Origin of the sequence: Nitrosococcus watsonii C-113, from assembly GCF_000143085.1 — a bacterium.
Lineage (GTDB): Bacteria > Pseudomonadota > Gammaproteobacteria > Nitrosococcales > Nitrosococcaceae > Nitrosococcus > Nitrosococcus watsonii.
The window spans coordinates 1,868,358-2,099,043 of the sequence record NC_014315.1; the positions used below are offsets into that span (position 1 = coordinate 1,868,358).

A 230,686-nucleotide genomic window follows, 5' to 3' on the forward strand; every position below is an offset into this window, starting at 1 on the left:
GGAAAATAATATTCGCAGCATCCGTATCATTCATGGGAAGGGCCGAGGCTCTTACCATAAAGAGCCTATTCTTAAAGGAAAAGTAAACATCTGGCTTCAACAAAGGGACGAAGTGCTAGCCTTTTGTTCTGCCCGCCCCACTGACGGGGGCACAGGAGCCATTTATGTTTTACTCAAACGGCGCCGATAGCGCCCCATCAACCTACCCAGCGGCGGGCATTTCGGAACATTCGCAACCAAGGACCTTCCTCACCCCAGCTTAAAGGGTGCCAGGAATGTTGCACACTCAGAAAAACCCGTTCAGGGTGGGGCATGAGGATAGTAAAACGTCCATCCTCATTGGTCAGGCCAGTAATTCCCGCCGGTGAACCATTGGGATTGGCAGGATAATGTTCAGTGGGCTGGCCCCGATTATCCACAAAACGCAGTGCTGCAATACGAACAGCTAAGGCTTTCTCAGTCCCGTTTTCTTGCCTAAAATAGGCTCGTCCCTCTCCATGGGCCACTGCGATAGGCAGGCGCGAGCCTGTCATCCCCTGTAAAAACAGGGAAGGAGAGGCTAATACTTCTACCGTCGCTAAACGGGCTTCGAACTGCTCGGATTGATTACGCACAAACTTTGGCCATAGTTCTGCTCCGGGAATCAGTTCCTGCAAGTGAGAAAACATCTGGCAACCATTACACACGCCAAGGGCAAAGCTATCTTGGCGAGCAAAAAAATCAGCAAACCCATCCCGGGCGCGAGGATTCATCAACACCGTGCTTGCCCAGCCTCGCCCCGCCCCCAATACATCCCCGTAGGAAAATCCGCCGCAGGCAATTAGGCCCTTGAATTCAGATAAATTTACCCGCCCTGCTAAAATATCGCTCATGTGAACATCAACAGCCGCAAAACCTGCCCGATCAAAGGCTGCAGCCATTTCTATCTGGCCATTGACCCCTTGCTCTCTCAAAATCGCTAGGGGGGGACGGACTCCGGTAGCAATATAAGGGGCAGCAATATTTTCTGTGGGATCAAAAGCTAGAAAAGGATTAATGCCAGGATCAGTTTTATCCAGCAAAGTATCGAATTCCTGCCGGGCACACTCTGGGTTGTCACGCAAGGATTGCAGCCGGTAACTGGTCTCTGCCCATAGGCGCTGATAATAAGTACGGCTTTCCGCCAGCAGCGTTTCCCCTTGAAAAGAAAAATGGATCTGATCCTGGGAGTTCAAGCCCCCGAGCACATGGCAATAACGTCCCAATCCAGCCTCATGGAAGTAATCTAAAACAGTTGTTTGATCTTGCTGCCGCACCTGAATCACCGCGCCCAACTCTTCGCTGAACAAGGCGGCCAGGGAATCTGCACCTAAGGTATCTAAACGCACCTGAATTCCACAGTGGCCCGCAAAAGCCATTTCACAGAGCGTGACAAACAATCCGCCATCGGAACGATCATGATAGGCCAGCAATAAACCGTCAGCATTCAACGCCTGAATAGCTGCAAAAAAGCACCCGAGGGCGTTGGGATCATCCAAATCAGGAGAGCGATGCCCTACCTGCTGATAAACTTGGGCTAACGCTGAACCCCCGAGGCGATTTTTACCTTTACCCAGGTCAATCAAAATTAAAGCGGTCTCGCCCACATCGGTGCGCAGTTGAGGGGTCAATGACTGGCGAACATCTAGCACGGGGGCAAAAGCAGTAATAATTAAGGAAAGAGGAGCCGCCATCGTCCGCTCTTCATCCCCCTCCTGCCAAACGGTTTTCATGGACAGGGAGTCCTTCCCTACCGGGATGGCAATTCCTAGCCGAGGGCACAGCTCCATCGCCACCGCCTTCACCGTATCAAATAAGGCAGCATCTTCACCGGGGTGGCCACAAGCAGCCATCCAGTTGGCTGATAACTTCACTTCTGCCAGAGATTGGATACGGGCACTGGCAATATTGGTAATCGCCTCCCCCAGCGCCATACGTCCCGAGGCTGCTGGATGGATAAGAGCTAAAGGTGGGCGTTCTCCCATAGCCATGGCCTCGCCCACATGATCACAATAACTAGAGAGCGTCACGGCGCAATCAGCTACCGGGACTTGCCAGGGACCCACCATCTGATCGCGAGCGACCTGTCCCGTAATAGAACGATCGCCGATGGTGATCAAAAAATTCTTGCTGGCTACCGCCGGCAAACAAAGTACTTGATTCGCAGCCTGAAGTAGCGTAATTCCACTATCTTCTAAATCCGGTTTATGAAAAGGCCGATGCTGGGCCTCCCTGAGCAACTTCGGGGGATTACCAAAGAGGAGCTCCATAGAGATATCGACGGGCAAAGTATCAAAATAGCCATCCCCAACAATTAATTGGGTTTTTTCAGTGGTTTCACCGACCACGGCCCAAGGACAGCGTTCCCGTTCACAAAGGGCCTGGAAGAAGGGCAGTTGCTGGGAATTAATCGCTAAAACATAGCGCTCCTGGGCCTCATTACACCAGATTTCCATGGGGGAAAGTCCTGGCTCGGCGCTGGGGATGACCCGCAGCTCAAACCGGCCACCGCGCCCGCTATCATGGACCAACTCCGGCAGGGCATTAGAAAGTCCTCCCGCCCCCACATCATGAATGGAAAGAATAGGACTATCCTCTCCCAAGGCAATACAACGGTCAATAACCTCTTGGCAACGCCGCTGCATCTCCGGATTACCCCGCTGTACCGAGGCAAAATCAAGTGTCTCTTCGCTCTCCCCAGTAATCAAACTAGAGGCTGCGCCTCCCCCTAAGCCAATCAGCATAGCAGGGCCACCCATCACCACGAGTGGTGTTCCCGGCGCTAAGGTGGCTTTCTGGACCTGTCCGGGACGAATATTGCCTAAACCGCCCGCAACCATGATGGGCTTGTGATAGCCGCGCAGTTCCCACCCGTCAGGCCCTGGAACTCGGGCTTCATAGGTACGAAAATAACCACACAGATTAGGACGCCCAAACTCATTATTGAAAGCGGCGGCCCCAATCGGTCCCTCCATCATAATCTCCAAGGCCGAGGCCATCCGGGCGGGCCTGCCATAATCATTTTCCCAGGATTGCTCAAACCCCGGAATCCGGAGGTTAGAAACAGTAAAACCCACCAATCCGGCTTTAGGTTTTCCACCCCGCCCTGTGGCCCCTTCATCCCGGATCTCGCCACCCGCTCCCGTCGCTGCCCCTGGAAATGGGGATATCCCGGTGGGATGATTATGGGTCTCTACCTTCATCAGTAGGTGACGTGCTTCTTCGCCATAGCCATAATGTGGATCACCGCCAACTCCGGTTATGAAATGAGCCACCCGAGGACCTGCGGCAACCGCTGCGTTATCCCGATAAGCAGATAGAATACCTGCCGGGTGGCTATCGTAAGTATGGCGAATCATGGCAAACAAACTGCGATCTTGGGCCCTGCCATCAATGATCCAGTTGGCATTGAAGATTTTATGGCGGCAATGCTCGGAGTTAGCTTGGGCAAACATCATTAATTCCACGTCGGTAGGATTGCGGCCCAGGGCTTGAAAGTTTTCTACCAAATAATTGATTTCATCCGCCGCCAAAGCCAGCCCTAGCTGGCGATTAGCTAGATCCAGAGCGACCCATCCCCCATCTAAAACATCCACAGTAGTTAAAGGAACAGGCTCATGATGGCAAAACAAGGCTTCTGCCTCATCCAGATGGGCAAAGACTTTTTCTGTCATGGGGTCATGCACCCAAGGTACAAGGCGCTCACGCTCGGCGGCCAGAAGAGGATCTCCATTACGCTTGCAAACGCGGTAACCTATTCCACGCTCTACTCGCTTAACCGCTTTTAATCCGCAGCGATGAGCGATATCAGTTGCCTTGCTTGACCACGGGGAAATAGTGCCAGGGCGGGGTGTTACTAAGAATAAGTTATCCTTGGGGGGCTCTTCGGAGATCATATGTTCAGCTGCCAGTAGATAGGCTAAGGAGAGAGCCTCTTCTGGAGCAAGCGGTTGGCTTAGATCCACGAAATAAAAATTATCCGCTTCAATGGAGACTCCCTCCACGCCTGCCTCACGCCATCTGGCAAGCAATCTTTCAAGCCGAAAAGAGGATAAAGCTGGCTGGCCACGTAACTGCAACATCTTTACTATACGGTTTCCTTAATCAATGAACATCATACTTCACTCACATGAAAGCCACCAACCACCGCCTACCCTCTACACCCGGACTGTTTCGCCGCCTAGGAGCAATTTTCTACGATAGCCTGCTGCTTATAGCGACCTGGTTTTTGTTCACCATTTTTGCCTTGCCTCTTACTGCGGGAGAAGCGATTCCAGCGGGTAATATACTCTATCGCCTCTATCTGCTACTGATTGCCTTGGCCTTTTTTGGCGGCTTTTGGACTCATGGAGGGCAAACGCTGGGAATGCGCGCCTGGCGTATCAAGGTGCAGCAACCCAATGGTCAACTTATTACCTGGCGCCAAGCATTACTCCGCTTCGGAGCTGCTTTCCTTTCTTGGCTCCCCCTGGGGGCGGGATTTTGGTGGGTATTAATCGATAAAGAAGGCCAAACCTGGCATGACCGCCTTTCAACCACTACCCTTGTCCTAGTGCCTAAAAAAGCTAAAATTAATAAATCCGGCGCAACATAACCACCCCAAGCGCCAGACATAGAAGCGATGGAAAAGCCGCGCCTAGCCAGGGAGAGAAGTCAAAGACCAACCCTAATTGATTAAAAAGCCGGTTAAAAAGGAAAAAACCAATCCCTACCAGAGCACCAACTAGAATCCGTTGTCCCACGCTAACCGATCGCAGCGGACCAAAAATAAAAGGAATTGCTAAAAACATCATAATCAAGGTACTAAAGGGAGCTACTATTTTGCTCCAAAAAGCCTGCTGGTACTGCTCGGCAGCCTGCTTACTCTGCTGCAAATAACCAATATAACGATACAAGCCCCAAGCGGAAAGCTGCTGGGGGTCCACCATTACCACATCCAACATTTCAGGACTCAGGCCCGATTCCCAAAGAGCCTCCTCCAAGCGACGAGTAATAATACCCTCGGTGCTAATAAGGCGTTGAGTAACATCATATAAATGCCAACCATCCTTATGATAGATCGCTCGGGTGGCTTGAGTGACGATGCGAAGACGGCGCTGATTGTCGAACTCGAATATTTCAATATATTCGTATTGCCCATTAGGCAGCACCCGCCCAACATGATTGAAATTGTTACCATTTCGGCTCCAAAATCCTTGCTCTCCATCTTCGCTCAGATGCCCTGTTTTTGCGAGGGAACGGAGTTTATTGGCGGCTTGTTGCGCGGGTGGCGCCACCACCTCTCCCATAAGAACCGTCGCAATCACAAAAATCATCCCCGTTGCCAATGCGGAAAGGGTAATGCGACCCACTGAAAAACCGGCAGCGCGCATCGCCACCAGCTCGCTTTGGCCCGCCAGGTAGCCCAGCCCCAAAACGCTTCCTAGCAAGGCAGCCACAGGTAATAGGTCGTAGATGTGCTGGGGGATGGAATAAGTAGTATAGCGAAGCGCTCCCATAACCCCATAATTCCCTTCTCCCACATCTTCAAGCTCGGTAATAAATTGCAAGAAGGTATAAAGCGCAATTAATATAAATAAAACCAGCAGCGTATAGCTAATCACTGCCTTAGCTATATAACGGTCTAGGATTTTCATTAGAACGTAGACCGCTTAGCGGCACCCCTTCGCGGCCTCAATCTCGCCCAAGTAAGAAGTTGGCGCGCTTGGTGTAAAGCTATCCGCAAAGGCCGGGGCCAAAGTGATATCAACACCACTAACAACATTAGAGCATGAATCCACCATAACCCTAGAAAGGCGGGAATAACTTCATGCTCTACCCAGTTACGAGCTATTCCCAGCATGTTGCTATAAATCACATAAACCAGGACTGCGGGCAACAACCCAGCATAGCGTCCTTGACGGGGTCCCGAACGAGCGAGAGGTACCGCCAGCATCACTAATAATAAAGTGGTAATAGGCATCGAAATTCGCCACTGTATTTCTGCTATATCCTTGGGAGCACCCATTTCCCAAAGGGTTAAAGTTGGAAGAGTTTGATGGCGAATTCGAAACTCTTGCATGCCCCCTTTCTTAACCAGAATGCCATGGCGCTCAAACCTAAAAATACGAATTCCAACCTCCTCGCCCATCAAATCATAGCGATAGCCATCCTCTAATATCAAATGCTTATCGCCAGTTCCTTCATCCGTTTGAAGGTGGCCTGTCGCTGCCCGGAAAAGAGTTTTCTGAGTAGGTTCCCACACCTGAATAAAAACATTTTTCATTCCCAGCCCATCTTCCGTTAGGCTTTCAGCATAAAATACCCGTTGTCCATGCTGAGATTCCTTGAAGTTTCCCGCCACAAGGCCGCTCGTTTCAGCAGCAAGCAAAGCCTGCTGCTTAAGGCGATAACCCTCCGCCGATGCAGCTGGCCCCAAATACAAAGAAATGCTACCTACTCCAATGGCTAGCACTAGTCCAAAGGTCAACACCACCCGTAGTAAATGACGCCGGCTTACACCACAGGCGAACAAGGCAATGACCTCATTGTCTGCTCCCATCCGACCTAGGGCTAGAAGCACCGCTAGAAAAGAAGCTAACGGCAAAAGCAATACCAAGGCCCCTATCGCCTCATATCCGGAAAGCGCCAAAATGGCTTCCCCTGGAACCTTCCCCTTGGTAGCCTGACTTAAAAAACGAATGAAGCGAATTCCACCAAAAATAAGCAATAAAACCAAAGTAATCGCTGTCGCATTGAGACTTAATTCCTTGAGAATATAACGATCTACAATCAAAAATTTGAGCATCCCTTACATCAGTCTTTATCTTCGCAAAAGCGCGTTATCAAAAAGCCGGATAATGCATAAGAACGTAAATTCATTAAATTTTTGCAAGTACATCCTAAAGAAATTAAAAAATATTTCGATATAGCTTATGAAAGCTTGTCCTGCGGAATTCCAGGTATAGCCTTAGCGTTAATTTAAAGAATATAGCTGCTTATTCAAAGCTTATAAAAATTCATATCCAGGATAATTTTAGAAAAACTGCTACCACAATATAACCAGGATGCTACCTAATAAAAAAGCAGCCCTAAATTTGCATCTCAAATAGTATTTACTGAGAGGCCCAACGCTAAAAATATTTAGTGCTTCTAAAAAGCTTAACTTAAATTGAACTAAAAATTTTTATTTATTAACAAATAAAATATTAAGCGCCGATTATTATAGTTACCATACATTAATATGCTTCGCTTATAGAACTATCCTAATCAATATTAAGGATAAATAACACCGGCAATGTATGTGAGAAAATTACTCTATCTTCAACCTGAGAATTCTTCACAGGTCTATCAAGATGCTTTTGAAACAGCAGGGTGGGAAATTCACATAGCCACAGAGATTTCCCACGCGCAGCAATTATGTGAGGAACATAAGTTTCGAGTGGGATTAATGAACTTAACTCCCGGAACCGAAAAATCCCTAGAACAAAGCATTGATAAATTCATTCCCCCGAGTGGCCATACCGAATGGGTGGCATTGCTCTCGGCGGAGCAGATGCGAGATGAAGCAATTCGCCACTTAATTACTTCTTATTGCTATGATTACCATACCCTCCCCGTAGACTATCCGCGCCTGTTCACTACTATGGGCCATGCTTACGGCATGGCGAGTATGGCATATCAGCAAACCAATCAAAGTATTCAAGAACTTGAAACTAACCAGATGGTTGGAGTAAGCCCCGCTATGCAGCGGGTTTACCGCAGTATCCGGAAAATTGCTAACGTGGACATGCCTGTATTGATCAATGGAAAAAGCGGTACAGGCAAAGAGTTAGCCGCATTAGCCATCCATGAACGATCAATGCGCGCTAACGGTCCCTTTGTCGCTGTCAATTGTGGCGCTCTACCCTCTGAGTTGATCCAATCTGAGCTATTCGGCCACGAAAAAGGCGCTTTTACCAATGCCATCAAGCAAAAATTGGGGCAAATTGAATTAGCGGCTGGCGGCACAATTTTTCTGGATGAAATCGGTGATTTGCCCTTCAATCTCCAGGTTAATTTACTCAGATTTCTGCAAGAAGGAACCTTTAAACGAGTAGGCGGCACACAAGAACTTACTATTGATGCCCGGGTTATAACAGCCACTCATGTAGACTTGGAGAAAGCCGTCAGTGAAGGCCGTTTTCGGGAAGACCTTTATTATCGGCTAAATGTCTTACATTTGCGTATGCCATCTCTAGCCGAACGGGAAAACGATATTGAAGTTTTGGCTAAATACTTTTTTGATAAATTTTCCGATCAAACCACGGCCCGCATCAAAGGATTTAGCCAAGAAGCCTTACGTAGACTCCACCACCATGCTTGGCCCGGAAATGTGCGGGAGCTAATTAACCGTATTCGGCGCGCCATAGTCATGGCTGAGGGCCGCTTGATTACCCCAGTGGATTTAGGGCTAGAACGACGCCTCTCCAGCCGCCGCGTAATCACCCTTGCGGAAGCTCGCGCCCATGCAGAAAAAGAAGCCATTCTCCGCAGTTTACGGCAGGCTAAAGGCAACGTTTCTCAGACAGCCACCCAGCTAGGAGTCTCTCGCCCTACCCTGTACCGCTTAATGGAGAAATACAGCATTTCAACTTGATTCTTTCTCTCTAACTATAGAAAAATTAATAATAGTCCTTCCAAAAAAACCCACGCAATACCCGGGCGGTGGCTTCCACTCTACTTTAGAAAGGGCCTCCAATTTCTCGGGCTGACTACTCTTTTTCTCACCTGAAACAGGCCCCCACCCGTCGAGTAGAGACGGATCATGCTTATATCTTATTCGAAATGATGGGCTCCCTATGAATTCAGAAGCAGCCCATTTTATACCCCTCCGCTTAGACCCGGGTTTATAGCTTAGCTGAAGGTCCTGCCTCGACCCAAGTTCGGGGTAGGAAATAGCTTATGGTCGCTGGATTCTACCACACGCTATATGAATATCCCGTTCATTCCTCGAAAATGAGCTAGAATAATCCATCTTTGCTTTTAAACCACCAAAACAATAATGATGTCTTTTTTCAAACCGGGCAATAATTGCTGGCGACTGGAGCAAGCCACTCGAGCAGCTTTTCTCATCGATGGGGCGGCCTATTTTAAAGCCTTCCGCAGCGCTGTCGAGCAGGCTGAGCATTCCATCCTTATTCTAGGCTGGGATATTAATAGTCGGCTTCGGTTGGTACGGGACGAGCCGTCCGACTCATTACCCGAGACATTAGCTGATCTTCTTAATACCGTCGTCTCTCGCCGGCGGAAGCTACAAGCCCACGTGCTCTGCTGGGATTTTGCTATGATCTATGCCCTGGAGCGAGAATGGCTACCCATTTATCAGCTGGATTGGCGCACCCATCACCGGCTACACTTTGAAATGGATGATCAGCACCCCGTCGGCGCATCTCATCACCAAAAGGTAGTAGTCATCGATGATACCGTGGCCTTTGCCGGTGGCCTAGACTTGAGCAAATGGCGCTGGGATACGCCAGAACATCGTCCAAATGACGAGCGGCGCATCGATTCGGACGGCAATCCTTATCCCCCTTTCCATGATGTCCAGATGGTGGTCGAAGGCCCTGCGGCAGCGGCACTAGGAGATTTGGCGCGAGAACGCTGGTACCGTGCCACTGGCCAACGCCTTTCTCTCCCTCCCCCGACCTCCCCCAACCAAGGTACTACTCCTTGGCCAAGAAAAGTTGTGCCTAATTTAGAAAATATTTCTATTGCGATCGCCCGTACCGAGCCAAAATTTAAAAATTATCCCGAGATACGAGAAGTAGAACGCTTCTATTTGGATGCCATTGCCGCGGCTCAGCGTTTTATTTACATTGAAAATCAATACTTCTCCGCCCATAAAATCAAGAAGGCACTCGCAACGCGCCTTCAAGAACCCCAGGGACCAGAGATTATTCTAATATTGCCCCTAAAAACCGGTGGCTGGCTAGAGCAAAATACCATGGATATCCTCCGGTGGCGGGTGCTAAAAGCCCTTGTTAGCATCGATAAATATGACCGTTTGCGCGTTTATTGCCCTGTTGCCCCAGGGCTTAACAACCAATGCATTATGGTGCATGCTAAGGTATTAATAATAGATGATGAACTGGCGCGGGTTGGTTCTTCCAACCTTAGTAATCGTTCCTTGGGCCTGGATACTGAATGCGATCTCGCTTTGGAAGCTGGTGATAACCCCTCTGTTGCTGCAAGTATCGCTGAATTTCGTAACCGCCTTCTAGGGGAACATCTCAATGTATCGCCACGGCAGGTAGCGCAAGCAATAGTCCAACAAGAATCCTTAATAGCAGCTATTGAGCAGCTACGCGGCCCTGGCCGAACTCTAAACACATTCAAGGCGTACACTCCCCCTGAAGGGCATGACTGGCTGCCAGATGCAAGGTTTATTGATCCCGAATGCTCCATCGATCCAGACCAATTTGCTAGTCAAATCATCCCTCCCGAACAGCGCCAGCCCGCCAGCCGTCAGCTAATTTTCAGTTCCTTAATGCTTATCATTCCTCTAGCGCTTGCTGCTGCCTGGCGGTGGACCCCTCTAGGAGAATGGCTCGACTTGCAAACAGCCATTAGTATCATCAAGGGACTTAAAGAATCGCCAGAAGCGCCCCTGCTAGTGCTTGGAGTTTATCTACTGGCGAGCCTTATCGCTATTCCTCTCACCCTACTCATCGTTGCTACGGTAATAATATTTGGTTCCCTAACCGGATTTACTTACGCGCTCATAAGCGCAACACTGAGCGCTCTCCTAACCTATGGCTTAGGCCGCCTGTTCGGGCGCCGTACAGTAAGGCAGCTTGCGGGTAAACGGCTCAACCGGTTGAGCCGCCGTTTAGCTCAACAAGGTACGCTCACCATGCTTGCCGTTCGGCTTATCCCCATAGCTCCTTTCACGGTGGTTAATATGGTAGCGGGCGCTTCTCATATTCGTTTTCGAGATTTCACCATAGGCACCCTACTTGGTTTAATACCAGGAACCCTGGCAATAGCGATTTTTATTGATCGCGTGGTAACCACGATGCGCAATCCAACGCCTCTTAGCTTTGCTATCTTAGGCGTGGTACTGATGCTCCTTGGACTGAGCGTGTTAGGAATTCGCTGGTGGCTGCGTAAACAAGAGGCAACCAACAACAATAAAACCCTGCATACCTCCTAAATACCCCGCGCCAACATTATGAATACCATCTTTCCTTTATCCTTAAGTTAATGACGTCCAGCTCTGATACTGCTCCGCTCTGGCGCTATCTTCGTCTAAACGATTTCACCCGCCCTAGCCCTACAACGAAGGAAACGGTCCGTAAGGGGGTAACAGGATTTTGGCATAAACTTATAGGAGACTCTAAATCAGCAGAACCTATAAGGGCGCAAGATGAATTAAAGCGTCTATCCGATGAGCTTTACACCCAAATTGCGCCTGAACCTAACTGGACAGAGCGGGTAACAGCCCTCAACGAGGCTTTGGAGAAAGGACTAGCTACAAGGGTTTCACGAGTCCAAATTGTGATAGGGGCTCCCTTTAGCGGCATTACTGAAACCTTGGAACACTGGGCTCAGCATCGGGGAATAAAAATCATTAAACCGCCAAGATCTGAGGCAATTCTAAACCAAGACCAACAGTGGCTACAGTGTCTTGAGGATGAAGGTAGCGCTCGACCTTTGGTCATTCCTCATCTGGAGCGCTGCTATCTGCGCCACCATCATGGTTTAAAATTAATCCGCCAGTTACTGCAATGGCTTTCAACACGGCCAGGTTACTGCGTCCTTGGCTGTTCCAGTTGGGCCTGGGCCTATTTTAGCAAGGCTCTACAAGCAGAAAAGTTTTTTCCCATCCCCTGGACTTTAGAGGCACTCAGCCAAGAACACCTTCAGCAGTGGTTTGGTAATCTGAATACATCCCAACAGGAGGAAACTTTTATTTTTCGCCAACTGGATAATGGCGACTTTGTTATCCCACCTTCAAAGAATAACTCCTTTACAGAAAAAACGCAGCAAAGGTGTACTAGCGTTAGCGTAGACTCCGATGATACCCCGCGCCCCGAAGTTTCTGCTTTTCTAACCGATTTAGCAGCCTATAGCCGCGGTAATCCAGGGGTTGCTTGGGCACTCTGGCGACAAAGCTTACAGGTAGTTCCAGAAACAGAAAACGATAATCAAGATCACGCCCCTGATTTGGATAAGCCGATCCAAGACCATACTATTTGGGTTAAGCCTTGGTCCCAAATTCAGCACCTTACTTCATCGGAGCTAGCAGATCGAAGCACGCTTCAAATCTTACACACGCTATTGCTTCATGGGCCTTTGCCCGCTTCTCTGCTCATAGAGCTGCTTCCCCTTTCCGGTTTTGAAATCAGGCAGGTACTCACCTACCTGGAACATCGCAGCTTTTTGATATCAGCACAAGAACAGTGGCAGCTTACGCCGCTCGGTTACCCGGCAGTACGACAGGCGCTAGAAGATGAAGGCTATCTAGTAGATCCACTATAGGAAAACGCTATGTCCTCAGAAACTATCACCGATATTTTTCAAGATCCTAGCAAAATTGGACTATTACAGGTTTTTCTTATTATCGCTTTTAGCTGGCTGTTGCTCCGTCTAATTGACTGGTTCATCCCATGGCTTGCCGAACGCCTGGCGGGAGGCGCCCGCCTGTACCTTTTGCCTTCCATGCCGATCCTTAAATTCGTCATTCTGGTTATAGCCACTACGCTTATTCTTCCTTTACTGATTGATTTCACCTTAAAAAACCTGATCACTGTCCTAGGCGCGATCGGTCTAGCACTAGGGTTCGCCTTTAAAGATTATGTCAGCAGTATTATTGCAGGGATCGTGGCAATTTATGAGCGTACCTACCGTCCAGGCGATTGGGTCAAGGTTGATCAGGCCTACGGCGAGGTACGCTCAAGCGGTCTGCGAGCGCTAAAAGTTCTTACCCCGGATGACACCATCGTCACCATTCCTCACGCCAAACTATGGGATACCAATATTTATAATGATAATACCGGAGCACGGGATTTACTCTGTGTAGCGGATTTCTATCTGGATCCCCGCCACGAGGCGCGCCTAGTACGGGAGACTCTCTATGATGTAGCTTTAACAAGCATTTTTGTCCAACTTGATCATTCCATTACAGTTATCGTGGCAGAAAAACCCTGGGGGACTCACTACCGACTTAAGGCCTATCCTATGGATGGGCGAGATCAATTTCTTTTTATCAGCGATTTGACGGTACGTGGGAAAGCGGCACTGGTAGCACTTGGAACAAATCCAGCTCAAGGATGGCTTGCCTTTCAAAGCGAGAGCGGCACAGAAGATTTTGAGTAAGTCATATTGACCAATACAGAAATATTTCAGTCCCATTTTCCCTGATTTTCTATTATCTCAGGGCTGGCGCGTGCCTCTTTACCTTGCTAACATTCTCGCCAGAAGCGCAAAGACAAATGGAAAATAGATTACCGGCAAAAATTACTTATAAAGGTTAAGAAGAGAATAAACTAAGATGATCGAAAATAAAACATACCGTTCTATATTTTCCCCTTGCTCAGCTCAAGAGCGAGAAGAAAATTTTAGCAGTTACTGGATATTCAGCCAGCAGCATGCTGGTGAGCTTTTAGAAGAAGATAAAGATCTAGCTAACAAGCGAGAAAAATTAAATTACTTTCAAGGTAATCCAGTCCGTTCGCGAAATCCTCTTCCCAATCCCGAGATCTTCTACCGTAATTACGTGGAGTTTAAAGACAACCCTCAATCCATTGACCGTAAAACTCTGCTTTTGACCACGATTTATAAGTTTGCCCGCCACGAATGGGTTGGCATTTCAGGAGCTTGGGATATAACTCCTAGCATGGCGGAAGCAAAAACATTAACCGATAAAATAAGCCGGGTTCATCTAGCGGAAGAATTCTGCCATGTACGTTTCTTTCATGAAATGTTAAAAACATTTCATTTAGATAGGGTCGAGTGGCTGCCTTTAGGTCCGGTAAAACAGAAAATTTATAAAATTTTTCCCCGGTTACCTGGATTCTTAATGGATACCCCAGCTTTCGTCACAGAACTGATGGGAATGACATTTTACCAACATCTAGACAAGTTATTTGAGGAAGTATTTGCCGATGAACCCGAGACCCGACAACGCCTACAGGAAATTCTCCATGAAATCATGATCGACGAGATGGCCCATGTAGGCCAGCGCAGAAACTTCATTGGTCCCAACGGGGTAAGAGCAGCTAGGCTTATGCTTGCTCCTTTATATCGCGCATTTTTTCGAGATATCCCAGAAGCCAAGTACCTATTTGATATTGAGAAAATGATTCAAGATGGATTAGCTTTTGATTATAACTCTGTATCTCCCAGCCTGTTGGCACGCAGCTGGGTGCCAAGCTATTGCCAAGTGTAAGAGGATTCCAACGACGAACTGCCACCGCTAGAGATGGTTTGAGAAATACAGCGGTGGCTATTTTCTTTCTAGTGCGAGGGTTTCAGTTTTTATTAAAAAAACTACGGCTAGTCCTTCTTACTCTTTTAGCTGCCTGTTTCCTGGGGAGAGGAATGTTGCTGAGCCGCTAAACCCGAGGCACTACCACAGTAATAAGCTTTACCATAAGCGTAGGGGGAGCCATAACTTTTAGGAAGCTTCGTCCATACTACGCGATTGGCGCCTCTTTCATCCGCCTCGTGCAGAGCTTGGTGCTTTGCTTTGTTCTTCCATTTTCCCATCATTCCCATCGCAGGCTCACCCCAGCCGGCAAATCCCCGAACATCCCCTATAAACTCACAGCTGTCCACTGCTGAGCTGGCAACTTGCTGAACATTCTTTGAATCGCCGGAGGCAACCACTATCGAGGACACCATAAAAAGCGCTGCTGCCGCTATACCTAATCCGAATTTTCTAACCTGTTTCATTTTTTCCTCCTTTATCACTGATCCGCTCTTACTGGATCATGCTGCGGCTGAAACAAAATACGTTCCACAGAGAGCCGCCGCACTTCACCGCTAGGGAATTTCCAATCGATCGATTCACCCACCGAAAGGCCGAGAAGAGCCGAACCAACCGGGGCCAAAACCGAAATTTTCCCTGCCCTCATATTCGCTTCCTCGGGGTATACTAATTCCACCTCCCTACGCTCCCCAGTATTCTCGTCTAGATAGATGAGACGTGAGTGCATCGTAACCACCCTGTCGGGAACCCGTTCCCGAGGGATAACAGTAGCGCGATCAAGTTCCTCGGCTAGCAGCGTCTGCTCCCCTAGCGCGCGGAGTCGGCCATAGTCAAGATCTGTTATAATTAGATCGCTGGTTTTTAGCATTACATCTACCTTTTACGGAATCTGGATAGTTCTATTCATTGAACTCTATAAAGTAATATTAGTGGCCTAAAGCTTAAAAAATAAGTACTAGAAAACGAATAGCATTGTTTCTATATTGGAGACAATCAATATATGCAAGATCTTAACTTAATGGCAATTTTTGCCCGTGTCGTAGAAGCAGGCAGTTTCTCGGAAGCTGCCCGGCGCATGGAAACCTCCCGCTCTGCCGTAAGCAAGGCAGTCGCCAAGTTAGAAAAAGATCTTGGCGCACGGCTACTCAATCGCAGTACCCGACACTTAAGCCTAACCGAATCTGGAGCGGCATTAGTCGAATATGCCGCCCGCATCCTGGAGGAAGCCGAGCAAGCTGAACAGGTAGTCAGTAGCCTCCATACCGAACCGCGTGGAATACTTAGGGTAAGCGCATCGGTCGCTTTTGGTACACTCCACATTGCCCCAGCGCTTGCCGATTTCGTTGCTCAATATCCTGATATTAAAATCGACATGGCGATTACTGATCGGCCGGTAGATTTGGCCGAGGAAGGGTATGACATGATTATTCGTGTAACAGGCGAGCCAGATCTTAATCTCGTAGCCCGTAAACTCGCGCCCGTGCATCGCAAACTATGTGCCACGCCCGAGTATTTTCAACAGCACGGAATACCCCAAATACCAGAGGACTTAGTCAATCATGATTGCCTCGATTACACCCTCTCTGGTGAGCAGGGTTACTGGCACTTTACTGGACCAGAAGGAGAGATAGCAGTGCCGGTATCAGGACCATTGCGCATCAATGACGATGATGCGCTTGCCCAAGCGGTCCGTGGCGGCTTAGGCATTGCGCTGCTGCCTACTTTTACTGTTGGTAAAGATTTACAGAAGGGGCGGCTCCAAGCGGTGCTTTCCAAGTACTTACCGGTAAAACGCTATGTCTATGCCCTCTATCTTCCTACTCGACATTTAGCAGCAAAAATCCGAGTCTTTATCGATTTTCTTTTAGCCCGCTTTGGACCTGAGCCTGACTGGGACCGCTCTATTAACGTGAGTTCTAGATAAAAAACAGCGATCCTCCGGAGTTAAAGGCTAAAAAAGGAGTGCTTGAAGATCAGAAATTTAATACTTATCTGCAAAAATCTCTAGCAAAATGGCATAAACCGTTAGGAGTTGGAAAACTTTAACCCTTAGCGGATTCTAAGATTTCTATAAATAATTTAAAAAATAATCTTGGCAAAATTTCTGAATAAAAAAGAGGCAGTTTAGCACCGCCCAACCCCCCGTGAATCCACAAATAGCATGGGCATTAGAAATAGAAAAAAGCAAACATTGAGCAGAATGAGAGGAGAGAAAAATTATCCTCAATTTTCTTTGGAGTACTTCTTAAAGGTCTATTAATAAGCATACTATTTTCTATAGAGGATTTCTTATGGAAACATCGCTTGGAGTACAACAGTATTCAGATAATACTTTCTGGAAAAAAATAAATGTATACGCAAAATCAGCAGGCATAGATATTATAGAAATAGCCTTAAAACTTTATTACGCCTTACAAGATGATGACACTCCGAAGTGGGCAAAAACAGTTATTTATGGAGCCTTAATTTACTTTATTTCTCCAGCCGATGCCCTACCCGATTTGCTGCCAGGGGGCTATGTGGATGATTGGGGTACTCTCTTATCGGCAGCCGCCGCAATATCCATACACATGAAAGCAGAACATTCAGAAAAAGCTAATACTAAAATCAAACAGTGGTTTAGAAAATAAATTTATTTTAAATATAAACAGGATAGATTATGGTCCACAAGGGCGGGAAAACCATAAAAGTATACTACAACAGCGCCTGTCCACTATGTAACGCAGGCATAGAAAACCAAAAATCTAAAATTCCTGACTGCCACATAGACTGGAACGACGTTCATACTCAATCAGGCGTACATAATGAGGTATCGCCTAACCTTGAATTAGTCCGCAAAAAGCTTCATGTAATGGATGAGAAAGGAAACATAAAAGTGGGTATTGAGGCATTCGAGACTATTTGGAGACACTCATCCAATGAGCATTGGAAAGCGAAAATAGTCTCCCTTCCCATAGTAAAACAGATTTCTATTTTTTTGTACGATATGTTTGCAGAAATATTATATCGGTGGAATCGCTGGAAACAGCATTGGTAAAATTACTATTTTTATGAAACAGCTTCTAACATCTAGATTGACCCTCTAAAACCAAGGCTGGAAGATAGAGAAAAGCAATTATTCAACAAATTGTTCTAAGATGGCGAGCGAAAAGGTATTAAGCATGGCATGGGCAAAGATTGCCGGCCACAGGGTTCCCCAACGCACGGTTAAAATAGCTAATACGATGCCAAAAAGCGTAGTTTGCGCCACGCCTATCCACCCTTGATATAAATGGCCTAATCCGAACAGGAAAGAGGATAGCAATACGGGTCCCCATAATCCTCCCAGCGCAAGTCGACATCGGGCTAAGAGAAAACCACGCGCCATTATTTCCTCATACACTCCTACAAAAAACATCAAAGCAGCGATTCCAGTAAAAGGTATTTCACTACTCAATTGGGTTCCGATAATTTTAAGCTCATCCATATGCTGCTTGAGGGATGGGGTATTGGTAAGAAATACCAACGTCGTTAACACCATGTTAGCGCCCATACAGCTTACGAATGCGATCAGCGCTCGCTTCAGATCTTTTAAAGTAAGCGCTTTTAATCCAAGATGCCGCCAACTTTGCCCACGTACAGCGAGAAGGAACCGCAGGCCGAGGAGAATAACTATTCCCTGCAACGCTAACAGCAAAAAAAATTGATGCCGGCCTGTGAAAGCACTTATTAACCCAACGGCTACCCCGCTCACCCCCACTAAAATAAGGGCAAAAATAATATCAACCCAGGCTTGGCGTCTATTCATGGGGGTATGTTAGACAAACTTATTTCTATTATAAAAGCGATTTCTGTAGTAACTCCGCCGGATGGTAGGCAAGTACCTTGGTTCCTTCTTTGATTTGGGCCCGGCAACTTGTGCCCGGCGCGCAAATTAAGGTGCCCGCTGATGCTTGGCGAACCGACGGGAATAATACGAGCTCTCCGATACGTAATGATACTTCATAATGTTCTTGTTCATAACCAAAAGCTCCTGCCATCCCGCAACAACCCGATGGAATAGATTCTACGGTGGTCCCTTCCATCAAAGCTAATGCATCCAGAAGCGGTTGCATCCCGGACAGAGCCTTTCCATGACAATGGCCATGGACTAAAATACGGCGGGGCTGGCTATCAAAAAATGACGGATTAAGCTGCCCAGCGGCAGCTTCTTGGGCAATAAATTCCTCGAATAACTGGGCTTTGCCCGCCACCACTTCTGCCTTGCGGCGACTCTCGCCCCTCGGCAGTAGCGCCAAGGCTTCATCCCGGAAGGTTAATAGTTCCGACGGTTCCAACCCAATCAGTGGCTTGCCCTCAGCGGCATGAGGATAAAGGCGGACCACAGCCTCCTCAAGCAAATTTCGAGCTAAACGCAGTTGACCCTGGCTAATCTGTATCCTGCCTGCTGACAACCAAGGGGTCACGATGATCTTATAACCTAACTGTTCCAGACAGCTAACAGCCGCCATCCCAATCTGAGGATCGAAGAACTCGGTCCAAAGATCGTTAATAAGCACTACTTCACCCCGAGGGCCCGTATGAATATGAGGAAGCCGGGTTCGGAGTTGAGAGCTAAAAGTACGGCGTGCTAAGAGGGGAAGCTGGCGTTGGGGATGAAATTTTAATACCCGCTGAAGCAACTTTGAAGCCAATATCCAATTGGCCACAGCGGGTAACCAAGAGCCTAAACGAGCTAAGTGTTGGAACTGACTCAAAATCCGCCCGCGCCAGGGAACTCCATGGCGATCCTGGTATTGTTGCAGAAATTCCGCCTTCATAAGCGCCATGTCGACTCCCGCCGGGCATTCTGTCTTACAGCCCTTGCAGGCTAGGCATAGATCCAGGGCCTCTTTAAGCAAGGGGCTATTTTCGCCCGTCAGCCCTCCAGACAATGCTAACACTTGGCGAAAAACATTAGCCCGGCCTCGGGTACCATGCAGCTCCTCACCGGCAGCCATATAGGAGGGACACATGGTTCCCTGGCCAGCTTGTTTGAGACAAACTCCCGCCCCATTGCAGCGAGCGGCAGCTCCCTGTAAACCTTGATCCTTACGCCAATCGAAGAAGGTTAAGGAGGATTCTATAGGCGCTTCCTTCTGGGTACGAAGCGATTCCAGCAAGGGAGGAGGCGCTAGAATTTTCCCAGGATTAAAGCAAGAACGAGGATCAGCCGCCTGCTTAATACGACTTAATAGAGCAACGATTTCCGGACCTAATACCGCTTCCAGAAAGGGAGCCCGCAGCCGTCCATCACCATGCTTTGCGGAAAAGGCTCCGCCAAATTCCTTCACCAATTCTGCCATCTCAACCATAATGGCGCAAAATCGCTCTCGCTCTTCCGCCAAAGTCAGATCCAGCGCGGGCCGCAAGTGGAGCAATCCCCGTCCAGCAGATCCATATATCACGCAATGAACCCCATAGCGGGCCATTAAAGTTTGCACTCGGGCCACATAGGCGGGAAGATCCCTCACGGCAACGGCGGTATCCTCAATGCCAGTAACGGCCTTGTGCCTGCCGGGCATCCCCATGAGCAGTCCGAGGCCAGCGCGGCGCACTGCCCAGGCCTGTTCGGGAAATGCCAAAACAGGGGCCGCATAACACCCATGGCTTGTGCGTAAATCCGCCACTAAAGCCTCTCCCCGCCCTTGGAGTGGGTCCCCCTTCTCTTCTAGTTCAATGAGCAAAATTGCTACCGGATCGTCTATTATCCAGGAACAATTTTTTACCTGCTCCGGATTATTTTGGGCTAAGCCGATTATCGTTTTATCTAGCAACTCTACCGCGACTGGTTGATGCGCTAATATCCCAGCCACCGCCCGTAAAGCCTCATCCAGACTGTTAAAGTGAGCCGTTACAAGTATCCGCTCCCCAGGCAAGGGAACCAGCTTCAAAGTCGCTTCGGTCACTAGGGCCAGCGTCCCCTCGCTGCCACATAAAAAAGGCGCTAAATTGAAGAGACGCCCCTGCGACACCCAAGGTTGGCCCTGGGCTAACAAATCCAGGGGATAGCCTTGGTTACAAGGAATCCCTCGGCTGCTGGGATAGCGTTCCAAAATAATCTTCCGCTGCTCCGCCACCGCTTCCACCACGGCCCGATAGAGATTTCCTTCCAGAGAATCCTGCGTCAATTTAATATCCAATTCGCCAGGGTTAAGCGGCCCAAAGCGCACAATACTGCCATCGCTTAGCACCGCCTTAACCTCTAGCACATGGTCCCGGGTCGTACCATAGTGGAGACCATGTAGGCCCCACGCATTATTGCCCATCATCCCGCCTATCTGGCAACGGCTGCCGGTAGAAGGGTCCGGCGCAAACATTAGGCCCGAGGGCCGAAGCTGTTGGTTCAAGACATCTAAAACTACTCCTGGCTGCACTCGCGCCCAGCGACGGGGTGCATCAATTTCCAGTACTTTTGTCCAATGCTGGGAAACATCGACCACCAATCCCTCCCCCACGCATTGACCCGCCAAGCTGGTGCCCGCAGCGCGGGGAATCAAGGCAATCCGGTGACTGTTAGCAAATCGTATCAGCGTTACACAATCCTCAACGCTGCGAGGCCGCACTACCCCCAAAGGAAGCTGCTGATAGGGAGAAGCATCGGTGGCATAAAGCATCCGACTCAAACGATCAGTCAGTACTTCTCCCTGGATCGCCCGGGAGAGCTCTTGAAGGAGGTAATCAAAGGTTGCTGGAGGCATGCTTCTCAATACGCACAAAACCGTTCATTACTATAAGCATTTACGAATTAGTTTGGTTGTGCCTTAAAAAACTGGGCGTCTCTTGAAAATTATTATGGCTTATTTGCTTCAAAGTCGCGATGAATCACCTAAACTATAAGAGGGATGGTTTCAAGTTCGGCATAATTCCAGTCTGCAATTTTATTTATCCAGAAGCATAGTAGTTTATCTGAGGTATTTCCCTGCTAACCCAAGCAGCTAGCAATTCCCGCTATCAAACCTATCAAAAAGAAAACTCGATACCACCAAAGCCAGAGATACCTGGTGTGCCGAATCCAAACACTTCCTGATATTGTTTATCCAGCAGGTTATTCGCTCGGGCAAATAATTGGAAATAGTTAGTGACCTCATAGGAAATAGCAGCGTTAACTACTGTATAACTAGGCAGAGGGATACCCCCTACATCTTGCCGATGCCCCACATAAACCACCTGAAGATGGAGGTTACCCTTACTCAAAAAGCGGTAATTAGCGTTAAAGCCTGCTTTGCGTTCCGGACGCCGTACCAAAGGCTGACCGGTTTTCTCATCTTGAGTATGCATCTGAGTATAGTTCCCACGCAAAGTCAATTCTTCCAGGGGCGTTAAATTCATAAAAATCTCCCAGCCCCTAATTTTGGCTGCATCAATATTAATAAGCTGGAAGTTATCAGCAGCCACCTGGCTAAACTGGATTAAATCAGTCAGTTCATTGTCGAAATAGGTCACCCCTACTGCCCCCTCATCGTTCCAAAAGGATTGTTCTACTCCGATGTCCCAGGAACGGCTCATTTCAGGGCTTAAATCTGGATTGTTGTATTCAAGCTGGGGAGTATTGCGGTCATCCTGAGTGGTATTGAAGCGCTCATCAAATAACTGGGTTAAAGTAGGGGCTTTAAAACCAGTACCGTAGCTCCCCCTGAGCGTGAGGCCCAATCCATCAAATACGAGGGCGGCGGTTGTCCGGCCGGTAATTTTAGAACCAAAAATGCTATGATCATCTAACCGTATCCCCCCAGTGAGAAACAGCTTATCCCAAAAACTCAATTGATCTTGCAAGTAGTATCCCTTGGTGTCAACGCTCTTCCGGGGCAAGTTTGAACCCGGCGATTGGGCCTCCATGCTGGCCTCTTCCCAGGCGAATCCAAAGGTCAGAGTATGTTCCTTAGAAAAACGCAGGTTATGTTGCCAATCCACTTTGATTTTCTCCCCCTTAAAAGAACCTGGGAAAGGAAAAGGGTTCTGAGGGTCTGGCCGATTTTGATTTTCCCTATCATGGTGGGTAAAAGAAACCCCAAGTATTTGTTCCCATAGATTATCAAACAAAGTGAGATGTCCTTGACCCCGGAGAAACAACTGTTGGCTATCCAGAGTCGAATTAGGATCATCTATGGGTACAAAACGGCCCCTATTATCAACCGTCGATCCATCAATGTCAGTATGGTTACCGTTATAGCGCAAGGTAGTATCAAGGGAAAAATTGGGCGTAGGCGTTAGCCCGAATCGCCCCGTGAGGGTTGTATTCCGATCACCATCTTTTTCCGGGTTGCCCCGGCGAGAATCAGCTGCCGAGATGCCAGCGCTTTCAAGGCGAGTCCCGGTCAGGCTGTAATTAACAAGGTCATTCCCGCCATGTACTCCCCCTGTCGCCTTGAAGGTACTAAAAGAACCACCTTCGACGCGAGCGGTAACGCGAGGCTTGCCCCTTCCCTTCTTAGTAATGATATTGATAACGCCGCCAATGGCATCGGAACCATAAAGGGTGCTTTGCGGCCCTCGCAGAATCTCAATGCGCTCGATATTATCCGTTAGCAAATTGGCGAAATCGAAAGAACCACTGGGGTTGCTGGGATCATTGGCTTCTACCCCATCAATGAGCACCAGGGTATGGTTGGCGTTTGCCCCCCGCAGGAATACCGAGGTCTGCTGGCCTAAACCGCCACTTTGAACAACGTCGACTCCTGGTAGGCCTCGCAATACCTCGGATACTGGCATTCTTTGCCGCTGGGCAAGATCTTCGGCGGTAATGACACTTATATCACTCCCTACATCTTGCGCTGGCGTTGGAGTCCGTGTTGCCGTCACCACCATCGGCGCTAGGGTTTTTGGGGCCTGCTGCTCACCGGCATAAACAACGGACCCTAGCCCTATCAGGCCACCTAATCCAAGCGTTGAAAATATTTTCAACAATCTCCTCCTCTGGGACCGCGCGCACCCGCACGGCAGTCATTTGCAAATACGCTGCAGAGGAAGACAATAAGGCTCCGTCACCCATCATAGGGTCTAGAAAAAGGATAATCTCGGTATTGTCGCCCTCCGCAACACCACGGGACACTCTAGGCCGGTCTCCGGGCTTGCAAGTAAGCGGCGATTAAAATACCCGCTGGGCTGATAGCCTTCCCACGGAAATCCGCAGTGGCTTAATAACCAACCTTTCCTTGCCTACCGTTGCGGGGGCAGCGTCGGCTTTCGACCGACTTCCCGTTTAACCCCTCTAATTAGGATCGGGGCACCTATAATGAGGAAGGTAATCTAGGGAAATGAGTTAGCACTGTCAATATTTCCCCTCCTCCACAAAGGATGGGGGGAGCGCGAGAATCATAAAAGAAGGGTTGCATGAACCAAAATAGCTCCAGGACGGGGCTTTGTGTGGATAGAATAATCCAGTCACTGCTACCTAGCGGTTTGAATTGTCCTGAGCTCCTCCATTAAACTTTTGCTAGTCAAAGCTGAGCCCCAAAAATACTCGATAATCTTCATTAAAATCAACTTGATTCAAGTCAATTTGATAACGCCCTTCAAGAAATAGATGTATTGCGGGAAGTAGGGGTTTTTGATGAGCAAACCGCCAATTCAAATTACCACTTGTCGTATAAGTGCGCTTTGATTGCTTATTATCCCAATTCTGCTTGGCAGCTATCTGGAATTGCCCTTTAAGAAGCTCCGGAACAAATACAGTATGACTCTTGATTCCGACCAGCAACTCATCAAGATTAGCGCCTCGGTATTGATAGCGAAGCATTGGATCTAAGCTCAAGTTGCCGTTACTAAATAGCTTAAGTCCGGCTTCCGCGGCAGAGGTGGCAAAATATTGGGCCTCTGTCGGCATGGTTTCGATTTTATTCCAATTCAAGCTATGGCTTAAGTTCCAATGCCAATTCTGGTAGGAAAAATCGGCTTTAAATTCCGCTTTGGAAAGCTGCCGTCTTTGTTGCTCAATCTTATTTCTGGAAAGCGCCATATTAAGATTAGGAGAACCCAACCACAACGGCAGCTTAAAGCGTTGAAACCGGTACGATCCCTGCAATTGAGTTGTGTAAGTTCGCTGTGGCGATAAAAATCTTTCTCCGTTACCCGCTTCCTGGATTATGGAATTATCCCATGCCAGTCCCCGCCAATCCAGATGGGTAAAGCCTTCCCATCTGGATATTCCCTGCTCTGAAGTTGCTTCAACAGGGCTTTGAAAGAAAAGGCCTACCCGTTTATGTTTTACTCCCATGACCCCGTTTAATGGCGATTCAAAAAAGGAGGCGGCTTGGAGGGGTTGGTAGCTCAATTGTAATTTGTAAGCATTATCGTTTTGAGCCGAGGTAGCTATGAAAGGATCATAATTATAGTGAGTCCAAGCATACTCGCCATGTAAATCAATCTGCTCCGAAAGTAGCTTGGCATCGGTCTTTAGACTCCAAGCATAATCATAATTTAACCCAAATTCCGATAGGGGAGTTAGACCGCGCTGACCTTTTAGATAAACGCTCGAGAATGTGATTGGCGTGGAGGCTAGATCTGAGATTTCTCCTGAAAACACTGCCCCTTGCAGGGATGGGTAGGAAAGGTAGCTTCCCAAAGATTGGCCAAAATCAGGCGTTGTATGGGTTTCGAAACGCGTCAACGTAGCACTGTCATTGCCTAGGGCAAAGTGTTGCTGAATAGCAGGTTGCTTAGTTTGGCGTAGTATTAAGGCATTGGGTTTAAGTAGCTTCGTTTTGGGCAAAATGTCGCGGCGCCTGTCCTCTTCTTTAAGTAAGAACTGCCAGAATTTACCCGATTTCCCCTCTTTTTCCTCTCTAGGGCTTAGGAGGGGGAACTGCTCTACCGTTTTATCGACAAGCTCCGGCCCCACCAGGCTATCTAGTTTTCCGCCTATAGGCGGGCCAACCTGAGCAATTGTCAGCAATGGAGAAATGGTTAGCGCAAATAAATATACTAAGCTGGCATAAGATCTATTTCCCTTCATGAATTATATATTCTGAACTTCGTGGATTTTCTTTACCTTTTCAATTCAGAATTTTTTACTAATTCCCTCTCTACCCTTATCATGGAGGGTGTATGTGATAGAAATGGAGGGAAAGAGAGTGAAGCCAGCTATTGTGATTATTGGTATCGGCGAGATAGGCGGGGTATTTGCACGTGGATTTCTGCGCGCAGGGCACCCTGTCTACCCGGTTTCCCGGGATCTGCTGATGGAGGAAGTCGCTCAGGAAGTACCGGATCCTGCGCTCATTTTAGTCGCCGTCGCGGAAGCAGACTTGCACCCGGTCCTGCAGCAAATCCCTACCTCCTGGCAAAATCATCTAGCGCTCCTGCAAAATGAGTTATTACCCAGAGACTGGCAGCCCTATCATTTTTCTAATTTGACTGTTACTTCGATTTGGTTCGAAAAAAAGCAGGGACAAGACGTTAAGATCTTACTCCCCTCTCCCGCCTATGGTCCTGGCGCGCACTTGCTGTCCTCGTCCCTGCAAACATTAGACATTCCGACTCATATCCTGACCACAGAAACGGAACTGCTGTTCGAATTGGCGCGCAAAAACCTCTATATCTTGACCACCAATATCGCGGGACTTATCATCGGAGGCGACGTGGCCACTCTCTGGGGGCAGCACCAAGAACTCGCTAAGCGAGTGGCCAAGGATGTCCTGGACCTCCAGGAATGGCTAGCGAAAACCCCTCTTCCCAGAGAACGGCTTATGGAAGGACTGGTGGCTGCTATCGAGGCGGACCCCCACCATAAATGCACTGGCCGATCAGCCCCTGCCCGCCTTGAACGAGCCTTGCATCTGGCAGAAGAAGCAGGCTTAGAAGTGGCTGCTTTGCATGAAATCGCTTCCCGTTAAATAGGTAAGTTTGCCCCATGGAACAGCAATTGTAAGCGCTCTCGCGGCCCCTCTCCGCCTACTTGAATCCGGCTGATGCCGGCATTAGGGACATGGATTCGAAAAACGGTTTCCAAAGGCATCTCCAATACCTGGCGTATCAACATCCGCATCGTTCCAGCATGGGCAACTACCAGTACATGCTCGCCACCATGGCGATTAAGTAATTCCTCCCAAGCAGCAATAACTCGATCACGGAAATCCAGGAAAGATTCTGCGCCCGGTGGTGTATGGCGAACAGGATCTTCATAAAAGCGGCGGAAAGCCTCCGGTTCACGCTCTCTGACTTCGGCAGCCGTAGAACCTTCCCAAGCCCCAAAGCTAATTTCTTGCAAACGCTCATCTAGCTGTAAAGGCCGCCCATGGCGCTGACTAAGCTCATAGGCAAATTCCGCGCACCGTTTGAGGGGAGAGCTTATAATCCGATCCCAGGGGCAACCTTCGCCAACGGCCGCTCGCATCTGTGACCAACCTTTTTCACTCAGGGGATCATCCCTATGGCCTCGGTAGCGGTGCCCTCCCACAGGCTCGCCATGGCGGATGAGATCAATAAGCGTTGACATGGAAGCTAATTTAACTTTTTTCCTGATGGGTTCTCATTACTCCACTTGGGCCATAAGTGCGTAATACTTGTCCTTCAATTCCTCTCGGGTTTCCTTGCGATTTGCATCTGGAATGATACATTCCACAGGACAGACCTCGACACACTGAGGAGTTTCAAAATGCCCTACACACTCCGTGCAAAGCTTCGGTTCAATAACATAAATCTCTTCTCCCTGAGAGATAGCGCCATTGGGACACTCAGGTTCGCAGACATCACAATTGATGCACTCATCGGTAATCAATAAAGCCATCTTTAATTCCTGACTAAAATACTCAATTATAAATATTCTAGCCCAATTTTTCAGCTAATGCAGTCAGTACACGGGGATGCACAAAGGGCGAGACATCGCCTCCCAAGGCAGCGACCTCCCGCACTAGACTGGCCGAAATATAAGCGTACTGCTCAGCAGGGGTTAAAAATAGGGTCTCCACTTCCGATACCAAGTGGCGATTCATATTGGCCAGTTGAAATTCATACTCAAAGTCAGAGACGGCCCGCAACCCTCGCAGCAATACACGGGCACCGCAACTGCGGGCAAAATCGGCCAATAAAACGCCAAAGCCGCGCACTTCCACATTAGGGTAACCCGCCAAGACTTCCTCAGCCATGGACACTCGTTCTTCTAATGAAAAACAAGGGGCTTTAACCGGGCTAGCGGCAACAGCAACAATAATCCGCCCAAACAAAGGAGCGGCGCGTTCCACTAAATCGCTATGGCCCCGGGTAATAGGATCAAAGGTTCCCGGATAAACAGCAGTAATATTTGGCATCACTTTGCTTTGCTAAAAAGTTATTCGGCTTCCGCTCCAGGGGCATTAGAAGTCCGACGAGCCAGATAATACCCTATCTCCCCCGCCTGCTTGCTATGTAATAATGTCCAGGTGACCGGCAAAGGCGGTAACGGGCTGCGCCTCCAAGCCTCCAGATAAATATAAGCACCGGGGGTCAACCAGCCACCATACTCCAAATAGGCGCAACAGGGCTCTAGCAAACTACTTTCAAAGGGAGGATCTAAAAAAGCAATATCAAAACTTTGCGCGGAACCACGCAGATAAGCCAACGCATCACCGGCAACAACTTCTATCTTCTCGGCGGAAAAATATTCTATCTGGGCCTGGATTGCTTGATACGCTCGCAAATCTTCCTCTACCATGACTACCGCCGCCGCGCCCCGAGATCTAGCCTCCAAACCGAGCACCCCGCTACCCGCAAACAGATCCAAACAACGAGCGCCGCTGATGACCGGCTGGAGCCAATTAAATAAAGTTTCCCGAATCCGATCAGGCGTGGGGCGCAATTCCGGGCGGGCCGGAAAATCGACTTTCCGGCCGCGCCAGAGACCGCCAATAATTCTAACCTGGCGCCGGAGAGATTTAGTTCTACTCCTTGGTAGCACCGCCCACCATAACCGTGACCATCTTATCTAGATCGATCCGTTTCTGAAAAGCCTCCCGAATCTGCGCAACCGTGACCGCCTCCACCTGGGAAATGAAGGTCTCCAGATAATCCAGTGGCAATTGATAGAAACCAATCATGGCAAGATATTGAACCTTCTCCCCATTGCTGTCGATTCGCAGGGGAAAACCGCCGGTAATATTTTGCTTGGCTAACCGAAGCTCCTCCTCGCTGGGTCCTTCGGCGATAAAGTCTCGCAAGGTCTCGCGCAACACCTTTAAGGCTTCCTCGGCTTGTTCGTTGCGAGTTTGCAATGCCATGACATAGGGACCTCGACGCCGCATGGGGCTAAAGTAGCTATTAGCGCTATAGGTTAATCCCCGCTTCTCCCGAAGCTCCACGCTAATTTGGGAAACCAAACCACTGCCCCCTAGAACATGATTACCCACATAGAGAGGAAAGTAATCGGAAGCGCCTCGGCGCACTCCTATCGTTCCCGAGATGATGGTCGTCTGGCTAGAAGGGTAACGAATGGCCTCTACTCCCGGCTTGCTGATGTTAAGGACGGGTGGTAGTGCAGGCGCCGGTTTTCCTATTGGTAAATCGCCTATCACCTGCTCGGCTACCTGCTCGGCCTGGGATCGCTCTAGCGCACCCACAATCGCCACTACCGCATTGCTGGCCACATAGTAGCGCCGATGGAAGGCCAAAACATCCTTCCGGGTTAAGCTAGCCAACCCTTCCTGGGTTCCTAGAGGCAGATGCCCATAGGGGGAGTCGCCATAAAGGCGGCGATAAAAAGCCCGGCTAGCAAGACTGCTCGGCGACTGCAACTGCCTTTGTAGAGCAGTTTCCATTCGCTTACGTACCCGCTCAAAAGCCGCTACCGGCATAGTAGGCTGCCTCAAAACCAAGGCCATGGTCTCCAATGCCGACTGCAAAATTTTAGACTCGGTCAAGCTACGCAGGCTGACTACCGCCATATCCCGTTCGGCCTGGGTACCAAACTGGGCGCCCAAATTATCAAATCGCTCGGCGATGGCATCGGCATCTAACTCACCCGCACCTTCCGGTAAAAGGGCGCTGCTCAGTTGGGCCAAGCCAGGTTGGTTTCCATCCCGGGCCGCACCTGCGTCGAAGACTACGCGGACATCCACCATGGGCAATTCCTTGGCCTGGATAAAATAAACCCGGGCTCCGTTGACCATCGTCCAATGCTGAATATCAGGCGCCGCTAAACTTATAGCAGCAATACTCCATAGCAGTAAAATTGCAAGACTACGAAACATGGCGGCCTCCTTCCACAGGCTGAGTCGAAGGCGCTTTTTCTCCTGGCTCAATAGGTAAAGGCACTAATTCCGCCCGGGTTAACCTGGTCTCCAACAAATATTTCTGGGCAACCGCCTGGACTTGTTCAGGGGTAATGGCGCGCACCTGATCCACATAGGCATCCGCTAGCCGCCAGTCTAGCCCAACCGTTTCCAACAACCCTAGCTGCATGGCCTGAAAAAACATGGAGTCCTGTTCAAAAACCTGATGGGCAACTACCTGGTTTTTGATTCGCTCCAGTTCCTCCTTGCTCACGAGTTCTTTTTGCAGGCGCTGAATCTGGGCCCAAATAGCCTCCTCCAACTCGGCAATAGTCCGTCCCTGGGCCGGTACTCCAGCAATCACAAATTGGTCTTCGGCACGAGCATACAAATCATAGCTAGCACCCACACTAGTAGCAATTTGCCCCCCCCTAATCAGTTCCTTGGAAAAACGGGAGCTACGCCCCCCATCCAAGATTCCACCGAGCACCTCCAGGGCATAGGCTTCCCAATCTTCTTCCGCGTTCTTTATAACCGGCACCTTCCACCCTAACAGCAAATAAGGTAGTTCGGCTGGTGCCCGTACGAAAATCTCCCGCTGACCCGTCTGGGAAATCTCCCGCTGGGGTTTGGGAGAAGTGATTTTTTCGGGTTTCAGGGGGCCAAAATATTTTTTGGCCAAAGCATAGACGGTCTCAGGGTCCACATCTCCTACCACCACTACAGTCGCATTGTTAGGGGCATACCACTTTTGATACCAAGCTTGCAAATCCTTGAGTTCATAATGCTGAATATCGCTCATCCAACCAATTACAGGATGATGATAGGGGCCGCTGAGAAAAGCGGTGGCGTTAAAACGCTCATAGGTCAAGGCATTAGGATTATCCTCCGTGCGCATGCGCCGCTCTTCCATCACGACTTGCTTCTCCTTCCGTAATTCTTCGGGAATAAGCACTAGATTGCGCATGCGATCGGCTTCCAGCCGGAAGCTGACCTCTACCCTATCATTGGCCATCTGCTCAAAATAGGCAGTATAATCGCGCCCCGTAAAGGCATTTTCCTCACCGCCATTAGCGGAGATAATTTGCGAAAACTGGTTTGGTTCCAGGTTTTTGGTACCCTTAAACATCATGTGCTCCAGCATATGGGAAATACCCGTAATCCCATTATATTCATAGCTAGAGCCCACCTTGTACCACACCTGGGAAACCATCACCGGTGCTCGGGGATCTTCCTTAACTAGGAGCTTTAGCCCATTCTCCAGGGTAAATTCATGTACTTTGGCCATAACCGCTAGTGGCAGCAGCAGAGCCAAAAAAATTATTAGCGAGCGTATGAATGGCGTCATTGTCTTCCTTCTTGCTTGATTAACGCTATAGATATTGGTTTTTAAAATTAACAATAATGATAGGATACTTAATCGTAAACATTACCTAATGAGTCATAAAAGCCATGGTAAGTTTCTTTAAGCGTAAGCGAAAGAGCCCAGAACAAAATTCAGAAGCAACTCCTCCTCCGGCAACCACCCAAGCAAGGGAAAAACAATCTTTATTCAAACGCCTGCGTGAGCGCCTCGGCCGTACCCGCAATAATCTGACGGGCGGTATTGCTGATCTGATGCTAGGCAAAAAATCCATTGATGATGAATTACTAGAAGAGATTGAAGCTCAATTACTTATTGCGGATGTGGGAGTAGAAGCCACCCAGGCTATTATTAAAGATCTCACCGTTCGAACCTCCCGCAAGCAACTCCAAGATGCGGAAGCCTTGATGGCAGCCCTGCGAGAGAATATGCAAGCTTTACTGACGCCTTGCAACCAACCGTTAATAATTCCAGCAGCCATTCAACCCTTTGTCATTCTCATGGTAGGCGTCAATGGAGTCGGTAAAACTACCACTATTGGCAAGCTAGCGAAAAAATTCCAGGCTGAGGGTCGCTCGGTAATGCTCGCTGCTGGCGATACCTTTCGTGCTGCAGCAGTGGAGCAATTGCAAGTATGGGGTGAACGCAATCAAGTTCCGGTCATGGCCCAGCACGGCGGAGCCGATTCCGCCTCAGTAATCTTTGATGCTGTGCAATCAGCCCAGGCCCGGGGAATTGATGTGCTCATTGCGGACACCGCAGGTCGGCTCCATACCCAGATCAATCTTATGGAGGAACTCAAGAAGATAAAACGAGTCATGGGTAAAGTTAATCCCCACGCTCCCCATGAAATAATGCTGACCGTGGATGCTGGAACAGGCCAAAATGCACTGAATCAGGCTAAACAATTCCATGAAGCCGTTGGCCTTACTGGGATTATCCTGACCAAGTTAGACGGTACTGCCAAAGGAGGGGTGATCTTTGCTATTGCTAAAAAAATGGGGATCCCCATCCGTTTCATCGGTGTCGGCGAGGGCATTGATGACCTACGCCCCTTTAACGCCGAAGAATTTGTGGATGCCTTACTTACCCCGCTGCCTCCGAAAGAAGGCGAAGAATTTGAGAATTTACCAGAGCAACCAAATTAATAAATATCATTAACTAGACCGCTATACCTATCTTGTTTATTCACGGATACTAAGTGGCACTAATCGAACCGCCGGCGGGGGGAACCTTTCCTTAATATTAGCACTCTTATTATAAGAGTGCTAATATTAAGGAACTTCTTTACTTAAGAGGAATTTATGGAACTGACTGTACGCAATGATAACTGGGCATTAGTACCTCTAGCCGTTGGCAACCTCAATACCTATTGCCAAAATGCCCACAGCATCCCCGTGCTAAGCGCAGATCAAGAACGATCACTTGCCCTCCGGCTTAGGCAGTATAATGATCTGGAGGCAGCTCGGCAATTGGTCCTCTCCCATCTTCGTTTTGTCATCCGGATTGCGCGGGGATATAACGGTTATGGACTTCCCCTGGCAGATTTAATTCAAGAAGGCAATATTGGTCTCATGAAAGCGGTCAAACGCTTCGATCCAGAGCAAGGAGTGCGTTTGGTATCTTTCGCTGTCCATTGGATTCGGGCGGAAATCCATGAATTCATTCTTCGTAACTGGCGTATCGTCAAAGTAGCAACCACCAAAGCCCAGCGCAAGCTGTTCTTTAATCTGAGGAGCGCTAAAAAACGCTTAGGCTGGCTTAATCGAAAAGAAGTAAATGAAGTTGCCCAAGATCTAGGTATTAGCCCTAAACAAGTTATGGAGATGGAAGCTCGATTGAGTAGCCAGGATACTCCTTTCGATGGCACTAACACCGAGGAAAGCGAAAATAGCCTCCCCGCGCCGATGGCTTACCTTGCGGATCCATCTGCTGATCCAGCCCAGAAAATGGAGCTTCTAGACCAGGAAAATTATTATGGCCAGCGGTTACGACAGGCATTAGAAGTACTAGATTTGCGCAGCCGCACTATCATTAACCGCCGCTGGCTTCAAGAAAACAAAAGCACCTTACACGAACTCGCAGCGGAATACCAGATTTCTGCCGAACGCATTCGCCAACTGGAAAATAACGCCATAAAAAAGATGCGTTCCGTACTGGCTGATTAGCCGCTCTTCAAATTGAGAAGCAGTATATTAGAAAAAGGGAAAACGAGGCTTCAATTATCAGCGCTCCACCTGCCGCTACGGTTTTAACCCGGCTCTTCCAAGGAGGGCCTTGACGTAGTTCGCTGGAATCGCATACGTAATTCCGCTGGGATGTTTAAGAACGTTTTCCTTACTGCCTTTAACAAAAACTTTATTGACCACACCTAGCACCCGTCCCGTATCCGGATCGTAGACGGGACTACCGCTATTACCCGGATATGCGGTAGCATCTAGTTGAAACACTTTAAAAGGTTGCCGGCGCAGCTGTTGAATGCGCTGAGGATTAAGATCCTGGCTAGCTCGCCCTGCCGTTGCAACGGGAGTAATGGCCGAGATAATACCACGGTGGGTCACCGGATAGAGTCCCAACACGGGGCCAATTGGAAAGCCGGTAAAAGCAACTCCCTCTCCTTCACGAACTTGCGAGGGGTTGCCTAGTGAAAGGAAGGATAAAGAGGAACCTCCTATCTTCAGGAGGGCAAGATCATGAATGGCATCTACCACCACTTTCTCCGCCCGTCGTACCTGGCCTTTAACGCCGACAAAAACCGCAATATATTCGTTACGCTCCGAATTAAGCTCAGAAGGCAAAACATGGGCATTGGTCACCACATGGCGACCATCAGCAACGACAAAGCCTGTTCCCCGATAGTGTGCTTGGACGCCCCGAATGGAGGCATAAGTACCTACCCCCACCACTGCTCGTTTGACATGCTCGATGGTATCCACCAAACCTGCCCGAGAAGAGGTTACCATAAGAAACAATAAGCCAGTTGCTAGCGACAATCTCCATGCCTGTAACCATATTTGACGATAAAGACTCACTGGGCTTCTCGGGGGTTGTTTTTCGGCAAAATTCTATCTTTACAAAAATAACGAGAATGTTTACGGACTTCTAGGCGTAACGGCATATAAAACCAAGGCAACCACCAGGCAAGCAACGCCAATAGGGCATCAGTAATATCGGGATATCGGCCCGCAAGGTATTGCTGATTCCATTCCAGGGCGAACATCCCAACCAATATCCCGATGCCACCCCAAACCAGCACCCTTCTGGGCCGCTGGGGGCGCAAATGAAGCACCAGTAGGCTCAGAGCAAAAAAAGGCCACGCGCCAATGATTGTATCAGCGATACCAATCACCGTGCCGGTTAGGTGACCCTTAAAAGGTATCCAATTGAAGCTAGAAAATAACCAAGTTGTCCCTATGCGCAACTCATCAATCATAACCGCCCCAAGGAGTGCAACGATACCGCTTAAAACGGCAGCCTTTGGCGGTAATTTCTGTAATAAGGCAAAACCAATTATTCCTATGCCCGCGCCTACAAGGGCTTCGCCGGAAAGGGGGCGACCTACCACAGGTATTTTGAAAAGAAGCACCGCGCCAACGAATACAGCAAACCACCAAAATACTGATTTACACGATTTTAAGGCTATAGTACTCACCGTACCCAGCGCCATAACAGTCAAAACATATACCGCTATCTGACCGAAGTCCAGCGGAATCTGCCGAGTCAAGGCATACCAAAGTGGCTTTAACTCCTGGCGCAAGCCAGAGATATCAAGCGACGGAACCCAGGGACTGGTTTGAGAAAGTGCCCATAACCCTAGTAAAAACACGCTCGCGCTGGCCAGGGCTCCAGAGCGAATATAGGCTTGGCGCAACGCAAGCAGACTTTCATAAACCCATCCTTGGGGGCGCACCACGATAAAGAGCAGCCCGCCTGCAAGTGCTCCAGCGCCATTAAGCGCCAAGTCTAGGAATGAAGAGACTCGGCTGGGTAGGTAAACCTGTAAAGATTCGAGTAGAAAACTTAGCATGACCCCCCCTATGAGGGCAGCAAAAATTTGGGCAATGGGGGAGCGGAAGATAGCGGCGCGGGCAAGCAGAAAACCAAAGGGGATATAGACAACAATATTAGTAAAAATATCTGAATAGCTGACATTCGAGCCATGCTCAAAAATAGGCCGCCACTCCGATTCCAATGGAACTCGCCAATCGTGCCAAGGATAAAGAGTGCCGTAGACCAACAATCCCCCGTAAATAACTAGCGGCAACCAATAAAACGGCTTGGCCTGTTCATTGGAATACATCATGCATAATCCCTCTTGCTAAAGGGAGATTATGCATGAGTAGAAGAGAAAGATCTAACGACTCCCTTTATAAGTCAGTTACCTAAGAAAAATAGAGAGTATTTATTATTTGCTAGCATCGTGGCGCAATAAATTTGCATCTATCCTGCTTGATTCCTTTCATGCTCCACTAGGCGTATAGACGATGGTAAGTTTAGGTCTGAGTGTGGGATTGGCCGTATAATCACTACTGCGGAAGCGTTTAAGATTACCATTACCACTCACGGGAACCAGGCGCCAGCCATGGTTGGTCTGGCCATTACTCATGGCTTGAAGGCCAGCGGTAACATCAATCTCAAGCCACTGGGGCGCCCAACCCACCCCCGCTTGGCCATCCGCAACAGCATTATAATCAACGCCGCTGCTGCCCGCCCCGCTTTCAGCCCACGAAACGCCGCTACGAGACTTATTCCAGGTGGCTTCATTTTCATCCCACGCCCGTAATAGCCGGTGGGCGCGATACACAAAATTGTAGCTCGAGTATTTATACAGCGCCAAGGTGGCGGACTGGATCGTGGCCCCATCCGGAATTGAACCACCCTCGGACTGAAAGATGGCAAATTGCACCAGTGGAACAAAGTGGGGCGCATCATCATTCATAACACTCCATGTCCCATAATTACTGCCCTGGCGATAATTAGACAAGAACGTATCCCGAGTGCCGCTGTAATTTTCAAAACCGTCTTGAAAGATGATGGTTGAATTACCGCCGCTGCTAGCAGTGACGGTGATAGAAAGCGGAGCGGAAGTAGTAGAGGCGCCGTCGTCATCGGTGGCGACCACAGTTAAAGTGTGGTCGCCAGCAGGCACAGCCCCCCAGAGAAACTCATAAGGCGCGGTTGTATCCTGACCAAGCAGCGTATTACCCTGGTAAAAAGCAACTGCGCTCACCACACCGTCAGAATCACTAGCCTGGGCAACGAGCCTAATATCCGCTCCCGCTGCAAAACTCGCCCCCGCCGACGGAGCGCTCAGGCTGACGCTAGGCGCAGCATTGCCACCACCACCGTTGTTTCCACTTCCACCGTTTCCAGGATGTTGCCAAGCCATCGGCTTATACAACCAAACGTCGCCATTGGTATTACCTTGCAGGCCCATAAACGCGTCCAGGCTGGCGATATATTTCCACTTGCCTAATATTCCGGTCTCTACGTCCCCTGCGGGAACGGCGGATGTCGGTATAGGCTGCTTGCTAACCGTCCAGCCATGAGGGGAAACCGAGGAAGGCGCCTGCATTGCCCAGACTTTGCCGTTACCTTTCCAGATCAGATATTGGCCGCGTACCGGATCATAATCAATACCGTCAGTGCGAGATAGTTTGAATCGGCCACTTGGATCATGAGGCGTGAATATAATATTATTATTTTCCGGACCAGCAGTATTCAGATTCCAATAAGTAAATTTCCTATCGCTCGTTTTTACGACTACATTTAGATCGGGATCATAGGCTGCGGCCCCTTGATCATTAATACCTCCCCAAAACCTGCCCATCTGCTTCCAGGTGTCTTGCGCAGGATCGTTGATGTCCTTCATAGTATATTTATAAAGGGCTTGAGCGGTGCTGCCGGAATTGCCAACGACATAAACCACATCGGCACCGTTCTCCACCGCATAGGCAGTACCTCCATTAACAAAAGAGGCCGGCAGCGAGGGATTGCCAGGAATATTGCCATAGATATCCCGATTCTCCCACATATTGCCTCCCACAATCTCTGGATGAGAACCCTCGCGCTGCACATGGGAACCGGTGGTGCCGCCCACTTTATTGGGGTCCGCCCTGGAAGGATCAAACAGATAGGGACCTGTTTCTCGAGCTGTGCTGGCGTTAACCTGGCGCATATAAGGGCCGCCATGTTGGGAAGCGGCGCCGCCAAAGGTTAAAAACCGATCAGCAACTGGTAAAAAGATATTGTTATCGTAGGTATGCGCGGAGGGTGGCGCCGCATCCGGGCCATCAACCGGCATAATAAACCCCAGATCATCCTCGGTGATCTGGCTGGGTAGGGAGGCACGTTCCCACCGGCGCGTGGTGCCACGCCAGCGATAAACGTCATTACCATTATAATTAGCATGGCCGCCCCCATAAATGATGAGGTCGCCTCGATTAGAGTCCCAGGCAAAGGAACTCCAGGCGCCGATGATCCTGGATGGAGTCGGATTACTCATCCCCTTGAGGGGGCGCAGCCCAGGCGGCGTCCATACATCGGCAAAGCGATTAAGATTAACTTTAACCCAATCTCCTTCTGGCAGAGTCTCGAGAAGCGTTATTAGCCCGCTGAGATCAGGTGGAGTTCCAGCCGCGTTTCGCTGGACGCTCGAAGCAGGTCTATGCTCAGGCATTACATCAGCTTTTGGCCCATCAGTGGGATTAGTTTCGGCGGCTAATACTTCGATGGCTAGCGGCTGAGCGGTTAAGCGATCATCGCTATCGACCATCTGGATGGTAAATGGATAATGGCCAGCCGTCCTTGGTGCCCCGCTAATTACGCCGCTAAAGCGATCAAGCGTTAAACCCGCCGGAAGATTCCCCTTCACCGACCAAAGGTAAGGAGTGCTGCCGTCTAGGGCTTCAAGCTGCGCCCTGTAAGGTTGACCAGCATCAGCCAGTGGGAGGGCGCTAGTCGTTATAGTAGGTGAGGGGCGCTTGACACCCATATAGTCAAGTCGCAGGGCATCGACCGTAAAACCGTGTCCATCGCCGCTGGCAACGGCAACACTAAGCTGGTCGTTGAAAAAATAGGTGCCTAGATAATGCCAAAGCCCGCCACCAATAGACTGATCAGCTTCTACTGCGGCAAAACCATCTCGATGATTAATATCATAGATCGTTTGCGCTGAGCTGGCTTGCTCTTCCGGCCACCACGCGTAGAGACGATAATACCCTTCCTGCGGCAGCGCCGCAGAGAAGTTGAAACGGCTGGCCGCATCAATACTCTTCAGCGCCGTACCCGCATGGCTTAGGTAGGCATCCAGAGGCTCGAATTGACCACTGAACGCATCGGCCTGAGAAGTCTCTTCAAGCACGATGTTGGCTTTATGTTTTAGCCTCTGAGTAGCGATTTCGGCTTGCTGGGCATCGACTCCTACCGCGGTACCAGCAAACTCAAACAACAAGAAAGCTGCGGCAAGTAATAAAGAACAGCGCCGGATTTTACTGCTAAGGCAGTTTTTCATGTACTTCGATTCCCTTCTAAATGGTAAGAAATACAGCATGATTATTATCTATTATTGGTTAATTTATGATGCTGACTAATTTATAATATCGCCCCTACCCTGTCCAGCGTTACACTGCATCAAAGCGAAGAGGGAAAGTCCTGTTATAGTGATCAGGATGGCAGCAACACATTAAACAGTCTTACCGCTCATGCCTATCGCGGGCGCCCTAAGGGCGGGGTAGGTGCGCTGATGCTTGCAGAAACTCTTGCCAGTATCGGCAAATTATTTCCAGTTTATCGAGCACGATGCATGCTGCATCAACTTGTTGCGCTAGCCGCTGCGCTTGGTTTTCGCCAATAGAAGGATCGAAGCAAACCCGGGATACCAATCGAGATCCTGGCGCAATTCTAAGCGCGCCAAGCCAATCCCCTTCTTCATACCGGATTCGCACGGGCTGTCCAATATGACAGCATTGCGCTGCGAGCCGCCGTTCCGCCTCCGAACTCCCAGCAGGAAGCCAACCGGACAAATCAGCGTTAAGCCAATGGTAGGCTATAACCGCCTCATCATAAGTTAATAGGGCCGAGGCTCGGCGTATCAGGAAAGTAAAAATGGTAGGTACGCTGTCCCATGATTCACGCTCTTCCCCATTGGCGCGACAATAAACAGATGGCGGTAGCGGTTCGATAAATGAGCGTCCCTCCATACGGTCGCGCAGCATTTCGGCAAAGTCCCGGAAAATACTGTATCGGCTTCTTGAATTGGCAGCGAAAAAAGCTTCCATTTCCCATAGTGCCGCCTGCCATCGCAGGAGCAATCCGTAGTTAGGTGAGGTACCCAAATGCAGTACTTGTTGGGGCCACCGCCACTCCTCCGGCACCTCCCAGCGGCTCACATAGCCGCTGAGACCTTGAGGAAAGGGACTGTCCACATCAATACTACTAGCTACCGATGGGGGAATCAGGAGCGCCCCGGCAAATGGCGGGCCAGTAAAAAATTTTGATCCAGTCGCAATGACGTAGAAACCCCGACGCAGATAGCTAGCCAGATTAGCGCGACTCACCCGCATTTGGGCTGCATCTACAATGACCGCAACTCGCTCGCCATAAACTGCTTGCAATTTTGCAATACACTCGAGACTAGGTGCCCCTAAGCCTGTTTTGGAGGAATCCAATAAATGAATAAGCGCTGAGCTGCCTGCTTTAATGCCCGAACTCACCCATTTATGCAAACGGTCTTCCACTTCGCCGCTCGACAAGGGCTGCCCCGTCTCATCGCGCAATTCCAACTCCTGCACTTGAATCTGATCGCAGTGGAGACCCTCCACTGCCGTACCAGGCTGAACCGCGCCGCCCAGTGGACTAATGTGGTCGAAATGACAACCGGCAGCCGCATAGCGGCTGCCACTACCAATTTCTCGTGGGGCAATAAGGATATTTAATAAGGGCCGTTTGGCAACTGCGCTGGCACAATGTACTGCAAACAATTCCGCATCCGTACCCGAAGGTGTCAACAAAATTTTAGCGCCAGGCACTTGCTCAAGCAGTAATACTTGAGCCAAGTGCCGCCTTATCCGCTCCATCTCCTCAGCAAATCCGCTTACCAACTGACCAGCTAAGGCCAATGGGAACAGGCAACGACGCTGCGCTTCGGCATATGCAAATCCCGCTTCTGAAATCGATGATGCCGTACAGGTTGAAAACGTAATGGCCCAGGGGCGCGGGCTGGGGCTGCAGCCATATTTATTAAGTCCTGAACCCGGATGGACCAAGAGTCGTTCATCGCCCCCCAGGGTCAAGAGGCGCTCGGTGGGCTGCGCAAGCGCCAAGCACTCCGCCACACGCCTAATGGCAATTTCATCTTCTTCACCGACGGAGGGAAGCAGATCGTTAAAGGCATGAATAAAACGGAGGAAGGGCGCCAAGCCTGCGATAATAGCTTGCGGCGAACTTTGCTGGGCACGCAAAGATGCCAAAGATCTGAATGCCTCTCCCAGCCAAGAGGGATCGGCGGCTAGCACCTGGTCTTGATCTTCTGAGGGCATACTTTCAAGAAAAAGCAGGCTGGAATGCAATGCAAGCAACGCCGCTGAAACTGCTTGGCTGGAGGTATGCGCCGCCTGCGTCCAGGCAAGTTGTTCCACCCCTTGTCGTAAATGAAAAACTGCCAATGCAGGATGTGCAAGTGCCGAGGGACTCATCCGCAAAGTTCCAGGCTGCTGGATATGCAAAGGTTGTTCCTCCGCAGACACCTGGAGTGAAAAGCCTCGCAACAATATATTGATAGTGGGAGCCTGGAGTGTTAATTCCAGAACGCTGCATTGCGCTGGTGACAGAGATACCTCTATCACCGGCTTTACAGCGCGGGTCAACTCGCCATAGGTTCGAGAAACTTCTTCAGCATCTATCGTCATCTGATAGCGTTCCTTAAAACCTCCCTACCGTCCATTAGGAGGGCATATATCCATATTTGCGCAGCATCTCTCTCAATGGACCTCGATTCATGCCTGCATCAACCACCAACTGGGGCAAGCGTACCCCGCCGATGATATTGACTTCAAGCATCACCGGCCCCTGATCGGTCAGCGCAATATCCCACGCCTGCATCTTTAAGCCTGGCAACGATGCCGTGCCTTCCCGGCAGAGTTCCAGCACCTGCTCCCAATCGGGTAGCGTAATCCCTACCAGCCGTTTTCCCGTATCCGGGTGCTCGGAAACATTCCGACGCTGTAACCCCAAACCCGTAAACAGCCTCCCCACGACTCCCGTCTCAGGGTCGATAGGCCCTACTAAATTGCCAGGCTCCCAATAATTGTCGGCCATTGCGTTGCCCACGGCGACTTTCCAGAGAGTGCTAATCACAATAGGCTCTGGATCCAGTAAAGTCACTACGCGGACACTGCAAATGCGGCTACCACACAACTCCAATAACAGGGGGTGTGGCTTCAAAAGCTCCTGAAAAATCCACCCTTGTTTCGCCAGGGGCTCGAGAGCAACCACAAAATCCGTCACAGCCATACGCTGTCCATTAGTCAGCACTAGCTCATCGCTTTCACGCTCAAGCCGCTCGATGGCGTATACATTTTTACCCCACATTCCAAGCACAGGTTTGGCAACCAAAGGAAATAGCGCCTGCTCGCGAAGAAACTGCCCAAGCTGCATACCATCGCGCACCGCTGTCAAGGGGCCATGGCGGCGGATCGGATGAAAAAGCGCATGCAGTTTGGGCGAAGGCAATTGCAAGGCATCGAACAGGCCGTATGCCACCAATTTATCGTTCGCAATGGCATGCCAAAAGTGGGAATCGAATAATTCCCAAAGATCATATGTCATGTGTCGGCCAAGAAAGGCCCTCTTCTGCCCGGGACTAAAGCGCCGATCATCGAACAAACAATACTCGTAATACTCATAGGGAGCCAAGCGGCCCTTACCCCAGCGCAAGGCAATCATCTCAATAGCCTGGCTCAACAATGATTTCCCAGATGCCTTACGCGCTGCCCTGCCATGTTCCCACAACTCACCCGGCAACGCGACAAAATCCTTGCAAAACCGGCTAACGCGCTGGCGCAGTCTCCAAAACATGACAGTTTAATTGCTACCGTGGCTGGCGATCTTAGAGGCGGCGGGCGCCATCGCCGGAATGGAGGTTGGATCTCCCAGGCCAATCATAGTAGGGCGATAGCGGTCCTGCACCTGCGCAACAGCCCAATGAAACTTGTATCCCGTTCGGGAAATTAATAGGCGAAGGGAAATAGGCATTCGCAGGGGCAACCCCAAATTATTGCCCCGCCACACGATCCAATGATATAAAGTAGCCTGCATTTGGCGCAGGCGGTGGCGCATCGATCGCCGGTTGCGAGACTCAAGTTCCTCCGAAAATGCCATAAGAACCTGTCGCGATCCTGCCGAAAACATCGCCCCATTATCCAAGGTCACCCAAAAAGGTTGAGTAATCGCCTTTTTCTCCTGTCCAAATGATTCCCGCTCAATGCCTGCCGATTCGGCCAGCCGCCGAGGAATCGGCCTATCGTAAGTACCTCCAAGGCGCCAGGGAGCCATTTCAGGGGATTGGGAAATCCGCAGGATCTCGTCGTGGCGGGGCATCGTCAAGACCGGCAACGGTGCGTGAATGAACCCCAATCGCAACCGGAATTCCCCCAATGAGGCCCCGGAAGGATCCTTGCTCTTGAATTGGGTGCTATCCTCAATGGCTTGTGGTTCGAAGTCCCAAATGGTATCTCCTCGGAATCCAGTGAAAAATACCGTGCCGGGGAGGTGTTCGGCCAGCACCGACATCACTACATCATCGCCGCCATTGCCCGTAGCCAGAAACTCGGCCTCGGGAATAGCTTCATTTTCAAAATAAAGAGAGCGGTCAAATTTCATGACATTGAAACCAAGCTGCCGCCCGATTTGACCGCCGTCATCACAAGCATTCTGTGGATTACCCACATCGCCGTTAAGCTCCATCCGGGCACTGCAAAAAGTTACCGCTTCAGTACCACCACATTTACGCGCGATGACGGCGCACGCCGGCGAATCATAGCCGGTGGAAACAGTGGCAAGCGGCTTATAGGTAATGGAACGGCGAAGATCATTCGCATTATCCATTACCTGTTGCGCCATCCCTTCGAGATAGCCCGCATAATCCTCATAAGTGCCAAAATGGGGAAGAGCGGGTGGACAGTCCGTATATATATGAAGGTCGCGATCAATCCGGAATCGGCGGTAGTACTGAAGCTGAATCCGTCGGCCTTGCGCGGTAGGAACCCACTTTCGGGCACGGTGATAGCCTTTTACTACCGACAAAAACTCCGACTCATACCCCACGTGCATCGGATCGATCGCATCGTCAAGCACCGCAAGCAGGTAAATAAATGAATTGGAGACAAAAAGACAATCACCATCCCGGCAGAAATGCAGGCGCTCCAGAGTATGGCTACTGGGGATGAACACTACTTGATCATCGGAGAGAATTGCCCCGGAACCCAACACTGCTTTGGCGTCTAACAAGCCACGCCAATCGTAAGGTCCATCCCATCCGCCTTCAAAGAAAAAATTAACTTGACTCTCCACCCAAGGTCCGTGCTCTACAGTCACAATATCTGAGCCCTGCCTAAGATAAGCACACCACGCTAGCCGCGGCAACGCCGCGTTCATTTGCATTCTAAACTTCACTGCCCTATCCCCCCTCTTGTCGCTTTACGTTCCATAGACGATGACTGATGATGGCTAGTGTAGTGGGAAATAGGGCAACGCTCCACATTTTTTAGCGCCAACTGCAAAAAAGGGCCAACTAAACACGGTCCATGACACCTTTCAAGGGGTTAGAGCCTATTGTCAATTAAGCTAGATGAAGGCGGAAACAAGCTATAGTCATTCCAATGTACTGTCTTTGTTTTTTCAACAAAGCAAAGAATTGATTGAGATCGCTAGCTTAAGAGAATATGTTGGCATATAAAAGCGCGCATTATCCATAACGATAACACTGAGCTTATTCAGATCTTTAAGCAAGCAATCCTTGATCCATGTGTTAACCAACGCGTTGTTGTTGCATGAGCCTTTGAACGCCACGGGTGCAAGCCACTTATCTCGCCGTTTTTGCAATTATTACCCAATATTCCCCTATAAATTTGCCCACGCGGTGCCCAAATTATGCGGGCGATAGCTGTGTTTTTTAAAGCCGCACTCATCGAATATATGCGATATTGTCTTTACCGTGGCGCTTGAAAAAACCGCGTAACCGAGCCAGGTAACACGCTCTTTACGCATCGCTTCTTTCTAGCTTACCCTCTTCGATAAACGATGTAACACACTGTCTAAAATCTAACGAATAAGTCAGTCTCAATTGGAATGACTATAGACAACACCGAGTAAAATTTTAGCGCTTTTATCATAGCGGCTTGTGATGCCCTTGAATAGCGGCTTGTGATGCCCTTGAATTGGTTAAATTTGGCGAAGAAACCCCTGATTTTGAAGTTCCATAGAGTGTAAATAACCCCCCTAGCCGATTTGCATAGCGTAGCTACGCACAAGGCGCGAGGGCCAAAGCTAAATGTTGTTTCAGCGTTAAATTCGCGCTATGATTTCCCCGCTGCCAAGAGCGTGACCTGCCCTCGAGAGGAGGGGAAGTAAAGTAATGCGCGCCGAAAATGGTATCAAATTGAGGATTTGCACAATAAGTCGTAGCCAGTGCGAAGGATCTATTGAAACACGAATTAGCCGGACTATTGAAGTTTTGCAGGAACAAAATTGATATCAGTCGCGATGAAACTCCAAATACTAACCTAGAAGAATTTTCTCTGATGGTTGAAAGTTTAGTCAAACTTATATGTCTTGGAATTTAACTTGTTGTAAAGTTTCGGTGCCACCTTTGGCATGGTGTTTGCTCTTGTATAAAAACGGCCAAGCCATTTTACTGCATGGCGCTAATGTCGAAATCAGTGATTTGGGTTTTGTTGAAGGTGCCTGGAGTGGTGCGTTTATTGATTACGCTTTTGATAGAACAGATACTTTCATGGGGACAGGGGGGCGTATACGTAGCTCGACATTCATTGTTTCGACCCCCTCACACAGCCTGGATCGTATCCACTACACGAGATGTAAACATTCAATTATTCTATCTAATTCACTGGTTTTCTTACTAAATCAACTAGGAGACCGGTTAGATCCCTGCAACCCTTTCTATGTGAGGGACTTGTCCAGCTACATTGGCGGCAAAAATAAAATGCGTAAGTGGATCAAAACCCTTTCAAAACGCAAAATCTACCTTGCGCGTATCGCTAATCTTGAAATTAGCACCGACTTGGACGTGCGAGTTATCCCAAGACAACTTCCCGTTATTGGCGAGGATTTTGCTAGTTTTAGCGATTTTCTGAGTAATACTGTTTCGGCGCTGGCAGAGAATGCCCGGGACCCTAAACGGAAAATAAAATACCATCCTGTGTCGACAATTTCTTCTGGCTACGATTCTTCAGCTGCGGCCGTTCTGGCCAAGAAGGTCGGATGCAAAACCTGCTTGACTATCGCAAATGCACGGGATGATTTAAACGAATTTACAAACCTTGACGATAGCGGTGCACCGATTGGCGATCGTTTGGGGCTAATAGTGTGCGAGTTTCGCAGAGATCAATATTTAAAATCAGCAGATTATCCAGAAGCTGAGTTCCTTGCATCCGGAACGGGCGGCAATGATGTGATACTTGCCGATGCTGAGCCCAAACTGGCCAATTCATTGCTCTTTACAGGGTTCCATGGTGATAAGGTATGGCAACGAAATAAAAAGAAAGTAGCTGACGGCGATATGATCCGTGGTGATACCAGTGGCTCTTCTTTGCTGGAATTCCGCCTTCGCACTGGCTTTATTCATTTACCGATACCGTGTATTGGTGCAACCCGTCAGACGATAATATCGGAGATATCCAATTCACCCGAAATGAAACCTTGGTCGGTTGGTGGCGCATATGATCGACCGATTCCAAGGCGGGTTGTTGAAGAGGCGGGTGTGCCAAGAGAAATGTTTGGTCAAGAAAAGAAAGCGGTTGGGCAGCCATTCAACGCTACTCCCAACGTATCATTAGTGCATGGCAGGCCGCTGCAACAACTACTTAGCCAGAATTCGTATGCAGATTTCCAGATCTGGCTAAAAAATCTAAGTTGTAAAGATACATTGCTCAATAATCGTTCATTTAAATTAATGCGTTTTCTACATTCACCCTTACCTTGGCGGATAAGAAATTTGTTGTATACAATAGGAATAGTCAAACGAACAATTAGTCTATTAGATGAATTTCGCTATACTTATCCGCTCACCGAGCATGATTATTTATTGCAATGGGCCATTGAAAAAATGGCGCATGTGTATGACGTTGATCATTCAGATTTACCGCATAATTTAATCCCCTCAAAACCACTAAACGAATCATAAATATGCCCCCCTGTGTGAATTCCGAAAATTATCAGACCCCTATATTGACAACACGCCCTAGTTATTAACTAACTGGCCACAACCGACTTCGAGTCTGGGAAAATAATAACCTCAATTCGTCCCAGATGGGATGACGAAGCGCAAGCACAGCCACCAGCCAGCCTACCCCAGCTCCAACGGCGCTAACAATAAAAGCCTGCCAATGGGGCTGTCCGCTCTCAGCCGACATCCCTAGATAAAGCAAGGGAAATGCTATCGTAGCAGTAGTGACCAATAAGCTTGAAACAGTAGCTTTTATGTAGACCCTACCTTTGAGGCCAATAGCGGAACGCATCAGCAAAGAGGAATAAAGTAAACCCACCACGGCCGGAAAGACCATGGCGAAAGCAACAATTTCTAATCCATAAGGAATAGCTAACATCACCGCCAAAATCGTTGCCAACAGCGTGGCCACCCTTAACCGTACTAATAAGTGTATCGCACCAACCGCAACCAGAGCCTGAGCGGTAAAGGCGAAAAGCGCATCAACCGCCGCATAGATGGACAGAATACGAGCTAGAGGAACTGCCGCATCCCACTGATCACCAAAGAGGATTCGCACCATTGGGAATGCCGTTATGGCAACAAAAGCGTAGCATGGCCACGCGAGGACCGTAATTAGCCTAAGCCCATGGGCATAAAAATCTGCGACGCTCTCTCCCGCACGGTGTTTCGCTGCCATGTGAGGCAATATTGCCGGACTTACGGCCGATAGCACCGTGCGATCGAAGAGTCGAATAACCCCAAGCGCCTTACTAAAGAAACCTACTGCCGCGGCACTCAAATACCGACCAATGACCACTTCGGGCGTTCCCTGCTGAAGCTGGAACGCAATGGTTGAGAGCGTAGCCCGACCGCCAAAGCTCATAACTCTTCGCCACTCATAAAATCCTGGGCGCAAGATAAAGTGGCTAGGCCCTAGAAGACGCGCCAACAGCACCGTGGTAATTACACCAAGGAGTGCGCTCCAGGCTAAGCTCATAGCACCAAGTCCTATCCATGCGAACCAAATACCGCTTGCTGCACGGACAAATTCACTGGTGACACCCACCAGGAAAATGGTGGCGAACTGCATCTCCCGATTCAGGTACGAGAGAACTACAGAACCGAACGGAATTAAAACGAAATTAATGGCAAGAACTCGCAGAATTTCGGTCACCCGCTCGTCCCCGTAAAAATCAGCGATCCAAGGCGCAGCAATCGCTAGCACGATGGCCATAGACCAAGCTATCGTCAGCGTGATTCCAAAGGCGGAGCGGATACGATCCATAGTAAGCTCCTTCTCCTGCACGATATACCGGCCTACGCCAAAGTCACGCATGGAATGAGCAAGATTCACGAAAACCACCGCCATGGAAAAAATACCGATCTCGGCCGGAGTAAGCAGGCGCGCCAGCACCATCGTGGAAACGAGGGAAATCACCAACGTTACATAGCGGTTCAGGGTGGTAACCACTATTGAGTACCGAACACCGGGCTTAGTCTTACTTTCAAGCATACTCTCTTTCTTGTCCTTTTCTACCCCAGGCTGCAAGTAAGGGGCATAATATGGCGACAGCTTTGCTTACCGCCTACGTCTAAGTAATATCCCCGATAATCTGCTAAATGGGGAGATCGCGGGCAGTGTCCACACCCTCAACGTAGCATAAGTTATCGTCTAGCAATCCGAGTACTTAAATTACTTGCGCAGCTCAAGCATGGTAAACTTGCTGTATCGGTCCTTAGCTCGCGCTATAGCCCAAGGAAAGATAAATTGCCTGAGGTAAGTCGGCTTACCCTCGAACCAGCTTGCTGTACGCCAAATAGCCGGCTTCCGCTTGGCCCATTCGGCATAACGATTGACGGTTTGATGAAACCACCGATCCAAACTGGCACTAGCGAGAGGAGGTACTTTTCCCCTCTTCCACCATGTCGATCGATGCTCCTTTAACCAGATTAAAAAATCTTGCAAAGAAGAGGGTGTTAGAAACTCATCGTAATTATGAATTATTACTGACGCCATACGCTTCTCCATACCGAAGGCTTCTCGAGGGACTCCTTTATTTTCGACGATACGCCGACATATGGGACGGCTGTATTCACCACTGATATCCCACTGACTCATCTCGGGATCATTGCTGATCCTATTCACCGCTTCTATAGACCGAACTGCCCAGAACGGGACTGGGCAATGAATAAAACCAGCCCATAGTCTAAACTCAGTTAAACCCAGCCCAGAAGGATCACCGCGAACGATATTGGCGCCCAGATGCTTAGTGCGTTTGCCCCACATTTTATCGCCATGATAACCCGTCATAAGAACCCGTCCCGCTAAAGTCTCCGCCGCTGCACTAAAGCGTACTTCCTCTCCCATGCTATTGGCGGCAATAAAAGGAATTTCCGGTTTCTGCAAACATCGCCATGCGGTACCTGACAAAACGATGGGGCGCACACCGAGATAACTGGCTATGCCTTCCCCACTATCCTCTTCGTTGAGGTGAGTCCGATCAAAGCAAATCGCCTCATCGCACCCAACTCCACTAGCCAAGGCCATTAGCGTCGGCGAATCATATCCCGTAGACAACGTCCCTAACATACGCAGGTGTTTGGAACGGGTGGGAGAACAAATATTTTCCGCCAGCTGCTCCATGGTACTTTCCAGAAAACCCAGATATTGTCCGAAATTAGCAAGCTCCCTATTTACGCTAGGCTTAGGAACGACAGAAGCCATGTTCCCATCCCACCGCACATTATCGAAATAAACAAGCTCGACATCTCCTTTAGAAGTTGTTAAAAGCCGCTTGTAATTATCGATACCGTAAACAACTGAATACAGATCTTTATAGTAAAATCCATATGCTGGATCTAGATAAGCATCAACTACAGATAACAAACATACAAGTGAATTGGACAACCATACGCTTCTATCCCTTCTTAACATATTCAAACGATCAACCGTCGATCCAGACGAGACGAATATCATGACTGAATCCCTTATCCGTCCTCCGCTTCCCGCAATTACATCAGTTTGATCAAATCCTCCTGCCTCAAATGATCCGGGCCATACCGCTTCACAAAAGAAATCCGGGGTAACCTCTACCCGTGAACCATGGTAAATAATAATTTCTTGATTACCTTTGTAACATTCCGCAAGCCATGCTTGACAGGGCCAGCCGCTCATTAATTGATATTTAAAATGCATAGTATCTATTTACCCTACTTGTGTGTCGGCTTTAATTAATGCGAAATATTCACCACTTAGGCATTGGTTATTCACCGCCAGCCAAAGCAATCCGCTCTAAAAACTAGCAATTTATTTAATGATTAATTAAACTGAATTGAAATATATTAATCTACATATATTAAAAAATTAATCTTTACTATCTCTAAGATGATAGAAAAAAACTAAATCACGTCTTAATAAAGGCAAGTGGTTTTAGCGATAAACTCAGTAATGACAAAATTAATACGCATACATATTTTTGGGAAACCATTCTATTCAGCAGAACGGTGGCTAGCGTCTAATAAAAATTTAATTAATTTTCTCATCCACGGAAGCACCAAAGCCCTTATTTCACGGTTATGGGCAATCGTATACAAGCGCAAGAGCTATTAATTTCTCATGATTTTTGGCGTGCTGTCTCTTCAAGCAAAGCATGAGGCTAGCCAAATATTGGCGGCACTTTTTAAACGGATCCATCGAGATGGTACGCCCGATCAAATCCGAACGTTTGACTTTCGCCTGGCTATCACGACCATAGCAGGCACTCCCAACAGTCGACCTCGAATAAATATAATACCCTTTTCAACGGGCCAACTTGTCATCCTCGCCGATATCCCCATTAGAGAATACGTAAGCTATTTAGAAAAAACCGATGCACTTTCCCCAGATCTCCCTTTAGCTTGGTCGCTACCGGGAAGATGGATCGCTATAACCGTGCCCCATGACATAAATAAACCTATCCAGTGGGCCTCAGACCCTATCGGAGCACAGTGGCTCTATGTTACGGAAACCTCCGGTGGGCTGGTATTTTCCGATAATTTTTGGGCTGTTGCTAAAACGGTTAGCAGCAGCCAAGGTATTGACCCAAAAGCCCTTTGCCACGCTCTGGTCCTAGGTTACAACCTAGGAGAAGAAACCATCACGCCTGGCATAAAGCTCGCTCCCGGGGGCTGCGTTTACCAATGGGATGCTGGCGATTTTCGTATTATCCGTAGCCATCAGCTTGAATACGGCGATAAGATGGCCGGAGCGACCGAAGCTGAGAAGATTACTCAAGTTCAAGCTGCCTTTTATGAAGCCGCTCTTTCTTGGAAGAAGGTTCTACCGGCCCGAACTGCTCTTTCTTTATCGGCCGGCCTAGACTCTCGAACTGCCTTGGCTTATCTCCAGCGAGCCGGCGTAGAGATGTCTTTCTACACTTTCGGGCAGCCCGGCAGCACCGAAGTGATAGGAGCCCAGTCCATCGCACAGCGTGTTGGTTATAGCACTCATCTCTTTAAAATTCCAGATGCCTCTTGGGATGACTGGGAAATAAATATCCAGACGCTGGGTACTATCGGTCCATTACAGCAATCAGGCTGGGCACATAGCTGGCGGACCATGTTAGCTAACGAAGCAGATGCAGTCGTGATCGGCTACTTGGGAGATGCATTAACAGGAAAACACCTTAGCTCGCAGCAATTTAACCGAAGCGACTGGGTCAATTACTGGACTCATTGGAGCTTAAGTTGGGAATGGCAGGAGTGGCCTGGAATCCGAAAAAAATGGCGCAGAGATCTCCCTAATAACCTCGCCGCTAGCTTTCGGCAAATTACCCAAAAACTAGAGGTTGCCTTCCCACACCAGCAGGCATTTCATCTTGATTTTTATTGCCGTCAACGCCGCTGGGTAGCCTCACAGCCTAATGATATAGGGGCGGCGCTGCTTCCCGTGTGCTTCTTCTATCATCCAGCCATCTGGAAAATATGGACAAATCTGGCCCTATCTGATCTAGAACGCCAACGCCTTTACAGGCGAGCAAACCACCAGTTATTCCCCGATCTTTTCCACCGTCCAGTATCACCCGCAGGAGATCTGTTTCAACGAGCCTCTCGGAAGCTTACCCGGTTTCTCAGGAGAACGGATACCGCGCTACCGCCATCAGAACGGCCGCGCGTAATTGATAGATCGCGAGCACTAGAAAGAAACCAGCAACAAATCATTGCCCAATTAGAATACAGCCGTGAACTACTAGAAGAGGTCGTAGATGTTGATTTCGTCCTAGAAAGGATAGGCGCCTTCGAGTTACAACGACCATCCGAAGCAGAGTGTGCAATGATCATGAGAGTAGTGAATGCATCCCATCTCATTTCGGCTATTATCTAGTTTCTCCCAAGTAGTACTAAAAAGTGAGAGAGGAAGAGACCAGGCGAGTAGATGGTTAATTCAATCTGCATCTCGTATAGCTTTCAGGCAACTCCCCTTGCAGGGAGTTGCCATAATCTAGTATAGGTAGAGTATAGAGATTGCTCAATTAGAATTAGAAGCGGATTTCAGCTCTGTAGAAGCGTATCGTTTACGGATTTTTTCCACAGCCCAATGAAAAAGCAAGCTATACTCCCTACCTGAAAAGGTTCCCGATGCTGGGCGGGGGACATCTAGATTTAATATCTCTATAAGCGAGCTAAGCCGGGCTTTGGAAAGATACCACCCCAAGGTTCCGTACCGTATCTTCCGAAATAGCCGAACTCTCACCTCCTCCGCCATGTGCCGGGTGATAGCTTGCTCATGAGGCTGGTTGCTAAGTTTCCTTTCTCGAAACTGTAGAAAATCATCCCAAGATTCTTTAGTAAACATTGTCGAAATATTGCTGGCAACCCACGTAGGTTGGGTCACAGCTTTCTTGATGGTACCAAAAGATTCCCTCGCCACCCCCGCTTCCTCAGCTATTCGCCGCGGAATAGGACGGTCATACCAGCCACCTAAGCGGAATTTAGCCATCTCATGGGATAATGAAATTTTATTAAGCTCAGGCCGCCTGTACATCGTTAACAAAGGAATAGGTAAATTCAAGAAACCTACCCGTAGCCGGAACTCAGACATGGAACCACCGAGGCCGCCGGTTGTGGACCGCCCGTAGCGGTGGTGGTTGACATTCTTAGTAGTGACCTTCCACAAACCATCGCCGAAATCCCCCTTTACGAAAATCCGCTTCTCAAGTACGGTACTCAAGGGTGCATAAACAACATCGTCGCCGCCGTTTCCGCTAGCCATGAATTCAGCCTCGGGATATTGTTCCAACTCAAGATAGGCTTCCCGTTCAATTGGCAGTAAGGTAATTTCAAGTGCCTTGGCAATGTCGGTTGCATCCTCCATATGCCCGTGTCGCGAATCAGCAAACGTTACTGCTTCCGTGCAACCAATTGACTTAACAAGCGCGGTACACGCTGGCGAATCATAACCCGTTGAAAGTGAGCTTAACGGCGTATACCGAATAGTTCGAGCAGGGTCTGTAGCATTATCATAAATAGCACAAATAGATTTAGCGAGGTAATCGATGTACTCCGTATAATCGGTAAATGCAGGAGGCGTAGGACGAGATATTCGCCGTTGAATGAGGTCATGGCCAACCGCAATGCCATCATGATAGTGAAGAGTAGCCTGGTGCTTTCCATCGAGGGGAATTGAAGTTACCGCTTTGTTATACCCTTGCAGAATTGAGAAAAAATCCGTTTCGTAGAAGCCATAACTGCTTAATAGCTGGTGTGAGCTGGCCTCTAACAGATAACAGAAGGAGTTAGAAATATACAGTACATCTCCATTGCGTATACTGTGCAGCCGTTCGGTAGGGTAAGTCGCGGGGAAAAAAAATACTTCGCTGGCGCTAATCATACCACCCGATCCTAGCAAGACTTCGGACTCACCCAATCCACCCTTGGAAAAATCGCCCAGCCAAGCACCCTCCACAAAGAAAGTAGCTATCTGTTCTACCCAGGAGCCGTGCTCGACAAATATCGTATCATTCCCCTTAATAATTTTCGCACACCATGACAATCGGGGAATCGAGGTGTTTTTACGATAACAAAAACGAAAGCTCATACCCTACTCGCTAGCATTTTTTTTCTCAATAGCCACCTGGAAGAAAGGAAGCGCTCACCTTAAGAAGATTCCCACATAGCCAAGGAGAGCACTAACTAGGATTTTACTAGCCAATGAAACAAATTTTGGAGCGTGGACATACCAGGGGAAAATACCGCGGGCCAGAATAGCAGGAGTGCTAGGACAAAATCTGCACCCCAGGCCATAAAACTTCTAATCATGGTGCTTAACGCGAAAGAAGACATGTATGAATAGCTTCTACAAAGCCCCTACCGATAATAGCCTTGCCAATAGTATGATAATAAAATCATTGGTGATGGTAGTTTGAGGAGTAAGAGGAGTAAAAAGGTAACGGCTATAAGCGGGCTAACAAATACAGAAATGTGGTCAAAATATTTCTTCCGTATTGAACTTCACCTACTAAGACTTACCTCATAAATTACCTATAAAAATCACTCTATATTAACAATTTAGCAAAGGCTTTAGCACAATCACTATTCTAACAAACAGAGTTAGTATGATCGTGAAGATAAACTCCTCAGCTAATGATCTTAATGGACATTCCAGATAGAAGGCAAAATATAGGTAATTATACTACGGATCCTTAAAAAATCAAAGATAAGTCGGTAGTGCTCAAAAAGTAATGCTGCTCAGAATTATCGTATGACTTCTTGGTTGTAATGACAAATAAAGAATTTGATTGCACCGATATGATTAGCCAGTTTTTTCGAAAATAACAGGGTTTGACGAACCAAGCGCGAGACGCGCTGGGGCAAGGTGCAGTTAAACCGTTCGATGGCATTAGTTTGCCCCGAGCCGTTGGGACAAATTTGATGCTGCGCTGTAGGAATAATGCCCCGATAGGCCTCCCCATTATTGTCAGTGATAAAGGTAGCTTGTTGACGATAGCTTGTCGGAAGACGTAGCCACACCTGATGGGCACTGTCCTGTGAGCAGTCGCCGATATAGAAGGCCACTACTTGGCGTGAGCATGGATCGAGCGCCAGCTAGAGCCATTGCTTATTCGCTTTACAACCGACAAAGCTCCACAATTCATCAGCTTGGACTTCCAGACAAAGGAGTTCAATGGCCCGAGCGGTTGAACACCTAGATCATCAGTCAAGGGCGCGTATAGCTCATCGATAAACTGCAGCAACCACGTCGAGCTTCACCTCCAGTACCCGACAAATACCTCGCAACGACAGCCGCTCTAGCAGTCATTTTTTGACCAAGGTGCGCCTGGTCTCGTCAATTCGATGGGCGTCAGCCACAAACTGTCAACCACGCACCAGAGAGGCGTAATTTTGTTTACCGTAGTGGGGGCGACCGTTTTTCTTAATATGCGATTTCGCAACGTGGGCAACGCAAGTTGTTCATTGGTTGCTTCCTATTACAACGGAGTCGCTCTGTTTTCACAAATTCAAAGCATTACTTTTTGAGCACCACCGATAAGTCTAGCAGCGAAGAGTACTCAGCCGATTACAAAGTCTGCAAACGAAGGGCTAATAACCTGAGTCGGAGTCCATTGGCCGGACTCACGCTTATTGACTCTACCCCAAAATCCTAAGTAAATCATCTATAATTTAGAGTTAACCAGACGCACACAAGCGGTTAATAAGCCCTAAACAATGGCAATCTGCAAACGTATCAACCATCAAAAACAAATATTCTTTTTTCTGCCATTACAACAGCTAGATCACATTTGATTAAATAACTAATAATACAATTGAAAAAGCATTACAATCCTCTGTTGTCAGGCGCAAATTCAGAGCTTGCAACCGTTCTAAAAAAGAGATTCATGTCGCTGCTATTACGTCTATGGCAACAAAAAGCCCTCTTTCTTTATGACCAACCCGTTCTACACTACACACTGGGGCCTTCCCTTCAACGACATACTAAGACAAGCACGATCGCTTCAGAGAAGTGGTAAAAAAACACGACCCATCTAATTATTGGAACTCCAAGGTATATTTTTATTTCCACGTTGATATGCGCAAAACCGGTACCACTTTTATGCAAAAATGCCTTTCCAAAATTCTACAGTATTAAATATCTACCCCCCTGGTCACCAACAAACGCATGGATTGCCTGTTGTCCAATATCCATCTTCAAAGTGAGCGCAAAGGGATCTACAAGGCCCTTGCTATTACCTTTGCGCTTCCAATAAGCGCCCTATCATCCTTATTAACTGGTCCGACCTCATCGAACGCGAACGGCTGATGCTGCTGCGTGCTGCCATCGCTGTCGAGGGGCGCTCGGTTCCCATTTATGAGGCCATCTACACTCTACTCAGTATAACAGCCCTCGTATTCATAACTCCCTGAAAATTGTACACCGATTATCGTCATGGGTGACCGATTTCGTGGTCCGCGATTCAAGGCTGCCGAAAATCTCAGTTGGCATTGGCTTGGGCGAATTCGCAATAGTATTAAATATCGACTACTCTCGCGTAAACGCCCACTTATCTCAGTCCAGCCGAACTCTCTCATAAGTGCCCCTATCTTTGCCATCTTCATCTGTTCAAAAAAGGCTGTTCTGGACGCCATCCTTGTCGCTGCGTTGAACACCACCGCAAACACAGTAGTATCGAAACTGTCTTTAAGAAACAGCAACGCGACCCGAGGTTAATCGCAACCCACCTCACTCCAGAGGAGTTTTCGCCCAAAAGCATTATAGCCCTTCACGGTAAACGGATGCAGACCGAGGAGTGTTGCCGTGATTGGAAAAGTGATATATACCGATTCGGTATTACCATCCCTCGTTCGAGGAATATCAAACGACTCAACCTCCCCCTTTTGGTGGGTGCACTGGCTACCTTATCTCTATGGTGGATTAGCTGCCATGCCAAGCGCAACCAAGGGCACCGCCATTTCCAAGCTAACACCGTACGTGATCGTAACATCCTATCAATTTTGTTCCTTGCTGCCGCCGTCATCAGGCAACCTGATTACCCGATTAACTGTACTGACTTGATTTACTCCTGGGCATCATTCCCCGATTATGTGCCTGAACAGAATTTGGCGTAGCTTTGTGGGAATCCATCAGAGTTCTACGTTGGCTGAAGATGAGTACTCTTCATCGTATTCTCTCTGTTCAATTCTATTGGCTTTAGGAGCTATGGCGGCCTCAATCCCCGCTTCCTGGAGCAATACCAGCACGCGTTGCTGCAGCATCGTAGGCTTTGTCCGCCAGAAACACCATAATTTTGTGTAATAATGTGGGCAGCAGGGCGTCCGCTCCCTGCAAATAAAGTCCTTTTACAAAGGAAAGCCCTAATTACACCGCAAAAACCGACAGCGCCTACCCTATAGCCCATAATACTTCAACCAATCGCCCCAGAGGAAAACGCTTAAAATATTCTGTGGTTTTATAGACGTTTCTCCTCTTTCGTCCAGTTGGACCATTTCCTTTACCCCATTTGGCCCTAATGGTGGAGGTAGAACTATTCACTACTGGTTATACTGCCACCCGCTCGATACGGGCTAATAATTGATCACATATTTGACGAATAGCCGAATCAATCTTAGGAGGAGATCTTCGACGCACGGAACTAGCAACTACTTTACGGCTCACATGCGGTTTATAAGCGATTCCGAGAAAAGTAAACAACTCATTAAATACCTCGGTAGGGTGTTGGACAAGCTGCTCATAACCTACCAAACGTACACGTGAGTCCTGATCCAAGTTCTGCTCGAAAAAAAGCACATTACGAAAATACCAAAAGAGCGCGCAGGCTGACGCATTGCTGATCTCAGGATGATAAAGACACCTGACTAAGGCATGAGTTTCATCCGACATCCCCCGTCCACGCCATCCAGCGGCATTCCGATCTCCAGCAATACGTCGAATGCTCTCTGGCATGCCGGTCCAAAGATCTAAGTGTGAATTTACAACATCCTCATAATGGCGCACCAACCATATCCCCTTTGATGGGTTAAATGTATCCATCAGACAGCGTAATTCCTGGAGTTCACAAAGTGCTTTTAGTACTATATATTTTGCGCTAGCGGTTCTTACTAGGCTATGAATAACAGTCGGTGGCCGCATCTCATAACCATTAAAAGCACGCGGGTCACGCTCATGGTAAACCATGGTCTCAAAGCTTCGCTCAAGGACATCCATCAGCATATTAGTCCCTGATCTCTGGACTCCTGCAATAAAGAAGATCTGCTTGGCACCCTCGCGGGACGAAGATAAAAGCGTTTGATAAGCTTGTTTCTTGAGAAGAAAGGAATGGTACTTGATTCTCGCAAGTGCGCGGACGAGCCCATCTTGACTTTTCATAGACGCCTTCCAGGCCATTTTTCAGGGAGACGTTCATTCTTCTGTCCCTCCTTGCTTAAAGAAGATAATTTATCTTGGCCACGCAGAGAAGACTGCCCATAGTGTATCCTCTTATTATTTGCAAAGACTGCAGATGAATGGCGGCTAGTTATTCGCCCATCGGCCAAAACCTCCCGCCAAAGCAATGCGGCTAAAACAATAAAGAGATAATAAAGGTCAAAATAGGCCAGATTCAAGAAAGCTCCACTGACGGCATAGCCAACAAGTCCTACTTGCAATGCCCAGGCATATTGCCCTATCCACTGCAATTCAGAAAACTTCGAAGTCTGTTTGTTAAGGCGTCCTAGCCGTTGGTAAGTTAAAAATAAGATTATCATAAATAGGCCAAAACCCACAAAACCGTGCTGTCCTAGCATTTGAAAGTAGATGCTATGAGCAACATGCCTGCCTTTTATTACATCGAAGTATTCAGGATCCAGGTAAGTATACCACCGTACAGAATCGCCTTCGTAGTCGAATCCACCACCGCGTAACGGCCTATCCACAGCAATATTCCATGCCAAATTCCATGCTGCGATACGCTGCATCGCGGAGGCATCCATTTTGTAATCTTGAATACTCTCCGCCCGATTAAAGAGCTTTTCAGGGGCAAATGCTAGGGCAGCGAAAGCAATAGGGATAAGCAAAATAACCAATAATGCTTTATTACGCCACTTCATAAATAACAGCATAGAAACCACTGCTAACCCTAACATAGCACCTCGCGAGTAAGTGAACGGTATAGCGATGAAAGTAAGGGCAAAGGTAGTATATAAAAGCTTCCGTAACCAAACTCGCTCTTCGTGCCGCGCTAAAACTAGAAGCAGGGGTAACCCCATCACTAGTGCTAAACCTAAAAAATTATTCCCGGTAAGGAAAGAGTTTTCAGGCCCCATCACATGGTACTGTCCACCTGTAAAAATAGTAAATACACCACCTTTAAAGCCATAAAAACCTAGGCTCAGAGTTGCGACTAGAAACAGCCAATAAATCCTCTGTTTGCCATAGATGAGCATCGTCGTTACATAGCTCATTAAAAAAATTTTTGCCACCTTATCCCATTGTTGCCAAGCATCCTCAGGTGCCCAAGCGAAAAATGTGGTAAAGGTCATATACCCAAAAAGCACCAATAAGAGTCGAAGTTCCAGTGTCCAGGCAATAGGCTTCCTGTCTCGCACCAGCAGCAGCCCCCCTAATATCGCAATTGCCACCATCTGCGCGAAGGGCATATTCCAGGCAAACCCCCACGTCAACCGATGAGGATTCATAATGCCTATCCATGTCCATACTAAAATACCAATCCATGGACGTAAAAAACAAACAGGCAGCAAGGCAAAAATAACCCCTGTGATCAGGATATCGCGAAACGGCATTAGCGAGTTATACTGGAGTGGTTTTTGTAAAAGTAGTTTTCATTTTTTCGGCACTAGCCATCGAAATTTTAGCTTTCTTACGCCAAATCTTATTGAAACTGGCACGGATAGAGTTTTATGTCAAGAATTCATTCCACAAACCTATTAGCGCACTCTTTAGTGCTCGATAATGCCTTCAAACGCCCAGACGAGCCAGCACTGATCCATGGCGATCAAACCTTAAGTTACGCCTCCCTCGGTAGCGCGGTTGAAGCCTGTGCTCGCGGGCTTCTGGCCCTTGGAATTGCCCCCTCTGAGCGCATTGCCGTCTACTTGCCTAAACGTCCTGAGACCGTGGTTACTCTCTTTGGCGCCGCGGCCGCCGGCGGCGTGTTCGTTCCTATCAACCCATTGCTTAAACCCCGGCAAGTTGCCTATATCCTTCGCGACTGCAATGTCCGAGTGCTTATCACCGCTGATAACCGCACCGATCTTTTACAAGATGAACTTGCTGAATGCCACGATTTGCGAAACCTAGTAATCGTGGATGCGCCTACCCAAGCAGCTAAGAATCTTACCCACCCAACGGCTATCTCATGGGAGAGTCTCCTATCATTGGGAGCCGGTGCCCCGTCTTTAGGACATCGCCGCATTGACAGCGATATGGCCGCCATCCTCTACACCTCTGGAAGCACGGGACGCCCTAAGGGCGTGGTACTCTCCCACCGAAACTTAGTCGCGGGTGCACAAAGCGTAGCTCAATATCTGGAAAATAATTTCAACGATCGCCTGCTCGCAGTACTACCCTTAAGCTTCGACGCCGGCTTTAGTCAGCTCACGACTGCCTTTTCTACCGGTGCAAGCGTAGTACTAATGGAATATCTACTGCCAAAAGATGTCATTAAAAGCATCGCCCGCCATGGGATCACAGGGATAACCGCCGTACCCCCTCTCTGGGTCCAACTTGCCTCCCTTGCCTGGCCCCCCGAAGCCGTGAATACCCTGCGGTATATTGCCAATACGGGGGGCCGAATGCCCAAAGCAGCCACGGCGGCCTTGAGACGATCTTTGCCTCAAACCAAAGTATTTCTGATGTATGGACTCACAGAAGCATTCCGCTCCACCTATCTTCCTCCTGAAGAAGTTGATAAACGCCCCGATTCCATTGGCAAAGCTATCCCCAACGTGGAAATCCAAGTAGCCCGCAAGGATGGTAGTCTATGCCTGCCTGGAGAGCCAGGAGAATTGGTTCATCGTGGCGCCCTAGTAGCCATGGGTTACTGGAACGATCCTAAAAAAACGGCGGAACGTTTCCGCCCTGCACCGGGGCAACTCCCTGAGCTCCCCCTTACGGAGATCGCCGTATGGTCTGGTGACACGGTACGCATGGATGAAGATGGTTTTCTCTACTTTATCGGCCGCCAAGACGAGATGATCAAAACCTCTGGTTACCGGGTAAGTCCCACGGAAGTGGAAGAGGTACTGTACCAAACAGGTTTTGTGGCTGAGACTGCTGTCGTCGGCATACCTCATCCAAAACTTGGCCAAGGGATAGTTGCTATAGTAAAACTAGATAGCGCCGATTTTAACCCCGAGGATTTACTAGTTGCCTGTCGCGCCGAACTCCCGAATTTTATGGTCCCACTTACCATAATCGCTTCGGATGCCTTACCTCGAAACGCGAATGGCAAAATCGATCGACGCGCCCTAGCAGCAAAATTTGAGTCTCTATTCAAGGAATAAAATGCTCTATGAACAAACCTCTTCCCCATTCACCCGTGGATTATTTTCCAGTAAAGGATGACTGCCTCCTCGTCGGAGGCGTTCCTCTTACGAAATTTGCGGCCCGTGTCGGCAGCACTCCCTTTTATGCTTATGAGCGTCGTCTGATTAGTGAGCGAATCCGACACCTGCGCGCTCATTTACCGTCCGAAATCTACATTCATTACGCGCTGAAGGCAAACCCCATGCCAGCCTTGGCAGGCCATATAGCACCGCTGGTGGATGGGCTTGATGTGGCTTCTATAGGGGAACTTAAAATAGCCTTAGATGCAGGCATATCACCCAAAACTATTAGCTTTGCTGGTCCGGGGAAATCCGATGCGGAACTCAGGACTAGCCTAGCGGCAGGAATCATTATCAACATGGAATCCGAAGGAGAGATGGAGCGTATCGCCCATTTGGCGGAAAAACAAGGCTACCGTCCCAAAGTCGCGGTGCGAGTAAATCCCAATTTTGAATTGAAAACATCCGGGATGAAAATGGCGGGAGGGCCTAAGCCCTTCGGTATAGATGCTGAACGCGTTCCCGCCATGCTGGCTCGGCTCAGCGCGCTCGACCTGGATTTCCAGGGTTTCCATATTTTCAGTGGTTCCCAAAATCTCCGAGCTGAAGCCATTATCGAAGCCCAGGAACGCACGTTCACATTGGCTCTCGAACTTGCCCGTTCAGCCCCCGCGCCAGTGCGACTGCTAAACATTGGCGGTGGTTTTGGTATCCCCTATTTTCCAGGCGATAAACCTCTCGATCTTAGGCCCATCGCTGATAATCTCGCGGCCTCCCTCCCCAAGGTACAACAGCAGCTACCTGAAGCTGAAGTGACCCTTGAGCTTGGCCGTTATCTTGTGGGCGAGGCCGGTATCTACGTTTGCGAAGTCATTGATCGTAAAATCTCTCGTGGCCACGTATTTCTAATCACGAATGGCGGACTTCACCACCATCTCGCTGCTTCCGGCAACTTTGGGCAAGTCATTCGCAAAAACTACCCGGTCGTAGTAGGTAACCGGGTTCAAGGCTCAGACCGCGAAATTGCCAGCGTTGTAGGACCGCTCTGCACCCCCCTCGATATCTTGGCCCATCGTATGGATCTTGCCCAAGCTGAGGTAGGCGATCTTATCGTCGTTTTCCAGTCCGGAGCCTATGGCCGTTCTGCAAGCCCTCTGGGCTTCCTAGGCCATCCAGCGCCAGCTGAAGTGCTGGTGTAGCCATTGTTACCTCTCCAAATTGCAATCCGGGGAAACCGTCTCCTTCAGGAGCGCAGCCAAGGATGCAGCACGACAACTTCTTGAACTCCGGGCAATCTCCGCTTCGCTTGCCACTGGGGCTGTGTTAGTCTGGAGTCTCGTAAGGAAGTTTTGCAGTGTTGTCGCGATAGCCGCAGCCGAATCAAGCGGCGCAATAGTCTCGATACCCGCCTTCTGCAATACGCCTGCAGTGTCACCCTTAGGGTCCGTCAGTGCCAAAATCGGCCGCCGGGCGCGCAAGTATTCATAAAGTTTTGCTGGAATCTGGTGGTTACAATTGCTTGCCTGCAAAATCAAAAGACCATCCGCTGTAAGCATCTCGGCAAGCGCCTCACGGTAGGGGATATGGGGTTCAAAGCGCACAATATCAGCGATTCCCCGTTCGCGCAAAAGCTGCCTAAAGTAATCCTCCGAGCCACTAGCCCGGAACACCACTTGTAAGCTTTGAGCAGTGATCCGGCCTGATCGCCGCAGGGTTGCCAGTGCTTCAAAAAACGCCCGAGGATCTCGTTCATTGGGATACACCACACCGCTATGCACAAGTCGAAGCGGCCTAGAAGTGTCAGTCAATGGAGGTAAAGAGACCATATCAAACATGGAATCCTCATAACCATTCTCAATAAGTACCCACGTCTTTTCCGAGCGTTCCGGATAACGGTCAGCATACATACACTTCGCCCCAGGAGCAGTGAATATGGCGCGCGCGCACCGGCGTGCCGCCGCTGCCTCGATAGATCGGTATACCCGTCTCACCCGAAGATCAGGTGGATAATCCTCCTCCATCATGGGATCACGAAAATCGGCAATCCAAGGAAGTCCGCTCAGCCGGTGTAAAGTTAAACCAATGAGATGGGCCGTAGCAATAGGATACGTAGACCAAAGAGCTTGGGGGCGGTAATGGCGGATAAGCCGCAGTCCCGCTGGTACCGCTCCGAGCCACCAACTTACCCAGCGATCCGGAAGCGCCAGAAGACGGCTATACCGTCCCTTTAACGCCAAATGGCGTGCCGTATCAAGCCCAAATGCTCGATGCACGAGGGTGCCCGAATAGATATCGGCCAATTGGTCGTCACGACGCTGCTCATAGGCACGGGGATGAATGCTTAGAACAAGGGGCTGCCAGCCATATTCGGGAAGATGACGGGAGAAGGAGAGAGTGCGCTGCATACCGCTGCTGCCGCTAACAGGCGGAAAATGGTAAGCGATCATTAATATCCTCTTTACCATGACCGTACCCATGCAAGGGTCCATTCAGCCACTTGGTCCCGCCAAATACGGCGAGAAAAAGTATGATCCGCAGCAGACAACTCTCGACGCTCAATATTTGTACTGCTGAGTAGTTTGCGCCAGGCGGGCGAAGACGAGATGACATCGCGAAACTCATCTGCGGTTAAATCCTTACCACTAAGAATAAAAAGCACTCGTCCCTGGAATTGCGCCAGAGCGTCATAAGCCCGGCTAGGAAGTGACGCGGTTTTCTCAGAATCGCCTTCCTTAATTCTCCCCCGAGAAGAGTTCGCTTTCCTCAACAATCCTTTAAATGAGCGCAGCGAATCCGTATAGCCAAATTCCAAGCGCCAAATTTTACGCCAAAAATCGCCACTGACTAACCTTCGAAGATAATAGTGTTTGAGGTATACGGTCGCCAACCCCTGCTCTGTCCGAACCCATGGATTCAACATCACCAGGCCCGCTACGCGAGAATCAGAGGGGGCATAAAAACAAGCTGCCGAGGCGGCATCACAAAGACCCCAGATAACAATTTCCCTTAATCCTGGCGCAGCCTCCAGAAAAGTATCGATCGCTGCACGGATATCACCTTCGATACTCTCGAAGGTGCGGGTTTCACCCTCGCTATCTCCCATCCCCCGATAATCGAAACGAAATACGGGAATCCCTGCTTCTGCTAAGCAGCGGGCAAACAATACAAATTGGCGATGGCTGCCTACCCGATATTGTGGCCCACCAACAATGACAAGAATACCCCGGGTAGCATGCTCCGAACCTCTGTGCAAGATGCCAACAAGAAAATCATCAAGGCAACGAAAGGTGAGCGGCATCTCCCGAGCTGTTGCTGTTCTATAGCTACTATTTTCCCGTAGAGTAGTTTTTTCTCTTGTACCGAAGCAGTCTAACCCCGCCTGTTTAAAAGGCTCCTCCCTCATTCTAATACCTGTCTCCGATTATCCGCTGAAAAAACGTCTGCCCGTTTAATATTAAATATGTGACTGAATTATTAATGGATAGCTAAGCGCACGGTAGTTTCGTCTAAAAGTTTAGGGGCCAATGCGATCTCCTGGGTTGCCCAGAATGCATTCCCAATCACTGTCGCAGCGGCCACCCTAACTCCGCTCCCGCACCATATCTCCACAATACGCTGGCTCATAGGAGGAAACGATCGTCCTGAATTGGGCACAACTTCCAGCCAGTTCACAGCCATAGACCCAGGAGGGCTAAGATCCCCAAGACTGTGCTGTTCCAATGCCGTTGCCAGATCCGGGGCTAACTCGTAGCCTCCTACCTCTACTAACTCTCCGGCAGCAAGCCGTTGACGCAGGGTGGTCATATTCTCCCCCTTATTACCCGCCATCATTTCTCCCGCAAGCCGTAGCCGAAGAAATTGGGTGAGCATTAAACGGCCATCCACTACTGGCTGCCACAATATCAGATCATGAATCTCATTATTATGTTCGCAGGCAAATTCCACCGCGAGCAACCCTCCTAGCCGGAGACCCCAAAGTTTAATAGTTTCCGCACCGTTTTCTCGCAGCCAATCCGAGGCAGCCCCCAGATCTGCCTTCCATATTTCCCAGCGCGCCTCGCTAAACTCTCCTCCACTATCCCCAGTTCCATATAGATCTATAACCAGCACCCCATACCCAGCGCTAGCAAACTGCTCAGCTTGCAAAACCACCATGCGTCGACATTTGTTCATTTCTTCAGCAAAGGCAGGAACATGCAGGATAGCTTCCCTAGAAAAGTGGTGATCTCCTGCTGGCGGGTAGTAAACAGCGCAAAGGGGCCCTAGCAGACCCTGTAGAAAAAAAATATGACGTTTTAACGACAAATTAATCATGAAAGTTTTTTATTCACGAAATCCGCAAGACTCCCCACTGTTTCAAAGGTGGATGCCTCCACCTCATCATCATCGACCATAAAACCGTAACGCTCTTCTAAAGCGGTAATTATAGAGACCACCGCCATGGAATCGAACTCCGGCACCGCCCCTAGCAGGCGCGTTTCAGCCGCCATGGACTGGCGCGTCCGATCACTAAGCTGCAATACTTCACTAATAATAAGTATAAGCTCATCGACAGTATTTACACTGGCAGCATTTACATTCCTTACTACATTTTCATTCATTAGCTTTTTTCCTAGCTTCTAATTCAACATAAGATGATCAGGGGGAGTAACTTCTACCCTAGGGAAACTCGCAGGCCCACTTGATACATGAAGATAGGGCTGGCACGTGGACAGCATAAATTGTCGCCGACCAACCACCAGAAACAGCGCACTACCCACTTCTACCGCGCCAAGCCTGCGGTGTGACTCCCGCGACATGCGATTAAACGCAGAGACCCGACTCAAGGTCCAAAGGACACCCCGCTCCCGGAGATATCTATTTGCCTCATCCCAAAGTCGGGCAAAAACAAGGCTAGAACGATACTCAGGCCGCACGTAAACATCAAAATCCCAGGCTACCTCCCCTAACGGCTTTAAGATAAACCGGCACCGAACCTCATCTTCATCATAGGAATCCAAGTTAAGCCACAAGTACCCCGCAAAACTATTATCATTAAAAGCGCCAAGACATATTGCGCCCTGCTGGTAACGGCTTTGGATCGCTGCTTGGGGCCGTGGAAATTCTTTAACAATTCCATCTTCTTCCGCCACCAGCCGTACCTGAATAGAGCGGCCACGATGGGGCGGAAGGTTAGGCTTTTTGCCTATCGGTTGCGCTACTAGGTAATACTTGTAGAGACCAGCCCGATGAATATAGCGGGATAGCATTACGTGGATACTATAGAGTAATGCGTTCCACCACCCAATCTCAGCCCCCAGTGCTATTAGCTTCTTCATCAAAATAGTTTGGAAACTATCCTCAATTTACTGCGAGGACTCTCAGCAAACCGAACACTCTTCTAGAAGAGGGCGCAAAATTCGCATAAGCGCGCTTCAGTAGCAGAAAGTACCCAGTCTTCCACTCGCATAACTCGTTCTTCGATAAAATCCTGCCGATGGCGGGCCATTACTAATCTCGGCTTATGACGCAATATCTCCGCTAATGAAATCCCCTGCGCCTCTGGCACTGTAGCGAGAATACGCTCCATCAAAAAGCGATGCTTTGTTCTTCAGGAACAGCTTGGAAATACCTCTACCAATACCAGCTGCGCCATCTCGATCATCAAAAAAACTTGAAGAGATGCCAACAACCTTTGGAACCTATCCCTTTTCTCCCCGCGCTTAGAGGTTCGGTGCATACATACGTGTGGTTCCCATATGATGGTTACCTCTCCTTACCTCAGCAGGCCATGAAGAATCTTCCCCATCCAGCTCTACCCGTATGCGCCCCAACCCGCTTACACCAAAAGCGAGAGCCATACTCCGTGAGTGGCTGTATGCCAAACCGGAGGGTAAATAACGTCTCGGCAAAAAATACACCCCAAAGTCCATAATCGTTGAGGATTTACAGGGTCATGGGAAGATCATAATCACTGCGCCCTGTTGGGCCATAGATATACTGGCGGAAAGCGCCAGGGAATCGCTCATCCAGCCGGTCCCCCCCCGGCCAAATCTCAACGTCAACACTAAAAAAACGTTTAATGGCACTTCTTAAGATACTCAATTCTTCCGAGATTAGGTTATATTTCAATGCCCATGCGCCTGGAGCCAAAGCTCCAACATCATCAATATCCATATTAGATCTCCATAATAGGCAGTATGTTCAGATCGGTGAAGCTCAATAGCTCGATCAAGGAATTCAGGACGAAAATAGGGACGCTTTTTAAGCGTAAGAATACTCTCATAGGCAAGTTCCTGGAGCGGAACATGCTCCGCCATCCATAAACCAAATGGCAACCCAAACCCATGCTTTTCCTTTCTAATGATTTCGAGGGGGAGAAAGTCAGCCATGGCTTCCTTATAAAAATGGCGAAGGCGCCGTCCCTTGAGTTTCAGCGACGATGGCACCGTACAGGAAAACTCAATAAGGGGGTCATCCAGCAACGGGTAAACGACCTCTACCCCCGCAAGCGCACACATCCGTCCGACCTTGCGAAGATCGTTATCCGCAAGGGTCTGCTGCCAATCCAGATACATCATACGATTAAGCGCTGAAGCATTTTGGGGCTTCGCGTATCGCTTTTGCTGCAATAATAAAGGCTCTTCCGGCACTAGGGTCGCTAAGAAATCTGCTTGAAACATCTCCTGGGCGCCTTCCCGCTGAAGGAAGTTGTAGGCCTCTAAACGATCCGGTAACGGCGTCATTGCCTGGCGCACATAGCTTTGCGCCTTTCGCACTACGCCAACAGCCGCTGGCAAACGAAATAAAAGCGGCTCTAATAGCCTACTGCGCAGAACAAGCGGCACCATTCCATAATATTTAAAAATCTGCTGTTTAGCATAACGCGCATTGCCCGCGAAGAGCTCATCGCCTCCATCCCCTGCAAGCAGATATTCCATACCATTGTTAGCGGCAAGCTTGGCACAATAATAAACACCCACTGCTGAAGAATTACCAAAGGGCTCGTCATAAACTCGAGCGATTTCAGGTACTATTGCACAGACATCTTCAGGCGTGACATAGTATTCATGCTGCTGAGTGCCAAAATGCCTAGCTGCGGTGCGCGCATAACCCATCTCGTCATACCCACTCGCTGAAAAGCCAATGGAATAGGTATTGGCATTGCCCGGCCGCAATTCGGCAAGCATACCTGCCAGGGTCGAACTATCTAGGCCACCACTCAAAAAGGCGCCCACCGTCCGTCCTTTGGTGAGTCGTTTAACGGATTGGAGGATAAGGGAGCGCATCTGCTCGCCTAATACATCGAGGCGGACGTTATTGGTTTCATCGAAGGGAGGCTCCCAATAATCCCTCATGCAAGTTTGTTTACCATCATACTCCACATAGCACCCCCCTGGTAGCTTATGCAGACCTGAGTAAATAGTGCCAGGGCCCGGAACCATATGAGAATAGATATAATTGTAAATCCCTTGAGAGGAGAGTGAAGGATCAATGCTCGGGTGAGCCCGCACACTATCGGCGCTTGAGCCAAAAACAAATCCACCTTTAGCTGCCATGTAGTAGAGAGGTTCCTGCCCGATGCGATCCACTGCCGCAAATGCCCGGCCAGAGCGGCTATCCAGTATAGCAATAGCGAAAGCGCCATGAAGGCGTTGCAAAAGCTCCGTACCGTAACGGCGGTAAGCTTCGCCTAGAGCATCCCCCTCTCCTTGCTCACGGGCAATATGCTCGAGCTCTGGATCCGACCACCACGGTTGACCAATAATGGCGGCAACCAAGCCGTCCGGGAGTAAACCTAATTTCTGGTCAGGCGCTGCGCAAGCTACTCGCTCCATTGAGACTATATCTAATTCCCGTGGAAGCTGTAGCCTTTTGCTCATCTCGCGGAGCACCTTTTTATCCCTTAGTTCTCTAGCAGAAAAATTGGCTAACCCACAAAGTCCCATCATGATAGTCAAATATTATCCCATTACCTTAACAGGCTTCAAAAAATTTACTGTTAGAACATACAGCAAAACTTAGCGCGCCGATAATCTCAGAAACAGCGTGAGGCTGATCTAGGAATGATAGTTTCAAAAAAACAAAGAAGTGTTAGAAGGGAATTTAAAGATACCAAAGGCAATATTCTATTGGCGCTTAACCCGCCGGCCTATTACCACTTCATTAAGGCCAATATCCTTCTTTCTCTAAAAGTGTCTTTAAACCCGGCAAAGGATATCCTAGCTCATAAGCTGTGGCAGCATATTTTTTAGCAAGCTGGTACTTTTTAAGCTCAAAATAAAGCAGCCCAAGATTATAATTCAATTCTGAGGAGTCGGGGATTAAATCTAGTCCAATCTCATATTGTTCTAGAGCTTGTTCCAGTTCTCCACTTTTATGTAGATGTATGCCATATAGCATTCTTACAACACCATCTTTAGGACGAAAACGTATAGCACGAATAAAGTAGCATTCTGCAGACCGGCGCCATGTCCATTCTGCCTTCTGGGGCAACTTCCTCCCCTGAAGGCGCTCGAATCGGGATGCGGTATACAGCGCCTCATGGTAATTAGGAAAATGCAAAAGCGTATAATCTAAATTGTTTGCGATATCTACAGGATTTCCCTTAAGCTGACGTATCTGAAGGCGAAAGTGATAATCATTCACCAGCTTCAGGTGACGCCGCACGGCAGGATGCGGATCCAGATAATCGTCCTGGCGATCATGATACCTTGCCGTCTCGGGAAGCAGTTCTCCACATCTTTGCTGGCCCAGGCCAATAGCTGGTAATATTGCAAGAATGCCTATAGAAACTAATATGCTGCGGTATGTTAGACTTTTCATATTGGCATTTCCTCCTCCTTCTAGAGAAGCATCAATACCTATTTCTTTGGCTTTTTCTGATTTTTCAAACAACCTAGAGCGGGCTATCTCTAACAAAAGATAGAACTATCAGTAGATGGTACATTTAGAATCCTGGTGCATAAACTAACAAACATTCCTTCTACAAAACATTAATGTCCTACACTTTTTCCATAGATGAATGGACCAGGATCACTTAAAACTTTCCAGAATCCTCAGAAATTGCAGGGTTCAATATGGATAGAATATACTTTCCAATATTGGTAATTACCAAAAAGGCAATGAAGCATTTTTTAAGAAAGTATATTGCATACATCTAAGCTTATGCGCTTTCCCAGCTCATAATGATTTGTAAACTTAGTAAATGCTCCCCACCCTAATAGAGACAAACGTCTGATCTATCAGGTTTTTAAAACCACCACATTTACGTAAACCTCCCCATCAGCAGAAACGATAAATTCTATTTCTTAGTTTACTAATGAATAAGTTATTAGTACCAGATTAACTTACGCTGGCAATGACTTCAAGCACTAAGGGGTTCTATTCATACTCTTTAAACATAAGCAGGAAAAATTTTCCGCGTTTATAATCATTCTAACCAATACTGGTCTTTTCATTGCAACTATTCCACAAAAGACGCACCATAAATCGGCTTGGAGTACGATCCCACGGCGTGAAGCGTGGTAATTGCCAGGGATCGCTTCGAGACGAGGCAACCCCCCAGGCAGTGGAAACCGCAGCCTCAAAATTTAGATTTTGAGTAATACCCACGTGTTCCTGAAGGTAGTCTTTTCCAGGTTTACCGTTAGGGTAGGCAAATAAACGCACCGGTTCGCCTAGCAGATCTTCTAGCCGGGCCTTGCTTGTTGCTATTTCCTGTTCTGCCGATGCCTGCTCTAGCGATGCCAAGATAGGATGGCTATGAGTGTGGGCGCCAATCTCCATCCCTGCCTGGCGAAGCTGGCGCACTTGGATCGAAGTCATCATCAAGCTACGAGGAAACGACTCGTGGCAATGCTGCGTTAGCGCTTGGGTCCGTCTCTCCCGCTCCTCGCCAGGAAGATATTTTAGCCAGGCAAGAATCTGCTCAATCGCCGCCAAACGATCTGCCGTATTTACTAGGGAGTAAACATCCAGCCCCATGTCTGTCAGATCCAAATCTCCATTAGGCATGCGGCGCAACGTTTCAATGATCTTATCGTTCCACATCCACCCACCATCTAGATAGCCAGTAGCAATAAAGAATGTTGCTGGCACGCCTACTTGCTGTAAAATAGGCAATGCGATCTCCATATTATCCGCATAACCATCATCAAAAGTTACGCTGACTGCCCGCGGAGGTAAAGTTTCTTCCCGTAAACGCCTAACGGCTTCTGAGAGAGGAAGCGGATTGAAATAACGCGCCAAGAGTTCCATCTGCCAACGAAACCGCATGGCATCCGGCTCACCCGGAAGCAGAGCATCTGGCGCCGCTAGCACACGATGATAAATCAGCACTGAAAGACGCGCCCGTTTGCCACCAGGGGCAAGCAATGAAGCTAAGGGACGTAGCCCTCCACCCAATACCATCCTGTCAAATCCAGATAGAGCTTTTTCTGGCACCTTTTGCTCCAAAACTATTCCCAACCCCTATCCTATCCATTGCCCACTACAAAACCAGCCTAAAAGGCATTCTTTTTTTACAAGCCTTATCGAGGATGGGATTTCAATAACCTTTTGAGCACCGCCGTTACTCGCTCTTCAAGGGCAGGCGCATTATAGATAAGTCCTTCATTCAATTGCTGGGCCACATGCCGCAGCCAGTAGAGGGATACAAAAGCAACATGGTGGCTGGAATCGATACCACAATGATGATAACTTTCCTCAAGAAATTGCTGTTCTTTTTTATCAAGGCGCTCCTTATGCGCGAGCAATGGTATTGTCTGCGCGAGGCTCATCTCTGCGTTCAGATAGCGATAAGCACTTTCCAGATAGTTAAGGGCATCCAGCACCGGTATCCCTAAAAAATCGGCATTATCCCAGTCAATTACTCCACTTATTTGAAACTCTTGAATGAAAATATTACTCGTACTAAAGTCGCCATGGACTCGTCCACGGCGTACGCGCAAACCATATAGCTGATCCCGAAAATAAGCTTGTGCCTTCTCTATAAGGGCCGGAGCCTCTAGCGCACTGGCCACCTGCTCTAGAGGCAGACTCACTTGGCCCTGATAGAACTCACCTGAAAGCTCCTCTAGCGCCTGCTCATGGAGATCGGAATTAAGCATTTGCAAAAAACCCGATACCGCTTTGAGAACATCCGTATGGTTTTGCTTTCCCAGCTCGGCCCGCAACGGCTGGCCTTCCACCCGGCTTTCAACATAATAGGGCATTCCTTGGATTTTACCTGCTGCAAGCGCTTGTGGGAGCAACTCCCGCAGCTTTTCCATCTGCGCCGCTTGCTGAAGAAATCGGTGGTTGTTTTTAGCGTCTGCTATGACAGAATCATTAAACGGTAATTTCACAACTATTGGGCAATCCCCAGCATGACCCTTGATTACTCCCTTGGCTTTGCCTGTCGTGTAAAAATGGGTGAAGAATACAGAACGCTCCTTGAAACCAAGTTGAGATTCAATCGCCGCCGCTATCTTTTCCGCTAGCGACAAACCAGTAGGTGCCTGTGGTGAAGCAACAATTCCATAGGCGGGAACAAAATGCCGGCTGCGGCGAATACGATTAAGCCCTTGAGAACCAGGAGGCCGCCAAAGACCCTTCTCTGTCCGAAGTGGAATAAGCTCAGCCAGATGAGTATAACCAGGGGCGAGCCCATAAATCTCTTGGCGCGGGAAGCCCGCCGCGCTCAGGAGGCGGCGGTAACCGTTGATAGAATAAGTATAAGTCCGGTAAGGACGACGAGCTACCGCAGTAGAATAAAGATTCGCCAGAAAACGCGGCAATAACGAAGCAAACCACAGACCCGAGTGGTGATCCCGGCGTCCACCAAAATAGCGATAACTCAAACGGTTTTCAATGGCGATAAAAAGCTGGCCTTCTGGCTTCAACACCCGCCGTATCTCGCTCAGGAAGCGAAGCTGGATTTTACGCGGATTAGTAGCGCCAAAGAAACTTAAAAACGCCCCCATTGCCTTCTCCAACCGAGAATTTCCCCGCTCCCAGGCACTTGAATCGTCAGCCACCCACTCCAAGACGCCCGAAAGCGTTACACAATCCAAGCTCTCATCCGGAAACGGCAAAGAAGTCCCATCACCTCCAGCAAGCAGCACGATATGGTCATCCGGGTTAAACTGTTCAAAGCGCATCTGAGCAAACTTGAGCCGCTCGAAGGTTAAGTCCAAAGCATATACACTGTCTGCGCTCGGCGCGATATTTTTCGTTAAATTCCCTAGCCCGCACCCCAAGTCAAGAACATGGGCATTTGACGGCAGCCGTAACAACAGCTTCCAGGCATAGCGACCATCAGCAACCAGATTGTCGAGCCAGTCAGGGTTTTGTCTCACTCCCTTAAGGAAACGCCGCACGGTATTCGCCCATGGCGCATGGCGCGCATCACGGGTAAGATCTTCCATTGCCTCTCGGGGGATGGGATTAAAATAATAGTCGCGACGGTGGCAGCGAAAATCTATAATGCCATCACGAACAGGATAGCTGGCACCACAGGCAGTACATACAAACTTCGTACCTTCAGCCGCAATGGCGCTGCCACACCGGGGGCAAGCTAAATCCTCTCGCAGCATGCAATGCTCATGTGCTCTGGTAGATGCTTTTAGCGAACTCATTTTAACCCCCACAAGACAAGTAATATTTTATTCTTCATAGCCACCACCTAATTTTAATGACCTTTTGGGGAGTATCGGCAAGTTAGCCTCATCCAAGACCTTGGAGAAAGGGTTCAACTGCCCGGCCAGCAGATAGAAAATCCATCCAGGGTGCCACGGGGATTCACCAAAGCTGAACCTGAATGCCGAAGCTCAAGGACCGAGGTTCTTTCTGGAGCCCGCAAAGATAAGCCCATCGCCTCACACTGTAACGACTGGCCCTCAAGCCAGCACAACCGAGTGGGTATTCCAGCGATGGTCCGTAACCATAGCCAGGCGCCCTCAAAGCGAATGCCCCATGCCTCTATCCCCAGCGGTGCTTCTTGCGGCCCCAGCAAAAGGTAATCTACCCGCTCGCCACAGATAATCCGGAAAGCTAACCCACCTTGGTGGCCTCGCATTTCCTGGAGCGAAACAGTCTCCGTTGATTTTTCACCCACTGCTAGCAAAAAGGCCGTTAACCCCTTCTCTCCCCTAAAGGTTGTTCTTACCTGAGGGGCCGCCTCTAATTGGCCATAATGACGTGATACCCATCCTCCCAAAGGTTCCAAGCTGCCTTCAAGAACCTGGGGGGAGGTTAAATCTTTGCTAAAAGTAATGCTCAGTGACTCTTCACCCGTAATCACACGAATCTCATGGGACGATCTTTTCTCGACCTTCGCTCCCGGCACCCATTGTAGCGCGAAGCTCGCCGCGTCGGAGGAGATTCTCTCCGGCAATTGGTCGTAAACGAGCCAGTATTCGCCAGGTACGTGGACGACTCCTCGGCAATAACTATCATAGACGTTCTGGCTTTCTATTTTTCCCTCAACCCAAGCTCCTACAGCACCCGCAATTAGGCGTGTCGTGGCTACCCGAGCGGCCACTTCCCGATCCCGGAAATCCCGCTTAAGAGAACCCAGCGAATCGACACCCCGAATAGATAAACCGTTGTGGGCCTCAGGTCCGGCGAAGTAAGCACGCCACCGGGGCAAATCAGGCGGCCATCGTTCCACCTGTGACCGATAAGTATAAGTTCCCCCATCAACGACCATGGGATTCCCAGCCACACTGACATAGATGCCTAACAGATCCGCGTGCATATGCCCCCCCATAAGCTGCTTACCAGGCGCTGGTCCGGTACGAAAAACCAGACGAGTGCCCTCATCAGGTTCAGAGAAAATAAAAAACCCGCCTATAGGGTAAGACTTAAAGCTCTGAGATCTTTTCAGTTCTGCAGGCGAAGGAGCAAGCTTACCGCCCAGCAACCAAAACGCACGCTCAGCCGCTGAGTCTTCATAAGGCGAGGGAGAATGGCTAGAGTCAAAAAGCGCTCGATATAGCTCTCGAATAGCCCCACATCCCCACCCCTCTCCAATATCCAAGGGGAAAAGAGGATCCTCTGTTCCATTGCCAATCGCTAACGGCGTTGTTTCTGGCCCACTTAAATCTATCTGGAATGCCAACATCCGTTTCAATCGATCCAGTGTCCAGTCTGGTACGGAGCGGTCATTCCGCCGACTCAAGATTACATAGGCGGCAGTCATCTCACAGGCATATTCTTGATAATGAATTGAGTGCTCAAAGCCCGTCCCATCCTCATAAGTCTGCCGGGCCAGTTCACGCAACCATAACGACTCGTAGCGTTCTAGCCATCCTCGCTCTTCGATAAATTCTGGAAACAAAAGCCCTATATACCAGCCCGCAAAGTTATCCAAAAGTAGATGGTTATTGGGGTAAGACTCGCCGAGACGAGGCGCTAAAAACCGTACATCCGCATGCAAAATCTTTAGCACAGCATGCTCCACAGCAGAGCAGCGACCCGAGTAGCCTGCATCGCCTCGCTTCGCAATCAAGAAAGCCAACGCCCAGGAAAGAGCAATGAAGCGCTGAATAACGACAAAGTTACTGAGATAGGGGAGCTTTGAGCATCCAGCGCTAGCTACCTGCATCCAACCCTCAAGGGTTGCAGCCAGTATATGTTCCAGCGGCGCACCATAAAGAATCGCTAGCGCCAATCGTGGCGCAAAGGCAAAACGATGGGGCCGCGCGGCATAAAGCGCATCCTCCCCTGGCCCATTGGTAAGCGAGTTCCATGGAAATGCTTTTCCAAGACGATCCCCGCGTCGGCCATACGTTATAAGGCCAGTTCTGCAATCTGAATAGGCACGTTCAAGAAGCCGTGCCCGCCACTGGGGCCGTTCAGCCGCTACTTGCTCCGCAGCCGCCCTGAGTGAACCTGAATCTGCAAAAAACGCGGGCTCAGCGTCTATCCCTACCTTCCTCTCAATGGCCGTAGAAGCGCTGAAGGTTGGGCAATAAGGAACGGCGGATGCTCGCCCAAACCAACCGCGAAAACGTGACGAAACCGATTTCATTAGGCAAAAATCTTAAAACTTCAGAAGCTATTAAGGAGAAATGCCACTTTCCCTTGATCGGATAAATCGTCCACCAAAGTTTCTCTATTTGCTAGGGTGAGCGTTCTTACGCGCTTCAGCGGAAAGCGGCTGCCGATCAGGCTGATAAAGCCAGACATTGTTATCCACATTGTTAATGGCAACGAACACATCGTTCTTTGGAGCATAGCGCCAACGCCCAAAAGTACCTGCAGAGCTATTATTGGGGGGTGGCCCTTCGCCAGCAGGCGTATCAACTGTCCAGGTGAATTTAACAGGATCAAGGATATAGACCTCATTTGTTTGAGCACCGCGACACTTAGGGGCTCTGCCACACCAGGCGACGATTTGATCCCCAACGGGATCATAGGCGACACCAGGAGATCGAGTGTTGACAATTGCATTACCCCCCTTAGTGGGGATAGTCTCCAGCGTAAAAGGAGGATGAAGGAGAAGCGTATTGACGGTTCCATCGCCCACAAACCAGATCTGATGGCGCTTGGTATCTAACGTGCCCGTTCTGTAGAGCATATCTAAATCAATTTCCGAAACCCTTCTCGTCCACCTATTGGTAAAAAAATTGAAACTATAGAGAGCCTCATTAGTCCCTGATCCCGAGTGAGTTTTAGCATAAACTTCTCGGCTCTCCAGATCATAAATAATCTGCACAAAGTTATCTCCCACCGGGCTAGCGCGGCTTTTTAACTTCCAACTCCTCGTAAGAGGATTAAAAACCCAGCTATCCTCAAGGCTCCCCCCCTTCCGGCATGAGGTTACTCCTCCAAATAAGAAAAGTTCACCAAGATGATCAATCCAAGCCAAATGATTATAAGTATGCCGCGCAGTCGGCGTATGCCCACCATCCCAGGTGCTATAACAAACAGTCTCGGCATCGGCAGTCGGCGTGGTTGGGTTGGTCAAACGGGTCCAACGTTGGGTATCAAGGTCGAACGCATAGACCTCATTACCATAATACCCGCCATGGCCGCCTCCCATAAGAAACATCCGGTTGCCCACCGGATCAAAAGCGCCGCCAGACCAACTTTCAATAACTGCGGCGCAGTCTTTCGTCGAGGGCTTAACCGCCTTAGCTGGACAAACCTCCCGCATACGGCTCTTGGGAATCTCTATCCAGGTTCCCGCTTGCGCGGCAAAACCAGCTAGCGCCAAAATGGCATAGGTGGAAAGACGGCGCATATTTTCTCCCTCGCTTTTCAGATGAATAGCAAGCCTAGAAAGGCAATGATAAGATATTAATTGACTATATAATTTCTCAAGCTCGGAGCAAAGAGACCTATAGGCGCTACTCCCTAGCTGCGGTCTATCATAGCTCATGAATGCGGGTCCACATGGCTTATCACATAACGAAATTTCCCTGATCGCTCGGGTAGTATCTCGGTAACTGGTTCAACGTTCACGCGGACTTCCTTCCCCAAGCGACCCTGAAAACCTCGTCGGATGCCATCTTCAATAGCTTGGTTATACTCACCAACAGGCACTAATAATACCCGTATTTCAACCTTACTTTCTTGAATGATCTTGAACGACTCAATCCCCGGCAGATCGCGCAAGACATAGATCAACGCGAGCCCATGCATGACCGTACCGTCCGCCGCCACAATAAAGTCTGTCGTTCGGCCCTGGATTTCTTTAAGCACTGGCAAGGAGCGCCCGCAACTGCATGGCTGGTCGTTAAAAACCGCTACATCACCAGTGCGATAGCGAATAAAGGGAAACTCTTTAGTGGCAAGATGCGTAATCACCACCTCACCAGGCTCCCCTGCCGCAACCCATCTCCCCGCTTGATCGACCAATTCCACCACAATATCTTCTGCCGTAATATGCAAGCTGCCCGCCGGACAATGGTGAGCAATAAAACCCGCATCGCGTCCGCCATAACCATTAGCAACCCGGCATTGAAACACGGTTTCAATATCCCTGCGCTGATCTTCATAGAGACGCTCTGCAGTCACAAAAGCCACCCGCACTCCAAGATCGTTCATGGATATATTCCGCTTCCACGCATGGCGAGCAATGTGCGCAAGGGCGCTTGGATAGCCAAACAGCATCCTCGGGCGCAGGCGCCGGATCTCGGCGACAAAATAATCGAGGTTGCGCTCGGACATTTCGAATGCTGATAGCAAATGCGTCCGCAGAAGACGATCTCGCCATGCTCGTAGACGGTTCTGAGCCCCAAGCTCTACCGGCGACCCCCAGACCACGACCTCAGGATCACCGATGTCAACTCCCCACCAGCGGGTTGCCCGCCATTTAGCGGCTACATCGTGACTTACCCGCTCTTTACCTAAATAGAAAATCAAAGGCTCGCCTGTAGAACCACCCGTATTAAAGCGCATAAGAGAGCTAGCATTGTCCGCTTTGAGGGTGTCCATATTTGCCCGTATTAGATCCTTAGTAAGAAATGGCAGCTTTGGCAAATCCTCGGGAGAACGAATATCGTTGGGATTGACCCCCGCTTCTGCAAATAGTTGTCGATAATAAGGCACCCGCTGGGCGGCAAGCTTAGTTAGCTTTTGCAGGCGTGCTGCCTGAAACTCCGCTAGACGATCCGCTGGCCACCACTGGGTGGTTTCAAGCTGACGCAGGATACGGACCGTCCCATGCCCCTTAAGGCGCTCATGGAACGGAAAAATAAATTTTGAAATAATATAGGTAGCGGAGGTTGCCACTAATAAGATTCCTTGGACGCCGGCTTTACCCTTGTTCCTATCTTGCTCCCATCAACAAGCGCCTCAAATTCCTGAACCAATACTTCAACTCGGTAATCCCAATGGTTCTCACAAGCATGCTTCCGTATTACCGCCCGATCCCAAGAACGAGAAAGCGCCTCGCGCAAAGCTGCTTCTAAGGCTTTTGGATCGCCAAAGGGGACAACCGAGCCCAAACGAGCGTCGGATACAACCTCGCGGTTTCCGCCTACATCAGTGGTAACCACCGGAAGGCCGCAAGCCATTGCCTCCAGAAATACATTGGCCCAGCCTTCGTTGCGCGTCGCTAGGACAAAAACATCCGCAGCGGACAGCGGCCACTTAAGATCCTCGGGAGACAGAGCCCCCAGAAAATGCACGGCTTCTTCCAGCCCAAGAGTCTGGACCTGATACCGCAACGACTCACTCATATCTCCTTCGGGCCCAGGCCCTCCCACAATAAGATAATACAGCCCCGGAAATTGCTCTCTAAGTGCTGGTAATACCTCGATAACTCGGTGGAAACCTTTGCGCTCAACAAGTCCACCCACAGAAATAAGAACCGGCCCCTCCGAAGATAATCCAAAACGGTGACGAGCTTCTACTCTGGGCACAGGGGTAAATTTCTCTGTATCTATCCCATTACCTACAATCCGTATTTTTTGAGAATCAACCCCTAAGCCGATCACATGACGCTTCAAAGAAGCAGCAACAGCAAATATGCGTGTCGCCCCCGCAAGTCCTTTGAGCATCAAACGACGACGAAAAGGAAATCGGGCAATGGGGACCTCGGTGCCGCGGAGAGTGATAGTCACTGGCACCCCAAACCAGCGTCCAAGGAGTGTCGCAGCGTATCCTTCAGGATAGGCAAAATGGGCATCAATGAGACTGAAACGATGACGCAATTGCCATAAAGTGGGGACGACAGCAAACGCCAGAAACCATCCGTCAAGCCATTTAAAAAAACCTGGAATCGAGAAAAATCGAGGTCGATAAATTTCTATTCCATCCTGAATTTCTTGCCGCGGTGCTGGCGGGCGGAAGTGGGGCCGCAAGCGGCGTAAAAAACTCTGGCCAGGAAACCACGGGGTGGGCGCAACTATGACCAGAGGTAAGTGCTTTCCTACCCGGAACATCCGCTCGCGGATAAAAAGCCCAGCACCTGGCTGTTCCTTATGAGGAAAGAGAGTGCTAATAACGAGCAATTGGGGCTGGTTTTTTTTCACTATCTCCATACCCACCGATGACGGTATCATAGACTTGCTGGTAACCACTAACGCTCCGTTCCCAGGTACGTTCCTGCTCGACAAACCGGCGGGCTGCCTTACGTATCTCCGGCCAATCATTGCGGCGCTCAATAATGCTGAGAAGAGATCCCGCTAAAGCTTCTGGATTCCCCGATAAAAATAGAAAGCCTGTTTCGCCTTCCCGAATAAGCTCACGATGGCCACCTACATTGGACGCTGCCACCATCCGACCTCGGGCCATAGCTTCCAAAGGCTTGAGGGGAGTTACCAGTTCTGTGAGTCGCATCGGTAATCGGGGATAGACGAATATATCTACCAAATCATAATAACGTGCCACTTCTTCATGGGAAACCCGGCCTGTAAATACTACCTGGCGAGCTATCCCCAATTCTTGAGCCAGTGCTTGCAGCCTATCTGCTTCAGGGCCTCCCCCCACCAAGAGCAAACGCGCCTCAGGCGCTGCGTGCAGCAGGGTCGGCATCGCTTGAACTAAAAGGCTTAAGCCCTCGTAGGCATAGAAAGATCCTATGAAACCTAATACGGGCCCCTTCCCCAATCCCAAAGAATGGGCGAATACTGGATCGGGACGGCTTGCTCCTACTGAAAAGCGTTCAATATCAACGCCATTCGGGATAACCGTCACCTTACTCGCTGGAATGCTGCGAGCGAGAATGTCACGGCGCAGTCCTTCGCACAACACCGTGATGGCATCGACGCGCCGAAATACGTATGTCTCTAGCCCGCGACTCAAGCGGTAACGAACTCCTCCCTGGGTGCTTGTTCCATGATCCACCGCTGCGTCCTCCCAAAAGGCTCGGCACTCATAGACCACGGGTAAGTTAGCATGTCGCCCGGCGCGCAGCGCAGCCAGGCCATTTAGAGCGGGAGAGTGGGCATGCACGATATCGGGCCGCTCACGCTGAATTACTTCCATAAGCCGGCGTTCAAGACTGCGAACTACGGCTAATTGGCTGAATGCTGAGAGCTGTCCAGCAAGTTCCCCCCCAGGTAAGGTTCTATGAAAACAGAATTCTTCTAGGATCTCTTCCTTAGCAGGGGCTTTGCCATGCTTGGCGCCGGTCACTTGGGCAGTCTCCCAGCCGAAGGTCCGTTGCTGCTTGAGAATAGCCCAAGTGCGAAAAGTATAGCCGCTCTGGAGAGGCAATGAGTGATCAAGTACATGAAGAATTTTCACTCTGCGTACACTCCGCTTTCTATCCAATCAGCCAATATTTTTAGCTCTGCCTCATTCAAGGTCCAAGGATGATCAGGACCAAAATTGATATCATTGGGGCGATCTTCATCGGTGCGGCCATCTAGCCGTTGGCCGGCAGCTTTCCAATACAATAAGCTCTCCCGAGCAAAAAGCATATGGACGTACTTGCTGAGCCAGGGGCGATCCATCCGGCCTGGCGGCGAGGCGCCCCTGATATCTACCGGCGGGGGTTCAGGCAAATGCTGGGTGTTAATGTTGTTGGCGAGCTGCCAATAGGTACTCCCTTTACCCGTACCTGGCCGATCCAGGGTCAACCCGTCAGGGGCCTCATCTCCACTATGACAGGAAGCGCAGTTTTTCTGGAGCAAGGGGAAGACATCCTGCGCCCACTTCCATTCAGGCACAGAAGACTGTTCTAAAATTACCGGTGAGTTTTGGGCCGCGAGGCTTTCTTCGAACTTCGGAGTCTGATTGGTGCTATGAAGGTGGCAGCCACCACAGGTATGGAGTTCTCCTGGCCGTAGGGATTGCACCACCTGATCCCGGGCAATGGCGCGGCCCTCGCTATCCACGCCCGCCATTAAATAGGGCATATCACAGGGGAGCGAAGCAAGGAAAGAACCGTCTTCTTGCAGTGGCACATCCCCTAAAACCCGGGTCCGGATGCCCTGGGAACCGTTGAAATCCGACTCATGTCTCCTACGCTTGAAAGGAATTACCTCCCAAAAACGTATTTTTACCATTTCCGACAAATCTATCCCATGGGTAGAACAACCCTGAAGGGCGCAGGGGGTCCGATCTGGAAACTCCCCTTCACCACCATAGTTTCTTACCTCCGCTTCCATAGACGCTCCCCCTAGCAGGCATTGTCCAGAATCTGTTGTTTTAAGGGGAGGGGTTGCCACCTGGCGCGAGCGCACTAGCCGCGGCATGAATTCATGCCAATCGGGACTATCCACCACCACTAATGTATCCGTTTCAGTGGCGGGATTTGCCGGAATTCGTGTAGTGCGGTAAATACCCGTATTGCAGCCTAGCTCTGGCTTTTGGGTTTCGTCCTTCTTAAAGTAAAGATAACCGCTCCGATGACAGCGCCCCTCCATCCAAGTAAACAGCAAATTACCATCTGGCAATCCTTCTGGATCTCGAGCCCTGCCCTTTTTATCCGCTGGCATGTCGGTGCTCCCGCCAGCAATTGCTAAATATAAACCCCGAGGTTCAAAGGTTGCCTTTTGGGAGGGCGCATACGCTGGAGATTCTCCCTCCACATTTCCCGGCTCCACGGGCCAACACAGAATAGTGCCCCCGCCCAGATTATTGCCCCGATAATAGTTAGCGGTACACATATCACCGTTTGCCCGTTCGCCAAGAAAGTGAAGCGCCTTAAGCGTATGAAGACCATGCTCGATAGACGCTTGCCTGGTATGGGCACCCAATTCCGCTTCTAAATTACCGCCTCGCTGATCAACCGACATTACCCACCAGAAATTGTCCTTGGTGCCAAATAAAACCTGCAATCCGCCCCGGCTACGATAAGGCAGCATATCCACTATCTGCCAGGAACTATACATAACTCGACCCGTCTTACTATGGAGCCAAGGATGCATGGCGTTATCCCGCTCATGGGGCCCCACCCGAACCGCCTCGCTCCCATCCGCCTTCGCAATCCAAAGCTGAAGCGCAGGATGAAACCCAGCCGAACCAAGTACACTTGGCCAGTCTCCAGCTCGAGTTGAGGCAAACATAATACGGCCATCCGGAAGCCATATAGGTGCCGTGTCCCAGGTTCCAGACGTATGGGGCCAAGCAGTTAGCTTGCCAGTTATGAGATCAAGCGTGACGATCTGCGCTTCGGCCCCTTCCATAGCCAGGGACTTGTTTGGCAGCTTCATGGGAAATGTGTTGGGCTGCTGATTATATAATCGGGCAGCACGATAAATGGTAAAGGCTATTCGAGTGCCATCCAGGCTAACGGAAACATCCATGGGAACACATGGACGGGGCTCAGGAGAAACACAATCATAGAGTATCTCCTCATTTCCATCGGCTTTCCGGTACACCAGTTGACCGGGAGCTGAAAACCCCCAAAATCTGGCAGTCACATCAGATAATCTATCATAATTATCAAGATTCCTAAGAATTTTCCCATTGGCTTCAATAGTGGATGTGGTGCGCGGGATGCGCGTATAGACAATCCCTTCATCCATGTTCCACACATCCTCGGGCTTAGGCTGAGGAATTCCATCCTTGGGGGAATCACCGGCTACGCCCTCCCACTTTTGATATCGCTCTCCGCTATCGCTGGCGTTTCCAGTTTCTGGTAGCCTGCGGACAGTTCTACTCCCTTGATCTTCTAGTTCAGGCCGTAGCTGCTCATCCCTGACTAGCTCACCACCATCACTAGCGTTTCCAGTTCCCGGCAATCTTCGCAAAGTTCCGCTCCCTTGGGCGCCGAAAAGCCGCTGGCGGGCCTCTGGAAGCCATTCGCCACTGCCTTCAAGAGAAATACTGCTGCTTGCAGCAACCCTGAGAGGAGAAATTTCCTGGCTATCCATATCCCCACTGGCAGCAATGGGGTCAGCTCCTTGCAACATCCCAAGCAAAACACAAACCATAATCCGATAATTAAATATCAACATAACCAAAACTCTCAAAGAACTTGGGTTAAGCAATTTCTGTGAAAATTTCGCTGCAATCGCTGATTTCCAAGCCGAGACGCTGCTAACTGACAAAGGCTTCCGATAATAGAATTATCCCTCACTAGACTGACGCAAAAATGCCTCAAACATTAGAAGAGACCAAATAGGCGCGCTGTAATCACGTAATCCTGCCAAGTGCTGATCGACGAGACGCCGCAAGGTCTGCATTTCGAAAAGCCCGGTTTCCGCCAGTATTTGTCCGGTCACCGCAGTGCGTACTCGTTCCCGAAGCGGGCCTCGAAACCAGGTGGCCAGCGGTACCGCAAAACCCATTTTCCGCCGATATAAAATTTCCTCGGAGAGATAGGGGCGCAAGGCCCGCTTAAAGATGTACTTTCCCTCACCATCTCGGTACTTGAAGTGGGGAGGTAAACCGCTAGCCCACTCGACAAACGGATGATCCAGCAACGGTACCCGTACTTCAAGACTATGGGCCATACTAGCACGATCCACTTTAGTAAGAATATCGCCAGGCAAATAAGTTTTTAGATCTAAATATTGGACCTGAAGCAGCGGATGATCGGGTGCCTGCCGGGCATGGTTCCGCAATACCTGCGATGCCTCATAACCCTGCAGCTCTTGGTGCATTCCTTGGCTAAAAAGACGATAGCGTAATTCATTCGAAATCACTGTCACGCTGTGAAAGTAACCTTCAAGAGCATCACGGGCCAATGCCTGGAAGGTTGTCTTAGCACGAAAGATGCGTGGTGCCCAATCAAGCTTAGGATAGCAGCGTCCCAAGGTCCCAAAAAGAGGCTGCCGCAGGCTCAGCGGCAAGATTCCCCGTATTCGCTGCTCATGCAAGTGCCAGCGGTAACGGCGGTAACCCGCAAAGAGCTCATCGCCTCCATCCCCGGAGAGAGCCACCTTTACCCGTTGGCGTGCCAGTTCGCACACTCTATAGGTAGGCATGGCGGACGAGTCAGCGTAGGGCTCGTCATAAACCCCCGCCAGTCGGTCAATTAGCCCGAAATCATCCGAATCGACTTGAGCAGAATGATGATTAGTGCCATAACGATGAGCGACCTGCTCGGCGTAGCGGGCTTCATCAAATGCTGGATCAGAAAAACCAATCGAGCAGGTGCGTACTGGATCATTGGACAATTGGGCCATTGCCGCCACCACGGCGCTGGAGTCTACACCACCGGAAAGGAACGCCCCAAGGGGAACGTCCGCAACCAATCTAATATTGACCGCTTCTCGGAATTTTTCAATAAGGGTTTCTTCTATGGCTGGCTCAGAACCTAACGCTTGTGGCTCTAAGGTAGCATCCCAGTACTGCCGCGGTTCCAATTTTGTCACGCCACGGCGGAGCGTAAGTGTATAACCCGGTGCAAGCTTATTAGCATGGCGGAAAATAGTGCGGGGATCAGGAATATAGCCGAAAGCAAAATAATCTTCTACCGCCAGAGGATCGAGCTGGCGCGGCAAATGAGGATGGGCAATAAGCGCCTTGAGTTCAGAGCCAAAAATGAGCTGCCCCTTGGGCAGCAGTGCATAATACAGCGGTTTGATGCCTAATCTATCGCGGGCTAGGAAAAGCGTTGCCTGCTTACGATCCCAAATAGCAAAGGCAAACATACCCCGAAAATGATGCACGCACTTCTCGCCCCATTCCTCCCAGGCATGGACAATGACTTCCGTATCGCACCGGGTACGGAAAACATGACCACGGCGGCTAAGCTCAACCATAAGCTCCTTAAAATTATAAATCTCACCGTTATAGGTGACCCAAACCGTATCATTTTCGTTGCTAAGCGGTTGATATCCATTAGATAAATCAATGATAGAAAGACGACGATGAGCAAGCCCGATACCAGGCTCGAGATGAAGACCGCTGCCATCCGGCCCTCGATGATGTTGGCTATCATTCATGCGCGAGAGAATCTCCCGATCAACAGGGCGGCCTTCATAGAGGTCAAAAATACCTGCTATGCCGCACATGGAAAAATCCCATAAAAACTTCTCGGAAATACTCTCATTAAATTTGCGCCAAACACTACTTACTTTTCTCCCTACCTTGAAGCTTAGCGAATCCACTCCAATAAGGCTTCCTTGATCCTAAGAGCAGCCCTACCATCCCAAAGTTCAGGAATACGCCCAGCCTTGCCTCCGGTAGCCAGGATATCCTCTAAAACAGAAAGCACCCGCTCCGGCACAATCCCTGTTACCGTATTCGTTCCTTCCTCTACCGTAATAGGACGCTCCGTGTTATCCCGTAGAGTTATACAAGGAATCCCCAGCGCAGTAGTCTCTTCCTGCATACCCCCGGAATCGGTGAGTACCAGCCGAGCTTTATTCATTAATCCCAGCATCTCCAGGTAACCTACTGGTGGCATGCAAAGCACTCCCGACATTTGCTCTAATACTTGATGCAATCCGCTTCGTTCAAGGGCCGCAGCCGTACGTGGATGCACCGGAAAAATAACCGGAATGCGTTCGCTGACCTGCTGGAGCAACGAGAGAATGCTCCTCAGAGTTGGCGCATCATCTACATTAGCGGGCCGATGCAGCGTTAACACAGCATAGCCGCTCGTGCAAGCATCTACTCCTGCATCTCCTTTGCTCCGCAATAATATCTCCCGTGGGGCAACCGCTTTCGAGCGGTGCTTGAGTAAACTGTCGATCATCACATTACCCACAAAGTGGATACGGCGCTCTTCCACGCCCTCCCGTAACAAATTCTCCCTAGCTGTACGCTCGGTCGTGAATAGTAACTGGGCAAGTTGATCCGTCAGGATCCGGTTGATTTCTTCCGGCATACTGCGATCAAAGCTGCGCAGTCCTGCTTCCACATGAATCAACGGGATCTGTCTTTTGGCGGCTACTAGCGCGCAAGCAATAGTTGAGTTGACATCCCCAACAACCAGCACCGCAGCAGGAGTCGCAGCCTCCACTACTGGCTCGAAACGCTGCATGATCTCAGCCGTTTGCCAACTATGGCTGCCACTGCCCACTTCAAGATTAATATCAGGCTCAGGAATACCCAACTGCTGAAAGAATAATGTCTGCATGCGAGTATCGTAATGTTGCCCGGTATGCACTAGACTTAGAGGCACCGAGCCCTCGAGCGCCGCCATAATCGGCGCGATTTTCATAAAATTAGGCCGTGCACCGACAACACACATCACCGTATTTTTTGGTAAACTCATTGCCACCCTAACTGCCATTTCTGTTGTTGGTCTCTTTTAGACGCGTAAACATTACACCCGCCACTCTACATTTAAATACTTAATACTTTCTTTCCAAGTCGGGTGGCCAATAAAGTGTCGTATAGACCTGCATACTGCTCTACCATAGAACTAATTCCAAACTTTTCTTCAATATGTCGCCGAGCTTCACGCCCTTGTTCTACAACCAATTTTCTATCCTGAGCATAGCGCTCCAAGGCTGAAGCCATAGCTTCAGGATCAGCTGAAGGAACCAGGTATCCTGTTACAGCATCTATAACCAATTCTGGATTACCGCCTACCTGGGTAGCGACTACGGGCAGCCCTGTTGCCATGGCCTCTAATATGGTATTGGAAATCCCCTCTGCCAGGGATGGCAAGGCAAATACATCCAGGGCTTGCAGCAATGCGGGCACATCCGCTCGTTCGCCTGCAAACCAAATAAGGTGAGCCATACCCGCTTCTGCAACAAGAGTCTCCAACCGAGGCCGTAGGGAACCCCCTCCAACAATAACTAAGCGTAAATTATTTTCACCTTTAGGCAAGCGGCGCGCCAAATTTATAAAAGCCCGCACTAATGTAAGCTGATCTTTAATAGATTCTAGGCGCCCTACCGTGCCAATGACTAAACAATTCTCGCAAGCAAACCCCGCTGGCAATACTGAGCGATCCCGCTGGGGATGAAAATACCTGGTGTCGACTCCATTATAGATATGCTTGATGCGCGCAGGAGAAACCCCTACCTTCTCCCGAAGATAGCTCACGATAGGCTGTGATAAGGCAATATACTGGTGTATCAATGGCCGATGCAAACGGCGAAGCCAACGGTAACGCCAATTTTTTCCCTCTGGATCATAGATATCCCAACCATGCTCTCCATGGATACGTATCGGCACCCTTGCTAGGGCCGCAGGTCCCTGCATCTCCAAGGCCGCAAGATTGCGGGTATGCACAATGTGAGGTTTAAGACTACGCAGCAGGCGCCAAAGCCGGAAATAAAGAGCTACATCCTTGCCTTCTTGTTTATGTAAGGCATAAATAGCGAGCCCAGGCTGCCGAATGCGCTTTGCAAACTCGGTTGAATCCCGCAAGCAAATAATAACGTGTTGGTATCGATCAGCCGTATGGTTGATCAAGTTTACCAATCCATTTTCTAAACCGCCCGTCTGCAGCCGGAAAATTACATGAACAATGACTGGCCGGCCCGTATCATCACAAAAAACGTTAGAAGATATATCGCTCTCGCTTGGGAAAGGCATAAGCTATCCGCTTTATGTTCTCTCTGGTATTGATTGGCAAGCTAGCATTGCACCTGGTGTAGAGACTGTCGGCATCTCATCCAAAAATTTTAGCAGTAGCGCCCGGGCTTGTTCCAGCTTACCACTATCCGCAGCTACGGCGATGAGCGTGGAACCGCTTGACTGCTTGGTAAGTTGGGCCCAGGCTTCAAGGAATTTAGCTTTTATCGAATTGGCCGTCCGCCGGCCAGCAATATCATACCAGTGCCAAATGACCCGTAGCGTATCAGGGGAACGCATGATTGTTTCATGCACTTGAGGATAATCATCACCAAGGGGGAAACTTCGGCTATTCTCTTCCATCCGGCGCCAGTACCGATCATCGTAGAGGCGATTTTGGGAACTGATAAGTTCAGCTCCCTGGCGCTCTTGCTGATAATAGATAATCAGAAGCTGTACCGCGCTGTCATCTGGCAATGAATAGAGACGGCGCACGATTTTATCTGCTTGAGAATAATCAGGTTCCCAAATACTGGTCGGGACGAGAGGCCCACTCCAAGCTTGCTGCCCCTTAGGCACGGACACCAAACAATCGGCTGCCAATACTTGACCTTTAAACCAAATGCCACTGGCCGGACCCGCCCCGGCGACTAATACCAACACAATAGCCGTAACGCCTAGTTTTTTCGCACGAGGAGCCTGCTGGGCAACCATCAATTCAGATTGCCTAGGTAGTGAAGCCCTGCTGCCAGGGTGCTCATCTTCACGCCAGAAAGAACCCAGCCAAAAGAGCAATAACATCACTACACCAAAGAAAATCCACCCATAAATAATATGATCCACTCCAGTAGCCAACTTCATATTACTGAGGTAAGCCAGCATAATAATGGCGTAGGCCCGAATGCCATTAGCAATAATGGGTATGATAACCGAAGCCACAATAAATGCAGCACGGCGCCAATAGCTAGAATAAGTGAGATAAGCATAGAGAGTGCCAAGCGCAATCGAAGCGATAAGATAACGTAAGCCGCTACAAGCTTCCGCAACCAGGAAATCCCCCGAGGGAATACTGATGTAACGCCCTTCCCAGTAGACCGGCACCCCGCTAATTTGCAGGCTTTTAACAGCAAAAGCAGCCGTAAAATCTTGCAACGGCGGAATCAATGCTTCACCAAGGGGCACCGCAAAAAACAAATAAGCAAGCGGGAACGCCAATGCGCGAACGACTCTCTCACCTAATAACCCCCATACCACTACTGGAATCATGGCCACCAATAACAGTTGTTCGGCAAATAGCACGTCCGCAATCCTTGCCAATAACCATCCTCCGGATAATAGTAGAATAAAGAGTACGGCTAGTGGCTGGGGACTTGGCTGAAGTCGCTGAAGTTGCTGCCGCCGCGTCCAGATCATATAACCACTAATAGGAAGGATAAGCATGCCATGGGCAAAGGTTTCAGAACGCCACCAAATAGTCGTCATGGACACCGCGGTCTCCAGATAAAACAGTAATAAGACGAGCAGCACCACGGCTACTGCTGCCGTTGCCATAGGCCAGCTTAACGCCCAATTAATCTGCTTCTTATCTAAATACCACCGTTCAGCAGGGTTCATCTGCATTTTCCTTTCCACCGATAGCTTCTTTCTCCGCACCGATCAGGGGACGAGGAAAAGGGGTACGGAGTAACGCCGAAAAACGTTCCAAGTGATTATCCCAATGGTAGTTTTGTAAAACATGCTCCCGGCCTTTCCTGCCTGCCTCCTCTCCCTTCCCCTGCAGCAATACTGCAATGGTTTTTGCTGCAAATTGATCCGGTGTTGCGCTCACTAGATTCTCACATGCCGGAGGCAAGTCGATACCCTCGGCAGCCTCTGGAGTGGCTAGCACAGGCCGGGCCATGGCCATCGCCTCCAGCATCTTGTTTTGAATTCCACGGGCAATCCGCAGAGGCGCCACCGCAGCTCGGGCATGGGCTAAATAAGGACGCATATCCGCTACAGTACCTGTCACATATACTTGCCGCCCTGCCGAGAGACGTCGCACAGCTTCAGTCGGTTGCGTACCTACGATATAGAAACAGGCAGCAGGAATCACCGCTAAAATCTTCGGAAAAATAGCTTCAGCAAACCAAATTACCGCATCTACATTAGGACGGTAATTCATGGCACCAGTAAACACCAACACCTGCTGCTCCGGACGATAAGGAGAGGAATAATGCTGATCCGGAGAGAAAAAATCCGTATCGACCCCATTAGGCGCTGCAAGCACTTGTGTCGCCACTTCCGGAGCTAAACGGCAGAATAACTCAGCCTCTGCCGAGGAAACAAAGGTTGCAGCCTGTGCCTGTGCAGCTATTTTTCGCTCGAAGGTTAAAAGAGTACGGGCTTCACGCTGATAAACCCACGATAAAGGAGGACTTGATGTCTGACTATAGGCATGCCATTTTTCTGAATCCACATCCACAAAATCCACAATAGCCGACACTCGCCGGGGAAGCATAGTCAGATACTGGGCCATTACAGAGGAAAATATCACAACGCCTTCCAGGGAATGTCGAGCGGCGATATCTTGCACCCAGCGGCTCATACAGCGATCCTTATAATAAGCTAAACCAAGTGGCTTTCCGGCTACCAATGCTGTTAGGCATCGGGCCAATGCGAGAGCTCGCGGTAGCGGCCGCAGGCAAAGCTCATCTATTCCTAACCGATGAAGATCGGAAGCATATTTCCAGTCTACCGGATCATCCACGAAGGCGCCCACATGGACGCGATAACGGCTAGCAAGAAAACGCAATAAATGATAGGAACGTATTTTATCGCCTTTATTGGGGGGAAAAGGTATCCGATGCGCAAGAAACAGGAGATCACCCATTTCCGCCCTTACCCGAGATCCCGTGCAACCCATGGCCCCATTAACTGGGTGAGAGGCACCGGCAACCGTTTCCAACCTTCCACAAAGAGACGATAACGGGGATTGAGGGGATTCTTTTCAGGGACTTTATTTGCCTTGATCAATTTATATTCATAATATAAGGGCTGAGGTTCAAACCCCCAGTGGATCTTAAAACGATAGGAACCGACATTCAACTTGCTCCGCCCATAATCAAACACGCGCACACTCCGCTCCAAGGCCCGGCGCATTAATTCCCAGTACATGAAATCATTGGCTTTGAACTCCCGGGCCCCTGCAAGCCCCCCTCCATAATAGGGAAGCACTTCATCGCGAAAATAAAAGCTCATCACACTGCTTATCGCAGTTCCTTCATGAAAGATGGTCAACACTTCGCAGCGCTCCCCAAATACAGCCTTAAGGATTTCAAAATAGCGCTTTGGAAAAACTGGAGTCCCTAAATTACGGACACTCTCAGAATAGATCAAAAAGAAACGTTCTATATCCGAGTCTGTGCTGCTGGTTAATCCTGCTTTGATCCCTTTACGCACCATCGCCCGCTGTTTACGAGGAATAGCCGCAAGATTTTTTTCTGGATCAGAATCAATATGTTTACGAAAGGTTACGTAAAGCTCAGACCGGGGCCAGTTAGAATGGCGGAGTTGGAGATTACGCAGTTCAAGATAATCCACTCCTAAATCCCAGGCTAACCGATAGGCGGCGGCTTCCAGCGCTTCACAGGCTTCCCGTGATCCCACCGCACCACCATAAACGCAAAAAGGTGTTGAGATAAGAGCATCACCAAATAGCCGGCTGCGGATACGTGCCAAGGGGAGCAGACCCACCATTTGGCCGCCCTGCTCAGCATAGAAATAATGGGTTGTATGTCCATAAGCCCGTTCTAGCACCTCCCGCCAGCCCGCCAGGTGGAAAAAGGTTGCTTCAGGATGGGTTTCCACAAACTCATTCCAGCGCTTTTCTTCTTTTGTGGTTAAAGCGCAGATCGTCAAAGGGCGCTCATCAGTAGAATGCAATGCTTCATTTCCCATTATTTGTTAATCTTGCCGCAAAAAAACGCGATCCATGCGATCCCAGCGGAAATCGCCTATTAGCCGTAATAATCGTTGCTCCATACGTTGGAGATTAAGATAGTGGCGAACACGGGTTTTCATGCTGATCCCTCGTTGGCGCGGCTGTCCAGAATCTATCTCCCAAGGATGGAAATAAAAAATACAGGGCTGACCATCAAGCTGGTTAACCCGGCGTACTGCCCAGCGAAACAAACCATAGGGAAAAAGGCGAAAATACCCGCCGCCACCGCAGGGAAACTTGCGCCCTGATAACTCGACGGTGCTTACCGGAATCTCGAGAAGAGCAGGAACTTCTGGAGGATGAAAGGCAAAGCGGGGTGCTTCAGGCATGCCGTACAGATCGTGATGTATCGGATAAATGCTCGAACTATAAAGGTAGCCTGTTTCAGCAAGCACCTCATGTGCCCACAGGTTACTTCTGCCGATAGAATAGCTTGCTGCCCGATAACCCCTCACGGCTGTGCCTGAAAGATCTTCTAGTAATTTACGGGTATGAGATACATCCTCTCGAAAGCTATCCCTATTTTGTTGTGTCACCCGAATGTGAGAGAAACCATGGGAAGCTAGTTCGTGGCCCGCTTCCACGATACGCTGTACCAGCGCTGGGTAACGCTCTGCTACCCAACCTAGCATAAAAAAAGTAGCAACTATTCCCTGATCAGCAAAAAGTTGCAGTATCCGATCAGTATTTTGCTCAACCCGGCAAGGCAGTTTACCCCAACTGTCGCGTGGAATAATATTTTCAAAGGCCGATACCTGAAAATAATCTTCCACATCCACAGTCATGGCATTAGTGATTAGCTCTGGCTGTTTCAAACGAAAGTTCCTTCATTTAGACACGCTACCGCCCTCCTTCGCAAGAAGGCCAGGAACAAACAAGGTTTAACCACTCGTTTTTTAAAAGGGCTAGGGTAGAGCCGTAAAAGCCGCGAAACGGCTTCTTAAGATACTCTATCCCTAAGAAAAAAAGCACCAATACTCACCCGCTATACCAAAAACAGAGCAAGAATTGTGTTTTCTGTTCTTAAAAACTATATAACGGCTTGAATTAAATTAACTCAAGTTTTTAAAATATCTTTTAGCTATCAAAAACGCATGAATACTGTTGCGAAAACCATATTCATACCAAAATCAGACTCAGAATCCGTGGAATCCCGCTGACCATGGGTATAGCGCAAAGATAACCCCGATTTTGGACTAAACCTGTGTCTTATACCAAGCGAAGCATTCCAGAGGTTATCCGAGCGGGAAGGATCTGGGGGAGTGCTTGGAAAAGAACGTTGCATCCACATGCCGCCCGCCAGGATATTCGTCCGGGAGGAAAAATTCCAGATCCAAAATAGATTCCCCCCCTTCAGATCCTCTTCTTCGCCGCTCTCTTGAAACTCCCGATTTACCTGAAATCCACGTACTAACAGCCGGGTTTTCTCAGTCATTAGATAAGTCCAGGACAGCATAGTATTGGTGCTTAGGAAAGTTTCCGTCGTAACCGTCGGTAAAGTATTTATTGGACCCTCGGTAAAATCTGGTTGTTGAAATAATAACTGATCGTAAGTAAAAAATTGTTGACCATAAGAAGCACTAAAGATGTTGCGCTTAGTTCTGTAAATCGCCCTTACAAAAGCAGTCGTGCCAAAAAAGCGCTGGCCAACTCCCCCTACTATTCGTGTTCTACGAGAGGGATTATAAGAAAGACCCACACTCCATCGGGTTCCACTGGTGCTTCCATCGCCAGCACTCCGTCTAAATGCATTATCTTCATAACCCAATATCCCAAAAGCTGATACCCGGCGGAAAAGACGCATTTGAAGTCTAAAAAGATAGTTGGCAAGCTGAACTGTTGGGGAATCTTCACGATGGGTGTAACGCTGGTTCGTGAGAAATGCCCAGCGAAAACGGTCAAACCGGGAACCACTCCGTAGAATTCCGAATATTCTGTCCGCATTTGTCGTCGGCGTCCCTTCAGGAGCAACTAAAACCTCTTGGCGTTGATAGCGCACTTGGCCCGAAGCGGTGTTTCCCCATCGCCAGCAATAGAAAGGCGATGCCTGTAGGGTCACAACAGTACTAATATTACCGGTCGCAAAAAGATTCCCTGCTCCACCGCCGCCGAAGCCACCGCCGCCGAAGCCACCCCCCATACCACCACCGCCGAAGCCACCCCCCATACCACCACCGCCGAAGCCACCCCCCATACCACCACCGCCGAAGCCACCCCCCATACCACCACCGCCGAAGCCACCCCCCATACCACCGCCGCCGAAACCACCCCCCATACCACCGCCGCCGCTGCTGCAAACTCCGCTTCTACCACCGCCGAAACCACCCCCCATACCACCGCCGCCGAAACCACCCCCCATACCACCGCCGCCGAAACCACCCCCCATACCACCGCCGCCGAAACCACCCCCCATACCACCGCCGCCGAAACCACCCCCCATACCACCGCCACCGAAACCACCCCCCATACCACCGCCGCCGAAACCGCGAAATGGTGGTGTAGCACCTGTAGGAGAAACCAAAGCTTGGAAAACGCTAGCTCGCAAGTCGAAAAAGAGGTGATCTTCAGCTAATTCTGCCCTAGCTGATCCGAGAAAGCGGTGAAAGGTTGTATTTCTATCACTGTCCTTGGCAAACAAAAGATTCTGCATGAAATAGTTGGCTCCTAACCGAAGCCGGCTACCTGTACCTCGCAGAAAGAAACCAGGAGTAATCTGGGTAATAAAGTCACTTTCTTCCTCTCCCCGAGGTGCTAAAGTAACATTATCCGTATAAATTTCCCCCCCAGCTAGTAGAGGTGTAAACTTCCATTCTGACCCATTAGCACAGGCTCCAAAAAATAACAATACGCCTCCCCCAATAAGGCCAAAGCGCCTCCCTGCACACATCAAGGAAAATTCCTGACATATCCGAAACAACTAACAAAATAACCATTATTGGCCATTGGAGTAGCTGCCGTAGTAATAGCCACCATAATAGTCTTGACCTGATGCTTGCCGATTTTTATTCAGCACCAACCATATCAATTTATTAGATTGATCTAGCAGGGAAAGCGCTTCCTTGACAGCGGTTTGTGGGGTACGTCCGGTTTCAACTACTAATACAATTTGGCCCATGAGATGAGCCAATGCACTGGGCTGGCTAGCTGCAAGCAAAGGCGAGCTATCAATAATGATTATGCGCTCTGGATAGCGGCGGGAAACATCTTCTGCAAACATCGCCATTTGTTTGCTGGCAAGCAACTCCGTTGAACGGGAATAAGGTTTTCCTGCTCCCACAACACGAAGGTTGTCAATATTAGTACGCACCATTACGTCAGCCAAATCCAAAGTGGGATCCCTCAGCACCTCCACCAAACCGGTCCTTTTCGTAAGGCTAAGCGTGTCGCTTAGTTTCGGTCTCACCACATCTGCGTCTATTAAAAGAACAGTACGGTTATACTCCATCACAATACTCATCGCCAAGTTGATGGAAGTAAAGGTCTTACCTTCCCCCGAAAGTGCACTTGTCACCATAATCACATTACTGTATTCATTAGAACTAACGCTGCTGTCAAGTGCTCTTTTCAGGATAGACCTTTTTATCATGCGATACTCTTCCGCAATCCGGCTTTGGGGTTCAGCTGGTACGATAAAACCTTTTTGGCGCAGCGCCTCTAAATCCAGCCGATGCATCTGGGATTTTCTCTCTCCCGGCCTAACCCGTATTTGGGGAGATGCCGTCTGCCGCTCTAAAGAATTCGAAGAGAAAGGGGCTGCATTCGCAGGAGTCAAAGTCTCTTGACCGACCATGTTTTTACGCTCCATCGCTTTTTCAATGCTACTCATAAAAAATATTCCTTAATTTTTTTCTACGGACAATGTCCCCAGCAATACTTAGTCAAAATACAATCTACGTTTTGCTCTTCTCGTAATTGTATAAAGATAAACTTCCTCTCTCTATTAAGATAGGCCGCATTTAATCAATTAAATTACCCCCGGAAAAACCGGGTCTCACCTTAATTTAGTAAGTATTTATAGTTTGAATTATTACTCTTAAATTTAGGGAATTTTAGGGCACTAAAAAAGCGAATGCTTAATTGTGTCGAACATTTTGATACCAAAGAGATAATTGGATACCAATAATCCATATCCAGCGATGAGAAGACCTAGAAAAGCAAGAAGAAACGCCAGATTAAGCCGATGCTTCCATAAAATACGCCCTGATAATATCATTGATACCGGGCCTAGAACGGGAAGCCCCGTCGCTTCTTCTAAATCCCGGCGGGTATAAAAAACGAGCCTTAATTGGGAAAGAAGAAATGCCAAAGCCCCTCCGGCACCTACCGCAACCACCAGAACTAACGTTAATAACAAGGGACGGTCAGGACCAGAAGGAAGGAGCGGTTGTATAGGCGGTTCCACAATTCTGAACTTAACATTATCTGGCGACTCTTCCACCCTTTCACCCATTTTTGCTGATTCTAAGCGTGTTAATAGTTGCTGATAGTTGCTTTTATAGACCCCATAGTCACGATTTAGCTGAGCTAATTCCGCCTCTACCTTAGGAATAGTATCGACGAGTTCACGCAACCGTTCTACATCTTTCTCCAAGGCGCTAACTTCCGCTTCTTGAGAAGCAATATTGGCTTCCGCTTCTGCCAGAGATATCTGCATTTGCTGATAGTAAAAGCTACCCCCCGCTGCATATTCTCCCGTTTCATTCGCTTCTTCTCCTTCGCCTTGCTGCTCCTGCGGTAAAGAAAACCGCTGCTCTTCTCTTTTTTGTAACATCGCAATAGTTTCCTTAATCGCCGAAACCTTTGGATGTTTATCCGTGTACTTGAGCAACACCTCATCTAGTTCCGTTTGCAAGGATTGAATACGTATATCAACGGGATTGGTATATCTTTTTGACGAGGTTCCTGTCCCAAATCCAAAAACCGGTTCCTCTCCTCTCAATTGACGTTTAAGTACATCCCGGCGCCCTATCGCCATATTAAGCTCAGTACGCGCCGTACGTAAATTCTCTACCGCAGTCTGCAAACGCTGATAATAATCGCCCTTTTCACTAGGCATTAGGCCCACATGCTCCCGTTTAAAGTCCATTAACCTTTGTTCAGCAGTACGAAGCAGCTTTTCATATTCCTTAATTTGCTGAAAAATGAACTGTTGAGCAGTATTACTATCTTTACGGGAGGCACCCATGGTGCTTTCCACAAAAATGTTCAATATGGCTTGCACCACCCGTTGCGCAAGTTGAGGATCAGTGTTTTCATATGCAATTGTGTATAAATTGTCTTTGCTTGTTCCCTTTATATGAATATCTTTTTCAAGCCCACTAAGAAGTTTTACTTCCTGCTCCGGCGTGGTCACGGACAAATCCATATCGGTTTGGCGGATCACTTTCTCTAAATTAGGCCGGCTTAATAAAGTCTGAGTCATTATTCTAAGCCGTTGATCGACATTAGGCTGAACAGCCAATCCCTGCAAAAGGGGGCGCAGTAGCGAATCAGTATCGACATAAACTCGTGCTGAGGATTCATATCTATCAGGCATCTGGATCACATATGTCCAACCTACAATCACCACCACCCATGCCATTAGAACGCCATACCAACGGTAACGCCAAATTCCGCACCAATAACTATATAGCTGTAACCACAGCTCATGCATGAGTCTTTATCCTTTTAAAACCAAGCCTCGGGAATAATCAGTATATCGCCCGGTAATATCTCTACATTAGCGGTAATATCTCCATCTCTAATCAAATCATCCAACCGTACCGAAAACTGCTTTTCGCGGCCATTTGCCGTGCGGACGAGGGTTGCACTGTTGCCAGCGGCAAACTCCGTGAGTCCTCCTACCTCAATCATCACATCGAGCAAGCTCATATGCTCTTGATAGCTGAGAGCCCTAGGATCAGCCGCTTCACCTACCACCCGAACCTGTTCGCTAAAACGTCCAATAAACTCATTTACTATAACGGTAACAATAGGCGCTCTCACATAACGAGACAAGATTTTTTCTATATCCCGGGCAAGCTCAGTCGGTGTCTTACCACTTGCCTGAAGATCCTCAACCAACGGTGAAGTTAGGCGCCCATCAGGGTGTACAATAATACTGCTTGAAAGTTCCTCGTTACCCCAGACAAAAATTTCTACTTCGTCTCCAGGACCGATAATATAGTAAGGCGTCTGTCCCTCTTGAGCCGCTACAACAGGGGCCGGTGGCTTAGTACTGGCACAACCAAAGATAGCCGCTGCAATTAAGAGTATGAGCAAGCACCCAATAAATTTATGGCTTCTAAGATGCATATAGTTGACCTTAACTTTTTCCTGTATACACTACAGAATCGTTATTGTTTACTTAAAATCCTGGTCGATTACCTACCGCCTGAGCGCAGCCTTGGCGGCTATTTTCCCTGCACAGTCCTGAATTAAGACACAGACTAGGCAGGGCTAGATAATTCAATTAAATACGATGCATAAATCCTAATCAGGTTTCTCGTCGTAAACCGGGCCCTAATTTGGTCCGTCATCCCAACTCTCAATAATCAAGCAGTATCGACTAAAGTTTCGGTTTGATTAAGAGAAGCCAGAAGAAAGATGCGGGTCAAACGCTTTGCGGACTAGTTAATAGGTAGTAAAATATCGTTATTTTTTCCTTGTATCTAACTACTGGATATTTATCTATTTTTTGTTTTTAAAGAGGCATGAACTCCCGATAATCTTTAATTCTTATCTGCGAAGTTAAACCTCCTCTAAATTATTAGAGTATTAGTTTAATATTATAATTATATAAATAACCCATTGAAAGCCTGACCAGCGCACCGTCCTCCCTATTCACCCGAACTTCTAGAATCTAGCAGGCCCAAAAAAGGGAGCCTGCAGGCGACTATACCCCATGGTGCTATCTAATACGCGCTGCTTATTGAAAAGTATGTTAAAGAAGCTGACTATTTTGTACGATAATGCAATGACGATACAACTAATGTCCACACAATATTTCCCGAGGTTGCCCATGCCGAGCCCACTAATAAGCCCTATGGTCCTAATCTGCTCACTATTATTAGCAATTGCCCTGTTAACAGGCTGCAGCGGGGATTCCAATCTCACCCCCGAAGAGCACATCTCACGCGCCAAGGAATATCAGGATCAGGGAAAAATAAGGGCTACCATTATCGAATTGAAAAATGCCCTCCAGAAAACGCCGGACAATCAAGAGGCGCGCTGGCTCCTAGGTCAAGCCTACGTGAAAGCGGGTGATGGGCCATCCGCCGAAAAAGAACTAAAACGAGCTCTCAGCCTTGGGTTAGCCCCCGAAGCTACAGCTATTTCTCTAACCCGCGCTGCCCTCTTACAAAGAGAATTTCAAACAGCCGTTGAAGCTTCGACTGATTACCCTACCCTTCCCAAAGAGGAACAGGCAGAGCTACTAGCCCTACGGGGACATGCCTATCTTGGGCTACAAGAACTTGAAAAAGCAGAAAAATCATACGAATCAGCCCTTTCCATTAATCCTGATACCCCGGAGGCCGGCTTTGGAAAAGCACGAATCGCCGCACTGCAGGACCACCTGGAAGAGACCCGGCAATGGCTAGAAAAAGTCCTTCAGACTACGCCAAGCTTCGCTCCCGCCTGGAGTCTGCTAGGTGACCTAGATCGTTATCAAGGAAACGGGGAAGCCGCTGAACAAGCCTATGGGAAAGCCATCGCCCACCGCTTCAATAATGCCAGCGATCTGCTCAACCGGGCATTGGTGCGCATTTACTTGAAAGACTATGAAGGCGCGGCCAGCGATTTGGAAACGCTGAGTAAACGCGCGCCCAATCATCCAGGGGTAACCTACGCCCAGGGATTATTATATTTCCAGCAGCAACAGTACGCTGACGCTTTAACAGACTTCCAAAAAACGCTGAACCAGAATCCAAAATACATGCCCGCAGTATTCTATGCAGGCATCGCCCACTATCAGCAAGGCCAGATGGAACAGGCAGAACGACTCTTACAACAGTTCTTAGCCTACTTTCCTCAATCCGAGGCAGCGGCTAAAGTACTCGCAGTAGTACGGTTCCACAAAGGTGATTATAAAGGTGCCGAATCCGTGCTTAAGCCCCTACTAGCCCGATACCCTAATGATACTCATATACTAACATTGATGGGCGATATCGCCCTAAGGCAGGGTAAAGCTAGAGAGGGGACCGGGTATTTTCAGCAAGTGACTATCCAGGAGCCAGAATCTGCTGCCGCTTATATGAAATTGGGACTTGGGCTGGAATTTTCAGGAGAACACCAACAAGGCATACAAATGTTGGAAAAAGCCTTGAAACTAGAACCCCAGATGCCGCAGGCAGACTTATTAGTTATTCTTAGCCATTTGCAAGCTCGCAATTTCGATAAGGCCATAGAAGCAGCCCAACAGATGCACCGAAAATATCCGGATAGTCCCGAGCCTCTCACTTTAATGGGAGGTGCTTATCTTGGAAAGGGCGAGAAAGCTAAAGCCCGGAGCGCCTTTCGAGAAGCATTAAAAGTAGCGCCAGGGGCACCTAATGCTATTCACAACCTAGCTAATTTGGAAATCCAAAAGGGTAATTTAGAAAAAGCTATTTCCTTATATCAGCAAACTCTAAAATATAACCCTAATCACCTACATACCCTGCTGCGGCTAGCGGCACTTGAGCAACAAAGGGGAAATATTGCCAAAGCTAAAATATTACTTGAGCAGGCGATGCAGGCGCACCCTCAAGCATTAAACCCCCGCCTCCTTCTAGGCGATTACTATCTCCGTGATGGACAACCTCAGAAAGCCTTGGCAATTACTTCAGACATACAGGACACCTTCCCCGATAATCCTGCTTTATTGGCGCTGGCTGGCAAGATCCAGTTAGCTCTGGGGAAATCTCGTAATGCACTGCGGTATTTTAATAAATTAGTTAGCCTCCAACCTGATTCAGCAACTGCTCATTATGAACTAGCGCGCGCTTATTACGAAACAAAACAATTTACCAAAACTCAAACTGAACTAGAAAAAACACTAGTGTTGGACCCAAACCATGCAGGAGCTAGATTTGTAATGGCGCGCCTGCTAATGCAGGAAGGAAAGCAGGAAGAAGCCAAAAAACAACTTCGAGAACTAAAAAGGACACATCTTAATCAACCAGAAGTCATTGATCTTGAAGCTCAATTAGCCCTACAGCAAAATCAGCCTAGCGAAGCAATAGAAATTTATCAAAAAGCACACAATGATTTTCCAGATAGCAATCGCTGGCCTCTAAAATTGGCCCAAATTCAGTGGCAAACAGGCAAGCAAAAGGATAGCTTAGCTACCTTAGAAAAATGGCTTAAAAGCCACCCGGAAGATTTTCAGGTACAATTTGTCGCAGCCAATAACTATTTGTTGCTTGGCCAAAATAATCGGGCTGAATCGGCTTTTGCCAAGCTGCATGAACAAGCACCAGAGAATGTGCTCGTCCTCAACAACCTAGCCTGGCTTATACACAAAAAAGAGCCTACCCAAGCACTAGGATATGCAAAACAAGCGTTAGAACTAGCTCCAGAAAATCCGGAGGTGATGGATACGCTGGGTGTTATCTTGCTAAAAAAAGGCCAAATCCGCAAAGCGCTAGGATTGTTCAAAAAAGCCTCTCGCAAATTACCTCAAAATCAAGATATCCAGTTTCACCTGGCTCAAGCCCTTATCCAAGAGGGGAATACAAAAAAAGGTAAGGAAATACTACAGAGGCTAATAACCTCTGACCGTCCTTTCCACGAACGAAAGAAGGCTCAAGAGCTTCTTAAACAACTTGAAGGGTGATAATAAAGTTTAAACTCAAAGCTACTATCCAGCTTCGTAGATAAATAAGGATTAAACTTAATAATATGAGTGGCGGCAAACCTCACGTAAGCAACCCGACCGAGCAGCGTCATTTAGAATCAGCGCTCCAAAAGTGGTCGGCACTCCTAGGGCCGAGTTATGTATTACAGGGCGACCCAACATTGGCGGCTTATGCCCAGAGCACTGCCTCCCATAGCACTCGGCCGCTAGCAATTCTTCGTCCCCAATCCGTCGAGGAAGTGGTGGGCATTATCAAAATTGCTAACATTTTCCAGATTCCCCTCTACCCTATCAGTTGCGGGAAGAACTGGGGTTACGGCGATGCCTGTGCCGTCTCGGATGGGCAGGTAATTGTCGAGCTTAGTCGCATGAATCGAATTCATAAGGTCGATCCAACCTTAGCTTATGCGGTAATTGAGCCGGGTGTCACTCAAAAACAGCTTTCCGAATATTTACGGGAGCATAATATCCCCTTATGGATGGATTGCACAGGGGCAGGCCCTGATACGAGTCTAGTGGGCAACATCCTGGAACGTGGCTTTGGGCATTCCCCCTATGGCAATCGTTTCCAAACCATATCTGGCATGCAAGTCGTGCTCGCCAATGGGGAAATCCTGAATACCGGGTTTGGGCACTATCCCGAGGCCAAAACAACTTATTTGTTTCCTTATGGGGTGGGACCCTACCTAGATGGGATTTTTACCCAATCAAACCTAGGAATTGTCACGCGGCTTGGACTCTGGCTGATGCCTGCCCTGGAATGCGTCAATCACTTTTTATGCTTTATCGATAAACACGAAGATATTAAACCGGTTGTGGATGCTCTGCGGCCACTACGCCTGGACGGCACCTTGCGAAGTATCGTGCATATAGGCAATGATTTGAGATTAATTTCAGGTAACCAAATCTACCCAGTAGAGCGGGCTAATGGACGAGTCCCCTTGCCTCCAGATACACGCCAAGCATTACGCAAGGAAGCGGGAATAGGGGCATGGAACATATCGGGAGCGCTTTATGGGAGGCGGACTCAAGTCGCCGCTGCGCGCCGCGTACTCCGGACAACCCTTAAAGGTCCAGGCAGGAAGCTCATCTTTCTTAGTGAGCGAAAGCTCTCCTTCGCCAAGTTTCTCAGTGGGGTGCTAGGCAATTCAAAATGGGGCCAGAATTTAACTACTAAAATTCAAATTGGCAAGGCCCTCTTTGACATGAACCGGGGTATCCCCAATGGAAAATTCCTTATTGGCGCATACTGGCGCCGGCGTGGCGGTTTACCCTCAAATTTTCCTCAGCATGCTAACCCAGCGGCTGACAATTGCGGAATGCTGTGGCTCGCACCAGTCCTTCCCATACGTGGCGAAGATGTATTGAAACTGTACCAGCTTATTGCACCCATTTTTAAACAGCATGGCTTTGATCTCTTCATTACCCTCAGCATGGTGACTGAGCGCACCTTGGGAAGCGTCATCTCAATCGCTTATGACAAAGAGAATACGGATGAAACCCACCAAGCGCTAGCATGCTACCACGCCTCATTCAAGGCAGTTATGAATGCTGGCTATATCCCCTATCGGGTTGGTATTCAGTCCATGGCGGAGATTAGCCATCCTTCTAGTGCCTTCTGGGATACCGTGAAGGCTCTCAAAACAACCCTTGATCCGGGTGGAATTATTGCACCGGGCCGGTATGAGTAAAAAACCCACTTGCTTGCCCCAGGCATCACTTTCCCTCCACGTGCAACTTTCAAAAATGAAGCAGACGGGACGGGATTTCCCGTCCCGCCGCTATTATGATGGCTGCTGAATAGGCCGGTACCTACGCCTTTCTACGACGGCGGGTTATCGCTATTCCGAACAGGCCCGCCCCCAAAATGGCTAACGTTGCTGGCTCTGGCACGTCTACCGGCGACTGCTGGGCAGTAGCACTTGCATCGGAATTATGGGAAATGGTTAAGCTATACAGGACATTTGCGGACAAAGTATCGGTAACCGCCCGGAAGCTACCCGTGTTATCAGCCTGAGGGCGCACCGGTAGCGCAGCGCCTACTACCCCAACATTATCGGTGAGATCAAAACCGTCCACAGACTCAGTGCCGCCCATAATTCCGTTGTTAACTACTCCGTCGGGAGACCAGTTAAAAACCGTCGCATTAGTCCCTAGATCTTTAATGGTAATGCTAAAGGCGTAGGAGGCTTGGGCTGCCGTCTGCGGCTGGTGGAGAAACGCATCTAGCCTTCCGTGCCCATCAAACTGGAAGTCAAAAGCATCATCTTCAGCTAAACTAAATTTAAATGTAGTAGTCGTACCGACAAAGGAACCTGAAGCCCCGCTCGCCGACTGATTGAGCTGCACCTCCGCAACGGTATTTGCATCCGCGCTATTGGATACCCCACCAGGCACTCCGCTAATGATGGCACCCTCCAGTAAGGAATCAGCCCGAGAGAAGTGAGAAGTAGAAGCGGGTAGCCCGCCATTTTGTTCAGAAAAGTCGTTTTGACCAATACCAGCACAATCAGGCCCCGTGCAGGCCATACCAACATCAGCGTTTCCCTGAAGCGGGCCTACCGCGTTCGGTCCGGCGCCTGGATTCCCCGTAAGCGAAGCCTGCGAAGTACCGGTGTTCCCAATATTGATCGGGTCGAAATCACCGAAATCCCATTGGTTGCCAGCATTATTAAAAATCTGGAAATCACTAATTTCTAGCGAAGAATAAGCCAATGCCCCTGCCTGGACGGTTCCCGCCATTCCTAGACTTAACGCCGCTCCGCCGATAGTTAAGAGAGTTTTCTTTTTAAAAGCTTTCATAGCCTTGCTCCTTTAAATCCTTAAAAATAATTTGATAGGGCTTCAATATATTCACAACATCTACCTAGCTATGAAGAAGGATATCAGTTTCCTTCTGGTAGCTAGGTAAGCTTAAAATTACCTTTAACCTACTGATAATTATCATCGCAATTAACATTATACAAAAATCGTTCCAATAAATTTTTATTCTTATTTTTCATAAATTTACGAAGCATAATGGGTTCAAATATATCGTGTATAGGGAAAAAATGTAAAAATATATGACATTACAATTCCCGGAAAAAAGCTATCTATCCAAACAGGAATTTATTTTCCTTCCGCCAAACTGTTAGCAGGCTATTTGTGCTGGAATTCGTAACAGATACCTTGAAGTTCTCCATGGATGGTGAACGCCCTCCAGCGAGAGTACCTGCCTGCCTGCAGCAGACAGGCAAAATGAAACGGAGCCTCAAACGCAAGGGCCTTATTAATTGCTTTTCACCATGAATTCGCGCCAGTCTTCTTCCCCTGTTACCAAAAGCGTAACCTACCAGCGGGAGGCTAGGAAGTAATGCGCCCTCGAGGGTGGCACCAAACTGACGGCCTTGTGGCCTAAATCGTAGCCAGCCTAAAGGACCCGTTGAAGCGCGAATTCTCCAGGCTGATAAAGTTTTCAAAAATGAAATGACTATCAGTCATGGCGAAACTTTAATAGTATAAACTACTACTTTACAAGAGAACATGATTAAGCGCCGCGCCATCAATATCGATCAACGTAGGGAGTCTCGGTATCCCGCTCGACCTTAGAAAAGTGGCTGGTAGTAGCTCTCAGTGGAATACCCTGGCTGATGACGTGCTCAGCATGGCTTTGCAGCAGACGCTGCGTGACCAGCAGCAAGCCTTCAAGAATTTTTGAGGCAAAAGCGAACCCACTATACCCGAGCTTCAAGTCTAGGGACAAGCGCCAGTCAGTTCGGATGACCCAGGTGACATTTTGCTATTGTGTGATGGACACTGTTCATCGCCAAATCGAAAGCCCCGCTGCTAGTACACTGGAGTCGCAGGCTGTCGTCAACGCTGCCGAGTATCAGGATCTTACTCGACCAAGCCAGTCGCTGCTTCATCTCGTACCGATATAAATTCAATGTCCAACTCAAAAACTTGTTCGCGGCCAGCGGCTGTATGCCAAGATCGCTGATTACCGGTATAACTACACCCATATCAACTCATTCGCCGCCTAATCAATGAGACCTCAGTGATTGCGGTACATAGGGTATCGTAATATGAATACCATACAAAATACCTAAAACTACTGGGCTAGCGGGACTAGCCTATGGAGCGGCCGGAACGGGGGCAAGCACCAATATTAATATAACTATCCTTCTAAGCAAAGATAGTCGGAGATTACAGCAAGGACACCTTGAGCCTGCATTAACCGCAGGATGGTTAAGGAATAGGCAGGCACCAGTACCGGCAAATTCCAAGTATGTAAAATTTATTTACAAGCAAGTGAACCTTAGTCCAAAACGGAGTAATTCTCTATCGAGTTTTCATCTGCAAAATCACTTTCTCCCCATCATCGTACCATGATCGAAAGGTAAATCATCCACCCGATTTATACTAAGCGTCTGTTTCAAAAATCAATATACCGGTTCCGGTATCAAAGTCGGTATTGCCATGCACATCCAGCCCTGTCTTTATGGATTGCGCGTCAATGATCGCGAGGGTGGAGCTTTCCTCCCTGCCTTCCAGATCGCTGCACTGGCAGTACAGGGCGTTATGGATACGCGCCCATGTTCCGTCTTTGTGCCAGAAGGGAAAATAGCCGTAAACTGTTTGCCACGGCGGAAAATACTTCGGTAAAATACCCCATTGAAAACCAGATCGCAGCAGATAAAATTAGGTTAGATTTAAACATTTACGGGCAAAAAAATTGCGCTAGTTCTATCTCCTCCTTGCGGATTTTTTAGTGCAGTTTCATTAGAAATTCCACTATCCTATTTAGTACACGATACCCTTTCCTGCACAACTGGCTGCGGTAACACTTGCTTAGAATATCCGCCCATTCTCGTCACTACGATAGCCGCCTACCCACCTAATACCGATATAATCTGTCCATCACCTCTTGAGCCCTCCTGCCAGTTGCTGCCCCAAATCTTCAAAATACAACTTGAACAACCCAACCGCTTTGGCGTCCAGTAGCAGCTCTTCCGAATTAAGTCGCTGCCAGAAAACGTGAGCCATTATCCAAAAAAGAATTCCTGTATCTCTCCGGGTTGGGGTGCTGCTAAAAATTGTGACTATTTACCGAAAGAGAATCCCTAGCCTTATGGTAATTATATTAAAAAAAAAGAAGTCTTTTTTTTTAATATATGAGGAAAAACCTGACATGTCTCTTTCTAGTATATGTAAATCCGATCCCAACAGAAGATTAATCGATACATTCTTCGACTATTTTGAAATAGTACCCGTTAACACAACCAAATTGCTTGAGACAGTACATCACTTACGCTACCAAGTTTACTGTGTAGAAACGGGATTTGAAGATCCAAATCTCTATCGGCATCAATTAGAAAAAGATGAATTTGACCCCTATTCAGTCTATAGCCTTTTGCGACATCGGCGAACAGGAATTTATGCCGGCACTGTTCGATTAATTTTGCCTAGAACGGATACTGAGAAATGCTTCCCTATTCACAAAGTGACTAACCATCCCCTATTTCTCAACCACCATAAATTTCCACGGACAGCAGTTGGAGCGGTATCGCGTTTTGCTATTTCTAAACACTTTAGAAAACGGTTAGGGGAATTTTCATCGCCAACTGGCATGTCACAGCAAGAGCGTTCTACCCATAGATTAGAGGAGCGACGAATAATTCCTCATCTCATGTTGGGGCTAGTGGCTGGACTCGTCAGCATGAGCGTGAAACAGGGGATAGAACACTGGTTCTGTATGGTAGAACCATCACTATTACGACTCCTTTCTCGATATGGATTGCAGTTAATTCCTTGCGGGCCAATGATAGATCATCACGGTAAACGACAACCCTGCTACGCTCATCTTAGTAAATTCTTAGAAACCGCCTACACAGAACAACCCGCTATTTGGGAGTTGATTACTGATGAAGGGCGAAATCATCCCTTGGAAACTACCCGGAGATATAAATCACAAGTATCGTAATTACCCGCTGAGGCGACGAGAGTTACCGGATTTTTCTAGCCCCCGGAGATGATAACAAGTGTATCCATGCCAAGAACGTTATAGAAACCAATCTGTTGGCATGGATACACCAAATGACCAGGTTTAGATAAGCAAGGGGATCTACCCCTGAAAACCTGGAATCTTGAAAACAGCCGATAATGAGAAAAAAAACAGCCAGGAGCCTTCTTTAATATAGAGTATTGAAAAAATCTCAATGAGCAGGACGAAGAACTTACTTTCCTCCTAATCTCCAGTAACTTCATGACCTGCTTAGAAGTATTTTTTGCACGAGCATCACTGTCTTATAGCACTACTCATTACAGGGGCATCCCAGAGGCTCCAAGGTTCCGCTGCTAGACTCATCACCTATACGTAGGCATCAGCGGCTAATTCCAAGGGGGGCATTTGCCATGGAGCAATTGCGGTGTGCGGGACTGAATATCTATTTTTATTTTCAGATGGTTTGCATCCAGACTCTGGCCAAAAGATGCCCTCACTAGTCAGGATATTCCAAGCGTCTGGATACTCTTGGTAAACACCTGCTAGCAACGTCTTTAGATCATCCAGGCAAGGATAGCGTTTGCCACGATGTTCGATGGGGGGGGAAAAAGGTGTAATTTGAAGGCCAAAGCGTTTTAAAGCCCTTATCAGCGCCGATGTGGCTAGAGAATACCAGTGGGTAATTCCGTGTTTATGGCTCAATTGAATTGCAGCGGCCACTAACTCTAGTGTGAGATGGGAATAGAGCAGACGTGTCCAGTGGGAATGCCCCCCTTTAATCCTTCCTAAACGTCCTGCCTCTATGGGGGGAATGTCTATAATTCGTTGCCTGGCGTTCTTTGAAACTGCAAACCTGGAAATTTCTGCAGGTAAATGGGTGGAAGAAGAGTTTACGTCTGCCTGGGTAGCGGTCATCAGAGAAGTACAGCAGGTTTCAATAGGTAGTTGATTGCCTGGATTGGAAGAGTTGGGAAGTACTAACCGAACAGTTGCAACAGCTTCGCCTGTGGCTCGGTGGCGAATAAGAACGTGCAACGAATGATCGTCAAAGATGTCTTTTTCTTTTTTGTTGAGGAAACATGATGCCTTTTCAAAAGAATTTTCAAGGCAATAAACTTGATAACGTAGCGCAAATACTTCGTTTAATAAGCTAGCTGAATTTGCTTCTATTACTTCAAAGTATTGCGAAAAAAGATTATGAGTAAGAAGCAATTCTGAATTATTATTGGAGGAATAGTTGCAGGTAGCTAAAGAAAAAAAGGGGATTGCCATTATCTGTTTTCCTAACAAGAGTTAATTTTCAAAAGGTTAAAACGTTTGGACTTGTTATTTTTAATGAACTATAATTATGCAAAAAAAATGCCATTATTTGTTTATGGGAAGAGATTTTAAATGATAGGGAAAACCCTATAATCCATTAATTAGTTAGCTAAGCTAATGAAATTGCTTTATATAAAAATCTAGGGAAGGAGCGGTTGGCGCTTAGTATTTGGTTTATTAAGAATAATGAACTGTAAAAAGTATAAGCAGAAGAGATATACGTATTTTGTCGCTAAGAACAGACGGTCATTCGATAAATACCTTTAGGTATTTGTAATTATTACTATTTATATGTGGTCACAAGGAGACAAGGCTGGTTTATATTTTTTATGTTGTGGCTTTTTCCTTATCTTTAATTAAATGTATTAGCGAGATATACATTGGATGTACTCCGGTCTCCTAGCCGAGATGCGAGGCGGCGTAGCGGCGCACGAGGAGCGAAGGCAATAATATCTAAGTATTGTTGACGGCGACGCTTCTGCTATGATGTTTCTTGCGAAGCTAGTTGAAATGTGTAGAACACACGATCTGTACGGGATGAAATCTGATCGCGCCTTGTGCCGGGAAGTGCATTTGAATGTGGCCTATCGTTGGTTTTGTCGTTTGGAATTCACCGATTCGGTGCCCCATCATTCCTCGATGAGCCGCATCCGGGATCGTTTTGGAGAGTCGATTTTTGCTGAGATCTTTGAGCGGCTTATCCGGCATTGGCAGGAGGAAGAAGAGTAGCTACCGAGGTCAACGTCTTTTGGCAGATGCCGCCTGGTGGAAGCCGATGCGGCCCTAAACTCGCTAGTGAAACGTGCGGAGGGTGATCCCCATGCACGGGCGCTGAAAAGCTACCAGCGTTGCTATCACGATTTTAGAGAAGGTAAGCGAGATCGAAAATACGCTAACCAAACCCATGTCAGTAGCACCGATCCCGATGCCAGTTTAGTCTCTCGCCAGGGGGGATACAAAAAGCTCTGCTACAAAGCTCATTTTTCTGTGGATGCGGACAGAGCCGAATGGTCACGGACTGTTTCGCTACACCAGGAGCCCGGCACGAAGGTCCAGTGCTCCCGGGGCGAGTGGCCCATCTCTGCCAAACGCTTGGTCTGCCTGTCAAGGAGGTCATCACTGATCGGGGATACGACCGTGGCCCTACCTATGCGCAACTGCTCGAGCAGAAAATCCGTCATTATATTCCCTTGCATGACCCCTATATAGGTCGGTCGCGGAAAACTCACACCGCGCGATTTCAGCTATGACCGACAGAAGGACCGCTACCGCTGTCCCCAGGGCTATTATCTTTACCCCTATGGAAAAAGCGAGCGAGGATCGGTAAAACGGTACCGCCTCACGGGTGGCTATTGTCGCACTTGCCCGATAAATCAGACCAGTTTACCTGAGAACCACAAGCACAGAGCCCGGTTTGTTTATCGCGCTCTTCACCACGACCAAGTGGAGGCGATGCGAAGACGGCAGAGTACCCGCGCCTTTCGAAAACGACTCACCGAGCGTCAATGGAAGATCGAGGGCCTATTTGGGGGAGCCAAACAGAACCACAGTATGCGCCGCGCCCGCTACCGCGGCCTGGCAAAAATTCAGATCCAGCTCTACCTTATCGCCATTGCGCTCAATTGCAAACGGCGGGTTAAATTCATTCTTTTTTTGGGGCAGAGATTGCTTAATATCTTTCAGCGCCTATCCTTTCGCCATGCGGCTTTGGCAAAAGTCCACTTTACTTCTCAGCCTATCGCTGCTACTTCACTACAGAAATTTTTCAACAGGCCGTCTAGAATTTTACAGCCCACTCAAAACCTCACTTAACCTGACTAACCAACCATTTATCCTCTTGGATAAGACCAGGTGGTTATCCAGAACCGACGTTATTTAGTGTAAAATATCTGCTTATAATTATATACCAATGTATAAGGATATTCGGAAAATAAGGCATTCTTCCCTCATCATGTATAAATATTTAAAAATATGCTTACAAGCAATCCTTATGGGGCTACCTTGGACGGTAGCTACTGCAGCTTATCCTGCTATAAATATTATTGGAGCAGAAGCAGATACCCGTATATTATTTGTAGCAGCCTCCTATTCAACAGCAGTCACACCACCAAACGGCGCCATCCAGGGCGCACGAATTGTGCATTCTGACGGAAAACCCTATGCTTCATTAAAGTCAGTTTTGCCCCAGAATCCGATTTTTACAATTCTTCGTCCCGTCGCTATGACTGCTCATAATACTTGGGCTGGAGCCTTCGTCGAGCCAACCTTCTTAGGGGAACTAGCTAATTTTCGCGATTGGGCCGGCGCAATGGATCAGTGGACAGACCTCGTTAACCAAAACCGCTTCCCTTCCCCCGCGGGGCTTCCACCCGGGCCAATCCTTTTAAAAAGCGGGGATGTGTTAATTCTTGGACCATTCAATGACTGCATCCATACGCTTGCAGGAACAAAACCAGCTTGCTTCGATAATCATTTTCCAAACCAACATTTAGACAATCTTTTTCTAAACCTTGATGAGGTGGTTGCTGAGGCAGTGGCTCTAGGATTAACCGTGTATGTACCAGGCTATCCAAATTTTAGCAACCTTGATTTAGGGCTGACACAGCAGGTTCTGCTGCCCCCAGGAACCGAAGTTATAAATAGTATAGATTATGCCTTGCTTGCCAGTGAATACGAGGCTCATTTTAGAAATAGGCAAAATGTTGTTTTCATACGCACAGATGACATCATCATCTCGCATATTGGCGACGGAATGCATCTCAAGCGAAAATATCATGAAAAAGTAGCAAACCGTATTATGCAGCATTTCGCTAGAAACCGCGGCTACACAACTAAAAACTTATTAAAGGGTTTTAACAAATTATTACATAGAATCATTAAAAAAATTATTAAAGGCTAAGTTATAAGGATTAAACGGTCTCTAATAGCCCTTCTAGATAAGGACTACAATTTCGGCAACTAGCATATAGATGCTAAAGTCTCATTCTCTATGATCAGTCCAAGAATTATAAGTTTAATCACGCATTTCATATTTATCTAATAATGCGTATAAAGTAGGACGAGTCACGCCGAGGAGTTCCGCTGCCCGTGAGAGATTGCCATTCACCAAGGTGATGGCGCGGGTAAGCGCCTCCCGTTCGGTATGCTCTCGTATTTGACGCAAATTTAGGGACAAGGATTGCTGTTCGGCGAAGGCGGGCAAATCCAAATCTCCCGATGCAATACGGTTGCCTTCCACCATTATCACGGCCCGTTTTATGCAATTTTCTAGTTCTCTAACATTGCCAGGCCAGGTATAAGTCTCAATAGCTCTAATAGCATCATCTGTAAAACCGCGGACCGCTTTACTCTGCGTGTGCGAAAAATGCTCGAGCAGCACCCGCCCAATGACTACCGCATCGCCTGGGCGTTCCCGCAAAGGCGGAAGAGTCACGGTAACTTCAGCAATTCGATAATATAGATCTTCCCGAAATTGGTTTTGAGCAATAAGCTCTTTTAAATCCTGGTTGGTCGCGCAGATAACCCGCACATCCACAGGGATTTCCTCACGGCCACCCACCCGCTCAATCACCCGTTCTTGCAGAAAACGCAGCAGCTTGGCCTGAAGGCCCCGGGGCAAATCCCCGATTTCATCTAAGAACAAAGTACCCCCATGAGCGTATTCGATCTTGCCCCGAGTTTGCCGCACAGCCCCCGTAAAGGCTCCTTTTTCATAGCCAAAAAGCTCGCTTTCTAAAAGGTTCTCTGGAATAGCCGCGCAGTTAATCGCCACGAAAGTTTGCTCTCGGCGATAGCTCAGTTGGTGCAAGGCCCGAGCAATAACTTCCTTGCCCGTACCGCTCTCACCCAAAATAAGCGCGGTGACATCAGCGGGTGCAATCTTCTCAATGGTACGACATATTTTCTTCATTCCAGGGCTGACGGCAATCACCCCTTCCAGGGAGGAATGACCAGCCCGCCGTAAACGCCGATTTTCCATCTCCAACTCATAAAGCCGGTAAGCCCGATCAATCGTCAATTTAAGAATGTCGGGATCGATGGGCTTCGAATAAAAATCGTAGGCACCCGCCCCCACTGCTTGCACCGCATGCTCCTGGCTGTCATTCCCTGTGATCACAATGATTTTGGTATAGGGTGCCAGAGCCAGGATTTCCTGCAAGGAGGCCATGCCTTCGCTGACGCCACCAGGATTAGGAGGCAACCCAAGATCTAACGTTACTACCGGAGGTTCATGGCGGCGTACTAATGCAACTGCTTCCTGACGATCCTTAGCTACTGCTATTTCATAACCACAAAAAGCCCACCGCAACTGGCCCTGCAAACCAAGATCATCTTCCACGATCAGCAAGTTTTTCTTACTGCTCATGAAACTGCCTCCTTCACTTCTTCCATCCGAGATCTTTCCACCTCGCCTTGAGGTATCCGCAGCACAAAACAAGTTCCTTTACCCGGCACGCTGCGGACTTCAATATCTCCTCCTATCTCCTGGATATATTCCTGCACCTCAAAAGCTCCAATCCCCATGCCCGTAAGCCCTTTAGTGCTATCAAAAGGGCGAAACAACCGTTCCCGAACAAAGGTAGGATCCATGCCCTGTCCGCTGTCTTCAACCTCTATCCGAACTATTCCTCTTTCTCTACTTACCCGTAAAATAACGCGTCCTTCAGGCAAAGTTGCTTCTTGGGCATTCTGGATTAAATGTCCTAAGATACTCTTAAACCGTTCTCGGTTAGCGCATATCCCAATAAAATCTTTATCTTCTCCCTCCACTTTTGGTCTTGGCCGCTGGACGGCATAATGTTTTACCAGTTCACGAGCCAACGCCACTACATCAAAGATTTCCTGCCGTTCTTCCTCCCCCGTGCTGCGGAGTTGACTCATTAGCCGTTGCATTCGCTGGACTGCGTGGTGGATAGTCTGTACGGCATCATCAATAAATGCTGGGTTATGCTTATGGTGTGCGGCGTTACGCACCAGCAAAGAAAGCTGCGCAATGAGATTTTTCAGGTCATGGACCACGTAGGCAGAAAATCGATGAAAAGCAGCGAATTGCTGGGCTTGAGCCAACTGTTCGGCTGCTTCTTGATGAGCCAAGTAGCTTGCTGCTTCCCGGCCGGTAGTACGTAAAAGATCTCGATCCTCCCAGTCCAAATCCGCTCTCGCCTGGGAGCGAGCCAAAACCAGAAAACCCACCAATGATTCCCTATGAATTAAAGGTACAATCAGCCATAGCTTGGGCAACCTATTAAACCATTCTGGTATCGGCACAGGATGGGCCGCCTCCCCCTCCGCGCCTTTTTCTACAATCCATTCTTGTTCCCGCAGGAACTGAAGAAATACTGATTGCTTCGGCTCCATTAAGCCCTCTGGAAAAGGGAAATTCCAGACAAAAGTCGGTACATAATATTTCTCTTTGGCCTGCCACAGCACACCACCCGGGCTTTCCACGATCTGAGCGAGAGCTCGAGTGACTCGTTCTCCTAACGGGATCGAGGAGTCTTCCGAAAGCATACTAATAAAATGTAACCATTCCTCGCGATAGTCATATTTGTAATTAAAAAAATGTTTGCTGATAAAAACCCGCAACTTCGCCTTTAATTGGCCAGAGGAAAGGAGCGACAGAAGCAGTAAAGCAGCCGCAAATAAAAAAACGGCCTGGGCCATAATTCCCCAGGAACCGCCAAAATGGCGAACATAGTAGCCTGCACCGGCCATAGCCAATAAATAGAGTCCCGCCCCTAGAATAGTTGCAGTATGAAATACCATCTGCCGGGAAACATAGACGTCTGGCGACCATTGAGGGTTACGCGCAGCCGAAACTGCAATAAAAGGAACTACCATAGCATTAGCTAGACCACGGGCAGACCATACCCCTGCATCGATTACTTGTAATAGCAGAGCATCCGCATAGAGAAAAAAATCATAAACGAATAAAGCGGCAAGCCCAAAACAGAGATATTTAATCGCCCATCGTTTATCCCGAGGAACGGAACGCAGCAGTTGCTCCACCAGCATTAAACCAATAACTGCTAGTAGTATTTGCCCTACCAACACAATCTCATGGCTTAGTTTGGCGCCAAGCAGCCATTCTAGCCAGGAAAACCCAATTAACAGTCCCCCTTGTAAAAGTACAAAGATGAGAACTAACACCGCAAGTCTGCGGGTAAGCCCTTGAAACTTAAAATTAAAGCCTAACGCATGAAAAAGAAAAGCATACCAGACTCCATCCCGAAAAGTTTCCAGTACCTGGGCCCAAAGCGGCGAAAGATAATCAGCATATGAGTCATAAGCTGAGATAGCTAGCCAACTTGCATTTACTGCAACCGCAAATAGCAACATCCCCCCCACGGGACGATTACGGTAGCCGATAGCTAGTATAATGAAAAGAGCAGTAAAGGCCGCCGCGCCAGCACCATAACTGATCAATGCCAAATTATTCATGATGTATTGACTAACAAGAAGCTCAGCGGGCTCCTTTTCCAAGCACAACAACTTCAACCGTTTGCAACAAAATCATTAGATCTAAAAAAAGACTGTAATTTTTAACATAGTACAGATCATACTGGAGCTTCTCGAAAGCGGCACTCTCCGTACTACCGTAGGGATAACATATTTGCGCCCAGCCGGTCAGTCCTGGTTTAACCCGGTGGCGTTCCCCATAGTAAGGCAACTCCTTAGCTAAAGTTTCCACAAATTCTGGCCGCTCGGGCCGTGGCCCTACAAAACTCATCTGCCCCCATAAGATGTTAAAAATCTGTGGCAACTCATCAATCCGGGTACGCCGCAACCACCGCCCCACAGGCGTAATACGAGGATCACCGCTTGCTGCCCAACGGGCTTTTCCATCCGCTTCGGCATCCTGACTCATGGTCCGAAATTTAAAGATATAAAAGGGTTGGCCATTTTCACCCACTCGCCGCTGACGATAAAGCACTGGTCGGCCACTCTCCCGTAAAATTGCAATCACGGCAAACAGCATCAATGGAGAGCAAAAAATAAGCAACATTACACTCGCGGTGATATCAAAGAGCCGCTTAGTAAATTGCCGCAGGAAATGGTGATGAAAACCGCTGGAAAACAGAAGCCAGCTAGGATACATAATATCAATTTTGAGCTTACCGGCCGTCTGTTCAAAAAAATCGAGCACATCAGTTACCGTAACTCCTGCCATGCGGCAATCCAGTAGTTCCTTGTAGGGCAGACGGCCTCGGCGTTCATCAACAGCAATCACGATTTCATCAATACCCCCGTGCGTTACGTACTCCTGAAGCCCCTCCCCCACCTCTACTAATTGCTCTTTAGGAATCAGGGGGATCTCCCCCGGCAAGGGAGCATAGCCAACGATATCAATACCAAGCCGGTCAGAGCGGCGGCGGAGAGTATTCACCGAAGCTGCGCGCTTTTCCGTACCTAATATGAGTAACTGCCGTTGCAGACCCTGTAGTCCCATAAGATAAAGAAAAAAAGCCCTGGAAAGGAGTAGTGCGCAAGTAGAAATAATAATGCTAAGCACGAGAATACCCCGGCCTAGATGGAATTCAGGTATAAAATAGAAAGTAACCGCCATCAATGTCCCCGCTACCAACATTGCCACTACTAAACGGTTAAAAATTCCTGCTAAACCATAGCGCTGGTGGCGACGATAAAGCCCAGAGGCAATCAGAGCAATGATCACCACAACGGTATAAATTATCGCCTTCGGCCATAAAGGCCCTAAATTCTCCTGAATGAGCTGATAATTTCCCATAAAGCGTATAAGCGCGGCTAACCAGAGACTGAAAAATAAAATAACTGACTCACAAAAAGCGAGAATTAAAAAAGAGCGTTTAATATGATGGTTAAAGAAGCGAACAGTGCCCACTTTTGTCGTCCCCCTACATTAGTATCTCAAAATTGCTCTAGCTTCTTGAATATGAAAAAATAATCCCATCGACGGCTTTTATCCTCAATAGAGGAAAGTCCAATCAGCTAAGGGTGGCGGGTAAACTTAACAATAAAGAATGCGGCCGACAGATTAGTCCGCTTCTATATCGGCGAGTATTTTTATTAGTTTAACCATTTCTAGATGATTAGACTGGCTTGCTGACATTTCGCCATAGCTTAGCGCACAGCCTCTTTTCGCCTTGTCAGCTTAGAGAATTCGCACTTCAGTGCGGTCTTCGATCAATAAGTTGAGCCGCCGTGATTTTTACCTTTTAAGGAATCAATCCCTGCTTCATAAACCATATTGGCGAAGTAGCACTTACAAGGATTAGGGTCAACCATCACCCTGTTGGAACACTATCCATGATATAGAAACGCTTCAACTTAACCGTACCTAGCCTTGAAAGTTTTAACAATTTTTTTATGTTTAGTACTAGAATGCTCGGCCACATGTGATGTGTCCAATGGATGCTGGTAGCGTTTTTTATAAGGGCGGATATTGAGTGCAAATGGTGGAAAAATGCTTAAACGCCACGCCTTGGTCAATGATTTTTTGAGTATGGCAACTGGAACCCACCCCACTGCCCAAGAAGCAACTTCAAGTATTAGTAAAACAGGAAGACCGCACACTATCGAATTTAGCGGAGACAATAGGGAGCGCCTGCGCCAAACATGAATCCATAAGAGGATAAAACCTACTAATCTTGGCGCGCCCGAGAGGATTCGAACCTCTGACCTTTGGCTCCGGAGGCCAACGCTCTATCCAACTGAGCTACGGGCGCCTAAAATAAAGAAGGATACCTATTTCTAGCGTAGGCGTCTATGTTCTTAGCAAAAATAATATTTAAACCTATCTCCTAATAACACATTAATTCTAATCAGGACAGCTAACACCATGAACAAACAAATTCATAAAATGAATTTTCTTTCCCCTCAATGCCTGCTTTCTATTATGGGTATGGGAATAGTTACTCTTTCCCTCTTAGCTGCTGGATGCACGGAACAAACTGCCGAAACCAGCTCTCCAGAAGCCATTGCTAAGCGTATCGAACCAGCGGGGAAAGTAAATATTGCCTCCACACCGGAAAAAACCAGCGAAACGCCCGATACCCCTGCAAGCTCTGAAGAAAAATCACCAGCAGCACCTGCTCCTGCAAAAAACAAAGAAAACGCCCCGGCTGCTAACAATGACGAGACACCGCCAGCCACTAAGGGAAAAGAGTCCCAGCTCAACCATGGCAAAACAATAGTTAAAAATAGTTGTGCCGCTTGCCACACCGGCAATTTGCCGGGAGCTCCCGTGATTGGGAATGCGGAAGACTGGACGCCTCGCCTTACTCAAGGCGTGGAAATTCTAACTCAACATGCCACTCAAGGTTACAAGGCTATGCCACCTAAAGGCGGTAATCCTAACCTCAGTGATGAAGACATCGCTGCGGCAATTGCTTACTTCATCTCCCAAGTAAAAAAATAAGAACAAATCCCAATATTATGATGCCTCTCCCTGTTAACGTTAGGGAGGGGCGCTTTTCCAAATAAACATCTCGTCCGGAATCCGCTCTTTCACCCTTTCGCGGTATCAACACATTTATGATCTATTAAGTTGTTCCAAGTCCCGGACCGCCCCTTTCGCCGCTGAGGTAGTGAGCGCCGCATAGGCCCGCAGCGCCAGGGATACAGTACGATTCCGATTAACTGGCTGCCAAGCCTGCTGCGCCTTTGCCTCCATGGCTCTTTGACGCCGCGCTAATTCCTCCTCGTCCACTGCGAGATGAATACGCCGGTGAGGAATGTCGATCTCAATTCTGTCACCCTCCTCTACCAAACCAATAGTACCGCCTTCAGCCGCTTCAGGAGAAACGTGGCCAATGGAAAGCCCCGAAGTCCCGCCAGAGAAGCGACCATCCGTGATGAGCGCACAGACTTTGCCTAACCCTTTTGATTTCAGGTAACTGGTGGGATAGAGCATCTCCTGCATTCCAGGGCCCCCTTTGGGGCCTTCATACCGAATAAGCACCACGTCACCTGGCTGGATTTTATCTCCCAGAATAGCTGCTATCGCCGCCTCCTGACTCTCAAACAGCCGGGCCGGCCCGGAAAAAATCAATATCGACGGGTCTACTCCAGCAGTCTTGACAATACAACCATCCTTTGCGAGGTTACCATAAAGCACCGCCAACCCCCCATCCTTGCTGTAAGCATGGGCAATATCGCGAATACAACCTTGCGCCCTATCCAAATCCAGACTTTCCCAGCGATTCCCTTGGCTAAAAGCCACTTGGGTAGGAATACCTCCCGGAGCGGCAAGATAGCGACTCTGGGCAGCCTCATAGCTGGAGCGGACGATATCCCATTGATCAAGTGCTGCGCCCAAAGTCGGGCTATGAACGGTTGCCATTTGGCGATGGATCAACCCTGCCTGATCTAATTCCCCCAAAATACTAATGACCCCCCCTGCCCGGTGAACATCCTCCATGTGATATTCTGGCGTGGCAGGAGCTACTTTACACAAATTGGGCACCTTACGGGACAAGCGATCAATATCCGCCATCGTGAAATCCACTCCGCCTTCCTGAGCAGCGGCCAGCAAATGAAGCACCGTATTAGTCGAACCGCCCATAGCGATATCCAAACTCATGGCATTCTCAAAAGCCCCAAAATTAGCAATTGAGCGCGGCAAAACAGTTTCATCATCCTGCTCGTAATAACGTTTTGCCAACGCCACAATCAAGCGTCCTGCTTCTAGGAACAATTCTTTCCTGTCAGCATGAGTCGCCAGCAAGGAACCATTGCCTGGCAATGCTAACCCCAAGGCTTCGGTCAGGCAATTCATCGAGTTAGCGGTGAACATCCCGGAGCAAGAACCGCAGGTAGGACAAGCTGAGCGCTCATAGGCCATTACATCGGCATCGCTTTCAGCAGGGTCAACCGCCGCCACTATGGCATCTACCAAATCTAAGCTTACACTCTTACCCCGAATTTTAACCTTGCCCGCTTCCATGGGCCCACCCGAGATAAATACTGCTGGAATATTTAAGCGCATGGCAGCCATCAGCATACCCGGAGTAATCTTGTCACAATTAGAAATGCACACCAAAGCATCGGCGCAATGGGCATTGACCATGTATTCTACTGAATCGGCAATGATTTCCCGCGAAGGCAAGGAATACAGCATGCCACTGTGCCCCATGGCAATCCCATCATCCACTGCGATGGTATGGAATTCCTTGGCCACGCCCCCGCTCTTTTCAATCTCCCGGGCGACTAGCTGCCCTAAATCCTTGAGGTGGACATGACCGGGAACGAACTGAGTAAAAGAGTTGGCAATGGCAATAATAGGCTTACCAAAATCGCCTTCTTTCATCCCGGTGGCCCGCCACAAGGCCCGGGCACCAGCCATATTACGACCGTGAGTCGTCGTTCGGGATCGATAAGCGGGCATAAACCACCTCCAAAAAAATCAGTTTAATCTTATTAGAACTTATTTTACCTCGGAATTAAACATGAATGTTGAATGCCCCCAGCGAGCGTGCAAAGTGCAACGGCGCATCGAGCGTGAGGGCAACGAAACGGCGCACGGCTGTTGGAAACAGCCAAGCGAGACTTAACCGCAAGTCCCAAAGCTCTCCAGCCAATCGTGCGAAAACCAAATCATAAATTGATGACTACTAACGGAGCATCTCCCGCAAATTAGCCAGATGCACTTGACCCCGCTCCATCCGTTCTACGGGGTCACGGGGAGTTCCTTCCCGCTCCCATTGAAGATCGGCGGCCGGTAGTTCCGACAAAAACCGGCTAGGTTCACACAGGACGGTTTCCCCATACTGCTGGCGCTTTTCCGCCATGGTAAAACAAAGACTCCTTTGAGCGCGGGTAATCCCTACATAGGCCAAGCGCCGTTCCTCCTCTAAAGCGCCCTGCTCCACGCTGGTCCGATGAGGCAGCAATTCTTCCTCCATCCCCACCATAAAAACGTAGGGAAATTCTAGGCCCTTTGCGGCGTGGAGAGTCAATAAGTTAACTGCATCCCGGTCCTTTTTCTCCTGGGTTCGCTCCAGGATATCTTGCAAGCTTATTTCCGCTACCAAATCGCCTAGGGTCCGGCGTTCATCTCCCCGCTGATAGAGGCGTTCCAGCCACCCTACCAGCTCCTCCACATTAGCCATCCGCCGCTCTGCGGTACGCCGATCATGACAATTTTCATTAAGCCAGGCACGATAATCAATGTCAGCAATGAGGTCCCTTATCACTGCAACGGGATCGCCACGGCGGCCCCGATCAGCCAAATCCACAACCCACTCGCAAAATCGGCGCAGCCGAGGCAAGGCTTCACTGGAAAGATGCCCTCCTAAGCCTAATTCAAAGCCCGAGGCTAGCAAGCTCTGCCCCCGCAAAGCCGCGTATCCCGCCAGCTTTTCCAGGGTGACCGCTCCGATTCCCCGGCGCGGCGTATTGGCCACCCGTAAAAAAGCATTATCGTCATCCTCGTTGGCCAACAGACGCAGGTAAGCCATGATATCCTTGACTTCGCCCCGCTCGAAGAAGGAAGTCCCTCCGCTCAAAGCATAGGGAATACCATGGGCACGCAAAGCCCGCTCAAAGGGCCTAGATTGATAGTTGCCCCGGTACAGGATGGCGTAATCACGGCATGCCGTACGGTACTTAAAACGATGGTACATCAGTTCAGCAACGACTCTATCTGCCTCATGGTGCTCATCCCGGCAACTCAACACCCGAATGGGATCGCCTTCGCCCAAAGCACTCCAAAGCCGTTTTTCAAAGACGTGGGGGTTAGAGCTAATCAGCTGATTGGCTACCCGTAAAATGCGAGTGGTGGAACGGTAGTTCTGCTCTAGCTTAATAACCGTAAGCTGGGGAAAATCTTCTTTGAGCTGATGCAAGTTTTCCGGCCTGGCGCCCCGCCAAGCGTACACGGACTGATCATCATCTCCCACCACGGTAACGGCACCTCGTACGCCAGCCAAGAGCTTAACCAACTGGTACTGGGCTGCGTTGGTATCCTGGTATTCATCCACCAGCAGATAACGGACATGCTTCTGCCAACGACTGAGAATTTCCGGACGCATCGTTAAAAGATGAACAGGCAAGCCAATCAAATCATCGAAATCGACGGCATGATAAGTCCGCAGGCGTCGCTCATAAGCGGCATAAAGCTGGGCCGCTATGGTTTCTTGATCGTTGCTGGCCCTGCATAAGGCTTCCTCAGGCGTCACTAAGGCATTTTTCCAGGTGGAAATTTGCCACTGGAAGCTGCTTTCCTCTCCGCCGCTACTAAACTCTTGCTGATAGAGATCGCAGATAAGTGCGCGGCTATCCTGGGCATCCAGCAAAGAAAAACCCGCTTTCAGCCTGAGAACCTCATGTTCGCGGCGCAAGAACTTGAGTCCCAAGGCGTGAAAGGTAGAAACGACTAACCCCCGGCTTTCTCCCTTGGTGAGTAATTGTCCTATCCGAGACTTCATTTCCCGGGCGGCTTTATTAGTGAATGTCACTGCTACAATGGACCGCGCCGACACATGACATTGTTCAATGAGATAGACAATTTTATGGGTAATCACCCGGGTTTTACCGCTACCAGCGCCCGCCAACACCAACAGGGGGCCATCGATATGGCGGACTGCCAAACGCTGTTGGGGGTTAAGATTTGACAAGGGAACGGTCTAATCGCCGGTAACCAATCGCTTCGGAAAGATGGGGCGTGCGAATAGTGTCGCTTCCTTCCAAATCGGCAATCGTCCGGGCAACTTTCAATATACGATGGTAGGCACGAGCCGAAAGCCCTAACTGCTCCAAGGCCCGCTCCAATAGCTGATAATCCTTCTCTCCAAGGCGGCAAATCTGTTCTACTTCCCGGTTGCTTAACCTGCTGTTAGGTTGCCCAGAACGGGCTAGCTGGCGCTCCCGCGCTGCTTCCACCCGGGCTTGAACCTGGCAACTCGTTTCCATCCCATTCTCACTTTCGGTTCGCAACTGATGCAAGGGTACGGGCGGCACCTCGATTTGTATATCGATGCGATCTAATAAAGGCCCGGAAATCCGCGCTCGGTAACGTTGTACTTGCTCCATGGTGCATCGGCAACGGCCTTTAGAATCGCCTAAATAGCCACAGGGGCAAGGATTCATGGCGGCTACCAACTGAACTCGGGCCGGAAACTCGGCTTGCTGGGCCGCGCGGGAAATGATAATCCAGCCCGATTCCAGAGGCTCCCTAAGGACTTCCAGTACCCGCCGCTCAAATTCTGGCAACTCATCGAGAAAGAGCACGCCATGATGGGCCAAAGATACCTCTCCTGGCCGTGGCTGCCCGCCCCCGCCTACCAAGGCTACCCCGGAAGCCGTATGATGGGGCGCTCGGAAAGGCCGTTGGCGCCAGCGGCTAACATCAAAACCTTGGCTGCTGATAGATTGCACAGTAGCGCTTTCCAGGGCTTCGGCCTCGGCCATCTCAGGCAAAAGCCCTGGCAGACGGCTGGCCAGCATGGTCTTGCCAGTTCCCGGTGGACCAATCATTAACAGATTATGAGCCCCTGCGGCTGCCACCTCCAGCGCTCGTTTGGCATGGTACTGGCCCCGAATATCTGCAATATCCCCCTTTTTATCAGTAACCACTTTAAGGGGATTGGGAGTAAAGGGAGTTAATCGCGACTCACCTCGAAGATGTTGGCAAATCTCTAACAGATGAGAAACCCCTAATACTTCAACCTTGGACACGAGGACCGCTTCGGGAGCATTTTCTTCAGCAACCACCAGGCTACGACCCGCTTTTGCCGTTTGCAATGCGACGGGTAACACTCCACGGATACTTCGCACCTTTCCACTTAAGGCAAGCTCGCCGGCAAATTCATAAGCCTTTAACTCAGAGGAAGAAATCTGCCCCGAGGCCGCTAAAATACCCAAAGCAATCGCCAAATCAAAGCGCCCCCCTTCCTTGGGCAGATCCGCAGGTGCCAGATTTACCGTAATACGACGCGCTGGAAATTCAAAATGACAGTTAAGCAGCGCACCCCGCACCCTCTCTCTGCTCTCCTTAACAGCAGTTTCCGGCAGGCCCACAATAGAGAAAGCAGGGAGGCCATTTGAGAGGTGGACTTCCACGGTCACTAAAGGGGCATCCAGACTCGCCTGGGCCCGGCTATAGGCAATTGCTAGCGACATCTATGACATAGGGTATTTCTTGTCTATCTTGCAAAGACTCGCATTTCCCAAGGATTTTTGAGCGTCAGCCATATCTCCTCTATCTTCTCCTGCATACCTCTCCGAGGGCGTTATTTACTCATCTTTTAGATGAGGATAAGGTAATAATGCTCTTAAGCTCTCTAGGAGATAGTGTACATTGCTATTTTTTTAGCAGGAGCTGTTAAACGCTGGTCTCAATCCGAATCTATTCTATTAACTTCTCCTCTGGCGCTTTCTGGGATTCTTGTGGCGTTTTGGTAAGGTCGGCTTGCGCCTCAAGGGAAGCAACCTGGGTAGCCAGATGCTCTAACTTCATGCGGGTGCGTGCTAGCACTGCTTGCTGAAGATCAAATTCTTCTCGGGTTACCAAGTCAAATTTAGCGAAGGTACTACTCAAAACGGCACGAAAGTTTTTTTCTACATCCCTCTGAAAGTCCTGTAGGCCCGGCGGAACGGCATCTGCCAGCTTACGGGCGAGTTCATCCAAAAGCTTCGGTTCAATCATCGGCTTATCCCTCTATAGCCTAGCGTAATCACAAAAATTAAGTATATCCTACATCTTGCCCTTTTGAACCCTACCAAAATAAAGCACACGAAAATAGATTGGAAAGAATCGGCATCAATATCACCGTAATAAGAAATAAAATCCACTTCAAGTTCTGGCTGAGCGGATTATTATTCCTTGCCATCGGAATCCCTATGGACTGCGCACTGGCACAAGGCTTTGGGGAAACCATGGGATTGTTCAACGCTCTTACCGACACCAATCTTAATAAATCACAGCTCATGCAGTCTCTTGAACTAACAGTTGGCGGCTGGCTAGAAACTGGTTATACCTTCAATCCCGATGAGCCCAAGGACCGTTTTAATGGGCCTGTCATCTTTAATAACCGGGCTAATGAGCTTCTAGTAAACGAATTCTATTTATTTCTCGAAAATGATGTAAATATTGAGGGAGATCGCTGGGATTTTGGCGGGCGTGTCGATTTCCTTTTTGGTACCGATGCCCGTTTCACCCAAGCGACAGGGCTAGATAACAATATTATTGGCGACAATACTTTTCGCCTCTATAAGTTTGCTATCCCGCAACTCTACGCAGAAACCTTTGTTCCTTACGGTAAGGGTATCACGGTAAGGCTTGGCCATTTTTATACCCCCATCGGGGTTGAAACGGTGACAGCGCCTGGCAACTTTTTTTATTCCCATACCTATACAGCGGAATATGGTGAACCCTTCACCCATACTGGTTTTTTGATCAGCTACCCCCTAACCGATCATATCGGTCTCAGCGGAGGCGGCGTCTTGGGTTGGGATAATTTCTCCAAAGATCCTAAAAACTTAAATTTCCTGGGTGTCGCTAACTGGAACAGCGTCGATCAGCGAACATCTCTAAGTTTCACGATTATTACCGGCAATGTTTCCGGTGCAGGAAATGCTCAGAAAGATTCCGATCATAACCTTACTTTGTATAGCATAGTCATGAGTCATGACTTTACCGATTTTCTTCACTATACCTTTCAACAAACCCTAGGGGGAGGGCCAAGCATAATTAATACTCAGAAGTCGGGAAAATGGTTCGGCATTAGCCAGTATTTATATTTTAGCCTCAAAGAAACCCTAAGCACGGGATTACGGTTTGAATGGTTCCGCGATGATAAGGGTACTCGGGTCTTCATCAATGATCATTCTGGCTTTCCAATCTCCGCCGCTACAAACTATTTTGCTATCACTGCCGGCTTAAACTGGCGGCCACTAAAATGGATCACTGTCCGCCCAGAGGTGCGCTATGATTGGGCTACTGACTTTAATGCCTTTGATAATAACAGCGATAAAAATCAGTTTCTCGTCGCAGCGGATATCATCATCCGGTTCTGATCGCTTTATCTTCTCTTCTGGTAAAGCTCTGGCGGTGAAAAATCCAGAACGTGTGGATAGTCAACTCTTGTGGCCAAAATCAGCGCGCCTACCCGAGGTATTCGGGTAGGCGTTTTGGGCGCTTGACTATATGGCAAACGACTTCGCGTTCGCCAAAAAAAGCCCCAACGGGAAAACCGTCCGGACCCCAGACGCAGATCTGCTTGCGGCGACTCATTGAACAGGCAGATCTCGACAAGCCGGTAATACCTCACAAGTTACGTCACACAACTGCCGGAAGTTGGGGTCGAGTTGGTGGATATCCAGGCCTTGCTGGAACACGTAGATTTGTCGACGGCCCAGATCTACACTCATATGAGCGAGGAGTGGATAACAGGGGTGCCTCCTAGCAGTTTCCTAAAGCCCAGCGTGGCTTTTTTGGAGAAAGCCTGCCCTCCCTACCAAGCAAGTTTATACTTGTTTACATATGATCTCTAAACGATAAATCCTTACATAAACGGAGATAAAGCAGCCATGCCAATGCACAAAGCACGCGCTCTCGGAATCAACCATGTGGCCTTGGAAGTGGGCGATGTCGATGCGGCCTTGGATTTTTACGGCCAAATCGTCGATTTCAACTTGCGGGGACGCCATGAAGGAATGGCGTTCATTGACTTAGGCGATCAATTTATCGCCCTAATGAAAAAACGCACTCACACTCAAGAGCCGGATAAACAGCGCCACTTTGGCTTAGTGGTCGATGACAAAAACAAGGTCAAAAAAACGCTTGAGACGTTAAATATCGAAACTGTGCCTGGTGAATTCCTCGACTTCATTGACCCCTGGGGCAATCGGGTGCAAATCGTTCAGTACAGCGAACTTCAGTTTACCAAAGCGCCCCATATCTTACGGGGTATGGGATTCAAACAACTCGATAAATCCGATGAAGCAATACAAGCGCTTGCCAAAAAAGGAATGGCCCCGGAATAAACCTTTTAGGAACAACGAGAGCATTTGAACAAAACCTACGGGAATCTCCTTCCGAACTTTAAAGTTCAACGCAGGTTATATTGTAAAATACTAGACTTAATCTGACAGACGCACTATTAGAGGGCGAAGATTTCGCTGTCCGCTAATTCTGGTGCGAGGGAGGCATTTTCCTCTCCCTTTTCTCCCCTATGATAATACAGAGAGACACTTTTCTTTGGGCACATGCACGGTTTCCCTGAAGGTTTGCATAGGTATTTTACCCTAGCAATACCGGCCCGAACGCGGTCTTTAAGAAAGACTCAAAGCCCGGACTATCGGCACAGTTCTTCTCTAGCGCCTCACGCTTGGTGGCCAAGCGGGAATTCGCTAGCTTGAGAGCTGCCGCCTACACACTGGCACCTATGCACAGGACTCATAAACGGTAGAAGGCCAAATGGGGATAGCTCAATGCTAAGCAGTTCGGCGCTTTCGCAACCGACGTCGAGCAAGACTTTCAGCGACCAATGGTGCCTCTACGTAGCAGTCATCAATGCCGAAGTCCATGACAAAGACATAGCCATGTCCCTGCAAGAAGCGTCGAATGTCCATTCGAACTGGATACCGATTGTGCTCGACAGTAATCACCCGAACCCGATAAAGGTCGAATGGAAAGCTTTTTAGGATGCGCAATTCCGAGCCTTCAGTATCCAGGCTCCAGTAATCAATGACTCGCGGAGCCTTAAATTGCTTCAGTACCGATGATATGGTACGTGAAGGCTTTAAAACACTAGGTGGATTACCGCGTGCGTCCTTGGGAAGAGAATATATTCGAGCTGCATGGGCTAACAGCACAGGGTGATAGTCGTCGAGCACCCCTCCCAGGGTTCCTGCCTCGACGAAATCGACTTTCTCTTCAGTGTCATACAAACAACAATTGATACAGCATGTATTGCGGTTCTTAATCAAGGCATTGTAAAAACTTGCGTTGGGCTCGACGCATATGCCGCGCCAACCGTATCCGCTCTCCAGCAGATAGGTGTTGCTCGCGCTAATGCCATCAGATGCCCCTGAATCCAAGAAAAAACCATACCTGGGAAAGCCGAGTAGCTTCAACACGTATCGGTCCTGACCAAGTTGCGAATATTCGCCCATATCTGATTAGCCCGACACGGGTTACCGGCCTTGCCGAAGGCCCGCCGACCGCCATGATCGCACCTTCCGACCAGCCACGATGGGTGAGTGAGCCGCTCGGTGATGGGCGTCATTCTCTCGACGCCCATACAGCCAACTGACATTGATGCGATGATTCTGGTATCCTGGCTTGAATTCGACCTCCTGCGTTCCATGAAATAGATCAGCATTAAATACCACCGCCCTGTTTTGCCGATACGGAATGGTGATTGAGCTAGCTCCTTGTGAAGCAAGAAAGGGAAGAATAACGTCCGCTCTTCCATTATAGGTTACGAAGTCCCAATGCAGAGGCGCATCTACGTTGTAGATGGTCATACCGCCCTGGTCAGGGATCGTATTTGCAGAGTCAGGCGTAATCCAGAGATTGGCCGTCACAGCGGCAAAGTCCGCATGCATCGAGGATCCCGCGGGCAGATGCCGTGTATTCTTGAATGCCCATACTTGCGTCAGAGGATACCGCGGCAAGAATATCGCGGGAAGTTCCTCTCCCAGTTCTTCCGCGATTTGTATTAGCAGCGGACATGTGAAGCCATCGTGGAAGAACGCTCCAAGGCGCCCATGCGCGTAACGGTTAGCAAACCATATCGTTGACTCCAAACAGAACGCGCGAAGTTCCTCCAGCGCGTCCGCGGTCAGAAAGTCATCAATGACGGCAATGCCACTTCCGCGCTCGAGATACGTACGCTGCGCGCCGGCACGATCCCAAGACGGTGAAAGCGCCTTTTCAACGCACGGCGTTGCTCTGAGGTGGAGGATACGATTGTAGTATCGCCCAATCTGCTCGTAGTCATCCCCATCTAGCGGTTGCCGCCCACCGCCCCGCCGCCGCAGCCTAGCATCCGCGGCTTTATATCGTGGCAGCAACTCTTAAGAGTAATGCCGAATCAAGGATTCCTTTTTTGCCAAGGTACGTGAAATGCTCGATGTCGTGCCGCAGCTTAGGGTGAGTCAAGTAAGGCTTGATTGGTCGCTCGGAAGGAGCCTCGATGTTGGCGTCCCGGAACTCGGTATAATCCTGCGCCCCCCATCTTAACAACGCATATAATTCCGCAGCTTGCCCCGCGAGCCACAACGACCCACTTCGCATAGCTTCGGCAACCAACTTCTGAAGCCATGCTAGCGACTTCTGATCTTGCATAAACTCACGTGACCAGCATTGCAGAACTTCTCTCCGACGACTACGCTGCGTCAGCAAATCTCCGAAGGAACGAAGTGCCCCTTCATCACGAGGGTTCTCGCTCAGGACCTTGCGTAGCGTCTCGATACTGTCCATGATCCCGGATCAACTAGTCAATTACCAGTGACAGTAAAATCAGTAGTCGCCCAAATCATTCAGTACTCCCGTGGCTCTCAGCTGTAAGGCGTAGTCGACCAACGCCGAAAGCGTGGTTAGATACGCGAGGCGATCTTCGCCCCTCAATACCTGCTCAAAGCCTGCCGCGATCACCCCATCGGTAAAGGGTCCCGCAAATGTAGCATTGGTAAATATCGTACTAAGTGTCTCTGGGGACACAGGATCAGTCAAAGGCGCCGTGAATTGAGTGGTCGTTATGCCGGTAATTTCGGTATCTGGCATAAACGTTTGAGTGAAAGTGAGCGTCTCCGTGGCGATTGCTGTCTGTGTCTCTGGAGCGGTGGCTGTTTGCGGTGCCTCGCTCCCCTGGGAAGAAGTCCTTAATAGCGCAGAGAGAAGAATGAATACAATGTCATACCGCAACGGGACCTGCTGCCAAGAACTTTGAGTCAAGGAGAAGACAGTGTTTAAATCCTGAGACATGGCGGCGGCATGACTCAACTCCCGGAGAAACTGGCGCTCGTCAACTTTCTGTTGTTTGAAAGAGATCTTTAGCTGCTGCAGTATCCTCGGCGACGAGACAATTGAATAGATCAGGCGATTGGTAACATGTGCCGCGCCGGAATCGACTTTTTCCTTCTTGATGTATTCTGCGACAAGAGTCGTCGGATCCGTCACCAACTCTTCACGGAGCAAGAAGTCGCGCGAGACTTCTTGCATGAGTGCATGCATACGCCGATTCTGTGCCGCTTGCGTTAGAATGCTTTCGGTCATTGCTTTCCTCCGCATCATGCTCCCCTCAAACTCGATATGAGGAGAGAAACTTCAGTTCTATAAGCGAAGTAGTTCTCGCTCGCGTTCCGCCATTCGGGAAATTCACTTACCCTAGGCCACCGTACCTAGACAGGGGTTGTCGGCAAGGTCCCCATAGCAAGAGGGCTGCGGCGTGCTTCAAAACCCCATTCTATAGTTTAGTTATAGACGGAACTATATAGAGAAAGCAAGTTCTAGTAACAGCGATCATCAAGGTAAACGGCTCGGAAGATCGCGTCCATCTGCAAGGTAAACGGCTCGGAAGATCGCGTCCATCTGCTTATCGAGTAACTGCCGAAGCTCTCGATCAACGTGCTGGTGAACACTTTGAAGTCCACTTCCCCCCGCTGCATACGCTTTTTGAATACCCCTATTTCGTGTTTGAGTAAGGGTGCGGCTTTAATGATCGCGGTTGTATTTTGAATGCAGCGCAGGCGGCACCACTATCGAAACACTCAGAAAGTACATTCGTGGATAAAACACCCCCACCTAGAAACCACTTCACGATTCCCGCCCGCATCCCCACCTAAACGAGCGGAGATTATACGGATTTACGCTAAGTTTAAACAGAGTGTACACTTCTCTGTGGGCGTATGAGGAGAGCTCTTTAAATTATTAAATCATAAGCGGTAACCCCTCCTCATTCCCACGGTGTTTCTGATTTAAAACGCCACATATCACAACAAATAGATGGGGAATAACATGAATACTACTGCGATAAGCAAGAAAACCCGTCTCAATCCATGGCTGAGAGGATTGCTATTTCTGACCACCGCAGGCGGTGTACAGGCAGAGGATTTTAGAGAAACCACAGGACTGTTCGATGCCTTAACCGGCATCAGTATCAATGAAACAAAATTCATGCAGTCACTAGGAGTAACGATTAATGGCTGGCTGGAAGGCGGCTATACCATCAATCCAGATGATCCCCGTGATAACTTCAATGGACCCGTCACCTTTAATGACCGTGCTAATGAATTCATGGGAAACGAAGCCTATCTGTTCTTTGAACGCGGCGTGAATATCGAGGGAGATCGCTGGGACTTTGGCGGGCGAGTCGATTTTCTTTTTGGTACCGATACCCGCTTCACCCAGGCAGCGGGCCTAGATGACAACATCATCGGTGATGATACTTTTCGCTTCTACAAATTTGCCATCCCGCAACTGTACGTGGAAGCCTATGCTCCCTATGGCAACGGCATCACGCTAAAGCTTGGTCATTTTTATACGATCATCGGTAATGAAGTCGTGACGGCGCCTGGTAACTTCTTTTACTCCCATGCCTATACCATGCAATATGGCGAACCCTTTACCCATACTGGTTTTTTGGCCAGTTACCCCCTGACCGACAATATCAGCATCAACGGCGGCGGCGTTCTCGGTTGGGACAATTTTTCCAAAGATGGCGAGAATCTGAATTTCTTAGGTGGGGTAAGCTGGAGTAGCGATGATGCGCAGACCTCTTTAGCCGTCGCCATCATCACGGGCAATGTTTCTAATGTGGAGGGAACTTCTGATGATCCTGATAACAACCGCACCCTCTATAGCGTGGTCTTCAACCACGATATCACAGATCGGCTTCATTATACTTTTCAGCATGATCTAGGTATAGAACAGCATGCCATTAATAACAACAAATCGGCGGAATGGTTTGGTATCAATCAATATTTATTTTATGACATCAATGAAACCCTAAGCACGGGTTTACGGTTCGAGTGGTTCCGCGATGACGACGGCGACCGTGTCTTCGTCAATGACGGCGCCGGTCTCCCCGTCTCTGCCGCTACCAGCTATTTCGCCATCACCGGCGGGATAAACTGGCGGCCATTAAGATGGGTCACCGTTCGCCCAGAGGTACGCTATGACTGGGCCACCAATTTCAAGGCTTTTGACAATAACAGCGACAAAAATCAATTTGTCATCGCGGCGGATGTAATCGTTCAGTTTTAGTTAGCACCGCTCCAGCCACAGGATGATTTTTTTAGAGGGCCTTTCCTCCGCAGAAGTGCAAATTTTGCCTTAGCTTAAAGGCTGGTCTGGCGCAAAACTTATTTTTGAGCGCCAGACCAGCTTCCCCTCATGCAGTGGCTGCAACCAGCTTTTCCGCGTAGGAAGCTTTATGCGGAATATCCCAATCATAGCCTTTCAACATGTAGTCCCAGTAGAGGGGCGGGAGGCCGTATTTCTTCAGCCACCACCAGATCAAGCGGTTACTGCGTGGATTTAGTATCGGAAACGACGGGGTCACTTTACCGCCGTAGGAGAATTCAGCCAGGATCACACTGTGCAATGAAGTAGTCAATGGGCACGAGCCATAGCCATCGTATTTTGGCGCAAGTGACCTGCCGTTTATTAGTGCCAGAATGTTACGCACCACGACTGGAACCTGCTTGCGCACCGCTGCGGCGGTTTTGGCGTTACTTGTCGAACCCACATCGCCAAGCCCGAAAATATTACTGAAGCGGGGGTGTTGCAAAGTATTCTCATCCAATTCCACCCATCCCGCGGCACTGGCTAGGGGACTATTCTTAATGAAGTCAGGGGCGCTTTGAGGGGGCGTTACATGGATAAAATCAAAGGATTTATTAGTTTTTTCTTTGCTACCGTCAGCCCGAACCATCTCAAAAGTTGCAGTATGGCTGGGTCCATCTATGGCAACCAGATTACAGCCAAAATTCGGTTTAATACCGTAACCGGCTACCACTTTATCTAGAGCCTCGGCGAAAAATGGAACACCGAACATCGTGGGACCGGCATTGCAGAATTCCAGGTTAGCTTTATCGAGTAGCTTACGCTGGCGAAACCGATCCGCCGCTAGATACATCGCTTTTTGCGGCGCGCCAGCGCACTTGATAGGCATCGGCGGCTGGGTAAATAAGGCCGTGCCCCCCTGGAAATCCCGGATACATTCCCAAGTATAGCTTGCCGTACGCGGAGAATAATTGCTACTGACACCATTTTTGCCAAGAGTCTCTTCAAGTCCCTCGATTTTATGCCAGTCGAGTTGGATACCGGGGCAAACGACCAAATAATCGTAACTCACCGAGTTTCCCGAGCGCAATGTAACCGAATTGCTCTCTGGCTGAAAGGATTCGGCATAGTCGCGAATCCATTCTACCTCCTTAGGAATCAAATCCTGTTCTCGGCGCTTGGTCTTATTAAAATCGTAGACGCCGCCCCCCACTAGCGTAAATGCAGGTTGATAATAATGAACTTCACTAGGCTCGATAATAGCAATGTCCATGGTTTTATCCTTACGACGCATATTGGCTGCCACTGAAATACCAGCAGCGCCACCGCCCACAATGAGCAGTCTATGATGAGTCCGGGGCATGATGAATTTCTCCTTAGATGATTATCCTATAGGGTATAGCATTATCTAGTAATATATTTTGAACGCGGATCAATTGGCGTTCTGCTCAGCTGCCCGCCATGCGTCATAACCACCCGCTATTAGCACCGCATCCGTATAACCCAGGCACTTGAGCGACCAGGCAGCCAATGCCGCACGCCCACCCGTTTGGCAGTACAGCATAATGGGGACATTGGGATCAGCAAGCTCCGCAGTATTACCTAAGCGAAACTCTAAAACACCACGCGGTACATTGATAGCGCCAGGCAAATGACCCGCCGCGAATTCTTCTGGCTCCCGCACATCAATAATGGCTGTTTTACCATCGCCCAACCTTTGCTTCACGGTGGCAACGTCAATTTCACGGACCTGCTTCCTAGCCTCCTGTACTAAATCCTGTGGCGTGCTGACGCGTTTCTCGCCCATCATCATAGTATCCTGGCGAATTTCTTCCTCGGTCAAGCCACAGCGCCTGTTTGCCGGAACAGCTTCATCAATACGCTGAGGTTTGGGCAGATTTAAATTATTCATGATCTCAATGAACTCAGAGCGGGTTTTGCCCGCAAGACGTCCATTGCGAGTACGCTCCTGCTCAATGGAGCTGACCCAGCGGCCATTGTAGTCGTGCCCCGGATAAACGATGGTTTCGCCGGGCAAGGTAAACAATTTTTGGGTAATCGAATCGTACAATACGCCTGGATCGCCGCCTTGAAAATCGGTGCGCCCGCAACCGTTGATAAGCAGCGCATCGCCAGTAAACACCCGATCACGCCACAGATAGGAGACACTTCCAGGCGTATGGCCGGGGGTGGCAAGCACTTTAATCTCCTCGCCCTGACCAAAAGCCAATACAACGCCATCTTTGAGTTGATAATCAGCGTATTGCGCGCCGCAGGCTTGTCCAATTCCCGTCTTGGCCCCAGTACGCTGGCGCAATAAACCACTAGCGGTGATATGATCAGCGTGGGCGTGGGTTTCCAAAGAATATTTCAGTTTAAGAGCGTACTTATTAAGCAGATTTAGATACTCATCAACGCGGGTATTCACTGGATCAATAAATACTGCTTCTTTAGTAGCCGGATCACCAATAAGATAAGTATAGGTCGAGGATTCAGGGTCAAATAACTGCCGAAAGATCATCATGCACTCCATTAGGCTGAATTGGTAACCACGATTTCACGAGACTTTGTATTAACGAGAATAATACAAAGTTAGTGCCAATGTCGTTGGCATTACCCAATAAGCTGAAAAATAAAGAAAAATCTATTTTTCTGGCTGCTCCAAGCCTGGTTCGTTTCAACATAGGCTTTAATTTAAAATAATAACTGATACAGTATTTCATAAATGAAACGTTCAGAATAGCTTCCCCTGGTCCGCTGGCTCGCTTTCTTTGATTCCAGACAGATTTTGCCGGCATCGGCCAATTTCATCCCCAAGGTGGCGGTTTTTACCGTGGACGAAAACCGCAAGTTCATTTTTTGGAGTAAAGGCATAGAAAAATTCCTCCGCGACATGCTCACAGAGGAGGCACGTTGAAAGCAGGATTGGGTTTCACGGTTGGCCCTGTCGAATTTCCGAACCGTGATCTGGCTACGGATATGCTTCAAATTCTCCAAAGCACCGCATCCGGTGTCTTTGGCTTTTTCGTCAAATCGCTTGGAAATCACATGATTTTGATGGCTTCTAGGCCGGGCTTTCCTGCGGCAAATTTTCTTCAGAGGCAATTTTGGTGATCCACACATCCACGCCGGTAAAGCTAGACGGGTCTATGGAGGGCGCTTCCTTCCCGCCCTAAACGACGGGGCTTCCACGTTCGTACCAACTTGGAGGTTTAAGTGATGAAACACGAAGATATCATATCCACCAATGGAAAAGCGATCATTGAAACAGAGAGCTTGCCCATAAAATTATGGTTGGAAAAGGATCAGGTGGAAGAGGGAGCACTGGAGCAGGCGCGAAACCTTGCAAATCTTCCATTTGCCTTCAAGCACATTGCTATCATGCCTGATACCCATCAAGGCTACGGCATGCCCATCGGTGCTATATTGGCCACCAAGGGGGCCATTATACCCAATGCTGTCGGTGTGGATATTGGGTGCGGCATGTGTTCCTTGCGAACCAATCTCAAGCATATCGAAACGCCAAAGCTGAAAGAGATCATGGGTATCATCCGCAAGACTGTTCCCGTGGGCTTTGAGCACCACAAAACGCGTCAAGACGAAACATGGATGCCTGAAAGAAAGGGGGAATTACCCATTGTTGAGCAAGAGTATGAAAGCGCTCTTTATCAGATCGGTACCTTGGGCGGGGGCAATCATTTCATCGAAATACAAAAGGGATCAGATGGCTATATCTGGATTATGATTCACTCCGGCTCCCGCAACATCGGTTTTACGGTGGCCAACCATTACGATGGCGTGGCGAAAAAGATGAACCAGGACGCCGGCGAGGACGTGTCTCAGGAACTGGCATATATTCCCGAAACGTCTGCATATTTCCAACTGTATTGGAACGAAATGAACTATTGCCTCGAATTTGCGCTGGCCAACAGAAAACTGATGATGGAACGGGCCAAGTTAGCGTTTACCGAGATTCTACCCGAGGTCGAGTTCGCGGATTTTATCAATAAACCTCACAACTTCGCGGCCGAGGAAAAACATTTTGGAGAGTGGGTTATCGTTCATAGAAAAGGCGCGACCCGAGCCCGAAAAGGAGAATGGGGAATGATCCCCGGCTCCCAGGGCACACGGTCTTTTCTCGTGAAAGGGAAAGGAGAAGCCCAGTCTTTCGAATCATGCGCGCACGGTGCCGGAAGAATCATGAGCCGAACAAAGGCACGCAAAACGCTAGATCTGAAGGAAGAGGTAAAGTCATTGAAAGACCGAGGAATACTGCACGCTATCCGCCACCGCAAGGATCTGGATGAAGCGCCGGGATCTTACAAGGACATCGATGAGGTGATGGCAAACCAGGTCGATCTGGTCGACGTGCAAATCGAGCTGCAACCACTGGCTGTCATCAAGGGTTAACCCCCTGTGCCAGGAGTTTACGGGCCGGGCCTCTCGCAGGCCGATATCACAGGATAGATTTCCAGTGATATTATTTTGTGCCTTCCCTTAAAGCGGTAATCGAAACGCCACCAGCGAGCGCCGTTGGGCTTGCGGGGCCTGTTTTGCGGTTTGGTATTGCAAATGGAGACATCGGTTAGCGCCATGACGGTACTCCTTTTTCAGTGATTGGAATACCGCGAAGGTTAGCCCCTGTTACATTTGGATAGCAATAGCCTATTTAGGCTACTTTGGACAATAAAAAAGCCAGAAACTTTTGTATCTACTTGCTTTCCGTCCTTCCTTGTACTTTCTTGGCCCTTTTTAGCCCCAATGCCACCCCCGGCGCTTTGCTCTTGCGGATTTCTCCAAGCCCATGAATGAGGTACTGACGGAGTAAACGGTAGTTCAAGGGTTCGTCTTCATCGAGGCAAGTAAACCAGTGTTCGATCAGCCTTCAGGCTGCTTTCGGATCAAAACCGTATTGGAGAGTCCCCAGGTCTCCGTTAATTTGCGCGTCGGTATAGTCATAATTCATAACGGTTCTCTCCTTTTAGTTGAATGAAGAAGTACGCTGACCAGCGGCAAGGGTTGCCGGTAATTTCCACTCCCCCTGGATTGAGGCGTAATCCGACGGTGAATTCAAGTTCAGATTGACTTGCAACAGCCGTTATCAAGTTAACGCGCTTTCATCCGAGAACCTCTCAGGTAGTATACTACTGCGCAGGGAAAAGCTTGACAAACAAAACGTTAGTCCTCCGAGAGGGAGGAGAAATGGGGGCTGAGGGTAAACGCCTGGCGCCCCCTCTCCTTTAACAAGCGCAACATGACGAGAAGCAAGAAGCAAATAGATAAACGCCTGGCGCCGCAAGCACCACGCTCTTCAAAGCACGCTCCCCGGCGCTTGGGGATAGGCTTTCTTGCGCCGCCAGCAAAACTCCCATAAACGCCGCTGATGACCTCCTCCAACCAGCATCCAGAGCAGGTAGCCCGTGATCGGATTGACCTTCAACTCCAGGCAGCCGGCTGGGTGGCGCAGGATAGTCAAGCCCTTGACTTTAATGCCGGTCTGGGCATTGCGGTGCGCGAATATCGGACCGATGCTGGTCCGGCGGACTATGTGTTGTTTGTAAACCGGCGGGCGGTCGGGGTCATCGAGGCCAAGCCCGAGGCTTGGGGACAGAAAATTACCACCGTCGAGGAACAGTCCACGGGGTATGCCCACGCCACCCTCAAATGGGTCAACAACCAAGCGCCGCTGCCCTTTGTGTACGAAAGCACCGGCATTATCACCCGCTTTACCGATGGCCGCGATCCCAAGCCCCGCTCCCGCGAGGTCTTCAACTTCCACCGTCCGGAGAGCCTGGCCGAATGGCTGACTCAGCCTGCTTCCCTGCGCGCCCGGCTGCACGCCCTGCCGCCGCTAGCGCGCGTTGGCCTGCGGGCTTGTCAGATCACGGCCATTGAAAACCTGGAAGCCTCCTTCAAGGCGGATCGGCCCCGCGCCCTGGTGCAGATGGCCACCGGCGCCGGCAAGACCTATACCGCTATTACCGCCGTGTACCGGCTGCTCAAACACGCCGACGCCAAGCGCATTTTATTTCTGGTGGACACCAAAAACCTGGGGGAGCAGGCCGAGCAAGAATTCATGGCCTTTCTGCCCAACGACGATAACCGCAAGTTCACCGAGCTCTACAATGTCCAGCGCCTCAAGTCGTCTTTCGTGGCCCGGGACAGCCAGGTCTGCATCAGCACCATCCAGCGCATGTACGCCCTGCTCAAGGATGAGCCTTTGGATGAAGCCGCCGAGGAGAACCACCCCGCCGAGCGCCGGCTAAAACCCAAGCAATCCCTGCCGGTGGTCTACAATGGCAAAATCCCGCCGGAGTTTTTCGATTTCATCATCATTGATGAGTGCCATCGCTCCATCTACAATCTGTGGCGGCAGGTCATCGAGTATTTCGATGCCTTCCTGATTGGCCTGACCGCCACCCCGGATAATCGCACCTACGGCTTTTTCCGCAAGAACGTGGTCAGTGAGTACGGCCACGAACAGGCCGTGGCCGACGGCGTCAATGTGGGCAATGAAGTCTATGTGATTGAGACTGAGCGGACCCGGCAGGGCGGCACCCTCAAGGCCCATCAGCAGGTGGAAAAGCGCGAGCGCCTCACCCGCAAGCGGCGCTGGGAAACCCAGGACGAAGAGCAGGCTTATGCCGCCAAGCAACTGGACCGGGACATCGTCAACCCGGATCAAATCCGCACCGTGATTCGCGCCTTTAAGGGAAAGCTGCCTGAGATCTTCCCCGGTCGCAAGGAAGCACCCAAGACCCTTATTTTCGCCAAAACCGACAGCCATGCCGATGACATTATCCAGACGGTGCGGGAGGAGTTTGGCGAGGGTAATCCCTTCTGCAAGAAGGTGACCTATCAGGCCAAGGAAGACCCCAAATCGGTGCTAGCCCAGTTCCGCAACGATTATTATCCCCGGATTGCCGTCACGGTGGATATGATTGCCACCGGCACCGATGTAAAGCCCCTGGAATGCCTGCTGTTTATGCGGGATGTCAAAAGCCGCAACTACTTTGAGCAGATGAAGGGGCGCGGCACCCGGACCCTGGATGCCGATAGCCTGAGGAAGGTCACCCCCTCGGCCGCCACCGCCAAGACCCACTATGTCATTGTGGATGCCATCGGCGTCACCCAATCCCTGAAAACCGCCAGCCAGCCCCTGATCACCAAGCCCTCAGTGTCCCTCAAGGATTTGGCTATGGGGGTGATGATGGGCGCGCGGGACGAAGACACGGTCTCTTCCCTTGCCGGCCGCCTGGCCCGCCTCGACCAACAGCTTAACGACAAGGACAAGGCCCGCATTCAGGAAGCCGCTGGCGGCATGGCTTTAACCGATATCGTCGGCGCCCTCGTCCAGGCCATGGACCCGGACCGGATTGAAGAGAAGGCTCGGCAAATTACCGGCGTTGGCGAGCTAGGCGATAGCGCGCGGGAAAAGGCCCGGGACCAATTGGTAGGCCAAGCAGCCCGGGTTTTCACCGGCCCCTTGATTGCGCTTATCGATGGCATCCGCCGGGACAAGGAACAGACCCTCGACCATGACAATCTGGATACCCTGCTCCGCGCCGGGTGGGCGGGGGATAGCACCGAGAACGCCAAGACGCTGGTCCAGGAATTTGCGCAGTATCTGAACGAGCACCGGGACGACATTGAGGCCCTAGCTATCTACTTCCAGACACCCGCCCGCCGCGCCGAGGTGACCTACGCCATGATCAAAGCGCTCCTGGAGCGGCTCAAGCAGGACCGCCCCAAGCTTGCCCCCCTGCGGGTCTGGCAGGCTTACGCGCACCTAGATGACTATCAGGGGGACCACCCCATCAGCGAGCTGACTGCCCTGGTGGCGCTCATTCGCCGGGTCTGCGGGCTGGACTCCCAGCTATCTACCTATGCGGCCACCGTGCGCCGCAATTTCCAGCACTGGATCATGCACCGCCACAGCGGCGCGGGGGAGAAATTCAACGAAGAGCAGATGGCCTGGCTGCGGATGATTCGCGATCATATCATCAGCTCTTTCCATATCGAGCAGGATGATCTGGAGATGGCGCCCTTTGATGCCCAAGGGGGTATGGGGCGGATGTATCAGTTATTTGGGGACAGGATGGACGAGGTGATGGGGGAGTTGAATGAGGCGCTGGTTGCGTGAACAATAATAGCTTACCGCATAGCTGGAATTCAGCGTCATTGAGCGACCTAATTGTATTTGCAATTGGCGGGGACTGGGGGAAAGAACCCAGTTTCGGCGATCTCGAATATGTTGATGTCCGGTGTATTCGCGCTTCTGAGCTTCACAATTGGGATCAGGAGAAAGGTCGTACAGCAGCGCCCCGACGTATCAAAAAATCCAGCCTTGCGTCTAGAAAATTAATGGACGGTGATATTCTTGTTGAGATTTCTGGGGGAGGCCCCGAACAGCCAGTAGGACGAACGGTTTTAATCGAAAAATCCGTGCTTCTCCAAAATCCTGAGATACCAAAAATTTGTACTAATTTTTTTCGCCTTATTCGACCTGCGTATGAAATATCATCGGCTTACTTAAATAATTATCTTCGCTATTTCTATAAAAGCGGCAAGGTTGTCAGATATCAAGCTGGCAGCAATAATCTTCGAAATTTGAAGTTTAATGATTATTTGAGAATTTCTGTCCCACTTCCTCCCCTAAACGAACAACAGCGCATCGTCGCCAAAATCGAAGAACTCTTCTCCGAACTGGATAAAGGCATCGAAAGCCTCAAGACCGCCCGCGAGCAATTGAAGGTCTATCGCCAAGCGGTGCTCAAACATGCCTTCGAGGGCAAGCTCACCGCCCGGTGGCGGGAGGAGAACCAGGACAAGCTGGAGTCGCCCGAGCAACTCCTCGCCCGCATCCAGCAGGAGCGTGAAGCCCGCTACCAGCAGCAGTTGGAGGAATGGAAGGCCGCCGTCAAAGCGTGGGAGGCAACGGGGAAAGAGGGGAAGAAGCCGGGGAAGCCTAAGAAGCCTTTAGCTATAAAGATTAACAGTTTTACAACACCTAAAAATTTTCCAAACGGCTGGATCAGTATTCAACTCCGAGAGTTGTTTGAATCAGCTCAAAATGGATTAGCGAAGAGAGAAGGTATCTCGGGTAAACCAATTCCTGTAATTAGGCTAGCTGATGTTAAAAATCAGGAAATAGACGGCTCAAATTTAAGATCTATAAAACTCGACGATATAGAAATCCAAAAATATGAACTCAGCAGGAATGATCTTTTATGTATCCGAGTAAATGGCAGCCCGAACCTAGTGGGACGAATGATACTGTTTAAACACGATAATGTAATGGCCTACTGCGACCATTTCATTCGGTTTCGGTTCTCACAGGGAGTAGTGCTACCAAGCTATATTCAAATGCTTTTCGATACCCAGATTGTTCGTCGCTACATTGAGTTAAACAAAGTATCAAGCGCGGGACAGAATACGGTAAGCCAGACGACCATTAGCGCTCTTGCAATTCCTTATTGCTCTCTAATGGAACAGAAAATAATTGTGTCAAGGTTGGAAGAACAGCTTACGGCAATATCAGCAGTCAAGGCAGAAATAGAGAGAAATTTACAAAGATTAGAATCCCTCCGCCAATCCATCCTCAAAAAAGCTTTTTCCGGCCAGCTTGTCCCCCAGGACCCCAAAGACGAACCCGCCTCCAAGCTGCTGGAACGTATTCGCGCCGAGAAGGAAAAAATGTCCAGCCCAACGCGGCGCGCCCGGAAGCCCAGAAGGAAAACCGGGATCGAAAAGGGTACCTCAGACGAGGCAATCATGGGCAGATCGAGTATAAAGGAAAGGATGATGAAATGACGAGGAACCCCCATGTTACTAGATGAGCTGCGTGCTAACAAAGAGGCCATCGCCGCGTTGGGGGGCCAGTATGGGGCCCGCCACATCCGGGTTTTTGGCTCCGTCGCCAGGGGCGAGGAACGGCCCGATAGCGACGTGGATTTGCTGGTGGAATTCCCCCGGGGTTATGATCTGTTCGCGCAACGCTTGCCTTTAACGGAGCGATTGGAGGCGTTGCTCCAGCGGCGGGTGGAAGTGATCCCGGAACATGAACTCAACAGGCACCTTCGCGACCAGATAGTGAAGGAAGCGGTGGTCCTATGAACACCGCCTCCATCATTTCCAAGGTCTGGAGCTTCTGCACCACCCTGCGCGACGACGGCGTGGGTTATGGGGATTACCTGGAACAGCTCACCTACCTCATTTTCCTCAAGATGGCGGATGAATACAGCCAACCGCCCTATCGCCATGAGGTGGGGATTCCGCCGGAATATAACTGGCAGAGCCTCAAGACCAAGCGGGGGGCGGAGCTGGAAGGACACTATATCGCGTTGCTGCGAGCGCTGGGCACGCGGCCGGGGATGCTCGGCCAAATCTTTACCAAGGCCCAGAACAAGATCCAGGACCCAGCCAAACTCTACCGCCTCATCAAGATGGTGGACGGCGTTCAATGGGTGATGATAGGGGCCGACATCAAGGGCGATATCTACGAAGGGCTGCTGGAGAAAAACGCCGAAGACACCAAGTCCGGGGCGGGCCAGTATTTTACCCCCCGCGCCCTCATTAAAGCGATGGTGGAATGCGTGCGCCCCGAGCCGGGCAAGACCATCGCCGATCCGGCCTGCGGCACTGGCGGATTTTTCCTCGCCGCCTACGATTTCCTGAGCGATCCCAAGCACTATTCCCTCGATAAAGCGCAGAAGGCGTTTCTCAAGCATCAGACCTTCCACGGCAACGAGATCGTCGCCAATACCCGGCGCTTGTGCCTGATGAATATGTTCCTCCACAACATCGGGGAAATCGACGGGGAGAGCGCCATCTCCCCCAATGATGCCCTGGTGGCCCCCAGCGGCCAGAGCTATGATTATGTGCTGGCCAATCCGCCCTTCGGCAAAAAGAGCGCCATGAGCTTCACCAACGAGGAGGGAGAGCAGGAGAGCGACGATCTGACTTACAACCGCCAGGACTTCTGGGCCACCACTTCCAATAAGCAACTCAACTTCGTTCAGCACATTCGCGCTCTGCTCAAGTCTACCGGCAAGGCGGCCGTGGTGGTGCCGGATAATGTGCTATTCGAGGGCGGCGCCGGCGAAACGATCCGCCGCAAGCTACTGGAAAACACCGATCTGCATACCATCCTGCGCCTCCCCACCGGTATCTTCTATGCCAAGGGGGTCAAGGCCAATGTGCTTTTTTTCGATAACCGGGAGGCCAGCCCGCGCCCGTGGACGAAGGAAGTGTGGTACTACGATTATCGCACCAATGTCCACCACACCCTGAAAAAGAAGCCTATGCGCTATGAGGACCTGGCGGAGTTTATCGCCTGCTATCATCCAACCAACCGGCATGAACGCCGGGAGAGCTGGCATCCGGAGAAAAATCCGGAAGGCCGCTGGCGCAAATTCAGTTATGCGGCGCTGGCCGCCCGGGACAAGACCAGCCTGGACCTATTCTGGCTTAAGGATAAAAGCCTGACGGATCTCGACAATCTTCCCGAGCCCGAGGAGCTGGCGGAAGCGATCATCGAGAACCTAGAAGCGGGCCTGAACAGCTTCCGGGAAGTGCTGGCAGGGCTGGCGGCAGGGGGAAATCAGGGATAAATGAACACAGAGCCATTATTTTGCCGCCTCTCCTCAAGCCGTATTGCTGAGTTGATTGCCACTGCCTGCCCAGCATTCCATCTGTTATGCGGGACCCGGCATTCAGCTTGAACCGGTAAAAGCCATGGCCGAAGCAGCCAAGCGTCTCGGGCCGGAAGCTATGGCCGGTCATCTCTTCCTTGGCTACTCCCATGCGCCGCATCACGGCAAGAATGGCGTTACCACTCATGCTCCGCGCACTCGGGAACGCGTAGCGCCCGCCTTCGGTAAAGGGGCGCAGCTCGTCCAGGATAACTACGGCCTGGCGGGAAAGGGGCACGATATGGGGCATATTGGTCAAAGTGTTGACTCTTGTCAAACAGCTTTTTGGCCTTATCACCAGGCTTGGCGTTACGAATCGTAGTATCTGTCAGTGGCATGGGGGCAACTCGCTTGCCCCCAATTGCCCCCGGATGTCAATGAATGTTGCTGGCCTTCCAGAGACCAAAAACCCACAAAAAAACCCGCTGTTATGCGGGCTTTGGGATGTTTCTGGATTTCGCTGGATGTTCAATTGGTGGAGGCGGCGGGAATCGAACCCGCGTCCACAAGTACTCCGCCTTCGGTTCTACATGCATAGCCCAGTCATTAATTTAACCGCCTGCTACCCGACGGGCAAGGAAAACACACGGCGATCCCAGTAAAGTTTTAGCGGGTCCACCCTGGGAGAGCTTCACCGCGATCTTGTGAGAATCGACGCCTGAAATCTGAACGCACAAGCACGGCTTCAGTCAGACGGCACCCTACTGGGTTTTAAGCAGCGAGTGCGTAGTTGTCGTCGTTGGCAACTATAATGTTGCAGCGTGATTAACGAGGTCACTGCACCTCGGCATGCCCCTTAGGTTTTGCTACCCGTGTCGAAGCCAGGTCGCCCCCTCAGGAATCGGTTAAGAAAAATTTTTGTTACTATGGGCAAGAGGCCGTATCGCTACCTTTCATCAGAAATCCAGCCAGCCTTTCAACCTACTCTATGAGACAGTGTAACCAAAATAGAAGTTCCCTGCCAAACAGAGTTAATGGACTTTTAATAAACGCTCTTTCTGCCGCGTCCATTCCTTTTCTTTTTCAGTAGCACGTTTGTCATACTTCTGCTTACCCTTGGCTAAGGCAATTTCCAGTTTTACGCGCCCTCTTTTCCAATATAAGGTCAAGGGGATCAAGGCATAGCCCTTGCGTTCCACCGCCCCGATGAGTTTACGCAGTTCCTTGGCATGAAGTAGCAGTTTTCGGGTTCGCAAAGGGTCCGGATGAATGTGGGTCGAAACGGTGTTCAAAGGACTGAGATGGACACCGAACAGCCATACCTCCCCTCCTTTAAGAAGGCAATAGCCTTCATTCAACTGTACTCGTCCTGCCCGCAGACTCTTGACCTCCCAGCCTTCAAGTACAAGGCCCGCTTCATAACGCTCCTCAATGAAATAATCATGGCGCGCCTTGCGGTTCAAAGCAATGATATTACTTGGATTACCAGACGGTTTCTTTTTGCTTTTAGCCATAACTATCAGTATAACCTAGCATTTTATTATGGCTGCTTCAAATTTAGCTGTCAGAAGAAGCGCGCTTTGATTCTGTCCCCTAGGGTCTAGGTTCTCTAAATTATAACCTACCGAATACAATAAGCACTACTGCATAATTTATTATGCAAAATTCTAAATATCATTGCAGCATTATCCCGTTGCTTGTCTTAGGTTGACCTTTCTGCTTGGGGAAAATTGGGTTTTCTAACAATTGCGATTAAATGAGCCCCTGTCAAGGCTTAAACCGCTTGCTGCGTGGTGTTTAGTGGTTTTGAGGGGATTAAATTATGCGGTAAATCTGAATGATCAACGTCATACACATGCGCCATTTTTTCAATGGCCCATTGCAATAAATAATCATGCTCGGTGAGCGGATAAGTATAGCGAAATTCATCTAATAGACTAATTGTTCGTTTGACTATTCCTATTGTATACAACAAATTTCTTATCCGCCAAGGTAAGGGTGAATGTAGAAAACGCATTAATTTAAATGAACGATTATTGAGCAATGTATCTTTACAACTTAGATTTTTTAGCCAGATCTGGAAATCTGCATACGAATTCTGGCTAAGTAGTTGTTGCAGCGGCCTGCCATGCACTAATGATACGTTGGGAGTAGCGTTGAATGGCTGCCCAACCGCTTTCTTTTCTTGACCAAACATTTCTCTTGGCACACCCGCCTCTTCAACAACCCGCCTTGGAATCGGTCGATCATATGCGCCACCAACCGACCAAGGTTTCATTTCGGGTGAATTGGATATCTCCGATATTATCGTCTGACGGGTTGCACCAATACACGGTATCGGTAAATGAATAAAGCCAGTGCGAAGGCGGAATTCCAGCAAAGAAGAGCCACTGGTATCACCACGGATCATATCGCCGTCAGCTACTTTCTTTTTATTTCGTTGCCATACCTTATCACCATGGAACCCTGTAAAGAGCAATGAATTGGCCAGTTTGGGCTCAGCATCGGCAAGTATCACATCATTGCCGCCCGTTCCGGATGCAAGGAACTCAGCTTCTGGATAATCTGCTGATTTTAAATATTGATCTCTGCGAAACTCGCACACTATTAGCCCCAAACGATCGCCAATCGGTGCACCGCTATCGTCAAGGTTTGTAAATTCGTTTAAATCATCCCGTGCATTTGCGATAGTCAAGCAGGTTTTGCATCCGACCTTCTTGGCCAGAACGGCCGCAGCTGAAGAATCGTAGCCAGAAGAAATTGTCGACACAGGATGGTATTTTATTTTCCGTTTAGGGTCCCGGGCATTCTCTGCCAGCGCCGAAACAGTATTACTCAGAAAATCGCTAAAACTAGCAAAATCCTCGCCAATAACGGGAAGTTGTCTTGGGATAACTCGCACGTCCAAGTCGGTGCTAATTTCAAGATTAGCGATACGCGCAAGGTAGATTTTGCGTTTTGAAAGGGTTTTGATCCACTTACGCATTTTATTTTTGCCGCCAATGTAGCTGGACAAGTCCCTCACATAGAAAGGGTTGCAGGGATCTAACCGGTCTCCTAGTTGATTTAGTAAGAAAACCAGTGAATTAGATAGAATAATTGAATGTTTACATCTCGTGTAGTGGATACGATCCAGGCTGTGTGAGGGGGTCGAAACAATGAATGTCGAGCCACGGATACGCCCCCCTGTCCCCATGAAAGTATCTGTTTTATCAAAGGCGTAATCAATAAACGCACCACTCCAGGCACCTTCAACAAAACCCAAATCACTGGTTTCGACATTAGCGCCATGCAGTAAAACAGCTTGGCTATTTTTATGTATCAGCAAACACCATGCCAAAGATGGCGCCGAAACTTTCAACCATCAGAGAGAATTCTTCTAGGTTAGTAAATATTTAAGAAACAATGGGGTAAAAATAAGCGATTATTACATTAATAAAGGATAATTCAATGCTTTTGCATTGAGATTCCTGCCAAAAGTATGGCGAAATTAGGCCGGTGGAACCACCAAAATTTCATTTACCCATGCATACTTTCGCTGTAAATTAAAGAGAATAAAGCTCCTAATATTATGTTATTCTCGAAAGATATTGTCGCATTTATCGGTTAGATTCCGTACCCTAATTCAGGTACCGGAGGATTTAAATATGGGCGATGGGTAAGGATATCCATCCTAACTTATCTCACTCGTTTTATTACCCTGATAGTGGTTATTATTATATTTCTTGATGCGAGTGGTGCTCTAAATCGATTAAACTATACGTTCTATGACTACATTAAACCGCAGCGCGTTAGTTCCCCATTCTCCGGCTGAAATGTTTGCCCTCGTGGATAATATTGAATCTTATCCAGAATTTCTTCCGTGGTGTCGCGCCACTGAAATCCACAGCCGCGATGCAGACGAAGTTTATGCTACTATTGAAATCGCCCGTGGGGCGCTCCATAAATCGTTTACCACCCATAATCGAATGCAAAAAAACAAGATTATTGAGATGCGTTTAGTCAAGGGACCTTTCCATCATCTAGAAGGTTTTTGGCGTTTTGATCCCATCGGGGAGACCGAGGGCTGTCGGGTCTCACTTGCCATGGAATTTGAATTCTCAAACCGGCTCATTAGTCTGGCTTTCGGTCCCATATTTAGCGAAATCACCGCATCGCTCGTTGATTCTTTCTGCAACCGGGCCAAGGATTGCTATGGTCAACGTTAAAATGATGACCGTTGAAGTGGCCTATGCCCGTGCTGATAAGCAAGTTATCCTTAAAGCATCCGTGCCTGAAAATACCACTTTGGAAGCTGCCATCCAGGCATCAGGTATTCTGGAACAGTTCCCCGAAATCGATTTGGACAAAAATAAAGTAGGCATTTTTGGCAAATTGGCCAAGCGGGATGCACCCCTTTGCCTCGGTAACCGGATAGAAATCTACCGGCCCCTCATTGCTGATCCCAAGCAAGCTCGCCGGGAGCGAGTCGCTAAAGCTCGGCAGGCAAAGCACGAATAATTCATTTCACACTCAGTCTAATTAGATATCTTAGTTAGTTGATTTCGCTCTCCAGGGCAGGCGGTAAAGCGGTGTCTTTATTACGCTTCTGCAAATTTTCTTTTGTATCCTCATCCTCAGAAGAGTCGCTAAAATCCAGCATATCCATCAAGCTTCCTAACAAGCCCTCATCCTCTTGGCGCGGCGGCACGGAGATTGACACGGGACCTTCTCTTCGTTCCTGTTGTAATCCCCTCTGGGGACCTATTTCAACGTCTCCACCTACATAGGAAAGCTTACCTTCCTCAAACCACATAGTAATGGTGCGTTGCTTCCGGCGCTCGTTACCCGGCTTGAAGCTATAAATATAGTACCAGCGGTCGGGATGGAAGCTATCAATTAGTAGAGGATTACCTAACACGAAGCTCACTTGCTGCTTGCTCATCCCTGGGCTTAGCTTCTCCAGCATCTCTTGAGTAATAACGTTACCTTGCTGGACATCAATTCGATAAACACCCGGCAAACGCTCAATACTACATCCGCTCAGCACAATACTTGCACATCCAACGATAAAAATGAGAAGCTTAAACATTATTTATTATATAATAGACAGTTAAGGATTCGTTAACGGTTGCTGTCCTTCTAGTAACGGAGAGCGATGATATCTGGCAGTACACCCCCTAAGAACATTCTATGATGAGGACCCATATCTTGGAAAGCCAAGACCTGCGCAAAGCCGGCCTTAAGGTAACCTTACCACGCCTTAAAGTGCTGGAAATCCTGGAAAGTAGTTCTCAGCGCCATATGAGCGCGGAGGATGTTTATAAAGCCTTGCTTGATCAAGGTGAAGAAATTGGGCTTGCTACCGTTTATCGCGTACTTACCCAATTCGAAGCTGCTGGCCTTGTTTCCCGTCACTATTTTGAAGGAGGCCAGAGTGGTGGCGTCCATTCCGTATTCGAAATGGATAGTGGCGAGCACCATGATCATTTATTATGTGTTCGCTGCGGTAAAATCGAAGAGTTCGTAAATGAAATTATCGAAAAGCAGCAAGAAGAACTTGCTCGTAAAGCCGGCTTCAATATGACGGATCATTGCCTCTACATTTATGGTATCTGTGCTGACTGCCAGCAGGCTGAGTTCGGTAAGGACCAAAAAGCAAAGAAAACTTGACGTATCGTATTCCTTTGGAAAACACAATCCCCCTGAATTTTTGCAAAAATATTGGCCTCTTCTCCTCACCCTCTTCTCAACCGGGCAAGTTTTCTCACCCTAACGATGTTGTTTGAAGGTGGGCTAGCGCTTGTAGGCTGGATATTGGGATGGTTTGCCGGCATTGATCCACTTGCCCACCTTATCTTTAGCTGGCCCGCGTTTGGATTAGCGGTAGTTGGAACCCTGCCCTTGATGGTGCTCTTTTGGCTCTCCTACCACTTTCCAGTAGGGCCATTAGAGCCCATCAAGCGGTTTCTAATCGAAACTTTAGGCCCTTATCTGAATACTTGCCGCTGGTACGATTTGCTACTCATTGCGCTGCTTGCCGGTATTTGCGAAGAATTGTTTTTTCGAGGCTTCCTGCAACCTTGGATAGAGGCCGCAGGAGGAACCACGCTAGGTTTAATAGGTAGCAATCTGATATTTGCCCTAGCCCACTTCATTACCTACGCCTACGCGCTACTAGCAGGGTTGATGGGCACTTATCTTGGTCTCTTGCTTGATGCTGGCGGGCAGCGAAATTTACTCATACCCATGCTGGTGCATACTATTTATGACTTCTTCGCTCTCCTGATCGTGGCCCGCGCCTTTCGGTTAAAACGGACAAGCCGAACCCTGTAATCCTTCCTGAGAATAATAGCTGCCCAGGCAAAAAAGAATCCGTCCGCCTGTTCACCGCTTCACGCTTACCTGAATCCCCCTATAGAGCAACTCCTGACACAATTGGTTCCAATCCTTCAAGGATAAGCTGAGCAGCAACCCCCGCCAGCAGCAAAGCGGAAACCCGCATCAAAGCCAAAAGTAAAGGTTTTCCAACCCGTCTCTCAAGCCAGGGACCAACACTAAGAAAACCCAGGGCAAGAAAGAGACTCAGTAATAGCACCCCGGAAAGCTGTAAAAACTCACCCCGACCCTCCGCCTTGAGGCCAAAAAGAATAGCTATGGTCAACGTCCCCGGGCCCGCCAATAAGGGAACCGCCATTGGCACTATGGTGGAAGGAAGCAAGCGCCAGGCTTAGCGTGCAGGGGAAACTCCTGGTTTTTCTTGTTCTGCAAGAGGTAGCTGATGGCTACGAAAAAAAGAAACAGCCCAAGCAAGCCTATCCCGAATGGGAGATGGCTGTATAAGCGGTAAATTTGGCTCCAATTTTCCATTCTGCGGGAGATGAAACTCTTCCCTTACTTTTCCTTCAAAGAGGGAAACCGCCGTAATAAATAGAAGGGCGCCTCCCCCCACTTCAAAAGCGGGGAGCTGAATTCCAAAAAAACTTAAAATGGACTGGCCCTGCCATAAGAATAAGAGCGATAGTCCTGCAGCAATCAGACAATTCCATAAAGCTAACCGAAAACGAACGGGTGGGGGCAAATCACCGGTTAGATCAGACCAGACCGCAATCTTTTCAACGGGATTCAGCACCCCCACCAACGCCGCAAAAAAGCTACCCAATAATTGCCAGTTAAAATTTCCCAGCGACTCCCAGCCCATGCGCTCATCTCCCTATCAACGGATATTTACTTTATCTGCCGGACTGTTTCCAGCATTTCACGGGCGTGGGCACGGGAACGTTCAGTAATTTCCCGTCCTCCTAACATACGGGCAATCTCCTCTACTCGATCTTCCTTATCGAGACAGGTAAGCTCAACCGTTGCTGTTTTCTTTTGGTAAGATTTGCTTATCCGTATTTGAGCATGCGCTTGGGCGGCGACCTGAGGAAGATGAGTGACACAGAGTACCTGCCGATGTTTAGCAAGCTCTCGCAACCGGGCGCCCACAGTCTCTGCCACAGCCCCCCCAATGCCCACATCTACCTCATCAAAGACTAAGGTCGGAACTCTACCCCATTGGGAAGTCAACACCTGGATAGCTAGCCCGATACGTGATAACTCTCCTCCTGAAGCAACTTTGCTTAAAGAACCCGGGGGCTGACCAGGATTGGCGCTCACCTGAAACTGAATCTGTTCTGCGCCATGGGCTGAAAATTCCTGCTCTTTCAAGGAAGCCAGAATAACCTTAAAGCAGCCTCCCGGCATGGCCAGGGACTGCATCACCTCGGTGACCCCCTGGGCCAGCTTTATCGCCGCACTAGCGCGAGCCTTACTGAGATCGGCAGCTAAAGCCTGGCATGCTTGCAAAGCAGCAGTACATTCCTCTTGCAACTCGCCTAGACGATTATCAATGTTCTCCATCTGCTCAAGCTCCGAGGCCAAATGTTCCGCCAACGTTGGAAGTTCTGCCGGTGCAACACGATGCTTGCGCGCTAAATCGTAGAAACTAGATAGACGCTCCTCAATCCACCCTAGACGCTCTGGATCAACGTCCATGGAATCCAAATAATGACGTAACCCGCCAGCGGCCTCATCTATTTGAATAGCAGCGCCTTCCAGTAACTCCACCGGAGGGTTCAATTTAGGATCGATAGCTCGCAATTGCGCCAGTTGGCGATTTACTTTTCCAAGTAACGCATAAACTGCTCCCTGCTCGTTTTGGTACAGCAAATCCAGCGCCAGCTCAACCCCTTGCACCAGTTCAGCCCCATGGGCCAGCTGCTGCTGTTCCTGTTCTAACCGCACTAACTCTCCTGGCTCAGCCCGAAAAGCCTCCAGCTCTTCAACCTGATAGCGGAGCAATTCCAGACGAGCAACCTGTTCACCAGTGGTTTGGCTCAGATTCTCTAACGCTTGGCTAAGTCGCCGCCAATGCCGATAGGCTTGACCCCACTCATCAAGAAGTGAGGTGTGAGCGCCATAGGCATCCAGAAGAGACCGTTGAACGCCAGGCTGCAACAGAGATTGGTGGGCATGCTGGCCATAGATGTCCACCAGATGCCTCCCCACTTCCCGCAATGTTTGGATAGGTACGGGACGCCCATTAATATAGGCCCGTGATCGACCCTCGCGACTTAATATACGCCGTAACACGCATTCTTCATCTTGTTCCAGGTCTCGCCCCTGAAGCCAAACAGATAGGGCTTTATTAGCGCCAATCTCAAAAATAGCGCTCACTTCAGCCCGTTCTTGGCCATGGCGTATTAAACTTACATCTCCCCGGTCACCTAATACTAGCCCCAGCGCATCCACCAAGATAGATTTCCCCGCCCCGGTTTCGCCTGTCAAGGCTGTCATCCCCGCTTCCAGAGGCAGCACTAACTCAGTGATAATAGCGAGATCCCGAACAAGCAACTCTCTAATCACTCAAGCTTTCGCCCCCAGTGCAGTTTGGCACGTAAAATGGAATAGTGATCATGAGCCGCCGGATGGATCAACCGAACCTTGCCTGGCCGCTTATATATCTTGACTTTATCACCTACCGTTAAGACTATGCCAGGCTGGCCATCGCAACTCACTTGGCCCGGCGTAGTGTTATATTCGCTAATCACGATTTCAACCAAGCTATCGGCATCAATCACAAGGGGTCTGTTGCTGAGGGCATGGGGGCAAATAGAAACCAGCACCATCGCGTTGAGATTGACATCCAAGATGGGGCCACCTGCAGAAAGCGCATAGGCGGTAGAACCGGTGGGCGTCGCTACTACCAAACCATCGGAACGCTGACTATTGAGAAAACGACCGTTGATATAAGTTTCAAACTCAATCAGGCGGACCACTTCTCGAATATGTGTGGTGATATCATTAAAAGCCGTGCCAATAAGGCAGGATTGGCTCCCTTGCTCTAGCTCCGCTTGGAGCAAAAATCTTTCCTCCTCCCGGTAGTGCCCCGCTAACACCGCAGCCAGATCCGTACCTAAGGCTTCCGGTAACACATCAGCAAGGAATCCAAGCCGGCCCAGTTTGATACCGAGCAAGGGAATTCCCGAGTCCGCTAGACTCCGTGCAACATGGAGTAAAGTCCCATCACCGCCAACAACAATCGCTAAGTCACAACACTGTCCTAATTCATGGCGTGTTACGGCTTCCCAATGATGGCTAGGAAAAAGGGCGGCTGTCTCCTGATCAATCATAAGCGTCAGCCCTTTTGCTGCCAAAAAATCAGCAACCTGCTGTAATGACTCGGCTATCCGGGGATCCTTTTGCTTGCCGATGAGTCCAATAGTTTTAAAAGGCTTTGCCATATCTACCTAAATTTAAATCACCTCTAAATGTTCCACCATCAATTGCGCCGTCCGCGAACCTCGGTATATATTGACATCCAACCGATAAGCAAGCCTTATTTTTACGCCAGGCGCGAATCCATCAGGTGGAAGGCAACGAAAGGCAATCCCTTCCAATTGCTGCTGGCCATCAAGCGTAGCCAGCATCAGCTTAAGGTGAGCTTCGCCCACAATACGAAATCCTGCTACCCGAAATACCCCATCAAACAAGGGCTCCGGAAATCCCTGCCCCCAAGGGCCTCCATCCCGCAAGGTTTCCGCCATTTCTAGATCCCACTGTTCTAAGTTGCCATCGCTGAGAATAACATCCTCTAAGGCTTCCTTATCAAGCAGAGTTTCCAGTACCTCCAAAAAAGCAACGCGGAAGGGCTCTAGATGGCCCCGCCGCAAACTTAAACCGGCAGCCATCGCATGGCCACCAAATTTAGTCAGCAAATCGGGATAGCAAGTTGCTACTCTATCCAAGGCATCCCGAATATGAAGCCCCGGAATGGAACGGGCCGATCCCTTCAACTCCTCGCTATCATGGGGGGCAAAAGCAATTACCGGGCGATAGACCCTTTCCCGAATTCGAGCAGCGAGCAAACCGATTACGCCCTGATGCCAGCATTCATCAAATAAACAGTACCCTAGGGGCTCCTTCTCTTCCCCTTGAAAAACTAAATTTTCCAGGTGAGTCACTGCTTGTGCTTGCATAGTCGACTCAATCTCTCGCCGTTCACGGTTAAGCCTATCAAGTTGATTGGCCTGTTGCTGCGCCAGCTCCAGGGAATCGGTTAATAAACAAGCGATACCAAGGCTCATATCCTCCAAACGCCCTGCAGCATTGAGCCGTGGCCCTACCGCAAAACCCAGATCGCTGGTGGCCAAGGTCTCAAGAGGGCGTCGGGCACAAGCCACGAGCGCCTGAATACCAGCGCAGCAGCGACTCTGCCGAATCCGGGCCAGTCCTTGGGCAACCAAGATTCGATTAATCTGATCCAGCGGCACGACATCAGCGACCGTGCCAAGCGCAACCAAGTCCAGCAAGGGGGCAAGCGCTGGTTCTTGCTCATCTCTGTGGGCGAACCAGCCTTGCTCCCTTAGGTGGGCACGTAAAGCTAGCATGACATAAAAAATAACGCCCACCCCTGCAAGGCAAGAACTGGGGAAAGGATCATTGGGAAGATTAGGGTTGACGATAGCATTCGCGGCTGGCAGGGATGCTCCGGGCAAGTGGTGATCCGTGATAAGCACGCGAATATTGGCCGCCCGCGCCGCTTGTACCCCGTCAAGACTGGATATCCCATTGTCCACGGTAATAATGAGATCTGGCTGGCCTTGGGCTACCGCTTCCGCCACAATGGCAGGGGTAAGGCCATAGCCGTGGATAAAACGGTTGGGGACCAGATAATCTACTTTATGAGCACCCATTAAGCGAAGCGCCCGCACCGCCACCGCGCAGCTAGTGGCGCCATCCGCATCAAAATCAGCGACTACCAAAATCCGCCAATCCCGCGCTAGGGCCTTCCTTAATAAGGTCACGGCTGTTTTGATATTGCTCAGCAACCAAGGGGAAGGTAAACGCTCCAGGGTATAGTCAAGCTCATCCGGAGCTTTGATCCCTCGCGCACCATATACCCGGCGTAATACTGGATGGATTGCCTCTGGCCATTCAAGCTCGTTAACGGGCCGCTGTTTGAGAACCTTCTCCGCCATTAATAATCGTTTAGTACTTTAATTTTTTTTATGGGCTTAACCCCCCGCGCTTTTTATAAGAGAGCGCGGACGCCGCCATAAACGCCAGCTTTGCAGCCAAGTTAAATGATAGCAACATCCGTTCATCGGATAGAAGGTTAAGCTGGCCAATTCTCTGTCGCGTAAGGCCGCATATAAAATACTCAACCAATTCTCTTCCAATGCTTCCAAAGCTTCAGGACAATGAAAAAAATCGGGTACTGCCAAAAAAGAATCTAATCCCACCAGATAGTTACCCGGTATGGTTGAATTTTGTACTAGCCAAGCTTTAGCCCCTTCCGGCACGGGCCTGCTTGGAATCTCGCAATAAGCAGCCAAGGCTTGAAGAAGGGGATCCTGGCCCCAGCCAATCTGCCGCCACGGCGGCGAAATTGGGCATAATGGCGCTTCCCCCGCTCCCCAGAACCATACACTATTCACTACTGGAAGCCCCTGCTGCTCTCGTTCAAGATTAGTAGGGCAATCATGGAGAAGCATCTGGATTTCATTAAGCAGAGTCCGCCAGCGGGAGCTATTGGGACCCGAAGGGAGTCCGGGTTCAATGTACTTTCCCTCGATCGCGGCCAAAGCGGTAAAAGTGACCTGCTCTGGCTGCTGGGGCAATCGAAGATACCAGCGATCTGGCTCTGGGGCCTCAAACTGCCAACCATATTCAGTAAATAAGGGCGCCACCCTCTTCGCTAAGGACTGGGACTCAGTTTTGCTCAACTGTAGGTGGGAGGGTCCAAAAAGCACAAGCCGATCCCGATCAGGGTGTAAACAGACGGGATCTGCCCGTAACCACCACCCCGGCTCAGGGGAACCACCGCCCTTATCCCAGGAATACATGAGTGGTGCCACGGGAACATCCATCGTTCCCGATTGAGAAATGCCAAATAAAGCAAAGAGCAAAGTTTCATACAGTGGTGTGGTAAGCGCCTCTACGTCTGCCTGTCCTATGATGCGTTCCAGAAAGGGTAGCCGTGCCCCCTCCCCCTCTATAACGCTTGCTGCTAGCGCCTGAGCAAGTCCTGGCACTAGAAGCGTTAAATGTAAAGGTGGAGTTCGAAACAACAAAATGAAAAGTCCTATTGCGGTTAACGGGGTTATATACCTAAAACTTGCCGTACAAAAGGAACTGTCAGCCGCCTCTGAGCCGCCATGGAGGCACGCTCTAATTGTGCCAGTATACTGCTCAAAGAGTGCATATCCCGCTCACTATGGCGTAATAAAAAACCTGCCACCTCATCGGGCAACTCTAAGCCTCTTTTCGCGGCCTGGAATTGTAACGCAGCATGCTTTTGATGATCGTCCAAGGGCTGGAGCTGATAACCCACCCCCCATCCTAAGCGGGAGCGAAGATCGGGTAAAAGCCAATGGAGCGTACTAGGCTTATCGGTGGAAGCCAGCAGGAGCCGACCTTGCTCCTCCTGCAGGAGATTATAAAGGTGAAGCAAGGACTCTTCCCAATGACGGTAACCGGCAACATGATCGATATCATCAATGGCAACGAAGGCTGCAGCCTCCAATCCTCCCAGAATCTCGGGCGCCATGATACCGACCCGTTTCAGGGGAACGTAAGCAACCCGCTCGCTCTCTTGGGCCGCGATCTGACAAGCAGCAAGCAATAAGTGAGTTTTCCCTACCCCGGAAGGTCCCCAGAGACAAAGAAAACGTTCTCCTTTTCCTTGCCCACAGCGTTCTACCGCTGCAATAGGCTCGCGGTTAGCCGCAGCAAGGTAATAATTCTCAAAACTGGGAGCACCGGACTCGCCAATGGGCAGAGGAAGTTGCTGAGTAACCAAGCGCGAAATCCTTCACCCGCGATTTGTGCTTTCCGGCCGCCGCCGGTGAGATTCAGATTCTGTTTTCTGAGCTCTGCTCAACCGCCAAGCCTGTCCTCCCCAATGCCAAATATATTGCATACCGCTTAAAATAGTAGTAACCGCCACCAAATAAATAAGCCAATCCGTTAATTGGAACATGTCCAATCCTGGTAGCTGGGCGATTATAACAGCCATAATCAATAATACTTGGCATAATGTGTTCAGCTTACTGAGGGGAACGGGCTCCATTTCAAAAGGACCAATAAAAAAATGATAGCCAACACCGCCTAGCATAATGGCAAAATCCCTGCCAAGGGCTAGCAGCATCAACCAATAGGGTAGATGGCCCAGCCAAGCTAGCATAATAAAGCTCGAGATTAACAATAGCTTATCGGCTAGAGGATCAAGAATTGAACCAAGCCGGCTCTGCCAATGGTAATGCCTGGCAAGAAATCCATCTAAACCGTCAGAAATGCTCGCCACAAAAATAATCCATAAAGCAAGCCAGTAGTTTTCCGCAAGCAATACATAGATGAGCGGCACCACTAACAAGATGCGTATTCCAGTAAGAAGGTTGGGGATATCTCTTACTTGCATAATACCGCTATAACCTTTGCCTCAAGTCAGGAGGGCGCTCTTCCCTCCGCCATAAGCCATGAGCACCAAGTTAACATTACTCTCTGTTTCCTTTCCTTCTAGCCGGATCCAACATAAACATTCAATCAAGATTAAGGTAATAACCGATAATTCAATTCCATGGGAATCGGCTCTATTTTTGGTTCCATAACTTCCGTTGCTCGCGCTAAAACCCTTCCAAAGCGAATGGAGGTGGCTAACCCCTCGGGCTTTCCCCGTAACTCAAGCCTAAATTTTACTTCTGCCTGGGATAATTGTACCGGCTCCATGGCAATCACCTGGCTAAGGCTACTAAGATAAGAGAAGAGGCGGGCATAATCCATAAAAGAGGCTACTTCGGTCACCCTAACCTGCACCGAGGATAGGGGGTTATTTCCGCTAGCCGGCACCATCTGGGCGGCAATCGTATCCACTGCCTTATCGATACCGGTACGCAACACTCGTGCAAACTCGCCATTAACCCGCCAGTCTCGCACTTTACCAGCGCCGTAAAGAGTCCAACGGGCCTGCCAGTCGTCCTCATTCTGGTGCGATAAACGCCCCACTAGCTGCACCGAAGCGGGATAGCGATTGGAAGCAGCCAGCATGGGCTCGGGAAAGTTACCCCAAATATCGCTGAAGGACAGTTGAGATTGATCCTCTAAATCCCAAAGAGGAAAAATCACGGGTATCCCCCGTACTCCCGCCTGCTCTTCCAGGATTGCAGCAGTAGGCAAACTGGCGTCTGCATCTACCAAATAGCGGCGCCTGCCTTCTTCAACCGCAACCCATAACAATACAGTAGGACGGACCCGGCCCCATACGGGCAGTGCTTTTTGCCGTAGCAATTGCTCTACGCCTAGTGGATCAAAACGAACCCAGAAGGTCGCCTCACCGTTTTCCTCATCAGAAGCATTATAGCGAAATTTCTGAACCAAGCTGGAGGACTTCTCAAGCAATGAGGCAAGGGGTGCGCGATCCAAGGTACCCTGATTTCCCATCACTTTTAATAACACCTTTTGGAAAGCCTCTTTCACCGCCCTCGCCTGCTCCTCCGGGGTTTGATTACTTACAGGCACCTGGGCTTCATAAAGATCCACCGTTCCTATCGCTTGAGCCTCTAATGGCATCCCATAAAATATCACCATTGCCAAAATAACTTGCTTCATCCCATTAGTTTATCATGTGGATTCAGCAACGCTAGCTCAAAGCAAAGAACTAGGGCATTCCTTAACTTTTAAATTAAATCCATCATTCTTTCATTTAGAAGCGTAACCTTGAAGAAATGCGGGAGCATACGCCGTTGTCCCCAAGCCAAGTTGTGAAGCATAACCCGTAGAGTCGCATAAAATGCTGTTTGCGCCAACGGGTTTAGGTATAATAGGCATCGAACTAGGAGAGGGGGTCGCCGCCAAAAAGCGCACCAAAACGCAAAACCCTTCGAACAATTCTCCACCAGCCTACCATCGGGGCGGAAAACGACGATCCTTGAGCTATAAGGAGCCTCATCAAAGCAGAAAGCACGCAGAGTGCAAGCGAGCACAGCCGGCAAGCAAATAAGTTGATAATTACAATGCGTAAGCAACGTACTCAAACGGGCTAAATCAAAGTTACTCTATGAGTAAAAAGAAACTGCCTCCCTCTTCCCATTCGCCTTTAAGCTACCGCGCCGCTGGCGTTGATATCGAGGCCGGTAATCAACTTATCCAGCGGATAAAGCCCGCTGCGAATCGAACCACCCGCCCTGGCGTATTAACTGGACTAGGAGGATTCGGCAGCTTATTCGAACTCCCCATCCATCGTTATCAGCATCCCATACTGGTGGCAGGCACCGATGGCGTAGGCACAAAGCTCAAACTTGCTATTCAGCTCAATCGTCACGATAGCATTGGGATCGATCTGGTCGCTATGTGCGCCAACGACATTATCGTCCAGGGAGCCGAACCATTATTTTTTCTGGATTACTATGCTACAGGCCGATTAGACGTTGATACCGCCGCTGAAATCATCGAAGGCATTGCCTATGGCTGCGAATTAGCCGGGGCAGCGCTAGTAGGGGGAGAGACGGCGGAGATGCCAGGAATATACCAAGCAGGCGACTATGACCTAGCCGGTTTTTGTGTCGGGGTCGTAGAAAAGGAACGTCTTATTGATGGAAGTCAAGTGCAGGCTGGCGATCATCTTATTGGAATCGCCTCTTCCGGGCCTCATGCCAACGGTTATTCCCTGATCCGCAAAATTCTGGAACGCAGCCGCTGCCCATTGAATACCCCCTTGGCGGGCCAAACCCTAGGCGATGTCTTGTTGACCCCTACCCGTATCTATGTCAAGCCTCTGCTACAGCTGTTGGAAATTATTGAGATACATGCCTTAGCCCATATCACTGGGGGCGGGTTGCCAGAAAATCTACCCCGAGTGCTCCCCCCAACGGTTAGTGCTGAAATCGATGCGTCCCGCTGGCCACGCCCGCCTATTTTCGATTGGCTGCAAAAAGAAGGTAATCTCTCTGAGCAGGAACTCTATCGTACTTTTAATTGCGGAATTGGCATGGTGGCCTGCGTAGATGAAGCAGATGCCGGACAGGCCCTGGAATTTTTAAAAGACAGGGGCGAGTCCGCCTGGTTGATAGGGCGAATTATTCCTCAAGTAAGGGATGGGCAAAGGGTCATCTTTAACACAGAGCGCCCCTTGTGATCTCTACCCAACGCTTACCCATAGTGGTTCTCATTTCGGGGCGGGGCAGCAACCTCCAAGCTATTCTCGATCAATCTCAAACTGGACAATTACCCGTAGAAATCCGCGCCGTTATCAGTAATAACTCCCAAGCGCAGGGTCTCGAACGGGCCCATCGCGCAGGGATCGAAACCCAAGTTCTTGATCATCGCCATTATCCTAGCCGGGAAGCCTTTGACGAGGCACTAATGAAGATAATTGACGGTTACACACCCAAATTAGTGGTGCTCGCTGGCTTTATGCGCATCTTAACCAGTAAGTTTGTCCGTCATTATCAGGGACATCTGATCAACATTCACCCGTCCCTTTTGCCGAATTTTCCTGGCCTGGATACCCACCATCGCGTACTCCTGGCGGGCATGAGGGAACATGGCGCTAGCGTCCATTTTGTCACCGATAAAGTCGATGGAGGCCCCATTATCTTACAGGCCCGAATTTCAGTCTATCCTGAAGATACCGCCGAAACCTTAGCTGCACGGGTCTTACAAGAAGAGCATCGAATTTACCCTAAGGCGATACGGGCCTTTGCGGAGGAAAAAATACGCCTTGAAGGTGAACAAATTATTTGGATTAAGCCTTTGGAAGCGTAACGCCAATTTGGCCCTGATATTTGCCGCCACGATCCCGGTACGAAGTTTCGCAAAGCTCATCCGACTCGAAAAATACCACCTGAGCGACCCCTTCGTTAGCATAAACTTTAGCCGGCAGAGGGGTTGTATTGGAAAATTCCAGGGTCACGTATCCCTCCCATTCTGGCTCCAAGGGGGTAATGTTAACAATAATCCCGCAACGGGCATAAGTCGATTTCCCCAAGCAAATGGTAAGAACGCTACGGGGAATTCGGAAGTACTCAACCGTTCGGGCTAACGCAAAAGAATTAGGGGGAATAATGCAAACATCGGATTGCACATCCACAAAACTACTAGCGTCGAAATTCTTAGGATCTACAATAGCCGAGTTGATATTGGTAAAAATCTTAAACTCATTAGAGCACCGAATATCATAACCATAGCTTGAGGTACCATAAGAAATAATGCGCGCATTATTAGCTTCCCGGATCTGGCGCGGCTCGAAGGGCTCTATTATGCCGTGTTCTCGCGCCATATGACGAATCCATTTATCGGATTTAATACTCATTTTACGGAGCGCAACAGTAGGCCCGCCATTTTACCTGGCGGGCCTTTTTATGGATGGGCTATAAACTCTTTGCCGTTCCCTTGGGGACCACTCTAGATACCGCGCTTTTTTCAACTTTAACTTCCATTCCTTCCGATAATTCCAGCAGTAGAAAATTATCGCCTACCTGGAGAACACGCCCTAATAAGCCCCCGTTAGTGATGATCTCATCGCCTTTATTCACGGATGCCAGCATACGAAGTCGTTCTTTATGACGCTTTAACCGTGGCCGGATTGCAAGTAAATAATAAACGAGGAAAATGGTGGAAAATATAAGCAAGGGTACCCAAAAATCTCCAGGCGCTCCTGGCGGCGGGCTACTCTGGGCCCAAGCATCAGCAATAAAAAAATTCACGCTTAATTAACCTCTAATTCTTCTCAAAAAAATAGTATCCGTAAGGCCCCTTGAGAATCATTTCATGATCGCCTTTTTCGACTACCCGGTATTTATTCGTCCCTAAATTATCCTTGATATGAATCGTGGAGTCCTCATCAATTTCATACGACTTAGTAAATTCAGTATCTTTTTTAAGAAATTTATTGTAGCCTGAAATCACTACCGTTCCATCAGTATGAAAGACCCATGTTGCCACTTCTTTATTGCCGTTTTTCCCATCTTTCTTTAGGGAAGTCTTTTCTAATGCCCAGCTTCCGGCAATATCCGAGCGGTCTTTAACGACAGGCTCCGCATAAACCGCCGCGCTCATAAAAGCACAGCCGAGCAAAAGAAAAGCAAAACTAAAAATACTTTTATACTTCATATATTCTCCCTTGGAACGCTCGTCATCATATGCATGAAAATGATATCCCATCGCCTCGCTCAAAAACCAATACAATGTTCAATTTAAAATCAAACCGGATAAAGATTCTCCCCCCGTAATCGCACATATTGCCACAAATTAAAGCAAGAAGGGTATAAAGAACCGCGTTAATATCAACCCGCCGCCTTTACGTCTTCAGAAAAATCTTGAGGAAATATTACGCCGCACCTTATATAGCTAGGAGATCAGGGTATACTTGTTCTATCCTTTTCAGATCGTCAGGACGATCCACATCCCATCGCGGCCCTAATTCTTTCCCCTGCCAATTGAGCATTTGCAAGCGGGTACGCGTTTGCTGCAGCACCTGATCGCTTCCCCAGCATATCCCAGAAAATAACCGCCAGCTACAGCAGCGTACTCCGATAAGGACATAACCACCGTCCTCAGCGGGCACTAAAACCACCTCAGCACCCGCGGCTAGGGCAGCGAAAGCCCCATGCAGATCTTCGCTATTTAACCCGGGGCAATCCGTACCGATAAGCACAGCACCCTTCGCCTGCCGTAAAGCAACCGTCAAGGCTCCATACATTCGTCTGCCAAGATCTGCCCCTCGCTGGCTTTGTAAAGGTACTCCAAATTTGCGTTGACAGTGAATAAAAAAAGGGTGGCGGGTATCTGGATCACACCACAAATCCACGGGGCAAAGCTTAGCCTCGGTTGCCATTGCCAAGGTATGCTCAGCAAGCCGCCATTGCAGCAATGCGGCACGGCGGGCTCCAAGAGCCGGAATCAAGCGGGTTTTAGCTCGCCCTGGAACAGGCGCTTTCGCAAAAACCAGCAGCCGAACATCAGGGAATTCCATCAGCTAATCAACGTTCAACTTCGAAAAACGGATTCCTAACCTATACCCGCTAGCCGTACTTTCTATGCTTTAGTCCGATAGTAAATTTGCACTAGGCGTTCTGGCTTTACTCCCGAAAAATAGGCCAGCCGCAAAGCCCACATCAGTAGTATTGTACGTACGATACCCCGCTTTTCCCAGTAACGGCTAGAGCTTACCACGGATAAGCCTAAACACAGCGGCCAGCTAAAACGTTTTAAACGCCGACTCAACTCAACATCTTCCATCAATGGGATCTCGGGGAATCCTCCGGCCGTCTCAAAGACGCCCCGCTGCATAAATAGCGCCTGATCGCCCGTAGCAATTCCAGTCAAGCGCGAGCGCCTGTTCATGCTCCATTCAATAAGCCGAAACCAGATTGAGGGGCCAGAAAGTCGCACATTAAAATACCCCCACTTGCGCTGACTTATTGAAAATCCAGTGCATATCGCGCTCTCAAAATCGCTTGGCAAACGGCTGTCAGCATGAAGAAAAAGCAATAACTTACCCTTGGCTACTTTAGCTCCAGCATTCATTTGGGCACCGCGACTTTGTTGGGTTACCAGGATATAATCAACCAACGGCCGGGCTAAAGAGACGGTCTGATCAGAACTCCCACCATCCACGATAATAACCTCATGCCCTTTTGTTCGTAGCGGCTGTAACGGCTGGAGTGTCTCGATAATCTCCCTTGCCTCGTTAAGGGTAGGAATAATAATGGATATCCGCACTATTGAACTATAATTAGGTAACATAACGGACTATTAGTATAATCTGAGCCGGCTTTAGCCGGATCGCCAAGTAGTCCTAGTATTAGTATTCATTACGATTCAAGAGCCTCCCTATGACTGAACCAGTAACCGTTCTTTGCCCCTACTGTGGGGCCAGCTTTGAAACCATGGCAGACTGTTCAGCTGGCAATCAAACTTACTATGAGGATTGTACCCTTTGCTGTCACCCTATCCTCTTCCACCTTAAGGTTGACGAGAATGGAAAATTACTACATCTAGAAACCTTGCGGGATGATGAATAAAGCACTAGAAAAATGCCTACCTGGCACTCTCTCGATCCAATAGCCGTTTAAACAGTCCACGTATTCCCCACCTCAGACGGTTTTAAATCAATGAGTGCTGAAGCATGGCTGACACTAGGCATTATCGCCCTTATCCTGGGGCTATTAATCTTCACCCGCAAACCGCCTGACGTTATTGTGGCCGGTGGAGTCACTTTGCTATTACTCAGTGGCGTGCTTACCCCGGAAGAGGCATTAGCCGGTCTATCCAATCCTGCAATGGCGGCGGTAGGGGTATTATTTATCGTCGCCGCGGGCCTGCGTGAAACCGGTAGTATCGATTGGCTGGCCCATCACCTCTTGGGCAATGGACGTTCGCTAGTTCGGCTGCAAACTAGGATTATGGTGCCCACCGTTGCCGTAAGCGCTTTTATGAACAATACCCCCGTGGTAGCCATGCTTATCCCAGCCATCAGCGATTTTGCTCGCCGCCATCGTCTCGCTACCTCAAAGCTGATGATTCCCCTCAGTTATGCAGCCATTTTAGGAGGAACCTGCACCCTCATTGGCACCAGTACTAATTTAGTCGTTAATAGCCTGTTAATCGAGCAAACGGGGCGGGCAGAACTAGGCTTGTTTACAATTGCCTGGGTGGGACTGCCCGTTGCAATAATGGGAATTATTTATGTACTCCTATTGGGACATTGGCTACTCCCCGATAGGAAACCCGTCTTCAGTCACTGGAACGATCCGCGAGAATATACCCTAGAAATGCTGCTCCAGCCTAATAGCCCCCTCGTGGAACGGACTATTGAGGACGCGGGACTACGTAATCTGCCAGGTATATACCTAGTCGAAATTAACCGTCAAAATCAGATAATCCCAGCGGTACGACCCAACGAGAAGCTCCAACCCCATGATCGCTTAGTCTTTGTGGGTGTCATTGATACTGTTAAGGATTTACAAAAGATTCGCGGGTTAATGCCCGCAACCGACCAGGTCTTCAAACTCGATTCACCTCGTGCCGAACGCTGCCTAATTGAGGCGGTAGTGTCCAATACCTGCCGCTTGATTGGAACCACTATCCGCGCAGGCCAATTCCGCAGTGTCTATAATGCAGTGGTGATTGCCGCGGCTCGTAATGGGGAAAGAATAAGAGGCAAGATTGGCGATATTATTCTCCAGCCGGGGGATACACTGCTTCTAGAAACCCGCCCTTCCTTTTTAGAGCAGCAACGTAACTCACGGGATTTTTTCCTAGTCAGTGAAGTTGCCGACTCCAGCCCGCCCCGCCATGACCGGGCCTGGATAGCCCTTATTATCCTGGTACTTATGGTAATAGCCGTTACTTTACAATGGCTTAGCTTACTAGAGGCCGCCCTTACCGCCGCCGGACTCATGCTTGTAACGGGCTGCCTTCAAATCGCAACCGCACGCCGCAGCGTGGATTGGCAGGTGCTGATGGTCATCGCAGCTTCCCTTGCCCTTGGCCAAGCCTTGCAAAATACCGGCGCCGCTGCGCATATTGCCCATATCGTACTAAAGCTTATTGGCGATAACCCCTGGGGAGTGCTTGCCGCAGTGCATTTTCTCACCGCCCTCATGACGGAGCTCATCACCAACAATGCCGCTGCCGTACTCATGTTCCCTATTGCTCTGGCAGCTGCCGATAGCCTCGGCGTTAATTTTACGCCCTTTGCTATTTCCATCATGGTCGCTGCCTCGGCCAGCTTTGCAACCCCCATAGGCTATCAAACTAATTTAATGGTGTATGGCCCTGGCGGCTATCATTTTACCGATTATCTTCGTATCGGCCTCCCTCTTAATTTTTTAGTATGGAGTATGACTGTTTTTATCGCTCCCCAAATATGGCCGTTTTAAATTTAAATATTAATCGAAATACTTTCCGATCACAGAAATTTCGGTGCGGAAGCTCCTCATTTCAGTCGAGGAGAAGAAACGCCGCCTCCAAGTCTGCAAGTGAGTAGGCGCGTTGCCTTAATACGCTACGCAAGCCCTAGCCCTTAAGTCTCTCTTAACATACGCTTTTCCATGTTTGTCAAAAAAATTTACACATTATTCCCCAACACAACACATATAGATTTTAAGTTACTGAAAATTAAATTATTAATTTAATGGCATTCTATTTGCGTTCGTTGTGACAGTGCCGAAAATCAGCGGATTTGATAAAAAATAATTACCTGCGTCGATACTCCGCCATTCGCGCACCTATTGGGCTTTCTGGCCCGTAATGTATGTAAAAAATATGGAGAGTAAAAAATGAGCTATAAAAATAAAAAAGCCGGTAGACTAATGGTCATGGCTGCCGCTGCGATACTTACCCCCGGTTTGGCGTCTGCTATACCTGTTGATCTTGAGCTGTCGCTGGTGATTGATGTTTCGGGAAGCGTCAATACAAGCGAATACAATTTGCAAATGGATGGTTATGCCAACGCCTTTCGCGATTCAAGTATACAGAATAATATTTTAGGAGGGTCGGAAGGAAGCATCGCGGTGAATACTATATTTTTCTCAAGCAGCGCATTTACAACAATCCTTGACGATTTCGTATTGCTCGATAGCAATACCACAATTAACGATTATGCTCAGCAGCTAGATGATTTTACCCGCCCCGGCTCTGGCAGCACAGACATCCAAGATGGAATGAATAAAGCGCTTACTCTGTTGACAGGCGACAATGGCTTTGAGAGTTCGAACCTTCTTATGGACGTTTCCGGTGACGGTATCTCTAGCATTTCGGCTACGGAAAGTGCCCGGGATGCCGCCGCAGCGGCTGGCATTACCGTCAATGGTCTTCCCATCGGAGATCAGGGTATCACTGATTTTTACACAGACCATGTAATCACATCCAACGGACTCATCACAGCCGCAGCTGACTTCGACAACTTTAGTCAGGCTATTCGACAGAAGTTGCAGATTGAAACCGGTGGTCCTACCACTGTATCAGAGCCGACAACCCTCGTGCTTTTCGGCGCTGGCTTGCTGGGTTTGGTCGGTTACCGCCGGTGCTATAGAAACGTTTAGTTTTTTTCATCGCGAGCGGCCATGGCTGCCGCTCGCTCCTTGACATGAGCCTCACGACAGGAAGCTTAACACCAAGATACATGTGACCGTGGATGCGCAGGGTATGCCGCTCAGAGCGATCATCATGCAAGATACAAGAGCCGATCACGCGCAGGCCATCTGCCTAATTGAAAGGGTTGAGGCTGATCATCTGCCTGGAGATCGCGGTTATGGGAACGACGAGATAATCAAACAAGCAGAAAAACAAGCAATGGAAACGGCCATTTCTTCAAAGAAAAATTGCACTGAACAAAAGCATTACGACAAAGAATTCTACCCATTGTACCATCTGGTCAAAAATACTTTTCTGCATTTCAAGCGGTGGCGCACGCTATTACCACCAGATACTTCAAAATACCGCATCATTCCTTGCATATGCAAGTTGTCTTGCTTTGTGGGCTAAAATCTCGTGGCTACCATACTCACGCCCGCTTTTCTATTTTCCGGCGCGCTCAACGCCCAACGCGGGCTTGATGCTACGGCAGAAAACCCTTAAATTGGTAGTCTAACCCGTAGCTAGTGGGAAACTACTTACGCTTCTGTTTAGCGTACATACGTATCCTCTCTCCCACTGCTTACGCGAACATCTTGACCCGTTATCAACTACTATCATATTCAGATTTTATACCGTACTGAAAGGATAATCCCATGCTGGTTGCAATTTTGGCGCTGTCCGCCTTAGCGGCATTGTTTGGCCTTCTGTTGGGGTACGCCAACTTGCGCTTTAAAGTAGACGGCGATCCAGTAGTAGAGCAAATTGATGCGCTCCTGCCCCAAACCCAGTGCGGTCAGTGTGGTTACCCTGGCTGCCGTCCCTACGCCCAAGCCATTGCCGCCGATGAAGCGGATATCAACCGCTGCCCGCCAGGAGGAGAAGCCACCATCCTTGCCCTAGCGGATCTGCTAGGACAAGCGCCCAAGCCTCTAGACCCAGCGCGGCAGGAAAAACTCAAAGCCCTAGCAGTCATTGATGAGAACCGCTGTATTGGCTGCACGCTTTGTATTCAGGCCTGCCCGGTAGACGCCATTCTGGGCGCGCCCAAGCAACTTCATACCGTCATTACGGCGGAATGCACCGGCTGTGAACTGTGTGTCGCTCCCTGCCCCGTGGATTGCATTGAGATGGTTCCCGTTGCTCCTGAACCAGGGACCTGGAAATGGCCCTTTCCTGAAACTACCCACCCCCCATTGCCTATTGCTGCCCAAAAACAAAGAGAAGGAATTGATCAACCATCCCTGCCAGAAACCATTTGCTTTCAGGAAGAACGGTCTTTATGAAAACCCACCGGCTATGGTCGTTCTCCGGTGGCCTGAAGCTTCCCAGCCATAAGAGTCCCTCCGCGCAAATACCCATCGTGCAGGCCGCCCTGCCAAAACGACTGGTATTGCCTCTGCAACAGCACATTGGTGAACCGGCGGAACCCGTGGTTAATAGGGGCGATCAGGTACTGAAGGGGCAAGTGATTGCCACGGCCCAAGGCTATCTCAGCGCTCCGGTGCATGCTTCCAGCTCCGGTCAGGTAGTGGCGTTAGAGAACCGGCCAATTCCCCATCCTTCCGGTCTCAGCGCCCCTTGTATCGTCATCGAAACCGATGGCAAGGACGCCTGGAGTGAGCGCCATCCGGTGGAAAATTATCAACAGCTCGATCCTAGCCATTTGCGCAACCTGATTCGCCGGGCAGGCATTGTGGGACTGGGGGGCGCGGGTTTTCCCGCCTTTATCAAGCTCAACCCCGGTCCCCACCCCAAGGTCAAGACATTAATTCTCAACGGCGCCGAATGTGAGCCTTATATCACCTGCGATGAAGCGCTTATGAGAGAGCGGGCCGAGGAGATTATCCAGGGGGCCGCCATCATGGCCCATGCCCTTAACGTCCATCATTGCTTGATTGGCATTGAGGATGATAAACCTGAAGCCTATACGACTCTTGCCGCCGCCGCGACCGAGGGGATCGAGGCGATATCAATTCCAACCTGCTACCCGGCGGGAGGCGAGAAACAGCTCATTAAGGTTTTGACTGGCCAGGAAGTCCCGAGCAACGGCCTGCCTATTGATATCGGCGTCGTTTGCCACAACGTAGGCACCGCGGCGGCAGTTTACCGGGCCATCCACCGAGGCGAACCCCTCCTCTCCCGGATCGTGACCGTGACCGGCAAGGCCGTGGCCCGCCCTGGTAATTTAGAAGTTTTGCTGGGCACGCCCATCCGCCATCTATTGGCGCTGCAGGATACGGATATCCAAGGCATTGACCGCCTGATCATGGGCGGTCCCATGATGGGCTTTACGCTCCATGACGAGGAGGCACCCGTCATCAAAACCACCAACTGCCTGTTGGCGGGACTTTATGAAAACACTCACCATCCCCCGGCAATGCCTTGTATTCGCTGCGGCGCTTGCGTGGAAGCCTGTCCCGTGGGGCTACTTCCGCAACAACTCTATTGGCACACCCGGGCCAAAGAGCTGGATAAAACTCAAGACTACCATCTTTTTGATTGCATTGAATGCGGTTGCTGCGCCTACGTCTGTCCTAGCCATATTCCCTTGGTCCAGTATTACCGTTATGCCAAAAGCGAGATCTGGACCCAGGAGCAGGCGCGGGAAAAGGCTGACTTGGCCCGCCAGCGCCATGAATTCCGGCAGCAACGGCTAACACGGGAGCAGCAACAAAAAGCGGCTCGGCAACAAGCCAGAAAGGCTCCCGTCACGCCCTCGGCCAGCAAGGCGGAGAAGCAAGCCGCCATTCAAGCGGCGGTAGAACGATCCCAGGCTAAGCGCGCCGCCCAAAAAACGGCGGAAGACGAGCCATCTTCTTCGCCATAGCGCCACCGGTAACCTCCCATGTCCAGCCTTATCCATGCAATTTTCGCTTTTTAGCTCGCCCCATCTCCACCAGAAAAGCGGCGTCTCCCAGCTTATGTTCCAGGTCATTCTGGCCTTGCTGCCAGGCATCGCCGCCTATAGCTGGTATTTTGGTTACGGCGTGCTCATCAACATTGCTCTTGCTGTCACCACCGCCTTGACTACCGAGGCCCTTATATTAAGAATCCGGCGGCAACCCGTGGGCCTTTTTTTGACTGACGGCAGCGCAGTGGTGACGGCCGTGCTGCTGGCCCTCTGCCTCCCCCCCCTTGCGCCCTGGTGGGTGCCTGTTATTGGCGCTGCTTTCGCTCTTATTTTCGCCAAACATCTGTATGGAGGGCTGGGCTATAATCCCTTCAATCCCGCCATGGTAGGCTACGTCATGCTGCTGATCTCCTTTCCCAAGGAAATGACCGCCTGGCTACCGGCGCGGGAGCTGGCAAGCCACACGGTAGGACTACAGGAAAGCTTGGAATTAGTCTTTACTGGCGCCACCGCCGTCCAAGGAATGGCGGTTGACGCCCTCTCCGGGGCCACCCCCCTGGATTACGCCAAAACTCAGCTAGGGCTCGGCCAACCCATGATGGAAATCCTCACCCAACCCTTGTTTGGCATCGTAGGAGGCCAGGGCTGGGAGTGGATCAATACCGGCTTTCTCCTCGGGGGCCTTTGGCTGCTCTACAAGCGAGTGATTAGCTGGCATATTCCCCTTGCCATGCTGGGCAGCTTGCTAATCCTGGCCCTATGCTTCCAATGGCTGAATCCTGCCGGCTATCCCTCTGCCCTGTTCCACCTGGCCAGTGGCGGCGCTTTGCTGGGCGCTTTTTTCATCGCCACCGATCCGGTCACCGCCGCGGCTACTCCCAGAGGCCGTTTGTTTTATGGGGCGGGAATCGGCTGCCTGACCTATATCATTCGCACTTGGGGCGGTTACCCGGATGGAGTCGCCTTTGCAGTGCTGCTGATGAATATGGCCGTTCCCCTGATTGATTATTACACTCCGCCCCGGGTCTTTGGCCATAATCGGCATTAAAGTGAAGGGAAATCACGCTATGCTTCGCGCCGGCCTGCTACTCGGCCTATTCGCGGTAGCCGGAACCGGTATCGTGGCCATGACGGAAACATTTACCCAAGAACAAATTACCGCCAATGAACGGGCAGCCTTACAGCAGGCCATTACAGCGGTCCTGCCCACAACGGCCTACAATAATTCCATTCTAGAAGATACACTCCGTATAACAGCCCCGGATCTGCTGGGAACGAAAGAGCCTTTACTGGCCTACCGAGCCCGTCAGGACGACCGGCCAGTAGCGGTAATTCTCACGGCTGTGGCGCCGGAGGGTTATAATGGGGCAATTAAGCTGCTGGTGGGAATCCGCTACGATGGAAGTCTGACAGGCGTGCGGATCGTTTCCCATACAGAAACTCCTGGGCTAGGAGATAAAATCGAGGAAGAAAAATCCTCGTGGATTTTAAATTTTAGCGGCCGCTCCCTGGGTAACCCCCCAATAGCACAATGGCGGGTAAAACGGGATGGTGGCGTCTTCGATCAGTTTACCGGCGCCACCATTACGCCCCGGACCATCGTCAAAACTGTCCGTAACACCCTGAGATATTTTAAGAACCACCGGGATAGGCTCTTTGCACAAAAGGAGAAACACTTAAATGGCACCCCCCCCCGTTAGCTACAGCCAAATTAGCCGCGCCGGTTTATGGAATAACAATGTCGCCTTAGTGCAGTTGCTGGGCCTCTGTCCCCTGCTGGCAGTCACCGGAACGGTGATCAATGGCCTGGGTCTGGGTCTGGCTACCTTGCTGACCCTAGTAGCCTCCAACAGCCTGGTGGCTCTCATCCGCCACTGGGTTCCCAAGGAAGTGCGCCTGCCCGTATTCGTGCTGATCATCGCTTCCATCGTGACCACTATTGAGCTGTTGATGAATGCCTATTTTTACGATTTATATAAAGTTTTGGGCATTTTTATTCCGCTTATCGTGACCAATTGCGCTATTATCGGCCGCGCCGAAGCCTTCGCTTCCCGGCAAAAGGTGGGACGAGCCTTTACCGATGGTCTCATGATGGGCCTGGGCTTTACCCTGGTATTGATGCTCCTGGGCGGGCTGCGGGAAGCGCTGGGTCAGGGCACCTTGCTGGATCAAGCCCATCTCATGTTCGGCGAAGCCGCCCGAGATCTCAAGCTGACCCTCGTAGAAGACTATCGGGGTTTTTTGCTAGCCATCCTGCCACCAGGGGCTTTTATTGGCCTCGGATTGTTGATCGCCCTGAAGAATGTGATTGACCGCCGTCTAGCCCAACGGACCGCTGTCCAAAAAAGCCATGCCACCAAACCAATAGATGTCTTGCCCGAGCGCATTTAAAAATGTCCGCCCCAGCATGAAAAAAAACGCCGACATCCAGGAAATATTTTCCCGCTTTCGGGCGGCCAACGCTAACCCTGGCACAGAGCTGAAATACCATACTCCCTTTGAACTCTTGATCGCCGTTATCCTGTCCGCCCAAGCTACCGATAAAGGCGTTAATAAAGCCACCGCTCAGCTTTTTTCGGTAGCTAATACTCCTCAAGGAATCCTGGATCTGGGAGAAGAAGGTTTAAAAGATTACATTAAAACTATTGGTCTGTTTAATAGCAAAGCTAAAAATATTCTCCAAACTTGCCGTCTCTTACTCCAACGACACGGCGGTCAGGTACCTCATGATCGGGCTGCTTTAGAAGCCCTGGCCGGCGTGGGACGAAAAACCGCTAATGTCATGCTCAACACCGCTTTCGGCCAACCCACCATTGCCGTGGACACTCACATTTTCCGGGTGGCCAATCGCACCGGCCTGGCCTCCGGTAAAACACCGCGCCAAGTGGAGGATACCCTAACCCGTGTGGTCCCCGATGAATTTATGCACGACGCCCATCACTGGCTCATTCTCCATGGCCGCTATGTATGCACCGCCCGCAATCCCCGCTGCCAGGAGTGTTTAATCAACGATCTGTGTGACTATTATTCAAAGATAGCAAAGGAAAAATCCCGTGGATTAAAGAAAACAGCGAGCTAAGCAGCCATGTATAGTCAAGATCGGCAACAGATGCGGCAAGTCTTCCTGGAAGTACGGAAAAAACAGCGGGAGAAAGAACCTCTCTCTCCCCTGGAGGCGCTGATGGAAAAAGTCATTGATCAGCACCCGGAATATCATCCTTTCCTCGACCACGAGGAGTCCTTACAACAAGAGTTTTCCGGTCAAAAGGGGCAGGAAAATCCTTTTTTGCATATGGCGCTCCATATCTCGCTTCAGGAGCAAATTCAGGTGGATCGTCCTCCCGGCATTCGGGAGATCTACCAAACCCTAGCCTCCCGCTCTCCCCATCTCCATCAAGCCGAGCATCGGATGATGGAATGCTTAGCCCAAATGCTCTGGCAAGCCCAAAGCAATGGGAACCCCCTGTCGGAAGAAATTTATTTGGATTGTTTGCGGCGCTTACTGTAGTACACTTTTTATTTATAGGATAATCACGATTTTAAAAACTTCCCCCAAAAATAGAAAAAGCTATCGGCGTAAATAGATACATTATTTCCGCACCCTTTACAAAAATACGGATTTTACACATGGACCCCCTTCTCTCAGAGTTAAGCAGCTACCTAAGCAACCATCAACAAACGATCTTTAAGCGCTGGATGGAAGCCTGCAAGGAGGATGACGCGCTGGGCGCGGCAGCCAAACTTACCTATACTGAATTCCGCAACAATATACCCGCCGCCCTAGAAGGGCTATGCCGAATATTGAAGCACGGAAATAGGCGAGTCTCCTCAGAGACGGTAAGGTGCGAGGTTGCCAAGCACGGGCACCACCGCTGGAAGCAGGGTTTCAGTCTCAAGGAGCTGATTCGGGACTGGGGTCACTTAAATCAGGTGCTGATCACTACCATCGAAACTTTCTTCCAAATCCACCATCCCCATGCCACTGTTCATAGGATCAAAGCCTTAGAGCGGATGGGGGATTTTATGATCGAAGCCGCCAGTCACAGCGTGCAACGTTTTGACAACCTTCGCCAGGCCGAAGCGGCGGCCTTGACCCAAGATCTGGAATTTGCGAGAGCCCAATTTGAGCAACTAACTCAGGCTCGGGGAAAGTTGTTACGAGAAGCGGCGCATGATATACGGGGAGGATTATCGGCTATTGAAGGCGCTTCGGCTATCCTTAATATCACTAAAAACCCCCATGAGTCCTTTACCCACATACTAGAAATTCTCAATGCGGGTATAAATTCAGTAAAAGAGATGCTGGACTCGCTACTTGAACTATCCCGGTTGGAATCAGGCGCGGACGAAGTTGAGTTACTTTCGGTTAACATTGCCGATGTGCTCCAGCAACTAGCAGCAGAATACCGGGCAGTAGCCCTAAAAAAAGACTTGCGGTTAAGCACCGACGGTCCCACGGAAATGTGGGTGCGAACCGATCCAGAAAAAGCCCGGCGTATCGCTCAAAATTTGTTGATTAACGCTTTGAAGCATACCTCTAGCGGCGAGGTTCATATGTGCTGGAGGCTAGAATCTAAACGATGGCTAATGGGTGTTAGCGACACGGGGCCGGGAATGCAGGCAGTGCTTGGCTCGCCCGTGGCCCAGGAACTGAATCATCCTGACTCCGCCCTCGGCGTCAGCGCGGATCACGCATCCTCTAGTATCAATCCGAATCATTCCCACACCGGCGAAGGAATCGGCTTGACTATTGTAAAGCGGCTGTGCGATCTATTGGATGCAGGCATTTCCCTCGAGTCTGAGGTAGGCCAGGGGACAAAATTTACTGTGGAATTTCCCCGTCATTACTAAATACTGATCATACAATCCACGCTAGGAAAACTATTTTTTAATGGCGGCATAACCACGAAAGACCTCCATCACTTCCTCACGTAATAATTCCCGTTCCGTCACCGGACGTTGTTCTGCTGGCTTGGTCAAAGCCTGATAGATGAAGGTGGCATCGAGATTCGGATCGAGGGCGGCAATGTCTCGTGCGCTGTTACCAAAAAATATCCGATTCGCACCCGCCCAGTAGATGGCAGCAATACACATGGGACACGGCTGAGCACTGGCGTAGACATCGCAACCCTCTAGACTTAGTGTATCCAGTCGCTTGCAAGCATCACGGATCGCTTCGATTTCCGCATGGGCGGACGGGTCCCTGTTGACCCAGGATCGATTCCACCCTTCACCAACGATTTCCCCCTCCTTGGCGATCACCGAGCCAAAGGGAAAACCATCGCCCAGTTCCATGGCTTTTCTGCTCAGCTCAATCGCGCGCCGCATCCATTGGGTCGCCCTTTCCCTATTGAAAGGCTTCTCTATTTCCGTTGCCCGGCCCTCCCCCGCCAAGCTAATGACTCCCAGACCCACCAGGCCAAAACTGGCGACACTCACGGTCATAAACCGGCGCCGGGAAAGGGTTTGACAACTAGCGTGGTCTCCGGAGATTTGAGCTGGATGTTCGGGTGGGGCGTTCATAATATCTTCATATCTTCCTCTCTTAATATTCCCACCCGACTGGGCAAGAGTTTACGCGGATTTTAAATACCCGAATCAACGGATATTTGTTCTGGAATTGGCGTTTCCTACCCCAAAAAAGGCTTTTATTATGATCCCATTACCGCCGCTAGGAAAAGTTTTTTTCTCTTTCCCAAAACCGCACTTCCCTGCACCGCTTAATGAAGTTATTTGCAGACTTTGTATCCTCGATGAGGACACAGCCTTCATCTACTTTTTCGGCAATGCCAGCCGCTTCCAAAAGCATTTTTGCGTCTTCGACAAAACCTATGAATTTACAATGAGCGAAGGCATCACTGACAAAATCCTTAGCCGGAGGGAACCCGGCAAGATTTGCCGCACCCTCCTTAGAGGTTAAAATCACTACCGCATCATAGAGTACGGAAGGGCCACCATCAATTTTTTGTCCCGCGCTAATTTTTTTACCTTTGCTATTCTTTACGCCACCAATTTGAGGGGCAACGACTTCAACAAGCGCGCCCTCTGATTTAGCTACTTTTTCAACTTCAGAAAAAATATCCGCAGCCGCGCCATCGGTCATTAATATACCGATTTTACGTCCCTTAAAGTTTTTCGGGCCATTTTTAATAATGCTGAGTTTATCGGAAGCTGGTAGATTTTTTTGCGTAGGCTTAGCCGCATCGGCGGGTTTAGGAAGTTTATCAAGCCCTAGCCCCCGGGCCACTCTCTTGGCTAGTTCATCGTCAATATTGAGCAAGTGGGAGACTACCCGCTCCCGAATTTCCTCCCGCTCCACTTTACTTAGCTCAAACATGAGCGCATCACCAATATGCTTCTGCTCGATGGGGGTTTGGCTGATATAAAATTGCCGGGCCTGGCTGTAATGATCCGCAAATGTTTCTGAACGAGCCCTGGTTTTTGGCCCATTCACGGAAGCACCATAGCTGATAAATCCCTTGACGGGATTTTCCCGGGGTCCACCTTCTTTGCCCCAGCTATTGGGCTCATAATTTGCCCGCCCTTTGGGATTATGCATCGCCATATGGCCATCCTGTTGAAAATGGTGCATGGGGCATTTAGGCGCATTAACGGGAATATGGGTAAAATTCGGGCTTCCCAAACGTTTGAGCTGCGTATCCAGGTAGGAAAAATTACGCCCCTGAAGTAAAGGGTCGTCCGAGTGATCGATGCCAGGAACAATATTTTGAGTACAAAATGCAACTTGCTCCGTTTCCGCAAAAAAGTTATCCACCACCCGATCCAACACCAAGCGACCCACCACCTTCACGGGTATTTCTTCCTCCGGGATAATTTTGGTAGCGTCCAGCACATCAAAGTCAAATTTTTCGGCGAAAATTTCGTCAAAAACTTGAAGGCCCAGTTCCCACTCCGGATAGTCGCCCATGGTGATAGCATCCCATAAATCACGGCGATGGAAATCGGGATCGGCACCATTGATTTTTAACGCTTCATTCCACACGACGGACTGCAAGCCTTGCTTGGGTTTCCAGTGAAACTTTACGAAGGTCGATTTTCCTCCTCCATTGACAAAGCGAAAGGTGTGAACGCCAAAACCTTCCATAAAACGGAATGAGCGGGGTATGGCCCGATCCGACATGGTCCACATAATCATATTCATGCTTTCGGGCGTAAGGGATATGAAATCCCAGAAGTTATCATGGGCAGTCTGCGCCTGAGGAAAACCCCGGTCGGGTTCTTGTTTGGCGGCGTGAACTAAATCGGGAAATTTAATAGCGTCCTGGATAAAAAAAACGGGAATATTGTTGCCTACCAAATCCCAGTTGCCTTCCTTGGTGTAGAATTTAACGGCGAAACCGCGCACATCACGGGGGAGATCGGCGGAACCTTTGTTGCCGGCGACCGTGGAAAAACGCACAAAAACAGGCGTCCTCTCTCCTTTTCTCTGGAAAATATCCGCGCAAGTTAAATCGGTGAGACTCTCATATGTTTCAAAATAACCATGGGCGCCGTAACCCCGGGCATGCACCACTCGCTCTGGAATGCGTTCGTGATCGAAATGAAAGATTTTTTCACGCATTACCTGATCTTCCAGAAGCGTTGGCCCCCGTGGACCCGCCCGCAAGGAATTTTGATCATCGGCAACGGGAACCCCTTGTTGGGTAGTCAGGGTTTCCTCGGTATTAACCGTTTGCTGGTGAAGCTCTCCACCTTGACCAAGGATGACGCCTTTTTTGGAAGATTTACTCATACCCTTATCCATTGCCTAAAATCCAATACCATCCTTTGATGAGATCAAGTTCACATCACTTTAAGTGAGTACAATTTAAGTATAGTAAAGGAATGGAAAAGGTAAATATCCAATAAATTATCAATTTTGCCCCCATCTATGCAGGCGCAATATGAAGCTGCTTACGCAATCAATAGAAAAAATTTTTAGGCAATGGACGGCAAAAAAAATAAGATTTTGTAATCAACTATTTTGCCCCGCTGCGGCTTTCATTTTGACTCTCTAGCCGACGTAGCGATTTCTTGCAGAAATTTTTAAACGACAATTTTCAGAATACTGGACCGTAGCCATCAAGCCAAAGCCATTTCCAGTGTATGCTTTCTTTTCATCCAATCGGGTAGTGAGCGATCAAGGAGTTGATAGAACTCGGGTCCATGATGGTGGTGCCGCAAATGGCAAAGCTCATGCATCAACACAGGTTCAAAGCCGCCACCCTCGGTTAAAAGCACGTCTCCCTTTTTAAGGGAATAACATGAAACCTTTGACCGTTCAAGTTGTATAATTTTAATTTCATCTAGCAACAGATGACCATCTTGAACATTCGCAACTCGTAGATAAGGCAACTCTACAGGTTCTTTCAATTCCCTATTTGTGCTTTTTGAAATACCTGTTTGAATTTCAGCAACCGACTCAAGCTTTGTTAACGGCCGCCCGGCCTTCTTTCGCCACCCTCGCTTCAATCATGTGGCTCATAAAGGCATAGTCCCCCTTGGATTTAGGCGCCATAACCACACGCCGGATCGCAGATCCAAGCGCCGAGCTTTGCATAAAATTCTGGGAAACGGGCCGGTTGGTAAACCAGCACAGCTACTCGGGCACTACTTGCGGAATCACCATAGGACGAAGGTGCTCAATAAATCAAACCACCGCCTTGATGGCAAACGGGGGGAATGGAGAGAGAGGGCTAGCCCCAGACGGGTAGCCTGTTTTTACTGGCAGGCGAGAAGTATCCCTTTACGCACCGCCTCTTACGGGGTAAGGTTTTGCTGGAGCTGGTTAAAGATTTTCAATTGCTACCGGCTCAACCTGTTCCGCCAAGTCAAAGCCAAAAACCCGAGAGTAAAAATAAAACTCAGCCTCCAGCGCCCGTTTAATATTTTCCGCCCGTCGGAAGCCATGTTGTTCACCTTCAAAGGGAACATAGGCCACGGGCACCCCTTTCCCACGCAACGCCTCCACCATTCCCTCTGCTTGTTCAGGGGGCACAATCTTATCTTCCAGGCCCTGAAAAAAGATAACGGGGCAAGAGAGTTTATCAACCGCGTGGATTGGCGAGCGGGCCGCGTACAGATCAGCTCGTTCCGGGTAGGGTCCAATTAGGTGATCCAGATAGCGGGACTCAAATTTATGGGTTTCTTTTGCTAGCGCTTCCAAATCGCTGACGCCATAATAGCTCGCCCCGGCCTTAAATACCTCATGAAAAGTCAAGGCCGCCAAGGTGGTAAAACCGCCCGCGCTGCTTCCCCGAATGGCAAGACGCTCCCCATCTACTTCTCCCCGCTGCGCTAAATACAAGGCCCCGTTGAGGCAATCCTCCACGTCGGCGCATCCCCACTGCCCCTTCAATTGCTGGCGGTATTCCCGTCCATAGTGGCTACTGCCCCGATAATTCACATCAAGCACGGCGATGCCCCGGCTAGTCCAGTATTGAATTTTTAAACTCAGGGTGCTATCCGTGGCCGCGGTAGGCCCCCCATGGCTGATGACCAACAAAGGAGGCCGCTCCCCCGGCAGGCCGGTAAAATCCTTATTTTTCGGCGGATAAAAGAAAGCGTGGGACTGAGCGCCCGCCGTGGTCGGGAACTGAATAGCCTCGGGAATGGAAAGATACCCGGAATCAATGCTCATCTCGCTGGCGCGACGCAAAACTTCCACTTCTCTGGTCGCTAAGTCAAACTGGACGACAGCGGGAAATTCCGTGGGCGAGGCGGCAATAAATACGGCATATCCAGCCCGCGCCCGCAAAGATCCTATTTCGGTATAAGGAGTCTCTAATTCTTCCAAAACGCCACTAGCGGCATCCATACTCGCTAAATGACTCACGCCATTCCTGCTATAGGCGCAAATGATACGCTCCGCCGACTCAAAAGCATACGTGGATAAACCAAAAACCCATTGCGGCACGCCCAATTCGGCCTCCATCCGAGTAACCGATTCTGTTTTCTGCTCCCGCCAGCGATAAAGATTCCACCATCCAGTGCGGTCAGAAATAAAATACAAAGTGCCTGTAGGGGACCACTCGGGCTGAAAAATAGACTCATCCGCTGCGCCCGCAATGTGTTTGCTCTCTCCCAAGGAGCCCGCGGCCTCTACCGGGGCCAACCAGAGATCCGTGCCATCCCAGGGCATATTGGGATGGTTCCAGGTCAACCAGGCGAGCTGACTTCCATCGGGACTAAGACGGGGCGAGGCATAAAAATCCGCTCCCGAGGCCAATACAGATATCCGCCCATTGCCGTCGAGGGGGATACTAACCAGCGTATTGACGGGCTCCCGAGTCTTATCGGTGTGGTCTTCACGAACGCAGACAAGACGATTGCGGAAGCGATCAAAAATCGCATCGGCGTAACGATAATCTCCTTCCGGAGTAAGCGGCTCAATTGAATCATCTATCTGACGCCGATACAGCCTTTGATCTTCAAAATGGGAAAAAAACACCGAATCCCCAGCCACTAGATAAGCCCCGCCGCCATACTCATGGACTCGGGTTCTAGCATTATAAGGAGCGGGATTAATCTCTTTGACTTCTCCGTCCCTGGCGCGGCCTAGGATTACATTCCGCCCCCCTTCCGTAGGACGCATTTCCAGCCAGTAAATGGCGTCCCCGGATAGTGCTATCTGGCCTAGGCCAATGGTTTCCGAGACAATGAGATCAGCGGTAATGGGGGATAACCAAGCGCCATAGGGCTTTTCTACAGGGGCAAGCATCTTTTCTCCTCTTAAAATATTTGCAAATCCCTAGCCAGCTAGGGGAGATGGAAACACGTCACAACCCACCATGCGCCTTTCCTGCTCTCTCAACGCTGCCTGATTAAGGTAATCAGATTCTGTTGGTCGTCAATGGTCACAAGGTAACGGCCCAGGACATTCATGCCTAAAAGGCCATTAGAGCCAAGGAGACTATCTTCTATAAAAGCCGCGTTAACAGCGTCCATCCGTTCTGAACCTATCTGGAAAGAGTCCAGTCGGCCAATTTTTGCCTGAAGCCGGCCATTAGCGGTCGCTATTTCCTGGCTTTTCAGCTCCCCAGGGGAAAAGCCCAGCTCAGAGAGCATCGAGGCAGGAAGCACCACTAGGGAAGCGCCGGTATCCACTAATAGGGAAACTTCCATGCTGGCCCCGCTCGGCCCTTGAACAATAGCTTGGACAACATGATGACCGCCCTTTCGTAGGGTATTCAAAACGATATGTTCTGGATATTGCGGTATTGCCGGCGCCGCCTTTTTCTGATTCAGAACAAATATTTTCTCAACGCTGCCATCGGCAGATTGAACCAAAACGTAATTAAAATCAAAAAGCAGTTGCCGCAACTGCTCCCGCAGGGAGCCGTGGACGGAACGGGCCGGAATGGCGCTCGTTTTCTCCAGGCCCTTGATAAGAATACCGTACTTGGCGGAGACATCTTCGAGTGCTTCTAATAGCGTCCTGCCCGGTAGCAATTCCGGATCATCGCCCGCCCCCTGAAGCGGGCCTAGAACCCCTAACGCCAGATAACCTGCCAGTATGGAACCGGCAAACCATCGGCGATTGAATGGCTTCACCATGAATTAAAGGGCGCCCGAGCCGCGCAGCAAACGGAAAACCGCTTCCCCTAACAGGCGGTAACCTTCGCGGTTAAGATGAACCCGATCAGATTTAAGGGCGGAGTTTTTCTCCAGGCTTACCAGGGTTTTGTTATCAACGGGAATATGATATTCCCTTGCAATCTCGGTATAAAAGCTGGCGGATTCCATAAAAAGTAGCGTGGGCCGGGGTACCGCCAATAGGACGATTTCAATACCTCGTTCCCGCACAAGTTCTATCATCTTCTGGAGATTAGCCACAATTTGGCTGTCAGCCCGCTGACGCAGAAGATCATTGCCCCCATGACATAATATTACTAGATGAGGTTGGTATCGATCCAACACCTGGGGTAGGCGGGCCACCCCTTCCCCGCTTAACTCCCCAGGTACTCCCTCGTTAATGACTTGCCGCTCTATCTTTTCCGCGAGAATACTCGGATAGCTATACTGGGAACCCCCCGCCCCCGTACCATAGGTAAGACTATCCCCAAAAGCGAGGATAATTCCATTGGGAGACAGCTTCGATAGCTGGGTGGAATCACCAGAAGAACAGGCAATGCCGGCAATGAGTATTGCTCCCAGAAGACTATACTTAATAAGCGCCCAGGTATGGTTTATGGTATTCATGATATCAGCCAATTTCCCTATTTTGGTCCTTTGCATAAAATTACTTCGTCTGCTGTCCAAGGAACTAGAGGGCTTGGCGGAAGAGCTTAAAAACAAGGAAAAGGAACTGGAGCGGGTGATGGGAATCGAACCCACGTCATCAGCTTGGGAAGCTGAGGTTCTACCATTGAACTACACCCGCGGCTAGGTTAATTCTACGTACTGGAAAGCCACCTGGCAAGACTCTGCCCACTCATATCCCGCAAGCGGTAGAATACTTCGAATCAAAAACTTACATTAAGAACAGTAATAATTAATAATGACTAATCTCAGCAATCAACACGTGATGCTCAAGGATAGCCGCCGGCTTGGTTATGCCGAATACGGCGATCTTCAAGGCGAACCTCTCTTTTACTGCCATGGTTTTCCGGCTTCCCGGCTGGAAGCTCGAGTCATTGATGGGCCGGCAAGGAAGCATGGATGGCATATTATTGCTGTTGATCGCCCAGGCTATGGATTATCGGATTTCAAGCCCAAGCGGCGCATCCTTGATTGGCCAGATGATGTGGCTGAACTCGCTCATATCCTGAATATCTCTTCTTTTTCCCTTTTAGGAATGTCAGGAGGAGGTCCCTATGCCCTCGCCTGCGCCTGGAAAATTCCTTCCTGCCTTCGGGGAGTGAGCATTGTTAATAGCCTCGGGCCAGTGTACCAATCCTGGGCAGTCCATGAGATGAAATGGCCGGCTCGCTTAGGCTTTGGCCTAGCCAAGCGTGCATCCCGGCTCTTACCCTTCATCTATGGGGGAATTGTTGCCCGGGCGTTGTATTGGTTCCCCCGGCTGACCCGATCCTTATTGACTATTTCTGCCCCAGAGGCAGATAGCCAAGCGCTAAAACGCCCCGATATGGAGAGATTCCACCTGGGGTCCATACAAGAAGCCTTTCGCAACGGCCCCAAAGGCGCGCTTTTAGATTTTAAACTCTATGCTCATCCTTGGGGATTCCAGTTAAAAGACATTAGTTTAAACATTCAGCTATGGCAGGGGGAAGCCGATGCAACGGTACCCCCCTCCCATGCCCGGTACCTAGCAAAAACGCTACCCGCCGCCCAAGTTCATTATCTCCCTAATGAAGGCCATTTCTCTGTATTTGTCAACTATATAAGCAATATTCTGGAAAACTTAAAAGAAACCCGGAAAAAGCCTATTCGCCAATAATCTTGACCAAAACCCGTTTACGCCGGCGACCGTCAAACTCGCCGTAAAAAATTTGTTCCCAGGGCCCAAAATCCAAACGCCCCTCGGACACGGCAACCACAACCTCCCGCCCCATGATTTGGCGTTTCATGTGACCGTCGGCGTTATCTTCTCCGGTATCATTATGTCGATACTGCCGGATGGGCTCATGGGGCGCGAGCTTCTCTAGCCATTGTTCGTAATCATGGTGTAATCCAGACTCGTCATCATTAATAAAAACGCTGGCGGTGATATGCATGGCATTAACTAGCACCAAACCTTCCTTGACTCCGCTGTCGCCCAGGCATTCTTCCACCTGGGGCGTTATGTTGACGAACCCCCGACGGCTAGGCACATTGAACCAGAGCTCCTTACGATAACTTTTCATTTTTTAGGCTCCTTTTAAGATCACCGTGGAATTAAACAGAGATATTTTCAGCCCCGAGTCGCCCCACCCAAACCCCGCCGTAGATCCCTTTTAATATCCTCAATGGACTCCAGGCCCACGGAAATTCGCACCAAACCATCGCTGATACCTGCTGTCAACCGTTCCTCCTCCGTTAAACGGCCATGGGTCGTGGTAGCCGGATGAGTAATAGTGGTTTTAACATCCCCAAGGTTAGCAGTAATAGAGATAAATTTAAGGGAATCGATAAGTTTCCAGGCAGCCGCCCTTCCTCCTTTCAGTTCAAATGCAACCAGGCCGCCAAAGCCCGACTGTTGCTTTGAGGCCAGCGCGTGTTGAGGATGGGAAGGCAGGCCCGCATAATACACTCTTGCAATCCCTGGCTCTGCCTCCAGCCATTCGGCTAATGTCTGAGCCTGTCGACTCAGGGCTTCCATCCGCAATTGCAAGGTTTCTAAACCTTTAAGAAAAACCCAGGCATTGAAGGGACTCATGGTAGGACCCGCGGTACGCAAAAAGCCAAAGATTTCTTCTCCTACCCGCTGCCCATCACCCACCACAGCGCCCCCCACGCACCGTCCTTGGCCATCAAGATACTTGGTGGCAGAGTGAATAACGAGATCCGCTCCTAGCTCAAAAGGGCGCTGTAAAGCAGGGGTACAAAAACAATTATCCACCACTAATAAGCAATCATGGGCCTGCGCTAGACGGGATAGCTGAGCGATATCCGCTATCTCATTGAGAGGATTGGCGGGCGTCTCTAGGAATAGCAAGCGAGTATTGGGGCGTAAGGCGTTTTCCCAAGCTTCCATCCGAACGAGAGGAACAAAGGTAGTTTCTACGCCAAAGCGGGCCAGATATTTGTTGAAAAGAACTCGCGTCGTTCCAAAAATATTTTCCGAGGAAACGATATGATCTCCCGCCTTCAACAGCGCCATACAAGTTGCAAGAATGGCGGCCATCCCCGATGAGGTCGCCACGCAACGCTCACCTCCTTCTAAAGCCGCGAGGCGTTGCTCAAAGGTCCGGACTGTGGGATTAGTGAAGCGGGAATAAATATTCCCTTCTTTCTCTCCCGAAAAGCAAGCCGCAGCCGCCTCGGCACTTTCAAACACAAAGCTGGAAGTAGGAAATATAGGCTCGGCATGTTCAGCCTCGCCAGTACGCTGCTGCCCTGCTCGCACTGCTAGCGTGGCAAAACCGTACTCGCCTTGGTTATCATTCGGCATCTTTACCCTCCATAATCTATTTTTAATGCTTATGGGCACCCCAATAACAATTATGGAGCATATTACTCCCTTAACTAGCTATACGCCCATCACGACACTTTACTTTATGCCTGGCGTTAATAGAAAAAAGGGACGGTTACAACTGCGCTGCCGAGTTGAACTCTCATAGAACGAACCGTTTTAGCTCCAATATGATCGGCTTTTGCCTATCAGAACAGTGCAAGGTATTTAAATACTGAATGGAAACTTGAATAAAAAAACAGTAGATCGGCAGAGGATAAAAAAGAAGTCGGTGAGGAGTGGAAGATAAAAATTGGCAGCACATCCCTATGCTGCCTAAACCGTCAGATAGCTACCTTCTATTAAGGTACACCTACGGAGAATCTATTTACCTGCTGTAAATATGGAGAGGATATTCGCTAGCTCTGTGTTACACCAAATGAATATCACTCATGCACAGATTAGACTTAAGAGCGAAGGCAGTAAATAAGTGTTTATACGTATAGAGGGGTAAAATTAAGCGGAAAAAATCTCTAGAAACGAAATGAAACCAGAAGGGAGAACATATTCCAGTCCTCGTGGAGATCATTAATATTTGGATTATCTTCAGTGGTTATCCAAGCAGTACCCCTAATATGGTGGAACTCTGTTCTCACCATGATGGAAGAGGTCACATCCCAACGTAGGCCTACCATCCAATCATCTGCAAACCGGCGATGTGCAGGTTGTCCGGTTTTAGCAGCAAAATCTTCTCCGTTACAATCACCAAGCTCGGTACAAAGACTATCAAAACGGGCGACAGCTGACCAGCGGGGCGTAAAACGATAGGTGGCTTGAAAATACCAGCTCAGGCCAGTGAAATCGGTATCTGGAATACGAGGTCCAAAATCAGAATAGTTAAAATGTCTTAGAGCAACCTCGCTTGTCAGACTCAACCGCTCTCCATTATATTGGCCTGAGAATATTAAGGGAGAAAACTTGATTGAGCCAGCTCCTAGAGGTGAGTTACTCGGCACCCCTGCTGAATCGAAACTGAAATTGACCTGGAAAGAAGAAACGCCTAAACGAACAACGCCCCCATCTTTCTCATAAAGCAGGCGCCCAGAAAAAGAGGTCCCTCCGCCAAGATCCCCTGGAAAATCACCTCCTAATAAAGCTAATTCCTCTTGCTCGCCTACTCTAGGTCTAGCAATATTAAATTGGAATAGAAAATCACCCATACGGGTACGCCGTTCACCATAAATCTGGCCTCCATCCGAGGATAGCGCCAAATCTCTAGTGCGATCAAAATAAATGGACTCGGGCAAAAAGATGCTTGGCCGGGTAAAAGCCACGTCGCGGGTATCATTATAAAAACCGAGAGGATTGATCACACGACCAAGCCGCAAGCCCCAAGTGTTTTCAGTATTACTCAAGAAGGTATAATCCACTAAGCCATAATCCAGCCTTGGATCGCCTTGGTCGTTTTTGCCGGCCCAGCGCATAACCCCCTGTGCCGCAACTTGAAGTTTAGGCATAATTCTCCACGAAGCGTTGATTCCCAGTTCTCGGAAATCAAATGACCCGTTATCCTTGCTGTCACCGAAAAAATTATTGTCCGTGGTCAATGTAAATGCTTGCGAGACAAAACCATGAATTTGCAAAGACTGGGGAAGCTTCCATTCAGCTTGTAAAGGATTCATCAGCAGGGATAACATAGTACCCAATACTACTTTCCCCCCCTTCCTATACCAGAATTTTTTAACTCCTTTAAACACGCTATCGCTTGGCTCCCATTGCCTTTTCCACCACGCGCACCCGGAAATCAGTATTTCCACCAGGCAAGTAACCGATAGCGCCCGGCGTAGAGGCTACCTTATTACCCATTTCCTTGATGGAATCCACTTCAATAGGAGCTTGGCCAGTTCCTGAATAAACTAGCCGGTCCCATGTTCTACGAAGCTGGTAGGGAAAAATATTGAGAATTTTTTTCGAAAATTGTATGTGTAACGGAGAGTTATCGCTCAGCACAAACACCTTGATCAGCGATCCGTCAGGCCAAGTTCGCAGGCGCATGCTAAAAATTGCCCGCAGAGTGCTGCGGGTTAACTTCATTTCCGGAGCGTCTGGATTGACAATAACTTCCTGAGCGCCAACTTCTGGGATTACCGGGAAAATAATAGTTAGAATAAATATAAGGCGGATAACAAGCCCACACTTCCAGGGACGCGCAACAAGTAAACGCATTATGCTTTGTACTGGAGGGCTGCAGTCTGCGCGCGTACGAGACAAACGCAACAATGTCTTTGGCTCCGGCGATATCTTGGCTGCAGTCTGCGCGCGTACGAGACAAACTCCTACCTTTTAAAACAATCCTTGCTTAAGAATTTGTACTCTGCACTCTCTCTCACTAAGCTTTTTTACTGAGTCTGGATAGAGCTTTCCGTGATTAGTAATTAACTCCCAGAATGCCCGGTTCTCTCGGAACATCCGCCCTAATACATTATCTATAGTATCTAAATAAGGTCGGCGTCCTCCATGATACTCCACTAATGGACCTATCGGTTTTAGGTTAGCGCCGAATTGCCTTAGGCGCCGGTTCAGCACCGGCTCCATGCCCGCATACCAATGGGTGATCCCACATTCCGAAGACATTCGCACCAACGCTACCAAAAGACCTAATATTGGATGGGGAAATTGCCGCCGGCTATCTGATCTACTATCCTTGATATTGGAATCATCCATCCCATGAGCGTAAAGCGCTTCCTGTCCGCGGCAACGGAAGTTCCTTGCTAACATCAAACGGGTAATTTCAGCCGTAGTACGACGCGGTAATTGGTTAGGGACAACCAGATTCTTATCAAAGTAGTGTCCGGCATGCTCTTCAATAGGAAAGGGTTGAAGAGGATCATCGGAATTACATAATACCAAGCGTACTCCCCCGGCTAAGTTTTTGCTTTCTCGATGGTACAAAAGGGAACATATAGACCGATTATCGTACTCATCTATCTCGCGACCATCTGGATAGCGCCAAGCCTCAAAATCCGGTAGCTGAAGCTCCTGAGAATACACTTGATAGCGCAAACGATGGAAACGGTTTTTACTATCAACCACATTGGCAGGAATAATCTTGAAATATTTTTCGAACGCTGTAATTAAATTGCTCATAACCATTGAAATGCCTTCTTTTAAGCAGCGCTATCTTTCTGATTTATAGGGCTTAATTGAGCCGCCTATCTTAAGGCCAAAGCTTGCTACCATTCGACTCCACGAAACTGAAATACAATCTGAAAGTGCGAGCTGTATAATTAATTAGAAGTTGTTAACCCCAGCTTTTGTGATAACTTGAATTAAGTTTAAAGCTCTAAGGTCCGCTCCGCTAGCTTAACCATTATTGCACGCAGTTCAGGAGCTTCTATTGTTGTTCGTAAGCACCTTCTGATAAAGGTAGGCAACAAAGACATCTCCGTCCTGCTTACTATTAGTAAACGAGATGGTATAGCCGCTTCGTATGGGTGGCTGTAGTATCGTAGTGCATAGCCAAATTGGAGGGACTACTACTTGTTCGACTGGCATAACCTCCTGTATCATCAAACGCTGTGCATCTATGCTATGTATGCCGGAGACCGCCCGTCAAACTCCTAGATTATCAGGATTTACAATTATGAAAGAAGTTAAGAAAAAGAGGATCCTGCCATCGTGTAATCTTCTAATTACCGATGCATTTGCATTATTGGTCGGGGCGAGAGGATTTGAACCTCCGACCACTTGAACCCCATTCAAGTGCGCTACCAGGCTGCGCTACGCCCCGTTATGTGCGTATGATAACTTAAAACCTTCCATAACTGAAGAAGCCTTAAGTTTTAAGCAAACTCATAATCTCTTCGAGCTCTAAGCGGAGCTGACGTATAATTTGCCTACTTTGGGTACTATCCTCCCTGGCTTCAGCACCGGAAAGCTTTTGCCGGGCACCCCCTATAGTGAATCCTTGCTCGTAAAGAAGATTGCGAATCTGGCGAATCATAATGACATCTTGACGCTGATAGTAACGTCGATTGCCGCGTCGTTTCACCGGTTTAAGCTGTGGAAACTCTTGTTCCCAATAACGCAGAACATGTTGCTTTACATGACACAGCTCACTGACCTCGCCGATAGTAAAATAACGTTTTCCAGGTATCGGCGGTAATTCGTTATTATTGCTTGCCTCCAGCATAGGCTTCTACCCGCGCCTTAAGTTTTTGTCCAGGCCGAAAAGTTACCACGCGTCGCGCGGTGATAGGAATTTCCTCACCCGTCTTAGGATTGCGCCCCGGCCGTTCTCCTTTATCACGAAGCTCAAAATTACCAAAGCCGGAAAGCTTAACCGCTTCTCCCTGTTCTAGAGCGCAACGAATATCTTCAAAAAACATTTCTACAATTTCCTTGGCCTCCCGCTTGTTAAGACCAAGCTCCTGGTAAAGGATTTCAGTCATATCGGCCTTGGTTAGAGCCATAAGTCACTCCCTCATAATGGCGCCTAGTTCAGCTACTAATAGCGCCACCACTCGTTCTATAAAGATATTAACCTTATCGTCTGTCAGCGTGTAGGAAGGGTGCTGCAGAATGAATTTTAAAGCAAGGCTTTTTTTATCAGGATCAATTCCCTTCCCAGTATAAACGTCAAACAATTGTAATTCTTTAAGAATATCCGATTCACACCCCTTGAGGCAATCAAAAACTGCCTGCACGGGAATATTAGTATCCACTAAAAAGGCAATATCCCGGCGAATCGCTGGAAACTTAGATAAGGACTGAAAAACAGGCAAACTACCCCGCTCAACCGCCTCAAGCCGAAGAGAAAACAAGTAGGCGCGGCTGCTCAAGTCCAATTTACTCTCCAACAACGGATGCAAAGCGCCTAGCCACCCCACTACTTGGCCTTCCCGAAGAATTTGAGCACTCTGCCCTGGATGCAGAGCAGGGTGAGAGGCCGCCACGAACTCAAAGCAATTTCGCTGCCCCCCCAAAGCTAATATTGCCTCCACATCTCCCTTGAGATCAAAAAAATCGGCCGGCCGGCTCGCTAACCCCCATTGTTCTGGGTAGCTAGCCCCTGAAATAAGGCCAGCAACCGTTCTTTCCTGTTTAAGATCAGTTAACTGGCCATTAAATGTAAGACCATGTTCAAAAAAGCGAATTCGCTCTTGCTGGCGATATGAATTATACTGCAATGCCTGAATCAATCCTGGCCACAGGGTAGTACGCATAACTGCCATGTCCGTGGAAATCGGATTATTCAAGGCCAACGGGCTCTCATCAGGGTCCAATAATTGCTGCAGTCCTTGGTCCACAAAACTATAAGTGATCGCCTCCTGATAGTCCCGATCTACCAGCACCTGGCGAATACGATCAATAAAAACCCCCGCTTCTGTTTTCAGCACAGGCTGGATTTGTCCCACAGGCCGAGTGCTAGGAAGGCGATCATAACCATATAAGCGTCCTAATTCCTCAATAAGGTCCACCTCTAAGGCAAGATCAAAGCGAAAACTCGGCACCTTCGCTTCCCAACCCTCTTCAATTCTTTCCACTTCTAGACCAAGACGAGTCAATTGTTCAGTAATACGGCTCTCAGCAATCTCAACTCCGAGAACCCGGTGAATGCGGGCCTTCCGCAAAATTATCGTTGCCTGAGGAGGAAGCTGGGATGAATCCACCACCTCGATGACTGGTCCCGCCTGCCCCCCTGCAATCTCTAGCAGTAAAGCCGTCGCCCGTTCCATGGCCCGCCGCGGTAATTCGGAATCAACCCCACGCTCGAAACGGTGGGAAGAATCCGTATGCAAACCATAAAAGCGGGCGCGACCTGCAATAACACTCGGGTTGAAAAAAGCGCTCTCCAAAAATAGATGCCGGGTCTGGTTATTAATTCCCGATTCCTCTCCCCCCATAATCCCTGCCAAGGCAAGTGCTCGCTGCTGATCCGCAATGACTAACGTTTCTTCATCTAACCGTAAAGGGGTGCCATCCAGCAAAGTAAGCGCCTCGTCAGCTTGCCCATAACGCACTTGAATGCCACCTTTCAGCCGTTCTAGGTCAAAAGCATGCATTGGCTGCCCCAACTCCAACATGACATAATTAGTCACATCGACCACCAGCCCTAAACTCCGAAGACCACTACGCCGAAGCCGCTCACGGAGCCACCAAGGCGTCTGTGTTTGGGGATTAACACCCCGTAAAACCCGGCCTAAATAGCGGGGACAAGCCGCTGGCGCCGCTACAGTCACTGGGAAGATATCTTCGATTTGGGCTGTCACAGGCTCGATGGCGGGTTCCGTTACGGGAGACTGGGTGAGTACGCCCACTTCCCGGGCAATTCCGGCAACGCTTAGACAATCACTGCGGTTGGGGGTCAAGTCAATCTCAATACTGATATCATCGAGTTGCAAGAACTCATGGAGATCGGTGCCAGGAGAGGCTCCTTCAGGTAACTCCAATAATCCTGCTGATTGCTCAGCAAGGCCCAATTCCGCCGCGGAGCAAAGCATTCCAAAAGATTTTACCCCCTGCAATGTCACCGGCTCAATCCTTATGCCAGCCGGTAATTGGGCGCCAACAATGGCAAGCGGCGCCCATAGCCCGACTCGAGCATTAGGCGCGCCGCATACTACCGTCAAAAGGGAATCACTGCCGATATCTACTTGGCAAATCTGTAGACAATGGGCGCTGGGATGAGGCTTCACAGCTACTATTTTAGCAGCCTTAACACCTTTAAAAGTAGCTGCTACTGGCTCAGTACTCTCTACTTCTAACCCGGCCAGGGTGAGCCGTTCAACCAGATTTTCTCTACTGATATCTGGATCAACCCATGTTCGTAACCAGGCTTCACTGAATTTCATGGTTCACTGGCAATCATTTAACTTTTAATTAAATTGGCGTAAGAAGCGTAAATCATTTTCAAAAAATAAACGTAAATCATCCACTCCATAACGAAGCATCGCCAGTCGCTCAACTCCTAGACCAAAAGCAAACCCCAGGTATCGCTCGCTATCAATGTCCGCGTGCTCAAAAACTTTAGGATGGACCATACCGCAACCCAACACCTCCAGCCAGCCAGTATGGCCGCACACCCGACAACCCTTGCCGCCGCAGTTAACACATTGGATATCCATCTCCGCCGATGGCTCCGTAAAAGGGAAATAGGAGGGACGAAAACGAACTTCTAAATCTTCGCGTTCAAAATAGGCCCGCAGAAAATCCGCAAGAGTGCCTTTAAGATCGGTAAAACTCACCTGCTCATCTACCAGCAGCCCTTCCACCTGGTGGAACATAGGCGTATGAGTCAAATCGGAATCACAACGATAAACTCGCCCAGGAGCAATAATTCGCAGCGGCGGCCCCCGGTGCTCCATCACCCGAATTTGTACCGGCGAGGTATGGGTTCGTAAAAGGGTATGAGCATCAAAATAAAAAGTATCATGCATCGCTCTAGCAGGATGGGAAGACGGGATATTAAGTGCCTCAAAGTTATGATAATCGTCTTCTACTTCCGGTCCCTCATGTATCTCGAACCCTGCATAACGGAAAAATGCTTCAATACGCATCAAGGTGCGGGTCACCGGATGTAATCCACCCACATCCAGGCCCCGGCCTGGCAAAGTCACATCAATCGTCTCTGAAGCAAGGCGCACCTCCAGTGCCGCTTGCTCCAGGTCCTTGCGCCGGGCCTCGATTTCGTTCTGCACCGCTTGTTTAGCCTCATTGACCGCCTTACCAAAAATAGGGCGTTCCTCAGCGCTAACCTGTCCTAACGCTTTAAAATGGTTTGTAAGCTCCCCTTTCTTACCTAAATAACGAACCCGCAATTCATCCAAGGTTGGCAAATCAGGGGCGGCTGACACCGCCCGACGAGCCTTTGCGACTATCTCTGCTAATGCTTCTTGCATGGGTTCTTTAAATTCTCACAATACAAGGGTTAAACCATCGTCAACCAATAAAGGGGGAGGCAAATAGCCTCCCCCTTTAAATCTAACCCTATAAGCCAGTTACCTATCTCACCAGAGAGACTAATTCGCTAGCGCAGCTTTAGCTTGCTCGGCAATGGTGGTAAAGGCTGCCTTATCTCTAACAGCAAGATCGGCAAGCACCTTACGATCAATCTCAATCGCAGCCTGTTTCAATCCACTGATAAGGCGACTATAGGAAAGACCACACTCGCGGGCAGCCGCATTAATACGCACAATCCAAAGAGCGCGAAACTGCCGTTTGCGTTGACGCCGGTCACGGTAGGCATACTGGCTAGCACGCGTGACCGCCTGGTTCGCAACCCGGTAGACGTTTTTGCGTCGGCCGCGATAACCCTTAGCCTGAGCAATCACCTTCTTATGCCGGGCGTGAGCCGTTACTCCTCGTTTTACTCTAGGCATAACCCATCTCCTTTAAGCGTAGGGCAACATACGATCTAGCCGAGGACCATCCGCTGCACTCACTACTGCTAAAGGACGCAGTTTACGCTTACGTTTGCTGCTCTTTTTAGTAAGAATGTGATTATGGTGGCTCTGGGCGTGTTTGAATTTCCCGCTAGCCGTGCGCTTAAAACGCTTGGCGGCACCGCGGTTGGTTTTCAGCTTAGGCATGCTTAAATTACTCCGCATTTAATTAAAAGAAAAGACGTCTACCTCTAGCGTAGACGCCCTCGTTACTTTTTAGGGGCCAAAACCATGACCATTTGCCGACCCTCCCGTTTTGGATGCTGCTCAACGACTCCATATTCCTCTAAATCGTTACGGACCCGTTCCAGCAATTTAAGTCCCAATTCTTGATGGGCCAGCTCTCGCCCGCGAAAACGCAGACTCACCTTGGTTTTATCCCCTTCTGTCAGGAAACGTACCAGGCTGCGCAGTTTGACCTGATAATCCCCTTCTTCAGTCCCTGGCCGGAACTTAACTTCTTTGATCTGTATCTGTTTTTGTTTCTTTTTAGCAGCCTGACGTTTTTTATTCTCCTCAAACAGATACTTGCCATAGTCCATAATTCGACACACGGGGGGGTCGGCCTGTGGAGCAATCTCCACTAAATCCTCACCTGCTTCATCGGCTACATGCAACGCTTCCTCAATGGAAACAACTCCAATTTGCTCGCCATCAACACCAATCAAGCGAACTTCCGGAGAAGTAATTTCTTCATTCAGGCGCGTGCTCTTTTTTACAGCGATATTCTAATCCTCCTCAGAAATGTTACGACCAAGACGAGCAACGTCAACGCTAAGATGCTCCATAAAGGCATCGAGACTCATCACCCCCAGATCCTGACTGTATCGAGTACGCACGGCCACGGTCTGGTTTGCCACCTCCCGGTCTCCAATCACTAACAGATAAGGAATCCGGCGCAAAGTATGCTCGCGGATTTTAAAACCGATTTTCTCATTTCTCAAGTCTAAAAGAGAACGAAAACCTTTATTTTTCATCGTTTCTTCCACTTGACGGGCATATCCCTCCTGGCGGTCAGTAATGCTCATCACAACGACCTGTATAGGCGCAAGCCAAGGCGGAAATTTACCCTCGTAGTGCTCGATCAGTACCCCAAAAAAACGTTCTAAGGAACCTAATACCGCTCGATGGATCATAATAGGCCGATGGCGGGCACCATCCTCGGCCACATATTCCATTGCAAAACGCTCCGGTAGATTAAAATCTAGCTGGACCGTAGAGCATTGCCATTTACGACCAATGGCATCCTCGATTTTAATATCGATCTTGGGACCATAGAAAGCACCACCGCCTTCGTCCACGGCATAATCCAAACCTTTCTTATCCAACGCTGAACGCAACGCTTGGGTGGCCTGGTCCCAAATTGCTTCCGGCCCTACTGATTTTTCTGGCCGCGTGGAAAGATCAATTTCATAACGGTCAAAACCAAACGCCGCTAACATTTCTAAAGTCAAATCAAGGATACCCAGAATTTCATTCTCAATCTGCTCCTCGCGACAGAAAATATGCGCATCGTCCTGAGTAAACCCCCGCACCCGCATCAACCCATGCAGGGCGCCAGACATTTCATGGCGGTAGACGGTACCCAGTTCCGCCCAGCGGATGGGCAATTCCCGGTAGGAGCGTAGCCGGCCTTGGTACACCAGCACATGAAAAGGGCAATTCATGGGCTTAAGCTGGTAAAGCTGGTGGTCGTCCTCCATGGGTTGATACATGGACTCCCGATAAAAATCCGTATGCCCGGAAGTCTGCCACAGCTCCTCATGAGCGATATGGGGCGTATAGAGCGTTTCATAGCTTGCCGCCGTATGACGCTCTTGCCAAAAGTCCTCTATCACCCGCCGGATACGCGCGCCCATAGGATGCCAAAAGACTAAGCCGCCACCCGCCTCTTCCTGAATGGAAAATAGATCCAAATCAGAGCCAATCCGGCGATGATCTCGTTTTTCCGCTTCCTCAAGACGATGAAGGTAAGCCTCAAGAGCTTTTTTGTCAGGCCAGGCAGTGCCATAAATACGCTGCAGCATCTCGTTATTGGCATCGCCCCGCCAATAAGCGCCGGCCACCTTGGTCAGCTTAAAGGCTTTGAGCTTTGCGGTCGAAGGCACATGAGGCCCGCGGCAAAGATCCACAAAATCACCTTGCCGGTAAAGAGAAATTTCCTCCTCCGAGGGAATCGAGGCAATAATCTCAGCCTTGTATTCTTCCCCCATCCGGCGGAACAAAGAGATGGCCTCCTCACGGGATTTCAATTCTCGATGAACCGCAATATCTTGCTCCACCAATTCCCGCATTTTGGCTTCAATGGCCTCAAGATCTTCTGGGGTAAACCCCTCAGGATAGGCAAAATCATAATAGAAGCCATCCTCAATCACCGGCCCAATGGTTACTTGGGCTTCCGGGTAAAGCGCTTTGACCGCCTGGGCTAGCAAGTGCGCGCAAGAATGGCGGATAATCTCCAAGCCATCAGTATCCCGCTCAGTAATAATGGTAAGTTTCGTATCCCTCTCAAGGGGATAAGCGCTATCTACTAAGCGGCCATCGATTTTGCCCCCAAGGGCCGCCTTCGCTAGGCCCGGGCCAATATCAGCTGCTACGTCATAAACGGTAACAGGATGGTCAAAACCGCGCTGGCTACCATCCGGAAGGGTAATAACAGGCATGTGATAAAATCCTGTTCATGGCCCATACAAGAGGCCGGTTGAACAAAAAGACACCACCGTCGCAGTGCCTTGCAAGCGTAATGGTAGGCGCGATTGGACTCGAACCAACGACCCCCACCATGTCAAGGTGGTGCTCTAACCAGCTGAGCTACGCGCCTGTAAAAACAGAAGATTAATTTACCATGTCATACTCGGTTTCGCAACGGGCGGCGTTTATCTTCCCCTATCAAATTGCCCCCGCTTGAGAATTCCCCCCGCCTCGGAGCAGAGATGGAATCGCCTCCGTTAAAGACCCAGCCCTTAATCTTTTTGATTTCATCGCGCAACCGGGCGGCTTGTTCAAACTCTAAATTCTGAGCATGCTTGTGCATCTGCCGCTCTAGTTGTTGTAGACGTTTAGCCAATTGCTGGGGCGGCAAGCGTGTATATTCGGCGGCTTTCTCCTCCACCTGGTCAGGGGAGTGGCGGCCTCCTTTACCAGGGCTTGGCGTATAAACACCATCAATGATTTCCCGCACCGCTTTTTGTATCCCACGAGGAATAATACGATGGGTTTCATTAAAGGCAAGCTGTTTTTTCCGCCGTCTTTCTGTCTCGGCAATGGCCCGGCCCATAGAGCCTGTGACCGTATCCCCATAAAGAATGGCTCTTCCATGTAAATTGCGCGCAGCCCGTCCTATAGTCTGAATGAGCGACCGCTCCGAGCGGAGAAAACCTTCCTTGTCCGCATCCAGGATGGCCACCAAAGACACTTCTGGAATATCTAATCCTTCCCGCAGCAAGTTGATTCCCACCAACACATCAAACTTACCTAAACGCAGATCACGGATAATTTCTACCCGTTCTACCGTATCAATGTCCGAATGGAGGTAGCGCACACGAACCTCATGCTGTTCCAGATACTGAGTCAGATCCTCTGCCATACGCTTGGTAAGGACCGTTACCAATACCCGCTCATTTGCCGCCGCTCGCTGGCGGATTTCCGAAAGCAGATCATCCACCTGACTACCAGCGGGCCTTACCTCTACCGCCGGATCAACCAGACCCGTAGGACGTACTACTTGCTCAATCACGGCCCCCGAACGCTGCTGTTCATAGGGTCCAGGCGTAGCTGAAACAAAAATAATCTGGGGTGCTAACTGTTCCCATTCCTCAAATTTTAAAGGCCGGTTATCCAAGGCTGAAGGTAAGCGGAAACCGTACTCAACCAAGGTCTCTTTACGGGCTCGATCACCCCGGTACATAGCGCCCAATTGGGGCACTGTCACATGGCTTTCATCAATAACCAGCAAAGCATTCTTGGGGAGATAATCAAACAGGGTTGGCGGCGCTTCCCCAGGCTGCCTCCGAGATAGGAAACGGGAATAATTTTCAATCCCCGCACAGTAACCTAGCTCTAATATCATCTCGATATCAAAGCAGGTCCGTTGCTCCAGGCGCTGGGCTTCAACTAATTTATTAACGCCATAAAGCTGTTCCAATCGCTCAGCAAGCTCAATCTTAATTTCATCAACTGCTTGCAGCAGGACTTCCCGGGGAGTCACATAGTGGGTCTTTGGATAAACAGTCAAGCGGGAAACCTGGTGCAGTACTTCACCTGTTAAGGGATCAAAATAAGAGAGACTTTCTATCTCATCGTCAAAAAGCTCTACCCGGATAGCCTCTTGCTCCGATTCGGCAGGGTAGATATCAATAATTTCTCCCCGTACCCGGTAAGTGCCCCGGCGCAGTTCCGTATCATTGCGCTGATACTGCAACTCCGCCAAGCGGCGCAATATTCCCCGATGGTCTACCGTATCACCCACCATAAGGTGCAGTACCATATTCAGATAACTATCCTTATCGCCAAGACCGTAGATAGCGGAGACGCTTGCCACCACAATGGCATCGGGCCGTTCCAGAAATGCTTTAGTTGCGGAAAGCCGCATTTGCTCTATATGATCGTTAACCGAAGCGTCTTTCCCAATATAAGTATCAGAAGCTGGCACATAGGCCTCTGGTTGGTAATAATCATAGTAAGAAACGAAGTAACCCACTGCATTGTGAGGGAAAAATTCCCGCATCTCGCTATAGAGTTGGGCCGCTAGAGTCTTATTAGGCGCTAACACAATAGTCGGTCGCTGAACCTGCTGAATCATATTGGCTATGGTGAAGGTTTTACCTGATCCGGTCACCCCCAGCAGAGTCTGATACATTTCCCCAGCCGCTAGACCTTCCGTCAGCCGCGCTATCGCCTTCGGCTGGTCGCCTGCCGGCTGATAGTCGCTTACCAGTTGAAATACGCCCTTCACTGCTCTATTAAAGCCTTTCTGAAAAAATACAAATTCGCTATATTAAGATTTCAAGGTTATCGTAACATTTTCTTAAAATCAGGACGGCCCCAATTGGACATTACTCTTTCTAACCGCGTTCAAAAAATTAAGCCCTCTCCTACCCTTGCCATCACTGCCCGCGCCAAAGCCCTCCGGGCCGAAGGAAAAGATATTATCGGTCTGGGAGCCGGCGAGCCCGATTTCGATACGCCAGAGCACATCAAGGAAGCGGCTATTCAAGCCATTCGAGATGGCTTTACCAAATATACTGCCGTTGACGGCATTCCCAGCCTGAAAGAGGCCATTATCGCCAAGTTCTCCCGAGAAAATGGCTTCCAGTACGAACTTAATCAGATTCTAGTCTCTGTGGGCGGCAAGCAGAGTTTCTATAATTTAGCCCAGGCTCTGCTGAATCCAGGGGATGAAGTTATCATTCCAGCGCCCTACTGGGTCTCTTATCCCGATATGGTCCTCCTGGCAGGAGGCATACCCGTTGTTATCGCCGCGCCCCAGGAGCAAGCGTTCAAAATTACCCCCGAGCAACTAGAAGCCGCCATCACCCCTCTTACCCGGCTACTGGTTATCAACAGCCCCTCCAATCCAACGGGTACCGCTTATAGAAACGATGAACTCGCCGCCCTAGGAGAGGTCCTCCGCCGCCACCCCCAAATACTTATCGCTACCGACGACATGTATGAGCATATTTATTGGGGTGAAACACCTTTTTGCAATATTCTAAATGCCTGCCCCGATCTTTATGAGCGTACCCTGGTGCTCAACGGCGTTTCCAAAGCCTATTCCATGACCGGTTGGCGCATCGGTTATGCGGCGGGCGCGCCAACACTCATCAAAGCAATGAAAGCCATTCAATCCCAGAGCACCTCAAATCCTACCTCTATTTCTCAAGTAGCCGCGCAAGCGGCAATCGCAGGAGAGCAGGCTTGCGTTAAGGCCATGTGCCAAGAATTTAAAAACCGCCATGATTTTGTCCTCGAATACCTTAACGGTATCCCTGGAGTGCAAACCTTAGCTGGAAGCGGAACTTTTTATACCTTCCCCAATTTCCAAGCAGCTATCGCCTCACGAGAAGATATTAAAGATGACGTGGAGCTCGCGGAAAATATGCTTAATGCGGCAGGTGTTGCCGTAGTACCGGGGTCAGCCTTTGGCGCACGAGGGCATCTACGCCTTTCTTTTGCTACCAGTATGGAAAATCTGGAACAGGCCCTTGAACGTATTGCCGCCTTTCTTAGTTGAGTCGTCGCCTAACTAGCTCTTCGCGTCCTTCCCTGGACTTGTCGAGCTAGTTGGTTGGCTCAACCAGCCTGAGCCCTTCGGGGCTACGTTAGCAGTTGAAGCGAAAGCGACTCACCCTGGGGTGCATCTCCCAGCCCCAGGCTCTGAGGTCAAAGGCAATGAACTTTGGTGCGACACACGAGCGAATGCCGAGACTGAACGACCCTTCAAACATGGGCGAGGGAACCTTAACTTTTAGGAGTCACGAAAGTGAATAGTGTATTTGTTTTAGACGCTAATAAAACCCCGCTCATGCCGTGCCGTCCCTCTCGGGCCAGGCGGCTACTACGGGATAGGAAGGCAGCGGTCTATCGGATGCAGCCTTTTACCCTCATGTTGAAATACCGGGTTGAAGCCAGCCCACAGCCCATTGAATTTAAGGTGGACCCCGGCAGCAAAACCACGGGGCTCGCCTTGGTGGGTAAGTTCCAGGCGCAAGGCCGGGTGGTGCTGTGGGCAGGTAATCTAACGCACCGAGGGCAGGCTATCCGCGACAGGCTAGAGAGACGACGCGCTTTACGCCGTGGAAGACGCTACCGAAATACCCGCTACCGTGCGCCCCGGTTCTTGAACAGAACCAAGCCCAAAGGCTGGCTGCCACCTTCGCTACGCTCACGGGTTGAGAATGTCTCGACGTGGCTGAACCGTTTACTGGATAGAGCGCCCATCAGCGAATGCCATATTGAGACCGTGCGCTTTGATATACAGAAAATCCAAAACCCTGAGATTAGCGGCGTTGAATACCAACAAGGGGAATTGCTGGGATATGAAGTGCGTGAATATCTGCTGGAGAAGTGGGGTAGGAAATGCGCTTATTGCAACAAGCAAGATATCCCGCTGGAAGTGGAGCACATTACCCCGAGGTGCCGCGGCGGCAGCCATCGGGTTTCTAATTTAACCCTCGCCTGTACGCCCTGCAACCAAAGAAAGAACCACCAAACGGCGGCTGAGTTTGGTTACCCCAAGATACAAGCCAAGGCCAAGCTACCCCTGAGAGACGCCGCCGTCAATGCGACGCGTTACGCTATAGGTCGCGCTATTCAATCGCTAAGCTTACCCACCTCCTTCTGGAGCGGAGGCAGAACCAAGAAAAACCGCCTTTCCCAAGGTTACCCCAAAGACCACTGGATAGATGCCGTGTGCGTGGGTGAGAACGGCGCGAAGGTCACTATCACCGAGGACGTTCGGGCGCTGCACATCAAAGCCATGGGGCGCGGTGCCCGGCAAGTGGTGAGGACGGATAAACACGGCTTCCCCCGTGGCAAGGCCGGGCGGTGTAAACGGGTGAAGGGTTTTCAGACGGGTGACTTAGCAAAACTCATTCAGCCCAAAGGGAAGTATGCGGGTATCCATATAGGAATGCTCGCAGGTATCCGGGCCAGAGGAACTTTCGATATCAAGGCCAAGGCCGGTAAGATTTCGGCCAACTGGAAGAATTTCCAACTCATTCAAAGAGGAGATGGTTATGATTACGGACTTTTGACTGTTTAAGCGCCATCACGGCGACGACAGAACTTTATGTTGACCCTCGCGCTCGGCGCGCCCTGTCTGCATGCACCGCACAGGCAGTCACGCTCGCTGGGGGATCGTTGCACATCCCTGTGCTCTTTCAAGGATAAGCGGCGATTGGAATAAATTGATAAGTTGACGAAAGCGGCCAGGATTATTAGGATATAGCTATTCTTCCCCGGTAGCTCAGTTGGTAGAGCGGGTGACTGTTAATCACTAGGTCGGCGGTTCGAGCCCGTCCCGGGGAGCCAATAATTCAAAGGCTTGCGTCTATTCGGCGTGAGCCTTTTTAGTTTGAACGTAAGCGCCAGAAGCCCCCCAAGGGTACCCAAATACCGCGTTAACGGTATGCCTTGACGATGGAAGCGGCATCCATGTTCCTTTAATAAGGCTTTTAACTCTCTCTAGTGAAACTTCCCATTAAGGAGCTATGGGCAAAAGCGCCTTTCTCTTGCTTAAAACCTCAATTTGAGTTTTTTTGCCAATGCGAACACCATTCAACACCAGCAATTCCGGCACCATCATATTAAGCTTTTCCATTAAAGCCTCTTGTGTATCCGCCTCGGTTGCCAACCCCGGCACATCCTCGCTCGTGGCAACCCATACGTGGGCCTGCTCATCCCATAATGCCTCTATATGAAACTCAACCTTGTTAGGCATAATGAACCTCCTCCATCCATGAGTATATATATAGCTCATCCTCAAACCATCACTAGACTTACTCGGGCTAACCCCTATGAAACAATCGGGAAACTACTCCGGCAAAAACGCCATATCCAACACCTGCTCCCACGTCCAGCCAGTCTGCTCGAAGGTGGCGGGGAAGATATTTTCTTCTAATCCGGTCTCCCGTGCCGCGTCGATAGCAGCGCTCTCGTAAGACTCCGCTAATATCGCCAAGCGTTGCGCCTTCAAACTGAGGTTGCCGCGAATTAACCGCCTAATACTTACCCGTTGCCCCTTGATGGTGAGCTGCCAACTCCGGTTTCTGTAATTTGGTTGATGCTCCCACTTAAGCAAGTGCGTTAGTAGCACGGTTAAACGGCTCTCAAGCGCCCGGCGCTCGCTTTTGCCCATATCCTCTATTTCCTCAATCAAGTGCGCCAGATTCACTTCGCTAAACCGGCCTTGGCGTAGTTTCTCGGCGGTCTCCTGGGTCCAACCGTAAAAGTCTTTATTAGGGTCGATCATCGTCTTTGCTCCCGTGGAAACACCACCAAGGCGAACCCGTGGCGGGGTGATGGCTAGGCTTGCTCTAATTTATCCGGCCTAGGTGAGTAACTCAAATTTTAGGCTCAAAGAGTTAGTGGTTTCCCTAGCGAGTTTGCGCGGGAACAAAAACAGTTATCTAAAGATATTCGAAAGGACTAAGAGCGGTAATTGCTAGATTTAAAGGGATTAAACTATGGGCAAATAACATCTATTACCTTTGCTATAATATTTCTTAAGAAATCTTTACTGTGAGCGCCCAAGCACATCCAATGCATCTGCTGTGACTTCTAATTTACACACGAAGACGCTTTTTTTCGAGCCGATTAAGCACATCTGCGTATGTCACCGCGTGTCTGCCTAGCAGACGGGAGAGCGTCTTTCCATCTAAAATTTCAACCGAGTACTGTTTTGCGGCCTTTTGAGTTGCTGATCCTAAACACACGGCATTCGTAGCAAGTATCCAAGAATCGATCCGCTTACCGAGTTCCGCTTCGTATTTGACTGTGGCAGAGTGAACTTCAAGAATAGCCTTATAACCATCATAAGCACTACCGCTCGTATGCTTGCACTGAATCAATAACCCAATTCCATCTTTCGTCAAAACAACATCAGCACCAAAATCCGCGCCACTGTGTGTCAACCAACAGTTATCCGCTTGATATTCTTTGTACAGCAATTCTGCGCACAGCGCCTCAAATTGTTGCCAACTCAAATTTCTCAACTCATCGAACGAAATGCGCTGACTTGAAGACCTGCTCTCCTGAGGTAAACCTTCCGGTGAAGGCATTACCTGCACGGGAGTAACTACTGCGTCTTTCAACTGCCCTTTTCTCGACAGAAGTTGATGCAAATTGACATCAAAAGACTGGTATTCAGGATGGTGAATCAAAGGAATAAACACATTTACCTTCCGCTTCTGTCCGATGCGGTAAACACGGTCGGTTGCCTGAGCCTCTTTCGCTGGGTTCCAATGGCGTTCCAGATGAATAACGTTATTGGCGCCGACCACGGTAAGTCCAACGCCCGCGGCTATCGGCGACATGATGATAACATTAAATCCGTCCCTCTCCTCAAAAGCTCTTATCATGCTTTGTCGAGTGGGGCTTGCTGCCCTCTTTGCCACCGCTTTCGCATCACCATTTATGACTGAAACAGGGGGCAGCAAATATATCTTTGCTAAGGTCAATGCGAGAAATGCTTGGAGCTTCTTATTGATTACAAAAATGATGCATTTTTCGCCCCGATCCCGAATTTGATCCAAAATAGGCAGTAAACTACGAATTTTCCCGGATTCGTCTGTCAAATTTACCAAATCTGCTAATGGGCGCGGCGTGTCTAGCCCCCCGCCAAATACGAGTCGTGGATGCAAAGAAACATCTCTGAGCTTCTGCAACGCAGCCAATGCGGCATTGCTATCTGAACTGGAGGCACGCATAAGAATTGTGTTATAGGATTCAAACTGACCCCCTTCCAGGGTGGAATGCAGCGCTGGGCAATACGCCCAAACATCATCCTTCATACCCACGAAAACGGACTTATCCGGCAGACCTTCCAGATTATCCTCTTTCACACGGCGCAACATCCAAGGTCCAACATGTTCTCGGAGCCGCCGGCCAACAATGCCCCTAACATGTTCAATTTCATCTCCAGCCGCACGCAGTATCGGCGTGATGTAAGCACTACGAAACGCTTGATAGCTATCCAAGAGCCCAGGACAGGCTGTATCCATTAGGCACCAAAAATCTGTAAGGCTGTTTTCAACCGGCGTTCCCGTGGCAATCAGCCTGAAATCTGCTTTGACTCCCTTTGCTGCCCGTGTTTGCAGGGCATTTGGATTTTTTATGTTCTGAGCTTCATCGAATACCGCTATCCCCCAGTCAATTGAGCAAAGAGAGAATTGATAGTCTCGCAGCATTTGGTAGGTGGTAATCACCAAGCGCTTCGGTAGGTCAAGTCGCTCCTGCGCAAAACCGCTACCGATCTTCAGCGAATACCGGATAGGAGCGGTTTCATCCTCAGTAATATTCTGGTTTTTCGTCTCGACGCCTCCTGCTCGGAACTCGGAAAGCCGCCCATCCGACTGCAGGATAACGATATCGTTGAAAGGCGACTCCTTAAAAGTTTGACCGACCTCATCTTTCCAGTTCTGCAACAGGCTCAAGGGTGCAACGACAAGGCAGGGCTTCTCGGTAAGCTTTCGGTCTCGATACGATTTGTATAGATGCTCCATAGCTGCAAGGGACATGAATGTTTTTCCTAGTCCCATGTCATCCGCAAGAAGACCTCCACCGCGTCCGTCGCGATCTAATGCCAACCCCAAGATCCAGCGCGTACCCAATACCTGGTGAGGAAACGGCAATCGCTTGAAAGTGCCCCAGTCGAGCGCAGACTCGGCGATGAGGACGTCATTAATCGCTCTATTAAGTGAAGCTGAAGGCGTTTCTAAATCTACATCGTTGAGCCCAATATCGACCACGGTGGGTTCCGCTTGCTCTTTCTTGCTGGCGCTATCGGCTTCAACAGCCGAAACATTTTCCCTTTTTTCTTCAATCAGTTTACGTTCAAGCTTCTCCAAGATGGAATTGACCAGCTTTGGGTTAGAAACATCGAAGATCCGGCCCCCAAATTCCATCTCCTGAGCGCCTGTTTCCGCGACATTCGCTAGCTTCTGCCGAACGTCGTCTAATTGATCTCCATCTGATATGACATCCACTAACTTTGCCGGCGCAAATACCTCCGTAGGAGAGAATTTTTTACCGAACCAATCGATGCCAGATTCATCGGTCTCACCAAAATACGCATGCCTGAATTTCGTCGCTCCCTTCACTCTAGCCGAAAAACCAAGGTCTAAGTCTACGAAGCTGGCATTGATAAATGCAGTTGGGTTTTTGAGAAAAGCGCTCACTTTATCCTTCGGTATCACGCGATTCCGAAGAATTTCCCGAACGGCCGCTAATTTTTCTTCATCGAAAAGAATAATTTCGCCGTCTACGCGGAGAGAAGTCGCGTGTTCTGCCCTCAATTGCCCAAGAACACGTTGAATACGTTCATGACTCGCCGCCTGACCCATCCGTGGCGTAAGCACGAGGCGGCCGTGCTCGTCTAGCTCGGCTGCAACCGTAATTGATGCTGGCGCGCGAATATTAAGCTTTCCAAAATGGCCCAGAGAGATCGAAGCGCCTAGCTCTTGAGCCTTTTGCAACGAGAGAACGAGACGTAAGTCGTCATACTCCATCTTCGCGGAATGTGCATGCTTCTCATATGCCTCAAATATGAGCAAATGAGCAGGAGACAGCACATAACGTTTTTCCGCCGAAAAGCGAATGACTGGCCCCTCTACTGCAAAGCCATGCGTAAATCCGCCCCCCGCATCCGCAGCGGCCAGCTCTACCTGAAAAGATGCGCTGCCCGTCTTACCCTTGATGTTTGCATTGAGGACGCCCTTCCATCGGTCGGGCAGCCCCAACAGTAGGCGGGTATTTTCATCTAGTTGTACCACAACGTCCGAAGGGACGAGCACACCGTTAGGCAACTCTTCTGCCCGCCCCTGTTCGACTAGCATGCTTAGGGCAATATATTGATGTATCAGCAGATCGCTTGCGCCACCACCATGAATTTGCGCTTCTTGTTTTTCAGTGAAGATAAAATTAATGCCCTCGGAATCGTAATTCCAAGCGCAACCCGTCGCCTTGGCGCCAACAAGGCCCGTGATCCATTCCTTCAGGGACATCTCTACGCTCCATACAACCGCTTGTATTGGCGATAATCTTCTGGCGTAAGAACGTCTTTCGCCTCAATCGGAACCTCCATCTCTTTCAGAGCAACAATCGCCTTATGTTGCCAACCAGTGCAATGAGAAATATTGGCCTTGGGGGGCAAACCCTTTTTCCGCATTATGAGACTAAGTCCTTGGGTCAAGGAATGGTAGGTAACTCGGTTTTTAGAGTAATCGAACACGATGGCGGAGGAATCGAGAGTCTCATAGATCCATAGCTGACAATTGTGGCTGCCTTCAATCAAATGAATGCCCCCTAATTGAATATGGATTAAAGACCTACCTCCATGATCCGTAACAACGGAATAATGGGGTAGATGCTCTGCCCTATACGCCTTTTTCAAATACGATTCGGCGCTTGGCGACAAATACAAACGCGTACCCGTTACCAGTTGTTCATTCAACAAGCCCTCTATGAAGCGCTTACGCGCGGGATACATTCGCTTTAGGTCTTCCTTGCCTGGCTGACATGAGAAATCTTCCAAGCTCTCCAGGAAAAGTCGAAGATCCAGTTTCGAGAGCCAACCTTGTACCTTATTTTTCAGTTGAGGATCGAGTTGAGACCACCACTTCTGGTGATTGGGGTGGCAAGTAGGCACCCTCGGATCTCCCCCAATCGCCAGGACTGCATTCAACCAAGCCTCCCCCACAGCATTGACAGGAGCCTTCTCAATCAATATGCCAAGTATTTGATGACCCAAAAGATGCCGCTCGTCGTACCGGGAGTTATAAACTGGCCGCTTTTGCATCTCATCCAGCAACGGGTGATCCTGATTGGGCTCAAGCTTGCGCAGTACGTCCAGATAATAAATATTCTTCGCAACCGTCATAAATCGACCCGAGCGAAAACGATCAAGCCCAACGCGCCCCACCTGCTCATCAAAGTCCACGCCTTGCCGGCGGGCATCTTCCGCCAACCACTTTGGGCCATTACCACCTAGAATCGCTGAAACCTCTTCGCTCAGTCTTCCCCTTCTTCCCTTAGCAACACGCAACCAGCTTTCTACAGCTACCCTGTCTGGAAGGGCGTCGTAATCAGTCAAATAGTGAGCATAAATGGCATCGACCAATAAAGCCGTAGGCTTTTGACGGATTTGGTTGATTTTTTGTAGCACGGGCTCTGTTAACCTGATTTTGGACACCCACCCTGTATTAAAAGACACTGCAAAAGCCCGCAAATCAGTCGGCGTCCGCAAAACCTCGTTCAAGTCTCGATCTTCGCTTAACGCTTTCAGCACACGTTCATACGCTTGCTTAAACGCAGCGCTTCCTGTTCCCGACCCACGTGCTAGCTGCTTAATCTCCTGCGCCGCGGCGTCGATACGCTCCTTGTATGACAAAAGAGACTCGTCAGATAAACTGAAATGGAGCTTGTTAAGAGGTAATCTCATTGCTCGACGATATCCTCCAGTTCAGAAATACGGGGCCGCTTAACGGTAAAGCGAATATCGATCCTTCGATTCTCTCTCCTGTCCTCACGGGTTATTTCTGCCTCATTCACTCTTCTGGTAGCGGCATAGCCACTCACCGAAAATAGCTTATCGCCAAAAGCATTTGACATATCCGTGAGCACTGGAGAAACATCGAGCACATCGTCCCAGTACTCCCAGAGCGAAATAGCCCTGAACGTCGAAAGTCCCCAGTTCCCTTTAATACGCTTCGTAGGTCTACTATCAGTATGGCCTTCAATAAACACCGTATCTAGGTAGTCAAACCGCCTCTTTTCAGAGACACCAGGCTTGAAAGATCGGTTAATCGCCGCATGCAAGACTTGGCCGATAGCTACCACGGATGAACGTACCTTTTCGTCAGCAGGCAACGCATAGCTATTAGAAGCAAACGCCAATGTACTCTCTGGAATGCGCAACACGGTGTCGTTGTCAGCAATTAAGATTTTGATATTTCGCTTCGCCAACTCATCTCGTATTTCGTGGAGGATATCCCTCCTTGCCTGCTCCGCATTCTTGAGCTGGTCAATGTCTTGTTCAATTTTTTTCTGTGTTTGAGTTAACTCAATGATCAGCGCCACCGCAGCTAGAATGAAGATCACCAGCAACGCCGACATTAAATCCGAGAAAGAAATCCAGTAAGGATTCTCCTCGTCCACTCTTCTTGGTTTTGGTCGAATAAGCGCATGCATTAGTGACTCAACTTATCTTCGATTTCATCAACTACGGACGACAATGCTCTCGCCGCGCCATTCATCTGTTCTGCATAATTAGTCGTATGCCCCGCCCATATATTCAGATGTTCTTTTGTTTGCGCATTAGCTTGCCCGGCGTAATCGCTCAACAGTTTAGCGCCCTGTTCCGACAATTCCTGCACATTCCGTTTCAGTGAATCCAAATAGCTCTTCTGGTGCACTTCCATATACTTAAATGTCGAATCAGCCGCCTGGACAACAGATTCCAGTTGCGCGGCCACCGCTTGTAATTTTTCAATACTGTGCGACATCTCCTGATGTACCTGGCCGACGGTAACTGAAGACTTCTTGTTCTCGTCCGCCAGTTTCGCTGTTGACCTAGCCGCCTCGTTGAGCGCGCCACTAAGTTGTATAGACGACTGTTTAACCCCTTCACCGTAATCCTTGAGCTGACTCGCCGCCGAGCGCAATTCGGCTGCCCCCGCGTTAATACCGTGGGCCACCCTCTCGAAGTTCGACTGACTAGCTGCCACCTGCTGTTGAAGCTGTTTACCCTGCTCCATTAAAGCGTTGGAGGCAGTCGTGTACTGCGCTATGGTCTGGTCCATATCCGCAACAACCCTGCTGAACTTCTTCCCGAGCTGTATTTCCCTCTCTTCCTGCGCTTGCTGGGAATGCTGCAGGGTTTCGGCGATTTTCCCGATCTGCTGCTCAGCGGCAGTAGCAAGCCGCTGTCCATGCTCAGCATTCTTTTCGACCAGTTCATCTACGCGCTCAGAAATATGCTTAATCAACTGCGCTATGGTTTGGTCCATACCGGCAGCAACTTCGCTGAGCTTCTCCCCGAGCCGTATCTCCCTCTCTTCCTGCGCTTGCTGGGAATGCTGCAGGGTTTCGGCGATTTTCCCGATCTGCTGCTCAGCGGCAGTAGCAAGCCGCTGTCCATGCTCAGTATTCTTTTCAACCAGTTCGTCTACTTGATCAGAAATATGTTTAATAAGCCGCTGCTCGCGATCTGCCGCGGCCACTTGGTTCTGATCGAGTCCTCGAATAAACCCTTCTAACGTCTGGTTCATGGCGGCCAACGCATCCTCCACCCCTTTTGACGCGGTATCCATCGCTTGTCGCTGTATCTCTCCCTGCTCGCCAAACCTGTCCAAGAATCCTTCGACGAGTTTCTCCAGCGCCTTCTGGCTTCCATCGGTGGTTTCGTTGACCAGCTTATTGATAGCCGGAGCCATGATCTTCTCAAGGCTTGCTTCTAGCCCTTGTTGTATCCCCGAAGTCGCCTCAAGCAACGATTCCTGCATTTTGTCGCCGATCCGCTCCGCCATTCCCTGCAACGACTCTCGCGCCTGAGAGCCATCATCCGCAATCTTCTGAAGCTGAACTTCAGCGCTGAAGCGAGGAAATAATTGATCAATACGGACTTGAAGCCGATGAATACCTGATAGAGCCCAGCACTCGAGCAATTTTTCTACAAAATTGAAAAAGACACTTAGCATCACCCCCCAAACCGAGGTCAAGAAGGCAATCTTTGCTCCACTAATTACGTGAGCTAAGCCCGCCTTCATATCTTTTACGGCTGCTTCGTTGCCGATATTTAGTTCCGACAGCCCCAATTGAAGTCCCATAAACGTTCCAATAACGCCGAGCGCCGTCAAAAACCCTGGAACGGCTGCAAGCATGCGGCTCTCGGTGATACCCCGCGCCAATGTCGAGCCGTTGAAGAAATGACTGGCTTCGTAAATGCTGTGGAGATGAACGTCATCTCCTACTCTCGTCTCGACGAGAGTTTCATCAAACTCCTTCCATAGATGCTCAACTTCATCATTTACCCTGCTGGCTTTCTCCCTCAAATCCTGCCTATTCATTAGGACGGACTTTGACGTTTCGTTCTTCAGAAACTTGCTAATGCGGCTGGTTCGGTACCACGCTTTGAATAGCCTGTACCCTGAAAAGCAGAGAAATAAAAATACTACCGCGAACAGAACTGCCACGAATAGCGCGCTCAGTTTCTCCGGGGTATCAGGATAACCTAGCGTTCTAAAGTCCGGTAAGAGTCCCGCCCAATTGAACTTTTCTTCTTCTGGATTCATACTTTTATCTCAAGGGTGTGCAGTAGGGGTTAAATCAGACACACTTATTATTCAGCACAATGACAGCGAATCTATCGGTAGGTAGGTCGCAAACTTGATGAGGCTCCGGGCAATAACACGGGTAGTTAGATATCATTTTGGATATGCACGCAGAACCAAGCAACGCTGAGTAGCGTTTTATCGATGAATGCGTCCATTGCATGGGTGTAGCCTTTAGCCTGCCAGTTCATTAACGCCGTATTCTGGATCATGCGCACTGGCGCACCCTGTGGCGTGAGCTGCCACCGGATCACGGTGACAGAAGCCACACGCACTGCTGGTTCATCCGTTAGCGCGATTAAAGGTGTCTGGGAGAGATTGCTAAGTTTTGACTGGCGAACCGGACTATGAATGGCTGATGCTCGAGGCCAGCTATTGTAAAGTCTATCCTCATGCGGCAGGGGTCATAAGCGGCTATCAGAGTATAAGCCCTACAAAAGAGAGCTTAATACCCAAATACTCTGGCTGCTGATGGCATGATATGCCGCACAGAGTCTTTAAATTACGCAAAGTACAAAAGCGGATTGCACGCAGGCTAGCCGCCCGATTGAAGGACTTGATGCGCTCTATAGCGATGCCATCATTGAATAAGCAAAAAATCAGGGTATGGAAATGCTAATCCCACCAAGGAAAAACCGCATTGTTCAAAGGCCATGGGATTAAGAGCTCTATAAGCTAGGCCATCTTGTCGAATATGCCTTCCTTCATCTCAAAGGGATTGTGCTACAGACTAGACTACTCATCCGGACATGGGTTTCGAGAAGCTAGCATAAGCAGTCTGCCTCTGTCCCCCTCAGTGGAAGAATGCAAGGTCAGACAGTATCGCCGCGCTCTCAGATTGCCTCGAAAACCGCCCGGCCACCTGATAGTAGCGCATGGATACTTCTATAATAGGGTACTCATGAATTAAAGACTTACGTAACTCCCTTTGCAGAATCCCAATAAGTTTTTCCTAAGAAAGCAGAACGAGAAGCGACCAAAGAAACGTTAATCCGGAGAGTTCAAAGACATCTCTCTACTTCTTTCTATCATCTCGCCAGTTTTTTCTCCAATAGAGCGGCTTAGTGTTTTTTCTAACTTTGCCGCGTAATTAGCCAGATAAAATATAAAAAAGATATTCATTGTTTGCTCAGGAATCTCTTTTCTAAACGCTTCTTCCCTGGCTTCACGCACTAATTCAAAAGATCTTTCATTGACAGTAATCATTATGCTTCACCTCAAAAGTGTTTGATATTATGAGTATAGATCGGAATATTTATATATCCTGTTCCTAGTATTTAACCCGTGCTTGGCTTTTTCCGATAACTATTTCTCATAATCACCAAGATTTGAACCTCCATCTCGAGGCCATAACCATCCCACGGCTGACCGAGTTATCGTCACCTAATGCAGTAAGTAAAGGGTTAAGCAGGATCGGTGGGTATAACGCACCGGCTAAATGACTTAGGAAGAATAACTCTAGGGTGACAAGCAGCTGATAAACTTATCAAGTATTAATGCCATACCCCGGATGCCCATTAGGTACAACCTTCCTTAAAGGTCGCTTCAACGGAGTATTGGGCGATCTAGATCTACTATAGTAGACAAATTCGCTGAGCCGAAAATCCACTAAAAAATGTACGAATCAAGCTTAGAGACTATTTCAAAATACCCTTTGGCACCGGCAAATTAGCTATCTACCATGCATTCTACAATGCCCCCCGTGTATTATGGTGCCATCTACACCAACCTCGATCATCACGTTTTTTAAAACAATGGATTATGAACGAGTATATTCTTTAGCATAATCCTCCATGGATGCAGCCACCACTTGGAAAGCATGTTCACGGCCATAGATCTCGCCTAGGGAAACGAGCGGAGCTTCACCTGGTATCAGTTTGTATGTAGAAAAATAGTGGCGCAGCCGTTCAATTAAGATAACGGGAAGATCGGAAATATCTTTAGCGGTATTCAAAAAATCGTCTTTCTCTAGTACAGCGATAATCTTGTCATCAATCTGTCCTTGATCGATGGTTTGTAGCCCCCCTACCACTCTAGCGCTCAAAATTACTTCTGAACGATTAATGGGCCTTTCACTGAGCACACAAATATCCAAGGGATCTTCATCTCCTTCCTCTGCTCCCTCACAAAGACTTGCCACCAGATCTCCGCAATAGGTTCTTGGAATAAAACCATACAGGGAGGGAGGAAGAGAAGAACTACGCTGAGGACGATCAACCCGTAGATAACCCGTATTTTTATCGATCTCGTATTTCATCAAATCAAAGGGAGTAATTTCAATATAAGCATAGACGCGTTCTGGTGGATGCAAGCCCGTTTCTAACCCATGCCAAGGATGAGGACGCCAACGGGAAAAATTTTGGGGGGCACTCATATAATCAACTCCTTCTTTACTCAATGCCTCGGATAGTTTTTTAACCTATTGATATGAAGAGATCTGGTATTAGGTAAGGATACCTACCGCAACGTCATTGTCTAGCGATCACCACACATCTCCAGGCTAACAATAAAAACCGTTCGTTTTATAGTAAATGTCCAGTACCTCAACTGGCGCAATAGGAATGGCCATACTTTATATTATTGAGTATATAGTTTTTACGGAAAATTGCGTGATATTGGGACAAGAAAGCTTTCTAGCTTATTTATATAATAGCTAAAGGGTTCTACGTCCGCGCGATAGAACTGAACTAACTATCGGCATTTAGACTATTATAATTATAGTAAGCTCAATGAGCTGGGCAATTGGGAAGCCTTGGAAAACGACCGAGATATGTGTTCCTCCTTGAAACAATGAAAAGCTTACTGTTATTGGATATCTGTAGGCTCAATATCCCGGCAAGCTGCCAGACAGCAGCCACCTACCCAACACAGCATCACGTTTGCTGCAGACGGTAACCCCTCCGGCCTCAATTCCACCACATCTACCGGCTGATAGTTCCCAAGTTTGGTCCAGCAATCTGGACCTAATGATGAGCGTCTTTCTTGAACGCTTAAATTCGGTATCGTTCTTCTTGGGCATGCTCATCGGTGTTCCCCTTACCTTGATTTGATACGATAAAGTATCAATGCTACTGCGGCTCACCCTTTTATCGGCACCATAGAGTTGCCTTTACACATTAAAGTTAAGTGATAAATAGACAACAATCCTATAAAATGACTATGCTTTATTTTGATTGCATACTAATAATGAGGTAGTTCTGGTATGAAAGCTTATTACATAATTCCTGTCATAATACTTGCCATAACGCCTGCTTATGGTGCCGAACCACAGATAAATATGGAGCATATGCAGCAACGTCTTCAAAAAATGGAAACCATAATGGATCAGGCACACACGGCAAAGGGGAAAGATGAGCGCAATAGACTCATGAGAGAACACATGCAATTGATGCTTGAGCAAATGCAGGAAATGCATCACATACTGGGTCACGAAAACAGACCTCAAGATACCCAGCAGTGGAGGCAAAATGTAGAACAGCGGTTGGATGTAATGCAACAAATGATAGAACAAATTCTGGAACAAGAGAAAATGCACTCTGATTCCATTATGGGATTACCTGTACCAGGGTGAAGAATTGCCATGAATTCTCGCTAGCACTTTTGTAAGACACAGGAAAACGTACCCTATATTATGCGGCAGGCAAGGACGCCGCCGTCTCTTGCCAAAATTTATTTAGCCTAACAGCGCCACTTTTGATGCAACAGAAAAATTAGCTTTGGTCTTAATAACCAAAATAAAATCGCCTGGCTGTTAATCCAACGCTAGCCCTAGCCAAGCAAACAGTTGAAATCCCCTATAAATAGGTGGTGAAAGTCCACTGATTTCCCCCATCCCATCATGCCATCAAATTACTTTTATCCCTTCTTTTTAATTGAAATTATATAATTATCTAACTCTGCTAGAAATAGAGCTTGGTGGCATTCAAGGTAGGTATGTCGGCTAAATCCTAGTTTTCAGCTTTGCTCCAGTGGCATGGAGCAATCTCCCATCGACATTGATCCAATGGAAGTTACTCTTACAGATTTGCCTGACGTCCAGTATTTTTATCAGCCAACATCTATTCATATGGTTAATAATGGCCACAGCACACTTCAAGGAACCTACGATCCAGGCAGTTTTATTATAATCGACGATATAGAATATGATCTTCAACAATTCCATTTCCATAGCATTAGCGAGCATACCTTAGCTTTAGGCGCCCATTTCAAAATGGAAATGCACTTAGTGCATACCAGCGCGGATGGAAAAGCTGCCGTCGTCACCCTGCTAATTCGCGAAGGGGAGGAAAATCAAACCTTAAAGGAAATATGGGATAATATGCCAAAACATATAGAGCAAGAAATTTTCTTCCCAGCTGAAAATTCTTTCAACATTATGGATACGTTTCCTTCTGATCGGCGCTCTTACCGTTATGAAGGCTCATTGACTACTCCCCCTTGCACAGAAGGAGTCCGCTGGATAATACTCAGAGAACCGATTGAGATGTCAGCAGAGCAAATAGAAAAATATAGGAACATTACCCAGCATGTCTGCTGCTCTAATAACAACCGTCCTATCCAGCCATTAAATGGGCGTCGGGTTTTCTTTGATATCATTGATACCAGCGCTTTTTAATACTTACCAAAAATTTTGCTAGATTAACGCGCTTCCAATAACCTCTTCCTCTACAAAATAGTTTGTGCCTACGGTAAAAACTTATATTTATATATTCCCTCCTTAGGGTAAGGGAGTACTTTATTCCCAATACTGGTTGCGGCCATAGTGGCTATAAAGGCTGATTTCGTAATCGCGGCCAATAAGCTGACCCTCTTCGTATTCTGGTGCTGAACGGATAACTTCACGCAAAAGCTCGACCCGCACCTTGCGATCCTCCCAATCAACTTGTTCAATCCAGGTAGGCGCCAAAAGAATTTTTTTCCCAAACCAACCGCGATGAGTGCTGATTTCTAAATACCGAACGACCCAATCTTTTTCATCAATGACAAAATCCTCGACATATCCAACCTCGCCATCACGGGCTTCAATACGATACCCTGTGACCTCAGCACTACTACGTAAATGGGGATCTTCGGCTTTTTCTCTCTGATTTTCAGAGTCCCAACCCAGATAACCCAATAAACTACTTCTCCAGTAAGGCAGCCAGCTATAGTGCCGATGATATTCCTCTTCCTGTTGCCTTGATAGCGGCTGTTTCACACTCAGAGGCGGACTCGCTTCTATCTGTTCTCGGGTTAGTTCAACTTGCAGAGTCCATTTTTCCTCATGGATAGCGCCTAACGCCTCGGGAGTAATCAGCACCTGGCGCCCTACGAGCCAGTGGCCCGTTTCCACAACCAGATAGCGTATTTTCCATGAGGAATCGTCGAAATAAACTTCTCGGAGTCTACCCACATCTCCATCTTTAGCATGTAATGTGAAACTTTTCAGATCTTGGATTCTTCTCATAATATGCAGCATAGGCACCTCGATAAATGCAGTAGAACAAAGAATAGTTCCCTTACCCTATAGTCTTTCCCTCCTAAATGAAGTCTTAAAATACCGATAATCATCTACCCACCCACCGAAACAAAAAGGTAACTTGTCACACCGATCCAATCCGAACCGATGTCTATAGACCTCAGTTTAGTCTAAAAATTTGTAAATTTTATTTTTGCCAAGGAGTCTAAAGGGGCGCAGCGACCGCCTAATAGAGAATAGAAATACAGTTTTACTTTAAAACGACAGGCCCCATTAAATGCCGTGCCGTAGAGCTTCGGGCTACCTTTTAACCCTGTTCATCATTGGATTGCTCAGTCTCTTTTGGCACCAGCTTTGCCAGGCTCAGGGTAGACCTCTGCCAAACACGGGGAACGGATAGGCGTATGTCCTGATATAACACGTATAGCACCGGAATAAAGAAAATGCCGATCACCGTTGCGGCAAGCATACCGCCAAACACCACAAAGCCCACTGAAGTTCGGCTAGCAGCACCGGCGCCACTAGCGAACAACAACGGACTGACACCGAGAATGAACGACAAGGCCGTCATCAATACCGCTCGAAATCGCAGACGCGCTGCCGCCAGCGCCGCCTCATGGGTACTCAGCCCCTGCTCGCGCCGCTCCTTGGCAAATTCGACGATCAGAATGGCACTCTTGCCGGCCAATCCGATCAGCATCACGATACCGATTTGCGCATACAAATTATTGTTCAAAAACGGTAACACTACCACCGGTAACAGAGCGCCAAACAAGGCGAATACCACCGAGCTTATCACCCCCAGGGGCAGAGTCCAGGATTCATACTGCGCCACCAAAAATAAATAGGCGAAAATGATAGCAAGCGCGAAAATGTAAATGACCAGCGCGCCGGCGGCTAGCTCTTCCTTGGAGGTGCCGGTCCACTCGATGCGGTAGCCTTCGGGCAGAGCCTCGGCGGCGACCTGCTCCAGCGCGGCGATGGCCTCGCCGGAGCTGTAACCCGGAGCCGGATTACCAGTAATGGCGGCCGACTTGAATTGATTGTAACGGGTAATCGACAATGGCCCCAAAACGGGCTCAACATCAATCAACGCCCGCAACGGCACCATTTCACCAGAGCCGCTGCGTACATACAGATTGCCAATGTCCTTAATAGCATTGCGGTATTCGGCCTCGGCTTGCACCATAACCCGGTAACTTTTGCCAAACAGATTAAAGTCATTCACATAGAGCGAGCTTAAATTGGCGCTCAGGGTGGTAAATACATCAGCGAGGGAAACCCCGAGCACTTTTGCCCGCTCACGGTCGATATCCAAATAGAGCTGTGGCGCACTAGCCGAGTAGGTGCTGAACACCCCCATCAAAGCCGGATGCTGGTTAGCTGCGAATACTAGGCTACCCATGGCGGCGGCTAACTTTTGCGGGCTGCCACCACCGAGATCCTGCAGCTGCGCCTCGATACCACCGCCGGTCCCTAGCCCCGTGATCGGCGGTGGCGGAAAAGCGAAGGCTTCAGCGGTAGCGATGCTAGCCAAGGAGGCATTAAGTTGGCCGAGAATAGGCTCCCATTGCAATTGAGGACTGCTACGCTCATCCCAAGGAGCAAGAATGGGGATAACCAGGCCAGCATTAGAGGCCGCACCACCAAGAATACTGAAACCCGTTACCGAGATCACATCGGTGATACCTGCCGTATCCCGCGTCATCTGGGTTATCTCGTCTATCACGGTTTCTGTGCGCGCCAGGGAAGCGCCGTCTGGTAGCTGTACATTGACCATCAGTACGCCCTTGTCCTCGGTCGGCAAAAAACCGCTGGGCGCGCGCAGGAATAAGTATACTGTCGCCACCAGGAAAATCAGCGCCAGCAACAGTGCGGGCCATAAATAGCGCAACATCAAAGCACAAACCCGAACATAGCCGTTGCGTGATCTGTTCACCAACCACGCGAAAGCGCGCAACAGCCCATACGCCTGGCCGGAATCGGGCTTAAGCAATAACCGGCATAGGGCGGGTGACAAGGTTAAAGCGTTGAGAGAGGAGATCGCAACTGCCACCGAAATAGTTACCGCGAATTGCTGATAAAGCCGACCGGTGATACCAGGCATAAACGATACCGGCACGAAAACAGCAAGCAACACCAGCGTGGTGGCAATGACCGGCCCGGTGATCTCGGCCATGGCACGACGAGTGGCCTCACGTGCCTCTAGGGCACTCTCCCGCATAATACGCTGGACGTTTTCCACCACGACGATGGAATCGTCAACAACGATACCAATCGCCAGAATCATAGCGAACAAGGTAATCGTATTGGCGGAAAACCCCAACACGTACATAACGGCGAAAGTGCCCACCAGGGAAACCGGAATCGCACAAACCGGTATCAGGGTCGAACGCCAGTCGGCGAGAAACAGGAAGGTTACCGCCACAACCAAAATAAAAGTTACAAACAAAGTGTTGATGACTTCCTGTACCGAAGCCCGCACCGCCTGAGTGGTGTCGTACAGAATGTGGTATTCCATGTCTGGGGGGAAGCTTGTCGCCAGGCGCTCCAATTCAGCGTAGATTTGATCGGCTACTTGCAATGCATTGGCGCCTGGCGATTGATAGACCACCACGGAGGCTGCCGGTTGGCTATTAAGTTTAGAAATAGCATTATAGCTTTGCGAACCCAACTCAAGGCGAGCAATATCCTTAAGCCGCACAAGGGAACCATCGGCCCTGGCCCGGACAATGATACTTTCAAATTCCTCAACCGTTGCTAGCCGCCCCTTGGCCTGCAAGGTATATTGGAATTGCGGCGCTTTGGTGAATGGTGGCGCCCCGAGGCTGCCAGCGGACGCTTGAATATTTTGCTCCTCAATAGCCTTGACAACATCGCTTGCGGTTAAACCCAACGCGGTCAACCGATCAGGGTCGAGCCACACCCGCATACCGTAATCCTGGACCCCAAATTGGGAAACATCGCCCACGCCAGCAATGCGCGCCAAGGAATCCTGTAGATAAATCGAGGCATAGTTACTGAGAAACAGGCTATCCCGCGAACTCTCGGGTGAGATCAGATTGACGATCAACAACATATTGGGGGACTGCTTGCGGGTGGTCAGACCCTGACGGATGACTTCCTGGGGCAACTGGGTATTGGCCACAGCCACCCGATTCTGCACGTTGACCGCGGCGATATCCGCATCGGTACCGACTTCAAAAGTGATGTTCAACTTATAGGTGCCATCACTGGAACTGGTTGAGGACATATAGCTCATGCCTTCGACACCGTTGACCTGCTCCTCGATAGGGACAGCCACCGACTGCTCCACACCCTCAGCATTAGCGCCAGGATAACTGGCCGATACCGTCACCTGGGGCGGGGTAATTTCTGGAAATTCCGCCACAGGAATCAGGCTGAGGGCAATACCGCCGACCAGCAGAATGACCAGCGATATGACCAGGGCAAACTTGGGCCGATCAATAAAAAACGCTGAAAACATGGCTCAGCGTTCGTCCGTAGTGACCGGATTAACAGACATATTAGGCCGTACTTTCTGCACCCCCTGGACGATGACCCGCTCACCGGCGGCCAAACCGGACTCGATCACCCAGTCGTTATCCACCTGGCGGTCAGTAACGATACGGCGTACCTCAACCTGGTTGGCACGATTGACCACGAGGACAAAAAATCCCTGCTTATCTTGCTGCACCGCCGTCTGGGGCACTACCAACGCGGTGATCGGCTGTTTCCGGCGAATCAACACGTTGACGAACTGGCCTGGCAGCAAAATTTCTTTGGAATTAGGGAACAACGCCCACACCTGAACGGTATCAGTGCCGCGATCAACTTCCGGGGCAAGATAATCAAACCGCCCTCGCTCGGGATACAGACTGCCGTCGGCAAGCACCAGGGATGGTGCGACGGGGGGATTACCGGAGGCAATAATTCCTTGCTGGCGGGCATTGAGCAGCACCTTATCGCTGACCGCCAGGCTGACGTGGATGGGATCAAAGCTAAACACGGTCGCCAATGGCTCACTACCTGGACCGACCAGGTTACCCACGCTGTAAGTCGCGCCACTGATACGTCCACGGATCGGACTGCGAATTTCAGTATAACTTAAACTTAGCTCAGCGCTCTCCAGCGCCGCTTGCGCCTTGAGTACATTGGCTTTGGCGATACTGGCTTCGGCCTGAGCGGTATCCAGATCCGCGGCCGATACCAGTTTGCGGTCATGCAACTCCTGCAACCGTCTCAAGTTAGCCTGGGCATTTTTCAAACTAGCCTGGGCGGAGGCAAACTCGGCTTTTACCTGTTGAACCTGAACTTCAAAGGGCCGCTTCTCAATGACAAATAATAATTGATCCTGCTCCACCAAGCCGCCTTCTTCAAAATTACGCTGCTCCAGAATACCCTCGATACGCGCCCGCAAGGCTACCTCATCCCGTGCTTCAACCCGGCCTAGTAACTCGAGGGTGGGAGTGATATCGCGTTTATGCACTTTACTGACCATGACGCTAGGCGGCGGTGTTTGAGATTGTGCGATCGCGGTAGTAGACATAATGACTAGATTGCCCAGCAGGCAAATCATCGGCAGGATAAGTCTAGCCATGGAAAATTTCCCTAATAAAACACTAAATAAGACAAAGTATGGAGGGATATTTCAAGTTACCTCAAGTCCGATATCGAATATTCCGACGTAGCCTGCTGCCTCCCTAGCTAATGGGAGTATCAATACATTGCCACCCCGTTGGAAGATACGATCGTCTTCGTTGCTCAAATTACGCTGCCCTTTCTTGGCGTAGGGTGCCTGCGCATGTACTCGGTCAGTGATGGAGTCATCAAAGCTGCGAGGTGAACTCATGGCCCTGGGGCGAGACGGAATCGGTGCGAATCTTGAAATGAATTATGAACAGTCCTGCCCGGATACCACCCTGGATAAATAGTCACAAACTCGGCTTTCCCCATGGCATCCGTTAATTGGTATCCTCGCAAAAACTTCTTCCCCCGGGTATCGAATAACCCGTTGATGTCCTGAAAATCCGAGTAAACGCCAAGCGCGTCACATTGCCAAACATCCACCATGGCGCCATTTAAGGGTGTGCATACCTTCCCCTCTAGCTGGGAGACGCGAAACACTAAGCGCAGCGGAACCCCTTTTCTCATCGAATGGTCCGAGGGCTCGAACCGGATGTCGGAACGGTTGAGCTTTTCATCCACGAAATAGGGTCCTTCCGTTTGCTGGGGTCTCACCACGCAGGAAGGCGTTGCCGCCATTGCCCCCTTGAGCGGCGTCTGCGTTGGTGTTCTAGGCATGGGTTGTCCACTTACACGCCCTCCCATCACCAGTGATGCCGCCGTTACTCCGGTTAGAAGGAGCATCCGTCGTCGGCTAAGATTACACCCTATTATCTTCATGGTAACTTACCTCCCATTAATTAGGTATCTTTGCTACCCAGCATTGGGATAATGCCCAAGATTTTACCCATGGATCTTACGTACTTCATTGATGCGGGTTTCCTATCTCTTAAACGCCTATCTCGAACAGGCGCAATAGACATAGCTTAAGCAAATCCAGCACGATAACAGCTAACATCCCTATAACGATACGGAAATACTTAGTGAATAATATTTAGTTTAGCTTTAGAGAGGTTGATGGGGATCGTTGTTGTTGTCTTTAATACTGACTGGTGCGCAACACACCGGCCCCAACCCATCTCTCAGCATGAAAAAGCTTGGAGTTTCGCCATGACTAGCTGCGGTTCGGTCCATCCTCACCTGGCTAGCCTAGAGAATTCGCGTTTCCTCGCGGTCCTCGGGCGGTGGCTAGGCCACGGCCCTTGGGGTTTTTACCGCTCCACGCGCTTTAGAGGTTCCGGCGCTCCCCGCCGTACCGAAAAACAACACATTTTGGGCCGCGTTGATATCCCTATCGTGGACAGCCCCGCATTCACAGACCCAGTCCCTTACTTTCAACGGCATGGACTCTTGAAGAGCACCGCACGCCGAGCAGGTTTTGCTGGTGGGCGCCCATCTATCCACGATAAGCACATCACGCCCATACCATGCGGCTTTGTACTCGATTTGCCGCCTGAGTTCATACAAGCCACAGTCCGCTATAGCTTTACTCAGGCGTTGGTTTCTCAACATCCCTTTGATGTTCAAATCCTCCAGGCCAATCACTTGGTTCTCGTTGATCAACCTGTTGGATTGTTGGTGCAAAAAATCACGGCGGCTATCCTTGATCCGGGCATGAATTCTGGCGACGTGGACTTGTTGCCTGCGCCTGCGCTGAGAGCCTTTCTTCTTGCTAGAGAGTCTGCGCTGGGCCATTTTCAGTTGCCGGGCATAGCGGTAAGTGTATTTAGGCGCACCGGATTTATACCCCTCGGAGGTGATGACCACATCCTTAATTCCCACATCCACGCCCACCGCATTCCTTTTGGCAGGCAAGGGGAGGATTTCTACCTCGCAGGCCATGCTGGCGAAATAGCGCCCGCATGGGTCTTTGCTCACCGTCACCATCTTCGGAATGCCGTTTATCTTACGGGACCACTTGAGTTTAAGCGCCCCAAGCTTGGGCAACTTCAGCCACTTACTTTCGGCGTTGAAGTTCTTCGCCACATGGCGTTGGTCCAACTGATAGCGTACCGATTGGGTGTGGTGGCGGCTTTTAAAACGCGGATAGCGAGCACGGCCCGCAAAGAAGTTCCTGAAGGCCGTATCCTGGTCTCTGAGCTTTTGGGTATGGCAACCGGCGGTAGCCTCACTCAGCCAGGGATACTCGGCCTTTTTCATTGCCGTCAGCTTGCGACTGAGACGGATAGTGTTCAGCGACTCTCCATGCTCTTGATACGCCTCCGTTCGGGTTTCCAAGGCCCAATTCCACACAAAGCGGGCATGACCGAATTCAATAGCCAATTGCCGCTTCTGCGTAGGCGTTGGGTAGAACCTGAATCGATAGGCGCGTTGTGTTACCATACAACAATTGTACAACAACCGTATGGTAACAACAATGGCAAGAGAGTTATTGAATGTTCGAATCGAGTCCGAACTCAAGGAACAGCTTCAAGCGTTAGCAAAAAGAGAAAACCGCACGCTATCAAACTTGGTCGAGACGGTGCTGGCCAATTACGCAAAACGCGAATTCATGGCGAAACGAAAGTAATGCGCCCCTCGCGCTCGCAGCAAAGTTTCACTTCGCACTCTCGCTGGGGGGTCGTCGTACATCCTTGTACTCCTTCAATGTCTATATTCCCATTTGACTGGCGCTTCGAGGAAAAATAATGCAGCCACCTAACTCCGAAAAGGGAAGAATCAATTTACTCCTGCAACGTGACGGATTAGAAGCGGCCCGAAACTGGGTGGAAAGAACGCTCAATAACTATCGTAAAGCAATCGCTAGCCCGGCTAATCATGCTTCCCAAAAAAACTATAAACCCCTTTTTGAACAATCGATCGAAGAATTTGAACAATGGCTATCCACTCACCCGGAGACAATCTCCAAGGAGAAAAAACCTAATTCCTAGGTTAAAAAACACCCCTTGGCTTTCTCGGATACTTATCTATACCTTGCACTTGGCGCTTTTCTCAACTACGTTTTGGTAAAAGATTGTTAATCTCCATAAACATAATGCAATTTACTGAATTTTGGCCTTTTATTCTCTACGTAGCCATAGTCTTCAGCCTGGTTGCGCTGATACTTGGGCTCTCCTATATTTCAGGCCAGCGCCATCAGGAAAGGGCGACGGGTGAACCCTTCGAATCGGGCGTGGTGACGGTAGGCTTTGCCCGTCTGCGTTTTCCCGTTAAATTTTATTTAGTGGCCGTTTTATTCGTCATTTTCGATATGGAAGCGGTATTTCTTTTTGCCTGGGCAGTGGCTTTCCGGAAAACAGGCTGGATAGGCTACGGGGGGGCGTTGGCTTTTATTATCATATTGGTAGTGGCGCTTATTTATGAGTGGCGGGTGGGCGCCCTGGATTGGCAACCCAAGAGAAGAAAACACAAAGAACATAGGCGATTAACCTAATGCGATGGAGATTAAGTAAACCACAAACAGCGGCTTCAGTTGAACAAAGCAAAGGTTCCTTCGAGGATGCAATCCGGCGTAATTTACTCTTTGCCCGGTTACAAGATCTGGTTGCCTGGGGCCGGAAAAATTCTCTCTGGCCTTATAACTTTGGTCTTTCCTGCTGCTATGTGGAAATGGCCACTAGTTTTACCAGTAAATACGACATTGCCCGCTTTGGCGCGGAGGTTATTCGCGCTACCCCCCGGGAAGCGGATCTTATGGTGATTTCAGGGACGGTATTTATCAAGATGGCGCCCGTGATTAAGCGTCTCTATGAGCAAATGATGGAACCTCGCTGGGTCATTTCTATGGGCTCATGCGCCAATTCTGGCGGGATGTACGATATTTACAGCGTAGTTCAAGGAGTCGATAAGTTTCTCCCTGTGGATGTCTATGTGCCTGGCTGCCCCCCCCGTCCCGATGCCCTGTTGGAAGGACTGCTATTGCTGCAGGAAGCCATCGGCAGGGAGCAACGTCCCCTAAGTTGGGCCATTGGCCCCCAGGGAGTCGAAAGAGCACCTAAACCTAGCCTGCGAGATCAAAAGCGAGCCGAACGCCAGCGGACGACGGTATTGCGGAGTCCGGATGAGGTCTAGTCCGCAGCCGACTCCGCCAGTGGCCGGGTTGACTCCCATTGGGGAGGTGCTTTATCGCCAGTTTGGCGAAACCAATTTTATCCGGCAGGAAACCCACGATGGGATTCCCACTTTCTGGATCACCAAGGCACAGATCCCTAAGATTTTACGGTATCTCAAATCAGAGCTGGCCTCCCCCTATGCCATGCTCTACGATCTAACCGCGATTGATGAGCGGGTCCGAACCCATCGGCCAGGGCAACCGGCAAGCGATTTCACCCTGGTCTATCACCTCCTCTCCTTTACCCGCAATGAAGATCTTCGCCTTAAAGTTCCCTTATGGGGAGAATCCCCTTCCGTACCCACTATCACTCCCATTTGGCCCGCTGCCAACTGGTATGAACGGGAAATATGGGATCTCTTTGGGATCAACTTTGAAGGCCACCCCCAACTTCGCCGTATTCTTCTGCCACCGACCTGGCAGGGCCACCCATTGCGCAAGGATCACCACGCCCGGGCAACCGAGGTGGACCCTTTTACCCTATCCGAGGAGAAACAAGCGCGAGAGCAGGAGGCCCTGCATTTTAAACCCGAAGACTGGGGGATGCAGCGGGCCTCCGGCAGCACTGATTTTATGTTCCTCAACCTTGGCCCCAACCATCCTAGCGTCCATGGAGTTTTTCGGATTGTTCTGCAATTGGATGGGGAAGAAATCGTCGATGCCGTGCCCGATATCGGCTATCACCATCGGGGTGCTGAAAAAATGGGGGAGCGCCAATCCTGGCATACCTACATTCCCTATACGGATCGGATCGATTATCTAGGGGGGGTCATGAACAACCTTCCCTATGTCCTGGCTGTCGAGCAACTGGCCGACATCCAGGTCCCGGAGCGGGTCAAGGTCATTCGAATCATGCTGGCGGAACTCTTTCGCATCGCCAGCCATCTGGTGTTCTACGGCACTTTTGCTCAGGATATAGGACAAATGTCCCCGGTTTTCTATATGTTTACTGACCGGGAGCGGGTGTTTGACATTATTGAAGCCATCTGTGGGGGCCGGATGCACCCCGAATGGTTCCGTATCGGTGGCGTGGCTCAGGATCTGCCCCAGGGGTGGGATGGCTTGATCCGGGATTTTCTGCATTACTTTCCCCCGCGCCTGGACCAGTACGACAAAATTGTCATGAATAACCGGATTCTTAAAAAGCGCACTCAAGGCGTGGGAAGCTACACGGTGGATGAGGCTATTGAATGGGGAGTCACCGGACCGGGCTTGCGCGCCTGTGGCCTGGAATGGGATTTTCGCAAACAACGCCCCTACTCGGGATACGAGCAGTTCCAATTTGATATACCTACCGCCCAACACGGAGACTGTTATGACCGGTGCTGGGTACGAGTCGAGGAGATGCGCCAGAGTCTACGGATCATCCAGCAGTGCCTCGACCATATGCCGGCAGGTGCCTATAAGGCCGATCACCCCCTAGCCACACCGCCCCGGAAAGAACGCACCATGCACGACATCGAAACTCTGATTTCTCATTTTCTGAGCGTAAGCTGGGGGCCCGTGATTCCGGCCGGGGAAGCTTGCGTGGGCATTGAGGCCACCAAGGGCAATAATAGTTACTACCTGATTAGCGACGGCCACACCCAACCCTATCGGGTCCGCATCCGCACTCCCTCTTTTCCCCATCTCCAGATGATTCCCTTTATTATTCAGGGAGCCATGGTGCCGGATCTGATTGCCCTCATAGCTAGCATTGATTTTGTGATGGCGGATGTAGACCGGTGAAAAGGCAAACTTAACGGAGACAACACCATGCTCAGTGCTGAGGAAATCAAAGCAATTGATGCCGAACGGAGTCACTACCCAACCGCCCAGGCCGTCGGGATCGAAGCGATGAAAATCGTGCAGCATCACCGGGGTTGGATCTCCGATGAAAGCCTCCGGGAGATTGCCGACCACCTCGGCTTGAGCGTGGAATCCTTGGACGGGGCGGCCACATTCTACAACCTTATTTTTCGCCGGCCAGTAGGCAAGCATGTCATTTTAATCTGCGATAGTGTGAGCTGTTGGATTATGGGCTACGAACAACTGCGGGAGCAATTGCAAAAGGAGCTTAAAATTGGGCTGGGGGAAACCACCCAGGATGGCCGTTTTACCTTGTTACCCAGTTGCTGCTTAGGGGCTTGTGAGCGTGCCCCCGTGATGATAGTGGATGAGGATCTCCATGGAGATCTGGATTCGGAGAAAATAGGTGAAATTCTGGCAGACTATGAATGAACAGAAACTCCATGATCACGCCCCTTACGCAAAATATTACGCCTAATCGGGAACCACCGGACCTCAAGCAATACGCGCAAGCTGGAGGATATCAAGGTCTCCAACGGGCGATCAAAACCTTAACCCCCCAAGAAGTATTGCAAGAAGTTAAAGAATCCAACCTGCGGGGCCGGGGTGGCGCTGGCTTTCCCACCGGAAAAAAGTGGAGCTTTGTTCCTATGGGAGACGATGCGCCCCGCCCCAAATACCTGGTCGCTAATGCCGATGAAATGGAACCGGGCACCTTCAAGGATCGCCTCCTTATGGAAGGCGATCCCCACCAATTACTGGAAGGGATGATCCTGGCCAGTTACGCCATCCAGGCGGAAGTGGCCTACATTTTTTTACGGGCGGAATACCGGCTGGCCGCACAACGCCTTAAGAAGGCTATAGCCGAGGCTTATGAGATGAACTACCTGGGCAAAAATCTTCTCGGATCGGCGTTTAGTTTAGAACTCCATCTTCATACTAGCGCTGGCCGTTACATCTGCGGGGAGGAAACCGCCCTGCTCAATGCTCTGGAAGGCAAGCGGGCGATTCCCCGCGCCAAACCCCCCTACCCTCAAGTTAGCGGCTTGTGGGGCCAGCCTACCGTTGTGAACAATGTGGAAACCCTCTGCAATGTTCCCCATATTATCGCTCGGGGCGCAGCCTGGTACCAAAATCTCAGCCGAAGCGAAGATGGCGGCACCAAATTTTATGGGGCCAGTGGCCGGGTCAAGCACCCTGGGGCATGGGAACTGCCCATGGGAACCCCTATTCGTGAAATCCTGGAGGAGCATGCTGGTGGCATGAAGGATGGTTTTCAACTCCGGGGTTTGCTACCCGGCGGGGCCTCCACGGATTTTCTCACCGAAGAACACCTGGATGTGCCTATGGATTATGACTCGGTACAGTCCGCCGGCAGCCGGCTCGGCACCGGCACCATGATCATTCTCGATGACCGGACCTGTCCCGTGGGGATGCTGTGCAACCTGGAACACTTCTTTGCCCAGGAATCCTGCGGTTGGTGTACTCCCTGTCGGGACGGTCTGCCCTGGGTGGAAAAAATTCTGCTGGGGATTGAACAAGGTCAAGGCCAACCCGAGGATTTAGACTACCTGACGATGCACACCCGCTTGCTGGGACCTGGCCATACCTTTTGCGCCCATGCCCCCGGCGCCATGGAACCCCTCCAAAGCGCCCTGAAATATTTCAGGGCTGACTTTGAGCAGCATATCCATCACCAACGCTGTCCGTTCAAATAAGCAGGATTCAGGGACAATGGCCAAAATCTATATCGACAACCAGGAGTTTGAAGTGGAGGGGCAGAACAGCCTGCTCCAGACCTGCCTGTCTTTGGGCTTCAACCTCCCCTATTTTTGCTGGCATCCCGCCCTGGGCTCCGTGGGGGCTTGCCGGCAATGCGCCGTCAAGCAATTCAAGGACGAACAAGATACCCAGGGACGCCTGGTTATGTCCTGCATGACACCGGTTAGCGATGGCGCCCGTATCTCCATTAAGGACCCTGAAGCCAAAGCCTTTCGCGCTAGCGTCATTGAATGGCTCATGACTAATCATCCCCACGATTGTCCTGTGTGCGAGGAAGGGGGGGAATGTCATTTACAAGACATGACCGTGCTAACGGGCCACACCTACCGCCGCTTTCGTTTCAAGAAACGGACCTTTACCAATCAATATCTGGGACCCTTTCTCAACCATGAGATGAACCGCTGTATTGCTTGCTACCGCTGCGTCCGCTTTTATCAGGACTATGCTGGCGGAGAAGATCTCCAGGTATTCAATACCCACCATCATGTCTATTTTGGCCGCCATGAAGACGGCATATTAGACAACGAGTTTAGTGGTAATTTGGCCGAAGTATGTCCGACCGGTGTTTTCACCGACAAACCTTTCAGCCGTCATTACACCCGCAAATGGGACTTGCGGGGCGCTCCCTCCGTGTGTATCCATTGCAGCCTGGGCTGCAATACCACGCCTAATGAGCGCTATGGCCGGCTAAAACGAACACTTAATCGCTATAATCATCAGGTCAACGGCTATTTTCTCTGTGATCGGGGCCGTTTTGGCGGTGACTTCGTGAACAACGAGCAGCGGCTCCGACAACCACGCTTGCATAAAACAGGCAACTTCCAACTGGAATCCGCCACCCAAGAGCAGGCGTTACACCATGTGGCTCGACTCATCACGGAAAAAGACGCGCTTGTGGGGATTGGCTCACCGCGAGCGTCCCTGGAAGCTAATTTTGCCCTTCGTACTTTGGTAGGGCCGGAGCGCTTCTATTCCGGCCTATCCGAGCCGGAAGAAGCCCTTATTGCTACCGCCGCCCATATTCTACAAAATGGCCCTGCCCGGATACCTTCCTTACAGGAAGTGGAGCAGGCCGATGCTATTTTGGTCTTAGGCGAGGATCTTCTCAATACCGCGCCGCGGCTGGCCTTGAGCCTACGCCAGGCAGTTCGGCAAGCATCATGGGGAATGGCGGAGGAACTTCATATTCCCTCTTGGCAGGATTTATCGGTTCGGGAAGCGGCCCAACAACAAAAGAGTCCTTTGTTTATCGCTACCTCCGCGGCTACTGGCCTAGATGAGCTTGCCACTCAAATCTACAGGGGAACTCCGGCGGATCTGGCTCGCCTTGGTTTCGCCATTGCCTATCAACTAGATCCCAAAGCCCCGGCAGCACCCACACTTACCTCGACCCAGCAAGCCCTGGCAGATTCTATCGCCAAACATCTTAAACAAGCCCAGCGGCCTCTAATTATCTCGGGCACCAGCAGCCAAAGTCAGGCACTACTCCAAGCAGCCGCGAATGTAGCCTGGGCCTTGAGTAACTACCGGCAACACACTACCGATCTGTACTTAACCCTGCCCGAGTGTAATAGCCTTGGACTTCACTTGCTGAACGGCGTTAGCCTAGATAAAGCCTTCAAAACAGCGGCGGAAGGCAAAGTAGAAACGGCTATCATTCTGGAAAATGATCTCTACCGGCGGGCCGATCGGGCCACCGTGGAAACTTTCTTG

Annotated in this window: 190 protein-coding genes, 5 tRNA genes, 1 other RNA gene, 4 pseudogenes and 1 riboswitch (2 of these 201 only partly in view); of the genes and pseudogenes, 66 read left to right on the plus strand and 134 right to left on the minus strand. The window is 49.5% G+C overall.

Annotated elements, in window-relative coordinates; translation table 11 throughout:
• Positions 1-190, plus strand: the end of a protein-coding gene (locus NWAT_RS08375; protein WP_013220669.1) for a Smr/MutS family protein. Its footprint begins 359 nt before the window's first position; only the last 190 of its 549 coding nucleotides appear in the window; its start codon lies off the left edge, out of view; it ends in the stop codon at positions 188-190.
• Positions 191-197: 7 nt separating this feature from the next.
• On the opposite strand, the gene purL is transcribed toward NWAT_RS08375, so the two are convergent.
• Positions 198-4,100 (minus strand): phosphoribosylformylglycinamidine synthase, encoded by a 3,903-nt coding sequence (gene purL, locus NWAT_RS08380; protein ID WP_013220670.1) that lies wholly within the window; start codon positions 4,098-4,100, stop codon positions 198-200.
• A 47-nt stretch (positions 4,101-4,147) separates the two neighbouring features.
• On the opposite strand from purL, the gene NWAT_RS08385 reads away from it, so the two are divergent.
• Entirely contained in the window at positions 4,148-4,612 is a 465-nt protein-coding gene (locus NWAT_RS08385; protein WP_013220671.1) for an RDD family protein, read from the plus strand.
• Here the strand turns inward: NWAT_RS08385 and lptG are convergent.
• The gene (lptG, locus tag NWAT_RS08390; protein WP_013220672.1) at positions 4,590-5,654 is read right to left on the minus strand and encodes an LPS export ABC transporter permease LptG; all 1,065 of its coding nucleotides are present in this window, start codon (positions 5,652-5,654) and stop codon (positions 4,590-4,592) included. The two genes, NWAT_RS08385 and lptG, sit on opposite strands and share 23 nt — an antisense overlap.
• Positions 5,654-6,805: an LPS export ABC transporter permease LptF gene (gene lptF / locus NWAT_RS08395; protein ID WP_013220673.1), complete on the minus strand. Its 1,152-nt coding sequence runs from the start codon at positions 6,803-6,805 to the stop codon at positions 5,654-5,656. Before lptF ends, lptG begins: the two co-directional genes overlap by 1 nt.
• A 489-nt stretch (positions 6,806-7,294) precedes the next feature.
• On the opposite strand from lptF, the gene NWAT_RS08400 reads away from it, so the two are divergent.
• The 5 genes from NWAT_RS08400 to NWAT_RS08420 all read left to right on the plus strand — a co-directional run bounded on the left by NWAT_RS08400 (position 7,295) and on the right by NWAT_RS08420 (position 14,428).
• Positions 7,295-8,635 carry a sigma-54 dependent transcriptional regulator gene (locus tag NWAT_RS08400; protein WP_013220674.1) on the plus strand — a complete coding sequence of 447 codons (1,341 nt, stop codon included), beginning with the start codon at positions 7,295-7,297 and terminating at the stop codon, positions 8,633-8,635.
• 405 nt (positions 8,636-9,040) lie between these two features.
• A complete protein-coding gene (locus tag NWAT_RS08405) occupies positions 9,041-11,191 on the plus strand; it encodes a VTT domain-containing protein (RefSeq protein WP_013220675.1) in 2,151 nt (716 codons plus the stop codon).
• A gap of 50 nt (positions 11,192-11,241) precedes the next feature.
• Positions 11,242-12,519 carry a hypothetical protein gene (locus tag NWAT_RS08410; RefSeq protein ID WP_013220676.1) on the plus strand — a complete coding sequence of 426 codons (1,278 nt, stop codon included), beginning with the start codon at positions 11,242-11,244 and terminating at the stop codon, positions 12,517-12,519.
• 9 nt (positions 12,520-12,528) lie between these two features.
• Complete coding sequence (locus NWAT_RS08415) at positions 12,529-13,356, plus strand: mechanosensitive ion channel family protein (protein ID WP_013220677.1); 828 nt, start codon at positions 12,529-12,531, stop codon at positions 13,354-13,356.
• 175 nt (positions 13,357-13,531) lie between these two features.
• Complete coding sequence (locus NWAT_RS08420) at positions 13,532-14,428, plus strand: hypothetical protein (protein ID WP_013220678.1); 897 nt, start codon at positions 13,532-13,534, stop codon at positions 14,426-14,428.
• A 125-nt stretch (positions 14,429-14,553) separates the two neighbouring features.
• On the opposite strand, the gene NWAT_RS08425 is transcribed toward NWAT_RS08420, so the two are convergent.
• Positions 14,554-14,934, minus strand: a complete 381-nt coding sequence (locus NWAT_RS08425) for a hypothetical protein (RefSeq protein ID WP_013220679.1) — start codon at positions 14,932-14,934, stop codon at positions 14,554-14,556.
• Positions 14,935-14,948: 14 nt separating this feature from the next.
• On the minus strand, positions 14,949-15,338 hold the full coding sequence (gene rnk, locus NWAT_RS08430) for a nucleoside diphosphate kinase regulator (RefSeq protein WP_013220680.1): 390 nt from the start codon (positions 15,336-15,338) through the stop codon (positions 14,949-14,951).
• Positions 15,339-15,470: 132 nt separating this feature from the next.
• Here rnk and NWAT_RS08435 point away from each other — a divergent pair, with 132 nt between their 5' ends.
• The 3 genes from NWAT_RS08435 (at position 15,471) to NWAT_RS08445 (ending at position 17,507) form a co-directional block, all read left to right on the plus strand.
• A complete protein-coding gene (locus tag NWAT_RS08435) occupies positions 15,471-16,394 on the plus strand; it encodes a LysR family transcriptional regulator (protein WP_013220681.1) in 924 nt (307 codons plus the stop codon).
• 367 nt (positions 16,395-16,761) lie between these two features.
• Positions 16,762-17,100, plus strand: a complete 339-nt coding sequence (locus NWAT_RS08440; RefSeq protein ID WP_013220682.1) for a YkvA family protein — start codon at positions 16,762-16,764, stop codon at positions 17,098-17,100.
• A 29-nt stretch (positions 17,101-17,129) separates the two neighbouring features.
• Entirely contained in the window at positions 17,130-17,507 is a 378-nt protein-coding gene (locus NWAT_RS08445; protein ID WP_013220683.1) for a thiol-disulfide oxidoreductase DCC family protein, read from the plus strand.
• A 78-nt stretch (positions 17,508-17,585) separates the two neighbouring features.
• On the opposite strand, the gene NWAT_RS08450 is transcribed toward NWAT_RS08445, so the two are convergent.
• The 4 genes from NWAT_RS08450 to NWAT_RS08465 form a co-directional block, all read right to left on the minus strand.
• Positions 17,586-18,257: a CPBP family intramembrane glutamic endopeptidase gene (locus NWAT_RS08450; RefSeq protein ID WP_013220684.1), complete on the minus strand. Its 672-nt coding sequence runs from the start codon at positions 18,255-18,257 to the stop codon at positions 17,586-17,588.
• Positions 18,258-18,285: 28 nt separating this feature from the next.
• On the minus strand, positions 18,286-21,189 hold the full coding sequence (locus NWAT_RS08455; protein WP_013220685.1) for an FAD-binding and (Fe-S)-binding domain-containing protein: 2,904 nt from the start codon (positions 21,187-21,189) through the stop codon (positions 18,286-18,288).
• A 262-nt stretch (positions 21,190-21,451) separates the two neighbouring features.
• Positions 21,452-23,392, minus strand: a complete 1,941-nt coding sequence (locus tag NWAT_RS08460) for a TonB-dependent receptor plug domain-containing protein (protein ID WP_013220686.1) — start codon at positions 23,390-23,392, stop codon at positions 21,452-21,454.
• A 135-nt stretch (positions 23,393-23,527) separates the two neighbouring features.
• A riboswitch (cobalamin riboswitch) is annotated at positions 23,528-23,737 on the minus strand.
• A 187-nt stretch (positions 23,738-23,924) separates the two neighbouring features.
• Positions 23,925-25,442 (minus strand): hypothetical protein, encoded by a 1,518-nt coding sequence (locus NWAT_RS08465; RefSeq protein ID WP_013220687.1) that lies wholly within the window; start codon positions 25,440-25,442, stop codon positions 23,925-23,927.
• Between the two features lie 118 nt (positions 25,443-25,560).
• Here NWAT_RS08465 and NWAT_RS08470 point away from each other — a divergent pair, with 118 nt between their 5' ends.
• Entirely contained in the window at positions 25,561-26,322 is a 762-nt protein-coding gene (locus tag NWAT_RS08470) for a hypothetical protein (protein ID WP_041350949.1), read from the plus strand.
• On the opposite strand, the gene cobC is transcribed toward NWAT_RS08470, so the two are convergent.
• From cobC to NWAT_RS08500, 6 genes are read right to left on the minus strand one after another with little or no spacing between them, the layout of a single operon-like run.
• The gene (gene cobC, locus NWAT_RS08475; protein WP_013220689.1) at positions 26,319-26,924 is read right to left on the minus strand and encodes an alpha-ribazole phosphatase; all 606 of its coding nucleotides are present in this window, start codon (positions 26,922-26,924) and stop codon (positions 26,319-26,321) included. The two genes, NWAT_RS08470 and cobC, sit on opposite strands and share 4 nt — an antisense overlap.
• A 36-nt stretch (positions 26,925-26,960) precedes the next feature.
• Positions 26,961-27,215 (minus strand): YfhL family 4Fe-4S dicluster ferredoxin, encoded by a 255-nt coding sequence (locus NWAT_RS08480; protein WP_013220690.1) that lies wholly within the window; start codon positions 27,213-27,215, stop codon positions 26,961-26,963.
• Positions 27,216-27,252: 37 nt separating this feature from the next.
• A complete protein-coding gene (gene coaD / locus NWAT_RS08485) occupies positions 27,253-27,735 on the minus strand; it encodes a pantetheine-phosphate adenylyltransferase (protein WP_013220691.1) in 483 nt (160 codons plus the stop codon).
• A 20-nt stretch (positions 27,736-27,755) separates the two neighbouring features.
• Positions 27,756-28,361, minus strand: a complete 606-nt coding sequence (rsmD, locus tag NWAT_RS08490; protein WP_013220692.1) for a 16S rRNA (guanine(966)-N(2))-methyltransferase RsmD — start codon at positions 28,359-28,361, stop codon at positions 27,756-27,758.
• Positions 28,345-29,649, minus strand: coding sequence for a M16 family metallopeptidase (locus tag NWAT_RS08495; protein ID WP_013220693.1), 1,305 nt, complete (start codon positions 29,647-29,649; stop codon positions 28,345-28,347). The genes rsmD and NWAT_RS08495 overlap by 17 nt, the downstream gene beginning before the upstream one ends.
• Positions 29,639-31,018, minus strand: a complete 1,380-nt coding sequence (locus NWAT_RS08500; RefSeq protein ID WP_013220694.1) for a M16 family metallopeptidase — start codon at positions 31,016-31,018, stop codon at positions 29,639-29,641. Before NWAT_RS08500 ends, NWAT_RS08495 begins: the two co-directional genes overlap by 11 nt.
• A 104-nt stretch (positions 31,019-31,122) precedes the next feature.
• Here NWAT_RS08500 and ftsY point away from each other — a divergent pair, with 104 nt between their 5' ends.
• Both ftsY and rpoH read left to right on the plus strand, forming a co-directional pair.
• A complete protein-coding gene (ftsY, locus tag NWAT_RS08505) occupies positions 31,123-32,181 on the plus strand; it encodes a signal recognition particle-docking protein FtsY (RefSeq protein WP_013220695.1) in 1,059 nt (352 codons plus the stop codon).
• A 156-nt stretch (positions 32,182-32,337) separates the two neighbouring features.
• Positions 32,338-33,201 carry an RNA polymerase sigma factor RpoH gene (gene rpoH, locus NWAT_RS08510; RefSeq protein ID WP_013220696.1) on the plus strand — a complete coding sequence of 288 codons (864 nt, stop codon included), beginning with the start codon at positions 32,338-32,340 and terminating at the stop codon, positions 33,199-33,201.
• Positions 33,202-33,276: 75 nt separating this feature from the next.
• On the opposite strand, the gene NWAT_RS08515 is transcribed toward rpoH, so the two are convergent.
• From NWAT_RS08515 to NWAT_RS08540, 6 genes are all read right to left on the minus strand, one after another.
• The gene (locus tag NWAT_RS08515; protein ID WP_232420076.1) at positions 33,277-33,996 is read right to left on the minus strand and encodes a S1 family peptidase; all 720 of its coding nucleotides are present in this window, start codon (positions 33,994-33,996) and stop codon (positions 33,277-33,279) included.
• A 65-nt stretch (positions 33,997-34,061) separates the two neighbouring features.
• Positions 34,062-35,336, minus strand: coding sequence for a VanZ family protein (locus tag NWAT_RS08520; protein WP_013220698.1), 1,275 nt, complete (start codon positions 35,334-35,336; stop codon positions 34,062-34,064).
• Between the two features lie 156 nt (positions 35,337-35,492).
• The gene (locus tag NWAT_RS15660) at positions 35,493-38,546 is read right to left on the minus strand and encodes a DNRLRE domain-containing protein (RefSeq protein ID WP_013220699.1); all 3,054 of its coding nucleotides are present in this window, start codon (positions 38,544-38,546) and stop codon (positions 35,493-35,495) included.
• 208 nt (positions 38,547-38,754) lie between these two features.
• On the minus strand, positions 38,755-40,941 hold the full coding sequence (locus NWAT_RS08530; protein WP_013220700.1) for a hypothetical protein: 2,187 nt from the start codon (positions 40,939-40,941) through the stop codon (positions 38,755-38,757).
• A gap of 34 nt (positions 40,942-40,975) precedes the next feature.
• Positions 40,976-42,109 carry a sugar-transfer associated ATP-grasp domain-containing protein gene (locus NWAT_RS08535; RefSeq protein WP_013220701.1) on the minus strand — a complete coding sequence of 378 codons (1,134 nt, stop codon included), beginning with the start codon at positions 42,107-42,109 and terminating at the stop codon, positions 40,976-40,978.
• A 6-nt stretch (positions 42,110-42,115) separates the two neighbouring features.
• Positions 42,116-43,705 (minus strand): hypothetical protein, encoded by a 1,590-nt coding sequence (locus NWAT_RS08540; RefSeq protein ID WP_157679850.1) that lies wholly within the window; start codon positions 43,703-43,705, stop codon positions 42,116-42,118.
• 1,213 nt (positions 43,706-44,918) lie between these two features.
• Here NWAT_RS08540 and NWAT_RS08545 point away from each other — a divergent pair.
• The gene (locus tag NWAT_RS08545) at positions 44,919-46,454 is read left to right on the plus strand and encodes a hypothetical protein (RefSeq protein ID WP_232420077.1); all 1,536 of its coding nucleotides are present in this window, start codon (positions 44,919-44,921) and stop codon (positions 46,452-46,454) included.
• A gap of 64 nt (positions 46,455-46,518) precedes the next feature.
• On the opposite strand, the gene NWAT_RS08550 is transcribed toward NWAT_RS08545, so the two are convergent.
• Both NWAT_RS08550 and NWAT_RS08555 read right to left on the minus strand, forming a co-directional pair.
• Positions 46,519-47,991: a lipopolysaccharide biosynthesis protein gene (locus tag NWAT_RS08550; RefSeq protein ID WP_013220704.1), complete on the minus strand. Its 1,473-nt coding sequence runs from the start codon at positions 47,989-47,991 to the stop codon at positions 46,519-46,521.
• Positions 47,992-48,171: 180 nt separating this feature from the next.
• A complete protein-coding gene (locus NWAT_RS08555; RefSeq protein WP_013220705.1) occupies positions 48,172-49,674 on the minus strand; it encodes a hypothetical protein in 1,503 nt (500 codons plus the stop codon).
• Positions 49,675-50,094: 420 nt separating this feature from the next.
• Between NWAT_RS08555 and NWAT_RS08560 the strand changes: the two genes are divergently transcribed.
• The gene (locus tag NWAT_RS08560; RefSeq protein ID WP_013220706.1) at positions 50,095-51,840 is read left to right on the plus strand and encodes an asparagine synthetase B family protein; all 1,746 of its coding nucleotides are present in this window, start codon (positions 50,095-50,097) and stop codon (positions 51,838-51,840) included.
• Positions 51,841-51,984: 144 nt separating this feature from the next.
• On the opposite strand, the gene NWAT_RS08565 is transcribed toward NWAT_RS08560, so the two are convergent.
• From NWAT_RS08565 to NWAT_RS08580, 5 genes are all read right to left on the minus strand, one after another.
• Complete coding sequence (locus tag NWAT_RS08565) at positions 51,985-53,553, minus strand: hypothetical protein (protein ID WP_013220707.1); 1,569 nt, start codon at positions 53,551-53,553, stop codon at positions 51,985-51,987.
• A gap of 656 nt (positions 53,554-54,209) precedes the next feature.
• Positions 54,210-54,530 (minus strand): IS1 family transposase, encoded by a 321-nt coding sequence (locus tag NWAT_RS17430; protein ID WP_157679853.1) that lies wholly within the window; start codon positions 54,528-54,530, stop codon positions 54,210-54,212.
• A 2,064-nt stretch (positions 54,531-56,594) separates the two neighbouring features.
• Positions 56,595-56,726 (minus strand): hypothetical protein, encoded by a 132-nt coding sequence (locus NWAT_RS17760; protein WP_269724249.1) that lies wholly within the window; start codon positions 56,724-56,726, stop codon positions 56,595-56,597.
• Between the two features lie 283 nt (positions 56,727-57,009).
• Entirely contained in the window at positions 57,010-57,837 is an 828-nt protein-coding gene (locus NWAT_RS08575; RefSeq protein ID WP_013220708.1) for a sulfotransferase domain-containing protein, read from the minus strand.
• Complete coding sequence (locus NWAT_RS08580; protein ID WP_013220709.1) at positions 57,834-59,249, minus strand: putative O-glycosylation ligase, exosortase A system-associated; 1,416 nt, start codon at positions 59,247-59,249, stop codon at positions 57,834-57,836. The genes NWAT_RS08575 and NWAT_RS08580 overlap by 4 nt, the downstream gene beginning before the upstream one ends.
• 117 nt (positions 59,250-59,366) lie before the next feature.
• Here NWAT_RS08580 and NWAT_RS08585 point away from each other — a divergent pair, with 117 nt between their 5' ends.
• Together NWAT_RS08585 and NWAT_RS08590 are read left to right on the plus strand one after the other, a co-directional pair.
• Positions 59,367-60,971 carry an acyl-CoA ligase (AMP-forming), exosortase A system-associated gene (locus NWAT_RS08585; protein ID WP_013220710.1) on the plus strand — a complete coding sequence of 535 codons (1,605 nt, stop codon included), beginning with the start codon at positions 59,367-59,369 and terminating at the stop codon, positions 60,969-60,971.
• An 8-nt stretch (positions 60,972-60,979) separates the two neighbouring features.
• A complete protein-coding gene (locus NWAT_RS08590) occupies positions 60,980-62,212 on the plus strand; it encodes a pyridoxal-dependent decarboxylase, exosortase A system-associated (RefSeq protein ID WP_013220711.1) in 1,233 nt (410 codons plus the stop codon).
• 6 nt (positions 62,213-62,218) lie between these two features.
• Here NWAT_RS08590 and NWAT_RS08595 read toward each other — a convergent pair whose 3' ends face one another.
• From NWAT_RS08595 to NWAT_RS08730, 28 genes are all read right to left on the minus strand, one after another.
• Positions 62,219-63,460 carry a glycosyltransferase family protein gene (locus NWAT_RS08595; RefSeq protein ID WP_013220712.1) on the minus strand — a complete coding sequence of 414 codons (1,242 nt, stop codon included), beginning with the start codon at positions 63,458-63,460 and terminating at the stop codon, positions 62,219-62,221.
• 11 nt (positions 63,461-63,471) lie between these two features.
• Positions 63,472-64,416, minus strand: a complete 945-nt coding sequence (locus NWAT_RS08600; RefSeq protein WP_013220713.1) for a hydrolase 1, exosortase A system-associated — start codon at positions 64,414-64,416, stop codon at positions 63,472-63,474.
• Positions 64,417-64,487: 71 nt separating this feature from the next.
• Positions 64,488-65,327, minus strand: coding sequence for a hydrolase 2, exosortase A system-associated (locus tag NWAT_RS08605; protein WP_013220714.1), 840 nt, complete (start codon positions 65,325-65,327; stop codon positions 64,488-64,490).
• Positions 65,324-65,614, minus strand: a complete 291-nt coding sequence (locus NWAT_RS08610; RefSeq protein ID WP_013220715.1) for an acyl carrier protein — start codon at positions 65,612-65,614, stop codon at positions 65,324-65,326. The genes NWAT_RS08605 and NWAT_RS08610 overlap by 4 nt, the downstream gene beginning before the upstream one ends.
• A gap of 18 nt (positions 65,615-65,632) precedes the next feature.
• Positions 65,633-66,331, minus strand: a complete 699-nt coding sequence (locus NWAT_RS08615) for a GNAT family N-acetyltransferase (RefSeq protein ID WP_013220716.1) — start codon at positions 66,329-66,331, stop codon at positions 65,633-65,635.
• A 62-nt stretch (positions 66,332-66,393) separates the two neighbouring features.
• On the minus strand, positions 66,394-66,582 hold the full coding sequence (locus tag NWAT_RS08620) for a hypothetical protein (RefSeq protein WP_013220717.1): 189 nt from the start codon (positions 66,580-66,582) through the stop codon (positions 66,394-66,396).
• Between the two features lie 356 nt (positions 66,583-66,938).
• A complete protein-coding gene (locus tag NWAT_RS17065) occupies positions 66,939-67,124 on the minus strand; it encodes a hypothetical protein (RefSeq protein ID WP_198342152.1) in 186 nt (61 codons plus the stop codon).
• Positions 67,121-68,944 carry an asparagine synthetase B family protein gene (locus NWAT_RS08630; protein ID WP_013220718.1) on the minus strand — a complete coding sequence of 608 codons (1,824 nt, stop codon included), beginning with the start codon at positions 68,942-68,944 and terminating at the stop codon, positions 67,121-67,123. The genes NWAT_RS17065 and NWAT_RS08630 overlap by 4 nt, the downstream gene beginning before the upstream one ends.
• Before the next feature lie 214 nt (positions 68,945-69,158).
• Complete coding sequence (locus NWAT_RS08635; RefSeq protein ID WP_232420079.1) at positions 69,159-69,890, minus strand: tetratricopeptide repeat protein; 732 nt, start codon at positions 69,888-69,890, stop codon at positions 69,159-69,161.
• Between the two features lie 540 nt (positions 69,891-70,430).
• Positions 70,431-71,405 (minus strand): polysaccharide deacetylase family protein, encoded by a 975-nt coding sequence (locus NWAT_RS08640; RefSeq protein WP_013220720.1) that lies wholly within the window; start codon positions 71,403-71,405, stop codon positions 70,431-70,433.
• A 119-nt stretch (positions 71,406-71,524) separates the two neighbouring features.
• Complete coding sequence (locus NWAT_RS08645) at positions 71,525-73,570, minus strand: methyltransferase domain-containing protein (protein ID WP_013220721.1); 2,046 nt, start codon at positions 73,568-73,570, stop codon at positions 71,525-71,527.
• Positions 73,571-73,725: 155 nt separating this feature from the next.
• Complete coding sequence (locus NWAT_RS08650; RefSeq protein WP_013220722.1) at positions 73,726-76,008, minus strand: heparinase II/III family protein; 2,283 nt, start codon at positions 76,006-76,008, stop codon at positions 73,726-73,728.
• Positions 76,009-76,092: 84 nt separating this feature from the next.
• Positions 76,093-77,223 (minus strand): Kelch repeat-containing protein, encoded by a 1,131-nt coding sequence (locus NWAT_RS08655; protein ID WP_013220723.1) that lies wholly within the window; start codon positions 77,221-77,223, stop codon positions 76,093-76,095.
• A 134-nt stretch (positions 77,224-77,357) separates the two neighbouring features.
• Positions 77,358-78,716, minus strand: coding sequence for a phenylacetate--CoA ligase family protein (locus tag NWAT_RS08660; protein ID WP_013220724.1), 1,359 nt, complete (start codon positions 78,714-78,716; stop codon positions 77,358-77,360).
• Complete coding sequence (locus NWAT_RS08665) at positions 78,716-79,969, minus strand: glycosyltransferase (RefSeq protein WP_013220725.1); 1,254 nt, start codon at positions 79,967-79,969, stop codon at positions 78,716-78,718. Before NWAT_RS08665 ends, NWAT_RS08660 begins: the two co-directional genes overlap by 1 nt.
• A complete protein-coding gene (locus NWAT_RS08670) occupies positions 79,926-81,176 on the minus strand; it encodes a TIGR04063 family PEP-CTERM/XrtA system glycosyltransferase (RefSeq protein ID WP_013220726.1) in 1,251 nt (416 codons plus the stop codon). The genes NWAT_RS08665 and NWAT_RS08670 overlap by 44 nt, the downstream gene beginning before the upstream one ends.
• On the minus strand, positions 81,173-83,836 hold the full coding sequence (locus NWAT_RS08675; RefSeq protein ID WP_013220727.1) for an HzsA-related protein: 2,664 nt from the start codon (positions 83,834-83,836) through the stop codon (positions 81,173-81,175). The genes NWAT_RS08670 and NWAT_RS08675 overlap by 4 nt, the downstream gene beginning before the upstream one ends.
• Before the next feature lie 111 nt (positions 83,837-83,947).
• Positions 83,948-85,840 (minus strand): XrtA/PEP-CTERM system amidotransferase, encoded by a 1,893-nt coding sequence (locus NWAT_RS08680; protein WP_013220728.1) that lies wholly within the window; start codon positions 85,838-85,840, stop codon positions 83,948-83,950.
• Between the two features lie 83 nt (positions 85,841-85,923).
• On the minus strand, positions 85,924-87,048 hold the full coding sequence (gene wecB / locus NWAT_RS08685) for a non-hydrolyzing UDP-N-acetylglucosamine 2-epimerase (protein ID WP_013220729.1): 1,125 nt from the start codon (positions 87,046-87,048) through the stop codon (positions 85,924-85,926).
• 71 nt (positions 87,049-87,119) lie between these two features.
• Entirely contained in the window at positions 87,120-88,325 is a 1,206-nt protein-coding gene (locus tag NWAT_RS08690; protein WP_013220730.1) for a TIGR03088 family PEP-CTERM/XrtA system glycosyltransferase, read from the minus strand.
• 12 nt (positions 88,326-88,337) lie between these two features.
• Positions 88,338-89,918, minus strand: coding sequence for an exosortase A (xrtA, locus tag NWAT_RS08695; RefSeq protein ID WP_013220731.1), 1,581 nt, complete (start codon positions 89,916-89,918; stop codon positions 88,338-88,340).
• On the minus strand, positions 89,905-91,251 hold the full coding sequence (locus tag NWAT_RS08700; RefSeq protein WP_232420080.1) for a TIGR03087 family PEP-CTERM/XrtA system glycosyltransferase: 1,347 nt from the start codon (positions 91,249-91,251) through the stop codon (positions 89,905-89,907). Before NWAT_RS08700 ends, xrtA begins: the two co-directional genes overlap by 14 nt.
• A complete protein-coding gene (locus NWAT_RS08705) occupies positions 91,185-92,243 on the minus strand; it encodes a FemAB family XrtA/PEP-CTERM system-associated protein (RefSeq protein ID WP_013220733.1) in 1,059 nt (352 codons plus the stop codon). The genes NWAT_RS08700 and NWAT_RS08705 overlap by 67 nt, the downstream gene beginning before the upstream one ends.
• Before the next feature lie 6 nt (positions 92,244-92,249).
• Positions 92,250-93,071, minus strand: coding sequence for an XrtA system polysaccharide deacetylase (locus tag NWAT_RS08710; RefSeq protein ID WP_013220734.1), 822 nt, complete (start codon positions 93,069-93,071; stop codon positions 92,250-92,252).
• A 299-nt stretch (positions 93,072-93,370) separates the two neighbouring features.
• Complete coding sequence (locus NWAT_RS08715) at positions 93,371-95,173, minus strand: porin family protein (RefSeq protein WP_013220735.1); 1,803 nt, start codon at positions 95,171-95,173, stop codon at positions 93,371-93,373.
• Between the two features lie 45 nt (positions 95,174-95,218).
• Positions 95,219-96,112, minus strand: coding sequence for an XrtA-associated tyrosine autokinase (locus NWAT_RS08720; RefSeq protein WP_013220736.1), 894 nt, complete (start codon positions 96,110-96,112; stop codon positions 95,219-95,221).
• A gap of 231 nt (positions 96,113-96,343) precedes the next feature.
• Positions 96,344-97,939, minus strand: a complete 1,596-nt coding sequence (locus tag NWAT_RS08725; RefSeq protein ID WP_013220737.1) for an XrtA system polysaccharide chain length determinant — start codon at positions 97,937-97,939, stop codon at positions 96,344-96,346.
• Between the two features lie 14 nt (positions 97,940-97,953).
• Positions 97,954-98,580, minus strand: a complete 627-nt coding sequence (locus NWAT_RS08730) for an XrtA/PEP-CTERM system exopolysaccharide export protein (RefSeq protein ID WP_013220738.1) — start codon at positions 98,578-98,580, stop codon at positions 97,954-97,956.
• 730 nt (positions 98,581-99,310) lie between these two features.
• On the opposite strand from NWAT_RS08730, the gene prsT reads away from it, so the two are divergent.
• Complete coding sequence (gene prsT, locus NWAT_RS08735) at positions 99,311-102,082, plus strand: XrtA/PEP-CTERM system TPR-repeat protein PrsT (protein WP_232420081.1); 2,772 nt, start codon at positions 99,311-99,313, stop codon at positions 102,080-102,082.
• 65 nt (positions 102,083-102,147) lie between these two features.
• Positions 102,148-103,794 carry an FAD-binding oxidoreductase gene (locus NWAT_RS08740; protein WP_013220740.1) on the plus strand — a complete coding sequence of 549 codons (1,647 nt, stop codon included), beginning with the start codon at positions 102,148-102,150 and terminating at the stop codon, positions 103,792-103,794.
• A 121-nt stretch (positions 103,795-103,915) separates the two neighbouring features.
• Here the strand turns inward: NWAT_RS08740 and NWAT_RS17070 are convergent, their stop codons facing one another.
• The 4 genes from NWAT_RS17070 to NWAT_RS17765 form a co-directional block, all read right to left on the minus strand.
• Entirely contained in the window at positions 103,916-104,905 is a 990-nt protein-coding gene (locus tag NWAT_RS17070; RefSeq protein WP_013220741.1) for an EDSAP-1 family PEP-CTERM protein, read from the minus strand.
• A 739-nt stretch (positions 104,906-105,644) separates the two neighbouring features.
• The gene (locus NWAT_RS08750; RefSeq protein WP_157679862.1) at positions 105,645-105,833 is read right to left on the minus strand and encodes a hypothetical protein; all 189 of its coding nucleotides are present in this window, start codon (positions 105,831-105,833) and stop codon (positions 105,645-105,647) included.
• A 671-nt stretch (positions 105,834-106,504) separates the two neighbouring features.
• Entirely contained in the window at positions 106,505-106,777 is a 273-nt protein-coding gene (locus NWAT_RS18050; protein ID WP_083781474.1) for a transposase, read from the minus strand.
• Positions 106,778-107,002: 225 nt separating this feature from the next.
• On the minus strand, positions 107,003-107,128 hold the full coding sequence (locus tag NWAT_RS17765; RefSeq protein ID WP_013220742.1) for a hypothetical protein: 126 nt from the start codon (positions 107,126-107,128) through the stop codon (positions 107,003-107,005).
• 85 nt (positions 107,129-107,213) lie between these two features.
• Here NWAT_RS17765 and NWAT_RS08760 point away from each other — a divergent pair, with 85 nt between their 5' ends.
• Positions 107,214-108,065: a PEP-CTERM/exosortase system-associated acyltransferase gene (locus NWAT_RS08760; RefSeq protein WP_232420082.1), complete on the plus strand. Its 852-nt coding sequence runs from the start codon at positions 107,214-107,216 to the stop codon at positions 108,063-108,065.
• 387 nt (positions 108,066-108,452) lie between these two features.
• Here the strand turns inward: NWAT_RS08760 and NWAT_RS08765 are convergent, their stop codons facing one another.
• Positions 108,453-109,358, minus strand: coding sequence for a PEP-CTERM/exosortase system-associated acyltransferase (locus NWAT_RS08765; protein ID WP_013220744.1), 906 nt, complete (start codon positions 109,356-109,358; stop codon positions 108,453-108,455).
• 558 nt (positions 109,359-109,916) lie between these two features.
• Between NWAT_RS08765 and NWAT_RS08770 the strand changes: the two genes are divergently transcribed.
• The 4 genes and pseudogenes from NWAT_RS08770 (at position 109,917) to NWAT_RS08785 (ending at position 112,305) form a co-directional block, all read left to right on the plus strand.
• On the plus strand, positions 109,917-110,135 hold the full coding sequence (locus tag NWAT_RS08770) for a transposase (protein ID WP_041350958.1): 219 nt from the start codon (positions 109,917-109,919) through the stop codon (positions 110,133-110,135).
• A gap of 278 nt (positions 110,136-110,413) precedes the next feature.
• The gene (locus NWAT_RS08775) at positions 110,414-110,656 is read left to right on the plus strand and encodes a hypothetical protein (RefSeq protein WP_041350628.1); all 243 of its coding nucleotides are present in this window, start codon (positions 110,414-110,416) and stop codon (positions 110,654-110,656) included.
• Between the two features lie 34 nt (positions 110,657-110,690).
• Positions 110,691-111,218, plus strand: a pseudogene (locus NWAT_RS08780) (transposase); the annotation flags it as partial.
• A gap of 139 nt (positions 111,219-111,357) precedes the next feature.
• The gene (locus NWAT_RS08785; RefSeq protein WP_041350630.1) at positions 111,358-112,305 is read left to right on the plus strand and encodes a hypothetical protein; all 948 of its coding nucleotides are present in this window, start codon (positions 111,358-111,360) and stop codon (positions 112,303-112,305) included.
• A 114-nt stretch (positions 112,306-112,419) separates the two neighbouring features.
• Here NWAT_RS08785 and prsR read toward each other — a convergent pair whose 3' ends face one another.
• From prsR to NWAT_RS08805, 4 genes are all read right to left on the minus strand, one after another.
• Complete coding sequence (gene prsR, locus NWAT_RS08790) at positions 112,420-113,772, minus strand: PEP-CTERM-box response regulator transcription factor (RefSeq protein WP_013220746.1); 1,353 nt, start codon at positions 113,770-113,772, stop codon at positions 112,420-112,422.
• Positions 113,769-115,847, minus strand: a complete 2,079-nt coding sequence (gene prsK / locus NWAT_RS08795) for an XrtA/PEP-CTERM system histidine kinase PrsK (RefSeq protein ID WP_013220747.1) — start codon at positions 115,845-115,847, stop codon at positions 113,769-113,771. The genes prsR and prsK overlap by 4 nt, the downstream gene beginning before the upstream one ends.
• 22 nt (positions 115,848-115,869) lie before the next feature.
• The gene (locus NWAT_RS08800; RefSeq protein ID WP_013220748.1) at positions 115,870-117,267 is read right to left on the minus strand and encodes a TIGR03013 family XrtA/PEP-CTERM system glycosyltransferase; all 1,398 of its coding nucleotides are present in this window, start codon (positions 117,265-117,267) and stop codon (positions 115,870-115,872) included.
• Positions 117,268-118,034: 767 nt separating this feature from the next.
• A tRNA-Arg gene (locus NWAT_RS08805) sits at positions 118,035-118,111 on the minus strand.
• 113 nt (positions 118,112-118,224) lie between these two features.
• On the opposite strand from NWAT_RS08805, the gene NWAT_RS08810 reads away from it, so the two are divergent.
• Positions 118,225-118,803: a c-type cytochrome gene (locus NWAT_RS08810; protein ID WP_013220749.1), complete on the plus strand. Its 579-nt coding sequence runs from the start codon at positions 118,225-118,227 to the stop codon at positions 118,801-118,803.
• Between the two features lie 114 nt (positions 118,804-118,917).
• Here NWAT_RS08810 and ilvD read toward each other — a convergent pair whose 3' ends face one another.
• The 4 genes from ilvD to ubiK form a co-directional block, all read right to left on the minus strand.
• On the minus strand, positions 118,918-120,771 hold the full coding sequence (ilvD, locus tag NWAT_RS08815) for a dihydroxy-acid dehydratase (RefSeq protein ID WP_013220750.1): 1,854 nt from the start codon (positions 120,769-120,771) through the stop codon (positions 118,918-118,920).
• Between the two features lie 226 nt (positions 120,772-120,997).
• Positions 120,998-123,001 (minus strand): DNA helicase Rep, encoded by a 2,004-nt coding sequence (gene rep, locus NWAT_RS08820; protein WP_013220751.1) that lies wholly within the window; start codon positions 122,999-123,001, stop codon positions 120,998-121,000.
• Complete coding sequence (locus NWAT_RS08825; RefSeq protein ID WP_013220752.1) at positions 122,988-124,505, minus strand: YifB family Mg chelatase-like AAA ATPase; 1,518 nt, start codon at positions 124,503-124,505, stop codon at positions 122,988-122,990. Before NWAT_RS08825 ends, rep begins: the two co-directional genes overlap by 14 nt.
• Before the next feature lie 226 nt (positions 124,506-124,731).
• Positions 124,732-125,031, minus strand: a complete 300-nt coding sequence (gene ubiK / locus NWAT_RS08830) for a ubiquinone biosynthesis accessory factor UbiK (RefSeq protein WP_013220753.1) — start codon at positions 125,029-125,031, stop codon at positions 124,732-124,734.
• 194 nt (positions 125,032-125,225) lie between these two features.
• On the opposite strand from ubiK, the gene NWAT_RS08835 reads away from it, so the two are divergent.
• Together NWAT_RS08835 and NWAT_RS08840 are read left to right on the plus strand one after the other, a co-directional pair.
• Positions 125,226-126,401, plus strand: coding sequence for a porin (locus tag NWAT_RS08835; protein ID WP_013220754.1), 1,176 nt, complete (start codon positions 125,226-125,228; stop codon positions 126,399-126,401).
• A 519-nt stretch (positions 126,402-126,920) separates the two neighbouring features.
• Complete coding sequence (locus NWAT_RS08840) at positions 126,921-127,370, plus strand: VOC family protein (protein WP_232420083.1); 450 nt, start codon at positions 126,921-126,923, stop codon at positions 127,368-127,370.
• A 450-nt stretch (positions 127,371-127,820) separates the two neighbouring features.
• Here the strand turns inward: NWAT_RS08840 and NWAT_RS08845 are convergent, their stop codons facing one another.
• The 4 genes from NWAT_RS08845 to NWAT_RS08855 are packed head-to-tail and all read right to left on the minus strand — an operon-like array spanning position 127,821 to position 130,626.
• Positions 127,821-128,501: an FkbM family methyltransferase gene (locus NWAT_RS08845; RefSeq protein WP_013220756.1), complete on the minus strand. Its 681-nt coding sequence runs from the start codon at positions 128,499-128,501 to the stop codon at positions 127,821-127,823.
• Between the two features lie 21 nt (positions 128,502-128,522).
• Positions 128,523-129,404 (minus strand): hypothetical protein, encoded by an 882-nt coding sequence (locus NWAT_RS08850; RefSeq protein ID WP_049772969.1) that lies wholly within the window; start codon positions 129,402-129,404, stop codon positions 128,523-128,525.
• Positions 129,388-129,813 carry a hypothetical protein gene (locus NWAT_RS15665; protein WP_049772974.1) on the minus strand — a complete coding sequence of 142 codons (426 nt, stop codon included), beginning with the start codon at positions 129,811-129,813 and terminating at the stop codon, positions 129,388-129,390. Before NWAT_RS15665 ends, NWAT_RS08850 begins: the two co-directional genes overlap by 17 nt.
• 39 nt (positions 129,814-129,852) lie before the next feature.
• On the minus strand, positions 129,853-130,626 hold the full coding sequence (locus tag NWAT_RS08855; RefSeq protein WP_157679864.1) for a hypothetical protein: 774 nt from the start codon (positions 130,624-130,626) through the stop codon (positions 129,853-129,855).
• Between the two features lie 723 nt (positions 130,627-131,349).
• Here NWAT_RS08855 and NWAT_RS08860 point away from each other — a divergent pair.
• Positions 131,350-132,597: a porin gene (locus NWAT_RS08860; RefSeq protein ID WP_013220758.1), complete on the plus strand. Its 1,248-nt coding sequence runs from the start codon at positions 131,350-131,352 to the stop codon at positions 132,595-132,597.
• Positions 132,598-132,724: 127 nt separating this feature from the next.
• Here the strand turns inward: NWAT_RS08860 and NWAT_RS08865 are convergent, their stop codons facing one another.
• The 3 genes from NWAT_RS08865 to NWAT_RS16690 all read right to left on the minus strand — a co-directional run bounded on the left by NWAT_RS08865 (position 132,725) and on the right by NWAT_RS16690 (position 135,492).
• Positions 132,725-133,981, minus strand: a complete 1,257-nt coding sequence (locus NWAT_RS08865) for an NAD(P)/FAD-dependent oxidoreductase (RefSeq protein ID WP_013220759.1) — start codon at positions 133,979-133,981, stop codon at positions 132,725-132,727.
• 69 nt (positions 133,982-134,050) lie between these two features.
• A complete protein-coding gene (locus NWAT_RS17770; protein WP_269724250.1) occupies positions 134,051-135,142 on the minus strand; it encodes an MBL fold metallo-hydrolase in 1,092 nt (363 codons plus the stop codon).
• Positions 135,143-135,312: 170 nt separating this feature from the next.
• Positions 135,313-135,492 carry a hypothetical protein gene (locus tag NWAT_RS16690; RefSeq protein WP_013220761.1) on the minus strand — a complete coding sequence of 60 codons (180 nt, stop codon included), beginning with the start codon at positions 135,490-135,492 and terminating at the stop codon, positions 135,313-135,315.
• Positions 135,493-135,837: 345 nt separating this feature from the next.
• On the opposite strand from NWAT_RS16690, the gene NWAT_RS08885 reads away from it, so the two are divergent.
• Positions 135,838-137,028: an RtcB family protein gene (locus NWAT_RS08885; protein ID WP_013220762.1), complete on the plus strand. Its 1,191-nt coding sequence runs from the start codon at positions 135,838-135,840 to the stop codon at positions 137,026-137,028.
• Between the two features lie 768 nt (positions 137,029-137,796).
• On the opposite strand, the gene NWAT_RS16695 is transcribed toward NWAT_RS08885, so the two are convergent.
• Entirely contained in the window at positions 137,797-138,015 is a 219-nt protein-coding gene (locus NWAT_RS16695) for a hypothetical protein (protein WP_157679866.1), read from the minus strand.
• Here NWAT_RS16695 and NWAT_RS08890 point away from each other — a divergent pair.
• The 5 genes from NWAT_RS08890 to NWAT_RS16700 are packed head-to-tail and all read left to right on the plus strand — an operon-like array spanning position 138,002 to position 144,633.
• Positions 138,002-140,761 (plus strand): type I restriction endonuclease subunit R, encoded by a 2,760-nt coding sequence (locus tag NWAT_RS08890; RefSeq protein WP_013220763.1) that lies wholly within the window; start codon positions 138,002-138,004, stop codon positions 140,759-140,761. The two genes, NWAT_RS16695 and NWAT_RS08890, sit on opposite strands and share 14 nt — an antisense overlap.
• Entirely contained in the window at positions 140,758-142,431 is a 1,674-nt protein-coding gene (locus NWAT_RS08895) for a restriction endonuclease subunit S (protein ID WP_013220764.1), read from the plus strand. Before NWAT_RS08890 ends, NWAT_RS08895 begins: the two co-directional genes overlap by 4 nt.
• A gap of 12 nt (positions 142,432-142,443) precedes the next feature.
• A complete protein-coding gene (locus tag NWAT_RS08900; protein WP_013220765.1) occupies positions 142,444-142,734 on the plus strand; it encodes a nucleotidyltransferase family protein in 291 nt (96 codons plus the stop codon).
• On the plus strand, positions 142,731-144,230 hold the full coding sequence (locus NWAT_RS08905; RefSeq protein ID WP_013220766.1) for a type I restriction-modification system subunit M: 1,500 nt from the start codon (positions 142,731-142,733) through the stop codon (positions 144,228-144,230). Before NWAT_RS08900 ends, NWAT_RS08905 begins: the two co-directional genes overlap by 4 nt.
• Positions 144,231-144,285: 55 nt before the next feature.
• Positions 144,286-144,633, plus strand: a complete 348-nt coding sequence (locus NWAT_RS16700) for a hypothetical protein (protein ID WP_041350638.1) — start codon at positions 144,286-144,288, stop codon at positions 144,631-144,633.
• Positions 144,634-144,784: 151 nt separating this feature from the next.
• Here NWAT_RS16700 and ssrA read toward each other — a convergent pair.
• The 3 genes from ssrA to NWAT_RS08920 all read right to left on the minus strand — a co-directional run bounded on the left by ssrA (position 144,785) and on the right by NWAT_RS08920 (position 147,612).
• Positions 144,785-145,145: a transfer-messenger RNA gene (ssrA, locus tag NWAT_RS16175) on the minus strand.
• Between the two features lie 137 nt (positions 145,146-145,282).
• On the minus strand, positions 145,283-145,765 hold the full coding sequence (smpB, locus tag NWAT_RS08915) for an SsrA-binding protein SmpB (protein ID WP_013220767.1): 483 nt from the start codon (positions 145,763-145,765) through the stop codon (positions 145,283-145,285).
• 260 nt (positions 145,766-146,025) lie between these two features.
• Positions 146,026-147,612 carry a hypothetical protein gene (locus NWAT_RS08920; RefSeq protein WP_157679868.1) on the minus strand — a complete coding sequence of 529 codons (1,587 nt, stop codon included), beginning with the start codon at positions 147,610-147,612 and terminating at the stop codon, positions 146,026-146,028.
• A gap of 406 nt (positions 147,613-148,018) precedes the next feature.
• Here NWAT_RS08920 and NWAT_RS08925 point away from each other — a divergent pair, with 406 nt between their 5' ends.
• Both NWAT_RS08925 and NWAT_RS08930 read left to right on the plus strand, forming a co-directional pair.
• The gene (locus NWAT_RS08925; protein ID WP_013220769.1) at positions 148,019-148,459 is read left to right on the plus strand and encodes a type II toxin-antitoxin system RatA family toxin; all 441 of its coding nucleotides are present in this window, start codon (positions 148,019-148,021) and stop codon (positions 148,457-148,459) included.
• Positions 148,446-148,751 carry an RnfH family protein gene (locus tag NWAT_RS08930; RefSeq protein WP_013220770.1) on the plus strand — a complete coding sequence of 102 codons (306 nt, stop codon included), beginning with the start codon at positions 148,446-148,448 and terminating at the stop codon, positions 148,749-148,751. The genes NWAT_RS08925 and NWAT_RS08930 overlap by 14 nt, the downstream gene beginning before the upstream one ends.
• Positions 148,752-148,785: 34 nt before the next feature.
• Here NWAT_RS08930 and NWAT_RS08935 read toward each other — a convergent pair whose 3' ends face one another.
• Positions 148,786-149,280, minus strand: coding sequence for an outer membrane protein assembly factor BamE (locus NWAT_RS08935; protein ID WP_232420084.1), 495 nt, complete (start codon positions 149,278-149,280; stop codon positions 148,786-148,788).
• Between the two features lie 143 nt (positions 149,281-149,423).
• Here NWAT_RS08935 and fur point away from each other — a divergent pair, with 143 nt between their 5' ends.
• Entirely contained in the window at positions 149,424-149,903 is a 480-nt protein-coding gene (fur, locus tag NWAT_RS08940) for a ferric iron uptake transcriptional regulator (protein WP_013220772.1), read from the plus strand.
• 51 nt (positions 149,904-149,954) lie between these two features.
• On the plus strand, positions 149,955-150,566 hold the full coding sequence (locus NWAT_RS08945; RefSeq protein WP_041350640.1) for a CPBP family intramembrane glutamic endopeptidase: 612 nt from the start codon (positions 149,955-149,957) through the stop codon (positions 150,564-150,566).
• Positions 150,567-150,645: 79 nt separating this feature from the next.
• Here NWAT_RS08945 and NWAT_RS17445 read toward each other — a convergent pair whose 3' ends face one another.
• The 9 genes from NWAT_RS17445 to NWAT_RS08985 form a co-directional block, all read right to left on the minus strand.
• Positions 150,646-150,927: a multiple antibiotic resistance MarC-like protein gene (locus NWAT_RS17445; protein WP_013220774.1), complete on the minus strand. Its 282-nt coding sequence runs from the start codon at positions 150,925-150,927 to the stop codon at positions 150,646-150,648.
• 33 nt (positions 150,928-150,960) lie between these two features.
• Positions 150,961-151,431 (minus strand): MarC family protein, encoded by a 471-nt coding sequence (locus NWAT_RS17450; RefSeq protein ID WP_013220775.1) that lies wholly within the window; start codon positions 151,429-151,431, stop codon positions 150,961-150,963.
• Positions 151,432-151,457: 26 nt separating this feature from the next.
• Positions 151,458-153,137, minus strand: a complete 1,680-nt coding sequence (gene recN / locus NWAT_RS08955) for a DNA repair protein RecN (protein WP_013220776.1) — start codon at positions 153,135-153,137, stop codon at positions 151,458-151,460.
• A complete protein-coding gene (locus tag NWAT_RS08960) occupies positions 153,134-154,015 on the minus strand; it encodes an NAD(+) kinase (protein ID WP_013220777.1) in 882 nt (293 codons plus the stop codon). Before NWAT_RS08960 ends, recN begins: the two co-directional genes overlap by 4 nt.
• A gap of 12 nt (positions 154,016-154,027) precedes the next feature.
• Complete coding sequence (gene recJ, locus NWAT_RS08965) at positions 154,028-155,752, minus strand: single-stranded-DNA-specific exonuclease RecJ (protein WP_013220778.1); 1,725 nt, start codon at positions 155,750-155,752, stop codon at positions 154,028-154,030.
• Between the two features lie 36 nt (positions 155,753-155,788).
• The gene (locus tag NWAT_RS08970; RefSeq protein ID WP_013220779.1) at positions 155,789-156,847 is read right to left on the minus strand and encodes a hypothetical protein; all 1,059 of its coding nucleotides are present in this window, start codon (positions 156,845-156,847) and stop codon (positions 155,789-155,791) included.
• A 29-nt stretch (positions 156,848-156,876) separates the two neighbouring features.
• Positions 156,877-157,575, minus strand: a complete 699-nt coding sequence (gene hda / locus NWAT_RS08975) for a DnaA regulatory inactivator Hda (protein WP_013220780.1) — start codon at positions 157,573-157,575, stop codon at positions 156,877-156,879.
• A 12-nt stretch (positions 157,576-157,587) separates the two neighbouring features.
• Positions 157,588-158,193: a CDP-alcohol phosphatidyltransferase family protein gene (locus tag NWAT_RS08980; protein ID WP_013220781.1), complete on the minus strand. Its 606-nt coding sequence runs from the start codon at positions 158,191-158,193 to the stop codon at positions 157,588-157,590.
• A gap of 131 nt (positions 158,194-158,324) precedes the next feature.
• On the minus strand, positions 158,325-159,380 hold the full coding sequence (locus tag NWAT_RS08985; protein ID WP_013220782.1) for a DUF2066 domain-containing protein: 1,056 nt from the start codon (positions 159,378-159,380) through the stop codon (positions 158,325-158,327).
• 448 nt (positions 159,381-159,828) lie between these two features.
• Here NWAT_RS08985 and purM point away from each other — a divergent pair, with 448 nt between their 5' ends.
• Both purM and purN read left to right on the plus strand, forming a co-directional pair.
• Positions 159,829-160,905 (plus strand): phosphoribosylformylglycinamidine cyclo-ligase, encoded by a 1,077-nt coding sequence (purM, locus tag NWAT_RS08990; protein WP_013220783.1) that lies wholly within the window; start codon positions 159,829-159,831, stop codon positions 160,903-160,905.
• A complete protein-coding gene (gene purN / locus NWAT_RS08995) occupies positions 160,902-161,534 on the plus strand; it encodes a phosphoribosylglycinamide formyltransferase (protein WP_013220784.1) in 633 nt (210 codons plus the stop codon). The genes purM and purN overlap by 4 nt, the downstream gene beginning before the upstream one ends.
• Here purN and dcd read toward each other — a convergent pair.
• The 5 genes from dcd to NWAT_RS09020 all read right to left on the minus strand — a co-directional run bounded on the left by dcd (position 161,515) and on the right by NWAT_RS09020 (position 164,516).
• On the minus strand, positions 161,515-162,081 hold the full coding sequence (gene dcd, locus NWAT_RS09000; protein ID WP_013220785.1) for a dCTP deaminase: 567 nt from the start codon (positions 162,079-162,081) through the stop codon (positions 161,515-161,517). The two genes, purN and dcd, sit on opposite strands and share 20 nt — an antisense overlap.
• A 58-nt stretch (positions 162,082-162,139) precedes the next feature.
• A complete protein-coding gene (yajC, locus tag NWAT_RS09005; RefSeq protein WP_013220786.1) occupies positions 162,140-162,475 on the minus strand; it encodes a preprotein translocase subunit YajC in 336 nt (111 codons plus the stop codon).
• Between the two features lie 13 nt (positions 162,476-162,488).
• Positions 162,489-162,944 carry a hypothetical protein gene (locus NWAT_RS09010; protein WP_232420085.1) on the minus strand — a complete coding sequence of 152 codons (456 nt, stop codon included), beginning with the start codon at positions 162,942-162,944 and terminating at the stop codon, positions 162,489-162,491.
• Between the two features lie 166 nt (positions 162,945-163,110).
• The gene (locus tag NWAT_RS09015; protein ID WP_013220788.1) at positions 163,111-163,743 is read right to left on the minus strand and encodes a TIGR04282 family arsenosugar biosynthesis glycosyltransferase; all 633 of its coding nucleotides are present in this window, start codon (positions 163,741-163,743) and stop codon (positions 163,111-163,113) included.
• A 62-nt stretch (positions 163,744-163,805) separates the two neighbouring features.
• Positions 163,806-164,516: a TIGR04283 family arsenosugar biosynthesis glycosyltransferase gene (locus tag NWAT_RS09020; RefSeq protein ID WP_013220789.1), complete on the minus strand. Its 711-nt coding sequence runs from the start codon at positions 164,514-164,516 to the stop codon at positions 163,806-163,808.
• Positions 164,517-164,605: 89 nt separating this feature from the next.
• Between NWAT_RS09020 and NWAT_RS09025 the strand changes: the two genes are divergently transcribed.
• From NWAT_RS09025 to NWAT_RS09080, 12 genes and pseudogenes are all read left to right on the plus strand, one after another.
• On the plus strand, positions 164,606-164,794 hold the full coding sequence (locus NWAT_RS09025; protein ID WP_013220790.1) for a CPXCG motif-containing cysteine-rich protein: 189 nt from the start codon (positions 164,606-164,608) through the stop codon (positions 164,792-164,794).
• A gap of 90 nt (positions 164,795-164,884) precedes the next feature.
• Positions 164,885-166,654 (plus strand): SLC13 family permease, encoded by a 1,770-nt coding sequence (locus NWAT_RS09030; protein ID WP_013220791.1) that lies wholly within the window; start codon positions 164,885-164,887, stop codon positions 166,652-166,654.
• Positions 166,655-167,053: 399 nt separating this feature from the next.
• On the plus strand, positions 167,054-167,818 hold the full coding sequence (locus NWAT_RS09035) for a DUF1194 domain-containing protein (RefSeq protein WP_013220792.1): 765 nt from the start codon (positions 167,054-167,056) through the stop codon (positions 167,816-167,818).
• Between the two features lie 73 nt (positions 167,819-167,891).
• A pseudogene (locus NWAT_RS09040) lies at positions 167,892-168,260 on the plus strand (transposase); the annotation flags it as partial.
• A 245-nt stretch (positions 168,261-168,505) separates the two neighbouring features.
• On the plus strand, positions 168,506-169,135 hold the full coding sequence (rsxB, locus tag NWAT_RS09045; RefSeq protein ID WP_013220793.1) for an electron transport complex subunit RsxB: 630 nt from the start codon (positions 168,506-168,508) through the stop codon (positions 169,133-169,135).
• Positions 169,132-170,679 (plus strand): electron transport complex subunit RsxC, encoded by a 1,548-nt coding sequence (rsxC, locus tag NWAT_RS09050; protein ID WP_013220794.1) that lies wholly within the window; start codon positions 169,132-169,134, stop codon positions 170,677-170,679. The genes rsxB and rsxC overlap by 4 nt, the downstream gene beginning before the upstream one ends.
• Positions 170,680-170,713: 34 nt before the next feature.
• Positions 170,714-171,751: an electron transport complex subunit RsxD gene (gene rsxD, locus NWAT_RS09055; RefSeq protein WP_013220795.1), complete on the plus strand. Its 1,038-nt coding sequence runs from the start codon at positions 170,714-170,716 to the stop codon at positions 171,749-171,751.
• A 19-nt stretch (positions 171,752-171,770) separates the two neighbouring features.
• Positions 171,771-172,403, plus strand: coding sequence for an electron transport complex subunit RsxG (gene rsxG / locus NWAT_RS09060; RefSeq protein ID WP_013220796.1), 633 nt, complete (start codon positions 171,771-171,773; stop codon positions 172,401-172,403).
• Positions 172,384-173,094 carry an electron transport complex subunit E gene (locus NWAT_RS09065; RefSeq protein ID WP_013220797.1) on the plus strand — a complete coding sequence of 237 codons (711 nt, stop codon included), beginning with the start codon at positions 172,384-172,386 and terminating at the stop codon, positions 173,092-173,094. Before rsxG ends, NWAT_RS09065 begins: the two co-directional genes overlap by 20 nt.
• Before the next feature lie 16 nt (positions 173,095-173,110).
• Positions 173,111-173,782 (plus strand): endonuclease III, encoded by a 672-nt coding sequence (nth, locus tag NWAT_RS09070; RefSeq protein WP_013220798.1) that lies wholly within the window; start codon positions 173,111-173,113, stop codon positions 173,780-173,782.
• 6 nt (positions 173,783-173,788) lie between these two features.
• A complete protein-coding gene (locus tag NWAT_RS09075) occupies positions 173,789-174,211 on the plus strand; it encodes a DUF1841 family protein (RefSeq protein WP_013220799.1) in 423 nt (140 codons plus the stop codon).
• Positions 174,212-174,330: 119 nt separating this feature from the next.
• A complete protein-coding gene (locus NWAT_RS09080; RefSeq protein WP_013220800.1) occupies positions 174,331-175,554 on the plus strand; it encodes a sensor histidine kinase in 1,224 nt (407 codons plus the stop codon).
• A gap of 30 nt (positions 175,555-175,584) precedes the next feature.
• Here the strand turns inward: NWAT_RS09080 and NWAT_RS09085 are convergent, their stop codons facing one another.
• The 8 genes from NWAT_RS09085 to NWAT_RS09115 form a co-directional block, all read right to left on the minus strand.
• Positions 175,585-176,226 (minus strand): nucleoside deaminase, encoded by a 642-nt coding sequence (locus NWAT_RS09085; RefSeq protein WP_232420086.1) that lies wholly within the window; start codon positions 176,224-176,226, stop codon positions 175,585-175,587.
• Between the two features lie 148 nt (positions 176,227-176,374).
• Positions 176,375-178,456 carry a catalase gene (locus NWAT_RS09090; protein WP_041350964.1) on the minus strand — a complete coding sequence of 694 codons (2,082 nt, stop codon included), beginning with the start codon at positions 178,454-178,456 and terminating at the stop codon, positions 176,375-176,377.
• Between the two features lie 329 nt (positions 178,457-178,785).
• On the minus strand, positions 178,786-179,076 hold the full coding sequence (locus NWAT_RS17455) for a YgjP-like metallopeptidase domain-containing protein (RefSeq protein WP_232420087.1): 291 nt from the start codon (positions 179,074-179,076) through the stop codon (positions 178,786-178,788).
• A gap of 49 nt (positions 179,077-179,125) precedes the next feature.
• Positions 179,126-179,302 (minus strand): N-6 DNA methylase, encoded by a 177-nt coding sequence (locus tag NWAT_RS17460; RefSeq protein ID WP_269724282.1) that lies wholly within the window; start codon positions 179,300-179,302, stop codon positions 179,126-179,128.
• A 189-nt stretch (positions 179,303-179,491) separates the two neighbouring features.
• The gene (locus NWAT_RS09100; RefSeq protein WP_013220803.1) at positions 179,492-181,423 is read right to left on the minus strand and encodes a S9 family peptidase; all 1,932 of its coding nucleotides are present in this window, start codon (positions 181,421-181,423) and stop codon (positions 179,492-179,494) included.
• 89 nt (positions 181,424-181,512) lie between these two features.
• Positions 181,513-182,259 (minus strand): retropepsin-like aspartic protease family protein, encoded by a 747-nt coding sequence (locus NWAT_RS09105; protein WP_013220804.1) that lies wholly within the window; start codon positions 182,257-182,259, stop codon positions 181,513-181,515.
• A gap of 3 nt (positions 182,260-182,262) precedes the next feature.
• Entirely contained in the window at positions 182,263-182,904 is a 642-nt protein-coding gene (locus tag NWAT_RS09110; RefSeq protein WP_013220805.1) for a GDSL-type esterase/lipase family protein, read from the minus strand.
• A gap of 107 nt (positions 182,905-183,011) precedes the next feature.
• A tRNA-Gly gene (locus NWAT_RS09115) sits at positions 183,012-183,085 on the minus strand.
• Between the two features lie 117 nt (positions 183,086-183,202).
• Between NWAT_RS09115 and NWAT_RS09120 the strand changes: the two genes are divergently transcribed.
• Positions 183,203-184,102: an alpha/beta fold hydrolase gene (locus tag NWAT_RS09120; protein ID WP_013220806.1), complete on the plus strand. Its 900-nt coding sequence runs from the start codon at positions 183,203-183,205 to the stop codon at positions 184,100-184,102.
• Here the strand turns inward: NWAT_RS09120 and NWAT_RS09125 are convergent.
• The 16 genes from NWAT_RS09125 to uvrB all read right to left on the minus strand — a co-directional run bounded on the left by NWAT_RS09125 (position 184,089) and on the right by uvrB (position 199,153).
• Positions 184,089-184,508 carry a secondary thiamine-phosphate synthase enzyme YjbQ gene (locus tag NWAT_RS09125; protein WP_013220807.1) on the minus strand — a complete coding sequence of 140 codons (420 nt, stop codon included), beginning with the start codon at positions 184,506-184,508 and terminating at the stop codon, positions 184,089-184,091. The genes NWAT_RS09120 and NWAT_RS09125 overlap by 14 nt on opposite strands.
• Before the next feature lie 47 nt (positions 184,509-184,555).
• On the minus strand, positions 184,556-185,755 hold the full coding sequence (locus NWAT_RS09130; protein WP_013220808.1) for an O-succinylhomoserine sulfhydrylase: 1,200 nt from the start codon (positions 185,753-185,755) through the stop codon (positions 184,556-184,558).
• Between the two features lie 533 nt (positions 185,756-186,288).
• The gene (locus NWAT_RS09135; protein WP_013220809.1) at positions 186,289-187,452 is read right to left on the minus strand and encodes a hypothetical protein; all 1,164 of its coding nucleotides are present in this window, start codon (positions 187,450-187,452) and stop codon (positions 186,289-186,291) included.
• Positions 187,453-187,513: 61 nt separating this feature from the next.
• Positions 187,514-187,981, minus strand: coding sequence for a substrate-binding domain-containing protein (locus tag NWAT_RS09140; protein WP_013220810.1), 468 nt, complete (start codon positions 187,979-187,981; stop codon positions 187,514-187,516).
• Positions 187,982-188,098: 117 nt separating this feature from the next.
• Positions 188,099-188,902: a PEP-CTERM/exosortase system-associated acyltransferase gene (locus tag NWAT_RS09145; protein ID WP_049773065.1), complete on the minus strand. Its 804-nt coding sequence runs from the start codon at positions 188,900-188,902 to the stop codon at positions 188,099-188,101.
• 566 nt (positions 188,903-189,468) lie between these two features.
• Positions 189,469-189,545: transfer RNA gene (locus NWAT_RS09150), tRNA-Pro, on the minus strand.
• Positions 189,546-189,590: 45 nt separating this feature from the next.
• Positions 189,591-189,947: a MerR family transcriptional regulator gene (locus tag NWAT_RS09155; RefSeq protein ID WP_013220813.1), complete on the minus strand. Its 357-nt coding sequence runs from the start codon at positions 189,945-189,947 to the stop codon at positions 189,591-189,593.
• Entirely contained in the window at positions 189,928-190,227 is a 300-nt protein-coding gene (ihfA, locus tag NWAT_RS09160) for an integration host factor subunit alpha (RefSeq protein WP_013220814.1), read from the minus strand. Before ihfA ends, NWAT_RS09155 begins: the two co-directional genes overlap by 20 nt.
• Before the next feature lie 3 nt (positions 190,228-190,230).
• Entirely contained in the window at positions 190,231-192,609 is a 2,379-nt protein-coding gene (pheT, locus tag NWAT_RS09165; protein ID WP_013220815.1) for a phenylalanine--tRNA ligase subunit beta, read from the minus strand.
• A 24-nt stretch (positions 192,610-192,633) separates the two neighbouring features.
• Positions 192,634-193,656 (minus strand): phenylalanine--tRNA ligase subunit alpha, encoded by a 1,023-nt coding sequence (gene pheS, locus NWAT_RS09170; protein WP_013220816.1) that lies wholly within the window; start codon positions 193,654-193,656, stop codon positions 192,634-192,636.
• A gap of 120 nt (positions 193,657-193,776) precedes the next feature.
• A complete protein-coding gene (gene rplT, locus NWAT_RS09175; protein ID WP_013220817.1) occupies positions 193,777-194,136 on the minus strand; it encodes a 50S ribosomal protein L20 in 360 nt (119 codons plus the stop codon).
• Between the two features lie 12 nt (positions 194,137-194,148).
• Positions 194,149-194,346 (minus strand): 50S ribosomal protein L35, encoded by a 198-nt coding sequence (rpmI, locus tag NWAT_RS09180; RefSeq protein WP_013220818.1) that lies wholly within the window; start codon positions 194,344-194,346, stop codon positions 194,149-194,151.
• Between the two features lie 62 nt (positions 194,347-194,408).
• Positions 194,409-194,924 carry a translation initiation factor IF-3 gene (infC, locus tag NWAT_RS09185; protein WP_041350648.1) on the minus strand — a complete coding sequence of 172 codons (516 nt, stop codon included), beginning with the start codon at positions 194,922-194,924 and terminating at the stop codon, positions 194,409-194,411.
• Positions 194,925-194,927: 3 nt separating this feature from the next.
• Entirely contained in the window at positions 194,928-196,862 is a 1,935-nt protein-coding gene (gene thrS / locus NWAT_RS09190) for a threonine--tRNA ligase (RefSeq protein ID WP_013220820.1), read from the minus strand.
• 81 nt (positions 196,863-196,943) lie between these two features.
• A tRNA-Val gene (locus NWAT_RS09195) sits at positions 196,944-197,020 on the minus strand.
• A gap of 27 nt (positions 197,021-197,047) precedes the next feature.
• Entirely contained in the window at positions 197,048-199,153 is a 2,106-nt protein-coding gene (gene uvrB, locus NWAT_RS09200) for an excinuclease ABC subunit UvrB (RefSeq protein WP_013220821.1), read from the minus strand.
• A gap of 93 nt (positions 199,154-199,246) precedes the next feature.
• On the opposite strand from uvrB, the gene NWAT_RS09205 reads away from it, so the two are divergent.
• The 3 genes from NWAT_RS09205 (at position 199,247) to NWAT_RS09215 (ending at position 202,230) form a co-directional block, all read left to right on the plus strand.
• Positions 199,247-200,431 carry a pyridoxal phosphate-dependent aminotransferase gene (locus NWAT_RS09205; protein WP_013220822.1) on the plus strand — a complete coding sequence of 395 codons (1,185 nt, stop codon included), beginning with the start codon at positions 199,247-199,249 and terminating at the stop codon, positions 200,429-200,431.
• A 249-nt stretch (positions 200,432-200,680) separates the two neighbouring features.
• Positions 200,681-201,961, plus strand: a complete 1,281-nt coding sequence (gene iscB / locus NWAT_RS09210; protein WP_013220823.1) for an RNA-guided endonuclease IscB — start codon at positions 200,681-200,683, stop codon at positions 201,959-201,961.
• Positions 201,962-202,154: 193 nt separating this feature from the next.
• Positions 202,155-202,230: transfer RNA gene (locus NWAT_RS09215), tRNA-Asn, on the plus strand.
• Between the two features lie 169 nt (positions 202,231-202,399).
• On the opposite strand, the gene NWAT_RS09220 is transcribed toward NWAT_RS09215, so the two are convergent.
• The 9 genes from NWAT_RS09220 to NWAT_RS09260 form a co-directional block, all read right to left on the minus strand.
• Complete coding sequence (locus tag NWAT_RS09220) at positions 202,400-202,639, minus strand: DUF1902 domain-containing protein (RefSeq protein ID WP_013220824.1); 240 nt, start codon at positions 202,637-202,639, stop codon at positions 202,400-202,402.
• 93 nt (positions 202,640-202,732) lie between these two features.
• The gene (locus NWAT_RS09225) at positions 202,733-203,170 is read right to left on the minus strand and encodes a DUF29 domain-containing protein (RefSeq protein WP_013220825.1); all 438 of its coding nucleotides are present in this window, start codon (positions 203,168-203,170) and stop codon (positions 202,733-202,735) included.
• A 313-nt stretch (positions 203,171-203,483) separates the two neighbouring features.
• Positions 203,484-206,921: an SNF2-related protein gene (locus NWAT_RS09230; protein WP_013220826.1), complete on the minus strand. Its 3,438-nt coding sequence runs from the start codon at positions 206,919-206,921 to the stop codon at positions 203,484-203,486.
• 2 nt (positions 206,922-206,923) lie between these two features.
• A complete protein-coding gene (locus NWAT_RS09235; protein ID WP_013220827.1) occupies positions 206,924-208,357 on the minus strand; it encodes an EH signature domain-containing protein in 1,434 nt (477 codons plus the stop codon).
• Positions 208,354-209,106 carry an OmpA/MotB family protein gene (locus NWAT_RS09240; protein WP_013220828.1) on the minus strand — a complete coding sequence of 251 codons (753 nt, stop codon included), beginning with the start codon at positions 209,104-209,106 and terminating at the stop codon, positions 208,354-208,356. Before NWAT_RS09240 ends, NWAT_RS09235 begins: the two co-directional genes overlap by 4 nt.
• Positions 209,106-211,208, minus strand: coding sequence for an anti-phage ZorAB system protein ZorA (gene zorA, locus NWAT_RS09245; RefSeq protein ID WP_013220829.1), 2,103 nt, complete (start codon positions 211,206-211,208; stop codon positions 209,106-209,108). The genes NWAT_RS09240 and zorA overlap by 1 nt, the downstream gene beginning before the upstream one ends.
• A gap of 125 nt (positions 211,209-211,333) precedes the next feature.
• Complete coding sequence (locus NWAT_RS09250; RefSeq protein ID WP_041350649.1) at positions 211,334-211,516, minus strand: hypothetical protein; 183 nt, start codon at positions 211,514-211,516, stop codon at positions 211,334-211,336.
• A 718-nt stretch (positions 211,517-212,234) separates the two neighbouring features.
• On the minus strand, positions 212,235-212,453 hold the full coding sequence (locus NWAT_RS09255; RefSeq protein WP_013220831.1) for a hypothetical protein: 219 nt from the start codon (positions 212,451-212,453) through the stop codon (positions 212,235-212,237).
• Positions 212,454-213,006: 553 nt separating this feature from the next.
• Entirely contained in the window at positions 213,007-213,621 is a 615-nt protein-coding gene (locus NWAT_RS09260) for an inorganic pyrophosphatase (protein WP_013220832.1), read from the minus strand.
• An 828-nt stretch (positions 213,622-214,449) separates the two neighbouring features.
• Between NWAT_RS09260 and NWAT_RS09270 the strand changes: the two genes are divergently transcribed.
• Together NWAT_RS09270 and NWAT_RS09275 are read left to right on the plus strand one after the other, a co-directional pair.
• Positions 214,450-214,818: a hypothetical protein gene (locus NWAT_RS09270; protein ID WP_013220833.1), complete on the plus strand. Its 369-nt coding sequence runs from the start codon at positions 214,450-214,452 to the stop codon at positions 214,816-214,818.
• Positions 214,819-215,211: 393 nt separating this feature from the next.
• Positions 215,212-215,862: pseudogene (locus tag NWAT_RS09275) on the plus strand (carbonic anhydrase); the annotation flags it as partial.
• Positions 215,863-215,982: 120 nt separating this feature from the next.
• Here NWAT_RS09275 and NWAT_RS09280 read toward each other — a convergent pair.
• The 6 genes from NWAT_RS09280 to NWAT_RS09300 all read right to left on the minus strand — a co-directional run bounded on the left by NWAT_RS09280 (position 215,983) and on the right by NWAT_RS09300 (position 223,614).
• The gene (locus NWAT_RS09280) at positions 215,983-216,693 is read right to left on the minus strand and encodes a PRC-barrel domain-containing protein (protein ID WP_232420089.1); all 711 of its coding nucleotides are present in this window, start codon (positions 216,691-216,693) and stop codon (positions 215,983-215,985) included.
• 319 nt (positions 216,694-217,012) lie between these two features.
• Positions 217,013-220,192: an efflux RND transporter permease subunit gene (locus NWAT_RS09285; protein WP_013220835.1), complete on the minus strand. Its 3,180-nt coding sequence runs from the start codon at positions 220,190-220,192 to the stop codon at positions 217,013-217,015.
• 3 nt (positions 220,193-220,195) lie between these two features.
• On the minus strand, positions 220,196-221,305 hold the full coding sequence (locus NWAT_RS09290) for an efflux RND transporter periplasmic adaptor subunit (RefSeq protein WP_013220836.1): 1,110 nt from the start codon (positions 221,303-221,305) through the stop codon (positions 220,196-220,198).
• A 51-nt stretch (positions 221,306-221,356) separates the two neighbouring features.
• On the minus strand, positions 221,357-221,557 hold the full coding sequence (locus NWAT_RS17465) for a peptidase associated/transthyretin-like domain-containing protein (RefSeq protein ID WP_232420090.1): 201 nt from the start codon (positions 221,555-221,557) through the stop codon (positions 221,357-221,359).
• Complete coding sequence (locus NWAT_RS09295; RefSeq protein ID WP_232420091.1) at positions 221,554-222,075, minus strand: dioxygenase family protein; 522 nt, start codon at positions 222,073-222,075, stop codon at positions 221,554-221,556. The genes NWAT_RS17465 and NWAT_RS09295 overlap by 4 nt, the downstream gene beginning before the upstream one ends.
• 444 nt (positions 222,076-222,519) lie before the next feature.
• Positions 222,520-223,614: an RNA-guided endonuclease InsQ/TnpB family protein gene (locus NWAT_RS09300; protein ID WP_232420092.1), complete on the minus strand. Its 1,095-nt coding sequence runs from the start codon at positions 223,612-223,614 to the stop codon at positions 222,520-222,522.
• Positions 223,615-223,708: 94 nt separating this feature from the next.
• On the opposite strand from NWAT_RS09300, the gene NWAT_RS09305 reads away from it, so the two are divergent.
• The 8 genes and pseudogenes from NWAT_RS09305 to nuoG form a co-directional block, all read left to right on the plus strand.
• On the plus strand, positions 223,709-223,861 hold the full coding sequence (locus NWAT_RS09305; RefSeq protein ID WP_041350652.1) for a ribbon-helix-helix protein, CopG family: 153 nt from the start codon (positions 223,709-223,711) through the stop codon (positions 223,859-223,861).
• A gap of 118 nt (positions 223,862-223,979) precedes the next feature.
• Positions 223,980-224,222, plus strand: a complete 243-nt coding sequence (locus NWAT_RS09310) for a hypothetical protein (RefSeq protein WP_013220838.1) — start codon at positions 223,980-223,982, stop codon at positions 224,220-224,222.
• 104 nt (positions 224,223-224,326) lie between these two features.
• Positions 224,327-224,725, plus strand: coding sequence for an NADH-quinone oxidoreductase subunit A (locus NWAT_RS09315; RefSeq protein ID WP_013220839.1), 399 nt, complete (start codon positions 224,327-224,329; stop codon positions 224,723-224,725).
• A pseudogene (locus tag NWAT_RS09320) lies at positions 224,725-225,237 on the plus strand (NADH-quinone oxidoreductase subunit B); the annotation flags it as partial. The gene NWAT_RS09315 and the pseudogene NWAT_RS09320, both read left to right, overlap by 1 nt.
• A 115-nt stretch (positions 225,238-225,352) precedes the next feature.
• Positions 225,353-227,131, plus strand: coding sequence for an NADH-quinone oxidoreductase subunit C/D (gene nuoC, locus NWAT_RS09325; protein ID WP_013220841.1), 1,779 nt, complete (start codon positions 225,353-225,355; stop codon positions 227,129-227,131).
• A 27-nt stretch (positions 227,132-227,158) separates the two neighbouring features.
• Positions 227,159-227,623: an NADH-quinone oxidoreductase subunit NuoE gene (nuoE, locus tag NWAT_RS09330; protein WP_013220842.1), complete on the plus strand. Its 465-nt coding sequence runs from the start codon at positions 227,159-227,161 to the stop codon at positions 227,621-227,623.
• Entirely contained in the window at positions 227,620-228,909 is a 1,290-nt protein-coding gene (nuoF, locus tag NWAT_RS09335) for an NADH-quinone oxidoreductase subunit NuoF (RefSeq protein WP_041350655.1), read from the plus strand. Before nuoE ends, nuoF begins: the two co-directional genes overlap by 4 nt.
• Before the next feature lie 16 nt (positions 228,910-228,925).
• On the plus strand, positions 228,926-230,686 hold the 5' portion of the coding sequence (nuoG, locus tag NWAT_RS09340; protein WP_013220844.1) for an NADH-quinone oxidoreductase subunit NuoG. Its footprint extends 960 nt past the window's final position; only the first 1,761 of its 2,721 coding nucleotides appear in the window; the start codon lies at positions 228,926-228,928; its stop codon lies off the right edge, out of view.

What these genes read in the sequence shown, in the direction of transcription:
- purL (WP_013220670.1), bottom strand. Translation starts at nt 4,100, where the DNA reads ATGTTGCAGTTACGTGGCCAGCCAGCTTTATCCTCTTTTCGGCTTGAA.
- NWAT_RS08385 (WP_013220671.1), top strand. Translation starts at nt 4,148, where the DNA reads ATGAAAGCCACCAACCACCGCCTACCCTCTACACCCGGACTGTTTCGC.
- lptG (WP_013220672.1), bottom strand. Translation starts at nt 5,654, where the DNA reads ATGAAAATCCTAGACCGTTATATAGCTAAGGCAGTGATTAGCTATACG.
- lptF (WP_013220673.1), bottom strand. Translation starts at nt 6,805, where the DNA reads ATGCTCAAATTTTTGATTGTAGATCGTTATATTCTCAAGGAATTAAGT.
- NWAT_RS08400 (WP_013220674.1), top strand. Translation starts at nt 7,295, where the DNA reads ATGTATGTGAGAAAATTACTCTATCTTCAACCTGAGAATTCTTCACAG.
- NWAT_RS08405 (WP_013220675.1), top strand. Translation starts at nt 9,041, where the DNA reads ATGATGTCTTTTTTCAAACCGGGCAATAATTGCTGGCGACTGGAGCAA.
- NWAT_RS08410 (WP_013220676.1), top strand. Translation starts at nt 11,242, where the DNA reads ATGACGTCCAGCTCTGATACTGCTCCGCTCTGGCGCTATCTTCGTCTA.
- NWAT_RS08415 (WP_013220677.1), top strand. Translation starts at nt 12,529, where the DNA reads ATGTCCTCAGAAACTATCACCGATATTTTTCAAGATCCTAGCAAAATT.
- NWAT_RS08420 (WP_013220678.1), top strand. Translation starts at nt 13,532, where the DNA reads ATGATCGAAAATAAAACATACCGTTCTATATTTTCCCCTTGCTCAGCT.
- NWAT_RS08425 (WP_013220679.1), bottom strand. Translation starts at nt 14,934, where the DNA reads ATGAAACAGGTTAGAAAATTCGGATTAGGTATAGCGGCAGCAGCGCTT.
- rnk (WP_013220680.1), bottom strand. Translation starts at nt 15,338, where the DNA reads ATGCTAAAAACCAGCGATCTAATTATAACAGATCTTGACTATGGCCGA.
- NWAT_RS08435 (WP_013220681.1), top strand. Translation starts at nt 15,471, where the DNA reads ATGCAAGATCTTAACTTAATGGCAATTTTTGCCCGTGTCGTAGAAGCA.
- NWAT_RS08440 (WP_013220682.1), top strand. Translation starts at nt 16,762, where the DNA reads ATGGAAACATCGCTTGGAGTACAACAGTATTCAGATAATACTTTCTGG.
- NWAT_RS08445 (WP_013220683.1), top strand. Translation starts at nt 17,130, where the DNA reads ATGGTCCACAAGGGCGGGAAAACCATAAAAGTATACTACAACAGCGCC.
- NWAT_RS08450 (WP_013220684.1), bottom strand. Translation starts at nt 18,257, where the DNA reads ATGAATAGACGCCAAGCCTGGGTTGATATTATTTTTGCCCTTATTTTA.
- NWAT_RS08455 (WP_013220685.1), bottom strand. Translation starts at nt 21,189, where the DNA reads ATGCCTCCAGCAACCTTTGATTACCTCCTTCAAGAGCTCTCCCGGGCG.
- NWAT_RS08465 (WP_013220687.1), bottom strand. Translation starts at nt 25,442, where the DNA reads ATGAAGGGAAATAGATCTTATGCCAGCTTAGTATATTTATTTGCGCTA.
- cobC (WP_013220689.1), bottom strand. Translation starts at nt 26,924, where the DNA reads ATGTCAACGCTTATTGATCTCATCCGCCATGGCGAGCCTGTGGGAGGG.
- NWAT_RS08480 (WP_013220690.1), bottom strand. Translation starts at nt 27,215, where the DNA reads ATGGCTTTATTGATTACCGATGAGTGCATCAATTGTGATGTCTGCGAA.
- coaD (WP_013220691.1), bottom strand. Translation starts at nt 27,735, where the DNA reads ATGCCAAATATTACTGCTGTTTATCCGGGAACCTTTGATCCTATTACC.
- NWAT_RS08495 (WP_013220693.1), bottom strand. Translation starts at nt 29,649, where the DNA reads ATGTTTCGTAGTCTTGCAATTTTACTGCTATGGAGTATTGCTGCTATA.
- NWAT_RS08500 (WP_013220694.1), bottom strand. Translation starts at nt 31,018, where the DNA reads ATGACGCCATTCATACGCTCGCTAATAATTTTTTTGGCTCTGCTGCTG.
- ftsY (WP_013220695.1), top strand. Translation starts at nt 31,123, where the DNA reads ATGGTAAGTTTCTTTAAGCGTAAGCGAAAGAGCCCAGAACAAAATTCA.
- rpoH (WP_013220696.1), top strand. Translation starts at nt 32,338, where the DNA reads ATGGAACTGACTGTACGCAATGATAACTGGGCATTAGTACCTCTAGCC.
- NWAT_RS08515 (WP_232420076.1), bottom strand. Translation starts at nt 33,996, where the DNA reads ATGGTAACCTCTTCTCGGGCAGGTTTGGTGGATACCATCGAGCATGTC.
- NWAT_RS08520 (WP_013220698.1), bottom strand. Translation starts at nt 35,336, where the DNA reads ATGATGTATTCCAATGAACAGGCCAAGCCGTTTTATTGGTTGCCGCTA.
- NWAT_RS15660 (WP_013220699.1), bottom strand. Translation starts at nt 38,546, where the DNA reads ATGAAAAACTGCCTTAGCAGTAAAATCCGGCGCTGTTCTTTATTACTT.
- NWAT_RS08530 (WP_013220700.1), bottom strand. Translation starts at nt 40,941, where the DNA reads ATGACGATAGATGCTGAAGAAGTTTCTCGAACCTATGGCGAGTTGACC.
- NWAT_RS08535 (WP_013220701.1), bottom strand. Translation starts at nt 42,109, where the DNA reads ATGTTTTGGAGACTGCGCCAGCGCGTTAGCCGGTTTTGCAAGGATTTT.
- NWAT_RS08550 (WP_013220704.1), bottom strand. Translation starts at nt 47,991, where the DNA reads ATGCTTGAAAGTAAGACTAAGCCCGGTGTTCGGTACTCAATAGTGGTT.
- NWAT_RS08555 (WP_013220705.1), bottom strand. Translation starts at nt 49,674, where the DNA reads ATGCATTTTAAATATCAATTAATGAGCGGCTGGCCCTGTCAAGCATGG.
- NWAT_RS08560 (WP_013220706.1), top strand. Translation starts at nt 50,095, where the DNA reads ATGATTTTTGGCGTGCTGTCTCTTCAAGCAAAGCATGAGGCTAGCCAA.
- NWAT_RS08565 (WP_013220707.1), bottom strand. Translation starts at nt 53,553, where the DNA reads ATGAGCTTTCGTTTTTGTTATCGTAAAAACACCTCGATTCCCCGATTG.
- NWAT_RS17760 (WP_269724249.1), bottom strand. Translation starts at nt 56,726, where the DNA reads ATGCTGCAGCAACGCGTGCTGGTATTGCTCCAGGAAGCGGGGATTGAG.
- NWAT_RS08575 (WP_013220708.1), bottom strand. Translation starts at nt 57,837, where the DNA reads ATGAAAAGTCAAGATGGGCTCGTCCGCGCACTTGCGAGAATCAAGTAC.
- NWAT_RS08580 (WP_013220709.1), bottom strand. Translation starts at nt 59,249, where the DNA reads ATGCCGTTTCGCGATATCCTGATCACAGGGGTTATTTTTGCCTTGCTG.
- NWAT_RS08585 (WP_013220710.1), top strand. Translation starts at nt 59,367, where the DNA reads ATGTCAAGAATTCATTCCACAAACCTATTAGCGCACTCTTTAGTGCTC.
- NWAT_RS08590 (WP_013220711.1), top strand. Translation starts at nt 60,980, where the DNA reads ATGAACAAACCTCTTCCCCATTCACCCGTGGATTATTTTCCAGTAAAG.
- NWAT_RS08595 (WP_013220712.1), bottom strand. Translation starts at nt 63,460, where the DNA reads ATGATCGCTTACCATTTTCCGCCTGTTAGCGGCAGCAGCGGTATGCAG.
- NWAT_RS08600 (WP_013220713.1), bottom strand. Translation starts at nt 64,416, where the DNA reads ATGAGGGAGGAGCCTTTTAAACAGGCGGGGTTAGACTGCTTCGGTACA.
- NWAT_RS08605 (WP_013220714.1), bottom strand. Translation starts at nt 65,327, where the DNA reads ATGATTAATTTGTCGTTAAAACGTCATATTTTTTTTCTACAGGGTCTG.
- NWAT_RS08610 (WP_013220715.1), bottom strand. Translation starts at nt 65,614, where the DNA reads ATGAATGAAAATGTAGTAAGGAATGTAAATGCTGCCAGTGTAAATACT.
- NWAT_RS08615 (WP_013220716.1), bottom strand. Translation starts at nt 66,331, where the DNA reads ATGAAGAAGCTAATAGCACTGGGGGCTGAGATTGGGTGGTGGAACGCA.
- NWAT_RS08620 (WP_013220717.1), bottom strand. Translation starts at nt 66,582, where the DNA reads ATGGAGCGTATTCTCGCTACAGTGCCAGAGGCGCAGGGGATTTCATTA.
- NWAT_RS08630 (WP_013220718.1), bottom strand. Translation starts at nt 68,944, where the DNA reads ATGATGGGACTTTGTGGGTTAGCCAATTTTTCTGCTAGAGAACTAAGG.
- NWAT_RS08640 (WP_013220720.1), bottom strand. Translation starts at nt 71,405, where the DNA reads ATGGTATTGGGTGGAGGGCTACGTCCCTTAGCTTCATTGCTTGCCCCT.
- NWAT_RS08645 (WP_013220721.1), bottom strand. Translation starts at nt 73,570, where the DNA reads ATGCTGCGAGAGGATTTAGCTTGCCCCCGGTGTGGCAGCGCCATTGCG.
- NWAT_RS08650 (WP_013220722.1), bottom strand. Translation starts at nt 76,008, where the DNA reads ATGAAATCGGTTTCGTCACGTTTTCGCGGTTGGTTTGGGCGAGCATCC.
- NWAT_RS08655 (WP_013220723.1), bottom strand. Translation starts at nt 77,223, where the DNA reads ATGCGCCGTCTTTCCACCTATGCCATTTTGGCGCTAGCTGGTTTTGCC.
- NWAT_RS08665 (WP_013220725.1), bottom strand. Translation starts at nt 79,969, where the DNA reads ATGGAGATAGTGAAAAAAAACCAGCCCCAATTGCTCGTTATTAGCACT.
- NWAT_RS08675 (WP_013220727.1), bottom strand. Translation starts at nt 83,836, where the DNA reads ATGTTGATATTTAATTATCGGATTATGGTTTGTGTTTTGCTTGGGATG.
- NWAT_RS08680 (WP_013220728.1), bottom strand. Translation starts at nt 85,840, where the DNA reads ATGTGCGGCATAGCAGGTATTTTTGACCTCTATGAAGGCCGCCCTGTT.
- wecB (WP_013220729.1), bottom strand. Translation starts at nt 87,048, where the DNA reads ATGAGTTTACCAAAAAATACGGTGATGTGTGTTGTCGGTGCACGGCCT.
- NWAT_RS08690 (WP_013220730.1), bottom strand. Translation starts at nt 88,325, where the DNA reads ATGCCTTTCCCAAGCGAGAGCGATATATCTTCTAACGTTTTTTGTGAT.
- xrtA (WP_013220731.1), bottom strand. Translation starts at nt 89,918, where the DNA reads ATGAACCCTGCTGAACGGTGGTATTTAGATAAGAAGCAGATTAATTGG.
- NWAT_RS08705 (WP_013220733.1), bottom strand. Translation starts at nt 92,243, where the DNA reads ATGGGAAATGAAGCATTGCATTCTACTGATGAGCGCCCTTTGACGATC.
- NWAT_RS08710 (WP_013220734.1), bottom strand. Translation starts at nt 93,071, where the DNA reads ATGACTGTGGATGTGGAAGATTATTTTCAGGTATCGGCCTTTGAAAAT.
- NWAT_RS08715 (WP_013220735.1), bottom strand. Translation starts at nt 95,173, where the DNA reads ATGTGTGCAGGGAGGCGCTTTGGCCTTATTGGGGGAGGCGTATTGTTA.
- NWAT_RS08720 (WP_013220736.1), bottom strand. Translation starts at nt 96,112, where the DNA reads ATGAGTAGCATTGAAAAAGCGATGGAGCGTAAAAACATGGTCGGTCAA.
- NWAT_RS08725 (WP_013220737.1), bottom strand. Translation starts at nt 97,939, where the DNA reads ATGCATGAGCTGTGGTTACAGCTATATAGTTATTGGTGCGGAATTTGG.
- NWAT_RS08730 (WP_013220738.1), bottom strand. Translation starts at nt 98,580, where the DNA reads ATGCATCTTAGAAGCCATAAATTTATTGGGTGCTTGCTCATACTCTTA.
- prsT (WP_232420081.1), top strand. Translation starts at nt 99,311, where the DNA reads ATGGTCCTAATCTGCTCACTATTATTAGCAATTGCCCTGTTAACAGGC.
- NWAT_RS08740 (WP_013220740.1), top strand. Translation starts at nt 102,148, where the DNA reads ATGAGTGGCGGCAAACCTCACGTAAGCAACCCGACCGAGCAGCGTCAT.
- NWAT_RS17070 (WP_013220741.1), bottom strand. Translation starts at nt 104,905, where the DNA reads ATGAAAGCTTTTAAAAAGAAAACTCTCTTAACTATCGGCGGAGCGGCG.
- NWAT_RS17765 (WP_013220742.1), bottom strand. Translation starts at nt 107,128, where the DNA reads ATGGCTCACGTTTTCTGGCAGCGACTTAATTCGGAAGAGCTGCTACTG.
- NWAT_RS08760 (WP_232420082.1), top strand. Translation starts at nt 107,214, where the DNA reads ATGGTAATTATATTAAAAAAAAAGAAGTCTTTTTTTTTAATATATGAG.
- NWAT_RS08765 (WP_013220744.1), bottom strand. Translation starts at nt 109,358, where the DNA reads ATGGCAATCCCCTTTTTTTCTTTAGCTACCTGCAACTATTCCTCCAAT.
- NWAT_RS08770 (WP_041350958.1), top strand. Translation starts at nt 109,917, where the DNA reads ATGTGTAGAACACACGATCTGTACGGGATGAAATCTGATCGCGCCTTG.
- NWAT_RS08775 (WP_041350628.1), top strand. Translation starts at nt 110,414, where the DNA reads ATGGTCACGGACTGTTTCGCTACACCAGGAGCCCGGCACGAAGGTCCA.
- NWAT_RS08785 (WP_041350630.1), top strand. Translation starts at nt 111,358, where the DNA reads ATGTATAAATATTTAAAAATATGCTTACAAGCAATCCTTATGGGGCTA.
- prsR (WP_013220746.1), bottom strand. Translation starts at nt 113,772, where the DNA reads ATGAGCAGTAAGAAAAACTTGCTGATCGTGGAAGATGATCTTGGTTTG.
- prsK (WP_013220747.1), bottom strand. Translation starts at nt 115,847, where the DNA reads ATGAATAATTTGGCATTGATCAGTTATGGTGCTGGCGCGGCGGCCTTT.
- NWAT_RS08810 (WP_013220749.1), top strand. Translation starts at nt 118,225, where the DNA reads ATGAACAAACAAATTCATAAAATGAATTTTCTTTCCCCTCAATGCCTG.
- ilvD (WP_013220750.1), bottom strand. Translation starts at nt 120,771, where the DNA reads ATGCCCGCTTATCGATCCCGAACGACGACTCACGGTCGTAATATGGCT.
- NWAT_RS08825 (WP_013220752.1), bottom strand. Translation starts at nt 124,505, where the DNA reads ATGTCGCTAGCAATTGCCTATAGCCGGGCCCAGGCGAGTCTGGATGCC.
- ubiK (WP_013220753.1), bottom strand. Translation starts at nt 125,031, where the DNA reads ATGATTGAACCGAAGCTTTTGGATGAACTCGCCCGTAAGCTGGCAGAT.
- NWAT_RS08835 (WP_013220754.1), top strand. Translation starts at nt 125,226, where the DNA reads ATGGACTGCGCACTGGCACAAGGCTTTGGGGAAACCATGGGATTGTTC.
- NWAT_RS08840 (WP_232420083.1), top strand. Translation starts at nt 126,921, where the DNA reads ATGCACAAAGCACGCGCTCTCGGAATCAACCATGTGGCCTTGGAAGTG.
- NWAT_RS08845 (WP_013220756.1), bottom strand. Translation starts at nt 128,501, where the DNA reads ATGGGCGAATATTCGCAACTTGGTCAGGACCGATACGTGTTGAAGCTA.
- NWAT_RS15665 (WP_049772974.1), bottom strand. Translation starts at nt 129,813, where the DNA reads ATGGACAGTATCGAGACGCTACGCAAGGTCCTGAGCGAGAACCCTCGT.
- NWAT_RS08855 (WP_157679864.1), bottom strand. Translation starts at nt 130,626, where the DNA reads ATGATGCGGAGGAAAGCAATGACCGAAAGCATTCTAACGCAAGCGGCA.
- NWAT_RS08860 (WP_013220758.1), top strand. Translation starts at nt 131,350, where the DNA reads ATGAATACTACTGCGATAAGCAAGAAAACCCGTCTCAATCCATGGCTG.
- NWAT_RS08865 (WP_013220759.1), bottom strand. Translation starts at nt 133,981, where the DNA reads ATGCCCCGGACTCATCATAGACTGCTCATTGTGGGCGGTGGCGCTGCT.
- NWAT_RS17770 (WP_269724250.1), bottom strand. Translation starts at nt 135,142, where the DNA reads ATGATGATCTTTCGGCAGTTATTTGACCCTGAATCCTCGACCTATACT.
- NWAT_RS16690 (WP_013220761.1), bottom strand. Translation starts at nt 135,492, where the DNA reads ATGCCTTTACTCCAAAAAATGAACTTGCGGTTTTCGTCCACGGTAAAA.
- NWAT_RS08885 (WP_013220762.1), top strand. Translation starts at nt 135,838, where the DNA reads ATGAAACACGAAGATATCATATCCACCAATGGAAAAGCGATCATTGAA.
- NWAT_RS08890 (WP_013220763.1), top strand. Translation starts at nt 138,002, where the DNA reads ATGACCTCCTCCAACCAGCATCCAGAGCAGGTAGCCCGTGATCGGATT.
- NWAT_RS08900 (WP_013220765.1), top strand. Translation starts at nt 142,444, where the DNA reads ATGTTACTAGATGAGCTGCGTGCTAACAAAGAGGCCATCGCCGCGTTG.
- NWAT_RS08905 (WP_013220766.1), top strand. Translation starts at nt 142,731, where the DNA reads ATGAACACCGCCTCCATCATTTCCAAGGTCTGGAGCTTCTGCACCACC.
- smpB (WP_013220767.1), bottom strand. Translation starts at nt 145,765, where the DNA reads ATGGCTAAAAGCAAAAAGAAACCGTCTGGTAATCCAAGTAATATCATT.
- NWAT_RS08925 (WP_013220769.1), top strand. Translation starts at nt 148,019, where the DNA reads ATGACTACATTAAACCGCAGCGCGTTAGTTCCCCATTCTCCGGCTGAA.
- NWAT_RS08930 (WP_013220770.1), top strand. Translation starts at nt 148,446, where the DNA reads ATGGTCAACGTTAAAATGATGACCGTTGAAGTGGCCTATGCCCGTGCT.
- fur (WP_013220772.1), top strand. Translation starts at nt 149,424, where the DNA reads ATGATGAGGACCCATATCTTGGAAAGCCAAGACCTGCGCAAAGCCGGC.
- NWAT_RS17445 (WP_013220774.1), bottom strand. Translation starts at nt 150,927, where the DNA reads ATGGCGGTTCCCTTATTGGCGGGCCCGGGGACGTTGACCATAGCTATT.
- NWAT_RS17450 (WP_013220775.1), bottom strand. Translation starts at nt 151,431, where the DNA reads ATGGGCTGGGAGTCGCTGGGAAATTTTAACTGGCAATTATTGGGTAGC.
- NWAT_RS08960 (WP_013220777.1), bottom strand. Translation starts at nt 154,015, where the DNA reads ATGGCAAAGCCTTTTAAAACTATTGGACTCATCGGCAAGCAAAAGGAT.
- recJ (WP_013220778.1), bottom strand. Translation starts at nt 155,752, where the DNA reads ATGGCGGAGAAGGTTCTCAAACAGCGGCCCGTTAACGAGCTTGAATGG.
- NWAT_RS08980 (WP_013220781.1), bottom strand. Translation starts at nt 158,193, where the DNA reads ATGCAAGTAAGAGATATCCCCAACCTTCTTACTGGAATACGCATCTTG.
- NWAT_RS08985 (WP_013220782.1), bottom strand. Translation starts at nt 159,380, where the DNA reads ATGAAGCAAGTTATTTTGGCAATGGTGATATTTTATGGGATGCCATTA.
- purM (WP_013220783.1), top strand. Translation starts at nt 159,829, where the DNA reads ATGAGTAAAAAGAAACTGCCTCCCTCTTCCCATTCGCCTTTAAGCTAC.
- dcd (WP_013220785.1), bottom strand. Translation starts at nt 162,081, where the DNA reads ATGAGTATTAAATCCGATAAATGGATTCGTCATATGGCGCGAGAACAC.
- NWAT_RS09015 (WP_013220788.1), bottom strand. Translation starts at nt 163,743, where the DNA reads ATGGAATTCCCTGATGTTCGGCTGCTGGTTTTTGCGAAAGCGCCTGTT.
- NWAT_RS09020 (WP_013220789.1), bottom strand. Translation starts at nt 164,516, where the DNA reads ATGTTACCTAATTATAGTTCAATAGTGCGGATATCCATTATTATTCCT.
- NWAT_RS09025 (WP_013220790.1), top strand. Translation starts at nt 164,606, where the DNA reads ATGACTGAACCAGTAACCGTTCTTTGCCCCTACTGTGGGGCCAGCTTT.
- NWAT_RS09030 (WP_013220791.1), top strand. Translation starts at nt 164,885, where the DNA reads ATGAGTGCTGAAGCATGGCTGACACTAGGCATTATCGCCCTTATCCTG.
- NWAT_RS09035 (WP_013220792.1), top strand. Translation starts at nt 167,054, where the DNA reads ATGAGCTATAAAAATAAAAAAGCCGGTAGACTAATGGTCATGGCTGCC.
- rsxB (WP_013220793.1), top strand. Translation starts at nt 168,506, where the DNA reads ATGCTGGTTGCAATTTTGGCGCTGTCCGCCTTAGCGGCATTGTTTGGC.
- rsxC (WP_013220794.1), top strand. Translation starts at nt 169,132, where the DNA reads ATGAAAACCCACCGGCTATGGTCGTTCTCCGGTGGCCTGAAGCTTCCC.
- rsxD (WP_013220795.1), top strand. Translation starts at nt 170,714, where the DNA reads ATGCAATTTTCGCTTTTTAGCTCGCCCCATCTCCACCAGAAAAGCGGC.
- rsxG (WP_013220796.1), top strand. Translation starts at nt 171,771, where the DNA reads ATGCTTCGCGCCGGCCTGCTACTCGGCCTATTCGCGGTAGCCGGAACC.
- NWAT_RS09065 (WP_013220797.1), top strand. Translation starts at nt 172,384, where the DNA reads ATGGCACCCCCCCCCGTTAGCTACAGCCAAATTAGCCGCGCCGGTTTA.
- nth (WP_013220798.1), top strand. Translation starts at nt 173,111, where the DNA reads ATGAAAAAAAACGCCGACATCCAGGAAATATTTTCCCGCTTTCGGGCG.
- NWAT_RS09075 (WP_013220799.1), top strand. Translation starts at nt 173,789, where the DNA reads ATGTATAGTCAAGATCGGCAACAGATGCGGCAAGTCTTCCTGGAAGTA.
- NWAT_RS09080 (WP_013220800.1), top strand. Translation starts at nt 174,331, where the DNA reads ATGGACCCCCTTCTCTCAGAGTTAAGCAGCTACCTAAGCAACCATCAA.
- NWAT_RS09085 (WP_232420086.1), bottom strand. Translation starts at nt 176,226, where the DNA reads ATGAACGCCCCACCCGAACATCCAGCTCAAATCTCCGGAGACCACGCT.
- NWAT_RS09090 (WP_041350964.1), bottom strand. Translation starts at nt 178,456, where the DNA reads ATGAGTAAATCTTCCAAAAAAGGCGTCATCCTTGGTCAAGGTGGAGAG.
- NWAT_RS09100 (WP_013220803.1), bottom strand. Translation starts at nt 181,423, where the DNA reads ATGCTTGCCCCTGTAGAAAAGCCCTATGGCGCTTGGTTATCCCCCATT.
- NWAT_RS09105 (WP_013220804.1), bottom strand. Translation starts at nt 182,259, where the DNA reads ATGGTGAAGCCATTCAATCGCCGATGGTTTGCCGGTTCCATACTGGCA.
- NWAT_RS09110 (WP_013220805.1), bottom strand. Translation starts at nt 182,904, where the DNA reads ATGAATACCATAAACCATACCTGGGCGCTTATTAAGTATAGTCTTCTG.
- NWAT_RS09120 (WP_013220806.1), top strand. Translation starts at nt 183,203, where the DNA reads ATGACTAATCTCAGCAATCAACACGTGATGCTCAAGGATAGCCGCCGG.
- NWAT_RS09125 (WP_013220807.1), bottom strand. Translation starts at nt 184,508, where the DNA reads ATGAAAAGTTATCGTAAGGAGCTCTGGTTCAATGTGCCTAGCCGTCGG.
- NWAT_RS09130 (WP_013220808.1), bottom strand. Translation starts at nt 185,755, where the DNA reads ATGCCGAATGATAACCAAGGCGAGTACGGTTTTGCCACGCTAGCAGTG.
- NWAT_RS09135 (WP_013220809.1), bottom strand. Translation starts at nt 187,452, where the DNA reads ATGTTATCCCTGCTGATGAATCCTTTACAAGCTGAATGGAAGCTTCCC.
- NWAT_RS09140 (WP_013220810.1), bottom strand. Translation starts at nt 187,981, where the DNA reads ATGCGTTTACTTGTTGCGCGTCCCTGGAAGTGTGGGCTTGTTATCCGC.
- NWAT_RS09145 (WP_049773065.1), bottom strand. Translation starts at nt 188,902, where the DNA reads ATGAGCAATTTAATTACAGCGTTCGAAAAATATTTCAAGATTATTCCT.
- NWAT_RS09155 (WP_013220813.1), bottom strand. Translation starts at nt 189,947, where the DNA reads ATGCTGGAGGCAAGCAATAATAACGAATTACCGCCGATACCTGGAAAA.
- ihfA (WP_013220814.1), bottom strand. Translation starts at nt 190,227, where the DNA reads ATGGCTCTAACCAAGGCCGATATGACTGAAATCCTTTACCAGGAGCTT.
- pheT (WP_013220815.1), bottom strand. Translation starts at nt 192,609, where the DNA reads ATGAAATTCAGTGAAGCCTGGTTACGAACATGGGTTGATCCAGATATC.
- pheS (WP_013220816.1), bottom strand. Translation starts at nt 193,656, where the DNA reads ATGCAAGAAGCATTAGCAGAGATAGTCGCAAAGGCTCGTCGGGCGGTG.
- rplT (WP_013220817.1), bottom strand. Translation starts at nt 194,136, where the DNA reads ATGCCTAGAGTAAAACGAGGAGTAACGGCTCACGCCCGGCATAAGAAG.
- rpmI (WP_013220818.1), bottom strand. Translation starts at nt 194,346, where the DNA reads ATGCCTAAGCTGAAAACCAACCGCGGTGCCGCCAAGCGTTTTAAGCGC.
- thrS (WP_013220820.1), bottom strand. Translation starts at nt 196,862, where the DNA reads ATGCCTGTTATTACCCTTCCGGATGGTAGCCAGCGCGGTTTTGACCAT.
- NWAT_RS09220 (WP_013220824.1), bottom strand. Translation starts at nt 202,639, where the DNA reads ATGCCTAACAAGGTTGAGTTTCATATAGAGGCATTATGGGATGAGCAG.
- NWAT_RS09225 (WP_013220825.1), bottom strand. Translation starts at nt 203,170, where the DNA reads ATGATCGACCCTAATAAAGACTTTTACGGTTGGACCCAGGAGACCGCC.
- NWAT_RS09230 (WP_013220826.1), bottom strand. Translation starts at nt 206,921, where the DNA reads ATGTCCCTGAAGGAATGGATCACGGGCCTTGTTGGCGCCAAGGCGACG.
- NWAT_RS09235 (WP_013220827.1), bottom strand. Translation starts at nt 208,357, where the DNA reads ATGAGATTACCTCTTAACAAGCTCCATTTCAGTTTATCTGACGAGTCT.
- NWAT_RS09240 (WP_013220828.1), bottom strand. Translation starts at nt 209,106, where the DNA reads ATGCATGCGCTTATTCGACCAAAACCAAGAAGAGTGGACGAGGAGAAT.
- zorA (WP_013220829.1), bottom strand. Translation starts at nt 211,208, where the DNA reads ATGAATCCAGAAGAAGAAAAGTTCAATTGGGCGGGACTCTTACCGGAC.
- NWAT_RS09255 (WP_013220831.1), bottom strand. Translation starts at nt 212,453, where the DNA reads ATGATTACTGTCAATGAAAGATCTTTTGAATTAGTGCGTGAAGCCAGG.
- NWAT_RS09260 (WP_013220832.1), bottom strand. Translation starts at nt 213,621, where the DNA reads ATGAGTGCCCCCCAAAATTTTTCCCGTTGGCGTCCTCATCCTTGGCAT.
- NWAT_RS09270 (WP_013220833.1), top strand. Translation starts at nt 214,450, where the DNA reads ATGAAAGCTTATTACATAATTCCTGTCATAATACTTGCCATAACGCCT.
- NWAT_RS09280 (WP_232420089.1), bottom strand. Translation starts at nt 216,693, where the DNA reads ATGAGAAGAATCCAAGATCTGAAAAGTTTCACATTACATGCTAAAGAT.
- NWAT_RS09285 (WP_013220835.1), bottom strand. Translation starts at nt 220,192, where the DNA reads ATGTTTTCAGCGTTTTTTATTGATCGGCCCAAGTTTGCCCTGGTCATA.
- NWAT_RS09290 (WP_013220836.1), bottom strand. Translation starts at nt 221,305, where the DNA reads ATGGCTAGACTTATCCTGCCGATGATTTGCCTGCTGGGCAATCTAGTC.
- NWAT_RS17465 (WP_232420090.1), bottom strand. Translation starts at nt 221,557, where the DNA reads ATGAGTTCACCTCGCAGCTTTGATGACTCCATCACTGACCGAGTACAT.
- NWAT_RS09295 (WP_232420091.1), bottom strand. Translation starts at nt 222,075, where the DNA reads ATGCTCCTTCTAACCGGAGTAACGGCGGCATCACTGGTGATGGGAGGG.
- NWAT_RS09305 (WP_041350652.1), top strand. Translation starts at nt 223,709, where the DNA reads ATGGCAAGAGAGTTATTGAATGTTCGAATCGAGTCCGAACTCAAGGAA.
- NWAT_RS09310 (WP_013220838.1), top strand. Translation starts at nt 223,980, where the DNA reads ATGCAGCCACCTAACTCCGAAAAGGGAAGAATCAATTTACTCCTGCAA.
- NWAT_RS09315 (WP_013220839.1), top strand. Translation starts at nt 224,327, where the DNA reads ATGCAATTTACTGAATTTTGGCCTTTTATTCTCTACGTAGCCATAGTC.
- nuoC (WP_013220841.1), top strand. Translation starts at nt 225,353, where the DNA reads ATGAGGTCTAGTCCGCAGCCGACTCCGCCAGTGGCCGGGTTGACTCCC.
- nuoE (WP_013220842.1), top strand. Translation starts at nt 227,159, where the DNA reads ATGCTCAGTGCTGAGGAAATCAAAGCAATTGATGCCGAACGGAGTCAC.
- nuoF (WP_041350655.1), top strand. Translation starts at nt 227,620, where the DNA reads ATGAACAGAAACTCCATGATCACGCCCCTTACGCAAAATATTACGCCT.